Genomic DNA, 230,686 nt, shown 5'->3' with positions numbered 1-230,686 from the left:
ATGGCAGTATTCTAGATTGAATCGCGTAAGAAAAAACAAAGGTGAAGTTTAACTGTCCAAAATCACCCGATTGATAGTAACTTTATGCGTAAGAATGTAAACCTGCAATAACTAAGTTCACAACTACAAGGTTAAAAATGATAATAATCAAGCCAATTACTGTTAACCAAGCTGTCTTTTTTCCTTCCCAACCTTTTGATAAACGTAGGTGAAGGAATGCTGCATAGAATAAGAAAGTAATAAGTGCCCAAACCTCTTTTGGATCCCAACCCCAGAAACGACTCCATGCAATTTGTGCCCAAATCATTGCGAAAATCAGCGCTCCTAGTGTGAAAATTGGGAAACCAATTAATACAGCACGATATGCAATTTCATCCATCAAGGTTGAATTAACACGTTTTACTAATGGTTGAAGCATCGTTGAAATACGTTTTCTAAAGATTAAGCGAATTAAAATGTATAAAATTGTCCCAAATAATAATGACCAAATAACTGTTGTTAATTTACGCGCGTCAATTAATGGTGGTAATTCGGCAAGTGGTGTCATTTTATCTTCAGTAAGTTCGACAAACTCATTCATACCAAAAATTGCAGGCATGTTATATGTCGTTGTGCTTACTTGATCTAACTTATCCACATATTCAAATTTAGCTTCATAGCCCACCACGTTAAATGTAATTGTGGCAATTACGAAACCAATAACTAATACACCAGAATACATCACAACTTCAAACCAAAAACTCTCTTTTGATTTTTCTTTTGTATTTACATTTTTAAGTAAATACACTAATCCAGCAACCGAACTTATTCCCAAAACCGATTGACCAAGTGCAGCTGTAATAACGTGAATCGTTAGCCAGTTACTTTGTAATGATGGTACAAGCGGGCTTACTTCCACTGGGAACATGGCAGCAAAGCTAATGATTAATAAAGCAATTGGCAGTGCCACAACCCCTAAAGCAGCCACTTTGTACATGTAGTAAATAACGATAAATGATAAGACGATGAACATACCGAACGCTGTCGTAAATTCGAACATATTACTTACCGGTGCATGTCCCGTATAAATCCAACGTGTAATAAAGTAACCTAGTTGTGCTAAAAAACCGATAATCGTTACAACAATCGCAAGCTTACCAAACTTGTCAGCACGGCTTGCTGCTGTATCATTCTTTTCCTTAATCGCGCCGCCAAATAAAAATGTACCAACTAAATAACAAAGGAACGCAACGAATAATAAGTTACCGCTTAAATCGATTAAACTCATGAGGTTTTACCATCCTTTTCACTTTCTTCATTTTCCAACTGTTCAGAATCTTGTTGATCCACGTATGCTGGTAAATGTGCATGTGCTGTCAATGCATCTAAATCTTTCTTAATACTGAACCAGTTTTTGTTCGTATGAGCTGCTAAGCGAATTGTACCATCCGTAAGTTCCTCAACCCAAATTCGACGATGATTCCAATAAGATCCGATTGCTACACCAAACATAAAGATGAATCCACCAACGAACAAGATTGGAAGTGTTTTATCCTTACGAACAGTAATCCCTGACATATTACGCGTTTCTACGTTTGAAAACTTCATTTTGTATAAATTTTCGCCATTTGGTTCAAGTGTTTGTTGAATAGCGACAAAGCTTGTCTCCCCTTCAGGCTTTTCTGGTGTTTGCATTTTGAAAATAAATGCTGGATTATTAGGTGTTTGTGTTGCTGTTTGTGGCACACCTTCTTTAAAGCCTGAGAAGTCTGGGTAATAACCCATTAAGTTTACTTTTGAGCCATCTTCTAAAATATATTCATCTTGTGGATTGGTTAAATCAATACTAACCGTTCCTAAAGAGGCTTCTGTTTCTTTATTTGTTAATTCGAAAATCATTGTTTTTAATTCATTTAAACGATAATCCATCTGATACATTGCATACCCTTCATGCTTTAATGGGTAATTTACGCGGATATCGTATTTTTTTATTTCCTCTAAATCATCGGCTTGTCCTGGAACGGCACCGTCTTTTTGTTTATAAAGCGTAACATCTGTTTGGAAGTTTTTCGCAACAACGTTGACACCTTGCTTCAACTGTTCACCTTGAGCAACATTGTCATACGTCTCTAATATGAACTGATCACTTTTTAAGAAATAGCCATCCATACCAGGTATTGCACGCGTTTCACCTTCTCGTAGCCACATTGATTCATCGACATAAAATCCAGGTATTAAGTGAAGTAAAACGCCTATTAAGAATACGATAAGACCGACGTGGTTCACATATGGGCCGTAACGAGAGAAACGACCACGTTCTGCCAATAACGCATTATCTTCACGACGTACATTGTATTTTAAGTCCTTTAATTTTTGCTCAACATTCGTTAACATATCTTCTGACTTTTCCGTAGGTTGTCCTTCAGCAATAACACGTTGACGTTTCATAAAACTATTGTGACGTTTTACACGTTGATTTTTTAACGATTTATGTAATGGGAAACCACGGTCAATACTCGCGATAATGATGGACGTACCTAACATTAATACAAGTATTTGGAACCATAGGGACGAATAAAGATCCGATAAACCTAACGAGTAGTATATTTCACCGAACCAACCATAAACATCCGAATAATACGCTTCTTTCTCTGCGTCAGTGGCTACACTAACATAAAACTCTTGAGGCAAAATTGTACCAATCGATGCTGCTATTAAATTTAAAATAATTAATGTAATCCCAACTTTAACACTTGAGAAAAAATTCCACACTTTATCGATTATCGATTTATTGTAAGTTTTTGAACGGATGGCAGTCCCTTCATAGCGCATGTCTGCAATTTTTTTGTCTTTTTCCTCTGTAGTTAAAGGAGAACCACATTTTTGACAGAGCTTTGTGCCTTCTAAATTTTCATGCCCACATTCACAAAGTATTTTATTCATAGCTTATAAACTCCTATTCCGGCTTAATTGAATCCAAATAGTTCGATATTTGTTGTTCACTCATTTCTCCCGTAACAATACGTTCGATTTCTCCGTCTGGCTTGATGAAAATAGACGTCGGTAGTGGTCCAATATTATAAGCTGTGAATACACTTTTCGTTTTATCAATTGCAACTGGGAACGTCATCCCCATATTTTGAACATATTTTTTTACTTCGAACTCAGATTGCGCAAAGTTTACTGCAATGATTTGAACGCCTTCATGTTTTGACTTTCCATATTGCTTCGTCATCGCTGGAAACTCCCGTTCACATGGTGCACACCAAGTTCCCCAAAAGTTGAGTAGTACACCTTGCCCTTCATAATCTGCTAATCGATGTTTTTCACCGTTTAAATCAACCACTTCAAAATCTGGCGCATCTGCCCCAGCCTTCACGATTTTAACTGTATCCTTTGTTACCGCAGCATAAACTGTATATCCTATAGCTACTGCAAGAACTGCAAGAATAATACCGCGAGTAAAGGAACGTTTTTTCTTTTTTTCCAAACAAAAGACCTCCTTCCTTTCAGCAATCTACTGTTGCCTATTATAGCAAAAAAATACAAATAATTTATGAAGGATTTATGAACGTTTTCCCTACGAGCTTGGTGTTAATCCATTTTCCCTGTTTCCGCTAAAACACGTAATAATTTTACTTCGTGTCTTGTTAATTCACGGTATTCGCCAGCAACTAAACCAGTTAAATCTAAGAAAGCAAAGCGCTCACGTTTTAATTTAACAACTGGTGTACCAATTGCTTCGAACATACGGCGAACTTGACGGTTACGTCCTTCGTGAATTGTAATTTCACAAATTGCCTTGCCCGCACTTTCATCAAAGCTTGTCATGCTTACTTTTGCAGGTGCAGTTTTACCATCTTCTAGCTTAATCCCACTTTGTAATTTCATTAAGCCTTGTTTCGTTGGAATCCCTTTTACACGTGCAATATATGTTTTATCGATTTTAAATTTCGGGTGCGTCATTAAGTTAGAAAATTCACCGTCATTTGTTAATAGTAATAGACCTGTTGTATCATAATCTAAACGTCCTACAGGGAAAATACGTTGGTATACTTTTTTCTTAAAAATATCCGTTACAGTTTTACGGCCTTTATCGTCCGTAACAGCTGAAATATATGCACGTGGTTTATAAAGTAAGAAGTACACTTTGTCTTCTTTTTCTAATTTTACGCCTTCTACTTCAATTTCATCGGTTTCTGAAACCTTAGTTCCTAATTCACGAATGACTTTCCCATTAACTCTTACTTTTCCTTCTACAATTAATTGCTCCGCCTTACGTCTTGATGCAACGCCTGCGTATGCTATAACTTTTTGTAATCTTTCCATAAGTTCACCTCATTGATTGATAGTTTGCAGAAGACGCAAGCTTCTCAGCATTCGACTCTGCAGTTTTTGTAACTGTTGAAAATTATGGCACATGTTGCTCTATTATTAAAGATAATTAACTTTTCTAATAATATGTGCTTTATTACAACGATTAAACATTTTGCAAGGGTAGTTTATTTTCTTACTACCAATTTTGTCATAAGTAATTCATTTTCTACATACACATGCCACACTGCGCGCTTTGAATTGGGGTGTCGAGATAGTTTCACAATGTGGCGTAATTTATTGACCTCTTCTATTTTTAATAGAGCATGCATTGGTTGCGTTATGCGGATCTTTATATTGCCATCCTCATAGGTACCTCTATCGACTACTGTAACGAGTTCATAATCATGTGTAATTTGGTTTGCTAGATTTCGGTGGATGTTCCAATCATTGCCTTCATTTAATGTAACGACAATGAATTGTTTTTGTTCCCGTTCAAAAAAAGTAGCGAGTGTACGTCCTGCTACTTTTGTATAACCAGTCTTCCCACTTACAGCGCCAACATCCTCATGCAACAAACGATGTTTATTTTTCCAAGTAGCCCCTTCTTTGTAGACCTTTGTTGATGCAATTTCTTTAAAATTCGGATTTTGCATGGCAATTTGCAACATTTTAGCAGTATCATATGCCGATGATAGGTGATTTGGATGGTGTAAGCCAGTTGGATTATTGAAGTGTGTTTGTGTTAAGCCATTATTGACCGCTTTTTCATTCATAAGGCGAACAAATCCTTCAACAGAGCCGCCAACATGCTCCGCTAAAGCTGTAGCAGCATCATTTCCCGATTGCATCATTAACCCATGCAATAAATAATCAATCGAATACCATTGCCCTTGCTCTAGATAAATAGACGAACCTTCTATTGAAGCCGCATGTTCAGAAACAAACACTTGTTCAGTTAAGTCACTATGATCCAAAACAACAAGCGCTGTCCAAATTTTAGTTAAACTTGCGATTTCGAGCTGGCTATGTTCATTCGTCCCCATTAATGTCCGACCATTTTGTGCATCCATGACAACAAAGCTACTTCCATTTGCTTCTACATTTCCTGCGAATAAAAAAAACGCAACCCACAAAACAACATACATCAATCCTTTTTTCAACTGGTCACTCCTTTAGTTTTGATTAAACGTTTCTTGGAACTTCGTTAAAAATAAATCAGTTGGTTGCTCATCATCCTGCTCAACTTGATCAGGTAATGGCGGCAATTCTTTAATGTTTTTTAAACCGAAATAATTTAAAAACTCTTTCGTTGTACCGTATAAGATTGCACGGCCTGTTCCTTCTGCACGCCCAACCTCTTGTACTAATGCACGGGATACAAGTGTGGCAATGGGACGTTCACTTTTCACTCCACGTAAATCCTCAACCTCTGCACGTGTGATAGGTTGCTTATAAGCAATAATTGCCAATACTTCAAGTGACGCACTTGTTAATACTTGGTTCGTTGGATTTTCGATTAATTTTTTTAGCGTATCAGACACTTCTGGCTTTGTCGTTAATTGATATGTACCAGCCATATGCTTTAATGTAATGCCACGCTTTTCTTCTTCATTATATTGTGATTGTAGCTCACTTAATCCTGCTTCAATATCCATTGAATCCATATCGATATATTGTGCTAGCTGTTTGACAGTCATTCCTTCATCACCAGCTACGAATAATAATGCCTCAATCTGGCTCAATAATTTGTTCGAGTTCATCGCCAATATCCTCCTTTTGTAACAATACCGTTAAGTCATCGAAGTTTTTTTGTTGTTCAACAAAAACGACTTGGCGCTTCATTAATTCTAAAAGTGTTAAAAAAGTTAAAACAAGTGTTGGTTTATCATCGGCTTCGAAAAGCTGTGAAAAAAACACTTTCCCCCCTGATTTTTTTAGGAAGTTTATAACCGTGCGCATTTGATCTTTTACAGAAATTTCTTGTCTCGCAATTCGTGTTGCTAATGGTTTTTTCAATTGTTTACGACGCATCAGTTTTTGGAAAGCGCTTAACATATCGTATACATTGACGTTTTGGTCAAATAATGCAAGCTGCTCATCTGGCATAAATTCCGATAAATCGGCAGGGGCTTTTGTGAAAACTTGCCCACGTTCGCTTTCTAATTCTTGTAACTGAACGGCTGCTTCTTTATATTTTTTGTATTCAATTAAGCGTGCAACTAATTCTTCACGAGGGTCTGGCTCATCTATTTCTAATTCGGATTCCTCTATCTCACCTTCATTAATCGGGATAAGCATACGACTTTTAATGGCTAGTAATGTTGCTGCCATGACTAAATATTCGCTTGCTTCGTTTAATTCTAATGTTTGCATCGCATGGATATGATCAATATACTGTTCCGTCAGCTCTGCCATCGGAATATCGTATATATCGATTTCCAAACGATGAATTAAATGCAATAATAAATCCAGAGGCCCTGAAAAGGCATCTAGCTTTACTTCATAAGACATTTTTTCTACCACCTGTCATTTCTAGTCGAAAATTTTCATAAAGAATGATATTTATACTTCTGCAATTTATGGAAAAGTCAAGATTCGTCATAGTTCGACAGAATCATTATATTATATTCTCTTATTTTATTAGTATAGAGGAAAGGTGAGCACAATGCATCCTTTGTTTCATCCCCTATTTGTCGATTATTGCGCTTATTTTAACGGCAATGAAGATTATTTTGAATGCCATGAAGTCTTAGAAGAATATTGGAAGGACGTCGCACCGGGTGACAAGGAACATGCGTTAGTTGGCTTTGTTCAAGTAGCAACAGGTCTCTATCATTGGCGGCGTGGCAATGGTATTGGGGCAGCGCGTATATTAAAGAAAGCACGTTATAATTTACTGCAAAACAAACAGTCCCCATTTGTTGAATTTGTGGCACTTGAACAACTACTAATCTACATTGACAATGTCCTATTACAAATCGATCTAGACAATCCATTCAAGGCGTTTTCATTTCCGTTAACAAATATTGAACTTGAAACGCTAGTTACTGAGCGAATGAAATCATTAGCTAGCGAAAACCTTGATTTTCTTGTTAACAAACATATGTTACGTGACCGCTCTTCTATTCTTCGAGAACGTGAGGAAAATAAAAAGAAAAAATTAGCTAACAAATCTCGTCACAATTGAGTTTGTTTTTGAACTAGACCTTAGGCAGAATATTTCTATCTATGTTTTTGCATAAAAAATAGACAAAGTTAAAAATCAACTTTGTCTACTGGTAGAAGCAGAAACTAATCTGCTTCTTTTAATATAGGTATACATTTTTGGACAAAAGATTCGGTTACTTCATTTGCCTGAATATCTTCATAGCCTAACTCACGAAGTTCTTGTAGCATTTCAAGTGCTACGCCTTCACCTCGATAAGAAGGAATAACCGTAATATGTTGAACCGTTGCGACCGCATTTTCTTCTAAAATGCCTACTGTCCCCACGTACTCATCATCCTTTTTCCATAAATACAGTGTCCAATTTTCGTTTTGTTCATATTGTTGAATGGTTTCCATTAATCCCTTAATGTCTTTTCCTTGTGGCATTAATGAAATTAAGCCCATTGCAATTTTCTCAAGTGCTTTTTTATATCGAACTAACATTTTCACATTCCCTCAATTCTACCATTGCACATCCTATCAAAAGTTTGAAGGAAATGCAATAACACAAATTTCCAATGTTCCAATGCACGACTTTTACGAATTTGTAAAATTATAAATCAATGGACTAATGACGTAAATAAATAATAGTGACCAAACGATGACACCAGCCAGTATCCCAATGCCCCATTTTGTTTGTTTAGATAATTTCAATTTTTATTCACCCTTTTTTAATGTTAACGGTAGATCATTTATGACGATATCTTCATAGCTTTCACGTTTAATTGCTAATTGATGTTCGCCATTTTCTACAAATACTACTGCTGGTCTTGGTACACGATTGTAGTTTGATGCCATTGAATAGCCGTATGCACCGGTACAGAACATTGCTAACACATCACCTGTTTCACACTTTTGTAAGCTCGCATCAATCATTAATTTATCACCTGACTCACACAACTTTCCAGCCACTGTGTATGTACTCGTTTTCGCTTCATTTGCTTTGTTTGCAATGATGGCTTCATATTTTGCATCGTATAATGCTGGTCGAATATTGTCACTCATCCCACCATCAACGGCAATATATTCACGCACGCCAGGAACCGTTTTTTGTGAGCCAATTGTATAAAGTGATGTACCTGCATCCCCAACTAAAGAACGACCTGGTTCAATCCAAATTTCAGGCATGTTTAAGTTTAGTTTCGTACTTTCAACTTGTACAGTTTTAATCATATCTGCCACATATTCATGAGGTTCAAGTGGTTTATCTTCTTCCGTATAACGAATACCAAAGCCTCCACCTAAGTTTAACACGCTTGCTTCAAAATTATGTTCCTTTTTCCAGGAACCCATTTTTTGTATCACTTTTGCAGCTGCTAAACTAAAGCCTTCTGTTTCAAAAATTTGTGAACCTATATGACAATGTAAACCTAAAAGCTGAACATATTCATCGCCCACAACTTGTTTGAACGCTTCGTCTGCCTGCCCATTATTTAAGTCAAAACCAAATTTCGAATCGGCTTGACCCGTCGTGATGAAATCATGCGTATGTGCTTCAACACCAGGTGTTACGCGTAATAAAATATTTATTTTTTGATTTTTTGCTTTGGCCATTTCTTTAATAACTGTGATTTCGTAAAAATTATCAACAACAATACAGCCAATACCTGTGTTAAAGGCAAGCTCTAACTCTGCAATCGACTTGTTATTGCCATGAAAATGGATACGCCCTGCTGGGAATCCCGCTTTTATCGCTGTGTATAGTTCTCCGCCAGAAACGACATCTAATGATAAATTTTCTTGTGCAGCTAATTGATACGCTGCTACACATGCAAAAGCCTTCGATGCATATGCAACTTGAGCTGTCACGCCTAATTTTTCGAACGTATCGATAAACCCTCGCGCGCGCTTACGAATAAGTGCTGTATCATAAACAAATAACGGCGTTCCGTATTGTTTCGCAAGTTCCATTGTGTCGACGCCACCAATTGTTAAATGACCTTGCTCATTAATTTGCTGTGTTCCATAAAAATGCATCCAATTCTCCCCTAACTTTAGCTAGACTAGCGCTAATATTCTTAAAAGTCACAAAATATTATATGTGAACTTTAACATAGGAGAGAATCTCATGCAATGAGCGTTCATGCACGTTTTCGCTGTTTTGCACCAACAACGTAAGGTCGAAGTGCATCTTGTGACATTGGAAAGCGAATGAGCACTCGTAAAAATGCTTTTGGGAAAAACGGAACGAATGGCCATAAATACGGCACATTCATAGGCTTTAGGGTACATAAATAACTGAAAATAAGGAAAATTCCAATAAAGAAACCATTTATACCAAACAATGCGGTCATTGCCAACAATAAAATACGGAACACTTTTACCGAAATACTTAATTCATAATTCGGGATGGCAAAAGTAAAAATAGCCGTTATTGCCGTATAAAGCACGATCTCGCTTGAAAATAAGCCGACATCAATGGCAATTTGTCCAATAATAATCCCCGCTATTAAGCCCATTGCCGTCGATAATGGAGTTGGTGTATGAATAGCCGCGATTCGCAAATATTCAATCCCAACATCGGCAATGAGAATTTGCAAAAACAGGGGAAGCTCACTTTTTTCACTCACACCAATATAGGACAATTGATCTGGCAGTAGCGCTTCATTCGTTACAAGTAAATACCAAAATGGTAATAGCACAAAGCTTAGTAGCACAGCGATGTACCTAAGAATTCTCATCGTTGTTCCAATCAACGGTGCTTGCCGGTATTCCTCTGCATGCTGCAATAAATGAAACATCGTCACAGGAATCAACATTACAGATGGCGATGTATCTACAATGATGGCAATATGTCCTTCTAATAAATGGGCAGCAACAATATCTGGACGCTCCGAATAACGTACAAACGGTAGCGGATGGAACCGTTGTTTAAATAACCATTCCTCTAATGATTTATCGGCCATCGTTAAACCATCATGCTGAATTTGTTCGAGCCGCTCAATTATCCAATTTAAATGCTGATCATTTACTAAATTGTCCATGTACGCAATGACGACATCCATTTGACTGAGCGTTGAAACTTTATGCATTTGATAACGCAACTCTGTGCTGCGAATTCTGCGCCGAATAAGCGCCGCATTTTGGATAATATTTTCTGCAAATCCATCTCGTGAACCGCGAATTACTTTTTCATTATCTGGTTCTTCGGGACTTCTTCCAGGATATTCACGAAATTCCGCTAAAAATGCATAGCCACTTAATGTAATAAACCCGACTCGCCCACTTAAAACACCTAATAAAAAATCATCTTGTGATGTAGCATCATCCATGCCGTGATAATTGAAGTGGGCGTGAAAATAGTCGACCTCATCATCAATTTCTTCTTCATATTCCCATTGCAAATTCGCAAGCAGTTCTGCAAGTGGTTCCCCGTTTACAAGTCCACTAATATACACAATAAGTGTCGGCAAATTTTTGATTGAAATTTCCTTTATACAGACGTCAAACGTGTTTTCTACATCGAATCGTGATTGTAAAAAGCCTTTTGCAATTTCTTTAGATGTAAACAATTGATTCGTCATTTTTTCACCGTCTTTGATGCCTCAGATACTTCCATCCAAGTTTTTAATTGTGCGAGAATCTTCTTTTCAAGACGTGACACTTGTACTTGTGAAATACCTAACCTTTCTGCAATTTCTGTTTGTGTTAAATCTAAATAATATCGAAGGTAAATAATCGATTGCTCTCTTTTACCTAAACGCTTCAATAAATCTTTTAACGAAATATAATCAAAAGGTAACACAGATTTTTCATCTTTCATTTGATCCATTAACGTAATTGAATCCCCATCATTTTCGAAAAGCTGGTCATGTAAACTTGCAGGATCTCGCATCGCATCCGTTGCCATTAAAATATCATCTTGTGAAACTTCTAATATCGAAGCCAATTCTGCAACGGTAGGTGTCCGTTCGTTATTCTTCAAATATTCATCTGTTGCATGTCGGATTTTAAAGTTGAGTTCACGAATCGAACGGCTAACCTTCACCATCCCATCATCTCTTAGAAAGCGCTGAATTTCCCCAATGATCATCGGCACAGCATAGGTAGAAAACTTTACTTCATACGATAAATCAAATTTATCCACCGATTTCATCAAGCCAATACAGCCAATTTGAAACAAATCTTCTAACTCTACTCCTCTAGAAGCAAATCGCTGGACAATTGACCAAACGAGGCGAGTATTTCCCTCGATCATAATTTTCCTGGCGACTTGGTCACCATCTTGTGAACGCGCAATCAATTCCCGCATATAAGCTTGCGTTAATAACGTTTCTGATGACTGTTCGATATTCCTCATCCCCCTAATCGTTACGTAACAAGAGTTCGTACAGGTGAAATTTGCTTTGTAAATGTAATAACGGTTCCTTCCCCGATGAAGGACTCAACTTGTAAAAAGTCTGCAAAGCTTTCCATAATCGTAAAGCCCATACCTGAACGTTCCATTTCTGGTTTTGTCGTATAAAGTGGTTCACGCGCGCGTTCAACATTTTCAATACCGCAGCCATTATCTTTTATGACAACACTTATTTCACGGCCATTCCGTACAGCATGGACGGTAATCATGCCATTTGGATCATGCGCATATCCATGAATAATCGCATTGGAAACAGCTTCTGATACAATAGTTTTGCATTCTGATAACTCTTCAATTGTCGGATCCAATTGCGCCATAAAACTAGTTACAGCTATTCGTGCTAGCCCTTCGTTTTCACTGCGTGCTAAAAATGTTAGTGTCATTTGGTTATCCATTGACAATCCCCCTCGCCTGTAAAATGACTTCCTGTTCAGAGCCAATTTGAATTAAATTTCCTAAGCCGGAAAATTGGAATATTTTTTGCATCGTAATCGATGGGTTTAGTAAAATCGTCTGACCATCCACAGCGCGTAACTCTCGAATTCTTCCTAATACCAATCCGATGCCAGAACTATCCATAAATTGAAGCTGTTCTAAATTCCATATAAGGTATTTCACGTTTCCTTGAAAAATAGCTTTTGATATCGATGAGCGAACTTTTTCAGTTTCATGGTGATCTAATTCTCCAAACAATTGAATGACGAGTACTTCGTTCGGATAAAAGGTCATATTAAATTTCATAGATGTCGCCTCCTTCATGTAGGCAATTTCTCTAGTTATCCTCTGTTTCCTTTAGGCATGACAAAACTAGAATCATTTCGCTAAAAGTAGTGTCGTTATGACAACTGCTAGTAGTATTGGAAACTGTACGCAATTTTAAACATTTCGCCCAAAATAAAAAGAGTAGCTGTTATGCAAGTAATTTCTTACATAACAGCTACTCTAAAAGTTATTGCTCAACCTGTTGCTGGAACTGGATTTGTAGAAATGTGTATAAAATCACGTATAAAAAATGTTCCAATGCAAAAGCCGTAAACGTTGATTTAACAGCGTTTACGGCTTTTTGTTATGCCCCCAAACTTTGACTTGGGAACATTATTAGGATTTTAAGTTTGAAATATTCAGTGTAATTTTAGGATATAGATAAAACTAAGCTTTTGTATTAAACAACTTTTCATTTATTTTTTGTGAAACTAATAAAAATGTCATTGCACTTATGCCAATTAAAATAAACTTGATATCACTAATAGGGAAATTTATATTAATGATGCCTACAATAAGCATATAAATTAATGTTAACGAAACGGCTACTAACAATTTTTTTGACATTTTGTATCCCTCCGCAAATGTTATGTTAGTTGAAGGAAAAACGTGGCCAAAGCATTAACTTCATTCTCTTGTCGAGGACGTAATACTTGTGGATGTCCTTCGAAATTCACCTTTTTATTTGGATAAAAATATTAACTTGTCATTTTTCTAAATCGCGCATTTCTTTTTGGCCAATAACTTCAGTTAACCCGTTGGCATCAAGCATGGACTTCAAGCTTGGCTGCACCCCACTTACAAGTACAATCCCACCTTGTTTCGTAAAACTACGGACTATATTACGGAAATATTCTTCACCTGTCGTATCAATAAACGGAACTTTCCCCATCCGCAAAATAAGCACGCGTGGTCGATAGTGAATCGTATTTAAAATGGACTGTTCAAATGTTTGTGCAGCACCAAAAAATAACGGACCTTCAATCGTATACACACTGGCACAAACGCTCCAGTCGGTCCGCCAATTTGATATTTTGAACCACCAAAAAGCGAAATTAATATCCCTGCAATAATGGCCGTATAAATTCCGTATTCCGGCTTTACTCCAGATGCAATCGCTAATGACATCGCTAACGGAACCGCAATGATCCCAACAATTATTCCTGACAGTAAATCTTTTTTAAAACTTCCTAATGAATAGCCTTCGAACCTTCCTGACCATTTAAATTGCATACGATTCCTTCTTCACGATTAATTGTAAAACAGAAACATTATGTTCAAATTAGCATTTTAAACATATTTTACCATATTTATAAGAACAAAAGGCTATTTGCATTCATAGTGAATACAAATAGCCCTTTATCTATACATGAAATTATTTGGTAATAATGGCCTCAATTAGTTTTGGTGCTTCTACTTTTTCTTTTGACATGTGAATATGTTTGTAAATTTTCGCTAAAACGTCATCTACATTTTCAGTATTCGCATGAATTGTCATTAGTGATTCACCTTCAGCAACTTGGTCACCCACTTTTTTGTGTAGAACAAGTCCAACCGCTAAATCGATTTCAGATTCTTTTGTTGCACGACCAGCACCTAATAACATTGCTGCTGTACCAATATCATCTGCTTCAATTTTTGCAATGTAGCCCGCTTCTTTTGCAGGAACATCAAATTTAAATTTTGCTTGAGGTAAACGAGATGGCTCGTCCACTACCGAAGCGTCTCCACCTTGTGCTGTGATGAATTTTTTTAAGACTTCTAAAGCCGCGCCATTAGCCACAACTTCTTCTAGCATTGTACGTGCTTCTTCAATTGTTTTAGCTTTACCACCTAAAACAACCATTTGTGAGCCTAATGTGTAACATAATTCATTTAAGTCAGCTGGACCATGACCTTTTAATGTGTCAATGGCTTCTTGTACTTCTAAAGCGTTACCAATAGCAAAACCTAGTGGCTGGCTCATATCTGAAATAATCGCCATCGTTTTACGACCAACATTATTTCCGATTTTCACCATTGCTTCAGCTAAGAGAATTGAATCTTCTACTGTTTTCATGAAGGCACCGTCACCCGTTTTAACATCTAAAACGATTGCATCAGCACCCGCAGCAATTTTTTTCGACATAATCGAACTTGCGATTAATGGAATACTTGAAACTGTACCTGTTACATCTCGTAATGCATATAACTTTTTGTCTGCAGGTGTTAAATTCCCAGATTGACCGATAACTGCCATGCCAATTTCATTTACTTGGTTTGAAAATTGTTCGCTAGTTAGTTCAACGTGGAAACCTGCGATTGATTCTAATTTATCGATTGTTCCGCCTGTATGACCTAAGCCGCGACCACTCATTTTCGCAACGGGTACACCAACTGCTGCTACCATTGCTGCAAGTGGTAATGTCGTTGTATCACCAACACCGCCTGTTGAGTGCTTGTCTACTTTGACCCCTGCAATTGCCGATAGATCAATTTGGTCACCAGATTCGACCATTGACATTGTTAAATCTGCACGTTCACGGTCTGTCATGTCTTGGAAGTAAATTGCCATACATAAGGCACTCGCTTGATAATCAGGAATTGACCCGTCTGTATAACCATTCACAAAGAAGCGAATTTCTTCTGTTGTTAACTCTTCGCCGTTACGCTTTTTTTCAATAATATCTACCATTCTCATTTAAGGTATCCCCCTTATTTCAAGTTATTTAAGAAGCTTTTACCAAACTGCGGAGCTTCAATCTTAAAGTTTTCTGCAACTGTAGCTGCAATGTCCGCAAATGTTTCACGTAATGGTAACTGTGCCCCTGTTTTAAAGCGAGGTGAGTATACGATTAATGGAACATATTCACGTGTATGGTCTGTACCAGGGAATGTCGGATCATTACCGTGGTCTGCCGTAATCATTAATAAATCTTCTTCTGTTAACGCTTCCAAAACTTCCGGTAAACGACGGTCGAATTCTTCTAATGCTTCTCCGTAACCAATTGGATCACGACGGTGACCAAAGTTCGCATCAAAGTCAACTAAATTTAAGAAGCTTAAACCGTGGAAATCACGACGAACAACTTCTGACATTTTATCCATGCCATCAGTGTTATTTTTTGTACGAATTGATTCTGTTACGCCATCACCATTGAAGATATCAGAAATTTTACCGATTGCAATGACATCTAAACCAGCATCTTTCATTTCAGCCATTGTTGTACGGCCAAATGGAGTTAATGCATAATCATGACGATTTGATGTACGTGTAAAGTTTCCTGGTTTGCCAACGAATGGACGCGCAATAACACGACCTACTAAAAATTCAGGATCTAATGTTAATTCACGAGCAATTTCACAAATTTTATATAATTCCTCTAATGGAATAACTTCTTCATGAGCAGCAATTTGTAATACTGGGTCTGCCGATGTATAAACGATAATAGCGCCAGTTTCCATATGCTCTTTACCGTAATCATCAATAACTTCTGTACCACTGTATGGTAAATTACATAACACTTTACGACCAGTTGCTTCTTCTAATTTTGAAATTAATTCTTGTGGGAAGCCTTCTGGGTAAACTTTAAATGGTTTATCAATGTTTAAGCCCATGATTTCCCAGTGGCCTGTCATTGTATCTTTCCCTACAGACGCTTCTTGCATCATACCGTAAAATGCTTTTGGTTGTTCAGCTGCTTCGATTCCTTGTAATTTACGAATATTTGATAGCCCTAAGCCTTCCATGGTAGGCATTGTTAAGCCATTCATTTTTTCAGCAATATGACCTAATGTATGAGAACCTTCATCACCAAATTTGGCTGCATCAGGTGCTTCACCAATTCCAACAGAATCCATTACGATCACATGAATTTTTTTAAACGGTTGCATTTTTGCTCCACTCCTTTTTCTTCGTCTCTATTTTACATAAAAAATCCCAACAAATAAAGGTCAGACATCCGATTTCAATAATTATTTCGAATATTAAGCACGCGGATGAAACTGTTTGTACACTTCTGATAAACGTGTTTTACTCACATGCGTATAAATTTGTGTGGTTGAAATGTCTGCATGCCCTAACAATTCCTGTACAGCACGTAAATCAGCGCCATTTTCGATCAAATGAGTCGCAAAAGAATGGCGTAAAACGTGCGGCGTAATTTCTTTCTGAATCCCTGCCGTCTGTGCATGTTCTTTAATTAGTTTCCAGCAGCCCTGTCTAGTGAATCGTTTCCCTCTTTGGGTAATAAAAAACGCATCATTCTTAGGTGCACTCCCTAACAATTGAGGTCGTGCTTCAGCTAAATAATTTTGACAAGCATTAAGTGCACCTCGTCCAAGTGGAATAATGCGTTCTTTTCCACCTTTCCCGAATACACGTACAAATCCCATCGTAATATGAATATCCTCTAAATTTAATGAAATCAATTCACTAATACGCATTCCTGAACCGTACATCACTTCTAAAATCGCAATATCACGAATTCCTTGAGGCTTTTCTGTAGATGGTGCAGAAATAAGGGAATCGATATCTTCAACAGATAAAACTTTTGGTAATGTTTGTTCCTTTTTTGGCATTTCAATATGAACAGTTGGGTCTTTCTCTGTTACTTTTTCTCGCAATAAAAATTGATGAAATGAACGAATTGAAGAAATTTGACGCGATATCGTTTTCGATGATTTGCCCACCGCGCGTAAACTTTCTAGAAATAATAAAATATTTTCTCGTACGACTTCATTGAAGGTCGAAATTTTTTGCTCATTATGTAAATGACGTGCATAAGCTACTAAATCTCTTTTATAAGAAAGCAACGTATTTTCCGAAAGCTGGCGTTCTACTTTTATAAAATGGAGATAATCTTCAATCGGATCTTTTAAAGACTGCATAACAATCGCTCCTCTTACTATCGATAACAACATTTTACCATTCCTTTTAAATGGGCGTTACTTTTTATACGAATCTTACAGCCATTTATTTTGCCAATATATTAATTTCAGTAATTTTTATTGGTGCAAATAATTTACAAAATACAGGTTATACGTTATGCTTCAAACTATAACGTGACAGTTTGGGGTGATAATTTGGGATCGATAAATTAAAAATTGGAGAGCTCGCTAGTGCAACGGGTGTAACAAAACGAACGATTGATTATTATACAAACCGTGGACTTCTTACGGTTGAACGTTCCACATCGAATTATCGTTATTATGATAAAGCAATGATTAAGCGAATATATTGGATTGAAGAACAAAAAACACAAGGTAAATGTTTAGATGAAATTCAAGTCATGCTAACGCCAACAGAAGAAATTCATGAAGAAATCGATGTTCAACTCATTCGCTTACAAATGCGCAAGCTCGAGCATGATGTCAATGTATTAATGGAACATTTAGATGAAGATGAAAAACAGAAATTACGTAAAAGAGTGTCCCCAGAAAGTGTGGCACTAATGCAATCCCTATTACTTATTTTAAATCACTAGGAGGTGAACGTTCTACTTCGTGAGTAGAACGCATGATTGACCACAATAATTAACTTAACCATTTTCGTGGTATTACTTATCTTTACAGCTTTCTTCGTAGCAACTGAATTTGCTATCGTCAAGGTACGTCAATCTCGTATCGATCAACTTGTATCTGAAGGCAAGTCAGGTGCACTTGCAGCTAAAAACGTAACAACGCATTTAGATGAATATTTATCTGCCTGTCAATTAGGGATTACCGTAACGGCGCTGGGAATTGGTATGGTGGGTGAATCCACTTTTGAATTTATCCTCCATCCTCTCTTTGAAACTATCGGGATTCCAATAGATTATATTCACTGGTTTACGATTGGCGGCGCGTTTTTCTTAGCGACATTTTTCCACGTTGTCGTGGGTGAACTTGCACCAAAAACGATTGCCATTCAAAAAGCCGAAGCCATTACTTTAGTTTTTGCAAAACCAATTCAATTTTTCTATAAAGTGATGTTCCCGCTCATTTGGTTATTAAATGGATCTGCTCGACTTTTATTAAAAAGCGTTGGTGTTCAGCCTGCAAGTGAACATGAATTATCACATACAGAAGAAGAATTGCGTTTGCTTCTTTCAGAAAGTTATAAATCGGGCGAGATTAATATGAATGAATTAAAATATGTAAACAACGTATTTGAATTTGACGATAAAATTGCACGAGAAATTATGGTTCCACGTACGGATATTGTGGGGTTCGATGCATCCGTGTCGTTTGAAGAAGTATTAACACTTATTTCTGAAGTGCGCTATACACGTTACCCTGTATACGATGGTGACCGCGATAATATTTTAGGTTTTTTAAATATTAAAGACTTTTTAACATTAGGGATAAACAATCGAATTAATCCTGAAACTTTTAAATTAAAAGACTTCATAAATCCTGTAATTCTTACAATTGAAACAACACCTATCCATAATTTACTTCAAATTATGCAAAAGAAACGTATTCACATTGCGATTCTTTTAGATGAATATGGTGGTACGAGTGGTATGGTCACGGTTGAGGATATTTTAGAAGAGCTTGTTGGAGAAATTCGTGATGAATTCGATGATGATGAAATTCCTGAAATTCGCAAAATTGGTGAAGATCATTATTTAATTTATTCAAAAGCTTTATTAGATGATGTTGCAAAACTATTATACTTAGATATAGAAGATTCAAATGTTGATACAATCGGTGGTTGGTACTATACCAATATGCCAGATTTAAATATTGAAGATTCCTATTTTTACGAAGGCTATGAATTTAAACTTCATGAAATTGATGGCCATCAAATTCAGTATTTAGATATTAAAAAGCTCCAACAACCCTCTCTCTGAAGCAGTAGAAAATTAATACTTATTTGACGCGCCGTTTCAAACTAAATGAAAACGGCGCGTTTTTTATCCAACATTTTTATAAATTGATGTTTACTCATTTTGGAATTAGGGAATTGTTTCACTAATTCTAAATTAAGGGAGTGTATTAATTTGGCAATATTCATACAGTAGAAAACAGTGTACAAGCAAAATCGGTTATTGAAAACTTTATTTCAGAAGGTTATATAAAAGATCATATTCATGTATTTGCCAATAGCAATAAGCGTGCTGAAGGTATTGCGAATTTTTTTGATGTTGACGCAGGGGCAACAGCAGAAACTTCTAATGAATCGAAAGGATTTTTCGAAAGTATTAAAAACTTTTTCCAACCATCACCTGAAGATTTTGTGAATCAGTTAAGTGTCCTTGGATTAGATGCATCTGAGCAATCTCTTGCAAAAAATGCGCTTGATGAAGGTAAGCTCGTAATTATTGCTCATCGTCCAACTGAAGAATTTTAAATGAGGAAAGGCTACCTAAAAAGTTAATAACTTAATAGGTAGCCTTTATTCTGCACATAATAATCTTGTAAATATCCCAATTCAGATTCCATCTTAGTCGCATAGGTGTCATCAAAATACAAATGCGCCTTATCAAATGTATTCATTTACAAAATTTATTCATAAACGCAAAAAAGAAGCAGCCCCACAGCTGCCCCTTTTTTTGTGGATAACATTTAATTTTTATAGGAATCCTCATTTAAAAACTTCAATAAATAACGTTTACCGTCTAAATTGAGTTTTGGTAGCTTAGGCATTATTATCTTCAGAGTTCTCTTGATTTAATCCATCATGACAACGCCAACAAATGCCATGGAAAGTTAATCGATGGTCTTTAATTATAAAGTTCCAACGTTTTTCCACGATTGCTTCTACATCTTCTAATAAGTCTTCTTGAATTTCATCTACTGCGCCACATTCGATACAAACTAAATGATGGTGGAAATGCTTAGCACCTTCTTGACGTAAATCGTAACGAGATACGCCGTCACCAAAATTAATTTTATCAACGACTTTTAGCTCTGTTAGAAGCTCTAATGTACGATATACTGTCGCAAGTCCGATCTCTGGTGCCTTTTCTTTTACTAATAAGTAAACATCTTCTGCACTTAAATGATCTTCTTCATGCTCAAGTAACACCGCTACTGTTGCTTCTCGCTGTGGCGTCAGCTTATAGCTCGCACTATGCAGTTGCTTTTTAATTCGATCAATACGGCTCTCCATATGTGACGCCTCCTAAACTCATTCTATTATACCAAATGAGTAAATCTCATTACAAGACAATGATTTATTTAAATAGGTAAGATATTGCGAAATTTTCTAAACTAAATAAGAAAATCAACAATATGATTACTAACAATACTCTTTTTTTCGGCGATGAATCTCTCATTGCTCGTCCAACAGGTTTTTTGGAGCCTGCGTAGAGTGCTAATAGCAAAATACAATAACTAAGCTGAAAAGGAAACCACCAAATTGCATAGAGTTTCACGGACTGATGGTGGACAAGTAAAAATACCGAGCTAAAGCCGAAAAAAGTTACTTTAATAGCAATAAAAATCGGCGCAATAATCGTTAAATATTTGTGCGTCGAGAAAAATAATACAACAGATAGTGCACCAATGAAAGGAACTACACTCCATAATAAAGATGGCTTGTCCATCGTTAGTAGTCTGCGGTCCCCAATTTCTAAAATTTGCATCACTTGATCAATTTGAAATAATTGATAACAAGCTACACCGCAAATAAAACATAGAACAATCATCGACGTATATTGAATTACTATCGTTTTTCGCAATTCGGACTCCCCCTTGTCCATACAACTTATGCCGAGGATTTGTCCTTATGCGTTAAATTTTATAGATTCATTTTCATCCATAATACAGCAAATGCAGTTTTTGCATCATAAATACGTTCATCGGCAATCATCGCTTCAGCCTCTTCCACTGAAACTTCCATTAGTTCAACAAATTCATCCTCATCCATCGCTACAGGAACTTCAAGTTTCTTTAAGTTACGGGCAACAAATACATGAATAACTTCATCTGCAAAACCAGGAGAAGTAGCAAATACTTGTACCAGTTCAAGCGAATCCGTTGTGTAGCCTGTTTCTTCTTCGAGTTCACGACGAGCAGTAATAATCGGTTTTTCACCCTTTTCCATCTTACCCGCTGGAATTTCAATAATTGAACGCTCTAATGCTTTTCGATATTGTTCAACGACTAAAAATTTCCCGTTATCCGTAATTGCAATAATTGCTACCGCACCAGGGTGATTAATAATTTCCCGTTTGCTCGTTTGGCCATTTGGTAAAGTGACATCATCTACTTTTAAAGAAATGACTTTCCCGTCGAATATTTTTTCTGAATGGATTGTTTTTTCTTCAAATTTCTTCATATGTAACCTCCACTGTCCTTTTTGCTGTTTTCATTGTACCATTATTAAGTACTTTTCTACATATTGAACGATGGAGGAACTGATAATGCAAAAACGAACTTTAGGACAAAGCACATTACAAATCTCAGAAATCAGCTTAGGCTGTATGTCACTACCTCCAATCGAAACCGAGGCAAAGCAAGTCATTGCGGCCGCAATCGATGCAGGAATCAATTATTATGATACTGCAGACTTATATGATCGTGGTGTCAATGAACAAGTAGTAGGCGCCGCATTAAAGGAACATCGCCACAACCTTATTCTAGCTTCAAAAGTCGGCAATCGTTGGTATGAAGGAAAAGATGGTTGGAGTTGGGACACATCAAAGGCATATATTGAGCAAGCTGTTCGTGATAGCCTAAGCCGCTTACAAACCGATTATTTAGATGTCTATCAATTACACGGTGGTACAACAGAAGATAATTGGGAGGAAATCATTGATACATTTGAAGGATTGAAAAAAGAAGGATTGATTCGTGAATACGGGATTTCTTCGATTCGCCCAAATGTATTCGTTCCATTTTTAAACAATAGCCATGCAGTAAGTAATATGATGCAATTTAATATTTTCGATGAACGTGCCTGTGAATTTTTCGAGCAAATTAAATCGAGTGGTGCATCTGTTGTAACAAGAGGCTCGCTTGCGAAAGGTTTACTATCTAATGAATGGCGTGAGCGTATAAAAGGCTTTATGAGCTACGAGCAATCAGAAGCAAAAGAAATTTTACTTAAAATTGAACAGCAATTTGGAGACGTACATGCAGCAGCACTTGCATTCAACTTACACTATGACGCGGTCGCTTCAACGGTTATTGGTGCAAGAAATGTCGAACAACTAAATCAAACACTGCAAGCTTATAAAAAAGCACAATCATTTGACGATGTTTCAGTTATTTTAAATTGGACGAAGCAAGACCGTTATACAGATCATCGATGAAAAAAACATTTTTTATCGTTCTATGCGGAATAGTCATCGTCGCATTCGCTTCAAATATGAGCTATGAGCAACAAACAATTATCCCTACATTAAAAAATATTTTACAAGACAAACCATTTGAAAATTGGTTAAGTCAATTTGAAATCCATTATTGGGGAACGATTATTTCCGTTGAATCGAGAGGCTATTTTTATTTTATTGAGTTTTTAGTACGTAAGGCGACGCATTTTTTCGGCTATGGTCTATTAGCGGTTATTTTTTATTGGTTTTATCGAAAATTGTCATGGCGCGTGCCTGTACTACTAGCTATTTTTACAATTGTCATCATCGCTAGCCTAGATGAATATCGTCAAAGCATGATTCCAGGCCGAACTGGTATTGTTGATGATGTCATTATTGATGCATATGGTGCTATTACGTTATTAATCATCGTGAAGTTCATACAATTCATTCGCTATTTCTTCAAGACAAAAGGCTGAGCATCTAACTGCTCAGCCTTTTGTCTTGAATTAAAACTTCGAACCATTATTACCGAATTGGTCTAACAGCTCTTCAAAGCTCATATTTTTTTCGCGTTGTTTTTTATCAAATGCCGCTTTTGCAATACGCTCTTCTTCTTTTGCCGTTTCTTCTGCAACCATTTCTTTCTTAGCTGCTTTTAGTTTTGCTAATACATCGCCACCTAATTGGTCTGCGAGTGTCGCTGCTTTTTCCTTCGGTAGATCAAATTCATTTGTGTTACGTTGTTGCTGTTTTTTTCTTGCCATTTTTTGTTCACCTTCTATTAATATTAGCGTTGAACGATTGTCGCGACCCCTTGTCCGCCTCCGATACAAAGTGTAGCCAGACCATATTGTGCGTCCTGCTTTTGCATTTCATGAAGAAGTGACACTAAAATTCGCGTACCACTAGCACCAATTGGGTGACCTAGTGCAATCGCTCCGCCATTTACATTTAGTTTATCATGATTGAAGGCTAATTCGCGATCAACAGCTATTGCTTGCGCAGCAAAAGCTTCGTTTGCCTCGACTAAATCCATTTGCTCTAAAGTTAAATTTGCTTTCGATAATGCCTTTTTAACAGCTTGAACTGGGCCAATTCCCATAACCGCTGGATCAACGCCAGCACTTGCATTAGCCACAATTGTAGCCATAGGTGTTAAGCCTAATTCAAAGGCACGTTGCTTTGACATGACAACAACAGCTGCTGCTCCGTCATTAATACCAGATGCATTACCCGCTGTTACGGATCCTTCTTTTTTAAATGCCGGGCGTAACCCAGCTAATTTTTCAGCAGTTGATCCCTTTTTCACATACTCATCTTGTGCGAAAATAATCGGCTCCCCTTTACGCTGCGGAATTTCAACTGGTACGATTTCAGCAACAAACTTCCCTGCTTCAATTGCCGCGCTAGCTCGAGCTTGTGAACGTGCTGAAAAAGCATCTTGTTCTTCACGTTGAATATTATACTGATCACATAAATTTTCTGCTGTAATCCCCATATGATAATCATTAAATGCACACCATAAGCCATCTTTAATCATCGTATCCACTAATTTTTGATCGCCCATGCGGAAACCTTCACGCGCATTTTGTAAAACGTATGGTGCTTGACTCATATTTTCAAAGCCGCCTGCAACGACAATATCAGCATCCCCTGCTACAATTGCTTGCATCGCCAAATGAACGGCCTTTAAACCCGACCCACATACTTTATTAATGGTCATCGCAGGCACTGCATGTGGAATCCCTGCTTGAATACTCGCTTGTCTCGCTGGATTTTGCCCCGAGCCAGCCGCTAATACATTGCCCATAATGACTTCGTCAACCAATGCTGCATCTAAGTCTATTCTTTGTAACGCTTCTTTTATAACAATACTCCCTAATGTTGCTGCTGGAATATCCTTTAATGTTCCTTGAAATGAACCAATCGCAGTACGTACAGCACTTACGATTACGACTTCTTGTGTCATAAGTATCCCCCTATTTCTATCCTTCGCCTTTGTGTTTAGAATAATCTCGCATTACTCTAGTTGTCATTTTATCAAACATCCATTCCTTTTTATAGATATATTTAGCAGTGAAGTGAATTAGTTGATTTATTTTTCTGAAAAAGAAATAATAGTAAAAAACAGCAGTGAGGTGCAGCTATGAAGAAAAAATATGTACTCGCTTCAGGTCTTGCCACAACAGCAATTGCTACAGCCGTTACAGGCTATCTTGTGACAAATCGAATTATGTATATTAAGAAGAAGGATGATGAATTCATTTACGAGCGTGAACAACAAGCAAATCGCTTTGACGAGGTTTGGTATGAAAGCTGTCCGAAAGAATTGCTCACAATCACTTCCCCTAATGGTTATGCGGTTAAAGGGGTCTTTTTAAAACCATTAGAAACGACAAATACGGTCATTATCTGTCATGGTGTAACCGAAAATAAAATAAATTCGATGAAATATGCACGCATGTTTGAGCATCTTGGTTTTAATGCGATCGTCTATGATCATCGCAGACATGGGGAATCGGAAGGAAAAACAACTAGCTATGGCCATTATGAAAAATTAGATTTACAAGCAATGGTGCAAGCGGTACGCGAAAAAATTGGAGAAGACGCTCTACTTGGCATTCACGGCGAATCAATGGGCGCCGCAACAACTATTTTGTACGCGGGTACATTAGAAAATCGGGCAAACTTCTATGTTTCAGATTGTGCGTTTTCAAATTTCCCTGAACTGTTGCAAATAATTTTCAAAGATTCTTTACCCGTTTCTCCAAAATATTCAATTTCCTTTGCAAACCTATTTTTGAAACTGCGTGATGGCTATTCATTATCTGAAGTCGACCCTTTGAAAGCTGTAACAAATATTGAGCAACCTGTACTATTCATTCATAGTGAGCCAGATACCTTTATTCCAGCAGACATGTCGAGAAAGTTATACGAAGCAAAACTTGGCGACAAAATGTTAAAGCTTTTCGAAAAAGGTGAACATGCAAAATCATTCAATGAGTCTCCACTTGAATATGAACAAGCGGTAGCAAAATTTTTACATGACTATGTGCCGCAGTATCATAACGAAAATACACGCCCACTAACAGAAACAATTGAATAACGAAAAGGATGAGCATCCCTATTTGGACGCTCATCCTTTTTGTTATTCTTCATTAAAAATGATTGGCCATTCTGCGCGTTTTTCCAAAAATTCCTTTGCTAATGCTTGAGCCCCTTCTAAACTATGACTCGCTGCCCAACCACATTGAACTTCATTACAGGCTGGTACAGAGGTTGCTACTAAAACATCTTGTGCTGTCTTTTCTAAAATCTCTAAAATTCCTTTATAATCATCATAATTGATAAAGGATACGTAAAAACCCGTTTGACAACCCATTGGCGAAAGATCCACGACTGCATCTGAATGATTACGGATACGATCTGCCATTAAGTGCTCTAACGAGTGTAGTGCTGGCATTTCCATATGTTCCTTATTTGGCTGTTTAAAACGGATATCGTATTTCGTCACAATATCCCCTTTTGTTCCAGCCTTCGTTCCCGCTAAGCGTACATAGGGTGCCACGACTTTCGTATGATCTAAATCAAAGCTTTCGACATTTGTTTTTTCTACTGTCATTTTCGTCCCTCCAACTTTTTCTTCATTTAAGAGTAGACTACTAAGTTTTTTAAATCAATAGAATATTCAGATTTAAAAGAAAATAGTTCAGCACTCGGATAATTAAGCGCACAATAAAGCGAGTTAGATTTCCTTTAAAACTTATATTTTCTTATCCACAAACAAAAACTACCCTCAAAATAATGAAGGTAGCTTACATTTTATTATTTATCTTGGAACTTGTTCATTTGAGACATCATTTGACGTACTTGTTTTTCAGATGGTTTGCGTCCCATTTGCGCCATCATTACACGAATCATTTGTTCGTTAATTGGTGGATTTTCTTTTAAATACTTCATCATATATTGACGAGCTGCGTAGAAACCAATTGCCACGCCCCCGATAAGAGCTACGATTACGATAAGAATCCAAATCCATGTTTGCATACTGTCCAACCTCCTCCACTACTATGTACCGAGATAAACTCTCCATGAAGGATTATACACTAAAAAGATAGGTGTTTCTATTAGAAAAACACAACTTGCGAAAAATAGGGCGAGTTAATGTCTTTTCTGATATAGATTTCCTCAAAAATGTTTACTTTTAGAACATAAACTTCAATTAAAATCATTTAGTCTGAGTTGATCTCAGCCTCTAGACTTAGACGAAAATACAGTGATAGGTCGTTATGCTAAATTCGAATCCAATATAACATTAAGGTATCAAATACGAGGAGGAATAAACACAATGAAGAAATTTTTCTTATATTCAGCCGGTTTCGTCGCAGCAATGATTGCATTAGTTTTATTATTACCAGTCGCTGGCCTTTTAGTGTCAGGCTTACTAGTAGCCGCGGGTTTACATTATTATACAAAAAGTACATCCATTTTCGGGAAGGTTATGAGTATCGTCGTAGCACTTGCCGGTTTAGTAAGTGCATTATCAAATGTTCCTGGCTTTATCGGATTAGTGGCAGTCGGTGTTTTATACTACATTTTCAAAACACGTAAAAATGAAAAACTTGAAATTTTTTCAGCTAAAGAAGAAGACCCCTTCACAAACTTTGAACGTGAATGGTCAAAATTAAGTTAGAATGACACAAGTTGCAGCAAGTAGTGCAACATGATGTCCATAATTATGTCGAAAGAAAGCTAACTTTCTTATCGATCAAATAAGGAGCGGTTTAAAAATGAAAAACATACTAACAAAATTTAAGTATTCAATTCAAGCAGATTTACATGAATTATTTGATAAGAAGGTAGAAAAAAATCCAATTTCCATGTTAAATCAGTACATTCGTGAAGCAGAAAAGCAAACGGAAGCAACAGGTAAATTACTTGCTCGTCAAGCACAGCTAAAAAATGAACTAGAGCAACAATTAGCTCAAACAATGGATATGCTTAAAAAACGTGAAAAACAACTTATTTTAGCAAAAGCAACTGAAGAAGCAGAGCTAATTGCTTTTGCCCAAGATGAAGTCACGGCTTATACATCACGAAAACAAGCGTTACTTACAAGCATCGATGCAGCAAATCAAGAATATTTTGCACTTGAACGCAAGTTTGAAACGATGAAGCATAAAATTAAAGATATGAAGGTGCGTCAATTGCAGTTAATGGGCAAGGAAAATGTCGTTCGTGCTCATCATCAAATGGATAAAGTGTTAACAACAAACAAAGAGGATAATTTTGATGAGTTATCAACTTACATTGATGATTTAGCACAAAACATTGATCACAAATACGAAGTAACGACATTCGAGGCACGACTAGCACAGCTTGAGAAAGAACAAAAATTAATTGAACAGCCTAAATAATGATATACTGCAAGAAGGAGGAAGCAAAATTGCTTTCTCCATTTTGTTCGTTTCAATGGAGGGATAAAAAATGCCTAAAATTACATCGGATCAGTTCGCCATTGTTATTATTAGTATGGCCTTAGTTGTATTAATCGAATTGACGCTTTTTAATAATGGCACGGTTTTCTTATTAATTGTTGGGGTGTTACTACTCTTTCTTAGCTTTAAAAGAAAAAAACGTTTTTTACTATGGACTGGTCTTATACTTTTATTTTTTGCGATCATTAGTTTATGGACACTTCGTCTACTTATTATGGGTCTACTCATTTTTACCCTTTATAAATACTTAGCAAAAAAAGAAGACATCATTGAAATCAAAAATCATTTAGCTCCTGCAGCATCCGAACAAAATCAATTATTTGGCACAACTGTTGCTGCAACAGAAGCTTATAAATGGCGCGATTTACAAATTCAACGCTTTGTCGGGGATATTACGATTGATACGACACAAACGATTTTACCTCAAGGGAAATCTGTCATTGTTATTGGGCAATCATTAGGAAAAGTTCGAATTATTGTTCCTTATGAAGTCACAATCGAATTGCATTATTCCACACTTTATGGTGAAGCAACTTGCTTAGATTATGCGCCGAAACAATGTATAAATGAACAATTACAGTTTGAAGATGGCGAAAAAGATGCAAAACGTACATTGACGCTTTATGTGACGACGTGGATTGGCGATGTGGAGGTGCAGCGAGGATGATCGCATTTATCGGACGTTTTTTCCTATTACTCTTTCTATTTGTTGCCTTTGCGATGAATGTATTAATCTTCACGATTGGACAACCGACTGAAGAAACATGGTCGTTTTTATGGAAAAACACTACTTATGAACTTCCTATCATCGGCATCATTGCTATTGTTGCCTTTTCCATGAGCTTTTGTATCGCACTTTGGATGAGTATTGTTGTGAAAATAAGAGAAAACAATACGACGCGCTATGTGAAAAAAATTGCAGAGCCCGACTTTGCAAAAAGTTTAAAGAAAACGAGTGGCTCACTTAAAAAAGCGCTACGTGATGCCAATGAACTCATTGAAACACAACGGACATCCTTACAACGTTTATCGCATGAAAAAGTTGAGACAAATGATGCAATTGTCCAAGAACGTTTACTTGCAGAGCGTCAACGCTTAGCACGTGAATTACATGATTCCGTGTCACAACAACTGTTCGCGGCTTCGATGCTTTTATCCGCACTGACAGAACAAGAGGAAAACGAAAAGGCCCAAAAGCAGCTTGGCCAAGTTGAAAAAATTGTCCAACAAGCACAGCTTGAGATGCGTGCTTTATTATTACACTTGCGCCCTGTCGCCCTTCATAATAAAAGTTTAGCTGAGGGATTAGAAGATTTAATTTTAGAATTGCAGGAAAAAGTATACTTTAACATCGATTATCAAATAGAAGAAATTGCTCTTACTAAAGCCGAAGAAGATCATTTATTCCGTATTGCCCAAGAAGCCTTATCCAATACGCTACGACACGCAAAAGCATCTGAAGTGGAGCTACTGTTTATCGCACGAGACCAATTAGCTATTTTGCGCATCCAAGATAATGGGTTAGGCTTTGATGTCGAAGGTGATAAAACAACCTCGTACGGCTTACGAAATATTGCGGAACGTGCTGTGGAAATTGGCTGTACGGTAAAAATAATTTCCGTACCTGATGAAGGAACACTTGTTGAAGTAAAAGTGCCATTAATAAAGGAGGAACCTCTGAATGATTAAAGTAGTTATTGCAGATGATCATGAAATGGTGCGCATTGGGGTTTCAGCTTATTTGTCTGCGCAACCCGATATTGAAGTGATCGGAGAAGCTGCAAATGGTCAAGAAGCTATTGAAAAAGTGCTCGAATTACGCCCTGATCTTGTATTGATGGATAATGTCATGCCCATTAAAACAGGTGCCGAAGCAACAGCTGAAATTATAACACAATGGCCACAAGCAAAAGTGATGATGGTCACAAGTTTTATTGACGATGATAAGCTTTACCCGGCCCTTGAAGCAGGAGCGATTAGTTATATATTAAAAACATCGAATGCACGTCAAATTGCAGATGCCATCCGTAAAACAATGACGGGTGAAACCGTTCTTGAACCTGAAGCAACGACAAAAGTAATGGCGCGGATGCGTGGTATTTCTGCTGCTTTGCATGACCAATTAACCGAACGTGAGCTGGAAGTATTATTTTGTATGGCACGTGGCTTAGCCAATCAAGAAATTGCCGAGGAGTTATTTATTGCCTTAAAAACAGTCAAAACACATGTCAGCAACATTTTAAGTAAACTCGAAGTACAGGATCGTACACAAGCCGTTGTTTATGCATTTAAAAATGGGTTAGTGAAATAATTAATGAGATTCATTAAACACAAAAGGACAGCTAATTTTAAGCTTAGCTGCCCTTAATATTTGTATAGTTCTCTTATTTTATCTCTTGTAAAAACGCCACAAAGTCTGGTTTTAATTTCACGAGTTTATCATAAGCTTGCTTTTGTTCTTCAACTGTTTTTGCATTGTAAAATTCCTTTAAATGCTTGTTAATTGTTGTGTAATAATCAAACAAGCTCCTATCATCCTCTGATTGATTACCGAAAAAATCAATAAACGTACCTAGCTGTGACTGAAGGTTCTTTTCAGACATCTTCAATACTTCTTTATTGGCATCTACAACTACTTCACCGTCAATAACTAGCTTTTGAAACTTCAGCAAATCCTCAAAAGACGCTTCAATCGATGATAAATAGTCTGCTTCCCTATCTCCACGCTCATTCGAATTACTAAATTGAATAATTAATACTAAAAATAAAATAATCGTTAAATAAACAGAAACGCTTTTCCAAGAAAACGGTTTTCTCACTTTCTTATCCCCCAAACAAGTTCCTAAATCATGCTTAATTAAATAAATATTCCTTCATATTTTCTAAGGTTGAATCGATTCCATTACGTAAAGATAATTGATCTTCACGACAAAGTTCTGTTGCTTTTTCAAGTGCGATGAGTGCATTTTCTAAAAATGCTTCCTCCTGCAAATCTTTATAAAGCTGCGTTAATACAAGGACTTTATTCCAATACCAACGTGCATTTTGACCATCTAGTTCAATCGCGCGTTCAATATAGGGTAAGACATCAAATGGCGACCAATTAAAGCGATTCATCGTTTGTCCACAGCTTCCGTAATAAAGGGCCTTATTTGGGTTATGCTTTACCGCCTGCATGAAACAGTGAATACTTTCATCGTAATGATGCGCCATTAAAAACAAATGACCTTGCACATAAAAGGATTGCGCTTTTCTTTCATCATCCGCATTAAGTGCATCGTGTTCTAGTTGTTTAATTACTTGAGCAAATTGACTTTCTTCTTTAATCATACGGATTTGCGCTACTTCATCAAATTCTTCATAGGTTTCATCCGCGCGCTCAACACTTTGAGCCAATAACTTAGTTACTTTGGGGAAATTTTCATAATTATATTTTGAATATAACTGAATAAACGATTCTGCAATTTGACCATTTTCATGATTTACCTGTAATTTTGCTTCCTCATAACTTAATAAAAATTGACCATTATAAAAAAGTTGTTCTATGTTTGACATATCTCAGAATCCCCCAATTTCCTAACCCTAGATCGTTTTATGTAATTACAGGCACAAATTTTAAAATATTAAAATAGGGCTGCCTAAAAAACAATTATTTTTAGGCAGCCTTCTATTTGGATAATTATTTACTTAAATTACTGCAGTTGCTTTTTCGTTATTTTGAAATAGCTGCTGCAACTTCTGAAATGATAATTTCTGAACCTAACAGTGGTGATTCACCTTGTGCGCCATGGTCACCCGATGGACGTTTGTGTGCATCTTTGAATGCATCACTTTCACGCCATGCTGCGAAATGTTCTTTTGTATCCCAATACATCACAACGTTCATTTCATCATAGTCCTCGAATTGTGTTGATACTAATACTTCTACCTTTTCGAATCCTTCAAATTGTTGTAGCGGACCTGGCTCAGCAAATTTAGGTGCCATCATCATAGCCATACCTTTTTTCACTTTAATACGGTTTGTTACTGTAATCATTTTAACACTCCTCTAATTAGATAAATAATGTTTAACAGTCTTATTATAAACACTTTCAGAAAAGTTACGCAATCATTCGTTCTTAAATGCGATTCATAACAAAAACAAGGTATAATAATTATAAATATACAACTTTGATTTAAAGGATGTTCAATTATGAAATTTTTAATTATTGCAACGAGTGATGTACACGGACATACCGAACGCTTTTCACAATTAGCTCAAATGATTAGATTACGACAACCAGCCTTATTAATTGATAACGGAGATTTTATTCAAGGAAGTCATCTTAGCTATTTTTATGAAAATCATAAACACGAAACCCATCCGCAAATAAAATTAGCAAATGCGCTTTGCTACGATGTTGCGACTTTTGGCAATCATGAGTTTAACTATTCGCTTGGGGCGATTCAAAAGATGCGTGAGGCATGTGATTTTCCATGGATTGCAGCAAATATACATAATTTTTCACAGCCGTATTTTATTAAAGAAGTTCAAGGGGTGCGTATCGCTGTTCTTGGCGTGGTTACGCATTACACAGCGCTTTGGGATGAGGGAGAAACGACCAAGTCTTTACAGTTTGAAGATGCCTTTGAGCGCACAAAAAAAACCGTGGACTATGTCCGTAACAATGAAAATGTTCAGCTCGTTATTTTAAGTTATCATGGTGGCCTAGAGCGTGATATTCATTCTGGTCAGCAAATTGACTTAGTGGAAGGTGAAAATCAGGGGTACCGCATGCTTACTGAAATAGATGGAATCGATATTTTCATTACGGGGCATCAGCATTTAGAAATTTCGACGAAGATGAATGGGGTTTCCATTGTACAACCTGGCTCAAATGCACACTGTTTTGCTGAAATAGAAGTCACATATGAAAACGGACAGCTATCACATGAGCCATCCCTTGTTTATGTGGATTCTTCCCTTCCACAACAATCATTTCCTGAATTTGATGAATGGAAATCGGAAATAATTGGATATTCTAAAACGGCATTAGCGTATTATGATTTTTTTACACCACGTCTTCAAGCAACAGCATACACACAGCTACTCCATGATATGCAGCTTCATTACTCGGATGCGCAGCTTTCAGTCATTGAGCTTCCCTATCACGCGCAGGGAGGGTTTCCATCAACAATAACAAGAGAGCATATTTTGCATAATATGCCACGACAAAATCGGCTAAAAGTTATTGAACTTACTGGTGCAGAAATTCGTGCAGCTCTCGAACAAAGCGCGTCGGTTTTCGCTAAAAATGCAATAGGTGACGTCGATTTTAGCATGAATGTTTTTTATCCTGAGCCACAGCCTTATATTTATGATGTATGGGGTGGGATTGACTATGAAATCACGCTAGATAACCCCGTTGGAAATCGTGTGACAAAGCTAATTTTTCAAGGTCATACCATTGAAGAAGACACACGATTTGAAGTCGTCATTAATAGTTACCGTGCGACCGGTGCACATCAGTTTCCTATGTTTGCAAAACCTGCACTTCGCGAATCAGAAACGTTTACACCCCAATTGATGATGGATTATATTGAGCGATTCAGTCCCCTAACAGTCGATATCCATCATACATTTGAAGTGAAGTAATAATTTCATTAATAAAGCGTATACCATCATAGGATGGTATACGCTTATTTTGATTTGTACAGTAACTCTATGGATGCTAATTTTTATGTAAAATTTAGTTTTTTCTGAAACTTTATGTAATTTTAATCGTACAGTATAGTACAACAAACAAAAAGGGGGTGAAAACTTGTTTGGATACTCACTTGAAATGATTTATCTAACCATTTTAATCATCATTGGTTGCTGTACGGTATTGTACTTATTTTTTTCAGATCTCGCAGATGTTTCTGTCGACGGTATTCCATTTTTTGACCCTGCTGTCATTTTATCATTCATAACATTCACTGCAGCGGTTGGCTACTTTTCGGAAAAATTCTTCAGCTTCTCGAGTTTGATCAATCTACTAATTGCAATCGTAATTGCTAGTTTGTTTACTGCTCTACTTTATTATTTTTTACTCGTTCCATTGCGCTCTGCAGAAGTGTCACTTGCTTATACTGAGGAATCTCTTGAAAGCCAAGTCGGCAAAGTCATTGTACCAGTACCACTTGATGGTTTCGGTGAGATTGTCATTGAAACCGTAAATGGCATCATTTCGAAACGAGCCGCTAGCTACCACCATGTTGAAATCCCGTATGATACGCAAGTGTTAATTATAGAAATGCGAGACGGGACCGCATTCGTAGCTATTTATGAAAAAGAAGAATTTTAATTTAAAGGAGGAAATGATTTATGTTAGATGGATTAGAAGGATTAGGTGTATTAATTGCAATAGGTGTAGTGGTGTTCTTAATAATTGCTCTAGTGGCAGTATATATTACAAAGTACAAAACAGCGGGGCCAGATGAGGCTTTAATCGTCACTGGGAGTTATTTAGGTAATAAAAATGTACATACAGACGATTCAGGAAACCGCATTAAAATTATTCGCGGTGGTGGTGCATTTATATTCCCTGTGTTCCAACAATCAAAACCGCTTAGTTTGCTTTCTAGTAAATTAGAAGTAACGACACCAGAAGTATATACAGAACAAGGTGTTCCAGTTATGGCAGACGGAACAGCCATCATTAAAATTGGTGGTTCAATTTCAGAAATTGCTACAGCTGCAGAACAGTTTTTAGGGAAAGAAAAGCATGAACGTGAAGCTGAAGCGCGTGAAGTATTAGAGGGTCACTTACGTTCGATCCTTGGTTCAATGACAGTGGAAGAAATTTATAAAAACCGTGATAAATTCTCACAAGAAGTTCAACGTGTTGCTTCTCAAGATTTGGCGAAAATGGGCTTAGTTATTGTATCGTTCACGATTAAGGATGTACGTGATAAAAATGGCTATTTAGATTCACTAGGTAAACCACGAATCGCACAAGTAAAGCGTGATGCAGATATTGCGACTGCGGAAGCGGATAAAGAAACGCGTATTAAACGTGCTCAGGCCTCTCAAGAAGCTCAAAAGGCAGAACTTGAACGAGCAACTGAAATAGCGGAAGCTGAAAAAGAAAACCAATTAAAAGTAGCAGAGTTCCGTCGCGAGCAAGACATCGCCAAAGCACGCGCTGACCAAGCTTATGAACTAGAATCTGCTCGTGCTAAACAAGAAGTAACAGAGCAGGAAATGCAAGTTAAAATCATTGAACGCCAAAAGCAAATTGAATTAGAAGAAAAAGAAATTTTACGTCGAGAGAAACAATATGATTCGGAAGTAAAGAAAAAAGCCGATGCAGATCGTTATGCCATCGAGCAACGTGCTATCGCAGAAAAGTCAAAACAATTAGCAGAAGCCGATGCAGAGAAATATCGTGTTGAAACTCAAGCACAAGCACAAGCCGAGCGTATTCGTTTAGACGGTCTTGCAAAAGCCGATTCTGAACGCGCACAAGGTACTGCAGAAGCAGAAATTATTCGTTTACGTGGTCTTGCTGAAGCCGAAGCGAAAGAAAAAATTGCAGAAGCATTCGAGCAATTCGGTCAAGCCGCTGTATTAGATATGATTGTTAAAATGTTACCAGAATATGCGAAACAAGTTGCTAGCCCATTATCGAATATCGACAAGATTACTGTCGTTGATACAGGTGGCGGCGCAAATGGTGGTGCTGGTAAAGTAACAGCCTATGCTACGGATCTAATGTCTTCGTTACAAGAGACGTTAAAAGAATCATCAGGTATTGATGTAAAGGAACTGATTGGATCATATGTAAGTAAAAAATAATTAATTTATAGATCTCCTCATTTACTTCGTTACGTAAATGAGGAGATTTACTTTTGAGATTTTAGCTTTCACCATCAAGAAAAGTTACAAAACGAGGGTTTTGGGACGTTATACTTTAATTAACGAACTAACTGAGGGGGGTATTCATTTGCATCCAATAGAAATCATTCAATTAATGATAGCCAGTGGAATTTTAGTTTTTCTTTTATTCATTTCTTTTATTTTTAAAGGAAAACGAAGAAAAAGGATTCAGGGGTTGGCTCTTTTACTTTTAGTGTCTTTTGGCATCATTTATTTCGTACGCCCATATTGGATAAATATGCAAATTGAAAAGAAAGTAAGTTATATACAGCTGCATTTGGAGAAAAAATACCCTAGGGAAACGTGGGAATTTCGAATAGTGCCTCATCGTGAAGACGGTTATGAATCCTCGAATCCATATTTTATTGGTGTCATATTTGATAATGAACCACAAGTGGAATATCAATATTTTGCTCGTAATAAACACGATATTACTATACAAGGATTTTCTACATCTGATTCAAAAAGTGAATTATTACATTTAGAATAAAAATTACTATTAAACATTCCCAAATATCGATTTAGTAACGATTTGCATAGTAATAAAAGAGGATACCCACACCATAGAATTAATAGAGAAACGGCTTTATAAGGAGGCGATGGCTTTTGAATAAACGTAAAGTAGGCACAACTTTAGGGATTTTATCTATATTGCCTGTGATAATTAGTATTATTTTTTTCTTTATAGAAAGAGGTCCAAATGCTGATATTTACGCTATAATAACCATTTTAAATTTTCTGTCAATTATAGGCATTCTACTTTCGATACTTTCTATAATCTTTTTATGGATGTCACAAGAACACAAAAGCAAATTATTAATTGGATTAGTCGGGCTAATAGCCAATTTATTGGTTTTAGTTTTTGCTTTTTTCTTATTATTAGCCACGGGAATTGGCGAACCATAATTATTTTAGTTTGAGCTATACAATCAAATGCAATTGATCACTTACTGCATAAAATTTTGCATATTCCTTATCGTTATAAGTAAAAAGGGGCTGTCCCGAAATCCTTTTCCGGATAGCCCCCCGCCTTTTAATCATTTTATAACTTAATCGTCCAACCAAATGGATCTTGTATTTTACCGTATTGGATACCTGTTAATGTATCATAAAGCATTTGCGTTACTTCGCCTATTTCTCCGTTATTCACTGAAATGATTTCGTCTAACCATTTTAACTCGCCTACTGGTGAAATGACTGCCGCCGTTCCTGTACCAAACGCTTCTTCTAATGTTCCATTTTTCGCCGCTTCTACGATTTCTGCGAATTCAATGGCACGCTCTTCAATTGGAATATTTTTCGATTTTAATACTTGAATCATCGAATCGCGCGTAATCCCAGGTAAAATACTACCGTTTAATGCTGGCGTAATCACTTTGCCTTCAATTTTGAAGAAGATGTTCATGCTCCCTACTTCTTCAACGTATTTATTTTCTCTTCCGTCTAACCATAAAGTTTGGGAATACCCTTGTTTTGCAGCAATTTCAGAACCCTTTAAGCTTGATGCATAGTTCCCTGCTGTTTTCGCTTCACCAGTACCACCAATAACCGCGCGAACATAATGCTGTTCAACTAAGATTTTTACTGGATTGATGCCCTCTTTATAATAAGAACCTACTGGTGACATAATAATAATGAATTTATATTGTTTCGATGGATTAACCCCTAAATAAGACTCTGTTGCAATAATGAATGGTCGAATGTATAAAGATGTATTCGGCGCTGTTGGGATCCACTCACGATCCACTTGAATTAGTTGTTTTAATGCTTCAAGCGCAAATTCCTCATCAATAGCTGGAATACATAGACGTGCATTCGATGCATTTAAACGGCTAAAGTTACGGTCTGGGCGGAATAAAATAACCTCTCCCCCTTCTGAAACATATGCTTTTAACCCTTCAAATACTGCTTGTCCGTAGTGAAATACCATTGACGCTGGGCTAAGTGAAATTTCTTGGTAAGGAGCAATCGTTGCATTATGCCAACCCTTGCCTTCTTCATAATCCATCACAAACATATGGTCTGTAAACACTTTACCAAACCCAAGTTGATCAGCAGGTGTTTTTTCTTTCTTTGTTGTGGCAAGCTCTGTTGTAATTTGATATGTAGTCATCATAAAACTCCTTTAAATAATTTAGAATTAATACACACTATCATACCACTTATTTTCAGAAAGTTTATAATTTTTCATCATTTTGATCAAAATTTTAATTCTTCTCTTTCCACTCAATTAAGGCATCAAAATTTTCGTTATATAAAACCCTAAATTTGAGAAATCAAATGCGATTAAGTTAAGATAACTAAGTAAATCTTAATCCCACTATAAAGAAGTAAAATAACCATTGAGCAATATAGGTAACAACAAGTGTAGTGAAAAAATAGATGCAATAAAATAATCCCTTTCTCAACTTTTCACTCCTCCACTCATTCAGTACTGTCACTTATTTTTAGTTATTTTTACAATAGGCGCTGATATTCTTTCAGAAAACTCCTGAACATTTTGCTCGTCAACAGCGACAAGCACTGCGCATGATGGACCAGCTGTTGTCGTTAAATTGATTGCACTTGTATAACCTTCTCCAACAAAACGCTGAATTTCATTGCCGATACCTTTCGAGCCAGTCGGCCAAATTGCTGAAATCCATCCATCCTTAAGCCCTTCGTAAAGCTCTTTTAATTGTGCAACTTTTTCTGGATTTTTGATGACTTCATTTCCAACTAATGGCTGTCCAACAACAAAAAACAGGCAATTTTCTTTTGTACTTGAAAAAACTTTTTTACCGATCATCGTTAAGGAAATGGCAGATTGTAGTGCGTCAAAATTAGATTCACTTGAACCCGTTAAAGGTGGCATTGCGATACCTATCTCATCAAATACACGCTGAATCCCCGCTACATATTGCCCCCAAACAACATCACCTGAAAAGTTTGCCATTAATAGCTGCACCGGCATTGCCCCAGCACACCACTGCTCTAAAATAGCAGTCCGCGCTGTAAAATACGCAGTAATTTCATTTGGTACTTGAACAAGATCCTGTTTCTTATCGCCAATACAACCCGAATTATCGATTGTAACGATTAAATCCTGCACTTTTATAGCATTTCTCATGACAGCACCCCTACACGTTTAACGACTGTTTTTAAAATCGGCATGACAAGTATCGCGATGATGACATTAATAACCGCCGTAATTGTTAGCGATGCAATCGAACCAATATAAAATGCTGGTGAAATTAAAAAGTAAAATGGAATCGGTGCTAGTATGCCATTTGCAAAAATTACGAAGATCCATTTTGTCATATGATTTCCGTTACGATGTAAAACCGTAAAAATATAAACGATAAAAAACATTTCAACTGCGATTAATCCATGAAACACGCCAAGTGGAAATCCAGATGTTAAGCCTGTTGCAATATGTCCTAACGCCCCTGCAGCACCAGCAAATAACGGTGGTAAAAATACTGCGGCGATAAATGCTGGTGCCGAATCGAGCGCGGCTGTTGTTATAAAACCAGGTACTTTAATAAAACTACCAACGACACAAATTGTGGCAACAAGCGCAGTTAAAATTAATAAGCGTAATTTAGTTCTCTCCATGATGTTCTCCTTTTAAAAATTGAGGAATCCCGTACCAAACGCGAATGACTGTATGTGCTTCGTGACATAATTTTTGATAAATACGTCCACATGTATCGCGAATAAGTCTCGCTTCCTTTTCAAGCGGTACGATTCCACGACTTATATCTGTGCAAATGCATACCACTTCAGAAATCTCACTCAAACGTAAGATTTGTTCAACAATTAGCTTCGCAATTTCTTCTTCTGGTAAATGAAGATAGGGTTTTATAAGCGTTTCAAATTCACTCATGATAAATCGTATGCTCGCAGTGGCTTCTGCTACATCTGGTAGCTTGCCTTCACAATCAATTACCTCTTTTAACACCATTGTTGTCATTAATTGCTCGACATAATTTCGTTTACCGTTATAGGCTCCTCCGAGAATGACGTACATTTGGCACCTCCTAGAAATTGTTCAATCGCATCCCATTTTAATGTGTAAATTGTGCGGTGATTGGCGATGACTTGCTGAAATGTATTTCGCTCGCATCCATAATACGCTAAGAGAATACGAATTACCCCACCATGAATAACGAATGTATAGGTTTCATTTTTTTGAACAATTACCTGAACTGCTTGTAACACACGCTGTTTAAATTCGGTAAATGCTTCGCCTCTTGGGGGAACGACTTGCATGGGCTCAGCAATCCATGCGCGGTATATTGGACTTTCTTTTAACTGCTCATATGTACACATTTCAAATTCACCAAAATTCAACTCACGCAAGTCCCTTTGCGGAACATACGTAGCCTTTGGGAAATAGCAAGCTGCCGTTTGTTTACAGCGAAGCAAATCACTTCCATAGACTATTTGTGCTGAAATCGGTAAATCACCTAGAACTTTCTTGACGATTGGTTCATCTGTCCAACCAATATATTTTCGCTCATTATTTGCCTGAGTTTTTTCATGACGAATTAAATGAAGAATAACACCGCTAACCATAAGAGCACCTCCATACCTTCTCCTAATGCACCAAGAAGATCACCACTCATTCCACCAAAATGCTTCATCGACCATTTACGATACATGAATACCGCACATAACATGATCAGCACAAAGATAAAGAAATGGAAGAGTTCAAAATAAATCCACACAGCAAATGCGACGATTCCTAAGAAGCATAAAATCGTGCTTAATTGTTTCGGTAAGACTACCCCTTTAAAATAAGCTGCCAAGCCTTTTTGTTTCGATGTAGGCATTGTTAAAAAGTAGATAAGCATTCCTACGCGTGCGAGAAAAGGAATGAAGACGATAAATGGTATGCTTTCAAATTGACCCTTTGCAAAGGCTTCGTAAACAAATCCAACTTTCAATAATAACAAGCAAGCGATACTAATTACGCCAAATGCACCCGTTCGTGGATCATCTAAAATTTCTAATCGCTTTTCTTTTTTTCCATAAGAAAAAAAGGCATCACTCATATCAATCCAACCGTCTAAATGTAGCCCACCTGTCAGAAAAATCATGCCTACAACGAGTAAAATGGCTATTAACCCATTCGAAATCTCACTATAGCTCCATAACAAATAAGCACCACCACTTAATAGTGCACCCATTAATAGCCCAATAATCGGCAAAAACGCATACATCCAAGTGACCGACTTCTTATTCATATCTAATTGCTTTTTCACAGGGATGGCTGAAAAAAACTGCCATGCGAGTAAAAAGCCTATTCCACTATTTTTCAACTTGCTCACTCCCTACTTCCAACGCTGTACAAGCTGAAATTGTACTTCATACGCTTCTGTACTGTGCTTTACTAGCCACTGATGAAGTTCCCCTAATGTTTTGCGGTACAAATTCACTTCTTCATAAGCTGAAGCTGGCTCATCTAACACTTCATTGGAAACAATAATTATTTTAACACCTTGTTCGATCAAAAAGCGTAGTTGTTTTTGAAATGCCTTGATTTGCTCCGTAATAAAACATTGGGGCTCTTGAATACTTTCTGCATGAAAAAGAACATTTGAAAGCCAAGTTGTAACACATTCAAAAAGAACAACATCCTGCTCCGTTAACATGTTTAATGTATTAGGAAATTCACACTGCATCTCAATTGTTTGCCAAGATAAAATTTGTGTCTGACGATCCTGCTGATGACGGGCAATGCGATGTGTCATTTCTTCATCGAAAGCAACACCTGTCGCAATATAGGTATATCGCTTTTCAACGCCAAACTGTGCTGCAGTTTGTTCAGCAAATGCACTTTTACCACTTCTGACGCCACCTGTTATAAAAATCATTTTCGCTCACCACCTTTAAATAATAAAAAAACAAGCTCAATTGGCGAGCTTGTTCTTTTATTGTAATCCTATTTGAATAATTCTGGGTAAACCGTTTCTGCCATAATTTGAACAGCCTCACCAATACGTGGCGCTGGACGAGACATTACATCGCCATCGACTAAATAAACTTGTTTAGTTTGTACGGCCCTTATTTGATCCCAACCTGCACGTCCTAAAATTTCAGCCGTTGCATCTTCTAAATAGTTAGAAGTGGTTAAGATTACTTCTGGATTACGTGTAATGACATCTTCTTCTGTCACGCTTATCCAGCTTGCTTGGTCAGCAAATACATTTTCAATACCTGCCACGTCCATGATTTCCTGCTGGAATGTGCCGCTACCAGTAGTCCAAAGATCTGGGGCTGGAGAAATCTCATAGTAAACTTTTTTCTTTGTTTCTAACTTGGCCGTTTTATCTTGTACTTCTTTAATTTGTGTTTGAATGGTCGCTACGACTTCTTCGCCTTTTTCTTCAACGCCCATTACTTCTGATAATTGAATAATGTCCGTGTACACATCGTCAAATGACGTTGCCGAAGCAATGACAAATACGTTTAAGCCTGCATCTTCTAATTGTGCAATTTGCGCTTCATCACCAATTGTATAGGCAACAATGACATCCGGGTTTAACTCAACAATACGTTCTGCGTTGATCGCCATTGAATCCGATACGCGCTCAATTTTTTGTGCTGCTTCAGGGTATGTGTCATAGTCTGTTGCACCGACGATTTTCTCACCCACGCCAAGCTCAAATAAAATTTCCGTGTTACTTGGTTGTAACGAAACAATTGTTTCTGGTACTTCATCAAATGTTACTTCCACACCGCGGTCATCGACTACTGTATAAGGACCTTCAGCGGCTGCTTCTTGAACTGTTTCTTGTTCTTTTGATGCTTCACTTGTCGTGCTCTCGTCATTACCACATGCCGCTAATAGTAGTGCTACTGCAAGTGGTGTGGCCCATTTCATTTTGAATTTCATTATGATTCCCCTTTTTTCTTTTTCATCGGATAAGATTTGCTGATGAATGGAATTTCTTCATGTGCATGTTGCTTGTTCATGTAAACTGCCATTACGAACAAGACATTCGCTAGTAACCCTAAAAAGTCAAATAGGATTTCTGGTACATCTCGCTCTTCACTTACTTTATGTAAAGCACGGTATGATTTTTTCGCTTCACTTCGACATATATGAAGCCTTGCAGCACTTTCTACCCCTTGAGGTAACAAAAATTGTTGAATTGTCTGTTCCACCTGTTTAACATAAAAATCATAACGCGCGCTTAACCAATTTAGATTTTCCTCGGTAATGGCCAATTTTCCGCGTACTGAGCCATTCACATGATACGCAAGCGGATGAATAACGCGTAAATCTTCTAATACAACAGTTGCTAGCTCATCATCAAGTATTGCAGGTAATACAGCGCCGATTCTGGATGTTAATGAATCTGTACGTATTTCATAATCAACTAATGAACTTTTTTCACGCATAAATGGATAGCATGAATAACGAATATCTTTCTTCATAAAATCCCCCCTTTCTAAATCCTCTTAAAAACTTGAGATGGCCATAAAAAAAAGCCATCCAAGAAAATGGATGGCTCATAAAATATCAATAAAAGGTATACAAAAATAGTACCGTTCGTGACGCTTCATAATTGCCGTACATTCTCTTTAATTCCGAAGAGGTGTGTTACGATAAGAAAAAGATTGGTCTCCTGGCTTCGCGCTTCCCTTTACTATTGAGTACCTTCCCGCTAAAAGCAGTGGTCTAATCACTCAAATTCATCAGCGCTTACAGTTACGGACATAGCTTCGGATTTACACCGAATTCCCATTTATGCATTATGCATCTTTTCCCTGCAAACTTATTCAATTTGTAATTCACTTTAACATAACTTCAAAATTATGCAAATAGTTTATCGTTATAGATAATTTCTTAACATAACTAGCAAAAATCAAAGACATTTTGGACATTTTCCATAAATCTCAAACTTATGTGCTTCCACTTCATAGCCAGGCAATTTTTCACCAAGCATTTCCATTGGGCAAATGGATAATTCCTTGACATCGCCGCAATCGCGACAAATAAAATGATGATGGTGATGATCCGATTCACAATGCATACGGAAATTACGCTCACCATTTAACTCTGTTTCTTCTAAAATATCTAATTCTACAAACGTGGCTAAGTTTCGATAAATCGTGTCAAAACTCATGCCTGGAAAGTCTTTTTTTAGTACATCTAACAAATCACGAGCAGTTAAATATTTTTCCGTGGCAGCAAACATACCCAAAATCAACTCTCGTTTATCTGTTTTTTTGTAGCCTTTGTCTTTTAATATTTTCCACGCACGTGATACGTTCATCGCACTTCTTCCCCTTCCGTTTTAGTCGTTAGCTTTAATGCCAATTTCTTAAATAAAATGACCAATAATAAAATAACAATCGATGTAACAACAATTGTTCCACCAGGTGCTAAATTTAAATAAAACGCTGAAATCAATCCGATAATTACCGCTAATTCCCCAAAAACAATCGAGTAAATAATCGCTTGTTTAAAGCCGCGCGCTAAACGCATCGCAGCCGCAACTGGTAATGTCATTAAACTGGATACAAGTAAAATTCCGACGATGCGCATACTTGCTGCAATTACTAGGGCAACAACGACCATGAATAATAAGTGAATAGATTTTGCTGGTAAACCACTCGCTTTGGCATACTCTTCATCAAATGATAAGACGAATAATTCCTTAAAGAAAATCATTAGGAAAATGACAACGACAACAGCAATTGCTAGTACAACATATAAATCCTGCCTCGATACAGCCGATACTGAACCAAATAAATAACTCATTAAGTCGGTATTAAAGCCACTAGCTAGTGAAATTAAGATGGCACTAATTCCAATACCACCAGACATAATTATAGGAATCGCTAATTCTTCATAATGCTTGTACAGGCTACGCAGACGTTCAATTAAAATCGAGCCACTCACTGATGCGACAATCCCTAAGTAAATAGGATTTAATAAGGCAAGCGCTGTGAACGACTGGCTTAAGTATAAACTCCCTGCAAGCCCAGCAAGCGTTACATGAGATAATGCGTCTGCAATTAAAGACAGACGACGTACGACGATAAATACCCCAAGTAAAGGTGCAATAACCCCAATAACAAGCCCTGAGAAAAAGGCGTTTTGTAAAAATTCGTAATTAAATAATGCTTCTATCATCTATGCCTTCTCCTCTTAATGAATCTTTCGAACCGAGTGACCGTACCACGATTCTCGTTGTTCTTCCGAAATAGTATCAAAATCATTCTTATAGCCATGGAAATGTATCGTTTGATTTAAACAAGCAACATGGCTCACACGATTCGAAACAATATCGACATCATGTGTAACTAAAATTAACGTCATATTATGTTGCGTATTTAAATGAGCGAGCATATCATAAAATGCTTGCACGTTTTCATGGTCGACTCCAACAGTCGGTTCATCTAAAATGAGAAGCTTCGGTTGTGCGACTAGCGCGCGTGCAATAAACACACGTTGTTGCTGACCACCAGATAATTGGCCAATATTGCGCTTCGCAAATTCTTCCATACCAACATCCGCTAATGCATGATGTACGAGTGCTTCGGCATCTTTTGGCAAGCGTTTCAGTAAGCCTGCTTTTTTCGTTAGACCACTTTTTACAACTTCTTCTACCGTTGCAGGAAAGCCAGAGTTAAATGCGTTCGACTTTTGTGAAACATACCCAATCCATTCTCGATTTTTAAATTGATTGGCATTTTGTCCGAATAACTGGATTTCACCTGACATTGGCTTTAATAATCCTAAAACTAATTTTAATAAGGTTGATTTTCCTGATCCGTTTTGACCAAGTAGTGCTAAGAAATCGCCTTCTTCAACACGTAACGAAATATTTCTCAAAACTTGTGTATATTCATATTGAAACGATACGTTTTTCAGTTCGATTAATGGTTTTTTCATATCATTCGCTTCTTTCTAATTCAAAATCATTACGATTTACAACTTTTTAGTATAGTGGAGTTTCTTAGATATGTAAAGGGAATAAACTTGAAAGGATGATGAAACTGAAAATGTTAGAATGGTTCGAAAATTTACAGCGTATGAACGATGAACAAATTCAACGCTTCGCCAAAAAACAGGGCCTGGCACTTACGTTAGAAGAGGTAAAAAAACTACGGAAAGCATTAAAAGGTGCCTCCATTAGTTGGGGAATTTACGGCGTACCAAAAGATGTATTACAAAAAATCCAAAGCATTCTTGGGGAGAATCGATTTCAGCAGCTCAAAAAAATATCAGGAATATAAGGTTTCCAAAAATTAAAGCTTGGTGCCAATTTCAACTCGACACCAAGCTTTGTTATTACTATATTAAAAGCATTTCCTCTTGTACGATTGCTCGTAATTGCTCATTTCGTAACGGTTTGCCTCGATATGTACGACTTTCATTTTCACGTTTCAGTTCAAATAATTTTTTAATTCCTGCAATATTAATACCTTGCTCTAATAGATCTTGGATTTCTAATAATTCATCCACATTATAGAGTGAAAACATACGGCGATTGCCTTCTGAACGAATTGGTTCCACTAATGCATGTTCTTCGTAGTAGCGAATTTGTCTTGCTGTTAAATTCGTAATTTGCATGACAGTGCGAATTGGTAAAATGGGCATTGCTTTTCGATAATCTTTATTCATATAAGTTCTCCCCGCCTTCCTACTAATAAATTACAACGGATTTACATTATAGAACAATAATTTAGCGAGTTTTAATACATAGCTTTTTTCGATTGTTTTCATCGAAATTCGAGATATAGCACTAAATCAATACTTTAAGCACGATTTCCTTTCGTATTCTCGGACAAATTTTAGTCATTTTTTATACACTCTGCTAGACAAATCTCAATGGCAGTTAGTAAATCTCGTTTTGACCAACCTGGAATCTTACCATGTGTGATGGCTAATTCAAATGATGCTGGAATGTGGATAAAGCCTGACCGGACATTTTCTTGCATACATGCATAGTGAAGGCCTTCGTACATAATATTATTACACAAATAGGTACCTGCTGAGTTTGAAATGGCAGCTGGGTAACCTGCTTCGTTCAAACGATTGACGATTGCACGAGTTGGTAATGTAGAAAAGTAAGCTGCGTTACCATCTTTTACAATTGGAGCATCTTCATACGCTACTCCATTATTATCCTTCTCACCGTCTTTTATATTAATTGCTACACGTTCTGGTGTAATTTTCGTATTACCTGCAGCCAAGCCAAGTGAAACGACAAGATCAGGCTTAATTTCCTCTAAATGTTTTAAAAATTGCTTTGGACCTTCTGTAAAATCAACACTTAAAACATGTCCAATAATTTCATAATCGCCTATTGTTTTTGCGTGCAATTCCGTAACAATATCCATTGTCGGATTAATCGGATTTGATAAAAATGGTTCGAAGCCTGTAAGAAGTAATTTTTTCATGTTTTGTTGCTCCTATCGCTGTTCTATGATTTTTATTGAAAGAAATCCTTACGCATCTATTACTTGCTATTCTAACGGATTCATTACTTTTTTAAAATGACGGCACATATAAAGCTCTTCGTAAAAAAGAGGCTATCTGTAAAAGAATAGCCCCTGCATTACCTATAATTGTTTCATTAAGCCTGCTACAGTATTATCAATATGGGAAATACCATGTGCTTGGTTTTGAATTAAAATAGAAAAAATGTATTGTTTCCCGCTATTGCCTTTCATATAGCCTGTTAATGTATTCACATTTGCTATATAACCTGTCTTCGCAACAATTCGCCCTTGTAAATTGGCTGCATTAAAGCGTGATTTGAGCGTTCCTCCGATTAGTCGGTCTTTATCTCCAGCTACAGGAAGTGCTTGATAAAACGTATGATAGTAAGGCTCACTTTGCACTTCATATAGCAATTGCGTTAAGCCGATTGCAGTTACGCGGTTTTGAGCTGATAAGCCGGAACCATCAACAAACCGCCAATTTGACATTGAAATGTCTTTAGCGTGTCCATAATCCATTAACACTTGTGCACCTGTCTCTAAATTACCTTCACCGTATACATGTTTCCCCAACGTTTTCACAAATATATCCCCCATACTGTTATTACTTAATTTCAAAAATACTGGGAACATTTGCGCTAATGTTTTCGATTCATTTGTAAAAATTAGTTGTGCATCGTCTTTTAGGGATTGTCGTAATACTTTAGATGAAGTTGAAAATTTTATCCCCATATTTTGCATGCAATTTTTAATAGCTTGTAATGTATTCATTGTTGGATCTTGAACGGTTACCCATTCTTTGCTAGAACTTCCTACAGGTAAATTACCTGAGATAACAATCGTATTTGAATTATAATTACGTTTAATAACGATTGTATTTTTTTGACCCTTTTTCACTGTTTTCGCTTGGTTGGTAATCACCATGCCACTTAAATTAGGCGTAATTGAATAAGTTGGTTTTGCGCCCACTTTACTTGGTGTAGCCGTAACAATGACCGTACTTGCGTCATAATCACTGTTTGGTGACATGGTAATAGCAGAGGTTCTTGCAGCATAATAGTACGATTCCTCTTGTTTTTCTACGCCAGGAGATAATGTACTCCCTGAAAATGCCGTATCATCTCCTATTAAGTGCCCTGTGACCGAATTTATGCCCATTTTTTTCAGCGCACTTGCTAATTCTTGAAAATCCAAATTATTTAATGTGGGGTCCCCACTGCCTTCTATGTATACATTACCGTGTAATACGTGTTTTTTTATTTTCCCATCGATATACAATTTTGTTTTGAAACGATAATTCTGACCTAACCTTTCTAATGCAGCTGCACCTGTCACTAGTTTTAAATTAGATGCTGGAGGCATTGCTATATTCCCATTGTACGAATAGACAAGTTCTCCAGTTTTTGCATCACGGATTGCCACCGATGAATTATTTAATCCTAAGTTATTAGCAACAACTGTCTTCATCGTTGCTGCCTGGCTTTGGATTGGTAATATGAAGATTAGCGAAACAAGCATTAATAATTGGATAATTTTTTTCATATTTTGACCACCCTTTCATTTTCCGAATTTACCATAAATTAAGGTTATCAAAAAAATATGTAAATTACATAAAAAAAACACACTTTGTATCAAAATCATACAAAATGTGTAGTAACCTTACTTATCCGCGCATTTCTTCGATTAATTCAGGACTAAATACCCCTGCACGTAACATCTCAATTTCATGTTTATAAGGCGCTTGTTTCGTTTTCGCATCTTTTCCAACATACGGTGTCTCTAAAATTTTTGGGATATGCATTAATTGCGGATGATGTACAACTGTTTTCAACGCATCAAAACCAATATGACCAAAGCCAATATTTTCATGACGATCTTTACCAGCGCCACAACTATTTTTTGAATCGTTAATGTGTAGTACTTTTAAACGATCAATGCCGATAATTTTGTCAAATTCATTTAAAACGCTATCAAAATCATTCACAACATCATAACCTGCATCATGAGTATGACATGTATCGAAACAAATTGATAAGCGGTCGTTATTTGTCACACCATCAATAATACGTGCGAGTTCCTCAAAGTTGCGGCCAATTTCTGTCCCTTTACCTGCCATCGTTTCTAAAGCAATTTGTACAGGATAATTTTGTGAAAGCACTTCATTTAAGCCTTCGATAATTCTCGTAATCCCGGCATCAACACCAGCACCAACATGAGCTCCTGGATGTAATACAATTTGTGTTGCTTCTAAAGCAGCAGTTCGTTTAATCTCTTCTTGCAAAAAGTTAACGCCAAGTTCAAATGTTTCCGGCTTTGTTGTGTTGCCTAAGTTAATAATATAAGGAGCATGCACAACGATATTACTCATTCCGTTTTCTTGCATATGAAATAACCCTTTTGCGATATTTAGTTCTTCAATTGGTTTACGGCGTGTATTTTGAGGTGCGCCTGTGTAGATCATGAACGTGTTTGCACCATAGCTAAGAGCTTCTTCACTTGCACCTAACAACATATTTTTCCCACTCATTGAAACATGTGAACCTAATAACATTAATTTTTCCCTCCGCAAATATACAAACGGGCTGCGAAGAAATGAATTCTAGGCAGCCCAATTTGCTTAATCGTTATTACGACGCGCTTTAATACGACGTTCGCGTTTTTTAACTTTATCCATTTCCCACTTCATATTACGCTTGTAGCCGGGTTTTACTTTCTTCGGCTTACGTACTAGGGCTTTGGCTTTTTTATCTATTTCATCTTCTTTGCGCTCACTTTTACGGCTTGCACGTTGGTGACGATCCTTTAATTCAGACCATTCTCCATTTTTAATGTCCTTTTGAACAAATGGAATACCCATTTTTTCAATACGGACTACTGCATCTTCATCTTCTGGTTGGAATAACGTGATTGCAGTACCTTTTGAACCTGCACGTGCTGTACGACCAACACGGTGAATGAAGAATTCAAGATCTTCAGGAAGTTCATAGTTAATAACGTGAGAAATTCCTTGAATATCAATACCACGTGCAGCTAAGTCTGTTGCTACAATATATTGGTATTCTAAATCGCGAACTTGCTTCATCGCTTTTTTACGATCACGAGGGCTTAAGTCCCCGTGAATTTGACCGGCGCGAATACCTTGCTCTGCTAAAAAGTTTGCAACCGATTCGGCATTTTTACGTGTGTTACAGAAAATAACCGCTAAGAATGGGTTAATTCCTTTCATCACTTCAAGTAAGCGTGTGTTACGCGATTTTGAACGAACTGGAACTAATACAAAATCAATGCCTTCTGCTACTGGACGTTTGTCGTTCATATGAATATGAACGGGTGAATCCATGTATTTTTTTAAGAAAGGTTTTAACTTTTCTGGAATTGTCGCTGAGAAGACAAACATTTCAAGTTTATCTGGCATAACTGAAGCAAATCCATCAATTTCTTCAATGAAGCCCATGTCAAATGCTAAGTCTGCTTCATCGACAACTAAAATTGGCGCTGTGTGTACTAATAACGCATTTTCTTTTACTAAATCACGAATACGTCCTGGTGTACCAACAACGATTTGTGGTTGTGTTTTTAAACGGTCGATTGAACGCTGTTTATCTGTACCACCAATAAATAATTTTGAAGTGATTTTTGTACCTTCAGTTAATTGGTTTAGCGCATCAAAAATTTGTTGCGCAAGTTCTCTTGTTGGTGATGTGATAACTGCTTGTACTTCTTGTTTTTCTTCTACAATGCGCTCTACAATTGGTAATAAGAAACTATGTGTTTTACCTGTACCTGTATGTGCTTGTCCGATTGCACTCTTACCTTTTAATACGAGTGGAATCATTTCTTTTTGAATCGGCGTCGGTTCTGTAAATCCAAGCTTTGCAATGGCGTCCTGCAAAAATGGCTTGAAATTATAATCAGTATATTTTGACATTGTTCGTACCTCCTTACATCTATCCTATTGTACCATGTTTCGTACATTTAAGAGACCATCTGCATATCATAACTATAAAAAGTTTCTTCGTCAAACAGTTAAGAAGAATTAATAAAAGAAATGTAGAAAATCATGGCGATTTTGAGAAAGGAGCTCCTTATGCGTCCATTTAATTTTGGCCCACCTAGCTACACGATGAATCAAATACCGATACCGCCCCGTTTTCCGATGTTTGCACCGAATTTTATGAGAACACCCTTCACTTCACAGATGCCAATACCACCGCAAATTCCGCCACAAATTCCATCTCAATTCCCATCACAATTTCCATCACAACTTCCAACGCAATTTCCAACGCAACTTCCAACGCAAGCAGTTGGTGGTGCACCACGTCTCGAAAGTTTTTTAGCAGGAGCAAATTCATTATTTACCAATGCGCAAAAGTTTACACCTTACGTTCAACAAGCCGCACCGATGTTTAAAAATTTGCCAGCTTTATGGCGTTTATACAAAGGCTTTAAAGGTTCCCCAGATGATGATGTATTAGATTCTTCTACTGCAGTAGCACCAGTCGAACGGCGAGGTAGAAGACAGCGACAACAACAGGAACAACAGGAACAACAAAGAACCCCTTTGAAAAATCGTCCATCTGTACCAATGATTTTTCAACCACCGTTTGAATAATATTTTCTAAATGAAAAGGGGTATGTCGCAAAGGGTATACCTTTTGCGACAATTTACCATTTTAGTATTAAATATCCGCATAAAGTAAAAAGATCGAATGCAAAAAAACGTCACATCCTTGTGACAACGCATTCATGACCAACATAGTGCTGGTTTCCATTCTCGTAAGAAAAGGGTATGTCCAGAAAGAATTTCCGGACATACCCTTTTTAATTTAATTTTTTTCTTAAAATAATCATATGGACTAACTGCTTGCCTGCTTCAAAAATTGGTTCATCGTAGTTTTCAGTAAAAAAGTTCTCGATTGAATGCGACTTTATAAAACCACAAGCTTCATAAAATGGAATGGTTAATGGGCTATCCCCCGTCCCCACTTGCATCGTATGGCCTAATTTTGCAAAATAATTGCAAGCATAGGATACAATCTGTTTGCCATAGCCTTTACGTTGTTGATTAGGTATAGTTGCAAGATTTTTTATTTCAAACAATCCGTCGCCTTCATTTGTCACGACACAAATTGCCCTCACTTCACTCGCCTCTTCTAATACAAATAGCTCACCACGTTCTAAATAACGATCGATCATACTTTCCTGCTCATCTGCTAATAATAATAGCGGAAGGAATTGCTTTTTATTATCGAAAACTTGACGAATCATTTGCACAACTCCTTAAGAAATTGGCCATTTTTGACCGAGCTCCACAATTTTGACATGAACATCATGCTGTGCTATTCGCTCAGTAGCATGGTTGCCTACGGAATGCATACCAACGCATACACTGTGAGACGCTTGTTTGAACATAAGTAAGTCATTGACATCGTTACCAAACGCAATATAATGTGTAACACCTAATCGTTCCAAGCCTTTAATTTTATTTAGATTTGGCGAACATATGTCTAGAATTTTCTCTTCTGTGTATTCAAATGTTGTAACTGGAAGCGTTTTAACAAAGTTCTTCACGCTCGTTGGTGGATCAAATAGCAAAACTTTTGAAAAGCCTGTTAATTCATGAATGGACACTTTTTCAGCCTTTTTCTCACTATCAATGCCACTATACATTGGATGGTTTTTACTTCCCGTATAAGCATAATTCCAATCACTGTCTGCTAAATAAGCTAATTCGTGCGATTCCACTAACTCAACAATTTGCGATTGAATACTTGAATGTAAAAACTCCACCTCGATAAATCCGTCTACATATGTAAATGCCCCGTTACTGCCAATCATACGGCATGTTTGAAGCGACGTTGGAATGACCGGAAGCATATCACGAATCGGACGAGCCGATGCGAAAATCACTTCATGTCCTTGCTCGATTATCGTATGTAATGCGCCAACAATTTTTTTATCTAAAGGCGCGCCACTAAAACAAATCGTTCCATCTAAATCGAATACAAATATCATCATTTCACCTCACATTCTTATGATAGCTGAAAAAATGAGTGAATGGGAAATTTCTCTTCTTTTTTCAACATTTTGAAACAAAATTGTCGTAAATTCGTATAAAAAAGTACAAGTAAATTATTTAGAAAGTTGGGATACATATGGTTCGGAATTGTCCAGATTGTCATTCTCATATGGAAATGGGCTGTACATTAGAATCTACACATGGCGTTTATGTACAAAAAAAGCGCAAAGGTTTATTTAAAAACACACAAAACTATTTAAAGGCAGCTGTTTGTACCGTTTGTGGACATGTGACACTTTATGTTGAAAATTTTGAAGAATATCGAGACTAATAAAAAAACATGTCCTATCCAATAAGGGGACATGTCTTTTCACTTAAAACGCTATCGAATTCATTTCTAATTCTTCTTGAATAATCTTCACTAATTCATTCGCATCTTGTGCCTTCAAAAGTTCCCCATTTACAATCGCAAAAAGGTGACATTCACAAATTTCACAGTTTGATGTACAGCCAGATTCAGTAATTTCAACGTCTTCTCTTTCAACGAGCACATCATAAGCATCGGCTGCACCTAGTGATAAATTGGTCATGCAAAATTCCACCTGGTTTTTTAATGATTTTTCTTTATTGCGCTTAAAAAATGAAAAAGCCATTTAGTTTCCCCCGATTTCCCGCTATTCATTGCCATTATTATACACAATGAAAAGGTAGCAATAGGAGAATACGCTCTGTAAATAATGAATGTCAGGTTAAATGATGAACATTTCTTGACTTATTCCTTCTTTACTTTTCTTTTAGCTTCACTCTGTATTTACGCATTTCACTCAAATCGCCTTCAGAGGTGCTTTGAAGTAATCGATTATTAGTTGATATGTATCATCTGTTAATTTCCTCTAGTATTATTGTGAAATCAGTTTAGCATACAAAACAGTAATCGAACTTTGTATAAAGCATGAACGTCCTATATAATAAAGGTACTGAGCTTTGAAAGGAGTTTCGAACAAAAATGAAAGTAATTAAAATTAATCCTCGTGGTTATTGCTATGGTGTTGTGGATGCGATGATCATTGCGCGTAATGCAGCACTTGACAAAACTTTACCAAGACCAATCTACATATTAGGTATGATTGTCCATAATAAACATGTCACAGATGCGTTCGAACAAGACGGTATTATTACACTTGATGGTGAAAACCGTAAAGATATAATCGAACAAGTTGAAGAAGGAACGGTTATCTTTACAGCACACGGGGTTTCTCCTGAAATTCGTGAAATTGCGAAACGTAAAGGACTTGTTTCTATCGATGCAACTTGCCCAGACGTAACGGTAACACATGACCTAATCCGTGAAAAAACGGCTGAGGGTTATGATATTATTTACATTGGGAAGAGAAATCACCCTGAGCCTGAAGGGGCAATTGGTGTCGCTCCTGACCGTGTTCACCTTGTTCAATCGATGAATGATATTGAAAATTTATCATTTAATAACGAAAAAATTCTCGTAACAAATCAAACGACAATGAGTCAATGGGACGTTGCTTTCTTAATGGATAGCCTAAAAGAAAAGTTCCCACATATCGAAGTGCATAAAGAAATTTGCTTAGCCACACAAGTACGTCAAGAAGCGGTAGCTAAACAGGCTGGTGTTGCGGACCTTTTAATCGTTGTTGGTGATCCAAAATCAAACAACTCAAACCGTTTAACACAAGTATCTGTGGAAATTGCAGGTACATCATCTTACCGTATTTCAGACCTTTCTGAGCTAAAAATCGAATGGCTTGAAAATGTCGAAACGGTCGCGGTTACAGCTGGTGCTTCTACACCAACACCAATCGTAAAAGAGGTCATCGCATTTTTAGAAAAATTCGATAAAAATGACCCTGCTACGTATAGTCTTGAGCGTTCGGTTACACTAGACAAAATTCTACCGAAAATCAAAACACCCAAACCTGTTGATAAAATTATGCCTTACTAATACAAAAAGCAGAAGCACTTGTCATTATCTAAGTGCTTCTGCTTTTTTATTCTTTAATGAAATATTGATTGATTGGTCTTCCAACACTGCCGTACTGAATATCGACATGGATCAGATGGCTTTTTTCCATATAGTCTAAATAACGTCTTGCCGTTACACGTGCAACACCAATACCTGATGCTACATCGTCAGCAGATGCGCCACCTGCTGATTGTTTTAAAAACACTAGTACTTTATCCATTGTTGCTCGATTAAAACCTTTTGGTAGCACTTGTGTAAACGTGCTTTCTAAAACAGATTCTTCTTTTTGCTGCCAAACTTGGCCAATCATTTCATCTAATTCCGCTTGCGTAACATCTTTTGCTGAGTCCATTTTCTCTTTAAACTGACGGTAATGTATGAGTGTTTGCTCCATACGTTCAAATGTAAATGGCTTCATAATGTAATCAAATACACCTAAATGCAAAATTTGTTGAATCGTTTGTACATCATTTGCTGCCGTTACAGAAATGCAATCAACCGTTAAATTTTCGTTGCGAATTTGACGCAACGTTTCAATGCCATCCTGTTCGGGCATAAAAATATCCATCACAACTAAATCAGGTGTTAAATTTTTTATTTTTTCAATACCTTTAATGCCATCTGACGCCATATCGATTACTTTAAATCCATCTACTCGCTCGATAAATTGGCGGTTTACTTCACGCACCATTGGGTCGTCTTCTACTAATAAAACTTGAATGATCTTCAAGCTATTTGCCCCTCTCTAAAACTCAAATGTGAGAATAAATGTCGTTCCTTTTCCTACCTCACTCGTTATTTCTATTGTACCATTACCTTTTTTCACAATCTCCTGAATTAAAAATAAACCAATTCCACGGTTTTCATTTTGCTTAGTTGAAAAACCATTTTCAAAAATACTATCCATATTTTCTTCTGGTATGCCGACACCGTTATCCGATACCATAATTGCTAGCATGCCGTCATTATCATCAATTGAAATCGATACTTCCTTTTGCTCTCTTTCAAGTCCAACGAGCGCATCAAAAGCATTTTCAATTAAGTTCCCGAATAATAAAACAAAATCATGATGGTCTAGCAGCTCTGGAAATCTTGTTAACTGACTTTCTTCATCAATTGTCACTTGAATGCCCAGCTCATTTCCTCGGCTAATTTTACTAAGTAATAAACCAGAAATATTCTCGTTGTATATACGTTCATTTAAAAATTTCGTTACTTGATCGTGTTCAATTTTTACTTGTGATAAATAATCAAGTGCTTGTTGGTTATGACCAAGTTGCAGTAACCCTGCAATGGTATGCAGTTTATTTTTATATTCATGTGTCTGAATACGAAGTGCCTGCACAAACGCTTTGACACCTGTTAATTCCTCTGCAAGCTGTTTAAATTCCGTTAAATCTTTAAACACTGCCACAGCACCAGCTGTTTTACCATTGACGAAAATCGGAATACGATTACTTAAAATACTATGTTCGTTCACGTAAATTTCTTGGTTATACACGGCTCGTCCACTTTCAACAATTTCAGGCAAACGTGTATCCGGTAGGACATCATAAATATTTTTTCCAATGTACTTTTTGGGATTCCCTCCAACCCCTAAAATACGGCTCGCTTTTTTATTGAAAATGGTAATGACCATATGTTTATCGACTGCAATAATTCCTTCATGCATGGCATTGAATGTTTCGGTACGTTCTACATATACTTTCGCAATTTCCTGGGGCTCTAATCCAAACATTTGACGCTTAATATGACGTCCAAGTGTATGCGCTCCCCAAATGCTAAATAGCATCGATAGAAAAGCTGTCAGAAGTATTGCATTTAAATTTTCAACGATAAGATTACTAAATGTAGGTAATTTAAAACCTACTACAACAACCCCAATTTGAACTTTTTGATCATTCAATATTGGTACAAATGCGCGGATCATCTTCCCTTGTTCGCCAACTGCTTTTGAAATATAATAATTTTCACTAAATGCTGCATGAATATCTGTCGAGTTACTTTTTCGACCAAGTTGATCTGGTGATGGATGAGATAATTTAATCCGATCCATATTCATCACAACAATATATTCAGCTTTATTGATAATTTTTATCTCGTGAACCATTTTATCAATATTATTTTGCGCTACTTGCAAATCATTCTGCTCAAGTTGCGTTTGAATATCAGGTAAATCAGAGATTGTTCGTGCAATTAGCATTGCGCGTTGACCTAATGTCTCTTCATGTTCTTGTACTAGATTACTTAGCAGCATAATTCCAGCTACTAAAAAGGAAAAGGCAATAATAAAAAAAGTAAGTAGCACAATTTTGCCATTCATCGTTAATTGTTTAATTTTCATTTTGTGCCCCTTTTTTGCGATATACTATACTAGACAACATTTAATTATAAACTTATTGTACAATATTCAAGAAAAATTTTAGGACAAATGGGGAGATATTTTTGCGCTTTTATGTAATTACGGCATTGATTACCATTACTGTTTTAGTCGTTTCGATTTCTTTTCGTTTAGATGTGTGGAACCAAAAAGAATTACCCTATGACGACGAACAAATTGGACTTGATGACCAAATTATTATTAATTTTAGTCACGTAGTCGCTGAGAATACACCTAAGGGAATTGCCGCAACCAAATTTGCCGAGCTCGTGAAAGAAAAATCAGATGGCAAAATGATTGTACAAATTTTCCCTAATGGTATTTTATATAATGATGAAAATGAATTATCCGCGCTCAAACAAGGCGATATTGAAATGATTGCACCAACGATTTCAAAAATGACAGAGTCCCTTCCTTCTTGGCAAGTGCTCGATTTACCTTTTATATTTGAAAATGATGAACAAGTTTACGAAGTGCTTCATGGAGAGCTTAGCAAAAATTTATTACATGAATTAAATTCGATAGACATTCATGGGTTAACATTTTGGCATAATGGCTTTAAACAAATGGCTTCGCAATCCACACCTTTATTAGAGGTTGAAGATTTTAATAATCTATCCATTCGTTCGATGCCTAGTACTATTTTAAAAGAGCAATTTACTTTATTAAAGGCAAAACCGATTGTAACAACATTTAATGATTTGTACGCAGCGAGTCAAAATAACGAAATACTGGCACAGGAAAATACAATTTCAAATTTATATTCAAAAGGCTATTATGCGATGCAACCTAATATCACATTATCCAATCATGGGATACTTGCGTATAGCGTCTTAATGAACGAAGACTTTTGGGAATCCTTAAATAACAAACAACAAAAAATAATAGAAGATTCCCTTGATGAAATGCAGCAATGGCAGCATGATCAGGCAATCGCACTAAATAAAGAAAACTTAAAGCAATTAAGAAGTATAAACCAAGTTCAAATACAGGCATTATCAGCAGAGCAACTAAATCACTGGAAGCAAGCATTACACCCCATTTATAAGTCGTATGAAAAATTGACTGCGAAAGGCTACTTATCGCAGCTCCGCAGGGAAATTAATACGCTTGAATAACTGAACAAAATGAACAATATCCAACTACTTATGTAAATAAGTAGTTTTTTATTTTGTTATAGTACAACTTCCCTTCTAATCAAAACAGTATTATAACAACGGAAACACTTACATATCAAGGTTTCGTCAGATTTTCATTAAATATTGAACAAAATGAACGATAAGTTTTTTATTATCAAAAGTAATATTTTGAATAATCATACGTTATGATTGCAAATGTAAACGTTATCATACATAAAAATTAGGAGGAAGCAAAAGTGAAATTACTAAAAAATTTAACAGTCCAAGTCATTGTTGCTATTATTTTAGGTGTTATCGTTGGTGCAATTTGGCCAGAGTTTGGTGCAAGCTTAAAAATTTTAGCTGACTTATTCATTAAATTAATCAAAATGTTAATTGCTCCAATTATCTTCTTAACAGTTGTCATCGGTATTGGTGGCATGGGTGATATGAAAAAGGTTGGTAAAATCGGCGGTAAAGCATTACTTTACTTTGAAATCGTATCTACAATCGCTCTTGCAATTGGAATCATGGTTGCTGTTGTCATTAATGCGGGTGCTGGAATTGATACTTCACATGCAGGTGATACAGATATTTCAAAATACACATCGGCCGCTGAAGCAAATAGTGAAGCTGGTTTAAGTGGCTTCTTCTATGACATTATTCCAGAAAACTTTGTTGGCGCTTTAGCTGATGGTGCTTTGCTTCCAACTTTATTTGCCGCTGTACTATTCGGTATCGCTGCAGCGTCATTAGGAGAAAAGACTCGTCCTGTTATTACATTTTTTGAACAAATTTCTGAAATCTTCTTCAAAATTGTCGGTATTGTTATGAAGTTCTCGCCTATCGGAGCCTTCGGTGCAATGGCGTACACAATAGGTAACTTCGGTTTAGGTTCGTTAAAATCACTCGGGCTGTTAATGGCAGCTGTATACATCACAATGTTCTTATTCGTTGTCGTTGTATTAGGATTGATTGCTAAATACTGGGGCTTCAACATTTTCCGCTTTATCGGATACATTAAAGAAGAAATTTTAGTCGTTATTGGTACTTCTTCTTCTGAATCTGCTTTACCTGGAATGATGCGTAAATTAGAAAACTTAGGCTGTGGTAAACAAGTTGTAGGTCTGGTTGTTCCAACAGGGTATTCATTCAACTTAGATGGTACATCCATTTACTTATCGATGGCGGCACTCTTCATTGCACAAGCATACGGTGTCGATCTATCATGGATTGAAATCATCACGCTTTTAGGGGTATTAATGATTACATCTAAGGGTGCTGCTGGTGTAACAGGTTCTGGCTTCATCACATTAGCTGCAACACTTGCTGCCTTCCCAATGGTACCACTTGAAGGAATCGCACTATTAATCGGTGTTGACCGCTTCATGTCAGAAGCACGTGCTGTAACGAATTTAATCGGTAACGGTGTAGCTTGTGTGATTGTATCGAAATCTGAAAATGACTTTGATGAGGAAATGGCTGCAAAAGCAATTCCAAAAAGAGCATAAATTTATACAGCTCCTTAGCTTATTTAAGGAGCTGTTTTTTTATACAAATTTTACTTTACCATATGCTATAGTAGAGTAAATTGGAGAAACGAGGTGTATTTGAATTGCCAGATTGGTCGTATCATCCTTTAAAAAAAGTCATTTTATCTAAACTAGAAGCCAAAAAAAGTCGTCGTTTTATCCACCATTCCATGCAAACAATTGCCTCTATCCCTGGCGGAAAGCATTTAATTGAATTTTTAGGACACAATGAAACGAGTTCAATATTACATAAAAATGTAAATAAGGTTTTTTTCAAATCACCAGTTGGATTAAGTAGTTCACTTGACCCTCAATTATGTGGAACTGTTGCCTTTCAGGAGCTTGGGTTCGGTTTTCTAGAAATTGGACCTATTGTTTTTCAAAAGCAGCCTAATGTTATTCCACCTGTTTGGCAACAAAACCAGATTGCCTATTCTAAAACAAGCGAAAAAGTACCTTTAAAAACTGCCTTACAACTAGTCATCACAAAAAAATTACATATCCCCATTTTCGCACGATTGGATGAAAGTTTAAGTACAGTCGAATTACAACGATGTATTGAACAGCTGTCACCATTTGTAGATGGTTTCTTTTTGTATACTCATCATATTGAACAACTAGATGGCAAAGTTGACGTTCCAATTTACCAAATCATTTCGACTCTTTTCGAGAATGAGGAAATTCGACTTTTCAATTCAATAGAAGGTGTCATTATCGATGGCCCCTACACAACCTTGGGTGACCGAGTTATTGAACAAGCTGAAGGCTTACTTGCAATAAAAGAAACAGTGCAATCAATTAAAAATAATTTTCCAAGTATCCCCATCATCACGAGTGGCAGCATAAATTCCCCGTCAGATGCCCTTGTTTTATTAAATGCGGGTGCCGACTTAATCATCTTATCTGAAGGCTATGTAAAAACTGGGCCCGGATTACCAAAGCGAATTCACGAACGGCTTTTATATGATAAAGTCCCTAAAATTCCTTCTCCGTATTGGCATTGGTCATTTTTATTTGGTCTCGCTATTTTTATTGGCGGCTTAATCGCACTGTATTTTGCACTTACGACCGTTATTTTACAATATGATGAAAAATTCATTGGTTTATCACGCGAACAATTAAATTTCATCAATCCACAAATTTTAGCTTTCATGGCACATGATAGAATGTCACTAGCGGGAACTATGATTTCTGCTGGGATATTATATATGAGCCTCGCCTATTTTGGTTTGCGTTTCAAGCTTCATTGGGCAAAAAAGGCCTTCCATAGTGCCGCAATTATAGGTTTTCTAGGAATTTTCCTTTTTATTGGCTATGGTTATTTTGATTGGTTACATGGTCTTTTTTGGCTTATTTTACTACCAATCTATTTATTAAGTTTACGTGAAAGCAAACACCATACAAGTAGTCCTCAATCTTGGCATGATACAAATGATCATATGTGGATACGTGGTATATATGGACAGCTTTTATTCGTTATCATGGGATTTGCGTTACTAATTGGAGGCTTCGTTATTTCTATTATTGGAATAACAAAAGTGTTCGTCACAACTGACATAAGCTTTTTGTGTATGGACCCTGACATGCTTCGTTCTCTAAGTGACATGTTGCTTCCAGTCATTGCACATGATCGCGCTGGATTTGGAAGTGCATTGATTAGCGTTGGTATTCTTGTGTTATGTCTTTCGCTTTGGGGGTTCCGTGCAGGTGAACGTTGGCTATGGTATACATATGCTGCCGGGGCACTCCCCGCCTTTTTAGCAGGAATCGGTACTCATTTTGCTATTGGATACACAAGTTTTATCCACTTGACACCACTTTACTTTTTATTCCTTTTATATTTGACAGGCTTAATTTTAACGTACCCATTTTTAATGCAACGCAAAAAAAGTTGTTCCTTTGAGTAACTCAAAAGAACAACTTTTATCTATTTTCATTAAATAAATTTAAACGGCTCTGTGTGAATTTTAGATTGAATAAATTCAACAGGTAGCTTTTTATCCGCGCAAAGCTTCATCATTTTCTCTGCAACACCTTTAATCATTACCTTTTCAACATGGTGTCCAGGGTCTACAATGCTAAGTCCTTGAACTTCCGCGTCCTGTGCCATATGGAAGCCAATATCTCCTGTTACGAATACGTCCGCGCCAGCAAATTTAGCTGAATGGATATACTTATTACCGTCCCCACCAACTATAGCAACCTTTTGTACAATCCCGTCTACTGGACCAACCGCGCGCACACAAGGTACCTCTAATTGAGTTTTCACAAATTCAGCAAATGCACGTAATGTCATTGGCTCTTTTAGTTTTCCAATTCGACCCAGCCCTTGTTCATTCGTACTAATATCCATCTGGAAAAGATCATAAGCAGGTTCTTCATAAGAGTGTACATTTAACATTGCTTTTAGTACTTTATTTTTAATAGTTTGCGGGAATACCACTTCTATTTTTTGCTCTTGCTCGACATGAAGATCCCCTACTTCACCAACTGTTGGATTGGCACCTTCTAAACCACGGAAGCGCCCTTCGCCAGTCATTGAATAACTACAAGAATCATAGTTACCCATTCGCCCTGCTCCTACTTTTGCCAGTGCTTCACGCATTTTTTCTGCACCTCCTACAGGCACGAATACTGCAAGTTTCATCATTTTTTCTTCGTATGAATGCTCTAAAATTTGACGGTTTTGTAATTGTAGTGCGTCTGCTAACAAATCATTCACACCACCTTGAGCTACATCTAAATTCGTATGAGCTGCATAAACTGCAATATCATTTTTCAAGCATTTTTCATAAAGTGCGCCTTGTGGGTTATCTGTACGCAAATTTGAAAGCTTCCTGAAAATCGGTGGGTGATGCGCAATAATAAGCTCACACCCCTGCGCAATGGCTTCATCTACGACTTCATGTGTTACATCAAGCGTAACTAAAACTTTTGAAATAGATTTGTTTAGCGTACCAATGGCTAAACCAATTGGATCATTCGGCATACATGCGTATTTTTTCGGTGACCATGATTCAAATAATTGGATAATTTCATTTCCATTTACCGTTCTCATGCAATTGCCTCCTGAACAAGTTCAATTAAATGCGCTAGTTCTTGATGCTTCGCTTCGTTTTCTGGTGTAGGTTCGGCCGCCGCAATAGCTTGTTGCACACGTTTCCAGTTAGCGACTTCACGTGACCATTTTTCAACAAATACAGGTGATTTACTCACCATTAATTTGGGTCCAAGTAAAATTTCTGCTTCTGTTAACTTCATTGGGCCTCGCTGTAATACAAGTACTTCATAAACTTTGCCGTCCTCTTCTAAAATCACTTCATCTTGTAATGCCCAACCGTGTCCTAACGCCCATTCACGGATAGTTTTTGCGTGAATATTTGGCTGTAAAATAAGACGTGTGACAGTCTTTAATGCGTGTGGATGTTTCTCTAAAATCGATACGATTAACGGTCCACCCATACCTGCAATCGTCACTGCAGAAACCTTGTCTGACTCTTCAACTGCCGCTAAACCATCTGCCATACGCACGGTAATTTTTTCTGATAATCCTTCTGTACGAACTTGGCGTACTGCCGATTCATAAGGACCTTTTACAACTTCACCTGCAACCGCACGCGCGGCAATTCCCTTATGTACTAAATAACATGGTAAATATGCATGATCACTACCAATATCTGCAACAATTGCGCCAGTTGGGACGAAAGATGCCACCTTTTCTAGTCGCTTTGAAAGTTTTTGAGCGTTCATATTTTAAAGTTCCTCTTTTCTATTTCACAAGTTACTTTCATTATATAAAAAAATACGCAAAACGTCTCGTATTGAAGGATTTTCGGATATTAAAAAAGTGTAGAAGTAGGATTTCTCCGTTTTCTACACCTAAGTCGATATTATAAACCAGAAATATACTCTGCTACAGCATCTGCTTCAGCTTCTGTTTTAAGTACAGCAGGCATTGCGCCGCTTGGTGAACCATTTAAAGCATAATCTTTAATATGATCAGCATCTAAACCTACGATTGATGGACCCATACCGCCAGTTAAGTCACCACCGTGACAAGAAGTACAGCTATTTTTAGCAATTTCTTCACCGTTTAATTCAGCTGTTTCGCCTGAATGATCTCCGTCCGCACTATTTTTATCCGATGCACCTTCAAATGACATGAAGAAAATTAGTCCAATACCGAATGCCATGATAAGTACGTAAGGAATAAGTGGATTGTTTTTCATTGCGTTCCCCTCCCTCATAAAATATTCTAATTCTAGCCAGACTATCGCCTGGTAAACAATACTAATTGTACTGCATTCTGTATAAAACGAAAAGACCTAACGCACAAGTTTTACTAGCTTTGTAACATTTTTGACAATTTGTTATTATCCTTTCAAGATATGTCTTGCAATAACCATTTTTTGGACTTCGGATGTACCTTCTCCGATTTCTAATAGCTTTGCGTCACGCATATAACGTTCTACTTCATACTCTTTCATATAACCGTAACCACCGTGAATTTGAATCGCTTCATCACATACTTCCATGGCCATCTCAGACGCAAAGTACTTCGCAATCGCGGCTTCCTTACCGAATGGACGCCCTTGGTCTTTTAGCCATGCTGCTTTATAAACAAAAGTACGTGCTAATTGTATTTTTACCTCCATATCGGCTATTTTAAACTGAGTAGCTTGAAAATCGGCTAGTGCTTTTCCAAATTGTTTACGTTCTTTTGCATACTGTACAGCTTTATTTAAAGCTCCTTGTGCGATTCCTACTGCCATCGCTGCAATTCCAATACGTCCACCGTCCAATGTCGTTAAAAATTGTTTGAAACCGTTTCCACGAACTCCCAGTAAATTTTCTTCTGGTACTTGTACATTTTCTAATATTAACTCTGTTGTATTGGACGCATTTAAACCCATTTTCTCGTACTCAGATTTGATTGTAAAGCCTTGTGCATCGGTTGGTACTATGATTGCACTAATTTCTTTTTGGACGCCTTGGCGGTCAGTAATTGCGGTTAACGCTAGGTGCTTGGCGTAACTTGCATTCGTAATGAATACTTTGGAGCCATTAATGGAATAGTTCCCGTTTTCAAGCTTTGCTGTAGTTTCTGTCCCTCCAGCATCGGAACCTGCATTTGGCTCAGTTAAACCGAATGCCCCAAATGATTCACCCGTACAAATAGGTGTTAAATATTTTTGTTTTTGTTCTTCTGTCCCAAATAAATATAGAGGAGCTCCCCCCAATGAAATATGTGCAGAATATGTAATTCCCGTTGAAGCACATACTCGGCTCAGTTCTTCTGTTACTATAGCGAAGCTTATGGTATCAGCACCTGCTCCCCCATACTGTTCCGGAAACGGTAATCCCATAATGCCCATTTCCGATAATTCTTTAAAAATATCTACTGGAAACGCCTTCGTCCGATCTCGTTCAACTGCTCCTGGTGCTACAACTTCATCCGAAAACTCTCGTATCATTTTCTGTAACATACTTTGCTCTGTCGATAAATCAAAATGCATATTCTTCATCCTCCCAGTCAACAAATACTTACACTTTCATTCTAATAGAAAATTAGGTGTTTTTACAGGAAATAAATGAATTTTAGAGTAAATAATTATAAATACGAAAGGGGATGAATTATATTATCATGTACCTTTAAGCTATTTCAAAACTCCTTTTTCAAAAATATCTTTTTCATTTAATGTGTATTGGTCCATAAATTGAACGATTTCTAGTATTTTCAGCGTTACCCAATCTAACTTTATCAATTCATAAACACCTTCTTATTGATACAATTTATAATAAATATACGCATTAGCTAATAGCGTATGTTTTTATTTATTTGAATCACATTGATTTGAATTAAAAAGCATAGGGCTATACTTTTTTGATTCCCGAATTGGGCATGCCAAAAGTAAAGTTTGCTCTTGTAGCAAATGATTTTTTAAGAAAGTAACTAATTTGGGTTATACATTAGTACTTGTAGATTGTCTGTTAAATGATCAAAATATGGAAGCTTACCTCTTTCAGAAAAAGAGTAGCTACTTTAAAAATTGTTCTATTTTTAAATTTTATAATTATAAAAAATAGATCCACGCTGAAATTATAACGATTAACCCTAAGACCCCTGAAATCGTAAAATAGATCGTTTTCATAATGATTCCACTCAATAGCCAAAATACACAGTTAACAATAAGCAAAGTGTAAAGCATCACATTGTTTCCTGCAAAATACGCGGTACAAATTTTCAGGGTAATTCCTAGTGCTGCTAATGCTGTCGCCAATTGTAACATTGTAGCTAATAAGTTATTTTTCTTTGCAAAATAAATTGCACCCATTAAACAGCTCACTGCAAATATAGCTGCAATAGCTATTACTACCCACTCGTATTGAATTGTAAATAACAATAAGATAATGATTGCTGCTATGATTGGGAAAAATGTAGCAATTCCCCATTTTCTTCGCTTTTCTACACTGTGAACCGCATTTTTCGCATTGCCAATACTTTCTGGTTCATTATTTCCTTCTGAATACAACGTCATTAAGAAATCACAGTAATGCTCTGGTAACAGTTTATTTTGTTTCCAAAATGTAATCTCATTCATAATAATTTGCTTTTTCGGATTTGACATAACATTTCCCCAAATCTACTTAATATGTATTGATGTACCTAATATTGTAAGTAAATTAAACTGTTCACACATCAGCATAAAGTAACAACATTCAATGCACGATTCGCTACTTTCCAACTATAAATACGTATTATTATAAACAAAAAAGATGAAGAAATTTTTGGTTTCCTCATCTTTTTTAATCATTTTATTCTAAGAAATCTTTTAATCGTTTTGAACGAGATGGGTGACGTAATTTACGTAATGCTTTTGCCTCGATTTGACGAATACGTTCACGTGTAACGCCGAAAACTTTCCCTACTTCTTCTAACGTACGTGTACGACCATCATCTAAACCGAAACGTAAGCGTAATACGTTTTCTTCACGGTCTGTTAATGTGTCAAGCACATCTTCAAGTTGCTCTTTTAATAGCTCGTATGCTGCATGATCAGAAGGAGATTGTGCTTCTGAGTCTTCAATGAAGTCTCCTAAGTGTGAATCATCTTCTTCACCAATTGGCGTTTCTAACGATACTGGTTCTTGAGCAATTTTTAAAATTTCACGAACTTTTTCTGGAGTTAAATCCATTTCTTCACCAATTTCTTCTGGAGATGGCTCGCGACCTAAATCTTGAAGTAATTGACGTTGTACACGGATCAGCTTGTTAATTGTTTCAACCATGTGTACTGGAATACGGATTGTACGTGCTTGGTCAGCAATTGCACGTGTGATTGCTTGACGAATCCACCACGTAGCATAAGTTGAGAATTTGAAACCTTTACGGTAATCGAATTTTTCAACCGCTTTAATAAGCCCCATATTCCCTTCTTGAATAAGATCTAAGAACAACATACCACGACCTACATAACGTTTTGCAATCGATACTACAAGACGTAAGTTTGCCTCTGCTAAACGTTTACGTGCTTCTTCGTCGCCCTGCTCAATGCGTTCTGCTAAACGTACTTCTTCTTCTGCAGAAAGTAAATCAACTCGGCCGATTTCTTTTAAATACATACGAACTGGGTCGTTAATTTTAACACCTGGAGGAACACTTAAATCATTTAAATCAAAAGCTTCTTCACTAGATTCTTGCTTCGTTAATGATTCTTCTTCAAATTCTTCTTTTCCTTCAACTGTTACATCTTGTTTTTCAATTTCGTCAGCAAAGTTGAAAATTTCTTCATTTTCTAATTCAAAAAATGACAATGTATCTGAAATTTCCTTCATTGACATTTCGCCAATTTGCTTTGCTTTTGCTAAAATTTGTTTTTTTACTTGTTCTAATGAAACGCCGTTTACCACTGTATCTTTTGAATGTTTTGACTTGTCCGCCATAAACCTTCCTCCTTCTAAAACAGATCGCGTTATATGCCCTTTAATGATCTTGTTAACTGGATAATTTGTTGGGCAATTTCAAGTGCTCGTCTATGTTCGTGCATCTTTTCCGCTTCTTTTTGATCATGTATTAATTGCTCAATTTGCATTTTCACACGTCTTTTTTCGATATGTTTCATACAATCAATCACTTCGGCATCACCGTTTTCTGGATCACGATCAATATAAGCCGCTTCCATAACGATTTTTCGTAATTCATTATCATTGAGTTCCTCAACGAATCGGTGAAAATCTGCCATTTCATACTCTTCATAAAAACCAATTAAACGTACAAATACAGCTAAATACTCTTCATGAATAAAAGGCTTATTAATTCCCTCTCTCAACACTTTATTAACAATATTCACATCATGTAACATGTGAGAGAGTAACAAACTTTCTGCACGATCAGTAGCTGTTTTAGGTCGCGTCGTTTGAACAAGTTCAATCGGCTGCCTCAACGCATTTTGATTACGTTTTTGTTCTTTTGCACCATCCGCAACAATTTTTCTTAACTCTGTACTAATCGCTTCTTGAGAAATATTCGTTTCGTTTGCTAACTGACGAATATATAAATCTCTTTCAGTAGGAGAAGTGTTGTTTTTTAATGTTTCTAGAACTTCTTGAATGTATTGTAATGTATCATTTTCAAACTGAAAATTTTTACCACGCTTCGCATGCATCATCATAAATGCGATATAAGCGTGTGGTTTTTCGATTATTTGATTTGTAAAAGCTTCTTGACCATGCGTTTGAATATATTCATCCGGGTCAAGTTTATCTGGTAAAACGGCGACTTCAACTTTTAACTGCTCGTCATGGAGCATTTTTGCAGCACGTTTAGCAGCCTCAAAACCAGCATTATCACCATCGTAGCAAATCGTAACTTGCTGAACTAAGCGTTTGAGCTTTGTAATATGCTGAGTTGTTAGAGACGTGCCCATCGTTGCAACAGCATTATAAACGCCGGCTCGATTTGCAGATAAAACATCGATGAATCCTTCCATTAATACCACTTGCCTAGATTTCCGAATAGCCGCACGCGCTTTATCTAAATTATAGAGCACTTGACTTTTATGAAAAATTGGCGTTTCTGGACTATTTAAATACTTGGCTTCTTCGCCATCAGAATTTAAAATCCTCCCTGAAAACGCAATTGTCTTACCATTCTCATCACGAATCGGGAACATAATACGTCCTCTGAATCGGTCAAAATGAGAACCATCGCTTTCTTTTTGGATAATTAGCCCACTTTCAGCCATTTCCGATAAATCGTACCCTTTTCGTTCTAGAAGAATCGAAAGCGTGTCCCAATTTGGTAACGCCCATCCTATTTGATGAGTTTCTATTTGTTCACGCGTAAATCCTCTTTCAAGCAAATAATTTAATGCCGGCTCGCCATCTTCTGTATTCATTAATATATGATGATAAAATTCTACAGCAAAAGTATGTGCCTGTCGCATTTGTTCTTCTTTTTTTGAAAAAGGATTCGCCGTATCTGATTGTTCAGACTGTATGTCCAATTCGAGAGGAATACCTGCTCGTTGCCCTAACTTTACAAGTGCATCTGGAAATGCAATATGTTCGATATCCATAACGAATGTTATCGAATTCCCGCCTGCACCACAGCCAAAGCAATGGAAAATCTGTTTATCTTGTGACACGGAAAAAGAGGGTGTTTGCTCACCATGAAATGGACATAATCCAAAATAGTTGCGCCCTCTTTTCGTTAACTGCATATAATCGCTAATAACATCGACTATATCAGACTGCGAACGAATCTGCTCAATCACATGTTCAGGTATTTTCCCAGCCATATCATCACCATCTACACTATTCGAGATAATTTTCAATAATCCTCTATTTTACGACAAAAAATTAGATTATCATTGAACGTTCTCTATAAATAATATTTTTACCACAATTTTATTATTATAAAACAAAAAGCCTATTATCGCTATATATTTTTTAAAATTTCCACATAAAATAGCATTATTCGCACTTAAATAGCATTTCCAAAACGACTAAATTGATGAAATTGAACATTAAAACAGATTGTTTTCAGCAAAAAAACCTCCTCTAATGTTATAGAAGTGGTTTTTTTGATCTATTTCTGTTCATTTTCTAACAAATCTAAAATTTGTTGAGCCGTTTCTTCAACTGCTCGATTTGTCACATCAATAGATTGACATCCTATTTTATCAACAATTTTATAAAAATAGCTAATTTCTTGCTCAATTCTTATGGATTGTGCGTAAAATGCATCTTCCGTTAAACCAAGCGTAATCAATCGTTGTTTTCGGATATTATTCAACTTTTCAGGTGTAATGACTAAACCGAAGCATTTTTTCGGATCAATTTGCAATAATTCTTCTGGCATATCCACTTCTGGTACAAGCGGAACATTAGCTACCTTATACCTTTTATGAGCTAAGTATTGAGATAATGGTGTTTTCGACGTTCTTGATACACCAATTAATACAATATCCGCCAATAAAATCCCCCGTGGATCTTGCCCATCATCGTATTTGACCGCAAATTCAATCGCTTCAATTTTTTTAAAGTAATCGTCATCTAATCGATGAACAATTCCTGGTTTTTGTAATGGTCTTTCATCTGTTGAATGCTCGATTAAATCCAGCATCGAACCAAGTAAATCAACAACTGGCACATCTTGTTCATTTGCCAATTGTTTGATTGCTTTTCGCATTTGATTTTCAACTAGTGTAAATACGATGGTTGCCTCATTCGATACTGCAATTTGAACAATTTTATCTAACAGTTCCACACTGTTAATATGCGTAAATTTTCGAATACGTACTTTTTCGAAATTTGGACGAAATTGACTTACGACTGCTTTTACTGCACTTTCTCCTGTTTCACCAACAGAATCTGAAACAACAAATATCGTTAATTTTTTCAAAACAATCACCTATAATTCATGTGTTTCAGCTAGTGAAATGAATGCACGTGTAATACTCGTTTTTGTTAATCGACCAATAATTTGTAATCCATGTTCATATTCATTCACAACTGGCATCGAATCAATTTCACGTTCAATTAGTTTTTTTGCTGCTTCTATTAATGAATCTGAGTTTTGACAGTATGCGATATTTGGCATTCTCGTCATAATAATATGTACTGGCATTTTATTTAAATCTTGTGTACCAATACTTGAACGAAGAAGATCTTTTCGAGATAAAACCCCTTGTAAAAATTCATCTTTGTCCACAACAAAAAGTGTTCCGACATCTTCAGAAAACATATGGATGATTGCATCATAAATTGTCATGTCGTCTGGAACAACAACTGGTATCGATTGAAAATCTTTCACTTTTAAGTTTAGCATAGCTTCTGTAATGGCCATTGATGATTTTTTACCTGCATAAAAATAGCCAACACGTGGTCGTGCATCTAGAAAGCCCGCCATTGTTAGAATTGCTAAATCTGGTCTTAATGTAGCACGCGTTAATCCAAGGCGTTCAGCGATGTGTTCGCCCGTAATAGGACCATTTTCTTTCACAATTTGCAAGATTGCATCTTGACGTTTATTGAGTTCGATTGGACTCACCTGCTTCAAATAATGTTATACTTTTTCATTAATTATTATATACTATTTCGTTCTATATTGCGAAGAAAACAATCGCATGCTACAATATTAGTGAAGAACTGTATTGTTCTATCAATTTAATTTTATATTCAAGCAATGATGGGAAATATAAGTATCGAATACATTTAGCGAGTAGGGACAGTGGAAGCCTACAATTATTCGAGAAACGGCACCCTGAGCTTATTTTTCTAAAGAGGTTTTTATATATATTATAAAAACAAGCGGGGTGGAACCGCGGGTATATCGATTTTGATGCACTCGTCCCCGGGCATATTTTGTGCCCGGAGACGGGTGCTTTTTTATCTTGATTTGACGGGAGTTAAAAACCACTGCCAAATCAAGATAAGCCTCTGGCAGATGTCACAGATTTTTAAAGGAATTTTTTGAGTATCCTCCAAAAATTCTGGACGCGATTCTGCCAAGGCACAATCGAATAATTAGGAGGGTTTTTCATGACAGAAAAATCAATGGAAACTATCGTATCATTAGCAAAACATCGTGGGTTCGTATTCCCAGGTTCTGAAATTTACGGTGGTTTGGCAAACACTTGGGATTACGGTCCACTAGGTGTTGAACTTAAAAACAACGTAAAAAAAGCTTGGTGGCAAAAATTCGTTCAAGAATCTGAATACAATGTCGGTCTTGACGCAGCCATCTTAATGAACCCAAAAACTTGGGTTGCATCAGGTCACGTCGGAAACTTCAATGACCCAATGATTGACTGTAAAGCATGTAAAGCGCGTCACCGTGCAGATAAATTAATCGAAGACGCTTCTTTAACAAAAACAGGTAAAGAAATTATCGTTGATGGTATGACTTTCGACCAAATGAAAGCAAAAATGGAAGAGTTAGAAGTAGCTTGTCCAGAATGCGGTAAAATCGACTTCACAGATATCCGTCAATTCAACTTAATGTTTAAAACATTCCAAGGTGTAACAGAAAGTTCTACAAATGAAATTTTCATGCGTCCTGAAACGGCACAAGGTATTTTCGTAAACTTCAAAAATGTGCAACGTTCAATGCGTAAACGTACACCATTTGGTATCGCGCAAGTAGGTAAATCATTCCGTAACGAAATTACACCAGGTAACTTCACATTCCGTACACGTGAATTCGAACAAATGGAATTAGAATTCTTCTGTAAACCAGGTGAAGACCTTGAGTGGCATGCTTACTGGAAAAACTTCTGTAAAGATTGGTTATTAAACTTAGGTATGAAACAAGATTCAATGCGCCTTCGTGATCATGAAGAAGATGAGTTATCTCACTACTCAAATGCAACAACAGATATCGAATTCCGCTTCCCATTCGGTTGGGGCGAACTTTGGGGCGTTGCATCTCGTACAGACTTCGACTTAAAACGTCATATGGAGCATTCTGGTGAAGATTTCACGTACATTGATCCTATTACAAACGAACGTTATGTACCATACTGTATCGAGCCATCATTAGGTGCTGACCGTGTTACATTAGCATTCTTATGTGACGCTTACGATGAAGAAGTGTTAGAAGGTGACGACAAGCGTACAGTATTACGCTTCCACCCTGCTTTAGCACCATTTAAAGCAGCCGTACTTCCTTTATCTAAAAAATTATCTGAAGAAGCTAGCGATGTATGGGCTGACTTACGTAAGGCCTTCCCAGTAGACTACGATGAGTCTCAATCAATCGGTAAACGTTACCGTCGTCAAGACGAAATTGGTACGCCATTCTGTATCACTTACGACTTCGATTCTAAAGAAGACGGTCAAGTAACAGTACGTCACCGTGATTCAATGGAACAAACGCGTATGCCAATTGCTGATGTAAAAGCATACATTGAAAAACACTTACAATTTTAATTGAAACGAATGAGCTGCTTTCCCTATTTTTGGGCGAGCAGCTTTTTTTGTTCAAGAAATAGAACTAAATGAACATTATGAACAAAAATAAGGTATAATTTTCTGACAATCTATCAATGGGGGGATGGTTATGTTTTTTCAGTTAAAAGAAAAGCCTGTAAAATCGCACGAAACCTATGATAAAATTTTTGAACTTGTAAAAGCAGTACTCCATTTTGAATGTCCTGATCATCGTGCGAATCATCATATTTTATATACAGCGAATACGAAGCTAGAAAACTACCGAGAGGCAAGAGATTTTTATCGCCCATTTGATGATCCTTCGAGTGAATTAGGATTATTAAGTCGTGAAGCCTACCAATTGGCCACAAAAAAATACAATCAACTTTATACAATCATTCGTGGCTATATGCATTTATGTGAAGAAAACAAGCGTGAGCATTTCAATCATCATTTCCGTTTCCACGTACAAAAAATTGAAGCGATGTATAAGCTCTACGAAAACAAATCTGCTCAGCAATTGCTTCAAATAGAGGAACTTTTTTTCGAACGATTAAAGGCAGATTTAACCCCATTGTTAACGCAATTTGAATAATAAATAAAAGCCTAGAAAACATTCTATCAACGTTTTCTAGGCTATTTTTATTTTTTCATTAACGCCCTATTGGCTTCATGCATTTCCTTTAATCCCTTGAAGAATGGATAACGACTCGCTAAATATGATTCTTGATTTGTTCCCTCTTTTAGGTTCGTTAAATATTGGAGTGATTCATCGATACGCGTTTGAATTTCCGTGTTATCATTCGTTGTCATCCCATGACCTGGTACAAGCGTTTTAATCGCCTGCTTTTCAACAATCTGACTTGCTTTATGTAGAGTTTCATAATAGGCTTCCCAATCTGTAAAAAATAGAAACTCTACATCTGACAAATAATCCCCTGCTAGTAAAATTCCATACGGTTCAACAACTGTAAATAGCCCATCGTCCGTATGACCTGGCGCTAAATAAAATGTTAACGTCACATCACCAATTGAAATTTCCTGCTCATTTTTTTCAATAATAAAATCCACATTTGGATAAATAATTGGATATGTTCGTTCGATATAATATTGTGCATCAAATTGAGCAATTTCTTCTAACACACGCTCCGTGTCTTTGCGATTAACGAAGGCTTTAGATGCAATAACCTGGGCATCTGAAAAAGCACCTGCTGCTAATATATGATCAAAATCACTGTGCGTAAAAACAATTAAAAGTTGGCGATTCCCGATGATTTTATCGATATATTGCTGAATCGCTTGGATTTCAGTTGGTAACCAGGTTGGATCGGTCATAATTACAGCATCCTCAGTTTGAATAATCGCTGTCGTTGTTTGATACAGTACACTTTGAAAAACAGTTAGATGCTCATTTTCAAATTGAATCATTGCGTCGCTCCTTTTACAAAATAACGAAAGCCAGTCATTAGGGATTTGTTACCCTTTTGAACTGGCTACTTTCGAATATTAATTCGATGATTCGTCTGGTTTTCTATCCCGCGTTAATAATGGTGTTCGTTCTAATTGTTCAATAAATTTTCTCGATTTTAATCGGATACCCGTTTGTTCTTCATAGATAGTCGTCACAATTTTTTTAATGAATTGCTTCGTTTGCACTTTCAATTCTAGCTTTCCAACCTGATCGATTGGTACTGTATAAAACATGCGAATCAGTTTTAACTGTGTTGGAGAAAGACGAATAATATACGGATCTAAATGGAAACAACGGTGACAGATAAAACCACCTTGCGTAAATGAAAAAGCAAATTCTCCATCTACTGCCCCGCAATTTGCACAAGCATGTAAAATAGGTTGTACCCCTGCATACGGAAGCATTTTCCAATCAACGAATAGCGTAATTGCTTCAGGGTCATAACCTTCTTCAATTGCATTTAATGCTTGAATTAGCACTTCGAATGCAAATGGTTCTGGTGATCCTTCTTCGACGAGTCGATCTACTAATTCCGCTATATAACTCGCATATGCAGTTGCGACAATATCAGTTTGGATATGTCGCATCGAATTAAAATGCTCACCTTGTTGGAGCGTACCCATCCCAGTCGTTCGTTGTACTAAATAAGAGCCATGCATAAAAGGCTGTGTAACCCCTGCTAAGCGACTTGTTGGCTTTTTCGCACCTCGTGCCATACAAGCAACTTTCCCCGCTTCACGTGTCATTAATGTCACAATTTTATTGGATTCGCCATACGCACGCGCTCTTAAAACGATGCCTTCCCATTTATGTAGCATCTAAGCACTTCCTTTGTTTCGTTCGTATGTCTTATTATACATGAGAAAATAGCCTAATGCTCGCGTGCAATTCGATTAATTAACCGTTACGTCTTCACCCATTATTTGCTTCACCCATGAAAGATTTTTGATAGATCTTGCTTCTACCTCTTTTAGGGGATATACACGAAAAATACCATCTGAGTCTTTTAATACCGATGTTGCATCAAATTGTGGTTTTCCAATTTTTACATTTTCGCCTTCTTTTGTAATTTCAAAGCTCGCCACGCCGCCAATCATAGAATTAGGCACTGTTAAAATGGTTGAGAAAAAATTGCCCAGTGAATAGAAGACATGTGTTTCTTGACCCTTTTCATTTACTATTTTTTTATAAGGCTGTAACACATGGGGATGCGTACCAAAAATAATATCTACCCCTGCATTATTTAATACATTCGTTAAATGGCGTTGGTAATCATTTTCTTCGTACACATATTCAGAGCCCCAATGCATTGATACAGCAACAACATCAACTTTCTCTTTTATTGCTTCGATATCTGCCTTTATTTTTGCTTCATCAAAATAATTAATTTTAAATGAAGAGCCTTTTGGCAAATAGAGCCCATTTGTGCCATACGTATAAGCCAACATCCCGACTTTGATCGAGCCTAATTCAATAATACGTGGCTTAGCAGCATCATCATTTGATTTATAAACGCCTACATATGGCATATTGTATAAATCCAAATTTTCAAATACGGTACGTACGCCGCCCTCACCTTTATCAACAATATGGTTATTCGCAATCGTTACCATATCTACTCCAGCCTTTTGAATATCTCGAATAATATGTTGAGGACTCGAAAACTGAGGGTACCCACTAAGTGCATATTTATTACCTACTGGTGGAGATTCTTGATTGGCGATTAAATAGTCATAGTTGTGAAGCATTGGTGCGACAGATTGAAATGACGACGTAAAATCTTTATATTGCGCTAATCTCAAATGCAGAAGTACATCTCCAATCATCGCAAACCGAACCGATTCTTTCATATTTTCTGGTTTTGGTTTTGGTTTTGGTTTTGGTTCTGGTTCTGGTTCTGGTTTTGGTGCTGGTACTGCTTTTGGTTCTGGTGCTGGTTCTAGTGCTGGTTGTTTAGGCTTTAACTCAGGTTCCGATTCTACTGGCATCTCATCAGCATTCAAATTAGATTCGACTACTTCCTCACTAATTCCCTGCCCTTCCGCCATTTTAACAAAGGGGTGATCCTTATCAACATTCATCACTACCACAACTAACACAGCAAGTGAAATGACCCATACCCCTAATAAAAATTTATTTAATTTACTCAATACTTCACCTACTACTAATAATTTGTAAATTATTCCCTTATAAAATACTATCAAATCACAAAATTTTTTCAAGTAAAAGAATAAAAGCGCTAAAGCGTCCGTTTACCCCCGAACAGCTTTGGAGGACCCGACAAGAAAGTAAACGTTCCATCACGCATCAACGGAGGGGTCGAAAAGCTCGAGGGGCTGGCGCTTTAGCCTAGACGTGAGATATGCTTTATTTAAAAGTTATCCACAATACGATGGATTTATAATTTCCTTAAAAATAAAAAACAGATGTGAGCTATTGCCACATCTGCCCTGAAAAATTAATATTCGTCTTCTCTAAAGCCGAAGTCACGTAAATGTGTTTGCTTATTGCGCCAGTCTTTTTGAACTTTTACCCATAGTTCTAAATAAACCTTTGAACCTAATAGCATTTCGATATCTTTACGTGCTAAAGTACCAACCTCTTTTAAAAGAGCCCCACGTTTACCGATAACAATCCCTTTTTGAGAATCACGTTCTACCATAATTGTCGCTTGTACATGAATCATATTCTCTTTTTCTTCATGTGGCTTAATACGGTCAATAACTACAGCAATCGAATGTGGAATTTCCTCACGTGTTAAATGTAAAACTTTCTCACGAATCAATTCTGAAATAATAAAACGTTCTGGGTGATCTGTTACTTGGTCTGCTGGGTAGTATTGCGGTCCTTCAGGTAAATACTTTTCAATTGTAGTAAGTAAGTTTTCGACGTTATTACCTTGTAATGCTGAGATTGGAATAATTTCTGCAAAGTCGAACTTATCTTTATATGAATCAATAATTTTCGCAAGTTCATCTGGATGAATTAAATCAATTTTATTAATAATTAAAAAGACAGGTGTTTTGTTACCTTGCAGTAATTCGATGATGAATTCATCACCTTTACCAATTTTTTGCTCTGCATTGACCATGAACATAATTACGTCCACTTCTTTTAATGCATTACGAGATGTTTTTAACATGAATTCACCAAGCTTATGCTTCGGTTTATGAATCCCTGGTGTATCAATGAAAATCGTTTGTGAACTTTCTTGTGTTAAAACACCTTGTACTTTATTACGTGTTGTTTGTGGTTTGTCTGACATAATCGCAATTTTTTGACCAATAACACGGTTTAAAAACGTCGATTTCCCAACATTCGGGCGTCCTACAATTGAGACAAAGCCCGATTTGAATCCTTTATTTTCCTGCATTCTGCATATCCTCCGTTGTGAAAGCGCCTGGTAAAAGCTCGCCCACAGTTGTTTCTTGAACGTCTCCATTCAAGTTTGTTAAATAAACTGGCATATCTGGTGTACAAAATTCACTCATTACTTGTCGACAAGCCCCACATGGTGAACATGGTCCTGGTGTGTCAGCTACAATTGCAATGGCTTTAAATTCACGAACACCTTCAGAAACCGCTTTAAAGAATGCTGTACGCTCCGCACAGTTCGTCATACTATATCCAGCGTTTTCAATGTTACAGCCATGATAAACTGTTCCATTTGCTCCGAGAAGTGCCGCCCCTACTTTAAATTTTGAATACGGAACATACGCTTTTTCACGCGCAATTTTTGATTCTGTTAATAATTGTTCCTTGTTCATGAATAAATTCCCCCAACAAAAAATTTATCGTGCACTAACGAACAGTGATAAATGTAAACACATCACTGTTTGAAGTTTCATTTTAAAACCATTTTGGTAAAAATATGAGTAGACCGATTATAACACTTGCCATTGCAAATACAAGTACAGCACCTGCTGCGATGTCCTTTGCCTCTTTTGCAAGTGGGTGGATTTCTGGCGAAGCTAAGTCTACAACACGTTCTATCGCACTGTTTATCAACTCCGCCCCAATAACAAGTGCCATCACAAAAATAATGATTAACCACTCCGTTATTGATAACCGGGTCACAGCACCTGCAATTATAACGATGATGGCACTAAGTATATGAAAACGTAAATTTTGTTCTTTTGTCGCTGTCACAATACCTTGTAACGCATAGTCGAACGAGCGAAAAAATTTACGCGCGTTCATTTGTATCGCGACCTAAGCCGTAAGATTCTAAAATTTCATCTTGTTTGCCAAACATTACTTTTTCGTCTTCAGGTACCATATGGTCATAGCCTAGTAGATGTAAAAAACCATGTACAGCTAAGAAACCTAACTCACGTTCAAATGAGTGACCAAATTCTTCAGCCTGCTCACGTGTGCGGTCTGTTGAAATAATAATATCTCCAAGGATACGCGGCATGCCTTCACCAATAATTTGTACTTCCCCTTCACCCATTTCTTCTAATGCGAATGAAATAACGTCAGTTGGTTGGTCTTTATCACGGTATTCACGATTAATTTCATGAATGGCTTCGTTCGTTACAAATGTAATCGAAACTTCTGTGCCATCTTCAATTCCTTCGTGCTGAGCGGCATGCTGTAATAATTTTCCTACTAAGTCCATATGTGATTCTTGTACTTCATTTGTTTCATCTAAAAAGTCGATTTCTAACATGTGGTTTCCTCCTAGTGTTACTTTGGATATTCAATACGCGAGTGGAACGTCCCATTCAAAGTTTCACATAATACATCTTCAATAATTTTTAATTCTTTTAATGAAATATCACATTCATCAAATTGGTCATCTTGAACGCGGTCCTGAATAATGGATTGGACAAGCTTTTGAATCTTTTCTGTGCTTGGCTCTTTCATCGATCGAACTGCAGCTTCTACACTATCCGCTATGCTTATAATAGCAGCTTCTTTTGTTTGAGGTTTTGGTCCTGGATAACGGAAAACACTTTCATCTAATTGTTTCCCTTCTTCCTTTGCCTTAAACAAGAAGAATTTTAACAGGCTTGTACCGTGATGCTGTAAGCAAATATCAATAATTTCTTGTGGCATTTTATGTTTGCGTAAAAGCTCAGCACCATCTGTTGTATGTGCAATAATAATATCTGCACTGCTTTCAGGAGCCAATGAATCATGTGGATTCGCGCCCATTTGATTTTCGATGAAAAACAGCGGTCTGCGTGTTTTCCCTAAATCATGATAATAGCAACCCACCCGTGCAAGCAAGCCATCTGCATCAATTGCCTCACAAGCGGCCTCTGCCAAATTTGCAACCATAATACTATGATGATACGTTCCTGGTGTTTCCGTCAAAATCTTTTTCAAGAGTGGATGGTTCGGATTAGACAGTTCTATGAGGCGCATTACCGATAATAAACCAAATGCTGATTCAAAGTACGGCAGTAATCCCATTGTTAAAGCACCTGACAATAAACCTGAAATAATCGCTGCTGCCACATAAAAGGCAATCTCTTTAAACCCATAACCTGATTGCGCCATTAATAAGTAAAAGGCAATAAACGCTAAGTTTACTACTGTAACAACCGCCACTGCTTGTAAATAATCCGATCGTTTTTCCAAGTTTCGCATGAAAATAATCGATGCAAAACCACCAAATAAAATATATAGTGCTGCGTCCATTTGTAAGACTGCTGCATAGCCCTCATGAAAGATAACTCCAGCAGATGCTGCAGTTAATATCGTCACAATTCCAGCAGCACGTTCATTCGCTAAAACTCGTACAAGCATAGTAGCCATCGCAGAAGGATAGACGAATGCTAGCATAACATCAAAGTTCAATGCGATTAAAGCAATTAATTTCATCGTGATTAACGCAATTGCATAAACAATGACGGTCACAAACAATTCGTTGCGTTTTTTCGAAAGTTCTTTTTTAGAGCGGTCAAATAAAATAAATAAAAATGCCATTTGTAACCCGACTAAAATGGTTAATCCCAAAATTGGTTTTATCGATGTTTTATTATCTAGCATACCTAGTAATTCTAATTGGCGATAAATTTCCCGGGTAATAACTTCCCCTTCTTGAACAATTATTTGGCCTTGTAAGATACGCGTTGGTTCAACCGCAGCGCGAGCTTGCTGCTTGGCAATCACCGTTTTTTCTTCGTCTAATACTTCAGTTTCTACAATCGCTGCACGTCCAATAGCAACTGTCACATTCATTAAACTATCCTGAATAGCAGATTGTTGACGTATTTTACTTTCAATATCATTGCGATATGTAATTAAATTTTCTTTACGCAATTGGCGATTTAAATTCATTTCCACCAAATTGGCTAGCGTATCTCGTGTCGATTCAATATTTTGCATAGATGCATTAAGCAACATCATTAACTGTGCATCAGACAATGTAAGGCTTTGTTGATTTTCTAAAATATCCTTTAAATCTTCACGTAATAGCGCAACTTGCTCCTCAGATGATAGATCCTCAGATTTTGCAATGTCTTTCTTTGCTTCTAATACAATATCAAAGATCGTAGTCACGAATGCTGCACGATGGCTTGCTATTTCTTCTTTAAACACATAAACCGAGTCAACAGATTCCTCTGCATGATCTTTATCAAATTCTGTTTTCTCATTATCTTCAACTGTTTTAACGGAACGGATTGTCTCTGGTGCAAGTTCAGTCAATTGAATGTCATATGTATCACCTCGAACATTATCAAGCATTAAGAAAAACTGTAATAATGCCGTTAGTACAAGAACAATGACTAGCAAAATACGAAAATTAATGAAATGAATATGCTTTTTCATTTTTTTAATCACTTGCGCACCCCCATCTCTCTATATTATTATTCTACCAAATTTAGTGACTTCTGTTTATGAAAAGCGTATATGTTTTTTATAATTGTCTAAATTGGGGCAGTTTAGACAAAAAAAACTTTCAACTCTAGAAAAGAATTGAAAGCCTTCTATTCGTATTAAAGCTCTTGTTCTGTATACGCCTGTATTACTCTAGCTACTAATGGATGGCGGACTACATCGCCCTGTTCTAATATTTGGAAGTGAATATCTTTTACATATTTTAATGTGCGTTCTGCTACAACCAAACCCGACTCTGTGTTTTTTGGTAAATCTACTTGTGTTTTATCACCTGTAATGACCATTTTCGAACCGAATCCTAATCGTGTTAAGAACATTTTCATTTGTTGATGCGTTGTATTCTGTGCTTCATCTAATATAACAAAAGCATCATCTAATGTACGCCCACGCATGTACGCAAGTGGTGCAATTTCAATCGTACCGCGTTCAATTAAACGCTGCGTTTGTTCTTGACCATAAATATCGTGTAAAGCGTCATATAATGGACGTAAATATGGATCAACCTTCTCTTTCAAATCACCTGGTAAAAAGCCTAAAGACTCTCCTGCTTCAACTGCTGGACGTGTTAAAATAATACGCTTTACATGACCATTTTTTAACGCCTGTGTTGCCATGACGACAGCTAAATAAGTTTTACCTGTGCCCGCTGGACCGATACCGAAAATCAAATCTTTATGACGAATTGCACGAATATATTCACGTTGTCCAATTGTTTTTGCACGAATTGGCTTTCCTTTTGAACTACGCGCAATTTCCTCATCATATAACTCTGCATAGTACTCAATTGTTCCTTTGTTGGCCATTTCAATGGCCGTCGACACATCACGTGCGTCAATATTAATATTTTTTCGAATTACTTTTAAAAGCGCCTCTAAAACTGAATATGCTTCATTCTTTTTGGCAAGATCGTCTCCTGCAATTTGAATAACTTCTCCACGCGTAATAATTTGAACACCGTATGTTTCTTCAATTAATGTTATATTGGCATCTGACATTCCTAAAAGCATTACTGCTTCATTCGGATTATCGATTTGAAGCTCAACAAATTTTTCAGTCATACTCATTCTCCTTGATGAATAGGTTGTGGTTGTGCAATATTTTCATTTACCAAAAATAGGACTTTCCCTTTTACTGTATCATCATCAGCATAGACGTGCAAAAGTTTTTCTGATTTAATGGTTGATTTTAAAGGAAGTGATCGCAGCATTTTTTCATGTAAGAGTGGCAATATCAATGTATCGAATTGTTTCTCGTCAATTTGCTCTTTTTTTGTTTCAAATAAGTGATATGGTGTTAATTTCACAATTGATTTTAATGGCTTAATGGATTTTTTTTCAAATACTTTGTTGATTTGTTGAATATCCCATTCGTATTTCCAACCACTGTCCACAAGTACACTCATTTCTATTCCTTTGGGGATTGAAAATGACGTTTCCAACCAATAATCTGCATACACTTCTCCCTGTGCCCCAACAATGTAATGTTCATCACCGCGACTTAAGATACCTGAAACGAGTGTATCGCCCTTATAGACAGTTGTATTCGGTTCTACTTGACGAATTCCTTTGCTAATATCAAAATGCGTTACAACGCCACTATTTGAAGCAATTAAATGTTGCTGGTCATTTAACTTAGTCTCTGTATTCACTTTCGGAGCAAGCTGAGGTGAAATAACTATATGACTACCTTGCTTCATGATATGTACCCATGAAAATTGACGATAGTGCTCCATTATTTGCTGTCGTAATGTATTATCTGTTAAAAAATTTTTTCGATACATAGGAAATTCAATGGCTAAGTCATAATTTAAATAGTGCATAACGTCATCAGAAAGTTCAATTGTGTCGGCTTGTACTTCCAACTTCCAAAGATATTGTGAAAAAATAAAAGGTAATACAAACAAACAAATCAAACCGATTAGTGTACGACTATCTTTTTGGAGTACACGATTTGGCTCAACATAATCTACCGTTAGCTTCACTTGATATTTCCTACGAATTTGTCGAACAACTTTTAAGTGCGAATACGCAATATGAAATTGGATTTGTTGTGGTTGAAATCGGATTTTATATAGAGGTACCTGGTTTTTTCTTAAACAACGAATAAATTCAGAGGCCTGTTCACTTTTTTTCAAAGAAATTAAGATCATTTTTTTGTTCATTGTTTTCATTTTTCATTTCGCTCAATGCTTAGTTTATGTAATGTATCAAAGTGTATTAAAAACCCTTCTTCATACAAATATTGAACCTTTATCGTTTTTGCGGCCAATTGTAATCGAAATTTTTGAACATCACATTCAAAATAGTCATCTGCAACCTTTTCGAGTTCGTAATTTCCGTTATAATGTATTTTTTCGAATGGTGAAATTTGCAAAGTAGACTGTGTAGGAAATAATTTTTTCAAAAAAGTAACCCCCTTAGCGATACTATATGCAGTAAGCTAAGTGAGCATTACTTAATTAGAATTTCCCATGTTGTGAGTTGTCTTAAAGAGCCGGATAAACTCTTATTCTTTCCTTTATGCTTTACCCTTATTTGACGATTTTAGGCAAAAAACTACCCATCTCCATGATATACATGAAAATAGGTAGTTTCATTAGCGTTTTGATTTTGGTGGACCTAAAATTTCTGACATGACAATCGCCTGCATAAGCTCACGTTGAGTAGCTGGCACCACATGTAATGATTGTTCTTCTTGTTTCTTAATCATTTGAACAATAGGTCGCTCGGTTAATTGGCGTGTACTTGGAGTCCTTTCGAGCATTGGCTTATTTCCGATACTTTCTCGACTCACTTCACGTTTCGGTAGATCTACCTTTATCGGAGCAGGTGTTTCAATCGTTTTAACTTCTGGCTTCGATTTTTCGTTTAGCTGACCAAATACTTCACTTGCAAAATCTTCTAATGTTTTCGGACGATTTTGCGACCGTGCAGGGCGAACTTCCTGTTTTTGTCGAGGAGCTGGCTGACTGCTAAATGGCGGCATTTGCTTTGTTGGCTTTTTGTTTTCTTCTTTTTTTCCTTTATTAAATAAAGAAGTAATGATACCAATAACGACTGCAATAATTAACGCTTCCATTTAGTGCTCACTTCCTTCCTCGATTATTTATTTTTTGGATCTTGACTATCATTGTTTGATACTTTAGAAATTGATTCACGCATTGATGTATCAGCTTGGATGTTTTTATAATTCATATAATCCATAATACCGAAGTTACCAGAACGTAATGCTTCTGCTATCGCCATCGGTACTTCTGCTTCTGCTTCTACTACTTTTGCTTTCATTTCTTGAACTTTCGCGATCATCTCTTGCTCGTTAGCAACGGCCATTGCACGGCGCTCTTCGGCTTTAGCTTGCGCGATGTTTTTATCTGCTTGTGCTTGCTCGATTTGTAATTCAGCACCGATGTTTTTACCGATATCAACGTCTGCAATATCAATCGATAGAATTTCGAATGCCGTACCAGAGTCTAAACCTTTTGAAAGTACTGTTTGAGAGATTAAATCTGGGTTTTCTAATACTTTAGAATGCGAAGCGCTCGAGCCTAAAGTCGATACGATACCTTCACCTACACGGGCAACGATCGTTTCTTCACCAGCACCACCTACTAAGCGGTCTAGATTTGCACGTACAGTAATACGCGCTTTTGCTTTTACTTCGATTCCGTTCATCGCCACACCAGCAATAAATGGCGTTTCAATTACTTTTGGATTTACTGACATTTGTACTGCTTCTAATACATCACGTCCAGCTAAGTCAATTGCTGCTGCACGTTCAAAAGTTAATTCGATATTTGCACGATGCGCTGCGATTAATGCATTAACAACACGGTCAACATTACCACCAGCTAAATAATGTGATTCTAATTGGTTAATTGTTACCTCGATACCTGCTTTATGTGCTTTAATTAATGGATTTACGATACGTGAAGGAATTACGCGACGTAAGCGCATCCCAATTAATGTGAAAATACTTACACGTACACCCGCTGCTAACGCACTAATCCATAGTGCAACTGGAACGAATGTGAAAAATACAGCTAATATTAAGAAAATCACGACAATCGCAATAATTAGCGTTATTGCTGTTGCATCAATAATCATACTTGTTCTCCACCTTTTTCTTTTAATTCTCTCACGACAATGCGAGAGCCTTCTACTTTAATTACTTCAACTGTTTTACCAGCATCGACATAGCCACCTTCTGTCACAACATCAATACGTTCATTATCAACGACAACTGTACCTGCCGGACGTAACGGTGTAAGAGATATCCCCTGCTTGCCAATTAAATCAATTCGGTTTGCGTTTGATACATAGCCTTCCTCTGTCGTCGTAGCATCTTTCAGCACGAGTCGATTGAACATATGTAGCTTTTTACCGAAGAATTTCATAAGTATCACCATTCCTATACCTGCAATTATCATTGCGATTAATATTGAGTAGGCCATATGAACAAAGCTCTGCCCTGCAAATAGTATACTTCCGAGGATAAGTATGCCGCCTAAAATACCAACAATTCCACCTGGCACGAAAAACTCAGCGACGACTAATATAAGCCCTATGACAAATATAATAAATGTTTCATAACCAGCAAACCCTGCAACAAGATGTCCAAAGAAGAACAATCCGAGTGATGCTAATCCCATTGTACCTGATATACCAAAGCCTGGGGAATATAATTCGACAACTAACCCTATACTTGCAATCGACAATAAAATTGGCACAACAATTGGATTCGTAATGAAACGGGCTAACTTTTCAGAAAATGTTTGTTCAACTGTCAAAACTTCAGCATCTTCAAACTTTAAAACTTTTAAAAGTTCCTCCATTGAACTTACGGTTCCTTCAGAATATCCAACCTTTAATGCATCGTCGGCTGTCAACGTTAGTAATTGCCCTGGAGGTGTACTTAGTTTAGGTAGATTATCCGTTTTGACGACCATTGCTTGGGCATAGATTGGATCTCTTCCTCCACCAGAATTCGTTGCCGCAGCGGTCATTTCTGCTAACCAATAACTTTCAACTTTGTCTCCCGCCGTATCTCCAGAAGTCTTAATAGGTGCTGCAGAACCCATTGTAGCGCTTGGCATCATATAAATTTGGTCAGCATGTAACGCAATGTAGGCACCTGCTGAAATCGCATTTGTATTAATAAAAGCAACAACAGGGATGTTCGTCTCATCAATTAATTTTCCGATATCTACAGCCGCATTTATTGCTCCACCTGGTGTATGCATATTTAATACGATTGCTTGGGCATTATTTTCTTTTGCTTCTTCAAAGCCGCGCTTCAAATATTGGTGTAAACCCATTTCAATTTCATTATCAATCGTAATTTCATACACTTTTCCACTCGCAAACGCCGTAAATGAAGGGAAAATTAAAAAAATCGACATGACCATCAAAAATAGCCAACTAAAGCCCTTCGTTCGTTTCATTTATCTCACCTCTCTTTTGCCTATTTCTATGTATAGTAAGTATACGGGACAACTTAATAAAAGGTTTCAAAAAAATTAGATAAACTTTTATTTAGAAGCCTTTTATAAAATATGACGCTTCATTGAACTATTATACGCTAACTTCACTACAATTTTAATAATTTTCTATAAATTACATAATAATCCTATTTTTACGCATCGTTATACTCAGTAAAAAACAAAAAACTAGCCTGTATAATAATTAGATTCTACTAAACAGGCTACTCTTATTCATGCATATGCTCTTTTTGTTGAATTTGGAATCGTTAAGCTTTCGCGATATTTCGCAACAGTCCTCCTCGAAATTAGGATTTGCTCCTTTTTCAAAAATTCGACAAGTTGTTGGTCAGATAGCGGCTTTGATGAACACTCTCCTGCTATTAACTGTTGTATACGTTGCTTTATCCTATCACTCGTCAAGTTCGGATTTTCTGTATAAGTAATGCCTTTCGGGAAAAATTCTTTTAACATAAGCATCCCAAACGGCGTTCTTACATATTTATTACGTATGGCGCGACTAATCGTTGATTCATGTAAATTTAATTCCCTTGCTGCATCTGCTAATCGTAGAGGTATTAGTCCACTTTGACCCTTTTCTAAAAAGTAGCGTTGTTTTTGAATTAACCAATTCATGATTCGATAAATTGTCTTTTTTCGCTCTTCGATGCCATCTACCAATAACTGTGCCTGCTTTAACTGTTGTTCAACATAATCTTTTATAAGAGATTCCTCTTTTAATAATGCAATATAACCTTCATTTATTGATACTTTAGGCAGCAGCTGGTTGTTTATTTCAATTATCCATTGTCCTGCGACCAAAGAAATCTGTAAATCCGGAATGATGAACATAGAAGGTTCATTTAATGTTGGCATTTTTGGAAATGGCTGCAATCCCTTTATATAAGCAATCGTTGTTAATACTTCTTTTTTGGTCATTTTATATTTCTTCATAAGGTAAGACATTTGAAGATTTGCAATAGCCGTTAACTCTTGTTGAATAAATAATAAGGCAAACGGGGGTGCCTGTTCATCTAAATTCACTTGCAATTCCAAAAAGTGTTTACTATTTTTTGATGCAATACCAAACGGACCAAAGCTTTGAAGCAATTCAATACATTCTATTATTTCTTCCTCGGAAATCGAAAATTTTTTACATACTTCACTTATTTCCACCTGTAAAAATAAATGTTCATCAAGATGTTCCATTAAAAAACGAAGTACTCGTTCTTGAATATTTGGTAGTTCGATTTGTAAAGGCATTAACTCCCATAAATACTCTACAACGCTTTCTTGCTTTACTTTGAAAGGTTCAATTCGATTGTCATATCTTTTTAGATTGGAATAATCTACTGAAAATCTATTAAAATGATCCTCTACTAGCAATAAAGGGTTTTCTAACGCTTTGTCGGCAATCATTGTTGCCAACTCGTCATTTGTTAATTGGAGTATCTCTAAATGAAAGATCGTATCCATTGTCATGATTTGCTTTATTTGAGGTGAAATTTGGATGTCCATTTGCATAAGCATCCCCCGTTTCATTTTCGTTTTTTAAGCTATTTCGCAATATGCACTACTAAATGTTGCAAAAACCATTGCAGCGCTCCTTCACTTGCCTGATCAAATGTAAAGCCGTCATATACATCAAAATGTCCACCTGGTAGCTGCAATAATTTTTTCGGCTCGTTTGCCCAGTCTTCGTAAGCTTCAATGATTAAATCCGGTGGTGTAATTCCGTCCTCCATAGCAGCAATCATTAATAAGGGCGTCGGTGAGATAAACTCGACAAAGCTAGCAGGATTATACTCTAAATAATGCTCCATCGACTCAAACGTAATTTCATTTTTCCAATTGGGCGCTATCTTAGATGCCCTCATAAACCACTCAAAAGCATCCGGATGTGGCTGTGCAGAAGGTTCATCTAGCGAAACAACAGGCATCATTTGCTGTTCACCTGTAAAATATCGGGACGCGCGATAACTTTCTAATTGATGGACAAAATTAGCTAGTTGTTCGGTTCCCATTTTTCGCGCTGCACCTTTTCGTCCATTAATGGTCGGCACTTGAGCTACTACTGCTTTTACTCGCTTATCTACAGCAGCAATATGTAGTACATGACCACCACTATAAGAAGTACCCCAAATTCCGATTTGCTCTGCATTCACTTCAGGTAATGCACTGACCCAAGTGATGGCATTACGATAATCTTTAATTTGCTCATATGGCTCTAAATGCTGGGGCTTATCGCTTTCACTTTCACCGAAATTCCGATAATCAAACACAAGTACAACAAACCCATTTTTACAAAACATGTCCGCATAACGATCTAAATAAGCTTCCTTAACTAAACTAAACCCGTGCGCCATGACGATTGCTGGAGCTGGCTGATTTAAATTATCAGGTACATAGAGCCAAGCCGCACAGAATTTCCCTTCACTGTTGAATGTCACACTTTCTCTTTTCATTTGACATCCCTCCTTGCAATATAGCTAGCAAGTTTGATGCCAACTATTGTTCAAAGCGTTGTAATTTCTTAACAAGTGTAGACTGACTAATCCCTAAAGCATTCGCGGCTTTTCTTGTTGTCCTATATTGTTGAAGCTTTTCAACGATTATTTTGTTTTCTATTTCAAGCATTAAATTCTTTAACGGCTTTTGTGACAGCGTATCTGGCCGCTGATGAATAAAAGGTAAGTCACTCCATGAAATTTCATCTTCCTCTGACATAACGACTAATCGTTCGATCATATTTTCCATTTCGCGAACATTTCCTGGCCAATCGTAATCTGAAAACAAATGAATAATTCCCGGGGCAAATTTGACATTCATCTTATATTTACTGTTCTTTTTTTGTAAAAAATAATAGGCAAGCGGCGCAATGTCCTCTTTCCGCTCTCGTAGCGGGGGAATCTCAATGGGTACAATGTTTAATCGGTAATACAAATCCAGTCGAAACTTCCCTTCTTTGACAAGCTCATTCAAATCCTTATTAGTCGCAGAAACGACTCGAATATTCAATGGGATTGTTTTACGTCCCCCAATTCGCATGACTTCATGTTCCTGAAGCACTCGTAAAATTTTTGCTTGTAAATCAATGGGCATGTCCCCTATTTCATCTAGCAAAATTGTGCCGCCATTTGCCTGCTCAAATAACCCAGGCTTGCCGCGTTGGTCAGCACCTGTAAAAGCCCCTTTTTCATAGCCAAATAATTCCGCCTCTAAAAGTGGTCCTGGAATTGCTGAACAATTGACTTTAATAAGTGGGTTATTGGCACGCGGACTATATTGATGGAGTAAGTTCACAATAACTTCCTTCCCTACACCTGACTCCCCGCGCAAGTAAACCGTAGAATCTACCTTTGTTATCCGAAGAATTAATTTAATAACATTTCGAAATGCTTTACTTTTTGCCACTATATTTTCTAAATCAGGTAAGGAATCTGACGGAAATTCATCTTGAACACTCTGTCTATTTTTTAAAGCAATCGATAAAAGCTGATCCATCTTTAAGTTATTTAATTCATAAATATCACGTACATTTAATATAATTTTTGATAGTATTCCTTCATCATCAAAAATCGGTGTACCTGTTACAAGCACATCAACGCCTCGAATATTAATAATACGTGTAATGACTTTTCCTCTTTTAGCAACTAACAGACCTACTGAATCACTAATTTCTCCCTTTTTCAACGCTTGATTAATATTATGCCCAACAAATTCTTCTAGTGAATAGTTACAAATGGTTGCTGCTGCTTTATTCATATAAAGTCCCGTTCCATCCTTATCTATAACGCATAGACCATCATAACTAAAGCGTGCCGCTAATTGTTCATTAAGCATAGTCAACCTCCTTGATGAATATTTTCATCACCGATTCTTTTTTTCATCACTTTAATTTAATATACGTTTCCTTTTTTCAGAAAATTATAACATTCAATGTTTATTTATCCTATTATTTGATTTTTACTCCTATATTTCATAGGTTGGCACGCTTCTTGCGAGACTATTTATAAGAAGTGAAAGGAGAATTTAAAATGAGAAGACCATTACCATCAACAATAACTAAATCGCTCACTTTACCCATTATTGCGGCACCGATGTTTTTAGTTTCTGGGCCCCAACTTGTTATTAACTGCTGCAAACAGGGAATTGTAGGTTCTTTTCCGTTTCAAAATGCTAGAACAATAGAATTATTGGAAAATTGGCTGGAGGAAATTACTTCTTCCTTATCACAAGATTCTAATAGCGCAATTTGGGCAGCCAATATTGTCGTCCATAGATCTTATGAACGAATGGATCAGGAACTAGAACTTGTAAAACGGTATAAACCACCGATTGTCGTAACCGCACTTGGAAATCCTGCAAGAGTCATTGAAGCGGTGCATAGCTATGGTGGTCTCGTATTCGCTGATGTCAATTCAATTGATTATGCAAAAAAAGCTGCATCAAGTGGCGTAGATGGATTAGTACTCGTCTGTGCAGGAGCTGGTGGGCATACAGGTTTGTTAAATAGCTTTGCCTTTGTCGAGGAAGTTCGAACATTTTGGGATGGCTTTCTATGCTTAGCAGGTGGTATGTCAACGGGTTCTAGTATTTTAGCGTGTGAAGCATTAGGCGTTGATTTTGCTTATATGGGGACAAAATTCATTTTGGCAGAGGAAAGTCTTGCACCAACTGCCTACAAAGAAATGCTTACCGAAGCTACGAGTGCAGACATTATTTTAACGGATTCATTTTCAGGAGTTCCTGCGAATATGCTGCGTCAAAGCATCGAGAAAGCAGGATATGATCCTCTAAATTTAAAAAAGAAAGATAAAATCAATTTTGAACAGCCATTAGATGGTTCAAAAGCTTGGAAGGATATTTGGTCTGCGGGACATGGTGTCGGTCGATTATCCGATATTCAACCTGTCTCAAGCATTATTGAAAAATTAAAAGAAGAATATGACACTGCTAAAAATAAGTTACTTAATTCAAGCAGTTCAACCGTCAAATAAAAAGGAGGAGTTTCAATGGTTCGTGAGTTACCTGCATTTAATAATCCTTATTATGAGGAAAATTTATATGGCCCAGCGAAGGATGAATTATTTGTCGAACAATTAACTGTGATTGAAGGACATGTGCCAAATGATATTTATGGTGCATACATCCGAAACGGTCCAAACCCAAAACATAATCCGAATGGTCGTTATCATTGGTTTGATGGAGATGGGATGTTACACGGAGTCTATTTTAATGATGGTAAAGTCAGTTACCGAAATCGCTATGTTCAAACGAAAGCATTTCAACACGAGGCAATCGAAGGACGGGCAATTTGGACGGGTCTACTTGAAAATCCAAAAAACAATCCGTTTTTCGAAAAAGAAAAAAATTCATCTAATACGGATGTTGTCTTCCACAATGGTAATTTATTAAGTCTCTGGTATCGAGCAGGTCAACCATATAAGGTCGATGCATTAACACTTGAAACAATAGGAATTGAGGACTTTGGTGGGCAACTTACATGTAATGTTTCAGCCCATTCAAAAGTCGATGAACACACAGGTGAATTTTTATTTTTTGATTACGGCAATACGTATCCTTACATGATGTACGGAGTCGCGTCTGCAGATGGACAACTTAAACATTGTGTGCCAATTGAGCTACCTGGTCCACGACTCCCTCATGACATGGCAATTACTAAAAATTATTCTATTTTAATGGATTTGCCATTGTTTAACGATCCAGAGGCCGCAAAGCTTGGCTATTACAAATCAAGGTTTTATCGGGAGCTACCAAGCCGCTTTGGCATTATTCCGCGCTACGGAAGTGCTGAAGAAATTAAATGGTTCGAAGCAGCTCCTTGTTATATATACCACGTTGTCAATGCTTGGGAGGAGGGAGATGAAATTGTCATGGTTTGCTGCCGTGTAAAAGAACCTGAACCAACACAATCAAAAGAGGATGGTCCACTTGAACGCATGCTATCGTTCTTACGTCTTGATGCACAGCTTCACTGCTGGCGTTTCAATTTAAAAACAGGCGCTGTAAAAGAATATGAACTTTGTGATGCCAATACAGAATTTCCTGTCATCAACTTAGATTACACAGGCATAAAATCACGTTATTCCTACAATGTTTGCATTACAAATGGGCGCACACTCGAATTTGATGGAGTTGCTAAATACGACACATGGACAGGAAAATCGATTCGCTATGAATTCGGTCCAGGACGCTTCGGCACAGAGGGCGCCTATTCCCCAAGACCTAATGCAACATCAGAGGATGATGGCTATTTAATCACCTATGTATATGATCAAATTCACGACACATCTGAATTAATCATTTTAGATGCCCAAAACTTCGACCTTGGACCAATTGCACGTTTAGAAATTCCACAGCGTATTCCGATGGGATTCCATGCTACATGGGTGAATGGCGAAAGCTTATACGCAGAATAACAGAAATGAAGGGAGAGATTTTATGATTTTGACAACACAAGAAAATATCAATGTTTACACAGATAACGGTTGGTGGGGAACAAAAACAACACAAGATTACTTACAAGCTTTAGTCAATCAATCACCAAACAAAGAAGCATTAATTGATCCTGCCAATAAAGCTTCTCTTTGTAACACGCCATCTTATTCACTGACATATGAGGAACTTCAACACAAAATTGATCAAGTGGCAACTGCATTGCACGAGCAGGGCATTGGTAAAGACGATATTGTAGCACTCCAGCTTCCCAATATCGTAGAACTAGTTATTAGTTATTTTGCCGTATTAAAAGTTGGGGCGATTTCGAGCCCGTTTCCAGTGCAGTTCCGAGAGTTTGAATGTTTACAACTATTACAATCACTACAAGCAAAGGCCGTCATTACCATGCAGCAAATTAATGAGCGCCAATACGCAAATATGTATACACAGTTACAACCGCAAGTACCTTCATTAAAAACAGTTTTCATATTCGATGGTGAATTAGACGGTGGTATTCATATTGATTTAGAAACACAAGCCGCGCACCCATTACCTGAAGTTAACGTCACTGCTAACGATATTTTTACGATCTGTTGGACATCTGGGACAGAAGGCAAGCCAAAAGGTGTTCCAAGAAGTCACAATGAATGGTTTGTAAGTGCCTACGCAAGTGTAGATGCTGCCAAGCTAACTGCAGCAGACCGAATTTTATTAACATTCCCTCTTGTTAATATGGCAGGTATTGGTGGAGTCTTAGTTCCTTGGATATTAAGTGGTGGCACACTTGTGTTGCATCATCCATTTGATTTCCCTACTTTTTTAGGACAAATCGGTACACACCGTATTACCTATACCTTAGTCCCTCCATCATTATTAACAATGATGATAAAAAATGAAGCAATATTAGCAAGTATTGATACTAATGCACTAAGAGCAATTGGAACAGGTTCTGCCCCAATTACACCTTGGCTTATTCATTCATGGAAGGAGATTCACGGAGTTGATTTGATCAATTATTTCGGTTCAAATGAAGGCGCAACATTTTTAAGTGATGCTGAAGATGTGCCAGATGCGGGGCTTCGTGCCATCTATTTACCGCGCTTTGGTCCAAAAGAGTTATCTTGGCATAATCGTGTCGGAAAAATGGTCATAAGTAAGCTCGTAGATGTCGATACAGGTGAAGAAATTACTGAACCAAATCATCCAGGAGAACTAAAAATCAAAGGTCCTGGTGTATTTTCTGGCTATTGGCAAGCACCTGAAATCAATGCAAAAGCATTTGACGTAGACGGATATTTCAGTACCGGTGATTTATTTGAAATCATCGTAGAAAATGATGAAGCCCGCTATTATCGCGTGGTCGGGCGATTAAAAGATATTATCGTGCGTTCCGGTATGAAAATTTCCCCATTAGAACTAGAGGAAATTATTCAAACACATCCGAGCATTGTAGAAGTTGCCGTTATTCCCTACCCTCATAAAGCACATGGTGAAATCAGCTGTGCATGTGTTGTTGTGGCAGAAGGTCAAACGGTTACATTAGAGGAAGTTATCAAATTATTAACAGATAAAAAAATCGCCTCTTTCAAATTACCTGAAAAACTAATGATTGTGGATACTTTACCTCGTAACGCCGTTGGGAAAGTCATCAAATCTGCTCTTATCGATCAAGTTTATGATGAACAAGTCGGCGTATAAGGAGGCGTGTCAGAATGGATGCATATATTTATGATGCCGTACGTACACCAAGGGGTTCCACTAGAAAAAATGGTTCCTTACATGATGTTGAACCCGTTGAAATGGTCAAACAATTATTTGCAGCACTACAACAACGAAACAGTCACCTAACTCCTGCTATTGAGGACGTCATTTTAGGCTGTGTAACCCAATTAAAAGATCAAGGCGCCAATATTGCAAAAACAGCTGCTACGTATGCGGGTCTCCCCTATTCGGTGCCAGGGATGACAATTACGCGATTTTGTACTTCAGGCTTGGATGCCATTTCGATAGCTGCGAGTAAAGTGCATAGTGTAAATCATGATGTTATCGTTGCTGGCGGTGTTGAATCGGTTTCTCGAGTGCCTATGTTTAGTGATGAAGGTGCTTGGTTTGCCAATCCAAAAGTCAGTGAAGAAACGAAATTTATCCACATGGGTATCTCGGCTGATTTAATGGCACACTTAGCAAAGCTAGAGCGGCAACAATTAGATAGCTACTCTGTACGTTCTCATCAACGAGCTGCAAAAGCTACGACAGAAAATCGCTTTCATCGCTCTATGATTCCTATCCGCATAGACGGTAAAGTCGTTCTTTCACATGATGAACTCATACGTGAAGATGCTTCTCTAGACAAACTTACGTCACTAGAGCCGAGCTTTGCACCCTTTTTATCAGCACAACAGCTTGCTACGATCCAACAAGAATTTACTTTGGGCAAGGAGTTCCCGCATGTCCATCATGTTGGCAACTCTCCTAGCCTAGCAGATGGTGCAGCGTTACTCGTTATTGGCAATGAATCTGCACAGCAATCACTGCAGCAAAAGCCCATCGCTAAAATTATTGGAACATTATCAATTGCAGAGCATCCAATGCTTTTACTTGGGGGGCAAGCTGCTGCGGAAAAGCTATTAAAAAAATGCAATTTAACGATTGAAGACATGGATGTCATAGAATTTTATGAAGCATATGCCGCAACTGCAGTCAAAGCGATGCAAGATTGGCATGTGGATGATCATAAATTCAATCCCAATGGAGGCGTTATAGCAACTGGGCATGCATTAGGTGCAACTGGTGCGATGATGCTTTGCTCCTTATTAGACGAACTACAGCATCGAAATGGAAAATTTGGGCTCGTTACGTTAAGTGGTGGTGGCGGTGTAGGTACAGCCATGATAGTAGAAAAATTATAGGTTGCCTTTGATCGATAATACTTCCCTCAATTACGGTAGGTTCGATTTATGCGGGTACGAATGAACTTATGAAAAATATCATTACCAAAAATTTAGGCTTATAAATGCAAATAACCCCCAAACTACATTAGTAGTTTGGGGGTTATATCATTTGTCTGCTCAGTTAAATCTGAAAATTGCGTGTTATGAACGTAGGGTTTTTAGGGAAATTACCACTTACGTTTACGTGCAGCTTCTGATTTCTTTTTACGTTTTACGCTAGGTTTTTCGTAGAACTCGCGCTTTCTAACTTCTTGAATTGTACCTGATTTTGATACAGTACGTTTGAAGCGACGAAGAGCATCTTCAAGCGATTCGTTTTTGCGAACGACAGTTTTTGACATCTCTCTTTCCCTCCCTCCGAACACACGTCAATACAAAACATTAACGCTAGTTAATGTGTACTAAAGTAGTATAACTTAGGTTAAATATAGTGTCAAGAAAAACTATTGAATTAATAATTTGAATCCGATTTTAGTCCATTCATAATCGCAACACCCGATGAAGCACCAATTCTAGTTGCACCATTTTCAATCATTAATTGCATATCTTCTAAGCTACGTACACCACCAGAAGCCTTTACGCCTAGGTCTGGGCCAACTGTTTTACGCATTAATGCGATATCTTCAGCAGTTGCGCCACCTGTTGAGAAACCAGTAGATGTTTTAACAAAATTGGCACCTGCTTCAACAGATAATTCACAAGCTTTTACTTTTTCTTCATCAGTTAACAGACAAGCTTCAATAATCACTTTTACTAAGGTACCATTAGCCGCATCGACTACTGCTTTAATATCTTCACGAACTAAATCGTAGTTCGCATCTTTTAATGCGCCGATATTAATGACCATATCGATTTCGCCAGCACCATTTGCAATGGCATCTTTTGTTTCAAATGCTTTTACTGCAGACGTATTTGCACCTAGAGGGAAACCGATTACTGTACATACTTTTACTTCAGTTCCAGTTAATTGTTCTGCACTGAATTTTACCCATGTTGGATTCACACAAACTGAAGCGAAGCCATATTGTTTTGCTTCTTTGCAAATTTGTTGCACTTGATCTTTTGTTGAGTTAGCTTTTAATAACGTATGATCAATCATTGCTGCATAATTTTGAGTCATTTTAATTACTCCCTTAACTTATCTATTGGTTGTCCGTACATCTACATTTTAGCATGTTATTCACCTATTGGAAACTATCAGACAAGTCAATCAACTTATCCGATACTCTCTTTTTTTGAACATTTCTTTCGATTGCTTATCTCGATAAAATACCTCTACGCCTACCGGTTTACGGTTATACATTTGATATTTTAATGCATCTTCAACAATGGTCAATTCAATCATTTCGGCTGTAATATCCTGTTCAAATTGCTGTTGATCTACCGTCACCATAAATTTTGTGAAATCACGGTCAAATTCAAAAGAATAGAAGGCTTCCACTTCAGGACTAACTCCTCGCTCTACTTCAAATCGAAAAGCCTCGATTGTACTCTTAAACTCTTCAATTGCCTCTAATCGATGCACTTCTTTCATATATAACAATAATTCATTATTTCTAATCTCATAGTGTAAAATTCGTGATGGATTAAAATTTTTAAATTTCGTAATATCTCCAAGAATACCATTGGGTACTTTCACGATTTCTAATTTCACCAATTCTTCTTTTGATAACCCTCGATTCAAGTAAATTCACCTCCTACGACCATTATGTTATATTACCCTAATCATTATTAATATATGCAAAAAACAACGCAAAACATGTCGATGTTCTGCGTTGTTTCTTCAATTTATTAATTATTTTGTTCTTCTAATACACGAACAAATTGTCCTTCATTATAAGGATAGCCTGCTTTTGTAACTTTCACTTTCACAAGTTGACCAACCATATCTTCTGTTCCTTCAAATAGAACTTTAAGATAGTTTGTTGTGTAACCTACGTATAGATTTTCACCTTCGCCATCTTTAAAGCGTTCTTCGGGAATGACTTCAAGTACTTCCCCTTCAAAACGAGATGCGTACTCTTTTGCCAATTGATCATTTAACGTGATTAGGCGATGTACACGTTCGTTTTTTATTTCCTCATCAATTTGGTCCTCCATACGAGCTGCAGGTGTACCAGTACGCTGAGAATAAGGGAATACGTGAAGCTCAGAGAATTTATGATCACGAATGAAGTTGAATGTTTCCATAAATTCTTCTTCTGTTTCGCCTGGGAATCCTACGATAACATCAGAAGTTACCGCTAAGTCAGGTAAAGCAATTTTTAGCTTTTCTAAGCGCTCTGCGAAAAATTCCATCGTGTATTTACGACGCATACGTTTTAGCACAGTATCCGAACCCGATTGAATCGGAATGTGTAGGTGGTTTACAACGATGTTTGAATTTGTAAGAACTTCGATGACTTCATCTGTTAACTGAGATGCTTCAATTGAAGAAATACGTAAACGTTTTAAGCCTTTTACTTGCGCTTCCATGTCTACTAATAATCGCGCTAAGTTATAATCTTTGAAATCTTGGCCATAGCCACCTGTATGGATACCTGTTAGGACGATTTCTAAATAACCAGCATCTACTAATTGCTGTGCTTGACGGATTACTTCTTGTGGATCACGAGAACGCATTAGCCCACGTGCCCAAGGAATAATACAGAATGTACAGAAGTTGTTACATCCTTCTTGAATTTTTAATGACGCACGTGTACGGTCTGTAAATGCAGGAACATCAAGTTCTTCGTACACGCGATTTTTCATAATATTACGTACTGCATTAATTGGCTGACGTTCTTCACGATATTGTTCAATGTAACCTAACATTTTTTCGCGGTCTTGTGTACCGACAACAATATCAACACCAGGGATCGCCATAATTTCAGCAGGTGACGTTTGTGCATAACAACCTGTTACACAAATAACCGCATCTGGATTTTGACGAATCGCACGACGAATCACTTGACGAGACTTTTTATCCCCTGTATTTGTTACTGTACAAGTATTAATTACATATACATCGGCTGCATGATCGAATTCCGTGCGTTCATAGCCTTGTTCTTTAAATAATTGCCAAATGGCTTCTGTTTCATAGTGGTTTACTTTACAACCTAAAGTATGTAGAGATACGGTTTTTTTAACCTCGTAACTCATAATATATATCATCCTTTCACGGTTACACTTCAAAATTATCAACGTGTTTTATCATAGCATAAAACATAGCAATAAACCTACCTTTTTGACACCTAGGTCTATTTGTTTCTAAGTAAATAATAAAAAAACGTACGATTCGCATAACAATCGTACGCCACACAAATATTGTATTAATTGTTAATGTATTTTTCAAATACCTTACCAAAATCTTTTTGGACGAATTGTTGTTTTTGCTCTAATAACCAGTTGTGAGAAAATGTCGTAATGTCCTTAAAGGAATCTGCTGGAGATACGTTATCATTTCCAATTCTGCCGAGTGCGCTTGCAGCTAAGTTTAAGCTTTGTTTCGCAGTATCCATGCTATAGGCATTTGATTTTTGTTCTTTTGAAATCGCATGTAGTGCTTTATATAAATCTTTAATTTCAGTTAAATATTTTTTATGAATATCAATACTTAATGGAATGTTACCAATTGTAAACTTAATTTCAACGTCTAAATCAATTGTACCCGCCGTTTCTAAAAGCACTTGATCGATTGTATGATATTCATAATCATAGCGACGTAACATTCGCTTTTTACTCATTGCATTGGCACCATCTACATGAATAAGTGCGTAATTCGTAAAGCAGTACTCATCAGCCTTTGTTTTGATAAGGAAATAAATACGCTCATCGATTTCATTAAAAACGAAATCATCCGCATCTGTTTTGTCAAAATCCTCTTTTGAAATTACGACACCGATATCAGATAATCCTAGTGCATCTGCTGCCAATTTTTTAAACATATAATATATCCTCCTTAAAACATCTATAGCTCTTTTACGTATAGCTATTTGAAAAGTTTCATTTTAAGTAAAATACATAAATGATAGTCACCAGAATCATGTATTTTAGCTGTTTATTTGAATTGCAGCAGCTCTTTGTTTTAATTTGAACTCTTTTCGTGAATAGTTCTCGATTTTCGGTAATGGTTTAACAGGATGAAGCGGCAATTTATCTTGCACTAAAACGCCATTTGCCTTAATTCGAGCAGATTCTAAAATCTAAAACACATTCATGTGTCTTAAGGGGGGATAAGTTATTTCCAACTACAATTTATTTTTTATTCAAATTCATATGAAATTGCAGATAAAGCATAAAACGGTGCTGTTTCTGCACGCAATATTCTCGGTCCTAGAGACATCGTTTGTGCACCTGCTTCAAGGAAAGACGCTGATTCTTGGCGTGATATACCACCTTCTGGACCAAAAATACAAAGGATTTTCAAATCTTTTGTAGCGTCCAACTGTTGTAACTTTTGTTTAAAGCTTGTACGCTCCGCTAACTTTGCATCTTCCTCATCGGCAATAAATACCGCATCATAGTTAGTGAACGTTTGTATAAGCTTTTTAAAGCTAATTGGTTGTACAACTTCTGGTACATGGGTACGATGTGATTGCTCAGCTGCCTCTTGTGCAATTTTTTGTAGGCGTTCTTGGTTTTTCTTCGCTTTTTTATCATCCCACTTCACAATCGAGCGTTCTGCAGCAAATGGAATTAATGCGTGCATTCCTAATTCAGTTGCTTTTTGGGCGATGAGTTCCAATTTATCACCCTTAGGCAATCCACAAGCAATATCCACTTTTAACGGCATTTCTGGTGATGTAATAGTTTTACCTGTTTGACGTACAACAACCTCTTGCTCAATAGCTTGTATTTCACAAATATGCGCTTTCCCATTATGTACGACGATAATTTCATCCCCTACAGTCATACGCATTACTTTGCTAATATGGCGTGCATTGTCATCAGAAATGATAAATTGATTTGTTTCATTGCTTGCTTGTTCTACAAAATATCGCTGCATATTCTCACTCCTCTTATAGAAAAACAACAGCTGCAAAATAGGCAGCTGTTGAATAAATTATTGTACTTCAGGACGACGTGAAATAATTGCTACCCAATCTTCCATCATTAATATCTCTTCGATGGCAAATCCTGATTTTTCTAAGGCTTTTTTTACTTCGTCTTTTTTCGCACCGATAATACCAGAAGTCACATATAAGCCACCTGGTTTTACAATTGAAAATGCATCATCTGTGAAGGTCATAATAATTTCAGCTAAAATATTTGCGACTACAACGTCTGCTGGTTCTTTTACTGTATCTAATAAATCTCCGTGGAATATTTCAACTATATGATCCATTTTGTTTAGTTCCACATTTTCACGAGCTGCCTTTACCGCTACTTCGTCCAAATCTAATGCGTGAACACTTTTGGCACCCAGCATTGCTGAACCGATTGATAACACCCCTGAACCTGTACCTACATCAACAACTGTATTGCCTTGTTTAACAACCTTTTCAAGCGCTTGTAGACACATGACTGTTGTTGGATGCGTACCTGTTCCGAATGCCATACCCGGATCTAATTCGATAATTAATTCATCTGTTGTTACAGGCTTATAGTCTTCCCAAGTTGGCACAATTGTGAAACGCTCAGAAATTTTAACTGGGTGGTAATATTGTTTCCACGTAGTAGACCAATCTTCCTCATCTATTTCGCAAAGCGTTAAAACATTTTCACCAATATTAATATCAAAGTTTACAAGGTTAGCAATTGCAAGTTTAATTTCTTCAACAGTTTCTGCTAAAAAGCTTGATGCAGATAAGTAAGCTTTGACAATTACTCCTGTTTTCGGAAAATCTGCAGGATCCAGTGCATAAATCTCACCGAACTTATCAATTCTTTCCTTATCTAATTCCTTCGAATCCTCGATTACAACTCCGCTTGCTCCAGCTTCATGCAAAATATTCGTTACCGCATCTACCGCTTCATGCGTTGTTAAAATTGAAAGCTCTGTCCATTTCACTTGCAATTCACTCCTTAGTCGCCTTTAATTTTTTTCTTAATTTTATCAAACAATGAGCTACCTTGCTCTTCTGGAATATCTCCACTAATTTCAGCAAACTCACGTAATAATTGTTTTTGTTTTTCTGTTAATTTTGAAGGTGTTACGACTTTTACGATGACATATTGATTACCCATTCCATAACCGTGAACATTTTTAACTCCTTTATCTTTAAGACGGAATTGTGCACCTGATTGTGTTCCTGCTGGAATTTTCAACTTCACTTTACCGTGAATTGTTGGTACTTCAATTTCATCACCTAAAGACGCTTGTGGGAATGTTAAGTTTAGTTCATATAAAATATCATCGCCATCGCGTTCAAACTGCTCATGTTTACGTACAGAGAAGATAATGTATAAATCACCTGAAGGTCCACCATTAAAGCCAGGCTCACCTTGACCAGAAACACGTAATTGTTGGCCGTCATCCACACCTGCTGGAATCGTAATTTTGATTTTTCTCTTTTTCGTTACATTACCTGCACCACGACAAGTTGAACATTTCTCAACGATAATTTTACCTTGTCCTCGGCAGCTTGGGCATGAGCGTTTATTCATCATGCGACCAAATGGCGTATCAACAGCTTGGTTAATTTGACCAGAGCCATTACATTGTGAACATGTTTGTGGCTGTGTACCTGGTTTTGCACCTGAGCCGTGACAAGTATCACAATTTTCTTCTCTTGGAATTTCAATTTCTGTTTCTTTCCCAAAAACTGCTTCCTCAAAGGTAATATTCATGCGGAATTGTAGGTCATCGCCTTTACGAGGTGCGTTTGGATCTTGACGACGTCCACCTCCAAAGAATGAACTGAAAATATCTTCAAAGCCACCGAAACCGCTGCTGCCTCCGAAGCCACCGCCACCAAAACCGGCATTTGGATCTTCATGTCCAAATTGGTCATAGCGTGCACGTTTTTGTTCATCAGAAAGTACTTCATATGCTTCTGCTACTTCTTTAAACTTTTCGTCAGCACCCTCCTCTTTGTTTAAATCAGGGTGATATTGTTTTGAAAATTTACGATAAGCTTTTTTAATTTCGTCTTTGCTTGCGTCTTTTGCTAAACCAAGCACTTCATAGTAATCGCGCTTACTCATTGTTCACACTCCGCTCTTTTTACATAACGTCTATTCTAACATGTTGAAAAAATGATGTATACCATTTGCTACATCATTGTTTTTTTCAATGGATAATCTTCTAACAAGGTCCATTGCTTTCCATTACGGGTCGGACGCTTTACGCGGGCACGGCCCCAACTATTTAAGAAAATCTTAAAAGCCAAAGCCGCGAACGGTCTTTGGCTTTTAATTGTTTTTATTTTAACGAATTTTATTTATCGTCTTTTACTTCTTCAAAATCAGCATCTACGATATCATCGTCTTTTTTACCAGCATCAGCCGCGCCATCAAAGCCTTCAGCTCCACCACCAGCAGCTTGTTGTGCTGCAGCAGCTTGCTCATATACTTTCATTACAAGCGGTTGTAAAACGCCTTCTAATTTTTCTTTAGAAGCTTTGATGCCTTCAAGTTCACCTTTTTCTAAAGCAGCTTTTAATTCATCACGAGCATCTTCTACAGATTTCTTTTCGTCTTCTGTAATTTGCTCACCTAAATCTGTGATTGTTTTATCAACTTGGAACACTAATTGGTCTGCTTCATTACGTAAGTCAGCTTCTTCTTTACGTTTTGCATCCGCATCTGCATTTGCTTCAGCGTCTTTTACCATGCGTTCGATTTCTTCTTCAGAAAGACCTGAATCTGATTGAATCACGATTGTTTGTTCTTTTTGTGTACCTAAGTCTTTCGCTTTAACTGATACGATACCATTTGCATCGATATCGAATGTTACTTCGATTTGTGGAATACCACGTGGTGCTGCTGGAATATCAGATAATTGGAAACGACCTAATGTTTTATTATCTGCTGCCATTGAACGTTCACCTTGTAATACGTGAATGTCTACTGCTGGTTGGTTATCTGCAGCTGTTGAGAACACTTGAGATTTAGAAGTTGGAATCGTTGTGTTACGGTCGATTAATTTTGTCATAACGCCACCCATAGTTTCGATACCTAATGATAATGGAGTTACGTCTAATAATAATACGCCTTGAACGTCACCAGCTAATACGCCACCTTGTACAGCAGCACCCATTGCTACTACTTCATCTGGGTTAACACCTTTGTGTGGTTCGTGACCAGTTGCTTTTTTGATTGCTTCTACTACTGCAGGAATACGAGTAGAACCACCAACTAAGATTACTTTATCTAATTCAGAAGCAGAAAGACCTGCATCTGATAATGCTTGACGAGTTGGTACGATTGTACGTTCTACTAAATCGCGTGTTAATTCATCAAATTTCGCACGTGTTAAGTTCATTTCTAAGTGTAATGGACCTTCTGCACCAGCAGTGATGAATGGTAATGAAATTTGAGCAGCTGTTACACCTGATAAGTCTTTTTTCGCTTTTTCAGCTGCATCTTTTAAACGTTGCATAGCCATTTTATCTTTTGATAAGTCAACGCCATTTTCTTTTTTGAATTCGGCTACTAAGTACTCGATGATTTTGTCATCGAAGTTGTCACCACCAAGTTTGTTGTCACCTGCTGTTGCTAATACTTCGAATACGCCATCAGCTAATTCAAGAATTGATACGTCGAATGTACCGCCACCTAAGTCAAATACTAATACTTTTTGGTCAACGTCTTGTTGATCTAAGCCGTATGCTAATGCTGCAGCTGTTGGTTCGTTGATAATACGTTCTACTTCTAAACCAGCGATTTTACCAGCGTCTTTTGTTGCTTGACGTTGTGCATCGTTGAAATATGCAGGAACTGTAATTACTGCTTTTGTTACTTTTTCACCTAAATAATCTTCAGCGTAGCCTTTTAAGTATTGTAGGATCATTGCTGATACTTCTTGTGGTGTGTAATCCGTGCCATCAACAGTTACTTTTTCATTTGTACCCATTTTTGATTTAATAGAGATAATTGTGTTAGGGTTTGTAACGGCTTGACGTTTTGCTACCTCACCAACTTGTTTTTCACCGTTTTTGAATGCTACTACAGATGGTGTTGTACGGTTGCCTTCTGGGTTTGGAATTACTTTTGGCTCTCCGCCTTCTAATACTGATACACATGAGTTAGTTGTTCCTAAGTCAATACCGATAATTTTGCTCATAATTCGTTTTTCCTCCTATTATTCAACACGGTTTGTCGTGTTATTATCCGATAATTTTTTTCAAAGATTGATGCCATACTTTGCTCTAAGCATGGCAAGAAATATATTATTCGTTCACTGATACCATTGATGGGCGTAATACGCGATCTTTTAATTTGTAGCCTTTTTGTAACTCGCGTAAGATTGTTCCTGCTTCTTTTTCACTGTCTTGTTCTTGCATAACTGCTTGGTGGAAGTTTGGATCAAAGCTTTCACCTTCTGCTGGAATCACTTCAAGACCTTCTTTTTGTGTTGCCGCAACAAGCTGTTGATATACCATTTCTACACCTTTATATAATGAAGTTGCTTCTTCTGATGTAACTTCTACTTGAAGCGCACGGTCTAAATTATCTAACACTGGTAAGAGCTCTGTTAAAAGCGATTGTGCACGATATTTTTCAGATGCTTCACGATCTAAACGACCGCGACGAGCTAAGTTATCATAGTCTGCACGTAAACGTAAATAACGTGTTTCTTCCTCTGCTACCTTTGCTTCTAATTCAGCGATTTTTTGTTCTTTTTCATCTAGCACTACTTCTTCTGTCTCCACAGTTTCTACAGGTGTTTCTTCCGTAGTTGCTTGTTCTAATTCTTCGTTCGTCTTAGTCGTTTCAGTCACTTGATTTCCTCCTTATTACATCTCATGTTTATCCTTTGAAAAAGGCTTGAGATAAGCTGCGACGCATTACATCTAACAATGTGACAACTCGCTTATAATCCATTCGAGTTGGACCGATAATCGCGATTGCTCCTTGTTGCTCTTCACCTACTAAAAATGAAGCGGTAATGACGCTACAATCTTCCATTGCTAAATGATTATTTTCTGAGCCAATTCGAATTTGAATATCTTGATTTGGCTGATCAAATAATGCTTGCACTTGGCTCTCTTTGTCGATGAGATCTAAAAACATACGCATTTTATTAAAATCATGAAATTCTGGTTGGTTTAACATATTGGATTTACCACCATAATAAACCTTACCTTCAGACTGTACAGATGGAATTGAAAGGAATGACTTAATAATCGTTTCGGATGCACTCACATGTTGTTTAAGTACTGATAACGCTTCAGTTTCTAATTTTCTTGGTAAGTCATGAAGCGGAATACCGACTAAACGATCATTTAATATATTTACCATCTTTTCAATATCGGTTGGACTAATCCCAGGTGGTAATGTTAGTGGTCTATTTTCGACATGTCCATTATCTGTAACGATAATGGCTACAGCCGTTTGTTCCGTAAGTGGAACGATTTGGAATTTTTTTACGCGATGCTTTTGCACATCCGGTCCGAGTAAAATAGTTGTATAAGTAGTAAGTTCCGATAAAATATTAGCGGACTCTCTTATAAGCTGCTCGGCTTCGAAAATTTGTTTTTCAAATAAAGTATGGATTTGTTCGACCTCTCCAGGCTTAATGACTTGAGGTTGTAATAAATGGTCGACGTAAAAACGATACCCCTTTTCTGATGGGACTCGTCCTGAAGAAGTATGCGTTTTTTCTAAAAAGCCCAACTCCTCTAAATCCGCCATCTCATTTCGAATTGTTGCTGCACTATACGTAATGCCTTCCTTTTTAGATAATTGACGCGAACCAACAGGCTGAGCAGACATCACAAAATCATCTACGATTACTTGTAATATTTGTAACTGCCGATTTGTTAACATCTTTTTCACCTCTGTTAGCACTCATTTAAGTGGAGTGCTAATATATTATATAAATTAGCAAATCTCTAAATTGATGTCAATGAATTCGCATCATTTTTTTAAGAATCTTTTTTTTATGTCATTATTCCATCAAAAAGCGTAGAAATACTTCATTACCAACGAATCGCCCTTGACGAGTCAAACGAATTCCTAATTCGTCTACATCCAGTAACTTTCTGTTTTTCAATTCTTGAATAATCTCTTCAAAATAACTTTGCATGGGTTCATGGAACTTATTTTCAAATGATTGGTAAGACACACCTTCCACTTTTCGTAAACCCAAAAACATTTGCTCTTCTATTTTTTCTTCCTTAGTTACCTCGTGTTCTTGCAATAAAGGACGTTCTCCTGCCATAACTGTTTCAATGTACTTTTTAATTGGGGCAACATTAGAATAACGAATTCCTTCAAGATAACCATGTGCACCTGCACCAAAGCCAGCGTACTCATCATTATCCCAATAAATTTTATTATGTGTGGACTCGTAACCTTTATGCGCAAAGTTACTTATTTCGTATTGATGTAATCCGTGTGCTTCCATTTCTTCCATCAATACACCGTACATATTGGCTTCTAAATCTTCTGTCGGTAAATTTAACTTACCCTTTGCGTGTTGAATATAAAAAATCGTTTTTGGCTCGACAATTAACGAATACGCTGAATAATGAGGCAACTTTAATTCAAACGCTTTTTGTAATGTTTCTTTCCATTGCTCCATTGATTGTCCTGGTAAACCGTACATTAAATCGATGCTTATATTTTCAAATCCAACTTTTTTAGCATTTTTAATCGTTTCGTATACATGTTCATTCGAATGAGTACGCCCTATTTTCGTTAATAATGCTTGATCAAACGATTGGACACCCATACTTAAGCGATTCACACCGCCGTTATAAAGTGCTTGCAGTTTTTCAATCGTTAGCTCATCTGGATTTGCTTCACTACTAAATTCTTTTACGTTAGACATAGGAATATGTTTCGCAATAAGCTGTAATAATTTTTCAATTTGTACTGCTGAAAGTGCGGTTGGAGTTCCGCCGCCTAGAAAAATCGTTTCCACATTAGTAAATGCTTCAGGCATCTTGTTGACGGTCATCTCCATTTCACGTCCAAGCGCTTCGATATATTCATCTACAGGCTGATTTTTAAAAAACACTTTATTAAAATCGCAGTAATTACAAATTTGATGACAAAAAGGAATGTGAATATATACACCTCTAGCCATTTCAATCACTTCCTTTATATATAATTCAATGTTCTTATTCATTTTATCTTTTCTTCGTTAAAATACAATTAATACGAAGAAACAAAAAAACCGTACTCAAGTTAGAGTACGGGAGCGATTATTACATTGAGAAAATCGGTTCTTCTTTATTGACCATCATAATTAAGTCAATGGCATTTAATTTTGGTAATTTTGCTGAGAAAGCCTTTGCTTCTTCCACTGTTCGGAATTGGAATGAGTCTAATTCTTTCATTAGTTCGTATTGATTGTCAACTAAACGGATCATATAAAGCCTTACAGTTGGGCAGCAGTATTTTGATGCATCAAAATTTTCCCCCGCTACGACGATTCCTACATTAGCAGAGTTCTCGCTAACAATGGTCTCAATAATATGTAGTTCATCTAAAATAAACCACTCTGGCACAATAAGTTGAATTTGATTATTCATAAAATCCATCCCCTAACTGAAGTTAATTCGTTTTGAATTGTATTTAGAACACATTTAACACCATTACGCATTTCCCTAAATTGAAAAATTATCAAATTTATCTATTTAACGGTTAAATACAAGCATATTTTTCTCTATATCTACTAATTCTCAGTAATTACTAATGCATGTAATTATTCGTTACCCATATTGTACTACAGTCAATATTTTAATAAAAGTGTCATTTTTGAAAAAATTCTTAACATTTTAAATTGAAAATTAAGCAATTTATACCATTACTTTTTTTAACATAAAAGTATTTTTATTAACAAATTAAGTGTTAATTCTCTTTGAAATGGTGCTTTTTTATTTTTTTTATTAAAAAATGGGGCTTTTATTTTTTACTATTTTACATTAAATCAAAATAATAACAATTATTACTGGAAATTTAAAAATGAAAACAAATCAAAAAATTCCCTCTTAAGACACAATTTCGTCAATTTTAATGGATTATTTAAGGAACTTATTATAAATCTATGCCCAAAACTATTTAGGCTATAAATTTCCATAAAAAAACTGCACTTGTAAGTTTGTCACTTACGAGTACAGTATAGTTAAAATTACATAAACTCTTTAATTAATTGATCGAATTGTGCTTCTGATAAGCTAATATCGATATCTGTTAATGGAAGCTCAGAGTAACCTTTAACTTTATCTTGATAAGAAGTCGTTTCTTGATCGTGATAAATAATTCCTGTTACTAATCCTTCATTCTTCATGACCGTTTGCATTGCTAGCTCACGATTTGTATTGTCGTAACCTTCGATATCGGATAGTTTCGTTAAGTTTTCTTTAAACCATTCATACGTATTGACTTTGTTGTATGTGACACATGGTGAGAATACGTTAATGAATGAGAAACCTTTATGATTTAAACCAGCTTCGATAATCGCTGTTAATTCTTTAATATCAGTTGAGAAGCTTTGTGCAACAAATGTAGCTCCGCTTGTTAATGCCACTTCTAACGGTTTTAAAGACGGCTCAATCGCACCACCTGGCGTTGATTTCGTAATGAAACCAGCTGCCGAACGTGGAGATGTTTGCCCTTTTGTTAAACCGTAAATTTGGTTATCCATAACAACGTAAGTGATATCAATATTACGACGAATTGCATGGATTGTGTGACCCATACCGATTGCAAAACCATCACCGTCACCACCTGAAGCGATAACTTTTAAATCTTTGTTGGCCATTTTTAAGCCTTGTGCGATTGGTAATGCACGACCGTGAATGCCGTGGAAACCATAAGAGTTAATATATCCAGAAATACGACCTGAACAGCCGATACCTGAGATAACCGCTAATTCATTCGGCTCATAGCCTACGTTTGCTGCAGCACGTTGGATCGCAGCTTGAACGGAGAAGTCACCACAACCTGGGCACCAGTTCGGTTTTACGGAATTTCGGAAATCTTTAAATGTTGCCATGATTAAATTTCCTCCTTCACTAAGTTTGTTAATTCACGAGGTAAGAATGGTGTGCCATCGTATTTTAAAATTGATTTCATCTTCGCGTGACCGCCAATGCTCATTTTTATGATTTTTGCTAATTGACCTGTTGCGTTATTTTCAACGACGATGACTTTTTTCGCTTTATCCATTAATGCAGACATTTCTTCAGCAGGGAATGGGTGAACTAATTTAATATGTGCATGGTTCACTTTTACACCTTCTGCATTTAATGCTTCTTGCGCTTCTTCTAATGCACCGCGTGTAGAGTTAAAGCCTACTAATAATACGTCTGCCTCATCATGTGGTGCATTCGTATATACAGCATTTTTAAAGTTTAATGCTTGTAATTTACGCATACGTTTATCCATTTGCGTACGACGATTACCTGTTGCTTCTGATGGCTTCCCAGTTTCATCATGTTCAACACCAGTTACATGGTGAATACCACCTTTTGTTCCGGGTAAAATACGTGGTGAAACACCGTCTTCTGTATTTTCAAAGCGCTTGAAGTAATCTTTTGTTTCTTCATCTTCAACTGAATTCACAATTTTACCGCGGCGAATTTCAATTTTGCTGTAATCAAATGGTTCTACAGTTTGCTTACCTAATGCTAATTGTAAATCGGTCATAACGATAACTGGTAACTGTAATTCTTCTGCGATATTAAACGCTTGAATCGTATCGTAAAACGCTTCTTCCATTGTTGAAGGTGCGATTACAACTTTCGGGATTTCACCGTGTGTACCATAGATCATGGCCATTAAATCCGATTGCTCTTGCTTTGTTGGTAAACCTGTTGATGGGCCACCACGCTGCGTATCAAAGATAACAAGCGGTTGCTCTGTCATGCCTGAAAGACCGATTGCTTCCATCATTAATGAAAGACCAGGACCAGCTGAGGCTGTAAATGCACGAACACCACCATAGTTTGCACCAATCGCCATTGTTGCAGCTGCGATTTCATCTTCTGTTTGAATAACCGCGCCACCTACTAAAGGAAGCTTTTTAATCATGTATTCCATGATTTCAGAAGCTGGTGTAATTGGATATGCTGCCATGAAACGAGAACCTGCTGCAAGTGCACCTAGTGCTACTGCATCATTTCCAATCATGAACATGCGGTGTTTACCGTCTGCCGGGACTAATTGCCATGCGCCAACACGTTCTCCAATTTGTTCTGCGATTGCTGCGCGACCGCGTTCAATAGCTTCGATGTTTTTCGCAACAACTTCTTCGCCTTTACGGCCGAAAATTTCGTCTACAACACTTTGGAAAACCGATTCATCTAAATTTATAAGAGCTGCTGTTGCTCCAATTGCAACCATGTTCTTCATTAATGAAGTACCTAGTTCTGCAGCGATTTCAGTAAATGGCACTGCATAAAGTGGTGCCACTGAGTCTTCAGGATTTTTTGGATTAAACTTTGCATCCGCTAAAATAATACTCGATGGTGTTAATTCTTTATAGTTTACGTCGATTGTTTCTTGATCGAACGCCACTAAAATATCTAAATCGTCCGCAATCGAACGTACTTCGGTTGGACGAACCGTAATTTTATTATTCGTATGGCCACCTTTAATACGAGAAGAGAAATGACGATAACCGTATAGGAAATAACCTAAACGATTCATTGCCATCGAGAAAATTTCACCAGTACTCTCGATCCCTTCACCTTGTTGCCCACCGACTTTCCATGAAAGCTGATGTAACATGTCAACATCTCCTTAAGATTGCTTTTTATATAGTGAATAAAGCCTTAACAAAAAGCTTTATTTTTTACGTTAGCCGTGTAAAAAACAGCTAGTTAGAGATCAATTATGCCTCCGCATAATTGCGTACGAATTAGGCTTTGTGCTTGCACAAAGAACTCCATACCAAATTCATGACATCCGCCAGAGGCAAATCCTTTCAGCAGGTGTTTGGTTACCTGTTGAAAGGATATAAATTCCTACATTAGTTTAACATGAAGTGTGTAAGGGTTCTATTGCAAATGTCATATTGAGACAAAAAATCAGACCTTTGACGGAAAGTTTTTTACACAATGTTCAACAACATGGATTTTTCCTTATATAATAGGAACGGCAATCTTTTAGAAACGTTCCCACAAATACGAAAAAACACTTATACAAATGATTTAATTATCATTTGTATAAGTGTTCAAATTTATTCAAATTATTAACGTGTTCTTTTTTCAACGAGTAGTTTTAATGCCGTACGATCTTCACCAGCGATAACGATATCTGCGAAAGCGGGTGCGCAAATTAAATCCGTCCCACTAGGTGCAACAAATCCACGAGCAATGGCTACCGCTTTAATCGCTTGATTGAGTGCCCCAGCACCTACTGCCTGCATTTCTGCATATCCTTGATCTCGTATAACTGCCACGAGTGCCCCTGCAACAGAATTGGGATTAGAACGAGATGATACTTTTAATGAATCCACAGCTATTCCTCCTCAACTAGTACTACTTCTTTGTTAGACAAAAATTTATTGCCTGTACGTCATTGTATGCGCTACGATTCTGAAATAGAATTCGAAAATTGTAACTATTTAAGTGAATTACTCAACAAAATTGTACTCTTCATAATATTTCTGATGCCCGGGTGTTACATAATTATTTAATACAACCCCTAAAATTTTCGACTGAGAAGTAGACAAAATTGCTGTCGCTTTTTGGACAGCGCTCTTTTCGACAACACCAGCATTTACAACTAATATCGTGCCATCACATTTATTTGCCAATATTTGTGAATCCGATACAGATAATAATGGTGGTGAGTCGATAATAATGATGTCAAAATCTTTCTTAACATCAAGGAGTAATGCATCCATCGCTTTTGAAGAAAGTAATTCAGATGGATTTGGTGGAATGGGGCCACTTGTTATGACATAAAGTCCAACTATAAATGTCTCTTGTATAGCCTCATAAAAAGCTGCCTTTTTTGCAATTACATTGGATAAACCTACTTTATTGAAGGTTTTAAATGTTTGATGCAAAGTAGGTTTTCGCATATCTGCATCAATAATTAAGACTCTTTTCCCTTCCTGGGCAAATACTACCCCAAGATTAGCCGCATTCGTAGATTTCCCTTCCCCTGGTGTAGACGAGGTAACTAAAATTGTTTTTAATTCTTGGTCAGGCATTGAAAATGTGATGTTTGTACGAATCGTACGAAATTGCTCTAAAATGAATGATTTTGTTTCAGAAATCGTGACAAGCTTTCGAGCTACTTTTGAACTTTCTAACTTGTTTTTCTTTTTTCTACTCAGTCTAAACATTATAGTTCCTCCTAGCTCTACGTGAAATAAGGGAAGATCTTTTTTCCTTCTCTTCAACAATTGAACCTACTACGCCTATAACTGGTAAACCTAAAATCTCTTCAATATCCTTTTCATTCTTTATCGTTGTATCTAAAAGTTCCATTAGAAATGCAATCCCTACACCTAACATAAGACCAATAACTGCCGCAATTGCAATATTCAACCTCTTATTTGGTTTTACTGGACTTGGGGTATCACTTAGTTTTGCGGCTGATAAAATCGTAATATTATCAACACTCATGAGCTTCGGAATTTGTTTTTTAAACACTTCTGCCACTGTATTGGAAATTTCAACAGCCTGTAACGGATTGGCATCCAACACGCTGATGTTTACAACTTTCGAGCCACTTTCATTTGACACTGATATTTGGCTCATTAATTGTCCCGGCGTTACATCTAACTCAAGTTCTTCTATGACCGGAGTTAAAATAACCGGACTTGTTATGATGACATTGTAAGTATTAATTAATCGTAAATCTGTTTCTGTTGAATTCCATGAATATGCTTCCTCAGGATTACTATTTTGATTTACTAAAATTTGCGTTTGCGCTTGATAGATTGGGGTTAATACATAAAAACTAATACCAGCACTTATTCCAACACTGATAACCATTAGGATAATAATTAGTAATAATCGTTTTCGTATTATTTTTGCGATTTCTTGTAAGCTGATAGTTTCTTCCAATTATAGTGCCCCCTTGAACCATGGTTATTAATATTTACTAGTAAATATTAATTACTAACTTATCGTTTTATATAATTAAAGTAATAACTAGTATTCTCACCTATTATGGTATGAGACGAAAAGTAGAAATATTCCTATAATAGCAATTTTCTATGCAAAAAAATTCTAAAGTAAGAACTATACTTTAGAATGTCCTTTTATAACTCTTTTTTCATTCTGAACATTATTTATAAACGTTCTCTTCTTGTAATAATTGAAGCATTTTATTTTTATAGCCTTCAACACCTGGCTGATCAAAAGGATTGACCTGTAATAAGTACGCACTCATTGCACATGCTTTCATGAAAAAATATAAAAGATAGCCTAAATGATAGGCATCTAGACACTCAAGTTCTAGTTGAATAATAGGTACGCCTCCATCCGCATGAGCCATAGCTGTACCTTGTTTAGAAATTGCATTGATTTCGTTAAAACTACGGTTTGATAAATAATTTAGTTGATCATCGTTTCGATCATCATATGGTACCTGATAATCATCCAGAATCTCCTTGAAATGAAGTAATGTTTCAAAAATAATCGGGTTACCATCTTGTATGAACTGTCCTATTGCATGTAAGTCGGTTGAATAACTAACTGTAGCAGGAAACAATCCCCTTTTTTCCTTTCCTTCACTTTCACCAAATAATTGCCTCCACCATTCATGAAGTTTTGTAAGACTTGGTTCAAAAGAGGCTAACAGCTCAACTTGATAGCCCTTTTTGTAGAGCGCGTGTCGTATAACCGCATAACGATAAGCTTCGTTTTGTTCGAGGTTTTCATTCTTTAGCAAAGTTGCAGCTTTTTTTGCTCCTTCTAGTAACTTTTCAATATCAACACCTGCAACAGCAATTGGTAACAGTCCTACTGGTGTTAATACAGAATAGCGGCCCCCAATATTCGCTGGAATTACAAATTGACGATAACCAGAATTCTCTGCAATTTTCTTTAATAATCCCTTTTCAGCATCCGTTGTCACGATAATCCGATTGTGTGCTTCATCCCCGTACCGCTTTTCCATGTATTTTCGGAATACACGAAAGGCTAATGCAGGCTCCATTGTTGTACCAGATTTCGAAATAACATTTACATATATTTCTTTATGTTCAAGACTACCTAACAGCTGTCGTATATAAGCACCACTCATATTTTGACCAACATAGACAACTTCAATCCCATTTGCACAATCACCAAAGTATGGCGTTAACGCATCTTGAATAGCTTTTGCGCCTAAAAATGAGCCCCCTACACCTATAACTACTAATACATCCGCCAACATTTTAATTTCATTTGCGATACGTTGAATTGATTTCACCATCTCAACATTATTTTCTATTGGGGAATTGAGCCAGCCTGTCATTTCAGTATTTGTTTCTTCTAAATAGCGATGAATTGCTGCTACCGATTCAGTATATTCTCCCCACTCAATTTGAATTAAGGATTCATTTAAAATACCGGTTTGGAGTAATTGAATCATCAGTTTTCCTCATTTCACATTTTATTAAGGAAATACTTCCATATCTCACGATTGTTAGTTTACAAAGAAGTAATGAAAGTAAATTGCTATAAACATACATTTGTTGCAGGAGTAAATTAATAGAATGAATATGCATTTTATATAAAATTAAACTTCTCTAATATATGTTTTGCTTCCCTTAAAAATTACTGACAAATAACAAAAGCAGTTTTTAGACATAAAGGGCGCTATTTCACTGTTTTCCGACTACACAATTAGAAAATAAAAAACTGAATCCCAATATATAGAATCCAGTCCACTTATCCATTTATTTGAGATTACTTTTCTATATACTCCGTATTTTTTTCTCCACTAACATTCTTCAACCAATTCATATTTTCGACACTCCACCGAATCGTTTGGCGAATGCCTGATTCAAATGTATATATTGGCCTCCAGCCTAATTGCTCCATCTTAGTCGGATCAATAGCATAACGTTTATCATGACCTAAACGATCCTCGACAAATTCGATTAGTTCTTCAGATTTACCTAATGTTTGAATAATTGTTTTCACCACTTGTAAATTCGTGCGCTCATTATGGCCACCTATATTGTATACCGCTCCATTCACACCTTCGTGTAATACTAAATCAATAGCCGTACAATGATCGAACACATGTAACCAGTCCCGAATATTTTGACCATCTCCATATACAGGAATCCTTTCATTATTTAATACACGAGAAATAGTTAAAGGAATTAACTTTTCTGGAAATTGATAAGGACCATAGTTATTAGAACAGCGTGTAATATTCATCGGTACTCCATAAGTATGATGATAAGCATGTACTAACAAATCTGAAGATGCTTTACTTGCACTATATGGACTATTTGGTTTTAATGGTGTTTCTTCTGTAAAAAAAGTTGTTGGGTCAAAATCCAATTCCCCATATACTTCATCTGTTGATACATGAACAAATTTTGTAATGCCTACACTCCTTGCTGCTTCTAATAAAACTTGTGTACCTAAAACATTTGTTTGCACGAAAATACTGGGATCTGTAATGGAACGATCCACATGACTTTCAGCGGCAAAGTGGACGACAAAATCAAATTGTTCTTTTTCAAAAAGAGAAAGAATTACATCATGATCCACAATATCTGCTTTAACAAAATGATAATTTTCTTGTTTTTCTATAGCCCGATGTTTGGTTAAGTCACCTGCATACGTTAATACGTCAACATTATATATTTCATACTCAGAGTACTTTTCGACCATATATTGAATAAAGTTACCTCCAATAAACCCCGCTCCACCAGTAACCATAATTTTTTTCTTTTTCATCCTACTCACCTCTTTTGAATTTGTTCAACCGAAATAAAAAAACTCTACATTGTCACATGAGAGTTGTTTATGAATATGAAATTTCCACCAAATATTTACCATATTCCGTCTTCAAAAGAGGCTCGGCAAGATTTAGTAACTGTTCCTTTGTTATATATCCTCTTCTAAATGCTATTTCTTCAATGCAAGCAATATATAATCCCTGCCTTTTTTGTATAGCCTCTACAAAATTTGAAGCCTCTAGTAATGACTCATGCGTTCCCGTATCTAACCAAGCCAAGCCCCTACCAGTCAGTTCTACTTTTAATTCACCTCTTTGAAGGTATTCATTTAGAATAGAAGTAATCTCCACTTCACCCCGTGCTGAAGGCTTTACGTTTTTGGCAATATCAACTACCTTATTATCAAAAAAATATAAACCCGGAACTGCGTAGGAAGATTTAGGATTTTCAGGCTTTTCTTCTATAGATATAGCATTCTGTTGCTCATCTACCTCTACTACACCATAGGCTCTAGGATCATTGACATAACAACCAAAAATAATGCCACCTGTCGACAAAGACGCAGCTTCTTTTAAACAATTACTCCAATTAGAACCATAGAAAATATTATCACCTAAAACTAATGCGACTGACGAATTATTAATAAACTGTTCTCCAATTATAAAAGCTTCTGCAAGGCCATTAGGATTTTCTTGCACAGCATATTTAAAAGTTATTCCTAACTTACTGCCGTCTCCTAAAAGTTCTTTAAACCCTTCAATATCTCGAGAAGTAGAAATAATCAGGATTTCTTTTATACCAGCAAGCATTAATACAGAAAGCGGATAATAAATCATCGGTTTATCGTATATAGGTAACATTTGTTTAGAAATAGATTTCGTCAGAGGATACAGTCTAGTTCCTGAACCTCCAGCTAAAATAATTCCTTTCATCGGATAAACACCTCTAATTCTTGGTAATTCCATAACTTTGGAAGCTAATACTTTTTGACTTAATAATTCCACAAATTCTATCAATTTCTTCTAGTCTTAAACCTGCATACAGTGGGAGCGTCAAGACTCTTTCTGATATATATTTGGCAACTGGCGTCAAATCAGAAGTAAATCTATCTCGATAACAATCTAAGTCATTTGTTAGTGGATAAAAATACCTTCTAGCAAAAATATTGTGTTTCTTTAATTCTTCAAGAACCTCATCTCTGGAAAGTTGAAAGCCATCAAATACAACTGGAAAGTAAGCATAATTATTGCTTACTCCTACTTGTGGACGAGGTAATTTGATGCCTTTAATATCTCCAAGATGTTCCATATATCGCTCAAATACTTGCCTTCTCTTTTGAATTTCTTGATTTACATGTCTAAGATTACAAATGCCCATAGCAGCTTGAAATTCATTCATTTTAGCATTTCCACCAACATAATCTATAGTTTCTTGTCCAGTAATACCAAAGTTTTTATAAGCATTAAATAAATTTTTCAAACTAGGATCATTGAAAGTTAATGCTCCGCCTTCAATCGTATTAAATACTTTTGTTGCATGAAAACTGAACATGGAAGCATCACCAAAGCTTGCTACACCTTTACCATCTATAGTGACCCCAAAAGCATGCGCAGCATCGTATATTACCTTAAGATTATACTTTTTTGCTATTCTTTCAATCTCATTTACATTGCAAATATTACCATATACATGAACCGGTATAATGGCTGATGTTTTATGTGTTATTAAATTCTCAAGCATTTCCGTGTTCAGGGTATAATCATCTGGATTAATGTCGCAGAAGATTGGGGTTAAACCGTTTCTTACAATTGCATGAGTTGTAGATGCAAATGTAAAGGGAGTAGTGATAACCTCCCCAGTTAAATTTAAGGCTGCAATTGCGTATTCTAAGGCTAGATGCCCATTAGAAAATAGCGAAACATGAGGCGTTTTAAGAAAAGACTCCAAGTTTTTTTCTAATTGATTATGTTTTACACCCATGTTAGTTAGCCATTGACTATCCCATAAACTCCTAATTTCCTCAGAAAACTCTTCAAACTTTGGCATAGATGATTGCGTTACTTGTATTGGTTTCATTGTGTCACCCTTTAACCTCAGTTATTTTCCCACTAATGAATTATCAATATTCACCTTCACCCATTTTGTCATATTCTCCACCTTATCCAACATTTCATCCATTGAGGAGAACTGCAAAATCATTATTCCCACCTTCGCATGGGCTCCTGTTAGTGCTGAAATTTTCTCACCCTGATTTACCAGTAGTTCACATTCGATAATATTTTTTTGAATTTCTTCATGAATATCAACGCCTTTAAATATTCCACTATTCTGGCTATTCAGTAAATAAACAGCCCAGTATCCTTTTGGTTCAACCATTGTTAAATCACTACAGTTCTCTCCTAATGCGGCTTTAATCGTATATTCAACCATATCAATTCCAGTTGCATAGTTTATTACCTGTGGATACAAGTCACCACCATTTCTTGCACCCATCTCAATAAAATAAATATCTTCTTTATCGTCAATTCTTATATCAAAATTGTAAGCACCTGTTTTCATATTTAATAAATTTAGTGCTCTTTGGATTTCATGATGAATTTTATCTTGAATACGCTCTGGCAAAGCACATGGCCAACTAGCGCTTATTGGGACAAACGGATTAATTTGGGAATCTGGGAAATGTTCATTGGCTAAACACCGAAATACAAATTTCCCATCTACAGAAAATCCATCTCCCCCAATATGATAACCGGATTTTTCAATATACTCTTCTATAATAAAACGTTTAATTCTTGAATAACTTAATGCATCTTTTACTTTTTCTCTAAGAAGATCTATTGAATCAATTTTTGAAACTCCTTTACTCCCTGATGAATCAACTGGCTTTACCATCACAGGCATTTTGAAGCTATGAAATTCAGCTTCAGCTTCTTCAATCGAAGAATATCCTTTCGCTTTTGGCACATTAAAGTTATTTTGCTTCAGAAACTCTCTAAACCTATCTTTATTCGACAGTATCTCCACCGATTGATAGGGATTTGAAGGCAATCCTAACTTTTCAGCAACATAAGCTGCTGTTGGTGCTGCAGGATCGGATGCATAACATACAATTCCATCTATTTTTAATGTACTCGCTAAAGATAAGACAGCTTCTTTATCAGTTGTACTGACATTGTAATATTCATGTGCATATTTATGACCTGGATTATCTTCTAAATAATCACAGGTTACAACGTAATGCCCTAAATCTCTTGCTGCTTTAATAACTGGAATTTGAGAATGAGCTCCACCGAGCATTAATAATTTTTTCATTTATTTATACCTCGCTTATTATTTTTGAGTAAGAATCGATATTAATTTAACTTATAAATAGGCTTGTTCATTTGTAACTAAGCCTTAAATTAATATCCCATAAATACTCCTTCAAAGTTCGAAGGTATTCCTTTGTACTAATCGGGTAGCTAGCCACATGTAATGTAATCTAATGAATGCTTTTACTTAATTCTTTATTAAAGAATCATCTACAATGATTTGAAGCCAATTAGGCATATTATCCATCTTCTCTAACATTTCTTCCATCGAAGAATACTTAAGTACTAACGTTCCTATCTTCAAATGAGACCCAGAAAAAGCGTAAATAGGATCACCATTTTTTGCTGTTATTTCATACTCTACTAGATTGTTTTCTTTTAATTCTTTGTGGAATTCTACTCCCTTAAAAATTCCACTATTCAAACTATTAACCGCATAACCCGCCCAAAAACCTTTTGGCTTAGTAAATATTAAATCACTACAGTCTTCACCTAGCGCTCCTTTAATGGTGAATTCAACCATATCGATATCTGTTGCATATTTCGCTACTTGAGGTATCCAGTCCCCGCCATTTCGTGCGGCTAGTTCTATTAGGTATACATCTTCATTTTTATCAACCAAAATATCGAAATTATAAGCACCAGTTTGCATATTTAGTAAATCCAAAACTCTTTGAATTTCATTATGGATTTTATCCTGTATATGATCAGGCAAGTTGCTTGGGAAACTGTATCCAACTGGTACAAATGGATTAATAGAAGTAGAAGAGAAGTGTTCATTCGAGAAGCATCGGAAAACTAATTTACCATTTACAGAAAAGCCATCACCACCAACTTGATAGCCACTTTTTTCAATATATTCTTCAATAATAAAACGATTAATTTTTGAATAACTTAATGCATCCTCAACTTTTTCCTGTAATTGCTCAATTGATTCAATTTTTGAGACCCCTCTACTACCACAACAATCAACTGGTTTAATCATCACTGGCATGTTAAAATTGTAAAAATCCGCATTAGCTTCTTCAAAAGAGTTATATCCTTTTGCTTTAGGTACTTTAAAATTATTTTCTTTTAAAAACGCTTTAAACAGGTCCTTCCTAGTTAAAATCTCAACTGATTTATAAGGGCTTGTTGGAAGACCTAACTTTCCAGCAACATAAGCAGCTGTTGGTGCTCCATAATCTGAGGCATAAGAAACAATACCATCTATTTCTAATGACTTAGCTAGGGCTAAAACTCCTTCTTTATCAGTAGTACTGACACTATAAGATTCATGAGCAAAATGTTGTCCCGGATTATCTTCTAAATAGTCAGTAACAATAACATAAACTCCCAGTTCTTTAGCAGCTTTAATCGCTGGAACTTGAGTTTGAGCGCCACCTAACATTAATAACTTTTTCATATATACACCTCATTTATTTTTTTGAGTAATCAGAGGAAAACATTTGATACTTCAACATCGATATTTTTCTCCTGTATATTTACCTTCACCCAGCTACTAATACTATCCATACTTTCTAGCATTTCATACATTGATGAAAAATTTAACAAAAGCGTTCCGACACTTTCGTTCATTTTTATTACGTATCCAGAAGGAAGCTCAGAATTATATTTTATTAGATATTTTTGAAACTCCTTCTTAATCTCTATACCTTTAAATACTCCAGATTGCTCACTAATTATTGTATAAATAGCCCAATATCCACTTGGTTCAACTATCTCTAAATCACTACAATCTTCAGCTAATGCAACCTTAATTGTATATCCAATCAAATCAATACCTTCTACATGTTCTATAACTTGAGTTAGGTCACCACTATTTCGAACACCGATATCTAAAATATATACATCTTCTTTATAATCAACTAGAACCTCAAAAATTAATGGACCAGTTTTCATATTTAATAAATTCACTAACCTTTGAATTTCAGCATGGATTTTTCCTTGTAAGTGTGCAGGTAGATTGCACGGCCAGCTCTCACCTGTTGGTAGAAATGGATTAAAAGATTTTGTTTCAAAATGGATATTAACTAGTCTTGAAAATGCAAGCTTCCCATTTACAAAAAAACATTCACCGCCAATTTGATATCCCTGTCTTTCAATATATTCCTCGATAATAAAACGTTTTTCTCTTGAAAAAGATAAAGCATACTCCACTTTCTCTGGCAAGAGTTCTATTGAGTTAATTTTTGATACACCCCTACTGCCAGAAGAATCAATCGGCTTGACCATTATCGGCATTGTAAAAGTATGAAAATCTACTTTAGCTTCACCTAATGTGGCGTACCCTTTTGCTTGTGGTACATTAAAATTATTTTCCTTCAAAAAGAATCTAAACATATCTTTATTAGATAATATTTCTACCGATTTATATGGAAAAGAAGGTAAATTTAATTTTTCAGCAACATAGGCAGCCGTTGGGACTCCGGGATCTGAGATATAACAAACAACACCATCAATGTGTAATGACTTTGCTAATTTTAAAATAGCTTCTTTGTCCGTTGTACTAACATTATGGTACTCGTCAGAAAATTGATGTCCTGGATTATTCTCTAAATAGTCAGCAGTTACAACATAATACCCCAGCTCTTTCGCTTTCTTTATTGCGACAACTTGAGCTGGTGAACCACCAAGCATTAATAGTTTTTTCATCTTTTATACCTCTTAGTTAGATTCCATTTTCATTTTACATAAGCACGACTCAAACGAATGAAGTTTCTTGTAATAATGACCTATAAGGCACAATCTCCCGTAATACTTCCTCTAAAATTTCTAAGCCCCTTTGAAGATTTTCTTCTGTAATTGTTAGAGGTGGTATGAGCTTTATAACAGAACCGTTTCTTCCTGCCTTTTCAATTATTAATCCCCTATTGAAACATTCCTTGATAATCTTTGAGCAGATGCTCGAATCTTCTAACTTACTAAAATCAATGCCCCAAATCATACCCATTCCTCTTATTTCAATCCTTGAATCTATAGTACAAACTCGATTTTCTAAAAAGTCTTTAATATAACTCGCTTTACTGCAAACACTATTATCTAAATCTAACTTATCACGTAATTTTAATGATGCTACTGAAGCTACAAATGCTAGTTGATTGCCTCTAAAAGTACCATTATGTTCACCCGGTTTCCAAATATCAAGTTTCGGTTTCATTAGTAATATTGACATTGGTAAGCCATAACCACTTATAGATTTAGACAATACAACCATATCAGGAACAATATTAGCCCTTTCAAATGAAAAGAAGTCCCCTGTTCTTCCACACCCAACTTGTATATCATCACATATTAATAAAATATCGTGTTTTTTGCATATACTCGCTACTCCCTGTAACCATTCATTTGAAGCAACATTAACGCCACCTTCTGCTTGTATAGTTTCTAAAATAATAGCAGCAGGTTTTTCAATTCCGGAGTGATCATCTTCCAAAATCTTTTCCATATAATCTAGCGTATCAATATTTAACGAACCATCTGGATACGGCATAAAAGTTACGTTAGAAAGCGGCATTCCAGCACCTTCTCTAGAAGAAAGATTACTTGTTGTAGCTAAACTTCCTAATGACATACCATGAAAGCCACCCATAAAGGCAAATATATTACTTCTTTTTTTAGTCTTTCTTGCTAATTTTAATGCCGCTTCTACAGCATTAGTTCCTGTAGGACCACAAAACTGAATTTTATAATCTAAGTTTCTAGGTTTTAGTATATTTTCAACAAATTCATTAATAAAATTTCGCTTTGCATTTGTATACATATCTAAACCGTGCGTAATACCATCGTTTTCAATATAATCCAATAAACATTTTTTAATATATTCATTATTATGTCCGTAATTTAGTGCACCTGCTCCAGCGAAAAAGTCTAGATATTCTTTACCCTCTTCAGAATAAATTAATTCATTTTTAGCTTTATAAAAAACATCCGTATATTGTCTGCAATAGGAACGCACTACGGATTCATAGTTTTCAAAAATATCCATTCTTATAACCCCCATAAAATTTACTATTATCATACAATTAATGTATTCAAGGAATTATACAATTATGACTACATAGAACTTTTGCATATAATTAAAATTCCTCTATTCAATAGATAGAAAAGTAGGTGTTTTTATACATATTCTCTATTAACAGAATAAGCAAATAACACTCATTGTTTTCCATGTGTTGGTAATTAAGCTACGATTACTAACCCTTCAACGAAGAAGAGCTTTATATGGAATGTCAACACTAAACTAGACAAAAATTATAGGGGCTGTTGCTTAAATTCCATAGGAGTTATATAACCTAGTGTTCCGTGAATTCGTAGGTTGTTGAACCAGTGGACGTAATCCCCAAGTTCAAGAGAAAGGGAGATGAAGTGGGCTTGATTAGCGAATTTCGTTTTAAATACCTTAAACGTTGCTTCAGCCCGTTCTTACCACTTCCAACACTTACATAACTCTTTTAATAAATCTCTTCAGTTGGGACTTTCTTATTCCTTTTAAATATTTCTTTCAACGTCATGACTAAATAAATAAAACATTCTAATCTAAATATTTTAGCTAGCCCAATATATATCGCTACGCCAGTAAAGATTTGCATAGTGATTGTTACCATATCTGATAGTCCCAGCCATTGAATGCTATATACAATAGCACCCATTATTAACGCTATTAATAAAGAGGGCAGAATATCTTTTAACTGCTCCTTTACACTATAATTGAGTAATGTTAAATTTGGATAAGCATTAATAATCGCAGCTAAAACTCCACCCACAAATGAACCTATAGCCATTGCATGAACACCTAAAGGTATACTAATAATTAAAATAGTTATACCAATTATTTTTTTTACAATTTCAAGTTTTAAAAAAATATCACTACGACCTAATGCATTTATTGCTTGTAAATTGGCTGTATGAATTGGCCATAACGCATATACAGCACAAAAAATTTGTAAAAATAGAACGGCTGGGAGCCATTTTTCCGTTAACAATATCTTCACCAAAGGCTCTGCAATAACAGCTAGACCAATCATCATTGGAAAGACAATAAATGAGCTTGTTACAATTGATCTTCGTACCATTTCTTTTATTCTTTGCTTGTTATCTTGTTGAGAAGATAACGCAGGAAAAATAACTGATTGAATGGAACCGTTTATGTTATAAATAAGTAAACTAGGGAACTGTTCTCCCCTATTGTAAAATCCTAAAATTGCTGGACTGAACATTTTACCTATAATAAGGCTTCGAATATTCGAATATATAGTATCAATCAATGCAGCCGCTAGTAGCTTCCAGCCAAATGAAAATAAACTAACCAGTCTTTCTATAGAAAAGAATAATTTAGGTTTCCATTTTACTGTATACCACAAAGTTAATGTAACAATTAACTGATTCGTTAATTGCTGGACTACTAAAGACCAAATTCCAAAATTGGCGTATGCCATTACTATTCCGACAACTCCAGATATTACAACTCCTCCTAAACTACTAAAAAAGAGTTTTTTAAATTCCATATTTCTTGCAATAACTGCATTTTGAATTAAATTAAAAGCGCCTAAAAATAATGTTAAAGAGAGAATTCTTAAAATAAGGGTGAGTTGAGGATGGTCAAAAAATAATGCTATATAAGGCGCTGTGATAAACAGTAATATATATAGTATGGTTGTAACGAATAAGTTTAGATAAAAGACCGAGGAAAAATCTATTTCATCAACTTTTTTCTTCTGAATAAGTGCTGTATTAAACCCACTTTGAGCGATTACTCCAGCAATAGTTATAAAAATTGATACTAAAATAATTAAGCCGAATTCTTCTGGTAGAAGTATTCGGGCCAGTATAATCATAACTATAAATTGAATACCTTGCGTTCCCCCACGTTCCATAAACTTCCATAATAATGAAGAAATTATTTTAGATTTTGTTATCTCATTGCTCACTTAATCCATCTCCTTATTACAATGTTCAACAAACTATTTTTAATGTAATCTCCCTGTTAAAATCATTATTATTATAAACATATTTCTAATAATAAAAGTATACGCCAAATAATATTCACCCAGTCTAATAAAAAGGGGAACATTATTTGGCGCTTACTCTCCTCAATGTAATCTTATTGAAAAATGGATTTGATTTTTTTCCTGTACTCAACAGCTGAAGGAAATTTAAAGGAAATGTAACTTTTAATTTTTTCAGGTCCACTCAGAAGATTTAAATAACTATTAAATTTCTTATCTTTAAGTCTCTTATAATCTCCCATCAATCTAAGCCGTTGTATTTCCCAAGTTAATTTTGAAAGTTCAATTTCACTATCATATTTTTTGTTTGTATATTCATTAAAATTTTCTAGCATTGTAATGAAGCCATTACATCGTTGTACTATTTGTTCGGTATTTTCCTTTTTCCAATTTGTTGTAACAGATCCAGGTACATTAAACCTATAAATGCACATAGATTCATTCATGTAGTATGCATATCCATAACTAGTTGCTATTAGCTTCACGGCGTTATCTCCTACAGGAGCATCAAAATACCAGTTTGGTAAGTTATCTAAAACTCTTTTAGGATAGAGAAAGGACATAGGTGGAATGAACCCTAGTAATTGTAATTCACCAGCAGAATACCTTCTACTTCTATTATTGAAGTAATTCTTATTTTCAGTTAACCAGGGGATTACTAGGCGATTTCTACCTTTATTATTTTGATCCTCAACATGAGCGTTGCTAAAACAAAATGTACATTCTGGGTTTTCCTCCATGTAGCTCACTTGCTTTTGAAGCTTATATTCATCAGTCCAATAATCGTCACCTTCACATAACGCTATATATTTTCCTCTCTGCTTTTTTCTAACAAGAGCGCTTACACTTACTCCTTTTGAATACTGATTTTCTATTTGATAAATCGGTTTAATAATGTCAGGAAACCTATTTTCATACTCTCTAATAATTTCCGCTGTTCTGTCAGTAGAAGCATCATCATGAATTATAATTTCGTATTTAAAGTTAGTCTTTTGCTTTATAAATCCTTCGATTGCATCTGCAATATAATCTTCATGATTATAAGTTATGCAACATATACTAACCATTATTTCATTAGTCATATAAAAACCCCTTTATTTTAATAACCAAATTTTATATTTTCACCTTACTTTGTGAAATATTTTCATATATCTCCATTATACGTTTTGTATTTTTTGTAGAATCATGCGTTTGAAATGCACGTTTTCTACCATTCTTAGAAAATTTTAAAGTTAACTCTTCATTTTCAAACAGTTCACAAATGTAATGAGCTAACATATAAGGTGCATCTGCTTGATAAACATAACCTTCTTCTTTGTGTTTTAACATATCAGAAACACCTCCTACATTAGAAGCAATGCAAGGTGCACCTAATAACATTGCTTCACCTAATGAGTTAGGACTGTTTTCGATGGTTGAAGGACACACAAATAAATTGGATTTTAAATATCTTTCGCACATTTGCTTTTCATCTAAAACACCTGTAAAAACAACACAATTACTAATATTTAAATTTCTAATCATTTCTTTAATGTATTTAGCATATGAAGAAAACTTAAGCTTTTCCTTAACTGTCTCGTTCCCAGTAATATCATAACCCGCAATATAAAGCTTTGTTTTCGGGAATTTTTTTAATACCATCGGTAACGCTTCTAGTACATAATGTAATCCTTTTACTGGATACGATGCCTGACTCAAAAATATTGTGTACTTCTCACATTTTTTTAGTAACCACTCATTTTTGTAAAACTCCTCTCTTAATGTTTCATTACAAAAATGGTAGTTCACATTAGGATTTATTTGAGAGGCACACGCCAAATCCCAAGTAGTTCTTCCAATAACATGCTCTGTTTTTCGAATTGCTTCAATCTCCATTAATCCTCTTTTTTTAAATTCCTTCTTTTGCTGAAGAATATTATCTTGTTTAACAAAGTCTCTGAATGTAAATCTTTTTTGAACATTCGTCGGCAAGTTCGCCAAATAGTGCTTTTCTATAACTGAAACTAAACCTTGAATATTTATTACTGTCTTAATTCCTAACTCATTACAAGCATTTACCATTGCTAATGAATGCGCAAACTCTGTCCCAAATATATGCACTATATCTGGTTGAGCTTTTTTTAATATCAGTTTTAAATAACCATTGTCTTTAATTAACTTATTATCATTAATATCTAAATGTGGAAAAGCAAAATAATCTATTTTCTCTCCTCTAAATTCCATTACATTCTTACTTTTTAATTTTGGAAAAGCAATAGAGAGGGTAATATTATCCTGAGCAGCTAAATATTTAGATGCATTAATTAACCAACCCCCAAATGGAGTTGATTTCTCATCCATTAGTCGACATACTTCGGGCAGGGGAATATTGACGAGCCATAATATCTTCATTCGTTTGATCACTCTTTTCCTTTTTGGTTTCTGCAAGAGCGTTTGTTTTAAATGCATATGGAATAAAAGGAATTGCTGGAATTATACAAAATAAAACAAATCCTATTTCATAGACATAAAGAATCGGGTTAATAAGACCGAATACAAAAATCAAAAAATAGAGTATCGTTAAATAAACATGAAACTTCATTTTCTTTAATAAGCTAAAATGGATTTTAAAATTATAATAAAGCGCTATAAACAGAGGAATGCTTGTAAATAACCCATAATAAGCTAGTAAATCGAACCATCCTGAATGGCCACCAACTAAACTCGCATTTTGATCACCAAAGGGTCCATATATACCAAAAAAAGGATTTCCCAAAAATACTTTGAGGGAACTTACATATAAATCAAATCTATTTCCTGTCTGACCATCTAATGAACTATAAAGGAATGTAGAAGCTAAATCTGTGAATTTTTCCTTTAATATTGGATCTTCACTAAAATAATTGGCTATTCCAAGAAAAAACTTTGCGATTAAAGACTCAGAAATAAATGTTATGGATATCACTGTAAATAACACCGTAATTACTAATGTTAATTTACTTCGAACAAAAAGAATTAATAATACTCCACAAAAAGTAATTAATATAGACGTTGCAAACGATGCCTTTAATAACATGAGGGAAATTATAACAATTGATAATACGATTAAAATTTTATATTTTAATGAGAATAAATTTCTTTTCATTAAGAACATGTATAAGATTGCCAACAATAAAAATGTTCCGCTGTATATAAATCCAAATCCTCCAATACCCATACGATTGTACATTTCTGAAAACTCTGGCAACCCTGTAGCAAGCTGCCTTGAAGCCATTGGGTATGTTAATAATCCAAAGTATGTTTGTAATGCGCCGATTGTAAAAAATAAGAGAAAATAAAAAGCGATTTTCCCTAATGTTTTATAATCTTTTTTATAAAACATATAATAGTGATTTATAAATAAGCCGACAAAAAAAAGAGGGAAATTAACTATGATTATATTTACACCGGCTGCTCCATATTGTAATTTTCCAACAATTACATAAGGTATGAATGTAATGAAAAATGTTAGGACAAATAACAAACTCCAAGACAATTTTTGAATAAGCCACTTTGTATCACTTGTTATGAGCCATAAAAAAAATAGTAGAATAAAAAAAATCACGCCCACTCTTACCCTAAAAAGTGGAATAGCTATCCACATAGTTATTAGAATTACTGCTACTTGATTTAATTTGTATTCTATTTTATCCATAAAATCATCCTTATTTGGATTTAGTTTCAAAAAATTAATTAATTTGAAGTCTAGCTTGCTTACTACTTTTTATTAGACAAATTATTTTATTTGCTTGAATTTGATTATTTTTTTCCCTTATTACAAACTCTTTAGCCTTAACTCCTTTTTCATGCAATTCTTCTCTTTTTTTCCCTAATATATTTTCAAGTGTCCTTGTTATTCCGGCTAAAGTTTCATCCTCAAATAAATAAACATAATCGTTATATTCATAAGGCATACCTTGAAGTGGTGTCGTTAAAACAGGAGTACCCGAAACCATATACTCCATATTCTTTGATGGAAATGAATACTTTGTAAATTCTTCATAAGATGGTCTAGGGTTTACTAAGACCGTTGCTTTTAATTGTTCATTGACTATATGTTCATTTGGCATTACACCAAAGAATTTTATTCTGTTATCTTCAATTTCACATTTTTTTATATACTCTTCCATTTCCCCTGCACCATATATCCAAAGTTTCGTATTACTTTCCTTTAACGCCATAAAAGCTTGTAATAATTTTTTCACACCATACTTTTCATAAAGAGCCCCTGCATATATCACGATTTTTTCTTTGTATTTATCTTCCAGTATGTTTGGGGTATTTCTCATATTAACATCTACCAATCCTTCAATTACTACATAAGGTCTGTTAGAAGGATTGATTAAATCGTTCATTTGCTCAGTTAAAAAAATGTAAGAATCATACCTTTGCATAAAGAAATTACATATTCCTGAATAACAGTTTAAAAATAATTTGCGAGGAAATGACTCCTTCTTTATCGTGGTATACTCCATGTAAGCAGGTATATCTGTAATAATTGCGGTACTCTTTACTTTAAAAATTTTTGCTATTAATAATGCAGCCATGGAAACACTAAGATTTAGAGGGTCAGATATTATAGCTCTTTCATACTTTCTATTTTTAAAATTCCATTGCAGAGCATTGAAAAAGCAAGTAATAAATAAATAAATATGTTTAAACATCGAAAAATTAACTATTTTTAAGTGATTATATGTTACAAAACTATTCGACTCATTAAAGTTAGATTCTTTAGTCTTTATATTTTTCAACTTTTTATTCAATTGTTGAGTAGGTGGTCTAGAAAGCACATATAAATTTTGCTTTAAATCCATTAACCCTTTACTTAGTAAACTGTGGAACTTTTGAGCCTGTTGCTGCGGTTTTATTCTGCTATTTTCATATATATGTTGGAAATACGTATCTGAGCATAAAGATGAAACGTATAATATTTTCAATGTTATTCTCACTACTCCTTAAATAAAAATTCTTTTACCTTTAAATAAAAATTTTTATTATCTTTGGTTACAGAGTAAAGAAAGGAAATCCTACCTTTTTTATAAACTTCATAATCAAACTCATTTAAATACTTAATCATTTCACTTTCCAAATTATTCATCGATGATAAAATTAGCCCCAGATTATACTTTCGTATTTCTTTCGCCAATGCGGTTCCTTCATAAGTAAGCAAAGGTTTACCATGTAATACTGCATTATATAATCGATTGGGAAGTGATGTTTTATTATTAATTCCATCCCTATATCTAAGCACATTTATTAAATCGCTTTGATTATAAAAACCTTCTTCATCTTCTTTTTTATATCTTCCAGTTATTAAAACATTGTTTATATGATTACTATTTATATATAATTTCAATTTATTATTTTCATCACTTTCACCGTGGAACTTAAGTTCAAACTTTTCATTATCTTTAATATTATTTATAAAATCTTTATTTACCTTTAAATCTCTAATTGCTCCTATATTTGCTATATATACTTTGTCTTTATTAAAGATATTTATGTCTTTTAATTCATTTATGCTAGTAACTTGTGTATTATGATTAATTACATATTTATTGCTTTTAGGGAGCCATTCTTTATATCCTGGTGAAGATAAAATTGTGGATGCTGAGCATTCTATTAATTCTCCTAAATTGAAGAAATTCAAGATTTTATTATGATCTCTAATATCAATAATGCACTTTTCTTTATATTTACTTTTTATAATCTTTTTTAGGAAGTAACTTAACTGAATACCAAACACTATTATTTTGTCATAATGGCTTGAATTCAATCTATTCATCAAAAATTTCTTGTATTTTAAATAATCAAGGAAATTTCTTTGGTGACCTTTTTTTTTATCTCTATAGGTATTCTCTTTTATTTCCTCCATCTGAAACCTATCCCAATTGATAATGTCATAATCTATATTTTGTTCAACTAATATATGTTCGTAATTTTTAACATATGGCATATACAGCATATTCGATGGACAAATTAGAGCGATTCTCATCAATTCACCAGCCCCCACACAACGCGATTTACATAATGTGTATACGACAAGATAATCCTCAATACTTTGTCCGACACATTCGTCATCTGGTAATCTTCCACAAGTCTTAACGTGTCTGCTTGCTGTGTTTCTAAAATCTCCAACCCTTGTAAAATCCGGTCCTTCTCAAGCCCTACCATCATAACCGAAGCTTCTTCCATTGCTTCCGGTCTTTCATGAGCTTGCCGAATATTGAGTGCTTTAAAACCAAGAATGGATGACTCCTCACTAATTGTTCCACTATCACTAAGAACTGCTTTTGATTTCATTTGTAGTTTTACATAATCGTTAAACCCTAAAGGCTTCATTATTTTTATTAATGTATTAAATTCAATTCCCTTACTCTCTATCATTTTCAGTGTTCTTGGGTGTGTACTTACGATGACAGGGAACTGATACTTTTCTGCAACTGCATTCAAGCTTTCCACCAAATCAAGAAAATTTACCATAGAATTAATATTTTCTTCCCGGTGCGCAGAAACAACAAAATACTTACCTTCTTCAAGCACTAATCTTTGTAACACATCCGATTTTTCAATATCTATTTTTTTCGAGTTAAGTACTTCAAACATTGGACTTCCTGTCTTAATAATTCGGTCTGCTGAAAAACCCTCTCTTAAGAGATATTCTCTAGCAATATCGCTGTATGTTAAATTAATATCTGAAATATGATCGACAATTTTCCGATTTGTTTCTTCGGGTACACGTTGATCGAAGCATCGATTACCTGCTTCCATATGGAAAATCGGTATCTGCCTTCTCTTCGCAGCAATTGCACATAAGCAGCTGTTCGTATCTCCTAATACTAAAAATGCATCAGGCTGCACTTCCTCTAATACAGGATCGATTTTATTTAAAATGTTACCTATTGTTACAGTTGCTGTCCCAGTAGCCGCATTCAGGAAAAAATCTGGCTTTTTTAAATGGAAATCTTTAAAGAAAACTTCATTCAATTCGTAATCATAATTTTGCCCTGTATGAACAAGTGTGTGTTCAATTACATTCGATTGTTCTAACTTATTTATTACGGCAGACAAGCGAATAATTTCTGGTCGAGTCCCTACTACTGTCATTACTTTTAGTTTTTTCAAGTGTTATACCTCCAAATAGAACGTATCCGGCTTTACTGGATCGAAGCATTCATTTACCCACATAACGGTCACAAGATCTGTATTTCCTACATTAACGATGGAATGTGTATAGCCTGTAGGAATATCAACAACCTGTAGCTTTTCTCCATTCACCCTGTATTCAATAATGTCATTGGAGTCTAATTTTCTGAATCGTATTAGGCCTTCACCACTAACAACTAAAAACTTCTCATTTTTCGTGTGATGCCAGTGATTTCCTTTTGTAATACCTGGCTTTGATACATTAACGGAAACTTGACCTCTATCAGGTGTTCGAATAAATTCAGTAAAAGAGCCTCTACTGTCAAGATTCATCCTAAGATCATAGGCAAATTGATCAATCGGTAAAAAGCTTAAATACGTACTATATAGCTTTTTCGTGAGAGCATCTTCCATATTCAGAATTTCCAAATTCATTCGGCTATCCCTGAAATTTGTTATTAGGTTTGCTAATTCGCTGAGTGTAATAATATGTGTTGTAGGCACAACATAGTAATCTCCGTGTACTGTTGGCAACCCACTTATCGTCCGTAAAAATTCTTCTATAACGTCATCGATATAACAAAGTGTCAGCTTAGCATCAGGATTGTTTATTTGAATATCTAAATTTCGTGCAATGTTATAGCAATAGGTAGAAACCACACTGTTATAATTAGGCTTACTCCATTTACCAAACACATTTGGTAATCGATAAACATAAACTTTTGCACCTGTTTCTTCTTGATATTGAAACACTAAATCTTCCATTGCCTTTTTGCTGTTTCCATAAGGATTATCTAATTCCGCTTGGATAGATGAAGTAGTTACAAAAGGCGCTTTCTTTCGGCTTTTCTTTAACAATTCTAGTAACTGAGAAGTAAATTCATAATTTCCTTCCATAAAATCATTTTCACTTTGAGGTCTGTTTACCCCAGCTAAATGAAATACAAAGTCACACTCATTTGCATAATTTTCGAGAAGTGCAGGATCGCTATCTCTCGTAAACTCATATATTTGACTAAATCCTCTATTTTTAAGTTCTACTATTAGATTTTTCCCTATGAATCCTTTTGCACCTGTTACAAGAATCTTCATCTATCCACTCCACCTTTATTAGTTCATAATATGAACATTTTTATTCCATTGTTTCAATTCAGCTTGAATATAGTCTAACTGGAGTAGTGTTTCTTTAACTTTTTCTATAGTTAAAATTTGTGTATTATCAGAATTGTATTCTTTAACATTTGTTAGTTTTAGGTCACCATTTTCAAAGTATTTATTATAGTTGAGGTCTCTTTGATCAGCAGGAACTTTAAAGAATCCACCTAAGTCCTCCGCCACAGCATATTCCTCTTTTGTAAGGAGTGTTTCGTACCTTTTTTCTCCATGTCTTGTACCGATAATTTTTATTTCATTATCAACATTGAATATTTCCTTAATTGCTTGAGCTAGGTCACCAATCGTACTAGCTGGTGATTTTTGTACCATAATATCTCCTGCTTCAGCATATTTAAAAGCAAATAATACTAACTCTACTGCCTCTTCTAAACTCATAAGAAACCTTGTCATATGAGGATCTGTTATCGTTAATGGCAATCCATTTTTAATTTGTTCAATAAATAAAGGAATCACTGAACCACGTGAGGCCATTACATTGCCATACCTTGTTCCACAAATTAATGTTTGTTCTGGTGAAACTGTTTTTGATTTTGCGACAAAAACCTTTTCCATCATCGCCTTTGAAATACCCATTGCATTGATTGGATAAGCTGCTTTATCCGTAGATAAGCAAATGACCTTTTTTACGCCATATGCAATTGCAGCATTTAATACATTTTCTGTTCCTAAAATGTTTGTTTTTACAGCTTCAAGGGGGAAAAATTCACATGATGGGACTTGCTTTAAGGCCGCTGCATGGAATATATAATCAACACCGTACATAGAATTTTTTAAACTATCTATATTACGGACATCTCCAAGATAGAATTTTAGTTTATCGTTGTTATATTTTTTCCGCATATCATCTTGTTTCTTTTCATCCCGAGAAAAAATTCTTATTTCTTTTATATCTGTATCTAAAAATCTTTCCATCACAGCATTTCCGAAAGAACCCGTACCACCTGTAATCATTAAAGTTTTATCCTGAAACATATCAGACCTCCATTTTAATAAGAGCTTCTTCTAGCACCGATAAAAATCGTTCTTTACTATAATTTTTACAGTAGTAGTCATATGAATTTATTGCCATTTGATCCTTTTCACTACTTCCACAAAACTGCAATATTATATTTGCCAACTCTTTATAATTTTCTGCCTCACAACATAATCCACATTGTGCTTTTTTAATTATTTGGTTTGTTTCACCATTAATTGCCCCTATTATTGGTTTCCCTGAGGCCATATATGACTGGACTTTACCAGGTATTGTAGACGAAATAGTTTTATCACCTTTTAATGTAATTAACATCGCATCTGCCATACCGTAATATTTTGGCATATCAATTAGCTGTTTTCTTCCATAGAAAATAATATTGTGAAGTCCTAAACTTTTACTAAGAAGCTTACATTCTTCTAATTTGGAACCATCTCCAACTATGTGAATAGTAATGTTAGTATGACTACGTAATTCATTTGCGGCCTTTACTATCGTATGAACACTTTGCATTTCCCCTATATTTCCAGCAAATACAAAATTAAGTTCGTTATATCTATCTACTTCTACTTTCTCTGTAAATAATTCTTCAGCATATTGCGGTAGATAAAGAATAGATTCAGTATTTAAACCTATCGTTTCTCTAAGATAGTTTATAAACATACTTGAACTAACGGCTACATAGTCTGCAGAATTATAAATCCACTTTGAAATATAAAAAAATACCTTATAAATTATTGAACCTTCTTTTATACCACCAGCAGTTAAACTGGCTGGCCAAATATCAAGGCAATAAAGTAACATCTTTTTCTTATGTTTCTTTTTATAAACCATTCCCGGAACGCCCATAATTATTGGCGAAAGTTGATTTACCAAGACCGTATCAAACTTTTCCTTCATAAAGAGGGCCTTAAATGAAGCAGAAAGTGCAAAACTAAAATAATTTAAGAAAAGGGTTAACTTATTACTTCCTCGCCCAATTTCAAAACTTCTTATTATTTTTACACCATTTATAACTTCTTCTCTTTTTTTCCCATAACGGTAATCATTAAGTACTTTTCCCTCTGGATAATTTGGGAGTCCTGTTAGTACTGTCACATTATGACCTTTTTCTACTAGTGATTCGCAAATATCTGAAATACGAAAAGGCTCAGGATAGTAATACTGGCAGATAACAAGTATTTTCATATTGAAATTAACCTCCGACTTAAGCGCAACTGTAGTTTAATTATTCTTCTAACTGCCTTTAGATTTAATAGCTCCTGTGCCTCCTTCAACAACTCCATCTGTTGTAAATATTCTGATGATAGTACCAAAGAAACACTTAATATCCATCCATAATCCTATTTTTATTACGTATTCTCCATCTAGCTTTGCCTTATCTTCAATTGTCAGCTCATCTCTACCATTAATTTGAGCCCACCCTGTTAACCCTGGTGGCACTCCATTAGCACCGTATTTATCACGTTCAACAATTAAATCATACTGATTCCATAATGCAGGTCTAGGTCCGATGAAACTAATATGTCCCATAAGAATATTCCAAATTTGAGGTAATTCATCTAAACTGGTTTTTCTTAAGATCTTGCCTATTTTAGTTAGATATTGTTCAGGGTCTTCTAATAAGTGGGTTGCTGTATCCTTAGGCGTATCGATTCTCATCGTTCGGAACTTTAAAATAGTAAAATGGCTTTTATGAATACCTACTCTTTTTTGTTTAAACAGTACCGGACCTTTCGAATCTAGTTTGATCATAGAAATCAATAGTAAAAATAAAGGTGATAGTAAAATTAATGCAGTGAAAGAGAGTATGATATCGATCAATCTTTTTACAATCATATACAAGGGGGTTACAACTCCTTGATTTTCATTTATTAAATAGCTAGCTACTAGGAAATTTATTATTAGTTAACCCACAGTTTTTTCCTTTTCTAAAGTCCATTTACCGTTAGCGATATCAACTAGTTTTATTTTTAATTGCTCTAGATCACATTCTTCTAATTCAATCAGCACAGCAGATAATAAATATTCATCCATACAATTCGCTTTACCTACGTGGATTTTAGGATAAATATGTTCTTCCTGTATTTCTGCTGCATTTAACAGTTCCTCAAACATTTTTTCACCGGGACGGATACCAGAGAATTCAATACCAATCTCTTCTTCTGTATAACCCGATAAGCGAATTAGATTTTTTGCTAGGTTAGCAATTTTCATTGGTTCACCCATATCGAGTACAAATACTTCCCCACCTTGCGCAAGTGCCCCAGCCTGTAGCACCAATCGAGATGCTTCAGGGATAGTCATAAAATAGCGAGTCATTTCTGGGTGTGTGACAGTGACAGGTCCACCTGCTGCAATTTGCGCTTTAAATCTAGGTATTACACTTCCTCTTGACCCTAGTACATTGCCAAAACGAACCGCAGCAAAGTTTGTATGACTATTTTTAGCTAAATTTTGAATCACCATTTCAGCAATACGTTTCGTTGCCCCCATTACATTTGTTGGGTTAACCGCTTTATCAGTTGAAATCATGACAAAGTTTGAGACATCAAATGTATGTGCAGCCTCTGCTACATTTTTTGTCCCAAAAATATTATTTTTCACTGCCTCACGTGAATTATATTCCATCAATGGAACATGCTTATGAGCTGCGGCATGATATATTACATCAGGTTGAAATTTACTGACCACTTCAAAAATCCGTTCTCTATCCTGTACATCTGCAATAATTGGAACGAAGTCTATGTTTTTATATTCATTTTTTTCAGATAATTCTAAGTGGATATTATAAATTGAGTTTTCGCCATGGCCTAGTAGTATTATTTGAGTTGGTTGGAATTGTGCTACTTGTCGACAGATTTCTGAACCGATCGATCCACCAGCACCTGTTACGAGGATAACTTTGTTTGTTATATTATTTGAAGGAGACAAAAAATTCAGTTTTATTTCTTCGCGTCCAAGAAGGTCTTCGATTTTAATTTCGCGCATATCATTCACGGAAATTTTTCCAGACATAAAGTCCTCCATTTTCGGCATTATTTTAATTGTTACTTTTGTTTCTAAACAATGTGCATAAATATCTTGAATTTTCCTTTTACTAAGAGACGGAATTGCCAAAAAAATCTCTTCAATTCCTTTTTCCTGTACAATTCGTGGAATATCTTTCGTTGTTCCATACACTTTAACACCCATTAATTTCAAGTTTTTTTTATTTAGATTATCATCTATAAAGCCCACTACTTCATATTCGGATTGATTTCTCTTTATACCACGTAGAAGCATTGTACCCGCTTCACCAGCTCCTATTATTAAAACCCGTTTTAAATTTCCATTAGGTTTAAAAGAAGATACATCATGTAATATTCTAAGGAAGAAACGTGAGCCCCCAATTAATACAATATGTAATAGCCATGTAATAACCATTACACGAAAATAAACGTCCCCCTTAATTATAAATTGCATGACACTTGCCGTGAAAACAGAAATAGTTACAGCATAACCTATTGCCAATAATTCTCTTACGGAGGCTAAACTCCAGATTCGATTATATAATTGAAAGAAATAGGCCATTATATGATGACTAATTAGCAAAGTAATAGAACTTATAACGATTAATGAATCATAAGCATTCCATGTGGGATGTAATAAAAAATAGCTGATAAAAATGGCTGATAAAACAATGATTGAATCTAATATAGAAAACAAAGTATATCTAGCGGTATAATTCACCGTTTACCCCCTAAAAATAATAATTCAAAGTATTATAATACGTAATTTTAATTATATGATTATATATCAAAGCTCTATTCCAATTATTGAAGTTTTTTTATTGTAAAATTTTAAGGACTTTTCTCAAAAGATAAGATTCAAATGTGTTCAAAATTTAATACTTTGTAATTATAATCTTGTTTAAATCCCCATGTATCCCTGCACATAGTAACAATATCTCGTTTTGCTATCCAACCTAGTTCTCGTTTAGCTTTATTTACGTCAGCATAACAGGTGGCAATATCCCCTGGTCTACGATCGACGATTTTATAGGGTATTGTAACTCCATTTACAGCTTCAAAAACTTTTACTAATTGCAAAACACTTGTTCCTTGACCCGTGCCTAGATTATAAATATGGACTCCCTCTGTAACATTAGTTAAGGCTGCAACATGCCCCTCTGCCAAATCCATCACATGAATATAGTCACGTACACCCGTTCCATCAATCGTTGGATAATCTTTACCAAACACGCTTAAATATTCTCGTTTTCCTCTAGCTACTTCTGTTACATAGGGCATTAAATTATTTGGGCTACCATTTGGCGCTTCACCAATCAATCCACTTTCATGTGCACCCACAGGATTAAAATAACGAAGTAATGAAACTGAAAATGACGGATTTGCTTTAGCAATATCTCTTAAAATTCGCTCACACATTGCCTTTGTCTCACCATAGGGATTCGTAGTAGGTAATAATTCCATAGTCTCAACAAATGGCACCTGGTTTTCTCCGTACACGGTAGCGGAGGAACTAAATACAAATCGATTTATTCCAAACTTCAAACAAGCATTCGCCAACACAAGAGTACTGACAAGATTATTTTCATAATATAAAGCAGGTTTCTCTACTGATTCACCGACAGCTTTAAATCCAGCAAAATGGATTACTCCATCAATACTATTATTTTTAAAAATGTTCTCAACTGCTTGTACATCACAAACATTAATCTCATAAAAAGGAATATCTTTATTTGTTATACTTTGGATATTCTTAATAAAGTCTCTTTTACTGTTGCTAAGATTATCTGCTACAACCACTGAATGTCCTGCTTCAATTAATGCTAAACATGTATGTGTGCCGATATATCCTGCACCGCCAGTTACTAAAATATTCGTAGGTGTTCCCCCTCTGCTACTCCTTAGATATTAGTGGCTATTGTTAATATATAGAAAAATAATGAATCAATAGCCTCAAATATTTGATTCTAAGAACTAGCATATTCACCAAAAAACAATACTATACATATACGCCAAAAAAAGAGAGTAGAATCTCGTAATCGACAAAATTCTATCCTCGTTCATATATTACATTTCCATATTTACTCCAACATCTTTACTAATGTTTGAAAAATCGACTTTTGATTCCATAAAGTATTTTGCAAAAAACTCTTTCTGTAAACGTTGAATGATGGTGCTTTTTTATGAGTATTGTTCGTATAACCTAAAAAATTTATAGTTTAGGTAAAATAAAAAAACCCCTTATCCCCCAATTACAAGGCAATAAGAGATTTTTAAATTTTACAGGGGCTTTTTACTAGGTAGTTTTTTAGAACGAGCGGTTCTATTTTTTATTAGCGAAGCGATTATTGTTGCTATAAAAATTCCGGTAGCAGCACCCGTACTATCGATCAGTACGTCTTTTACTTGAGCACCCCTACCCGTGACAAAAAATTGATGAGTTTCATCAGAAACAGCGTAAGCCATACAAAAGAAGAGAGCGAGCCTTGCGCTGCGGTATCTATTAACACCACTTTTCTTTAATGCGATTAGTACAAAAATGCCAAGGAAAAAATAAATAAAAAAGTGGGCACTTTTCCTAACTATGTGATTAATGGTATCGATAGGTACACTACCTTGGATAGGTGCAACCATTTCTACAGTCACAATAATACGTTCTGTTATACCTGTGCTTAGGTCATTCGAAATAATTACTGGCTGTTGAGAAAAATAAAAGATAAGTATCATCAATAAAATGACACTTATCCAAGAAAGTGATTTTACCATTTCAGACTGTTTCCACCTCATTCACCGAAAGCCGCATATAACACGACCTACTAAAGAATTAAAATAAAGTCTCATTGCAACTCTCGATTTATACTGTTCAATGTAGCTTTAATTTATTCCTTAATCTCCATATGTTGTTTTAGATTTTCTTGAATATCATGTAATTCACTTTCATTTGGCATATAGTAATAAATTCCATTCATCATCGTGCCTGTACCATTATTCAGATAAAGTTGCTCTATCGTTTTAAAACTATTACCGTAGTTTTTCCGTATACTAAGAAGATCATCAAAGGAAACATTCATTTCAACATTCTCTTCTAGTGTTTTGAAAATTGATTTATAATTCCATAGGGTATTAAGCGACAAACTCTCTTTTAAAACTCCCTGAATAACTTGTTTTTGTCGATTTTGTCGACCAAAATCACCTGCTGGATCTTCGTAACGCATTCGCACATATTTTAGAGCCTCTTCTCCATCTAATGACAGTTCACCAATTGAAAAATGCTCCCCATCAAAGTTAAAATCTAATGTATTATCAACTGTAATGCCACCTACGATTTCAATAATATCGACAAAGCTCTCCATATTGACTTGCGAAACATAATCAATCGGAATCTCTAATAAATTTTCAACGGTTTTCATCGACATTTCTACTCCGCCAAATGCATAGGCATGATTAATCTTGTCTTTATAGCCTTTACCCACCATTTCCGTATACGTATCTCTTGGTATACTAAGCATTTTCGTCGTTTGAAGTGAAGGATTTACCGTCAATACAATCATTGTGTCGGAGCGTCCGGTATCATCCTCTCGTTCATCTACACCTAAAATAAGAGCAGAGAATGGCTCTTTTTTTGATGTAATGTCGACGGGTTCGGATCGAATAGCTGGTATTGGTATTTCATCATTAATAGGGGAATAGATTTCATCTGCTGTACTCTTTATATCACCATATACATTTATCAAGAAGGCTACGCTTGCAATACATAAAACAAGGGCAATGCCGACTACCCACTTCCATATTTTTTTCATTAATAGTTCTCCTTTTAGTTCTAGTCAACTTCGAAATTTGCTACTTGTGCTAGTAATTGCTAACTAAAAATTTTCCACCACTTCGCCGTATCCATTTCTTCTGGTTCTTTTATAAGAAATGGTTTGTTTTGAATAATTCTCTCATTATTTTCAAGGAGGATATCTACTGTATCTAATTCTTTTTTCTTCTCCAAATAACATAGACCTTCATCAAAAAGAAATGGTCGCGTGAGTAAATTATGCGCATCGGAACCATAGACATGCACTAAATTGGCCTTCACTAAATCAAGGGACAGCTTTTGCACAGCACGACCAAAATGACCGATTAAACTGCCTGCTGTTATTTGTGAAAGTGCCCCTTGGCGGATAAGCTCCACTAGACGATCTGGTTTCTCAGCAATTGCTTTATTGCGTTCAGGATGTGCAATTATTGGCGTAATCCCTTCCATCAATAGCGCATGAATGATATGTTTTGTATAATTCGGTACGGTGTAGGCTGGTAATTCTAATAGAAGATATTGTGAGTTTGCCAATGTGTGAATTTGTTTTGTTTGATAGAGTGGAATGATTTTTTCGGATAACCGTACTTCATGACCGGTATATAGAGTGAGAGGGATATTATTGTTTATGAGTTCGTTTTGTAAAATACCTACTTGATTTGTAACTACATTATATTCCACATCATATAGGGGATGATTGCTATGTGATGTGGAAATAATTGTCGTGATTCCTTCCTTTACCGCCTGTTCAATCAGTTTCATCGTTTCTGCCTTTGAAGTAGGTCCATCATCTTCATTCCATAATATATGACAATGCATATCAACCATAATTTCCACCTCTATTATTAATTATTCAAATTGAACCATTATCTATTTATATTTAATAGTATTACCTATAATTCCACATTTTATAAAAAATACCTTTTACATATTTATTATGTTAGTTATTTTAAAGTTTCTTTGTAAAGGTGGACGCTTTTCTACTCTCTATTAACCAAGGTATACATGATTCAATAACATCTTTGCTTTTACTAAAAGTAAAAAACACCTATCTGCTGAATTGAAAGGGATTGCCCATTCTATTCAACGATAGGTGTTTCATTTTGTTTACTATTTTAATTTTTATTATGCTTTAAATGGATTATCTTCATTAATATACACGCGTTCATGACGTAATGCTTTTCCCGTTTTGTCATCTAATTCGACAAAGAAGCCACTTAATACTTCACGACCCTTTTTCGGTACTTCATAACGTGCTGGCATATTTGTTTGGAATTTGTAAAGTACATTTTCTTTCCCCATGCCAAGGATTTCATCGTAAGGACCCGTCATACCTACATCTGTAATATAGGCTGTTCCACCTGGGTAAATGCGGTTGTCCGCTGTTTGTACATGTGTATGTGTACCTACAACAACTGATGCCTTACCATCTAGGTGCCAACCTAAAGCGATTTTTTCAGAAGTTGCTTCTGCGTGGAAATCGACAAATACTAAAGGAGACGTTTTGCGCGCTTCTGCTACCATTTCTTCAGCCATTTTAAATGGATCTTCATGTGGGGGTAAGAAGACACGACCGTGCAAGTTAATCACCGTTAAAGTCGTACCATTTTTCGAAATTTGCACCATGCCTTTACCTGGTGCATCCTCTGAGAAGTTTGCTGGACGGATTAAATATTCCGCATCATCGATAAATTCAAAAATATCTTTGTTGTCCCACGTATGGTTACCCATTGTAATGACATCAACACCCATTTGTAATAGGTCATTATAAATGCTATGTGTAATACCACGACCTGCCGCAGCATTTTCACCATTTGCAATGACAACATCGATTGCATATTTTTTCTTTAAACGCGGTAAGTACTTCTCTACTGCGTCACGGCCAATCGAACCAACGATATCACCGATAAATAAAACCTTCATTTAAATAACCACACTTTCTATCTACTACACTCCATTTTAGCACTGTACAATAGTTTGATGCAAACGACACTTCGTTATACAAAGAGAAAAACCCTAAAAGTACGAATACTTTTAGGATTTAGTAATACTGTTATTTTGCGTATTCAACTGCTCGAGTTTCACGAATAACCGTTACTTTAATATGACCTGGATAATCAAGTTCTTCTTCAATTCGCTTACGAATATCTCGCGCTAATCGATGTGAAGTAAGATCATCAATCTTCTCAGGCTGAACAATAATACGGACTTCACGACCTGCTTGAATTGCAAATGATTTTTCGACGCCGTCATAACTTTCAGAAATTTCTTCGAGTTTTTCTAGGCGACGAATGTAGTTTTCAAGTGTTTCGCTACGAGCACCTGGACGCGCTGCTGATAATGCATCGGCTGCTGCAACAAGTACTGCGATAACTGAAGTGGCTTCTGTATCACCATGGTGAGAGGCAATTGAGTTAATAACAACTGGGTGTTCTTTATACTTCGTTGCTAATTCTACACCAATTTCCACGTGGCTTCCTTCTACTTCATGGTCAATTGCTTTACCGATATCATGCAGTAAACCTGCACGACGCGCTAATGTCACGTCTTCGCCAAGCTCTGCAGCAAGTAATCCCGCTAAATGCGCAACTTCTACTGAGTGCTTTAATACGTTTTGACCATAACTTGTACGATACTTCATACGACCTAGAATTTTCATTAAATCTGGATGTAAATTATGAATACCTACATCAAATGAAGTTTGCTCACCTGTTTCGCGGATTTGTTCATCCACTTCACGGCGAGATTTTTCAACCATTTCTTCAATACGCGCTGGGTGAATACGACCATCTTGTACTAATTTTTCTAATGCTAGACGAGCTGTTTCACGACGAATTGGATCGAAGCCAGATAAAATAACTGCTTCAGGTGTATCATCAATAATTAAATCGATACCCGTAAGCGTTTCCAATGTTCGAATGTTTCGACCTTCACGTCCAATGATACGACCTTTCATCTCATCATTTGGTAAGTTTACAACGGACACTGTTGTTTCTGCAACATGGTCTGCTGCAAAGCGTTGTAATGCAAGTGATAAAATCTCACGAGCCTTTTTGTCTGACTCTTCTTTCGCACGTGTTTCTGCTTCTTTTGTCATTACTGAGATATCTGTTGTCAGTTCATTTTCAACTTCCTTCAGAATAACCTCTTTCGCTTCTTCACGAGTCAGTCCTGCAACACGTTCAAGCTCTGTTTTTTGACTTGCAACAAGTTCTTCCACTTTGCTTTCCATCTGTTCAATATGCTGTTGTCTGCTTGATAGAGCTTCTTCCTTACGCTCTAAGCCTGTCTCTCTTTTATTCAGAGTTTCATCTTTGCGGTCAAGATTTTCTTCTCTTTGCAATAAACGGTTCTCTTGTTTCTGAAGCTCTCCACGACGTTCACGAATGTCATTTTCTGCTTCAGTACGAAATTTGTGAGTTTCATCCTTCGCTTCAAGTAGTGCTTCTTTTTTCAGAGCATCTGCTTCACGCTTCGCTTCATCAACGATTTGCGATGCAACATGCTTTGCACCAGTTACTTTTGATTCATTCACTTGTTTCATGTAAAAATAGATAACAGCGACACCGACAGCAAATCCAAACAAAGCAGGGAGTACTGATTCCATCATAGATTTCTCCTCCTATGCCGATATGTCTGATGTTCTTGTTTGTAGTCGGCTGAGTATGTTCATAGAGAAAAACATACTGCCTATTTCATTTCAAAATTTAGAAATTATACATTTTAATTGTATAGTTCCAATTTGGGTATGTCAAGAATAGCCATTTGCCCATACCTTATTATATCTTAATACTTGATTCATACATATCATTCTTATTTTCCTTTAAGCTCTTATTTCAATAAATGATGAAATGCATTATCCCAATCATTATATAATTTTACAGTAATTATTGTAAATGTCATTTTAACTTTTCGTTCGGCTTAATAATTATAATAGATTGTTTTAATTTCAAAAAAACCCAAATGGATTACTCCACTTGGGTCGTTGAAGATTATTCTTTCTCTTCGAATAACTCTACTTCTTCTTCTTCTTCTGCTTGATTGTCATGGGCACCGATTGTGTAACCAATCTCACCAATACCGAAATGTTCACGAATTTTTTCAGAAACTTCGTCGCGAGTAGCTGGATTTTCTTTTAAATATTGTTTTACATTTTCACGACCTTGTCCAATACGATCGTTATTGTACGAATACCAAGATCCGCTTTTTTGAATAATGTCTAATTCAGCACCAATATCAACGATTTCGCCTTCTTTAGAAATCCCTTCACCATACATAATATCAACTTCTGCTGTACGGAATGGTGGTGCCACTTTATTTTTTACAACTTTAATTTTCGTTTTGTTACCAACGATTTCTGTACCTTGCTTAATTGCTTCACCACGACGTACTTCTAAACGGATTGATGAATAGAATTTTAACGCACGTCCACCTGTAGTTGTTTCTGGGTTACCGAACATAACACCAATTTTTTCACGAATTTGGTTGATGAAGATGGCAAGTGTATTAGATTTATTAATAACACCTGATAATTTACGTAATGCTTGAGACATTAAACGCGCTTGTAGACCCATGTGAGAGTCACCCATTTCGCCCTCAATCTCTGCTTTTGGTACTAATGCTGCTACTGAGTCAATAACGATAATATCAACCGCACCAGAGCGTACTAATGCTTCAGCGATTTCAAGTGCTTGTTCACCTGTATCTGGTTGAGCTAATAATAATTCATCAATGTTTACACCTAATTTTTGTGCATATAAAGGATCTAACGCATGCTCAGCATCGATAAACGCTGCTGTACCACCGTTTTTTTGAATTTCTGCAATGGCATGTAACGTTACAGTTGTTTTACCAGAAGATTCTGGTCCATATACTTCCACAATACGTCCACGTGGGTAACCGCCAACTCCTAATGCTGCATCAATTGCAATTGATCCTGATGAAGATGTTTCCATTTTACGATTTGAATTTTCACCTAACTTCATAACCGAACCTTTACCAAATTGTTTTTCAATTTGTTTTAACGCCATATCTAATGCTGCTTTACGATCGCTCAAGCTATTTCCTCCTTAAGAAAAAACTTTATTGTTTTATGTCTCTATTATACTTGCTAATGAGATAACATTCAAGAAAAAAGCGAACATATTTTCGGTTTTTCTTTAAAAGATTTTAATTCGCCCATTTTTCAAGCTAGAAATATCCATTTCATGTACTTTTTAAATTGAATTTATCCTTTTATATCCTTGCTTTACAAGTTCACGCATTAAGAAGCTATACGTAAATTTCACAGCACGTAAGCGGTTTGTATTGCGCGAACCAGATAGCTGAAGTTTGTACGTAATCGGCGCTTGTTCATCAATACAAATTGCTACCCAAATTGTCCCCGCAGGTTGACCAGCATGACTGGCTGGTCCTGCTGCTCCAGTTAAGCCAACCCCAATATTCGTTTTAAATTTTTCACGTACTTTTAAGGCCATTTCTGCTGCACATTCACTACTCACGACACTATAGGTCTCGATAAGTTGTTCTGAAATTCCAAGTTGTTCTATTTTTGCTTGTTCAGTATAGGTTACAACACCGCCAATAAGCGCACCGCTCACCCCTGAAATTTCCGCAAGTTCAGATTGAAACAAACCAGCCGTTAAACTTTCTGCTGCTGCAATCGTTAAATCGTTCTCAAGTAACATTTCCACCAATTTAGAGGCAAGGGAATCATCGTTTACACCATAATGATATTCCCCAACAATATCTAAGATTTCTTTTGCTTTTATGTTGATTAAGTGCATTGCTTGCTCTTCATTTGCTGCTTTAGCCGTAATACGTAATGTCACTTCACCATCTGAAGCAAGTGGTGCAACTGTCGGATTTGTTTGTTCTTCCAAAATGCGCTGTATACGCACTTCTAATTCAGCTTCCCCAATACCATAAAAACGTAATACATGCGATAAAATTACACCACCATCTTGTAAAACAGCAGCTAATTTTGTTTTTGTTTCGAATTGGAACATCGGCTCAAGCTCTTTAGGAGGACCTGGTAATAAGATATATATCCGTTCATTCTGTTTTAAAAACATCCCAGGCGCCATCCCGTGATGATTTGCTAAAACGTCACAGCCCTCTAATACAAGTGCCTGCTTTCGATTATTATCCGTCATCAGTCGATTTTGTTTTGCAAAGAATTGCTCGATATAGTGTAATGCAGTGTCGTCGCTGACAAGCTCTTTACCTAAATGTTTTGCAATCGTTTCTTTCGTTAAATCATCTTTCGTTGGTCCAAGTCCGCCTGAAAAAATTATTAAATCCGCGCGTTTCTCGGCAATTTCAATTGCATCTAACAATCTCAATTGATTATCTCCTACCACCGTATGAAAAAAAACATTAATCCCAAGTTCTGATAGTTGGTTTGAAATAAATTTTGCATTCGTGTTCGCTATTTGTCCTAATAATAACTCAGATCCTACCGCTATAATTTCTGCATTCATAATAATCCCCCAAAATTAAAAATAAAACTAGGTTAGAAAAACACAACTCGCGCCTTAATAGCGCGAGTTGATGTTATTTCTTATGTGGATTTCCTCGATATCTTATTGGTTTTTATCTACCAAGAAAACTCCTACCTAGTTTTACCATACTTTTATTATTTTGAATCAAGTAATACGCGACGATTTAAATAGAAATAATCCCAACCAGACCATAGTGTAAAGAATAATGCTATATATAGCATTATCGTATCGAAAGGAATACCGATTAATGTGAAAATCGTATTATGCAAAATCAACGCTGAAATCGCAACAATTTGAGCCCATGTTTTAATTTTCCCCAATTGGTTTGCTGCCACAACTTCTCCTTGCCCAGCTAAAATTAAACGTAAGCCTGTTACGGCAAACTCACGAGAAATAATAATAATGACAACCCATGCTGGCGCTAGTTCCATTTCAACTAGTAAAATAAACGCTGCTGAAACAAGTAATTTATCAGCAAGAGGGTCTAAAAATTTCCCAAAATTCGTAACTAAATTGTATTTACGTGCATAAAAGCCATCTACCCAATCTGTAGCTGATGCAAAAATGAAAATAAGCGCACCTACGAAATAGTTGACTTGCATTTCGGCGCCAAATAGCGTCATATTCCCCCAGCCAAAATCAAACATCATAATTACTACAAAAATAGGAATTAATAAGATGCGTGAGACTGTAATCTTATTTGGAATGTTCATTTGTTAACACCTTTCGTTTGGAAGAAGAAAGTCATCCCCTCAGATGACTACTCTGCTTGTTGTTCTTGAACTAATTTTAAAATAATATTTTGCGCAACTCGATCTTGCGTATATTGTAATTCTACATCATTTACGTATATTTTTGCCACTTTTGAGTTTCCTAAACGGATACGTGCATAACTATCTTCAGTTGAATCAAACTCAACAATTTGACCAGCGTTGTATACTTTAGCGGTTACTTGCTCATCACGTAATTCATTTCGAATACCAACCCATGTATCACCAGAAACTTCAACTCGTACTTTTAAAGCATCTGTACCTGTCACTTCGTACGTAGTATTTTCTCCATCTACTGTACCTGTACTGATTTCTTGCTCTATTACAGGCTCTGTTTGAACCGGCTCTGTTGGCTCTGTAGTTTCAGAATCTTGATCTTCACCGTCTTCTGTTACAGCTGGCTTATTAGTTTGGTCAGATTTTGGATTTTGTTCATATTCAATTGGTTTATTATCTTCTTCTGCGACATTCGAAACATTACCGATCTTTTGTAAGTATAATGTAGAAATAACGACAATAATAACAATTGCAAATAACCCTACGATTAGTTTTGGCATAGCCTCCATCAATTTATTGCTTGAAGATGACGCCATTTTACGACGACTTGGGCTTTTGGTAAAAGATTGTGCCACTTCTTCTTTTTGAACTTCAGGCACATCTTTACGATATTCTGTTAAAATTTCATCCGAATCCAATCCTACTGCCTCTGCATATTGCTTAATGAATGCACGAACATAAAAAGAGCCTGGCATGATTGAATAGTTTCCTTCTTCAATCCCCATTAAATAGCGCTTTTGAATTTTCGTGATTTCCTGTAAATCTTCTAAGCTATAACCTTTCGCTAATCTCGCTTCTTTTAGGCGAGTTCCTAATTCCGTCAAAAAAAACACCCACTTTTAATATATTCAATTATTTAGTTCAACTAGTAGATTAGTTGAAATACGTTATTTGTTAAAAATTAAATCCTCCAAAACCACCAAAGCCATCAGATGTAGACATCATATTATTTTTTTCAATAATTTCATACGTAATCTCTTCATCTGGATGATTTCTAAGTTCAATAATATAATCAAAATCTTCTATTTTATAAGGTGAATGCTGCACAAATATATCTGGATGTTCAATCACTTTAATCGTCGGCATTCCCATCATTTCTCGGACAAGTTGTTGATGACGTTCATCTGAAGATCTTCGAGTTACCGCACCATCCAAAATGAATATATTATTGCCACTAAATTCGTCTCCCATTAAAGAACTCCGCACAGTTTGCTTTATCATAGTCGATGAAATAAAAAGCCAGCGTTTGTTTGCACTTACACTTGCAGCAACAATCGATTCGGTTTTACCAACTCGAGGCATTCCCCGAATTCCAATTAATCTATGCCCTTCTTTTTTAAAAAGTTCAGCCATGAAATCAACTAAAATCCCCAACTCATCTCGAACAAAACGAAATGTATTTTTTTCATCTGCATCTTTTGGAATGTAATGACCATGACGAAGGGCTAAGCGATCTCGTAATTTTGGTTGACGAAATCTCGTAACATTAATATTTTCCATAGTAGAAACAATGGAAATAAATCGTTGGATGGATTCTTCATTGTCTGTCGATAAAAGCATTCCTCGTCGATCCTCGGCCACACCGTTGATAGAGACAATATTAACACGCAACATACCGAGTAATGAAGCAATATCCCCAAGTAATCCTGGTCGGTTCACTTGAATCTCGTATTCAAAATACCATTCGCCCATATTATCTGTCCCCTTATAATAGAAACGTATTTAATTCTTATATGTTCCATGATAGCTGATTTTACAAGCATTGAAAAGTTCGAATACCACGTTTTTTGCATATTTTCATCAAAATCTCCAGAAAAATTTTTATCCTGAAAAAATATTGGTGTTTTGACAATCAGTTATAACGAATTACTGGAAAATTCAACAATTACTTCATAAAAAAGATGTCGCTCACGCTATGCGTAAGTGACATCTTTTTGTGTTCACTCTAATTCGTCGTTTTATGTTGTACTAATTTCATCACACAACTTGCAATGGCTTGCTTTTCATCTTTTTCGGCAACTGACCATAAATCCGAAAGCACACGTTCTTGCTCATTTTGAGGATCAACATTTTTTGCTAAATATTCGCCAATGTGAACAGCTGCCTGTTCAATTACTTTTTTCGGCATGCCACTATCTTTAGCTTCGGATACTTGTTGTCCTAAAAAGCTCGTCCATTGCTCCCAATTTTGCAATACTCCCATATTACCCCTCCTCTCGCACAATTAGTATGTGCAAAAGAAGAAATTATATGTACCAACCGCCATTTACTCGAATTATTTGACCTGTTACATAATCTGCCTGACCACTGACGTAAAAAGCTGCCATATTGGCAATATCACGTGCCTCACCAAAAACTTGCAAAGGAATTTGACTTGCTAGCTCTTCACGCTCTTCTTCATTCAACTTGCTATTCATACTCGTATCAATAATACCAGGAGCAATTGCATTTACACGAATGCCATTATATGCCGCTTCTTGTGCATAGGCCTTTACAAAGCTATGTTGAGCACCTTTAACTGCTGAGTAAACGACTTCCCCTGCTGCACCAACCTCACCCCAAATAGAACCGATGACCAGTACGTAGCTTATCGGATTGCTACGTAATTTACGTGCCAATAATGCTGTAGCTCGCATTGGATTTTGAACGTGTACACACCACAGTTTATTCATTTCAATAGCTGAAGTGTCTTCTAATAATCCATAGTATGCATGGCCATTCGCGAAAATGATGGCTTGTAAGGAGAAAATTTGACTCTCTAATTTCTCCGCGCCATCCGCTTCACTAAAATCAGCCTGCACACTTAAAAATTCTTGTTCAGGATATTGTTCCGTAAACTGATTAACTAATTTGTGTACCGCTTCTTTCCCACTATTGTAGTGTAAATAGAGCGACCAACCATCGCGTGCTAATTGTTCACTTGTTGCTTGACCAATCGCACCCGAAGCCCCACAAACTAATGCAAACTTTTTCATTACGCTTTTCGCTCACTTATTGGCAAAATCGTAAATACGGTTTGTTGATCAATACCTTGAATAGTTTTAAACGCTTGAGTAATATCTTCTACTGTTATTGTTTCTAAAACAGGTACAGCATCGAATAAGTTCATATCGTTAAATTTGTAACGTGTGAATTGATTTGCAATAAACTCAATTGAATTTAACGCACGTAAGAAGAAACCAATTTTTTTACGTTTAATACGTTCAACATCTTCTGTCGTAAATACCTTTTCATTCTCTGCTTGAACAAGCTTTTCTTTAATAACTGACACAAGTTTTTCTGGTTGCTCGGTATCTGAACCAATCATTGCAAAGCCATAGCCTTTTTCTAATGAGAAATCATAACCGTACGATTCATCAATTAACCCGTTTTCATAAATGTCCGTATAAAACGCCGATGCACGACCAAATAAGCACTCAAGCGCAATTTGAACGGATAGTTCATGTTTTAACATAGCTTCTCCGCTTAATTCTGTTTCTTTTGCCTTTAAACCCACGTATACTTTTGGTTTTTGAACGTCCATATGAAGTACACGATCCGTTACATCAACTTTTGTCGGTTCTTCTTCGAATAGGCGCTCAATTGGCGCTGCTTCTGGAAATTCCTTTTTACCTTGATTGTCTTCAATAAAAGCCATCATTTCTACTGGGTCCACCGCGCCAATTACAAATAATAGCATGTTTGATGGGTGGTAGAATGTGTTGTAACACGTATATAAATGATCTGCTGTAATACCGTCAATTGACTCAATTGTACCTGCGATATCAATTTTCACTGGATGATTTTGATACATATTTTCAATCGTACCAAAATATAAACGCCAATCTGGTTGGTCATCATACATCGTAATTTCTTGTCCAATGATACCTTTTTCCTTATTGACCGTTTCTTCTGTAAAGTATGGCTCTTGTACGAAATTTAATAATGTTTCCGTACTTTTATAGATATGGTCTGTTGCAGAAAATAAATACGCTGTCCGTGTAAATGAAGTGAACGCATTCGCTTGTGCGCCAACCTCACTAAATTTTTGGAATACGTCGCCATCTTCTTTTTCAAACATTTTATGCTCTAAAAAGTGTGCAATACCATCCGGAACAGTTATCGGCTCTTTTTCACCAATTGGTACAAATGTACGGTCAATCGAACCATACTTTGTTGTAAACGTTACAAATGTTTTTGAAAATCCTTTTTTCGGTAAAATATATACATCTAAGCCGTTTTCAAGCTGTTTATAATATAAAGTTTCATCTAGTTGTTTAAATTCAATTGTTTTCACGCGATTCGTCCTCCTTACCGCATAAGAAATACGTCGCTTCTAGCTCGATAAGTTTCGCCATTTGCTGTACGTCTTCTTTTGTAACTTCTTGCCAACGTGTTGCCCATGTATCTAATGTAAATGGCTCTTCTAACGTTTTGTACTGGTCAAAAATTTCAATTTGACCACGTGAAGAATCTAATGCTTCTTTTAATTGGTTAATAAGCATTGCTTTTGTTTGTGCTAATTCTAAATCTGAAATTTCACCGTTTTGAATTGCTGTTAGTTGTTCCGCAATGAGTTCACGTGCCTTTTGTTCATTTGCTGGTTCGATTCCTGATACGACAAATAGTAAGCCATAGTATGATGAATATGAGCTTGATGCATAGTAAGCTAAGCTTTCTTTTTCACGTACATTCATAAATAATTTTGAATGAGCATAACCACCAAAAATACCATTGAAAATTTGCATTTTAGCGAAATCTGCGTCACCAAAACGTACGTGTGCATTGTAGCCGATATGCAGCTTACCTTGTTTCATTTCTTGTGTTTCTTTCGTATAAGGTGCAATTTCATTTGAAGCGTCCTTTGAAACATTCCATTCATGTTGTTTGCGATCTGTGAATGATAATGCCTCTTGTAATTGTGCAGTAATTTTTTCAGTATCTACATCACCGACCACATAAATATCAATTAAATCATTTGCTAACATGTTTTCATACGTTTTCGTTAATGATGCAGGTGTAATCGCTTTTACTGCTTCAATTGTCCCATTCGCTGAAATGGAAGCCGCATCATTTGGACGCATAATTTCCATTAAACGTTTTTGCGCATAGCGAGATTTATCGTCAAATATCGACTGAATTCGTTGGATGACCATCTCTTTCTCACGTTCTACAATAGCTTCTTTAAATACGCCATTTTCAAAATTAGGCTTAAAAATCGCTTGTTGTAAAAGTGAAATAACCTCATTTAATACATTACCATGGGACAAATACTGATCATTTACTGTTTCGACATTCAATAATACGGTATGTTCTTGTCCACGTTTTGTCGTATCAAAGTAAAGGACTGTGCCGAATAGGTCATCTAAATAACTACGGAAGGCAGCTGATGTTGGAAATTTTTCATTGCTGTGCTGTAAAACGTTTGTTAATACTGTACGCTCTGATGCAGCTTTTTCATTTAAAGGCGCTCTCCATTTAATTGAAAAGTTTACCGTTTTAAATTGAGCCGTTTGTCGTATATGAAGCGAAACACCTTTCGCTATTTGTGTCGTTAAAAACAAAAAAACTCCTCCTGACTACCTAATTAATTATGCCTCGGCATAATTACATGCGAATTTGGCTTTGTTTGCACAAAGAACTCCTTGCCTTATTCGTGACATCTGCCAAAGGCTTTAATTTCCTTCAATGTGTGCCCTGACACCATTGAAGGAAGTTAAATACTTATTCTTCTACTATACATGTGTTGACTTCATTTATGCAAAATTATTCCTTAACCATTGTCTCTTATCCCGTAATAACTAGCAGTTTCTCGCATTGAAAGTTTACTTTATGTAATTAGCGTTTCCCAATTATGAAAAAATATAAGTACGAAAAAACTGCCTACACAAATAGTTGCATTGTGTAGGCAGAATGTTATTATTTCTTATCGTTTCCCTTTAATATAAGGTTCGCCTGAAGCTTTTGGCGCTACTGCTTTACCGATAAAGCCTGCTAACGCTAAAATCGTTAAGACGTAAGGTAAAATTTGTAAAATTACAGATGGAATATTCTGAACGTACGGGATGGTTCCGCCAGCAATACCTAATGTTTGTGCTAATCCGAAGAATAACGCTGCCCCTAAAGTTCCAAGTGGGTGCCACTTACCAAAGATCATAGCTGCAATGGCGATGAAACCTTGCCCTGCAATTGTTGAAGCAGAGAAATCACCTGAAACCGTCATTGCCAGTGATGCACCACCGACACCAGCCAATGCTCCTGAAATCATAACGCCGATATAACGCATTTTGGCTACGTTAATTCCCATCGTATCTGCTGCCATTGGGTGTTCCCCAACTGCGCGTAAGCGTAAACCAAATGGTGTTTTAAATAAAACGAACCATGCAGCGAATGCGACTACTAATGCAATAATTGTTGTTGAATATACATTATGGAACAATAGCTTGCCGAAGAACGGAATATCTGCTAAATATGGAATTTCAAAACGACGAATTGGTGCTTGAATCATATCCGTTTGACCTTTTTGATAAATTAATTTGACTAAGAATACTGTAATTGCAGCAGCTAACATATTGACTGCTACTCCTGTAACTGTTTGGTCAGCACGGAATGTAACAGCTGCAACCGCAATGATTAGTGAGAAAATTGCACCAGCTACTAATGCTGCAAGTAAAGCTACCCAAATAACATTTGTACCAAATTGATCATAAAACTCTAAGTTCACATAAATCCCTGTGAATGCACCGACAACCATTAAACCTTCAACACCAAGACCAATTACCCCAGCACGCTCAGAAAATAATGCGCCAGTACCAGTTAAAATAAGCGGTGTTGCATAAAGTAGAGCAGAAGGGACGATAAAGTATAACACTTCTAAAAAGCTCATGTTATTGACCCTCCTTTTTCTTACTGAATTTCTTTAAAGCCACACGTAATATATAACCAGATGCTACGAATAAAATAATTACAGCAATAATAATTGAAACAATTTCTTCTGGAATTCCTGCCGCGTTTGGCATATTTAATGCCCCGTACTTAAGTGATCCGAATAATGATGCCCCGAAGAAGACACCGATTGGGTTATTTGCACCAAGTAAGGCTACGGCAATCCCGTCAAAACCAATACCTGATTGTACGGCTTTAATAGAAGCATTTTGGTATGTACCAAGTGCTTCCATCGCACCAGCAAGACCAGCGAAAACACCTGAAATTGTCATAGCTAAAATAATATTTTTGTTTACACTCATACCTGCATATTCAGCAGCATTTTTGTTGAATCCTACTGCCTTTAACTCGTAACCACGGGTCGTCTTTTCAAGTAAGAACCACATAAGGATTACCATAAGTATCGCTACAATAATACCTAAGTGAAGACTTGAGTTATCTGTAACTTCACGTAACCATGTGTTACGTAATGTTGCAGAAGCCAAAACAGTTGGCGTTTTAAAGCCGCCATCAGATAATGATTTAATCGCAGCGTTTGTTAAATATAGCGCTGTATAGTTTAACATAATAGAAGCAATTACTTCATGTACATGTAGTCTTGCCTTTAAGAAACCTACGATGAATGCCCAGAAAGCACCTGCTGCAGCTGCAGCAATTAATGCTAATGGTAAGTGAATAATTCGAGGTAATCCTTCAATTGCATACCCTACATAAGCTGCTGCTAGCCAACCCATTAAAAGCTGCCCCTCTACCCCGATGTTAAATAAACCTGTACGGAAGGCGAATGCTACCGCCAGACCTGATAAAATATATGGTGTAATTTGGCGAATTGTATTACCGATTGAATACGCATCTCCAAAAATACCGTTCCATAAAGCGATGTAGCCGTCAATAGCGTTATAACCACTGACAACCATCACGATTCCACCAACTAATAAACCTAGAATAACGGAAATGACAGGAACGAGTATATTAACTGTACGACTTGACATTTATTCGTTCCCTCCCTTAACAATACGTGTTTCGCCGGCCATTAATAGACCCAATTCTTGTTCTGTTGTTTCTTTCGGATATACTGTATCAACAATTGTACCGTCGTAAATTACAGCAATTCGGTCCGAAACATTCATAACTTCATCTAATTCAAACGATACTAATAATACCGCTTTACCTTTATCTCGTTGCTCGATTAATCGTGAGTGGATAAATTCAATCGCCCCAACATCGAGACCACGAGTAGGAAGTGCAGCAATTAATAAATCCGGATCTCGGTCAACTTCACGGCCGATAATTGCTTTTTGTTGGTTACCGCCAGATAATGCACGGGCTAGTGTCATTTCACCATTCCCTGTACGAACATCGAACTCTTCAATTACTTGACGTGCTTTCTCATTGATTTCGTTATAATTCATAACAAAACCTTTTGAAATTGGCGCTTTGTAATACGTTTGAAGTGCTATATTATGACCAATTGGGAAGTCTAAAACAAGTCCGTGTTTATGTCGGTCTTGTGGAATATGACCTAAGCCTGTTTCTGTAATTTCACGCGGTTTTAAGCCAGTTATATCTTTACCGCTTAACATTACTTTACCGCTCTTCGCTTTGCGTAAGCCTGTAATTGCTTCGATTAATTCAGATTGACCGTTTCCATCGATACCCGCGATACCAACGATTTCACCACGGCGAACTGATAAGTTTAAACCTTTTACTTTTTCGATATTACGGTAATCAGTTACAACTAAATTCTCAATAGATAAAATTTCTTCTGCTGGATGTGCTTCTGTTTTTTCTGTTTTAAATTCAACTTGGCGTCCAACCATTAATTCTGCAAGCTCATTCGGAGTTGTTTCAGCTGTAACAACTGTCCCAATTCCTTCTCCCTTACGAATAATCGTAACACGGTCAGAAACTTCCATAATTTCTTTTAATTTGTGCGTAATAATAATAATCGATTTTCCTTCTTTAATAAGAAGTTTTAAAATAGCAATTAACTCAATAATTTCTTGAGGTGTTAATGATGCTGTAGGTTCATCAAAAATTAAAATTTCCGCACCACGGTATAACGTTTTTAAAATTTCTACACGTTGCTGCATACCAACAGAAATATCTTCAATTTTCGCATAGGGATCTACGGATAAATTATATTTTTTAGATAAAGCCGCAATGTCTTTCGCTGCATCTTTAATATTAATAGCCCCAAACTTTGTTGGTTCACAGCCTAAAATGATATTTTCAGTAACTGTGAAGTTTTCCACTAACATAAAGTGTTGGTGAACCATCCCGATACCCAAATCATTTGCTTTATTTGGGTCCGTAATCTTCACTGACTTTCCACGTACTTTTATTTCACCAGCTTCTGGTTGATAAAGACCAAAAAGCACATTCATTAAAGTCGACTTACCTGCACCGTTTTCACCAAGTAGTGCATGAATTTCGCCTTTTTGTAATTGGAGAGTGATATTGTTATTTGCTACGAAGCCTCCGAATTCTTTACGGATTCCTAGCATCTCAATCACATGTTCCACTCGATTCACTCCTTTAGGCTAATATGAATTAAATTATTTTTTACTAAAATTAACACATGAAAGATTTCCCTTGAAATCTTTCATCTATTAACTTCCTTCCAATTATTCCTATTCGGCAAATCCTAGAATTATCCTTTTTTTATTATACTAAAAAAATAGAACGCTTACATTGGAATTTAACACATTAATTAACAAATAATTATATGAATCTAGTGAACTGGAATTTATATTAACGGAATTTTAAGAATTCTCACATCAATTACAAAAACATCATAGGAGACATTTGTCCCCTATGATGAAAAGCTTCATAGATAATTACTTATTCTTTTGGTTTTTCTTCTGAAACTTTAATTTCGCCAGCAGCAATTTTCGCTTTATAATCTTCAATATCTTTTAAGATATTTTCAGGAATTGCACCACGAGAATCTGCTAAACCAACACCATCTTCAGCTAAGCCATAAACAGTTGTTTTACCACCAGGGAACTCACCGTTTTTCGCTTTTGTAGCGATATCCACTACAGCGTTATCCACGCCTTTAAGCATTGAAGTTAATGTGATGTTTGTTGAATCATTTACTTGACCTTCAGCGTATTGGTCAGCATCTACACCGATTACCCAAATGTTCGCATTAGCGTCTTTCGCTTTGCGTTCTTTCGCTTCAGAGAATACACCGTTACCAGTACCACCAGCAGCGTGGAAGATAATATCTACGCCAGAAGAGTACATAGCATTTGCAGCGATTTTACCTTTAGAAGCATCATCGAATGCACCAGTGTAGTTCACTTGAATTTCGATATCAGGGTTAACTGTTTTTGCACCTGCAACGAAACCAGCGTGGAAACGGTTGATAACTGGGATATCAACGCCACCTACGAAACCAATTTTACCTGATTGAGACATTTCAGCTGCAACTACACCAGCTAAGAATGCGCCTTCTTGCTCTTTGAAAAGAATGTTTGCTACGTTTGGAGCATCCACTTCTGCATCGATTAATGCGATCATTGAATTTGGATTTTCAGCAGATACTTCAGTAATTGCGTCACCCATCATGAAACCAACGCCGAATACTAAATCGAAGTCACGACGTAATAAGTTGTTTAAGTTTGTGTTGTAGTCTGCGTCAGAAGCAGATTGTAAGTAATCAAAGCCACCGTCTCCACGAGATAAACCGTTGTCAGCGCCAAATTTTTGAACGCCTTCCCAAGCTGATTGGTTGAATGATTTGTCATCAACACCACCAACGTCAGTTACCATTGCTAGTGAAAAGTCACCAGCTTCTTCTGTGTTTGCATCAGAACCTGTGTTGTTGTTTGAAGTGTCTTTTTCTGTTTCTTCGTCGCTACCACATGCAGCTAAGATTGCACCAGTTGCTACTACAGTTGAAATTAATAAACCTAATTTACGCTTTTTCATTAATGAGTCCCCCTCAAAGGTAATTGTGATTAGCAGGAATTAAAATAATAGAAATTATTTGTTCTACACCCGTTTTCGTACTACATGAAAGCTGAACTTGTCAGCTCTAAAGTAGTTTTTCGAGTAAAGTACTACACGATCATTTTCGTCATAGTGTAGCTGTTTCAAAACAAGTAAAGCTGTTTCGGGTCCACATTTTAGGATTGGTGAAACTTCTTCGTGGAATCCAATTGGATCAATATAAGTGATTGCATAAGCGACACGAATATTGCCTGTTTGCTCTAATGCTGAAAAAATTGAAACATTTTGTTTGCTTATAAATTCGTTTGGCAAAAGATTCGCCGGTACTTTGTCTACACAGTAAACAACCGGCTCATTATCTGCTGTTCTTACACGTTCAATCATGACGATATTGTCATCAATGTCAGTTTGGAATCGTTCCACATCATCTTCCGTAGCTTTTTCTTCCTTTGCACTAATGAAAATTGAGCCAGGATGCATACCAGCATTTTCAATCATAGATGATACACTCGATAATTGCTCAATTCCAGATGTAAATACTGGTTTTGGATTAACGAAGGTACCGACTCCATGACGACGGACGATAATATTTTCCTCTTCTAATAGTCGAAGTGCCTCACGTAGTGTTGCACGACTTACACCAAGTGTTTTTGAAAGTTCAAATTCAGATGGTAATTTTTCGTTCTCACGATAGATACCTTTATCAATATCTGATTTTAATCTATCAATCACTTGTAGGTATAAATGACGATGATCCGCTTTAATTGACATTAAGTATCACCACCATTACATAGAGATCAGACATCTGATGTACAACATTCCTACTAATTCGTGAATTAATATAACACTTTCAGCGATAAAAGAAAACATATTTATATAAATGTGTCATGTAAAAGTGAATTTTGAGCGAATTTATTAAAAAACTCATAGAAATTCATATATTCAGAATAGTAATTTAATTTAGAATTATTTAAATTTTACAATCGATTAAGAACTTGTCTAGGTTTACTGCCTTCAGGTGGACCTACAATCCCTCTTTGTTCCATTTGATCAACGATTCGTGCAGCACGTGAATAACCAATTCGGAATCGACGTTGCAATAACGATACTGACGCTGTTTGCATTTCCAATACCAGTTGGACTGCATCTTCGTATAGCTCATCTGTTTCATCTAAAGGATCGACTACAGGTTCATCTGTTGGAATCATTTCCTCTTCATATTGTGCTTTTTGTTGTTCAATAACACTTGCTATTACCTTCTCTACTTCATGATCACTTACAAATGCCCCTTGAACACGAACTGGCTTTGAAGAACCAGCAGGTAAATATAACATATCTCCGCGCCCTAAAAGTCGTTCAGCCCCACCCATATCAAGAATTGTTCGTGAATCGACAGCGGATGAAACGGCAAAAGCAATACGCGATGGAATGTTTGCTTTAATAATACCTGTAATAACATCTACTGATGGACGCTGCGTAGCAATAATTAAATGAATCCCTGCAGCTCGTGCCATTTGGGCTAGTCTTGTAATGGCATCCTCTACTTCATGGGAAGCTACCATCATTAAATCGGCTAATTCATCTACAATCACAACAATATAAGGGAGTTTCGGCTGTTTTTCCTGTGCGTCTTCATTGTGCATCATAATATGCTCATTATAGCCTTCAATATTACGCGTACCAGTCATTGAAAATAAATCATAGCGGCGTTCCATTTCAGAAACGACTTTTTGTAAGGCTTGAGCTGCTTTACGCGCATCCGTTACAACTGGAGCTAATAGATGTGGAATCCCATTATAAACACTTAGCTCGACCATTTTTGGATCGATCATCATCATGCGTACTTCTGATGGTTTGGCACGCATAATAAGCGACACGATCATATCGTTAATGCATACACTTTTCCCACTACCAGTAGACCCTGCCACAAGTAAGTGAGGCATTTTATTTAATTCGGCTGAAATAGCTTGTCCCGTTACGTCACGACCTAGACTAACAAGTAGTTTGGAATCCGGCTTATATTGATCGTTTGCTTCTATTACTTCTCGTAATGTGACGATAGCGACCTCACTATTTGGAACTTCAATTCCGACAGCTGATTTCCCTGGAATGGGTGCTTCAATTCGAATGTCTTTCGCCGCAAGAGCTAATGCTAAATCGTCCTGTAAACTAACAATCTTGCTTACCTTTACCCCTGTATCTGGCATAACTTCATATTTCGTGACAGCCGGGCCTAAGTGTACTTGTGTTACTTTCGCTTTTACACCGAAGCTTGCAAATGTTTGCTCTAGCTTTTTCGCATTCGATTGAATAACTGAAAACTCGCCACTTTGATCATGTTCAGGAGGTGCTTTCAACAATTGAATGGATGGTAATAAATACGGCTTTTCTGATTGATGTTCTGTTTCTGCTTTCGCTAAATTCAACTCTTCAATCGGTGTATCTTCCACTACCTGTTTTGTTTCATTTTGTTTTTCATTTTTTACTTGCTCAACAAAATTTGAAATAATAGGTGCGTCGTTTTGTGTCGCAGCAGTAATAATAATTTGCTCCTCATCTGCTGCTTCTTCTTCTTGTTGCTCACCTTGATAGCGATGAGAGTTATTTTTCGGCTCTTTTGGTGCCGGTTTTGATACCCGTTTTTTACGTTTTATTTTCCCTTTGAAACTTGGCATTTTATCGAACAGAATTGGGACCATTGCTTTTCCTGTAATTAGGATAGCACCAATGGCTAAAAAGACGGTGGCCGCAATTTTTGTCCCTGCGGAATCAAAAAGCACATGTAAAATACTAAATAATAATCCACCGATCATCCCGCCACCAAGAGCATTACTGCGGTTCGTAATGCCATCATTACTAATTAAGATGCGCCATGTTTCTTTTAACACGGAATTCGATATTAATGAATTTGTTTCATACAGTTGCTCGAATAGCATACTATGACTAAAAATTGTTAAACTTGCACCAACAAATAGTACCCCATATACAATGCGACTTTTAAAGGCGACCCCCCTTCTTCGTACCATCAGCATCCCTGCTATTAAAAAGCATAATAATGGGACAAGGAAATGTAAGTTTCCTAATAAGAATAATGTAATAGAATGCGTCCACTTTCCAACAAATCCCAATTCAAGGAATTCTATAATGGCAAAAGCAATTAATAGTAACCCGATAATTTCATATGCGAGTGGATGAAGCTCCTTTTGGCTATTTTTGGCCTTCGTTTTTGGCTTTGGTTTTGACTTTGCTTTGATGTTTTTAGTTTTGCGTTCCAATGGCTTGTTCACCTACTTTTTAAAAATATTTGCCATCCTTTTAGACGACGTAACTTGCCTTTTGGCTCCACTTTGTCTAATTAAGGAGAAAAAAAGGGTTTTCTCACACCGTTCGGCAAGAAAACCCTCATTTTTAGAAGTGCTTAGTATTCCATGATGATTGGAATAATCATAGGACGGCGCTTCGTTTTTTGGAATAAATATTGATTTAATGTATCACGAATTTCTTGTTTAATGTTTGTCCACTCAAAAGTATCTTTACCAACATACTTTTCGATGACTTCACGTGCCATAACCGAAGCTTCTTCCATTAACTGCTCCGATTCACGAACATAAACAAATCCGCGTGATAAAATTTCTGGACCTGACGCAATTTTCTTTTGTGCACGATTAAGTGTAACAACAACAATGAAAATACCATCTTGAGAAAGTAGTTTACGGTCACGCAATACGATGTTACCAACATCACCAACACCAATACCATCGATTAAAACGTTACCAGCTTGTACACGACCTGTCATGCGCATTTTACCATTTTTGTATTCGATAATATCGCCTTTATCTGCGATGAAAATTTGAGATTTTTGTAAACCTATTTGTTGTGCTAATTTCGAGTGCGCAATTAACATGCGGTATTCCCCTTGAATTGGCACAAAATACTTCGGCTTCATGAAGTTTAGCATTAATTTTAAATCTTCCGCGCTACCATGACCTGAAACGTGAACTTTTTTGTTAGAAGTTAAAATATGCGCGCCAGCTTTTGATAAATGGTTCATTGTATTGTACATTTGCACTTCCATGCTTGGAGATGGTGTAAATGTAATTAATACTGTATCGGTATTTTTAATTTTGACATCACGGTGGTGTTTACGCACAATTTTATCAAGTGCATCAAGTGGTTCACCTTTGTTACCTGTTGCCATAATAATAATTTCATCATCTGCAAACTTATGGATTGCGTTGACTGGTACTAAAGTTTCTTCGTCGACTTCTAAGTAGCCTAAGTTCACACCGATATCAACGATTTTTTCTAATGATTTGCCTACAACTGCTACTTTACGGTGTGATGCAGCCGCTTGCTTGAACACTTGTTGAATACGAATAAAGTTCGATGCATAAAGCGCTACGATAATTCGACCAGGTGCCGAATGGAACGTTTTTTGCAATTCTTCTGCGATAACCGATTCACTCGTTGTGTAACCAGGACGATCCGCTTCTACTGATTCCGATAACAGCATAAATACGCCTTCTTCACCAAGCATCGCCATTTTCGCTAAATCTGGTTTGAACTTACCTGTAGCAGATTGATCGAACTTGAATTCACCTGTATGAACAATCGCACCTTCTGATGTATGGAACACAATTCCTAAAGAATCTGGAATACTATGTGTTGTATGGAAGAACGTCACATACGTTGAGTTGAAATTCATACGACTGTTGTTTGTTACTTCGAAGAATTTCACTTGGTATGGTGCAGGTAATTCTTTCAAATGTTCTTTTGCTAAAGCAATTGTCAATTTTGAACCGTAAACGGGTGCTTTAATTTTCTTTAACACGTACGCAATTGAGCCAATCGCATCTTCATGTCCGTGAGTTAAGAAAATCCCTTTTACACGATCTTTATTTTCTTCTAAATACGTAATATCAGGGATGACGATATCAATTCCTAGCATTTCGTCCTCTGGGAACATCAACCCACTGTCCACTACGAACAGCTCTTCATCAATTTCAATTACATACATTGATTTTCCGATTTCGCCAACTCCGCCTAACGGAATGACACGGATTAATTCATTTTTTGTCTTTGTCACTTTGTTTCCTCCTAAAATGTTCCGAACAGCAACCACTTAAATTTCATTATACGGGGAGAATGGATTTAGTACAAATAAAAAAAGTGATTTTCTAGCTGAATCAAAAAATACCATTTGGATTCAACAAAATTTTATTGTTCTATGAACCGATATAAAATAAAACGACCACCAAGGTTTATAGATGGTGGCCGTCATATCTTTAACTATTTTGTAAGGCACGGAATTTTTCAGCTTTTGCTTGATACGTATCCCAAATGTTATCGAATGCTTGCTTTTCTTCTGGCAACATTTCCATCATTGGCATACGCACATCTAATGTATCAAATCCTAGTTTTGTCATCGCGTACTTAACTGGCGATGGGTTTGGCTGTGCAAACAGAGCACGAACAAGTGGTAATAGCGCTCGGTGAATTTGAGCAGCTTCTTGATGACGTCCTTCTTCAAATGCACGAACCATTTGTTGCATGTCTTTGCCGACAACGTGCGAGGCAACCGAAATAATACCGCGACCCCCTATTGCAAGCAGTGGTAATGTTAACCCATCATCACCTGAATATACATAAAAGTCGGATGCAACATTTTCGATAATGTCTCCCATTTGATCTAAATTACCGCTCGCTTCTTTAATGCATGTAATATTTTCAACATCTCGACTAATTTTAATGGTCGTTTCCGCTAAAATATTTGCTCCCGTACGACCTGGTACATTATAAAGCATAACGGGTAATGAAGTTTCTTTTGCAATCGTTTCAAAGTGGGCATACATTCCACGTTGGTTTGGCTTATTATAATACGGTGTTACTAGCATAATGCCATCTGCGCCGTTTTCTTCAGCCTTATGTGTCATGGCAATGGAATAAGCTGTTTCATTATCTCCTGTACCCGCGATAACCGGTACACGACCTGCCACTTTTTCGACGGTAAAACGAACAACTTCAATTTTTTCCTCCGTTGACATCGTTGGGTTTTCTGATGTCGTCCCACACGCTACAATCGCATCCGTTCCGTTATCGATTAAATGGTTAATAATTCTTTCTAACTCAGGATAATTAATCGTACCGTCTTTTTTAAACGGTGTAATCATCGCTGTCCCAATACGTCCGAAATCCATGAATACATCTCCTCTTATAGTAGGTTATCCTCTAACATTGCTTCTGCGATTTGAATGGAGTTAAGTGCAGCTCCCTTTAATAAATTATCTGAAACAATCCATAAGTGGAAACCTTTTTTGTTATCTAAATCTTGGCGAATACGGCCTACAAATGTCGGATCCTCATTTTCAGCAAAAATTGGCATAGGATAAATTTGTTGTGTAATATCATCTTGTAAAACAATGCTTGGTGCGTCTTTTAATACATCGAAAATAGCTTGAACTGTGGCTTCTTGTTCTAGTTCGATATATACAGATTCTGAATGGCCTGATACAACGGGTACACGTACACATGTTGCTGCAACGTTCATGTCAGGTGCTTCCATAATTTTTTTCGTTTCATTAATCATTTTCATTTCTTCATATGTAAATCCATTGTCTGTGAACTTATCAATTTGTGGAATGACGTTACGTGCAATAGGGAAATGCTTAGCGTCAGATTTAACTGGTAATACGTTTGCTTCCACATTTTTACCTTGCTCCCACTGCGTGCTTTGCTCACGTAATTCATTGATTGCCGCAATACCTGAACCTGATACCGCTTGATAAGTTGATACGACAATTTTTGTTAAGCCAAACTTTTCACGAATCGGTTGCAATGCAGCGACCATTTGAATCGTTGAACAGTTGGGGTTAGCGATAATCCCTTTTGGAATAACCTTTAATGCGTGTCGATTTACTTCTGGTACAACGAGTGGTACTTCAGGGTCCATGCGGAAATGGCTTGTGTTATCAATAACAACTGCCCCACGTTTTGCAGCTTCTGGTGCTAATGCTGCTGAGACAGAGCCACCTGCTGAGAATAATGCAATGTCTACACCTTCGAAACTTTCTGGCGTTGCTTCTTCGATTGTATATGTTTTCCCATTGAATTCTATCGGATTTCCTGCTGAACGTGCCGATGCTAAAAATTTGATTGAGGCAATAGGAAATTTACGTTCTACTAATTTCTCCATTATTTTTGATCCTACTGCTCCTGTTGCTCCTACTACTGCAACATTCAATTGTTTTGTCATTTTTCATCTCTCCTAAAGTAATCTGTTATGTATATAATGTTGGATATTGTATCACAATTTTTTTTAAATGTGTTAGATTATTTGATTATTTAAAATATTGTATAAATATCGGTTGTAGTTGTTTTTTATGAGCGAGCGCAAATGATACCGTTTCGAGCATTTTCGTGAAATCCGAAATTAGTGATGTTGGTTTTTTTATGGGATCATCTTGACCAAACGGTATAAAATATACATTTTTTGCGTTGAGTAATTTCATGATGTTCATACCATTCAAACCGAGTGCATCATTTGTAGAAATACCTAATACAACAGGTGAACCATTACGTAATGTTGCCTTTGCCGCCATAAGAACTGGGCTATCCGTTGCAGCATTCGCAAACTTACTAATGGAGTTTCCAGTCATCGGTGCAATAACCATGCAATCAAGTGGATTTTTCGGTCCGAATGGCTCCGCTTCGACGATTGAGCTAACAACCTTTTCACCTGATAATTGTTCAATTTTCTCTATCCATTCTTCCCCTGTACCGAACCTCGTTGCAGCGTGGAGTACTGAAGGTGTAATAATTGGTACAACTGTCGCACCAGCCTCTCGAAAACTTGCAATTTTTGGGACGACATCCTCATACGTACAATGCGATGCGGTAATGCCTAAACCTATTCGTTTTCCTTCAAGTATTGTCATCATCCTTCCCTAACGCAACAATCGTTTCAAATAAAATCTTTGCTGCTGCCTGTGGAAAGTATTTCCCAGGTAATGCTGGCAAAAGTTCATATTGTGAAAGTACAACATCTTTTAAACAGCCTGGAGCTGAAGCCACATCATAAATCGGACAAGTGCTCCAAGATAAAAATTCTTTTGTCAGCCAAGGCGTTGGAATGGTATTAATCAATAAATCTGCATCATGAACAGTCGCTTCATTTATAATAATTCCGTCATATCCATATGCGATAGCCTCCGCGTTTTGGGCTTCTGATCTAACAGCAATTTGTACGTTTGCTCGCAAGCGACTTAAAAATAATGCGAGCATTTTACTAACACGCCCAAAACCGGTAATGATTATTTTTTTGTGTTGAACACTTACACGTTCTTTATATAAATGTGCGAGTAACCCTTCAGCAGTTAGTGCCGCATTTTTCCAAATAAATAGTTCGTCTTGTAAATAATCATATTGCTTTATGTGCTGCAATTGTTGTGCCCACTTGTCATTTAGACGACCTGCATAAATTTCTGCGTGCCGAATGCCAAGTAACTCATCCACTTCAATGGCAAGCGGATGAATCGGTAAGACAATCTTCGTTGGATGAAACTCTAATACAACCTTATTCAACGCTTCATCCCAAGTGTTTGTTTTTTTATAATAGACATTTGGATAAACATTCGATAATTCTTTCGCTAAAAACTTCATGCGCTCATCTTCACCTATAATTAAAAAGCGTTCACTCATAATGTATTTTGCATCGTTGTTGTTGTTTTTTGAAATAAAATACGGTCTTCACCAATGAGCAAAATTTCTTCCCACGGAATATATTTCACCATACCTGCTTTCTTTCTTTGAAACGGCATTTTCACCATTTGCGCAGGCATTTCGAATCCTAGAATTTTACCGGTCTTTGGATCAAAAATACATTCGGTCTCCGCTAAAAAGCCATAACGTACCCCTTTTTCCATTTCAATTAATTCCTTTTCTGCAAGCTCTGATAACAGCATTCCTAACCTCCTTTTAAATAGGCTCATCAATACTATATGCATCTAAACTTCCCCATGTGAAATTGAATTTTCCGAATTTTTAGTAGACAACTCATCCTTAACTGTATACACTGTACATATACAGTATAAATACAGGTGGTGAAATAGCTAGTGATCATTAAATTAAGCAATGTAAGTGACAAACCTATTTACGAACAAATTACTGATCAATTAAAACAAGCGATTCTTTCAGGTAAGCTCGTGACTGGTGAGGCACTTCCTTCAATCCGCGCACTCGCTAGAGAATTAAAAATTAGCGTCATGACGACAAAGCGTGCCTATGCCGACTTAGAGCGAGACGGCTTTATCGAAACAGTCGCTGGTAAAGGAAGCTTCGTCGCAGAGCGCAATCAAGACTTTTTAAGAGAAGAGCTCATTCGTCAAATAGAGGTGCATTTAACAAAGGTTGTAACTATTGCTAGAACAGCAAATGTTGGACGTGAAGAACTGATTGAATTAGTTGAATTGTTATTGGAGGAATGATTATGTATGCGATTGAAGTAAAAAATGTTTCAAAGCAAATGAAGAAATTTCGTTTAAATAATATTTCATTTAATGTGGAATACGGGACAATTGCGGGATTTATCGGTCAAAATGGTGCAGGTAAAACGACAACGATGAAATTGATTCTAAATTTATTAAAAAAGATTGATGGCGATATTTTGATTTTCGGAAAAGAACATGTTGCGCACGAAGTCGAATTAAAATCACAAATTGGCGTTGTTTTTGATGAATTACATATTCCTGAAAACTTTTCGCCTAGAGAACTTGATGTATTATACGGAAATGTGTATTCATCTTGGGATCGTTCCTATTTTAATCAGTTACTCGATAAGCTTTGTGTACCGAAGTACGACAAAATCAAAACAATGTCTAAAGGAGAAAAGACAAAACTTGCCTTAAGCTTAGCATTAGCTCATCGTCCGAAATTATTGTTGCTCGATGAACCTACGAGTGGACTTGATCCAATTGTTCGCGATGAAGTATTAGGCATATTGCAACAGTTTATGGAACAAGAAGAGCATGCAATTTTGCTTTCTTCGCATATTACGAGTGATTTAGAGAAAATTGCGGATACCATTACATTTATTCATGAAGGGGAAATTCTATTTAGCGAAAATAAAGATGATCTACTTTATGGTTATGGTATTTGGAAAGGTTCAATGGAAGAGGCAGAAGTCATTCCAAATCAAGCGATTATCGGGAAGCGTGATTATGCATTTGGTGTGGAGTATTTAATCCTACGTGAGTTTTTAAATCCAGTTATTGAACTACAAAAGCCAACGATTGATGACATCATGCTATTTTTCGTTAAGGGGCGTAAAGCATGAAGAATCCCCTTTTACGCTATTATTCACAGGAGGTTAGCGCTTGGATCTATGTAGCACCTCTTGTTTATACATTGTTTGGATGTATTTTATTATTCGATGGTGTAGAAATAGCGGTCTATTTTATCTTAACTCTTTGTGTCACCTCCATTTGTGCCATTTATTTTGATAAACGTGAAAAGGAAATTCTAATGACCAGCCTGTTTCCAATTTCCAACAAAACTTTTTTCATGGTTGATTTGCTATTTATTGGTCGTATCATTTTAGGCTACTACTTATACAGTTTAGCAATCAGTACTTTACTCTCTTCTCTTTATCATCAAACGCTTGTGTTACCATCCATTAAACAATTAATATTTAGTGCGGTTATTTGTTTTTTCATTACATCGCTATTTTTCTTTGTACGTTCTTTTAATTTTAGACAGTATATTAATTTATCTATATTGGCTTTCCCAATCCTTTTCGCAATTTTGATTCCATCGATTAAAAGCCTAACCTTGTATCATTGCCTATTATTCTTAACTTTATCTGTAGTGCTATTCATTATAGCAACCATTCTTACATTCACTTATGAGGGAAGGAGAGATATTTCATGACTGCTTTAATTAAAAACTACTTTTATTTATCAAGAAAATTATTATATGTAATTGTCTGTACAATTATTTTTGTTTTTATCCTTAGCTGGTTACTAAATGGTGAAATAAAAGTTGGTTCCATTTCTATTTATTTTTTTCTTTTGGCTCCCATATTAGCAACGAGCTTTTTATTAGAAAATAATTTCATTCAAACCTTTCGAATTATGCCGATTTCGGTTAAAGATTTTATAAAAAGCGTGTTTATTTTCGGGATATTAATCGAAATTTTCGTCTCGATACCTCTTATAGGCCGAGAACTTTATTTATATGTAACGGATCAAATAGAGTTCTTTAATTTTTGTTTTAATTTCGGTATGTTCGCTGCTGCAGTTGCCGCAATCGGGGCAACCATGACAAAGTTTTTTACGAATCCTAGTGAAAAAACAAAAAGCTTTTCTTTTGGTACAATCATGTTCTATTTAATCGCTTTAGTTATCCCGCATCTCATTGTTGTACTTATTTTTTCAATAATGGGACTACCCCTGATTGGCTGCTTTATTATGCCGATTGTTAGCTTAATTATTTTTTATCATTTTTACAAAAAATCAATAATTCACTATGAAAACGCAGAATTTTAAAAAGGACAGCGCATATATTTTTGCGCTGTCCTCCTCATTTATTCATTCTCTGGGCCAATAATAGCGATTGCCGGTTCGTTTAATAAAATCTTCGTTATCAAATCATCCATTGAATCCATTGAAATGGCGTCAATTTTAGCTAATACTTCATCAACCGTGCGATGATTTTGATGAATCAGCTCGTTCACACCATTACGGTTCATATAGTCCTCTGTACCTTCAAGTCCTAACACAAAGCTGCCCTTTAATTGCTCTTTAGCATTTTCAAGCTCTTCTTCCGTTACTCCACCTGCCACAACATCAAATAAGGTTTGGTCCATTTGCTGTTTAAGTGCATCTAAATTTTGTTTCGATGCGGATGCAGCAATTGTAAATGCCCCAACATCCTCAAAGCTTGATTGAAAACTAAATACTGAGTAAGCTAAGCCACGATCTTCACGTACATCTTGGAAAAGTCGTGAGCTCATATTGCCACCAATAATATTATTTAATGCAACAAAGCTATACATTTGAGGATCCTTCACATTAATAGCCGGGAATGAAATCGCAATATGTGCTTGCTCTGTATCACGTGTTTTTTCAACTTCACCAGCAGTAAATTCAGGATACGATGGCTTTGAAACTATGGATTTGCTACTTGCTTCATATGTACCAAATAATGCTTCTATTTTTTCAAGTAAGCCTTCTTCAATATTACCCGCAATTGAAATAACCACATTTTTTGGCCCATAATGCTTCGCCATATACGTACGAATCATAGCTTCATCAAATGTCTCAAGTGTTTCTGCTGTTCCTAAAATCGGACGTCCTAATGCATCATTTGGATACATTACAGCCCATAATTTTTCATGCACATCATCAGCTGGATCATCTTCACTCATATAAATTTCTTCTAAAACCACTTGACGTTCACGCTCAATATCCTCTTGACTAAAGAGTGAATTGAAAAACATATCTGCCAAAATCGTAATCGCAATTTCACCGTGATGGTCTAATACTTTTGCAAAATAGCATGTATTTTCCTTTGAGGTAAAGGCATTGATTTCCCCACCGATACGATCAAATTGTTCTGCAATTTGTCGAGCCGTACGATTTTTTGTGCCTTTAAAAAGCATATGTTCAATAAAATGTGTGATGCCGTTTTCTTCTGGTGTCTCATAGCGCGAACCTGCATTCACCCATACCCCTACCGATAAAGAGCGAACATGAGGCATTTGTTCTGCAACAATTCGCACTCCATTTTTCGCTGTAATTACTTGTACCATAATTTGCTCCCATCCTTTTAACGTTTCATCTATTAAAAAGAGACTGTACAGTGTTGTACAGCCCCTCTTTAAAACTATCTTATCTATTGCTTTCGGTGCAGAAAACCTCTTTTGCACATGTCGCTTTGCTTTCGGTGCAGAAAACCTTTTGCACCTGTCGCTTTGCTTTCGGTGCAGAAAACATTCTTTTGCACCTGTCGCTTTGCTTTCGGTACAGAAAACATTCTTTTGCACCTGTCGCTTTGCTTTCGGTGCAGAAAACCTTTTGCACCTGTCGCTTTGCTTTCGGTGCAGAAAATAATAATAGGCTAAACGCCTATTATTATTTTTGCTCTGCTCGTTCTTTTTCTTCTTGGATTACTACTTTACGTGATAAGTTTACTCGACCTTGTTTGTCGATTTCGATACATTTCACTAGTAATTGATCGCCAAGTTTTAGAACGTCTTCAACTTCTTTTGTACGCTCTTCTTGGATTTCAGAAATGTGTAATAAACCATCTTTACCTGGGAAGATTTCACAGAACGCACCGAATTTTTCAATACGTTTTACAGTAGACATGTAGTACTCGCCTACTTTTGCTTCACGTACGATTGATTCGATCATTTCTTTCGCGCGGTTAATCATACCTTCATCAGCTGAAGCGATATAGATTGTACCGTCTTGTTCTGTATCAATTTTAACGCCAGTTTCGTCGATGATTTTGTTAATCACTTTACCACCTGGTCCGATAACATCGCGGATTTTGTCAGGATTGATTTTAATTGACACGATTTTTGGCGCGTGTTTCGATAATGAAGTACGAGGTTCAGAAATAGTTGTCATCATATGTTCTAAAATTTGCATACGACCGATTTTCGCTTGTGTTAGAGCTTCCTCTAAAATGTTGCGAGATAATCCATCGATTTTAATATCCATTTGAAGTGCTGTTACACCTTTAGCTGTACCAGCAACTTTAAAGTCCATATCGCCAAGGTGATCTTCCATACCTTGTATATCTGTTAATACTGTATAGTGTTCGTCTTTTTTAACAAGACCCATTGCAATACCTGCAACTGGAGCTTTTAATGGAACACCTGCAGCCATTAATGACATAATAGATGCACAAATTGATGCTTGAGAAGTAGAACCATTTGATTCTAATACTTCTGCTACACAACGAATTGCATATGGGAATTCTTCTTCTGAAGGAAGTACTGCTGAAATAGCACGCTCACCTAAAGCACCGTGACCGATTTCACGACGACCTGGAGAGCCATAACGACCTGTTTCCCCAACTGAGAATGCTGGGAAGTTATAATGGTGCATGAAGCGTTTTGACTCTTCAACACCAAGACCATCGATAATTTGAACGTCGCCTAATGCGCCTAGTGTACAAATTGAAAGTGCTTGCGTTTGTCCACGTGTGAACATTGCTGATCCATGTGCACGTGGTAATAAATCAACCTCAGATGATAACGGACGAATTTCGTCTTGTTTACGACCATCTGGACGGATTTTATCTTCAGTGATTAAGCGACGAACTTCGTCTTTCACCATTTTGTCTAAAATTGATTTTACTTGCTTCATTGTTTCTTCGTTAGCTTCTTCGGCCTCATAAGATTCAATAATGCGATTTTTTACAGCTGTAATGTTTTCTTCACGCTCTTGCTTGTCCACTGTTTGGATAGCTGCGTTCATGTCTACTTCACAAGCTTTTTTAATAGCAGCTGTTAATTCTGCATCTAATTCATACAGTACAACTTCTACTTTTTCTTTTCCGACTTCCGCAATAATTTGTTCTTGGAAGGCGATTAATTTTTTAATTTCTTCGTGACCGAACATGATCGCTTCAAGCATGATTTCTTCAGGTACTTCTAAAGCACCTGCTTCTACCATGTTGACAGCATCTTTATTACCAGCAACTGTTAGGTGTACTGTTGATTTTGCAGATTGTTCAAGTGTTGGGTTAACAACGAATTCACCGTTGATATATCCAATATGAACACCAGCAATCGGTCCATCGAATGGAATGTCTGAAATGGCTAACGATAATGAAGAACCGAACATCGCTGCTACATCAGATGGGCAATCTTGATCATTTGACATAACCATTAAGATTGATTGTACTTCGTTACGGAAGCCATCTGGGAACATTGGGCGAATTGGACGGTCGATTAAACGAGATGTTAATACCGCTGTTTCTGAAGGACGGCCTTCACGTTTAATGAAGCCTCCTGGAATTTTACCTGCTGCATATAGACGTTCTTCGTAGTTAACTGTTAATGGGAAGAAATCTAATGGTTTTGGTGATTTTGACATTGTTGCTGTCGCTAATACTGCTGTTTCGCCGTAACGAACCATTGCAGCACCGTTTGCTTGTTTTGCTAACTGTCCTACTTCTACTACAAGTGGACGGCCAGCCCATTCATACGAAAAGACTTTTTTTTCGTTCATTAAATGAACCCCTTTCTTATTGAAACACTCTACGTAACTTTTTATGTACCATAGTTAGTGTATCAAAAAAGCTATATCTATGCTAAATTTTTTCAATAAAATATTCATGTTTTGCAAATTTAAAATTAGGAGCACATCATTGTGCATAATAATTAATAGTGGATTCGCTCTTTTTGTTCTCTAAACAATAATAAAAAGCGGGATAAATCCCGCTTTTTATTGTCAGATTAACGACGTAATCCAAGTTTGTTGATTAATGTACGGTAACGTGCAACATCGTTTTCACGTAAATATTTTAATAAGTGACGACGTTTACCTACCATTTTAAGAAGACCACGTTGAGAGTGGAAATCCTTTTTGTGTGTAGCTAAGTGAGCATTTAAAGCGTTGATTTCTGCAGTTAATACAGCGATTTGTACTTCTGGAGAACCAGTGTCGCTTTCGTGAGTGCGGTACTCAGCGATGATTTCGTTTTTGCGTTCTTGTGTAATTGCCATTTGAAATGACCTCCTAATAATAATTAATATCCCCGATAGCACAGCAAACGCTGGAGTCGCGGAAAGCCGAGCTATGGATCATACGAGATTTTCGTACTTATAAATACTACCATAGAAAGGCACAAATCCGCAACTATTACGATAGCTGGTTAAAATATTCGATAGCTTCTTGCTTATCTAGTTCAATTTGTTCGATCAGTGCATTTATTCCATCAAATTTACGTTCACTACGGATTCGTTTGTACCAACCGACTACAACTTCTTCACCGTATATATTTTTATCGAAGTTTAAAATATGAACCTCAATCGATAGTTGCTTTTCATCTGGATTTTTAAATGTTGGTTTATAGCCTACATTACAAACCCCGTTATACCATTCATTTTGTACTAAAATTTTGACAGCATACACACCTGTTGCTGGTATATAGCATCCTCCCATTGCTTGAACATTTGCTGTAGGGAAGCCCATTGTACGTCCTCGCTTATCACCATGTACGACAATACCTGGCACTTCAAAAGCACGTCCTAACAATGTGCGCACTTGCTCCATTTGACCGTCTTGTAAATAGTTTCGAATACGAGTTGAACTAATCTTTTCTTCCGTATCGGCTTGCTTTTCAACAATTGTCACACCAAATTGTCCATTAGATAGCTGTTTCATCGTTTCCATATTCCCCTTGCCAAATGCCCCAAATGAAAAATCAAAGCCAGCTGTTACATGCTTCACATTTAAATCTAAGATGAAATGTTTGATGAATTCCTCTGGTGTTAGCTTTGCAAAATCCGATGTGAAATTAACAACAAAAACTGTATCGACATTTAATTTTTTAAGTGTATCTAACTTTTGTGTAAGCGGTGTAATATAAAAAACTTTTTCATTACGTCTGCCTAAAACAATTGAAGGATGTGGATCAAACGTCATCACTGCACTTTGAACACCTAATTGCTGTGCTTTTTCTTTAGCAGAATTAATGACCGCTTGATGTCCTTTATGTACACCATCAAAAAAACCAACTGCTAATGAAAAGGCCAGTTTATTTGTTTCTTGCGCTAATTGATGCGGATATTTTAAATGAATAACGTTCATAATTTGCCTCCTAATCTAGTTCGGGAAACATTTTATCAGGCTTCATTTGCCCAATCTTTATCGGATGTGCGATATATACCGCAAATGCTCGCCCGTCTACACCATACACCATTTTATCATGTTCTTTTAATAATGCATGCATTGGTAGTACTTGTCCATTGAAAATTTGCTTTTCAACATCTGGCGTAATTTCAACATACGGATAATTTGATAGGGCATACTCAACTGGCAATAAAAACTTCTCTTGCTCGCCTTTGTCCATTAATTCCGCAATTTCAGCTAATGTAAAACAATTTTCTTTTGTAAATGTTCCTGAAGCTGTACGTACTAATTCATGCATATGTGCTGGGTATCCTAGGGCTTCCCCAATTTGCACAGCTAATGTACGAATATATGTACCTTTTGAACATTTAATTCGAATAGAAAACGTTACTGTTTCACCTTCAAACGTTTCTGCGTCATCTAAAAGCTCTAGCTCATAAATTGTGATTTTACGTGTTGGACGTTCTACCGTTTGACCTGCACGTGCATATTCGTATAGCTTTTTACCGTTTACTTTAACGGCTGAAAACATGGGTGGTGTTTGCTCAATTTCACCAGTTAAAGAAATAAGTGCTTGTTGGATTTCTTCACGCGAGAATGATTTGTAATCCGTATTTTCTTCAACTGTTTCGCCTTCTGCATCTTCTGTCGCTGTGGTACGACCGATTGACACAACCGCCTCATATGTTTTCCCTGCATCAGTTAAATATTCAGCGATACGAGTCGCTTGTCCGATACAAATTGGTAATACGCCTTCTACACCTGGATCAAGGGTCCCTGTATGGCCAACCTTTTTCGTTTTTAAAATCTTTCGTAACTTAAACACGCAGTCATGACTCGTCATTCCACGCTCTTTCCATAATGGAAGAATACCGTTCATAGTGTTGCCCCTCTCTCACTGGATGTCGATTTCTATTATGGGTCGGACGCTTTCCGCGGGCACGGCTTCAACTAACTTATTTCGGAAGAACTTCTGAAATAAGTTGATTTTCCGCTCGCGCTGTTCCCGTAGGAGTCGCCTCCCCTCCATTCCAATCGACTATTTTTATTAAATGTATTGTTGTCAAAGATGCATTTTCTTCTTTTTTAATAGGCAAACAAAAAGACAGAAATATTGTTTACACAACATTCCTGCCTTCCATTTTTTAGTACTTCACGAGAGAAGGTCTCTGTGTGAAAACTATTTGTCTTCGTTTAAGCCACGAAGTAATGCATCAATTTTATTTCCGTATTCGATAGCTGTATCGAATTCGAAAAGTAATTCTGGTGTACGGCGTAAACGAATGCGTGAACCGATTTCTGAACGCATGAATCCTGAAGCTTTTTCTAAAGCTTTTAACGATTCCTTGCGCTCACGTTCATTACCTAGAGATGTAATATATACTGTCGCTTGTTGAAGATCTCCTGTTACTGCTACTTCCGTTACTGTAATGAAACCAACAGCAGGGTCTTTAAGTTTGCGTGCAATAATATCCGTAATCTCTTTTTTCATTTGCTCTGCAACACGATTTGAACGTAGAGACATAAAAGTCACCTCATTTTACTACCAACTTGCCTCATAGGGCTGTTATAAATATTCTCGATAAAATTCCAGCTGCTCCCACTGTGGATTTGACTGCAAAAAGTGCACGGCATGCATAAGCTCACGTTCAGCCGCTTCTGTAGAAGAAGCAACCGAAACAAGTGCTATTTTTGTACGTTGCCAAACATTTTGATGATCAATTTCCGCAACAGATACATTGAATTTTTGTTTTGTTCGCGTCACCATTCGTTGAAGAACAGCACGCTTTTCCTTTAATGAATGGGCAGTCTGAATCATAAATTCAATTTCTGCGTATACAATCATTATTTACGAACGATTTCTTCCATTACGTAGGCTTCAATAATGTCGCCTTCTTGAACGTCGTTGTAATTTTTAATTGTAATACCACATTCATAACCTTTTGCTACTTCTTTTGCATCATCTTTGAAGCGTTTTAATGAGTCTAACTCGCCTTCGAAAATAACAACGTTTTCGCGGATAATACGTACGCCTGCATCACGAACGATTTTCCCTTCGATTACGTAAGAACCTGCAATTGTACCAACTTTAGATACTTTAATTGTTTGACGAACTTCCGCTTGACCAACAATTTTTTCTTCGAATTCTGGATCAAGCATCCCTTTCATCGCTGATTCGATTTCTTCAATTACTTTGTAGATGATACGGTGTAAACGAATATCTACGCCTTCTTCATCTGCTGCACGTTTCGCATTTGTATCTGGACGAACGTTGAAGCCGATTACGATGGCATTTGAAGCTGCTGCAAGGGAGATATCCGATTCAGTAATTGCTCCAGCACCTGTGTGGATGATTTTTACATTAACGCCTTCTACATCAATTTTCATTAATGATGAAGCCATTGCTTCCACAGTACCTTGTACGTCAGCTTTTACGATTAAGTTTAATTCTTTTACTTCACCTTGGCTCATTTGTTCGAATAAGTTATCAAGTGTTACACGTTGTTTTTCAGAACGTTGGGCTTGAATTGCTGTCATTGAACGAGACTCACCAACTTGACGAGCTGTTTTCTCATCTTGGAATACTACGAAACGGTCACCCGCTTGTGGTACTTCATTTAAACCTGTAATTTCTACTGGCGTCGATGGACCTGCAATTTTAATGCGACGACCTAAATCGTTTACCATTGCACGTACACGACCGTATGCGTGACCAACTACGATTGGATCACCAACACGTAATGAACCATCTTGAACTAATAATGTTGCAACGGCACCGCGGCCTTTATCAAGTTGTGCTTCGATTACTGAACCGATTGCAGCACGAGTTGGATTGGCTTTTAATTCGCCTACTTCTGCAGTTAAAAGAATCATTTCTAATAATTCATCAATTCCGTCACCTTTAAGTGCTGAAATTGGAACGAAGATTGTATCTCCACCCCATGCTTCTGGTACTAAACCATGCTCTGTTAATTCTTGCTGAACGCGGTCAGCATTTGCTGCAGGTTTATCCATTTTGTTAACAGCTACAATAATCGGTACTTCTGCTGCTTTCGCGTGGTTGATTGCTTCTATTGTTTGAGGCATTACACCATCATCAGCTGCAACTACGATAATTGCGATATCTGTGATAGATGCACCGCGCGCACGCATAGTTGTGAATGCTGCGTGTCCAGGAGTATCTAAGAACGTAATTTTTTTGCCATTTTCATTAACTTGGTAAGCACCGATATGTTGTGTGATACCACCTGCTTCGCCAGCAGTTACTTTTGTATTACGAATTGAATCAAGTAATGTTGTTTTACCGTGGTCAACGTGACCCATGATTGTTACAACTGGTGGACGTTCTTCTAAAGCATCTTCATCCACTTCTACGATTGACTCATCGAAGTACGTATCTAAATCTGTTTTGTCGATACGAATTTCTTCTTCTACTTCTACACCATAGTCTGCACAAATTAATTCAATTGCATCCTTATCAAGCTCTTGGTTAATTGTTGCCATTACACCAAGCATGAATAATTTTTTGATGATTTCAGATGGCTCACGGTATAATTTCTTCGCAAGTTCTGCAACTGATAAACTTTCATAGAAAGTAATTTTTTCAGGTAATTCTTTTTGTACCATTGGTTGTGGTGCTGGACGGTGCGTACGACGTTTACCACCATTAATACCTGGTTTACGACGTTGTTGGTATCCGCCCTTGTTATTTTGTGAGTTGCCGCCTCTGTTGTTACTATTTGGTGTGTTACCACCTCTGTTGTTGCTATTTGGTGTGTTACTACTTCTGTTATTGCTATTTGGTGTGCTACTACTTCTGTTATTGCTATTTGGTGTGCTACTACTTCTGTTATTGCTATTTGGTGTGCTACTACTTCTGTTATTGCTATTTGGTGTGCTACTATTTCTGTTATTGCTATTTGGTGTGCTACTATTTCTGTTATTGCTATTTGGTGTATTGCCACCTTTACTGCTGTTATTGCTGTTATTACTTGGAGTATTGCCGCCGTTGCGGTTGTTATTAGTATTTTGAGTCATATTTTGATTTTGGTTACCTTTTTCATTCTTATGTTTTTCGCCTTGCTGCGATTGCGATTGCCCTGAGGCATTATTTGTCTTTCTCGGTTGCTGATTAATTGAAGCAGATTGTTGACGCTCCTGTTTTTGATCTTGTTGCTTGACTGTAGACTGCTCTTTTTTTTGAGTTACGTTGGCAGTTTTTACAGGTGATTTTACAGGAGGTTTTTTTGCTGCTTGCGTTGGCTCTGTTGCTTGCTTAAAGACAGAATCAAGTTTTGAAACAGCTTGCTCATCAATAACCGCCATATGATTTTTCACAGGCAAATCAATTTTTGCTAACTGTTCAATAACTTCCTTACTTGTTTTATTTACCTTTTTCGCATATTCATGAACTCTTACTTTGCTCATCTGCTCACCCCCGACTAATTTTCGTTGAGTAGACTAGACATTTTTTTAGCAAATCCGCTATCAATAATAGCAATCGCTACACGGGCTTCCTTCCCGGTAGCATGTCCAAGATCATATCGATCTCCAAAAACACGATACTCAACGTTGTAATACGTACATTTATCTTGAATCTTTTTACTAGTATTTTTAGAGGCGTCCGATGAAAGCAATACTAACTTTGCTTTTCCATTACGGATTTCTTTAATAACTAGTTCTTCTCCAGAGATTGTTTTTCGTGCACGTGCCGCTAAACCCAATAGCTGTAGCAATGCAGGATTGGTCATAGAATCGACTCCCTGCGGATAAGAGTTAGTAACTCTTCATATACCTCATCCGGCACTTTTGCATCAAGTTGGCGATCTAAAATATTCTTTTTACGCGCATTTTCAACAGCCTGCTCAGATTTGGAAACATAAGCCCCACGACCAGATTTTTTACCTGTTATATCAACGCTCACTTCGCCTTCCTTTGAACGAACGACACGAATCATTGATTTTTTTGGTAACATTTCACCCGTTGCAACGCATTTTCGTAAAGGAATTTTTTTACTTACAACCATTTTGCTCACCCTCCTTGCAAAACTATTCCAAATGATGATTTACTCTTCGTCGTCACCATATAAATCAATTGCAACTGCTTCTGACTCTTCACGAGGAACAAATGTGCTTGTTTCAGAAGGATAAATTCCTAATTCACGAGCATCTGTTTCCGACTTAATGTCGATTTTCCAGCCAGTTAATTTTGCTGCTAAACGTGCATTTTGACCACGTTTACCAATTGCTAATGATAATTGATAATCTGGTACTACGACTGTCGTTGATTTTTCTTCTTCATTTACTTGAACATCTAATACTTTTGATGGGCTAAGTGCATTTGCTACGAATACAACTGGATCTTCTGACCATTCAACGATATCAATTTTTTCACCGTTTAATTCGTTTACAATTGTTTGAACACGCGCGCCTTTAGCACCAACACATGAACCTACTGGATCTACTTCTTCGTTATGTGCATAAACTGAAATTTTTGAACGATCTCCCGCTTCACGTGCGATTGATTTAATCTCAACAGTGCCATCGAAAATTTCTGGTACTTCCATCTCGAATAGACGACGTAGTAATCCTGGATGTGTACGAGATACGATTACTTGTGGACCACGCGTAGTGCGTTCAACTTTTGTAATGTAAACACGAATACGAGATTGTGGTTTGTAAACTTCGCCTTGCATTTGCTCGTTTACAGGTAATGCAGCTTCCACTTTACCGATACTCACGTAAATATTACGTGCATCTTGGCGTTCGATTAATCCTGAAACAATATCGTCTTCACGATCTACATATTCAGCATAAATTAGGCCACGCTCTGCTTCACGTACACGTTGCGTCACAACTTGTTTTGCAGTTTGTGCTGCGATACGTCCGAAATTACGAGGAGTAACTTCTTCCTCAACGATGTCCCCAATTTCATAAGCTTCATTAATATATTTCGCGTCTTCTAATGAGATTTCTAAACGCTCATCTTCTGCTTCTTCTACAACATCTTTACGAGAGTAGACAACCATTGAACCTGTACCTAGGTTGATATCTACACGAACGTTTTGTGCCTGGTTGTAGTTACGTTTGTATGCCGTCACTAAAGCCGCCTCAATTGCCTCAATTAATACATCTCTTGAAATACCTTTCTGCTCCTCAAGGGCAGTTAGGGCATCTAGTAATTCACTACTCATTTTTTTCACTCCTAAATTTGCTTATCTGAAAAATCGATGGCAAGACGTGCTTGCGCAATTTTTTCTTTCTGAATTTGTACTGTTAGTTTACGTGTTTTAATGCGGATTTCAATTTCTAATTCTGTTTCAGTATATGCGCGTAAATATCCATAGAATTCTTTTAAATCTTTTACTGGTTCATAAGTTTTCACATAAATATATTTGCCCATTGCCTTTTCAAAGTCCTGTTGTTTTTTAAGAGGACGTTCAGCACCTGGAGAAGAAACCTCTAAATAATAGTTTTGCTCGATTGGATCATTCTCATCCAACTTCTCGCTCAACATTTCACTTACTTGCGCACATTGTAAAATATCAATGCCGCCAGACGGTGTGTCAACATAAATACGAAGGAACCAGTCGCGTCCTTCTTTTACGAACTCGATATCAACTAATTCTAACTCAAGTTCTTCAACGATCGGTGTCACTAGCTCTTCAATGATCGACGTTACTTTGTTCATCGTATCCTCCTTGCGTCTTTGTACGAACCGTTCAACAGCAATGTCTCCCTATACAAAAGACGAGTTTTCCATTGAAAAATTTGTATAAATAGTGGTGTAAACAACAGAAAAGAGCGGGAAATCCCACTCTTTTGCTGGCGAACTATCAACAAATTATTACATTCAGCATAGCATAAACACTAGTTGAATGCAAATTTTGCCTATTTACGTTCAATAGGCATTAGAATAATGAAAGTTGGTTGGCATCTGGCATACCTTCTAGGCAGCCAAGTTGGTCCATGTATTCGATCAAAGTTTTTGATACTCGCCCGCGCTGTTGCAGATCTTCTTTTGAAAGGAACTCCCCATTTTTACGTGCTTCAACGATTTGTTTCGCAACGTTTGTACCTAATCCTGGAATCGAATCAAACGGTGGAATTAAGCTATTGCCATCAATGACAAATTCACTTGCATGTGAACGATATAAATCAATCTTTTTAAAATTCATACCACGTTCTGTCATTTCAAGTGCAATTTCCATAACCGTTAATAAACTTTTCTCTTTCGGAGAGGCATCTAGCCCTTTCATGTTGATCTCATCAATTTTTTTGCGAATCATTACAGAGCCTTGCGTCATTGCGATTAAATCGAAGTCTGATGCACGCACTGTAAAGTATGCTGCGTAATAAACGATTGGATGATGTACTTTAAACCAAGCGATACGTACCGCCATTAATACATAAGCTGCTGCATGGGCTTTCGGGAACATGTACTTAATCTTTTTACATGAATCGATGTACCACTCTGGAACTTTTTTCGCGCGCATTTCTGCTTCCATTTCATCCGTTAAGCCTTTCCCTTTACGTACAGACTCCATAATTTTAAACGCAAATGATGGATCTAAATCTTGATAAATTAAATACACCATAATATCATCACGACAACCGATTACTTCTTTTAACACACATGTTCCATCTTTAATCAGGTCTGCTGCATTGCCTAACCATACATCTGTACCATGAGAAAGACCTGAAATTTGTACAAGTTCACTAAATGTTGTCGGTTTCGTTTCTTCTAGCATTTGGCGAACGAATTTTGTACCAAACTCTGGAATTCCGAGCGTTCCTGTTTTTGCACCAATCTGTTTCTCTGTTACCCCTAGAGACTCCGGCGTACTGAAAATTTTCATAACAAATAGGTCATCTGTTGGAATCGTTTTCGGATCAATACCCGATAAATCTTGCAGCATACGAATTACAGTCGGATCATCGTGTCCAAGTATATCGAGCTTTAAAATATTGTCATGAATCGAGTGGAAATCAAAGTGTGTCGTTTTCCACTCTGAATCCTGCGCATCTGCTGGGAATTGGACTGGTGAGAAATCATAAATATCCATATAATCTGGAACTACAATAATTCCCCCTGGGTGAGAACCTGTAGTTCGCTTAACGCCTGTACACCCTTGTACAAGTCGGTCTACTTCAGCATTTCGATAGGTTACACCGTTATCACTACCATAACCTTTTACATAACCATAAGCAGTCTTTTCAGCAACGGTTCCAATTGTTCCAGCACGGAATACATAATCTTCACCGAACAATACTTTTGTATAGTTATGCGCTTGTGGTTGATATTCACCAGAGAAGTTTAAATCGATATCGGGAACTTTATCTCCTTTAAACCCAAGGAAAGTTTCGAACGGAATATCATGTCCATCTTTTTTATAAGCCGTGCCGCATTCTGAACAATCTTTGTTTGGTAAATCATAGCCTGATGCTACAGAACCATCCGTGATAAATTCTGAATGTTTACAGTTTGGGCAAATATAATGTGGTGCTAATGGGTTTACTTCAGTAATTTCCATGAACGTGGCAACAAGAGACGATCCTACCGAACCACGTGACCCTACTAAGTAGCCATCCGCTAATGATTTTTTTACAAGCTTCGCTGAAATTAAATAAATTACACCGAAACCATGTCCTAAGATTGATTTTAATTCCTTATCAATACGAGCTTGAACGATTTCTGGTAAGTTTTCACCGTAAATGCGATGTGCCATTTCATACGTTAAATTCGTTACTTCATCATCTGAACCTTCAATTTTCGGCGTGTATAACTCATCTTTAATTGGTTTTACATCGCCAATACGGTCTGCAATAAGTTGCGGGTTTGTTACAACAACTTCCTTCGCTAAATCCGGACCTAAGAAATCAAATTCCTTCAACATTTCATTGGTCGTACGGAAATGTACTTTTGGTAATGGATTACGATTTAACGGATTGGCTCCACCCATCGAACCAACTAAAATTTGACGGAATTTCGCATCGGTTTCATGTAAATAGTGAACATTCCCCGTTGCAGCAACCGGTAAATTTAACTTTTTACCGAGTTTCACAATACGACGAATAATATCTTCTAATGCCCATTCATCATGCACCGTTCCCCCATCTACAAGCGGAGAGTACACTGGTTTTGGCATTACTTCTAAATAATCATAGAACCGCGCAATACGTTCTGCTTCCTCGGGGGTTTTGTTCATCATCGTTTCAAATAATTCACCATTCGAACATCCTGAACCAACAATTAACCCTTCTCGTAGCTTTTGTAAATCTGAACGACGTATACGTGGCACACGATAATAAGTTTGTGTATGTGAAATTGAAATTAATTTAAATAAATTTTTCAAGCCTGCATTATCAACAGCTAAAATTGTACAGTGACTTGGACGTGCTTGCTTGTAACCTTCCTCACCACCAACATGATCATTCATTTCAATCAGATTTTTGATACCTAAATCATCTGCTTGTTTTAATAAATGAAGGAATAATTCGCCCGTTGCTTCCGTGTCATAAATTGCACGGTGATGTTGTGTTAAATCAATATTGTATTTTTTTGTTAATGTCTTTAAGTTATGCGATTTTTGACCTGGATTGACTAGCCGCGAAAGTTCTACGGTATCGATACCTGGGTGTCGAACATCAATTCCAGCTTTTTGATACGCCACATATAAGAAACCTAAATCGAATGATGCATTGTGGGCAACGACGATTCCATCATCAATGAAATCATGGAACTCACGAATGACATCTTCAATTTCAGGAGCCGTGACAAGCATATCATCTGTAATATGGGTTAATTCAATAATTTTAGCCGTTAACTTACGGTGTGGATTTGAGAAACGTTCAAACGTGTCAATGACTTGACCATTATGAATTTTAACTGCTGCAAGTTCAATAATCGTATCATAAACATTCGAGAATCCCGTTGTTTCTACGTCGAAAACGATATACGTTGCATCTTCTAGTACTTGTTCTCGTGGGTCATAAACAATGGGCTTCCCATCGTCCACTAAGTTCGCTTCTACACCGTAAATTACTTTAATGCCATTCTTCTTCCCAGCTGAATAGGCTTCTGGGAATGACTGTGCAACTGCATGGTCGGTAATAGCAATCGCTGGATGACCCCATTTAGCAGCTTGAGCAACTAATCTATCAACAGGCGTTACTGCATCCATTTGACTCATTGGTGTGTGTAAATGAAGCTCTACACGTTTTTCACCATCAGGAGCCGTATCTTTTCGTGGTTCGTGTTTAACTTCATTAATATCTTTCGCCATCATAACTAAATCACGTGCGAATGTATCCATTTGAATGGAACCACGAACCCGTACCCACATGCCTTTACTAATTTGGTTCATTTTCGCAACATCTTCATCCCCATTCGAGAACATTTTAACGAGTAATGAATCCGTGTAGTCAGACATTTTGATTTCCAATAGAGAACGACCACTGCGCAATTCTTTTACTTCTGAGGAGAAGATAAAGCCTTCAATAACAATCGAGCGTTCTTCTTCTAAAACCGTACGTATTTCCACGGGCCCCGCGTTTTTAATAAATGAACCAATTTGGAATGGTACATCACTTTGCACAGCTGATGGATTTTCTGCTTTTTCTTTTTCACGCATAGCAAAATCAGCCATCGCTTGTTTTGAAAGACGTTCTTCCTCTTCTTTGCGCTGTTGATAAAATGCTTCTTGTTGTGCGATAAACTCCGCTGACTCCTCCACCATTTGGAATTCAACCGGAATATGAGAGAAGCCAAATACTTTGTAACTATCGGCAATTTTATCCGTATACTTCGCTTTTAATGATAAATATTCCACTTCTAGCATCGAAGTCACAATCAACTTATGTCCTGTCCATTTCGGTGTTTGTTTCATTAAATTTTCACGAAGTAGCGGTGACATATCAGCCATTTGTTCGATAACTGCCTGCCAATATTCAAGCAAATGCTGTTCTGTTACAACAGGGTTATTCGAAGTAACCGTTAATGAAACATTAGCAATATGTGAAAATTTCTCAGCCATCCGTAAACGAAGTAATTGATACACTTGAAAAGGTAAAATATTTTCAATGGTAATATTAAAATGCCATACACGTTTCTTTTTATGAACCGTTACGCGTTCTAGAGCGCCATTTTCAAAAAAGGACATGTAGACATCATCCGTTAATTCTAGCTGCTGTAATAATAGTAGGAACTTTTGTCTTCCTTCCTGTTTTGACAATTTTTTCACCCTCTCTAATTAGAAAAACAGATTTCGCGTCAAATAGCGCGAAATCCAGTCTTTTCTTATGTGGATTGCCTTGAAAACTTATACTTTCTAATCCACCAATATGAAAAAGAAAGGAAAGTACATCGTTTTTGTACTTTCCTCTTCTTTCTATAGAAAAACTAATTGTTTTGACGGAAGTATTCGTTTAAACGATCTACAACTTCCTCTTTCGCCCATTCAGCTGTTTCACCAGTTGAACGGAACTTCACTTCTACTAGTCCTTCAGAAGCCTTTTTACCAACTGTAATACGAACTGGCAAACCAATTAAATCAGCATCAGCGAATTTAACTCCCGCACGTTCTGCACGGTCATCATATAACACATCGTAGCGGTACGATTTTAATACACCGTAAAGCTCATCTGCTAATTGAACTTGTGTTTCGTCTTTTGTATTAACTGGTACTAAGTGTAAATCATATGGTGCAAGTTGTGATGGCCATACAAAACCATTGTCATCTTGGAAATGTTCTGCAACGGCTGCAAGTAAACGAGAAACCCCAATACCGTAGCAACCCATGATGAACGGTTGTGCTTTCCCTTGCTCATCTAAATATGTCGCATTCATTTTCGCTGAGTAAGTTGTACCTAATTTGAAGATATGCCCAACTTCGATACCTTCAGCAAATTTGATGATACCTTGTCCGTCTGGAGATGGGTCTCCCTCTTGAACGAATCGAATATCCTCGTATGAGCTAATTGCAAAATCACGTTCTGGATTCACATTTAATAAGTGGAATCCATCTTCGTTTGCACCAGCTACACCATTATGAATTGATTTAATTGCTTTATCCGCAATAACTTTCACGTTCACTGGTAATTTTACAGGACCGATTGAACCAGGTGTACAACCTAATAATTCTTTAATTGCTGCATCCTCAGCAAGCTCTACTGAAGTAGCACCTAAAGCATTTTTTAATTTAATATCGTTAATTTCGTGATCTCCGCGTGCTAATACAACGATTAACTCATCATCGATATCGAATACTAATGTTTTGATAATGTTAGAAGCTTCTACATTTAAGAATGCTGATACTTCTTCAATAGTTTTTTGATCAGGTGTTGCTACTTTTTCAACGTCTTTCATTGGTGCGTCTGATGGCGTATATTCTGTAACAACCTCAGCCATTTCAATGTTTGCTGCGTAATCTGATGTATCCGAGTAAGCAATTGTATCTTCACCGATTTCAGATAACACCATGAATTCATGTGTACCTTTACCACCAATTGAACCCGCATCCGCGATAACTGCGCGGTAGTTTAAACCAAGACGCGAGAAAATATTTGAATATGCACGGTACATATCATCATAAGTCGCATCTAAAGATTCACGAGATGCATGGAATGAATACGCATCTTTCATGATAAATTCGCGACCACGTAATAATCCGAAACGAGGACGTTTTTCATCACGGAATTTATTTTGAATTTGGAATAATGTTAACGGTAATTTTTTATATGATTTAATTTCATCACGAACTAATGTTGTAATAACTTCCTCGTGTGTAGCACCTAATGCGAAATCACGATCGTTACGGTCTTTTAAACGCATTAATTCTGGACCATATGCTTCCCAACGGCCAGATTCTTGCCATAGTTCAGCTGCTTGTAGTGCTGGCATTAATAACTCGATAGAATTAATCGCTTCCATCTCTTCACGAACTACTTGCTCAATTTTTGCTAATACTTTACGAGCTAATGGTAAGTATGAATAAATACCTGCTGCATTTTGACGAATAAAACCTGCACGTAATAATAAACGATGTGATTTTACATCCGCATCAGCTGGATTTTCCCTTAAAGTAGGGATGAATGTTTTGCTTTGTTTCATAAGTAGTGCCACCTTTTTATTTTAAGAATCATATATAACCAATTGTGCCTTTGCACAATTGCATCTGGATTCGGCTTTGTTTTTACACATAGCCCTTCCTTTCGAACCCATGAAATTGAATTTCTACTCTTACTATACTAAACAAATTTAGCTTTGAACGCTAGTATTATTCATACAAAACGCTCAAAGCTGTCATATTAAAACATGATTCAATTTAGAAGAAGAATCGTTGAATATCATTCCATGTTACTACGACCATTAAGATCATGAGCAACACAATTCCAACGAAATGAACCATTCCTTCTTTTTGACGATCAATTGGTTTTCCGCGCAATGCTTCAAATAAGAAGAACAGCAAGCGTCCACCATCAAGTGCTGGTAATGGGAGTAAGTTCATAATTCCCAAGTTAATACTTAACATCGCTGCCCAGTATAAAACATTATATAAACCAAATGTTACAACGGTTTCAGTCGCTTTATAAATCCCAACTGGACCCGAAAGTGCATCAATTGAGAACTGACCAGTTACTAACTTACCTACAAGTTTACCAATCAATACAGTCCCGTTATATGTTTCCTTGGCACCGTAGGCAACCGCTTTTAACGGGTTCGATTCTATTGGACGCATAACACCGATTTGACCATATTTGGTACCATCATTTTGTTCAACGCTATTAGGTGTTACTTCAACTGTCGTTAACGCACCATCACGCTCTACTTCAAAGTCAATTGGTTTTGCTGGGTTATCTTGAATTTTAATCGATAAATCTTCCCAGTTCTTGATAGAAACGCCATCGATTTTCACGATTTTATCGCCATCTTGTAAACCAGCTGAACTTGCTGGTGAATCTTCCTGCACTTTCGAAATAATTGGATCATTTGAAGGAACCCCTTGCACTAACCCGATAATCAAGAAAATGAAGAAAGCTAAAATAAAGTTAAATAATGGACCTGCGAAAATCGCCATCGCACGTGCGCCAACTGATTTCGAGTTAAATTGACGGTCCAGTGGTGCGATTAATTGTTCCGTCCCATTTTCAACAATTGTCGCTGTACGTGACACATTATAACGAACGAGTTTTTCTTCTTCGTCATATCCTTCAATCCAAAGGTCACGCTCTAAATCTGCACGTTCAACTTCTAAAAAAATCACATTTTGATATTGTGCTTTTTGATTTAGCACAATTTTTTCAACAATATTCTCTTCATTTGTTACAAGTGCTACGCGGTAACCGGGCTGTAACTCTACTGAATCAGCATCCTCACCAGCCATACGAACGTAACCACCGATTGGTAAAAGACGTAACGTATAAATTGTTTCACCTTTCGTCATACCAAAAATTTTTGGCCCCATCCCAATTGCAAATTCACGTACCATAATGCCCGCACGTTTTGCAAAGATAAAGTGACCTAGCTCATGGAAAAATACAAGTGAGCCAAAGATTGCGATAAAGGCAATAACTGTTTGCATAATCTCCCACCTTCACATGAGTAAACAAAGCAAAGATTACTCACTATCTCTTATATTTCACTATTTTACCATGCTCGCAACGGTTTTTCTCGTTTCGCCATCTACATGTAAAATCGTTTGCAAATCTGGTACCAAGATATTGTTATGACTATTCATAATGCGTTCAATACATTCTTCAATTTGTAAAAATGTTATTTTTTCTTGTAAGAAAAGTGCAACGGCCGCTTCATTTGCAGCATTCATTGCCGTCAAGATTGTACCACCCATACGTCCTGCATCATATGCAAACTTCAGTGCACGGAAACGATCGAAATCGACTTCTTTAAAATGAAGTTGTCCAATTTGTGCTAAATTTAAACGTTGCCCATTTTTAAGTGGCAAACGATCTGGATAGCTAAGTGCATATTGAATCGGAACGCGCATATCTGGTGTACCAAGCTGTGCGATGACACCTGTATCTTCGTATTCAACCATTGAGTGAATAATGCTTTCACGATGTAATAATACATCGATATTGTCATACGGCATATCAAATAAGACATGTGCCTCGATTACTTCTAGCCCTTTATTCATCATCGTTGCTGAGTCAATTGTAATTTTAGCCCCCATCGACCAGTTCGGGTGATTCAATGCATCTTTAACCGTCACACCCTGTAATTCATCACGCGTTTTATCACGGAAAGATCCACCAGAAGCTGTTAAAATAATGCGTTCAATTCGCTTTTTATTTTCCCCATTCATCGATTGGAAAATTGCTGAATGTTCACTATCAACTGGTAAAATCGGTGCGTTATATTTTTTTGCTTCGGCCATTACTAGGTGACCAGCCGTTACTAATGTTTCTTTATTGGCAATGGCAATTGTTTTGCCCATGCGAATTGCGGCTAATGTTGACTCTAACCCAACACTACCGAGTACTGCATTAATTAATACCTTCGAATCTGGATGTGTTGCAACGTCCACTAATCCTTTTGCGCCATATGTAAAAGAAATATGCGGATAGTCTTTTTGTAAAACACGTGCCGCTTCTTCTGTTTGCATCGATACTAATTCAGGCTGTAACTTTTCAATAATTTCGCGCGATTTTTCAATATTTTGCCCTGCTGAAAATGCCACTAAACGAAACTCTTCTGGGTGTGCAAGTAAAATATCAAATGTTTGCCACCCAATAGACCCAGTCGCACCTAATAAACTAATTTTCTTCACAACAATACTTCCCCTCTTTTATTTACATTAAAAAACACATTTCACACTGAATCGAGTAAAATGGTGTCTTTTCTTAAGTGAATTTCATGAAAAAATAGCTTTTATCATCCACCAAAGAAATGTAAAAAATGCAGTAATGGGACAACAAATAATAAACTGTCAAAGCGGTCTAAAATCCCACCATGTCCAGGCAAAATATTACCTGAATCTTTTACGCCATAATGACGCTTGATCGCTGACTCAACTAAATCACCCATTTGGCCAACAATCGATGCAACAATCGTCACAAGAATTAGTTGTACCCAACCCTGTGCAAACGGATAAATGAGTTGCATAGCAATGGCAAATAGTACGGCAATGACAATCCCACCGACAAATCCTTCCACCGTCTTTTTAGGTGAAATTTCTGGCCATAGCTTATGTTTCCCGAATTTACGTCCAACAAAATAGGCCCCTGAGTCCGTCGTCCAAACAACTAATAACACAAAGATAACAAACTCAACACCGATAAAGCGTGTTTCAATGAAATAGTGGAAACCTAGCCCCACATAAAATGCACTTAATAAAATAAAGCCGACCTCATCAAACGTCATTTTATTTTTTACAAGTACAATATAAATTAATAATAATGCAGCAATGCCGTAAACAATCATTAATTTCGATTCATATTGAAATAGCTCTAACATTTTCGCCGACCATTCATCTGGAATAACTAAGATAAGTAGCGCTAGCGTACCCAAAATACCTGGCACTGAAAAAATCGAAAGGCCCTTCATTTTAAGTATTTCATAAAAACCAATAATAGCTAATACTGAAATAACCACTGCAAATGGAGCGCCTCCGTATATAACAAATGGAATAAATAACGCCGCAGCTATTACTCCAGTAATAATGCGTTGCTTCACTTTGTTTCTTCCCCTTTCAACCCACCATAACGACGGTTACGATTTTGATACACGCTAATCGCCTCTTTTAAACAAACTTCATCAAAATCTGGCCAATGCGTATCTGTGAACCAAAACTCCGTATATGCGAGCTGCCACAACATGAAATTACTAATACGTACTTCCCCGCTTGTTCGAATTAACAAATCGGGTTCAGGTAAGTGAGCCGTCATCACATACTGTGAAAGATGTTGCTCATTAATTTCATCAATTGCTAATTTCCCAGCTTCAACTTCTTTCATTAGTTGCTGCATTGCCATCACAATTTCCGCACGTCCACCGTAATTCATGGCAAAATTTAAAATTAACCCCGTATTTTCCTTCGTTTTTTCCATCGCATGTTTCAAAGCTCTTTGCGTATACTCTGGTAATGTTTCCATTAAACCAATCATTTCAATTTTAATATTACGCTCCATTAGCTCCGGTAAAAATGAATTTAAAAATTGCTCTGGCAAACGCATTAAAAATTCAACTTCTGCTTTAGGACGCTTCCAATTTTCTGTAGAAAATGCATAAAGCGTTAATACCTTTACCCCTAAATCATCTGCACAACGCGTAATTTTACGTATCGTTTTCATACCTTCGTGATGTCCTGCTACACGAGGCATAGAACGTTTTTTCGCCCAACGACCGTTCCCGTCCATGATTATTGCAATATGGGTAGGGATTTCTTCACCTTTAACTAAGTCCACACTTTCGTTAACTGTTTGTTGCTCTTTATTTGTTTTTCTTTTTAAAAGTTTTTTAAACATAGTTAATTCCCCCAACTGCACAAATCGGACTATTTTCTAATTCATCATATCAAAAAAGGGTAGTCCTGTCCTTGATTAATTCATGAACTTCTTGATAGACAACGTGTTTAGAATAATTTGTTACTAATATATATGTACTTTGTTTAGAAAGTAGTTTTATTTATATTTAATTAAAAAACATAGTTACCGCCAAAATAGCGCGAATTGATGTCATTTCTTATTTGAATTCCCTCGAAAAGCTATACTTTCTTATTCACTAAAAAAAACGTCCTTACTAGCAGGACGTCTGAATCCATTTAAAGTTCGCTTACAAGTAGAAAAAGATTTCGCGCTATTTTTTATTGATAGCGCGAAAACAATCTGTATTCAAGAAATTATACTGTTAAAATTTCTTTTTCTTTTTCTTTTACTAACTCATCTATTTTTACGATTGAGCTATCAGTAATTTTTTGGATGTCTTCACCAAAGCCGCGTAATTCGTCTTCTGTGATTTCACCATTTTTCTCTGATTTTTTTAGATCATCGTTAGCATCACGACGCACGTTACGGATTGCAACTTTTGCTTCTTCTGCTTCTTTTTTCACTTGTTTTACTAAGTCTTTACGACGCTCTTCTGTTAAAGCAGGAATTGCTAAACGGATTACATTACCATCATTTGTTGGTGTAATACCGATATCAGAACGCATAATTGCTTTTTCAATTTCACCTAAAACTGATTTATCGTAAGGTGTAATTACTAAAAGGCGTGCTTCTGGTACTGCTACACCACCAAGTTGGTTAATTGGTGTTGGTGCACCATAGTAGTCTACTTGAATACGGTCTAATAATGATGCATTAGCAACTCCCGCACGAATTGATGCTAATTCACGTGAGAACGCACCAATTGATTTTGTCATTTTTTCTTGAGCATGATCTAATACTTGTTTCGTCATTATGCATCTCTCCTAACAACTGTTCCAATTTTTTCGCCCATAACGGCACGTTTAATGTTACCAGCTTCTGATAAATTGAACACAACTAGCTTAATATCATTATCCATACATAATGTTGAAGCCGTTGAATCCATTACTTGTAAACCTTGTTGAATAACGTCTAAGTACGTAAGTGTGTCGTACTTAACAGCTGTTGCATCTAGTTTAGGGTCTGCAGAATAAACACCGTCAACATTGTTTTTTGCCATTAAAATTGCATCGGCATTAATTTCTGCTGCGCGTAATGCTGCTGTTGTATCTGTTGAGAAGTAAGGATTACCTGTTCCTGCTGCAAAGATCACAACACGCGATTTTTCTAAATGACGAACTGCTTTACGGCGAATATAAGGTTCTGCCACTTGTGTCATCACGATTGATGATTGAACACGTGTTGGAACACCTAGATTTTCAAGTGAATCTTGAAGCGCTAGTGCATTCATAACTGTACCTAACATCCCCATATAGTCCGCATTGGCACGTTCCATTCCCATTTCAGCACCAATTTTACCACGCCAAATATTACCGCCACCAACTACTAAAGCGACTTCTACGCCTAAATCGATTACGTCTTTAATTTCACCTGCGATTGATTTGATCATTTCAGGTGAAAAGCCAAAGCCTAAATCTCCTGCTAATGCTTCACCACTTAGTTTAATTACTACTCGTTTGTATTGTGACACACTCATAGTAAACCTCCGTTACTCATTTATTTAAAAGGAAATACTATACATCAATTTCCATATGTACACTATTCCACTCACACCCATTATAACGCACTTTCTTTAAAATGAATTTCAAAGAAAGTACCGTTCTGTAAAAATAGGGAACACGCAAATGGTGCTCCCTACTCTTTTTACTCAAATTTATAATTTAAGTGATAATTTAATTAGTTACCTTTTACTTGACTCATAACTTCTTCAGCGAAGTTATCTTCACGTTTTTCGATACCTTCACCAACAGCGTAACGTGCGAAGCCAGTTACTTTACCGCCAGTTGATTCTACGAAAGTGCGTACTTTTTGGTCAGAGTTTTTAACGAAAGTTTGGTCTAATAGACAAACGTCTTCGAAGAATTTACCAAGACGACCTTCTACCATTTTCGCTACGATATTTTCAGGTTTACCTTCATTTAACGCTTGCTCAGTTAATACTTTGCGTTCGTGTTCTACTGCTTCTGCAGAAACTTCATCACGAGAAACGTAAGTTGGGTTAATAGCAGCGATGTGCATAGCTACATCTTTAGCAGCTGCAGCATCAGTAGAACCTTCAAGAACTACTAATACACCAATACGGCCGCCCATGTGTAAGTAAGCACCAAATGCATCTGCATCTGTTTTTGTTTTAATTTCAAAACGACGTAATGAGATTTTTTCTCCAATTGTCGCGATTGCAGTTGAGATGTAATCAGCAACTTTAACATCACCAATTGTAGTTTCTAAAGCAGCTTCTACTGATTCTGGTTTAGTAGCTAAAAGGTGTGCAGCTAATTCTTCAACTAATACTACGAATTTGTCATTTTTTGCAACGAAATCTGTTTCAGCGTTTACTTCTAAAAGGATTGCTTCGTTACCGTTTTCTAAAATGTAAGTTGTACCTTCAGCAGCGATACGGTCTGATTTTTTGTTAGCAGCAGCTAAACCTTTTTCACGTAAGAAATCGATAGCAGCTTCTAAATTACCTTCAGTTTGTACTAACGCTTTTTTACAGTCCATCATACCTGCGCCAGTTTTTTCACGTAATTCTTTTACTAATTGTGCAGAAATGTTTGCCATGTGAGTTTCCTCCTAAGATATATATTAAATTTACTTTTACTCTACATACTTTAAGTGAATTTGAACGATTTTTCAACGATTCATTGATTTCATTAAAGTTTTCTCAAAAAAAGGTGATAAGGGTATTATCCACTTATCACCTTTTCTAGATGTGAATTACTCAGCAGACTCTGCTACTGGAGCTTCTTCTTCACCTTGTTTAGCTTCTAATAAAGCGTCAGCCATTTTAGCAGTTAATAATTTAACAGCACGGATAGCATCATCATTTGCAGGGATTACGTAATCAATTTCATCTGGATCACAGTTAGTGTCTACGATACCAACTAGAGGGATGTTTAATTTGATTGCTTCTGCAACAGCGATACGCTCTTTACGAGGGTCTACTACGAACATTACGTCCGGAATGCCTTTCATATCGCGGATACCGCCTAAGAATTTCACTAAACGTTCGTGTTCTTTTTTAAGTTGGATAACTTCTTTTTTAGGAAGTACAGCGAAAGTGCCATCTTCTTCCATTTTTTCGATATCTTTCATACGTTTAACACGTTTTTGAATCGTACCGAAGTTAGTTAACGTACCACCTAACCAACGTTGGTTGATGTAGTAGTTACCTGAACGTTCTGCTTCATCTTTGATCGCTTCTTGTGCTTGTTTTTTCGTACCAACGAATAAAACTTTACCACCGTCTTGACCAACTTGACGCATGAAATCGTATGCTTCTTCTAATTTTTTAACCGTTTTTTGTAAATCGATAATATAGATACCGTTACGTTCAACGAAGATATATTTCTTCATTTTTGGGTTCCAACGGCGAGTTTGGTGACCGAAATGTACACCAGCTTCAAGTAATTGTTTCATTGAAATTACTGACATGAGTGTTTCCTCCTAATATGTTTGGTTTTTTTCCTCCGTATTCCTCACCTGCAACAAGCTACCCACAGCATGTGAGCACCACTTACTACATCAGAATACGTGTGATTTGGTTTAACACCAGTTGTTAATATAGCATACTCAAGTGGCAAGTGCAACTACTTTACGCATGAAACTTAATGAGTAATTCTATTTCAGTTTTACCACGTTGCATGAGCTTTGCAATCTCCTCAATGCTGTTTCCTTCTTTATAAAGAGCTACTACTTGTTGCTCGTATGTTTGCTCTTTTTTCACGGGTTGTGGATTTTCTTTAATCGATAAAAGTTCCGCTTGTACTTCTTCCATCTCTTGATCCATAGCCACATGCGCTTTTTGTTTCGTATATGCACTTGCAGCATGCTTCACTGGTACATAGACATGAGGTGTTTCGACTTCTTGAGATTCCTCAACATTAACTGGTTCAGAAAATGACATAGGTTGACTATTTTCATTCACAGAATCAGCCAATTTTTCAATAGGTAATGCTTCATAGCGTGAGGTTTTAGGAACCGATACATTTGATTTTTTTAATTCATCAATTAAGCGATCATTTTCTTCTTTCATTTCTAATAAATAAACACTAATTGTATTGTCCATTTCTTCAATGAGTTGATTTTGACGAAGTTCTAAATCCTTAAACTTCGAAATTTTGCTATTTAAGATTACGATAATAAATATCATAATAAGTTGAATTAGAAATAAAGTAATTATTAATGCTGTTATCATTATTTCTCCTAGCCGCTAAAATCGAAAAAATTCCCTTTAAAAGGATGTTGTGCTTTTTGTTCTAGCTGTTGCTTATTTTTCTTCTGTTTTTGGTCTGAATCGTGGTCGGAGCCTGAACGCTTTTCGTCCTCATCCTCACTAATCGCATTCAATTCTTCTGACTCGTTCACAGCAAATTGCTTTCGTTCAATTTCACGCTTTAATGCTTCATTCGCATGTAATTGTTGATTGATCGTATTTTGTTGATGCTGATCCGCAATTTTTCCAGCATCAAATGTTTTCGGGATTGCTATTTGTAATTCTACTCCCTTTAAACTCACATAAATCTCTCCTTACGCATTAATCATTTCAGAAGATAATAATTTACGTAATTTAAATAACGCCTTTGAATGAATTTGTGAAATTCGTGAAGTTGATAATTCCAACATCTCACCGATTTCTGTCAGCGTCATTTCTTCTGTATAAAATAAACTAATGACAAGCTGTTCTTTTTCATTAAGTTTTTGAATATTTTCTGCTAAATCTCCTAAAAGCTCGGAATGTACCATGTGTTGTTCTGGTGTTTTCGTTTGATCATCACGAATCACAAAAGCTTTACCTTCACTGTCTTCTTGATCCAATTGTTCGTTAATTGATAGTACATTTGAAAAGAAATGCTCATGAAATGTTTGGTAAATCTCTTCAACTGGTAAATTCATATGTTCTGCTAATTCTTCAGGCGTGGCATGGCGCATTAACTTTTGTTCTAGACTTTCAATTTGAGCATCGAGCTTTTTCGCCTTCTCTCGTGCAGAACGTGGCAACCAATCTTCTTTTCTTAGTCCATCAATAATCGCACCACGGACACGAAACGATGCGTATGTATCAAATTTCAAATCTCGATTAATATCAAATTTATTTAGCGCATCAAATAATCCCATCATCCCAAGACTAACTAAATCGTCTCGTGAAACATTTTTAGGTAATCCAACGGCAATACGCTGAACATGATACGAAACGAGTGGCTTATATTTTTTTATTAATATATCACCTGCATCTGGATCTTTTTCATTTATCCAACGATTCCATAGTGATTGTTCATCTAATTGTCCTTGTTCAGTCACTCGTATCCACCTCTCTTCGAAATGTAAGCATAATTATTATTCATTATACCAAAAAGACCACAAATATACATGTGACTGAAGAATGAGACACAACATATACATATCTTTTTTTCATAAAAAAAAAGAGTCGAAAGATACGACTCTTTTATCTAGAAACCGCTTCGTCTTGTCCGTGTAACATCGTACGAACTACTTTTGCAATTTCTTCCGTATTATCCTCTTCAAATTCAACAGTTGAACGTTCATTTTGTGGCACAAACTGATTTTGATTTTCACTCATTGCTTCCATATTGATTTGTTCATCTTCTATTTCAGAATACACAAATGCTTCCGGTGTATAAAATACATACCCCATGAAATATCGAATAACATACATTGCAACATAACCTACAGCAGCGAATACTAACGCTATCCCAATTGTTGGCCATGGCATTGCATATGGGTCTTGAATTGCCCAAATAAAGTATACAGCGAATGAAAACAATGCTGCCCAAAAGTTATAAAAAATTGAACCATTCATCAAATTTCACTCACTCCTTGATTAACTGTTCGGATATTCAACATATTTGTATCCGGATTAAATTCAATGGTACGACCACTATTTCCACCTGTATCTTCCGCAACAATTGGAATACTTAATTTTTTTAATTGTGCTTTTACAGCTTCCACATTTCTTGGTCCGATACGCATTGAATCCTTATGTGACGTAAATTGGAACATTTGTGCACCACCAGCGATTTTTGCCTTTAGTTTAAAGCTTTGAGCGCCTTCACGTTTCAATAAATCAACAAGTGAACTAACACCTGTATCTGCAAATTTTGCAACATTCACCATTTCTGTTCTACCTAAACTTGAATCTGGCAACATCACATGGACCATACCAGCAATCTTTTTCGATTCATCATAAATGACAACACCTACACACGATCCCAATCCTGAAGTACGGATTGTTTTCGGCACCCTTACTACATCCATTTGAGCAATCCCTACTTTAACTACTTCATTTAGATTAGAGAGTATCATGTAGTTGGTACTCCTAATGCTTTAAAAATAGCTTCAAACGAATCTGGATCTGGTAGTAAAAAGAAATGGCCTCGTACTTCTTCATTGTCAGAAATGGCGTCTTCATAAATGGATGTATTAATTACAATTACAGTATCACTCACTTGTGATAATTCGATTAAACCAATGCTAATGATTGCCCCAAACATATCAACACTCAAGCCTGGTACAGTTGGAAAAATTTTAAGACCTGTAAAATCCGATAACGCAGATAAATACGATCCCGATAAAATATTTCCCATTTCCTGCATTGCTGATAAACCTAATTCAGAAACAGTATCTGGTGAATAGAAATCAAATGATTCATCACGAATTAAACGTCGAATAAAACGATTGGCTTGTTCCACTGGTAATACGAAAAACATACTACCCTCCGTGTCACCTTCAATGCGTAAAAATATTCCGACTACAACATTTTCTGAACCACCAGCTAGTTCCATCATGTCATTAAATGAAACCATTTCAACATTTGGTACGCGCATATCAATTTTCTTTTGTAATAAATCTGATAATGCCGTTGCAGCATGTGCAGCCCCAATGTTACCGATTTCCTTTAAGACATCTAAATGGAGCGAAGTGATATTGTCACTAAAGTTCATTTGTGATCCCTACTTTAATAGATTCTAGGCAAGACGCACTTGCCTAGAAAATTATTGTTAATCTAGTGGATTCAACACTTTATCTAAGTGAAGTAAAATTAATAAACGGTTTTCCAATTTCGCCACACCTGCAATAAATTCCTCTTCTAAAGAACCTACTACTTCTGGTTGTTGCTCAATTGAATCCGCATCAATATCTAATACATCATTTGCTGAATCTACGACAAATCCAACTTCCATTGTTTCAAGCGCAATAATAATGATACGCGTTGTATCTTCATTACCTGAAATCGGTAAATTGAATCGTTCACGTAAGTCAATTACAGGCGTTACAACACCACGTAAATTGATTACTCCTTTTACATAACGTACTGTTTTTGGTACACGTGTAATATGCATTAATTTTTCAATACCCTTTACGTGCGAAACTGGAATTGCATATTCTTTATCTGCTAATTGGAATACGATAACTTTCAGATTTTTTTGCTCTAAAGCGTTCGTCATAATTTACACCTCTTATCCTATTTACTTCAACAGTGCGTTACAGTCTACAATTAACGCCACTTTACCGTTGCCTAAAATTGTTGCACCTGAAATAGCGAAAATATTTGTTAAATAATTACCTAAAGATTTCAATACAATTTCTTGCTGACCAATAAATGAGTCAACAACTAAGCCTGCTAGTTTATCGCCTTTACGAACGATGACTACTGAATAGAATCCATCGTCATTTTTCTCTTGACGTGGCACTTCAAAGATTTCTTCTAGGAATACAAGTGGAACAACTTTGCCACGGAAATCAATTACTTTTTGATTATGAGCATTTAAAATATCTGAATTACGGATAATCGATGTTTCAATAATTGATGATAGTGGAATCGCATAAATTTCACTTTCAATTTCAACTAACATGACAGAAATAATCGATAATGTTAATGGTAATTGAATGGAGAATACAGAACCCACATCTTGTGTAGATTCAATTGAAATATTCCCACCTAATGATTCAATTGTTGTTTTAACAACATCTAAACCTACACCACGGCCTGATACGTCCGAAATGACATCTGCAGTTGAGAAACCAGATGCTAAAATCAGTTCGTTGATTTGTTTATCTGTCATTGTTAATGATTGTTCTTGCGTTACAACACCTTTTGAAAGAGCTTTTGCAAGTACTTTATCACGGTTAATGCCCGCACCATCATCTTCAATTTCGATAAATACATAGTTTCCACTGTGGTATGCACGAAGCTCAACAGTACCTTCTTCAGGCTTCCCTTTTGTACGACGCACTTCAGGGCTTTCGATACCATGGTCAACTGAGTTACGAATTAAGTGAACAAGTGGATCACCGATTTCGTCGATAACTGTACGATCAAGTTCTGTTTCCGCACCGACAATATTAAGCGTAATCTGCTTATTTAAATCACGAGATAATTGACGTACCATTTTCGGGAAGCGGTTGAATACTGTTTCAACTGGAACCATTCGCATTGTTAATACAATGTTTTGTAATTCACCCATCGTGCGGCTCATACGTTCAACTGTATCATCTAGCTCTCCATGTTTTATGTCTGCTGCAATCGAAAGTAAGCGTCCACGGTCAATTGCAAGTTCTTCAAATAAGTTCATTAAAATATCAAGACGTTCAATATTTACACGAATTGTTTTACTTGTTGCATGATTCGCTTTACCGTTACCGTTTCCATTGCTAGTTGATGCAGCTTTTGGTGTTTGTACTGGCGTTGCCTCATTTGAAACTGTTGCAGTTGTTTGTGGTACTTCTTGTTCTTGTTTAACACCTGAAGCAGCTAAAAATACATCTTGATTAATTTCATTTACTACTACTAAATCAACTTCTGAAACTTTCATTAGCATTTTTTGTAAATCTTCTGCGCATTCTTTAGAAATATAAGCAACATGGAATTCATTATCAAATTGTTCTTCTTCTAACTTATCAACTGTTGGTGAAGATTTAATAACATCCCCATTTTTCTCTAAGATTTCAAATACCATATATACTCGTGCTGCTTTTAATAAGCAATCATCACGTAAAGTAATTGAAATTTCATACGCATTAAATTCTTGTTCAGATGACTGTAGTAAAACTGTTTTTTCAAAATCATCATACATTAATTTAAAATCAACTTGTTCAGCAGTAGTAGCCACCGTTTCTTGTGTTGCTAATGTAACAACTTGTTTAGCTGGGGTTGTTTCTCCAGACTCAATGCGTTTTAGTTGTTCAACTGTTGACTGTACGTTACGTTTTCCGTCTCCGCCGTCTGCAATGTCATATACCATTGCTTCTAAGTGATCAACTGATTCAAATACAACATCAAAAATTTCTGCTGTAACTTTAATTTTTTCGTTACGAATCGCATCTAACACGTTTTCCATCTTATGTGTTAAATCCGCTAAATCTTCAAACCCCATCGTTGCAGACATACCTTTAAGTGTATGTGCAGATCGGAAAATTTCACCAACAATCGTTAAATCTTCAGGATTTTTTTCTAATTCTAATAAGTGTTCACTACATGCTTGTAAATGTTCTTTACTTTCTTCAATGAACATTTCTAAATATTGATTTAATTCCATTTAGAAGGCACCCCTTTTTAAGGCATATATTTCATAATCGTTTGTGCGATATCGTCAACATCTGCCATTTCATCTACAAGCTGCGTTTCCACGGCAGCTTTTGGCATTCCATAAACAATACATGTTTCTGCTGACTCAGCAATTGCAATGACATTTCCTGTTTTCTTTAAAGCGATTAATCCTTTTGAACCATCATAGCCCATTCCCGTCATAATAACGGCAACTTTATCAAAATCCGAATACTGACTAACATCTTCGAACATGACATCAACTGATGGTCGATGTCCAGAACGAGGAGGTTCGGTTTGATCTAATACAACAGCATAACTAGAGCCTACTTTTCGTAGTTTCAGATGATAGCCACCTGGCGCTATATAAGCGGTACCCTTTTGTAATATATCGCCCTGTTCTGCTTCTTTTACATGAATTTCACTTAATTGATCTAATCTGGTAGCGAGAGACTTTGTAAATCCTGCTGGCATATGTTGAACAATTAAAATGGGTGCATCCACAGTAGACGGAATTTTTGTAATCACTTCTTGTAACGCTCTAGGACCACCCGTTGAAGTACCAATTAAAATGATCTTTTTAGAAGCTTTATTCCAATCTACTTTTTTTGTTAGATTTTCCATTGTTGAAACAGTTTTTTTAGTGATTGCTGTCACTGCAACAGGTGCAACTGGTTTTACTAAATCTTTTGTAAATGTTGATGATTTAGCAAATGTTTTTTTTAACTTAACAATCGGAATCTTTGCTGCTTCTTCAACTTTACGTACCAACTCATCTTGAATTTTATGTAAATCTAAAGAAATTGTACCACCTGGTTTAGCAACAAAATCAACTGCTCCATATTCCATGGCCGTTAAAGTATTATCAGCATTTTGCTGCGTCGTACTTGAAAGCATGACGACCGGCACAGGACAAACTTGCATAATTTCTTTTAACGCGTCAAGACCATTCATTTCTGGCATTTCAACATCCATTGTCACTACATCTGGATTTAACTGTTGAATTTTTTTTATTGCATCTTTTCCGTTACGTGCTGACCCAACCACTTCAACTTGTAAATGGTCTGCAAAAAAATCACTTATTAATTTCCGCATAAATGCAGAATCATCAACAACTAATAACTTACTCTTCTTCGTGTTGTCCATTTACTCACGCCCTTTCGAAAAGATCGTTTTTAATTTTGATAGAAACTTATTCGTAGGCACTTCCACATGAATTTCTTCAGTTAGTTGATTTAAAAAGCGCTCCACAATTTTGTTTAATGTTTTTGTAATGGGCGCATCTGGATAAAGCGTAGAAAATAAAGCTTGCTGACGTACAGCTTTTCGAACAACCCCGTCTTCAGGGAGTGAACCTAAAACGATAACATCTTTTTCTAAAAATCGTTCCATAACCATTTTCAGTCGTTTCGTTGTATCTAGTCCTTCTTCAACGGTAAATGCACGATTACAAAGTAAATAAAATGTTTTATCCCCATCTTTTAAATGAATGTATTTCATCATTGAATAGGCATCCATAATTGATGTAGGTTCGGCGGTTGAAATCACAATGATTTCGTCTACAGAAGTTAATAAATCTAAAGACCAATCTGCAATTCCGGCACCCATATCAAACAACACAAAATCATAGTTCTTTTGAAGTGTTTCTAAGGCAAGTATTAAACGACCAAAAGTAGCACCTGACCATTCCATTAACGAGGACATTCCTGAACCACCTGAAATATAATTGACGCCTCCAGGTGCTTCGAACATAACATCCTCTAATGCTAAATTACCATCTAAATAATCTTTCAAACTATATTTCGCGGATTTTCCAATTAAAATATGAACATTTCCCATACCAATATCCATATCTAATATAACCACTTTCTTACCTGATTTTGCCAAAAGTGTAGCGAAGTTGGTCGTAAAGTTACTTTTGCCTACGCCACCTTTTCCACTCACTACCGCAATTGATCTCCCTAGTGTTTCTTGACTTTCCAACATCTTTAGTCGAAGTTTTTCAGCTTGATCTTTCATCTAAATTCTCCTTGAAGAAAAGCTCTAATAAACTCTCTATACTTGGTTGTTCAATATCTTCTGGTACTTCTTGACCATTAGTATAGTAAGCGAGTCCTTTCTTATATTTAATCATTAAATTAAACATAGTGCCAATAGAATTTGTCTCATCGAGCTTTGTAAAGATGAATTTTTCAATTTTTAATTCCTTAAATTGTTCAATAATGGATTCTAAGTCTTTTTGCTTAGCTGTCAAAGCTAACACTAAATAGGATTCTACGTCTTCATTAAAGTTAATTAATGCTTGTAAATCTTCAACATATTTTGCTTCTTTATAGTTACGTCCAGCTGTATCAATAAAAATTAAATCTAAATATGAAAGCTTTTTAATCGCCTCTTCATAGTCTTTAGCACTATATACAATTTCTACGGGTGCTTGTAATAGTGCGGCGTATGTTTTTAATTGCTCAATCGCTGCAATACGATACGTATCTGTCGTAATGAAGCCAATTTTCTTTTTCTTTTCGAGTACAGACCTAGCCGCCATTTTTGCAATAGTCGTTGTTTTACCAACACCTGTAGGACCAAGTACATTAATATACTTTTTTTCATACGACAAACCATCGATTGGTAAATCTTTTAATTGGTTTTTTAAATAATTTTTTGCAACTTTTTGCATATCTGTCCAATGTAGTGGATGCCCACCATTTTTAAAATGCACAAAAAGCTCATCACTAATTGCTGTGACAAGCTCCTCGCCAAGTTCCTGCTGTTTTAAAGAATCGACAAATGGTAAGAGTTCATCTGGATATAGAGATTGTGTCGACATACGTTGCATTGCTTGCATCATTGATTTTAAATCTGCAATTTCTTTTACTAAAGTATCCGATTGATCAGCCTGCGGAACCATTACTGGTTCAACAGATTGATACATTGGCTGATTTTGAAATTTCACTGGTTCTTTATTGATTGTTTTAGTAATAGATGAAATGTCTTGTAAAGATGGTAATGAAGGCTTTTTCTCCACTCGCTCATACCCTGCTACAACTTCATAGCTCTTGTTTTTAACTAATCCTAAAAACTTTTTGGTGATAACGACCTTTGAATTTAGAATAACGGCATCATCACCTAAGTCAGCACGAATAAGTTTCATCGCTTCAGCTATAGAAGGTGCATTGTATTTTTTCATCTTCATTCAACATTCACCACCCCTACACTTTGAATTTCTACCGCTGCATCCAATTCGTTATACGAAAGAATTGGAACTTGAGGGAAATAACGCTCCGTTAATTGTCTTAAATACAGACGCACACCTGGTGAGCATAAGATAATTGGAGATTGTTCCATATAAGAAACGCGTTCTACTTCTTTTGCAATCGCTTCTAATACGAATTGTGATTCTTGTGGATCCATTGCTAAATAGTTACCATGATCGGTTTGTTGAATACTATCTGCAATCATTTTTTCTATTTTAGCAGAAACTGTAATAACCTTCAGCGTTGACTGTCCACCAACAAATTGTGATGTAATTTGACGCGCTAATGCTTGGCGTACATATTCTGTTAAAATATCGGTATCACTTGTCAATTTCGCATAGTCAGCCAAAGTTTCAAATATAATCGGTAAGTTACGTACTGATACATTTTCACGTAATAACCTCGACAATACTTTTTGAACTTCACCAATAGATAATGGAGTTGGAATTAAATCGTCTACTAAAATCGCATGTGTTTCGCGTAAGTGATCGATTAATTGCTTTGTTTCTTGACGACCTAATAACTCATGCGCATTTGCACGAATAATTTCTGTTAAATGCGTTGAAACTACACTTGGTGGATCCACTACTGTATAGCCATACATTTCGGCATCTTCTTTTACTTGCTCTGTAATCCATTTCGCTGGTAAACCAAATGACGGCTCAATTGTATCGATTCCTTCAATTGAATCATCATCTCCAGGACTCATTGCTAAATAATGATCGAGTAATAATTCACCACGGGCCATCTCATTGCCCTTAACTTTAATACGATACTCATTCGGCTGAAGTTGGATATTATCACGGATACGCACGATTGGAATGACAATCCCAAGTTCAAGCGCTAACTGACGACGAATCATAACGACTCGGTCTAGAAGGTCACCGCCTTGTGCAGCGTCTACTAAAGGAATCAGTCCATACCCAAATTCAAATTCAATTGGGTCAACATTTAATAAGTTAATAACATTTTCTGGACTCTTCATTGTATCCGAAGCCACTTCTTCCTCGATTTCCATAATTTCTTCTGGTGTCTCGTCTTTTTTACGATCCATCAAGAACGCACCCAAGATTAAAGCACCCCCAATAGGGACTGTAATCCATAATGGAATTGGTGTGAATAAACCCAGCAGGAGAATTGTCCCACCAGCGACATATAATAATTTCGATTGTGCGAATAACTGATCTGTAATATCCGAGCCTAAGTTACCTTTCGATGCAGCACGTGTTACAACGATACCAGTCGCAGTTGAAATTAAAAGTGCTGGAATTTGTGATACAAGACCATCACCGACTGTTAAAATTGAATATTGTGATGCTGCTTCTGCAAAGCCTAAATCCATTTGTAACATCCCGATAATCATCCCAAATAAAAGGTTGATTCCGACCATGATAATAGAGGCAATAGCATCCCCTTTTACGAATTTTGTCGCACCGTCCATCGCTCCGTAGAAATCTGCTTCTCCAGATACTTTTTCACGACGTTCGCGTGCTTCTTTTTCCGAAATGACCCCTGCGTTTAAATCAGCATCAATACTCATTTGCTTACCAGGCATCGCATCTAATGTGAAACGTGCAGCTACCTCAGCAACACGCTCTGAACCTTTTGTAATTACGATAAATTGAATAATTACAAGTAATAAGAAGATTACTAAACCTACTAAAATATTCCCACCTGTTACGAAATTACCAAACGTTTCAACTACATCACCTGCATCACCTTCTGCTAAAATTGCACGAGTCGTAGATACAGAGATGGATAAACGGAAAAGTGTTAGTAATAAAATGATGGTTGGGAAAATTGAGAAGTCTAATGCTTCCTTCATATTCATTGCAGTTAATAAAACTAATAATGCCAATGTAATATTAATGATAATTAAAAAACTCAGTAACCAATGTGGCAGAGGGATAATGAGCATCGCTACAACCATAATTACTGCAGCTAAAACCCCTAAATCGCGTATTTGCATTGATGTCCCTCCTGCTTTTCTACGTTAAATTTTGCGTTTGATACGATATACATACGCAAGAACTTCTGCAACTGCCTTGAAAAATTCTTCTGGAACCGCTTGTCCGACTTCCACTTGATCATACATTGCGCGAGCGAGTGGCCTGTTTTCAACCATAATGACGTCATGCTCTTTCGCAATCATTTTTATTTTTTGCGCAACAAAATCCGTCCCTTTTGCGACTACTTTCGGTGCGTCCATTTGATTTTCATCATATTTAAGTGCTATTGCAAAATGGGTTGGGTTCGTGATGACAACATCTGCTGACGGAATTTCTTGCATCATTCTTCGCATTGCCATTTCACGTTGACGTTGTTTAATTTTTGATTTAATCAACGGGTCACCTTCAGCATTTTTATATTCATCTTTAATATCTTGCTTTGACATTTTCAATTGTTTTTCATATTCAAATCGTTCATATAAATAATCGAATAATGCAATAACAACTAACATAAAGGAAGCCGCTATTCCCATAATCGCTGAAAGTTTTGCGACGGTTGCTAATATTTCTGCTGGACTATGTATGGCTAAAGCTAAAACATCTTCTAAATATATAATAATAACCATTGTCGTAACTGCTCCAATTAATGTTACTTTTAATAATGATTTTATTAAATTCACAATGGCACGTACGGAAATAATTTTTTTAACCCCTTTAATAGGGTCCATTTTTTTTAAATCAAACTTTAATGTTTCTGTTGTAAAGAGTAAGCCAAACTGAAAAAAGTTAGCTCCAATACCTGCAATCATCGCGACAACCATTATCGGTAGTGCAATCATTGCCATTTCTTTTATGGATTCAACATACATATCCATCACAGTTTCTGAACTTACCGTTTCAATCAACATATTCCGTTCAAGTGCCTGTAATAAAAATCCTTTTGCGCCATCATACATATACGGTGCAAAGAACATTAGAAAGAAAAAGGTAACTAACAGTAATACACCTGCTGTAACGTCCTGACTTTTTAAAACCTGTCCCTTTTTCCTAGCATCTTGACGCTTTTTCGGTGTCGCTTTTTCGGTTTTTTCACCTGCGAAAAATTGGATATCTAATTTTACTAATAGCTGCATGCTATTCACCACCTAAAATGACCATTAAGTCACGTAAAGAAAAAATCATCAATTCAATTAATTCCTTCATCACTCCAACTAATACACCCATTGTCACTATTAATACAAGGAAACCAACGGCAATTTTAATTGGAAAACCGATTACGAAAATATTCATTTGCGGAACTGTTTTTCCGGTAATCCCTAACGCTAACGTAACTAAAAATAGTGTTGCAACTATTGGAGCTGACATTTGAAATGCAATGGCAAAAACAGAAACAAATAGTTTAATTATAAATAGAGCGGTGGCTTCATCACCAAAATTCGGGAAAAACTGATCCATCGGTATAAATTGATAGCTGTAATAAATCCCATCTAATATGAGATGGTGTCCATTAATTGCAAGTAATAATAGTAATGCTATAAAATTTAAAAATTGTCCCATTAACGGTGTCTGTGCACCTGTTTGCGGGTCAATAATATTTGCCATGGCAAATCCCATTTGGAAGTCGATAAATCCACCAGCAATTTGCACAGCAGACATAACAATGGTTGCTGCTAACCCTAACATTAAGCCAACAACGACTTCTTTTAAAATCAATAATATATATTCACCATTAATTTCAATTGGGTCCATATCAAATGTGTAATACATCATCCACGCAAGGGCAATGGCTAAAATAATTCGAACTTGTTGGGGAATCGTTTTATAAGAAAACAAAGGGACTGATACGAAGAATGCAGAAACTCGCACCAGAATTAACAATAATATCGAAATATTAGGTAGTAATTCCGTCATCCGCTCACCCAATATATCGGACTAAATTATTTAAAATATCGTGAAAATAATTTGTCATTTTTGAAATCATAAACGGCCCAAAAAATACGATTGACACTAATACTGCTACAATTTTAGGAACAAACGCTAATGTTTGCTCTTGAATTGAAGTGGTAGCCTGAAAAATACTTACTGCCAAACCCACAATTAATGCAACGAGTAATAATGGACCTGAAACTATCAAAACTGTATAAATGGCGGTCTCTGCAATTGAAATGACCATTTCTTGTGTCATTATGTATCATCCCCTAAAAACTTTGAAGTAAAGATTTCATTACTAAATACCAACCATCGACCAGTATGAATAACAAAATTTTGAATGGTAGCGAAATCATTACTGGAGGCAACATCATCATACCCATTGACATCAGTGTACTTGCGACAACCATATCAATTACTAAAAATGGGATGAAGATCATGAAGCCCATTTGAAATGCTGTTTTAATTTCACTTAAAGCATATGCTGGAACTAAAAGTGTTAATGGAATTTCTTCAATCGTATTTGGATATTCCGACTGATTATATTCTAAAAACAGCTCTAAATCCTTTTGCCTTGTATGTTGTGCCATAAATTCTTTAAAAGGAATTGTTGCGCGCTCATAGGCTTCTTCTAAATTAATTTCCTCGTCGAATAATGGCTGTAATGCTTGCTCGTTTACCTCTGAAAATGTTGGCGCCATAATAAAGAACGTTAAAAATAATGCTAACCCAACAATTACTTGGTTCGGTGGCATTTGGTTTGTCGCAAGCGCTGTACGTGTAAATGACAAAACAATGACAATTCGTGCAAATGACGTCATTAAAATTAGAATACTTGGTGCTAATGATAATACGGTTAACAGGAATAAAAGTGTAACCGATGAGGATACATTCCCCGGATCACTTTCTGAAAAGACGGAAAGAATATCTGTCACTCTTTGTCACGCTCCTGTTCTTTCCAGCGCTCTATTTCATCGCTACGTTCTTGCTTTAATTGACCAATTTTTTCATTAAACATATCATTAAATTTGGTATTATCAGAAATATCCTTAGGCTGATCTTTCTTATTGAATTTCTTAAATAATTCCGCAATATAAGGAGTTGTCATTGCTGTTGATTGGTTACTTTCAATTTGTTTGACTAATTGTTCAACATCTTGTTGTGCATCAATTTCTTTAAGGAGATGAACATCTTCGCCCACACCTACAACATAAATTTTATTACCAATTAATAGTAATTGTACAGACTTTTGCGGTCCTACTGACATCCCTCCGACGTTTTTAATAACGGAGTTTTGTTGATATTTTATGTTTCTTTTATTTAAAAACTTTAAAACGAATAATAATAGACCAATGACGAAAACAAGTGCCAAAAGAATTTTAATGTATTCCCATGGCCCCATACTAACAGATGACGATTCAGAAGATTCTGTATCGTCATCCGAAGTATTTGTATCTTCACATTGATCTGGGCTTTCTATACAATCGCCTATAAATGTATTATTCGATGCAAAAGTTCCATTTGAAATTGGTGCGAACAATATAGACATCCATACTATTCCAACAACTAGCCAAAATCGAAATGATTTTTTTGCTTGCATCAGATCAACCTAAAGCTTTTTGAATTGCTTCAATTACACGATCAGCTTGGAAAGGTTTAACAATAAAGTCTTTTGCGCCAGCTTGAATTGCATCAATTACCATCGCTTGTTGACCCATTGCAGAACACATAATAACTACAGCACTTGGATCTGTACCTTTAATTGCTTTTAAAGCTGCGATACCATCCATTTCAGGCATTGTAATATCCATTGTTACTAGATCTGGACGTAATTCATTGTACTTTTCTATTGCTTGAAGTCCATCAGCTGCTTCTCCAACTACTTCAAACCCATTTTTCGTTAAAATGTCTTTAATCATCATGCGCATGAATGCTGCATCGTCAACAATTAAAATCTTTTTAGACATATTCTGATTCCTCCAATTAAAAACTATCTTAAATTGTTCAAGCGATCAGCTTGACTTAAAATATCTGTGATTCGAACACCGAAGTTCTCATCAATTACTACAACTTCACCTTTTGCGATTAAACGACTGTTCACTAAAATATCTACAGGTTCCCCAGCAAGTTTATCTAATTCAATAACAGAACCACTTGTTAATTCTAGAATTTCTTTTACAGAACGTTTTGTACGACCTAATTCTACTGTTACTTGTAAAGGAATATCTAGCAACATATTTAAATTACGCGCTTCGTTTTGTGAAATGTTAGCAGACTCAAAACTTGCGAATTGGGCTTGTTGTACATTTGCTTGAGGCGCAACATACGTTGGCTGTTGATATACTGGTTGTTGATATACTGGCTGCTGATACATTGGTTGTTCATACATCGGCTGCTGCATTGGTTGCTGCATCGGTTGTTGAATCGGCTGTTGCATCGGCTGCGCTTGTTGTTGAACAGGCTGTTGCATAGGTTGAGTTGGTTGTACTGGTTGACTTAGTGTTGGTGTAGTTGCAGCAACTGGTTCATCAACCTCTCCCATTAATGACTTTACTACTTTTTTACTAAATTTTAAAGGTAATAATTGCATTAAATTTGAATCGATTAGATCACCAATACGTAATCTAAATGAAATTTTAACTAATAAATCATCCTGTGGGATATTATCTGTTCCCTCATTTTGAGAAATATTCATTAAATCAATTGAAGGTGGTGAGATATCCACTTTTTGGTTAAAGATCGTTGACATTGATGTAGCAGCTGAACCCATCATTTGATTCATTGCTTCTTGAACAGCACTTAATTGGATTTCACTTAACTCGGGTTTAGGATTTAATCCGTCACCACCAAGCATTAAATCCGCAATAATAGCTGCGTCTGATTGCTTGATTACTAGTAAATTCATGCCTGATAATCCAATTGTATATTCTACTTGTACAGCTACATATGGATGAGGAAACTCTTCTTCTAAACGATTTCGATTAATCATCGAAATGCTTGGTGTTGTAATATCAACCTTTTGTCCTAATAATGCAGATAACGCAGTAGCCGAACTACCGAAGGAAATATTCCCCACCTCGCCTAACGCATCTTGCTCCATAGCACTTAAGTGGTCATCTACTTTAATTTCTTCTACTTCTTTAACTTCTGAATTGGCAGGAATATCCTCCAATGTCTCGCCCCTTAATAGAGCCTCAATTTCTTCTTGGGAGAGCATTTCATCACTCATGTTCGTCTCCTCCTTTCAAAGGGTCGATAATTTGGATAGCCATTTTTTTATTTAATTTACCTGGCTGAACTGTGAATTTCGGTAAATTACCCACTTTTAATGTTAGTGGATTTTCAATTTTTTGATCTAATTCAATTACATCACCAATTGCCATAGTGAGGAAGTCTTCAATCGTAATATCTGTTGTACCTAACTCAGCAATGACAGGTAGTTTGGCTTGTTTAACACGTGTTTCTAACATTTTTGTTTGCTCTGGAGAAATTTCTTTCGTATTCGTTTGCATCCAGTAACGTACAGATAAGTTAGGCACGATTGGTTCTAAAACAACGTGTGGAATACATATATTAATCATACCTGTTGTTTCACCAATAATCGTATTTAACGAAATAACTACGACTGTTTCATTTGGAGAAATCATTTGTAAGAATTGTGGATTTACTTCTAATTCCACAAGCATTGGATCAATCTCAGCGACATTTTCCCATGCCTCTCTTAAGTTATCAAATGATCGTTCGAATAAATTAGTCATAATTTTTGTTTCAATCTCTGTTAAATTATCAACATTACTATGACTTGCACCAGTACCGCCCATTAATCGATCTAACATTGAATAAGCAATGTTCGGGTTAATTTCCATTAAAATATTGCCATCTAACGGTGGTACCTCGAAAACATTAATTAATGTCATATTCGGAATGGAACGTACAAATTCTTCAAATGGAATTTGGTCTACCGATGCTACTGTAATTTGTACATAACTTCTTAATTGCGCTGAAAAGAATGTCGTTAACAGTCGTGCAAAGTTTTCATGTATTCGGGTCAAACTTCGGATTTGGTCTTTTGAAAAGCGAAGCGCACGTTTAAAGTCATAAACTTTCACTTTACGCGTCTCGTCTTCTTTTTTCATGTCTGCTGCAGACATTTCTCCGGTCGAAATCGCTGATAAAAGCGCATCAATCTCGGATTGAGACATTATATCTCCTGCCATTTGCCCACCTCCATTTCATGATGTTTCAAAATGTGTACTTAGTTTTGTTATTGCAGAACGTAGGAGGTAATATACACTTGCGTTACTTCACCTGATTGCATCAATTCATTTACTTGCGATTTGATAGCATTTTGGAATGCAACTTTCCCTTGCTTACCTTCTAATGATTCCTTTTCCATTTCTGATAACTCTTGAATAACGATATTTTTCACTTGGAAATCACGTTTTAGTAGCTCTTCTCCAGATTTTTTATCAGAAGCTTGTACTTTTAATGTAACTTTTACGAAGCTTCCATCTGCTAAGTTTGTTGTAATTTCTGGAATATCAACAGATGATTCAACGATTTCATCAATCGTTGGTCCAGTAGTAGCTGTACCTTTATCTAGTTGTGTTAATAACACAACTACAATAACACCAATTAATGTAATCGTCACTAAAATTATGAGCATAATTGTTAATAGTTTATTGTTCTTCATCTTCTTCACCTCTTAGATGCGGGTTTGATAAAACTTGTATATGGTTATAAAAGGTCTTTACCTTTTGTCGCACCTGATCCTCAGTTTCTAAAACAATGAATTTACGCCCAGTCGTCAGCGTAATCTGTGTGTCTGGAAAAGCTTCGACTGTTTCTATGTATAGAGCGTTTAAAGTAAATGGTTTGCCATTAAGGCGCGTTACTTCAATCATTGAAAATGGGGCCGGACCTCCTCAGAGAGCCGGCCCGACCCTCCCTTACAATGAATTATTTTGAAAACTATAAAGCTAACTAATTATCGTTTTAAGTTTACAAGCTCTTGCAGAATCTCATCCGAAGTTGTGATAATACGAGAGTTTGCTTGGAAACCACGTTGTGCAACAATCATTTCTGTGAATTCTTCTGAAAGGTCAACGTTGGACATTTCGACGAAGCCAGAGTTGATTGAACCGATACCAGCAACAGTACCTACTTGAACATAACGGTCACCTGAGTTAGAAGTTTGTTGGAAGTAGTTTGAGCCAGTTTTTTCTAAGCCTGAAGCATTCGGGAATTTTGCCATTAATAATTGACCAGCAAACATTAAATCGCCTTTATAGTCAACATAGCTAATTGTTCCGTCTTTACCAATACTCATACTTTGAGCAGTTGTCGGGATACGAATTGCGCCTACTTCTCCATCCTCCGGAGTTAGTACACCATCAACATCTAAATTTGCACCCTCAGTTCCTGAAGCAACTGGACGATCCACACTATCGAATAGAACACCTTCATCACCATCTTCGCTAACTGAATAATTATCAGCACGAACACCAACTAAATATTTACCATCAGCGTTTACAACATAACCATTACGGTCCATATAGAAGTTTCCAGCTCGTGTGTACATGATATTAGAAAATGCATCCTCACCAGTTTCCTCAATAACCCCTTCATCATCAGGAGCAGTACCATCAGCAACCATGAAGAATCCTTCACCTGAAACCGCTAAGTCTAATGTACGAGCTGTTGATTGCATTGAACCTGAGTTGTGAATTGTATCAATCGCAGCTAATTGAGCACCTAACCCTACCTGAATCGCATTCGTACCACCGCGAGTTGCTGATGGAGCAGATGCACCTGATTGTGTTTGTGAAATTAAATCTTTGAAAATCGTACGTTCCTTTTTGAAACCGTACGTATTTACGTTGGCGATGTTGTTACCAATTACATCTAATTTTGTTTGGAAGTTTTTTAACCCTGAAATACCTGAATACATTGAACGTAACATTGTATGTCGTTCTCCCTTCAATTTTCAAATTCACGTGTAACGTGATTTTAGTTGTCTCTATCATTCAACAACTCTAGGCTCCCTTACTTCAGAAGGTCCAGCCTATAATACGATCGTTCCATCAATATTCGTAAACAATTGCTGTTTTGCTTCTGCACGATCTAATGCGGTAATAACGGTTGCATTTTTAGCACTTATAACTAAAGCCGCTTGATCTAAAATCACTAAAGGTTGATTAACCCCTTTGTCTCTCGCTTCGAATACTTTTTCAGTAATTTCTTGCCACTCACTATCTGAAATGGAAATATTACGTTCATTTAGACGTACCGAGGCATGCTTACTAATCTTTAGTTCTTGCGTTGTTGCTTGTTTTAAATGATCGATAAACGATTGCTTAGAAACTTGTGATGAACTTGATTTTGCAGTTGGTTGTATAGGTGGATGATACGGTATATGTTGAATATTCACTCGATTCATCTAAATCACCTCTTATTCAGTAACGGTCTCTGACTCAGCTACTTGCTCTTCATCGTCCTTCGTCTCTGTTGAATTTTCAACAACTGTAAATTGATCTTTCGTTAAACGTGAACCATCAGCTAATAGATATTCAATTTCACCATTACTTTTATTGACAATTGATTCAATAATTTCTTGCACTAATTCACTTGTCGTTGCTGATGTGTACGCAACCGTTTTTCCAAGCATTTCACTCGCCTGTACCAATGGATTCGTTGGTACTTTCGGTGTCGTAGATGTTGCCTCACCACCACCCAAAATCGAAGAAATATTACCAGGTTTAATTTCTTTTCCATCTGCTAACACGAATACTGCTTCACCATCAATGAATTTTAATTCTTTGATTTGACCTGTACCATCATTATAAATTGGAGTACCTTTGTCATCTAATTTATCCGTTAGTTCATGCCATTTTACTTCTTTACCTACAAATGTTGAATAATTCATGAGCTGAGACTGTTGCTGTGATGCGAGTAAATCTCCCATTGCTTTTGTCATATTTTGCATTTGCTCTAAAGAAGAGAACTGTGCCATTTGCGAGATAAATTCTTTATCATCCATTGGGCTTGTTGGATCTTGGTTTTGAAGTTGTGTAATTAAGATTTTTAAAAACGCATCTTTTCCTAAAGCACCATTGTCTGCCTTATCCGTCACTTTGAAATTCGGATTATTAGCTGGTAAATAATAATCATTTGAAATGCCGTTTGCCATCTATTCTACCTCCTCGCTTAGTAAATCTTTAAACGAAACTTTTTCATCCTCATTGTCTTCTTCATTTTCATCTACTTCGTCTTGTTCTTGTCGACCAAAGAAGTTATTTAAGAAGCTTTGATCACGTGTGTTACGGTCTGCATCTTGTAAAGATTGCGCAACATCAATGCGATCCATTTGGATGTTTTGAGCTACAAATCCAGCTTTTAATTGGTTTAAGTTATTTTCTAATAGCTCTTTACCATGGGCTGTTGTTGCTAATATTCGTGCTGTAAATACGCCATCTTTTTGTACTAATTCGATACGAATTTGTCCTAAATTTTCAGGGAATAGTTTTAAAAATAGCTTCATATTGCCTTGTTGACCTGAAATCTGGCTACGATTAATTAAGTTTTGGATTTCTTTTACTAACGCCTCAGACTGTGCAGGTTTTTCTGCTGGTAATGTAACTGTTACCGTTTTTGTCTGCGTTGTTTGTTGTTGTAATCCTACTCCTGATTGTGTTTCTGTTTCAGTTTTTACTGTTGTTTGTTGAGTAGACCCTTGTTGCATTACTTGCTGTACAACTTGTTGGAATGTAGCTTTTGGCGCTTCTTGCTGCTGTGTAGTTACTACCGCTTGAGCCTGAGTAGCTAAATTTGCCAATGCTTCTGTTAATTGATTTAATTGTACTTCTTGTTGATATACTGTATCGACTTTGTTACCGAACAGCTGTGCTAATTTTAAAAATTGGACAACTTGTTGTACTTCTTTTGGCTGCACGTCTAACTGCTGATTTTGCTGTGTACCTTGTATCATAGCTAGTATTTCACTTAAAATTGCAGGTGCTTGTTCAATAATTGACCATACATCCGTAATTTCTTGCTCCGTTTCACCTAACAATTGCTGAACAATTTTTGTCAATTCTTCTTCAGTTGTTCCAAGTAATTCAGTTAAATTTTCTAACGTTAGAATTTCATCAACTGGCACTGGATTGCCCTCTTCACCGACAAAGATGAAAAGTCCTGCCTCATCCATTTCAACGCCTAATTCATCTAGTAAACTTTCTAATGAATCCGTAGATAAAATGGCTGTTACGCCTTCTGCTAATGAATCTGTACTCGGCGTTTCAGTTGGTGTTACTGGTTTCGACGTAGACATAATCGATTGAAAGACACTACCAAAAGCATTTGCATCTGGTGTTGAAGTTTCTACTGAATTCGATTTCACTGTAGGTTGTTGGACTTTTGTTGCTGACATTGCTTGTAACATTGCGATATTCATTCATTCCACCTCCTTTCAATAGTTGCATTATTGTTGAGATAAAAGTTCTGTATAACGTGCTGCATCTGCTGGTGTCATTTTCGAGAAAATCTCCGATAATGTATCGGGTTTCATACTCGACATAATCCGTAAGCTTTCTGTATCACTCATTTGAACTAAAATTGGTGCGGATTTTTTAGCTGACATTTTCTCGAAGGTTGAAAGAATTTCTTTGAATTCTTTTTGTGTTTCTTCTTGATTACGTTTTAATTTTTCGATTTCGAATACTAAACGTTCTTGTTCAGCTAACAATTCCTCTTTTTCAAGTGCTGAGGAATCCATTTTCGATTGTAGCTGTGTGATTTGAATTTCTTTTTCTTGAATTTCTGCTTGTAGTTCAACTACTTTTTGTTCGTTTAATGAACTGTTTTCTGAAACTTCATTTTCATCAGACTGTATAAATGGAATTTTTTCTACGACATCATCTGCCATTTTAAATACATTAAAATCCGTTCTCGTTGTGATAATTAGTAAAATAGCAATTATAAACATTAACGGGATAATAAATAAATAGAATAGCTTTTTGAAAAATCCAACTGGTTTATGTTCTAGTTCTACCTCATTATTTAGTAATTCTAGTTCTTCTTTATTTTTTTTTGCCACGAAATCACCTGATTTCCTTCTTGTAATACGCAATTGTGGAAAGCTCATCTAATTGAATCGCTTCAATACGTTGTTGATCTTCTTTAAATCGCTCAAAATCATTTTCTCGCATCTTTTCATACTTACGTACTTCCAAGTTTTTTTCTAATAATTTTTGTTCATGCCAATTCATCTTGGCACGCGCTTGTACTACTTTTTGTTGTACATCGGCAATTGTTTTTTCCATACTATCGATAAATTTCGAGTAGTGATTGATTTCATCAATTGAAGAACCAACTTTTAAACGTTCTAATTGGTATGCAATTAAATCTTCTTTTTTCTTTAATAGGTCATATAACTTCGTCGCTATTTCCTCAAAAACTTGTACCGATTCTTTAAAAACTAATTCTGCCTCAGATTTTTCTTGATCTTTGACATTGAGTATTTTTTCAAAGCGATAAATATAGTTTGACACTATTTCGCACCACCATTTGATAATGAAATGATTTCATTGACTGTTTGATCGATTGAAACTTTGTCCTTAAATCCTTGCTTTAAAAATTGTGTAATTAATGGTTCATACTGAATGGCTTCATCGATTTCCTTTGACGTACCACGTTTGTATGCTCCGATATTAATTAAATCCTCTGACTTAGAATACGTGTAGTACAGCTCCCGTAAACGACTGGCCGCTTTCACATGCTCTGGATCCGCAATATGATTCATTAGACGACTGACACTTTTTAACACATTGATTGCTGGATATTGTCCTTTGTTTGCCAAGTTACGATCCAATACAATATGTCCATCAAGAATTCCTCGAACTGCATCTGCAATTGGTTCATTCATATCATCACCATCAACAAGTACTGTATAGAATGCGGTAATCGTTCCGTGAATATTCGTACCAGAGCGCTCGAGTAATTTTGGTAAAATAGCAAATACAGAAGGTGTATAACCGCGTGTTGCTGGTGGTTCCCCTACTGCTAAACCAATTTCACGCTGGGCCATCGCAACACGTGTTACGGAGTCCATCATAAGCATGACGTTTTTTCCATGATCTCTGAAATACTCTGCAATGGCTGTTGCGGTAAAGGCCGCTTTAATACGCATCAAAGCCGGTTGATCACTCGTAGCTGCAACAACAATTGAACGACTTAATCCCTCAGGGCCTAAATCTCGTTCGATAAACTCTCGAACCTCACGTCCACGTTCCCCTACAAGCGCAATGACGTTAATCTCTGCTTTTGTATTACGTGCAATCATACCGAGTAACGTACTTTTCCCGACACCAGAACCTGCAAAAATACCTACACGTTGACCACTACCTACTGTCAACATTCCGTCAATTGCCTTGACCCCTACTTCTAATTGCTCATCGATTGGCGGACGGTGCAAAGGATTTGGTGGTTCTTTATCCGTTTGAACAGAAGTTAAACCTTTTGGTAACGATTGCCCATCAAACGGGTTACCCATCGCATCTAATACTTTACCAATAAGTTCAGGACCAACCTTCACTTCAAGCGGCATTCCAGTACCTTCTACAAGACACCCAATCGAAATTTCTTTTAAACTGGAGTATGGCATAAGGATGACAATTTCATCCTTAAACCCAACTACCTCAGCTAACATTACTTGTGTACCATTTTTAGCTGTTTGGATATGAATTTTACAAACGTCACCGATCGAACTTTCCGGACCTTGAGACTCAATCATCAAACCGACAACTCTCGTCACTCTTCCATACTTTTTGAATGTATTAAGATTAGGAATTTGTTCAACTAATTGAGTCATTTTCATCCGTATCATTCCTTACTTTCTATTAATTCGTACAATTGTTGACGCAATTCTTTTAATTGCTCATCGATTGAGACAACAATTCTTCCATGATTCGTTTCGATGTAACTCTCTGTATCATTTAAGTCTTCATTGACAAAAATCATAAATGGTACGTTTGCGGGGAACATTTCAGCTAGTTCGTTATGATGCTGCGAAACGAGTGCATGATATTTTGGTGAAACATAAAGTTTAATTTCTTTCATTTCTCTTGCTTCTTTTAATCCGCGCTCAATAATTGAAACGAATAGTTCATCTTGTCGATCAAGGGAAGCATTTAAAATTCGCTCTGCTCCTGTTAATGCAATGTCTAATATGACTGTTTCTTGAGATTCAATATATTGCTGAGCATTATTTTGCGCGTCTTTCATAGTTGTATTTGCAACTTGTAATGCCTCTGTCATATCAGAATTTGCCTTCTGAATGCCTTCTTCATAGCCTTGTGCAAATCCTTCTTCATGAGCTTGTTGTTGAAGAATCACTTTTTCTTCTTCCCATGTTTGTTTTAACGCTTCAATTGCAGCTAATTGCTCGTTGCGAAATTCCTCAAATTGCTCACGTTTTTGTTCAATTTCACGTGTTGCTTGCTGTAGCATCATTTGACGCTCTTGTTCAATATCTTCCAGCGTTAATTGAGTTGTATTATCTAGTGTATCTTCCTCCGCGTCCACATAATGAATCGGCTCGAAGAAACTTTGAAGTTTAATTTCTACAACAGCTTCTTCAGCTGGTTGTGCATTTGTTGAACGGATGATTCTAGACAATTACGTCATCTCCTCCACCACGTGCAATAATAATTTCACCTGCATCTTCTAAGCGACGGATAACTGCAACGATACGAGATTGAGCTTCTTCTACATCACGTAGTCGAACTGGTCCCATAATTTCCATTTCATCACGGAATGTTTCAGCCATACGTTGTGACATATTGCGGAAAATAATATCTTTTACTTCGTCTGAAGAAACTTTCATAGATAATAATAAGTCTTCGTTTTCGCAATCGCGGATGACACGTTGAATTGAACGGTTGTCCAGTGTAACGATATCTTCGAATACAAACATACGTTTTTTGATTTCTTCTGCAAGCTCTGGATCTTGAATTTCGAGTGCATCGAGAATCGTTTTTTCTGTTTGACGATCTACACCATTTAAAACTTCGACTACTGCATCTACGCCACCAGTTTCCGTGTAATCTTGTGTAACAGTAGATGATAATTTACGTTCAAGTACGGATTCGATTTCACTAATTACCTCTGGAGAAGTTGATTCCATAATGGCAATACGTTTAGCAATATCTGCTTGTACTTCTTGTGGTAATGATGATAGGATGACACCCGCTTGCCCTGGCTCTAAATAAGAGAGGATAAGGGCAATTGTTTGGGGATGTTCATTTTGAATAAAGTTAAAAATTTGTGCTGGATCGGCTTTACGAGCAAAGTCAAATGGACGCACTTGCAAGGATGAAGTTAGTCGATTTAAAATAGCTTGTGCTTGTTCTGCGCCTAAAGCTTTTTCAAGTACCGTTTTCGCATAACCAATACCACCTTGTGTGATATAGTCTTGCGCTAATGCAATTTGATGGAATTCTTCAATGATTTCTTCCTTCACTGAAGATTCCACTTTTTTTACACCTGAAATTTCCAACGTTAGACGTTCAATTTCTTCTTCACTTAAATGCTTGTATACAGAAGCCGAAACTTCTGGCCCTAGAGAAATTAGCAGTAAAGCAGCCTTTTGCTTTCCTGATAGGTCTTTATCTTTCTTGGACACAGCTGAACCTCCTATTAGTCTTCAGCAATCCAACTACGCAATAGCTTCGCAAAATCTTCTGGCTTATCTTTTGCCATTTTTTCTAGTTGCTTACGGCGTACAGTCGCTTCAGTTTCTTTTTCTTCAGAAATATCTTCTACTTCAATTAATTGCTGTTGTTTTTCGATAATTTCTAGCTCTTCCTCTTCTTGCTTACGTTTACGAGCACGTAGTACATAAATTACTAGAAGAATAATGGCTACTAGTAGGATACCGCCAATAACCCAAACCCACCAAGGTATTACAGATTGAGGGTCTGTAGCATCTGTGTCATTTCCTTGGAATTTTTGTACAGATACAACGATTCGATTTGCAATTTCCTCATCTGTTAAAATACCAGCTGCATCTTGATCAATTGATGTACGAACAATTGTCGATAAAATTTGTTCGATATCTGAACGAACACTGTCATTGATCCCTTCAGTTTCCGGTGAATCTACCATAACTTGGATACCTAAGTTGCGAATTTTGTATGGACTTTCTTGAATTTCACGTTTGATACGGTTGACATCATTGTTGATTGTTTCCTCAACACGTTCATAGTCTCCGTCACCTGACGAACCTTCAACGTAATCTACGAAGTTATCTGTAACATTTCCAGCCTCTGGAGAGCCATCAGCCGCCGCTGAACCTGAATATGTCTCAGTAATACGCTGTGCACTAATTTCAATACCTGTCATATTCTCTTCATCAACAGGTTTCACTAAATTTTCTTCACGGTTTTCCTTTTTGAAGTCCACATCAGCTGAAACGTTTACAACTACTTTATCTTGTCCTATTAATGTACCTAACATTTGTTGAACTTGTCGTTGTAAGTCACGCTCGATCGTTTTCTTAACTTCCATTTGACCCGTTACAGAATCAACACCGCTGCTACCACTTTCAGCAGCCGCTAGATCATAATACTCAGAATATTGGTTCATAATCGTAATGTTTTCTTTAGGCAAATTGGGAATACTCATTGACACTAAATTAAAGAGTCCCTTAATTTGTTCATCTGTAAATTTATGTCCTGCTGCTGTTTTTAAGACGATGGCCGCTTGCGCTGAACCTTTTTCATCTTTAAGGAAAATTCCTTCATCTGGTAATGTAATAACAACGCTCGCATCTTTTACTCCGTCAAATTTACGAATTAAATTAGCTAAATCTGTTTCAGTCGCTGCTTTTTTTATGACATTGAACTCATTGTCCGTCATACCAAAACCAGCATTTTCTGTAAAGAAGGATGCGTCAATTTCATCTGAATCTGGATAACCCTGAGCTGCCAATGACACTTTCAAGTCATCTACTTGCTCTTCAGGCACTAAAATTGTTGTGCCACCATTTGCTGTTTCATACGGTACACCTTGTGCAGATAAAACCTCTGTAATTCTCCCAACCTCTGCTATAGGAAGTTCAGGGAACAACTGCGCCATCGTTGTGCGTGTTGAATAATATGTAAGAATAGCCGCAAGTGCAATAATAGCTACAACCGCACCGATTACAGCACCCTTTTGATTTTTAGTTCGACTCCTCCAGAAACTAGTGGAGTCACTTTTAATTTTTGTAAGTCGTTCATTCATTATGAATCCTCCGGTTATAGTGAATGCCCAACAATTAATTATTCGTCAAACAAAATAATTATACACTCATGCGCATAATTTCTTGATAAGCTTCCACTGCTTTATTACGAATCTCAATTGTTGTGTTTAAAGTAATACTTGCCTTTTGAGAAGCAACCATTACTTCGTATAAATCAACATCTCCACCACTAATTAATTTTTGTGTCATCATATCCGATGTATTTTGTTGTTCATTAACACCTGCAATCGCATCTTTTAAAGCTTCTGCGAATTGTTGTTGTGCATCAGCCGAAGTGACTTTATTGCCTGTGTTTAATTCATTCACAGATTGTGTCGGAGACATAAACGATACTGGATTAATCGCCATTAATTATCATCCTTTCCCAATTTCTAACGCTTTCATTAACATACTTTTATTTGCGTTAAAGGCTGTTATATTTGCTTCATAAGAACGTGAAGCTGAGATTAGGTCTACCATTTCCTTCAATAAATCTACATTAGACATTTGTACATATCCATCTTCATTTGCGTCAGGATTGGTTGGGTCATATACGAGTTTAAACGGAGTCTCAGTATCTTCTTTAATTGAAGTGACTTTTACTCCATTACCTACACCTGCTTTAACCGTTTTACCCATTGCCATATTCAAAAAGTTTGAAAACTGGCCTTGCTCTTCTTTCAAAGTAACGGATTTTTTACGATAAGGCTCCCATTCGCCATTGACTTGCTTTGCTCGTGTAGTATCTACGTTTGCAATGTTTGAAGAAATAACATCCATACGTAAACGGTTCGATGTTAATGCCGAAGCTGTTGTGTTCATACTATGAAAAATAGACATTACTAACGACCTCCTTTAACAACTGCATTTAACGTACTAAATTTCCCATTCATTCGTTCAATTAAGGCGTTATAGTAAATTGTATTCTCGGCTAACTTTGCTTGCTCAGTGTCCATATTAACTGCATTGCCATTTGGACGTGAGCGGAAATTTTCATTAGAGTAAACACCATTACTACCAATTTCTATATTAAAATCGTAATGTCTCGCATCCGTGCGATTTGCTGAAATCGTAGCACTTTTTGCATCATTCAATACATCTTTAAAACTAACTTCCTTTGTTTTGTAATTAGGTGTATCTACATTTGCTATATTTTGTGCGATCGTTTTATTTTTCAACGTAGCAAAAGAAAGTCCATTTTCTAGTCTACGAATCGTACCACCAAACAAATCCAAATTTTTTCACCTCTTTTACTTTTTGTAAAATCCTCCAAGCAACAACCTAATAATACAATTGTAATTATAATGAATCCAAGTGTCTATTGTCTTTTGGCACTTTTTGCTAGTCTTTAGGAACTATTTTTTCGATTAATTTCGTCGGGATATTTTAAAATCGGTTATTATTTGCTCAATTTCCGTATTTATATAATCCATTAGAATCTATAAATTCCCAAATAACCAGATAAATTTACTATCAATAAATCGTTATATATTACTTATTTATGTACGAAATATTCGCAATTGAGTAGGATTTACAACCTTAATATTAGCTTATACCACTGGAAATAAGTGTATTTTTATAGATTATTCATAAATTTGTAACATTAGCATCTATCCATTCAATAATAATAGCCTTCTCGAAAAATATTAATTTTCCATCAACTATTTTTCTACATGATTCTACAAAAAAAGCGGTAAAACGAAATTTCGTTTTACCGCGCTATCAAAAAAAGGGTTATTTCATTTTAATTTCAGCTAAAGCTGTTAAGAACTTATCATTTAATACTTTAATATAAGTTCCTTTCATACCTAATGAACGAGATTCGATTACACCAGCTGATTCCAATTTACGTAATGCATTTACGATTACTGAACGTGTAATACCTACACGGTCTGCAATTTTAGAAGCTACTAATAAACCTTCGTTGCCGTCTAATTCTTCAAAGATATGTTCGATTGCTTCAAGCTCCGAATAAGATAAAGAATTGATCGCCATTTGTACAACAGCTTTCGAACGTGCTTCTTCTTCAATCTCTTCTGATTTTTCACGTAAAATTTCCATACCAACTACAGTTGCACCGTATTCAGCTAAAATTAAATCGTCATCTTCAAATTGATCGCTAATTCGAGCTAAAATTAATGTACCTAAACGATCTCCACCACCGATAATCGGAACAATTGTTGTTAAGCCAGATGCAAATAAGTCTTTGTTTTCAATTGGGAATGCAGTGTGTTCGTTATTAATATCTAAGTTTGGAGATGTTACTGTAATGTTAAATAAATTTTGTGTATATGCTTCAGGGAACTGACGTTCTTCAAACATTTTTTTAATACGTTCGTTCTCGATTTGTTGGTGAATTGAAATACCTAATAGTTTACCTTTACGGCTAACGATAAATACGTTACTTTCGATAATGTCACCTAATGTATTGGCCATTTCCTTAAAGTTTACTGGTTTACCTGCAGATGCTTGAAGCATTGCATTAATCTTTCTTGTTTTCTGTAATAAATTCATTCTAATTTTCCTCCTACGGAACGCTTATTAATTCACTCAATATTCTAAAGGTTTTTATAATTTAAAGATACTATTTCAACTTCATTTAAAGAATAAATTGTGATAAATCCTTGTTTTTTACGATATTCGCCAATTTTTGATCGACATAATTCGGCGTAATTTCAATATTTGCAGGTGCAATTTCAGAGGCTTCATACGATAATTCCTCTAGCAAGCGTTCTAAAATCGTATGCAAACGACGTGCGCCAATATTATCTGTTTCTTGATTTACTTCTGTCGCAATTTCTGCAATACGTTCAATAGCCGCATCAGAAAATTCAATCGTTACACCTTCTGTTGCCAATAAGGCTTTATATTGTAAAATTAACGATTGATCAGGTTCTTGTAAAATACGTACAAAATCGTCCTTTGTCAGCTTTTCTAATTCTACACGAATCGGGAAGCGCCCTTGTAACTCAGGAATCAAATCACTAGGTTTCGACATGTGAAACGCACCAGCCGCAATAAATAACATATAATCGGTTTTCACTGGGCCATATTTCGTCGTTACAGTTGATCCCTCGACAATCGGTAAAATATCACGTTGTACGCCTTCCCGTGACACATCTGCAGTAGATGAGCCTTTGCTTGCGATTTTATCAATCTCATCAATAAAAATAATTCCCG

General features: G+C 36.4%; 234 protein-coding genes, 2 pseudogenes and 1 riboswitch (1 of these 237 only partly in view). Of the genes and pseudogenes, 34 read left to right on the top strand and 202 right to left on the bottom strand.

Annotation, left to right across the window (positions count from 1 at the left end; genetic code table 11):
* Window positions 1–82: 82 nt before the first annotated feature.
* The 7 genes from ccsB to DCE79_RS05485 form a co-directional block, all read right to left on the bottom strand.
* Window positions 83–1,267 (bottom strand): c-type cytochrome biogenesis protein CcsB, encoded by a 1,185-nt coding sequence (gene ccsB / locus DCE79_RS05515; protein WP_108712112.1) that lies wholly within the window; start codon window positions 1,265–1,267, stop codon window positions 83–85.
* Entirely contained in the window at window positions 1,264–2,922 is a 1,659-nt protein-coding gene (locus tag DCE79_RS05510; RefSeq protein ID WP_108712111.1) for a cytochrome c biogenesis protein ResB, read from the bottom strand. Before DCE79_RS05510 ends, ccsB begins: the two co-directional genes overlap by 4 nt.
* Before the next feature lie 13 nt (window positions 2,923–2,935).
* The gene (gene resA / locus DCE79_RS05505; RefSeq protein ID WP_108712110.1) at window positions 2,936–3,469 is read right to left on the bottom strand and encodes a thiol-disulfide oxidoreductase ResA; all 534 of its coding nucleotides are present in this window, start codon (window positions 3,467–3,469) and stop codon (window positions 2,936–2,938) included.
* 104 nt (window positions 3,470–3,573) lie between these two features.
* Window positions 3,574–4,308: a pseudouridine synthase gene (locus DCE79_RS05500; RefSeq protein WP_108712109.1), complete on the bottom strand. Its 735-nt coding sequence runs from the start codon at window positions 4,306–4,308 to the stop codon at window positions 3,574–3,576.
* A 173-nt stretch (window positions 4,309–4,481) separates the two neighbouring features.
* Window positions 4,482–5,456 carry a D-alanyl-D-alanine carboxypeptidase family protein gene (locus tag DCE79_RS05495; RefSeq protein WP_234417340.1) on the bottom strand — a complete coding sequence of 325 codons (975 nt, stop codon included), beginning with the start codon at window positions 5,454–5,456 and terminating at the stop codon, window positions 4,482–4,484.
* Between the two features lie 12 nt (window positions 5,457–5,468).
* Window positions 5,469–6,056 (bottom strand): SMC-Scp complex subunit ScpB, encoded by a 588-nt coding sequence (gene scpB / locus DCE79_RS05490; RefSeq protein WP_108712108.1) that lies wholly within the window; start codon window positions 6,054–6,056, stop codon window positions 5,469–5,471.
* Window positions 6,025–6,807, bottom strand: a complete 783-nt coding sequence (locus DCE79_RS05485; RefSeq protein ID WP_108712107.1) for a segregation/condensation protein A — start codon at window positions 6,805–6,807, stop codon at window positions 6,025–6,027. The genes scpB and DCE79_RS05485 overlap by 32 nt, the downstream gene beginning before the upstream one ends.
* A 154-nt stretch (window positions 6,808–6,961) precedes the next feature.
* Here DCE79_RS05485 and DCE79_RS05480 point away from each other — a divergent pair, with 154 nt between their 5' ends.
* Window positions 6,962–7,483, top strand: a complete 522-nt coding sequence (locus DCE79_RS05480; protein WP_108712106.1) for a DUF309 domain-containing protein — start codon at window positions 6,962–6,964, stop codon at window positions 7,481–7,483.
* Window positions 7,484–7,587: 104 nt separating this feature from the next.
* Here the strand turns inward: DCE79_RS05480 and DCE79_RS05475 are convergent, their stop codons facing one another.
* The 12 genes and pseudogenes from DCE79_RS05475 to xerD all read right to left on the bottom strand — a co-directional run bounded on the left by DCE79_RS05475 (window position 7,588) and on the right by xerD (window position 17,491).
* Window positions 7,588–7,947: a GNAT family N-acetyltransferase gene (locus DCE79_RS05475; RefSeq protein ID WP_108712105.1), complete on the bottom strand. Its 360-nt coding sequence runs from the start codon at window positions 7,945–7,947 to the stop codon at window positions 7,588–7,590.
* Window positions 7,948–8,160: 213 nt separating this feature from the next.
* Complete coding sequence (lysA, locus tag DCE79_RS05470; RefSeq protein WP_108712104.1) at window positions 8,161–9,480, bottom strand: diaminopimelate decarboxylase; 1,320 nt, start codon at window positions 9,478–9,480, stop codon at window positions 8,161–8,163.
* Between the two features lie 104 nt (window positions 9,481–9,584).
* Window positions 9,585–11,027 (bottom strand): spore germination protein, encoded by a 1,443-nt coding sequence (locus DCE79_RS05465; RefSeq protein WP_108712103.1) that lies wholly within the window; start codon window positions 11,025–11,027, stop codon window positions 9,585–9,587.
* Complete coding sequence (locus DCE79_RS05460; protein ID WP_108712102.1) at window positions 11,024–11,803, bottom strand: SigF/SigG family RNA polymerase sporulation sigma factor; 780 nt, start codon at window positions 11,801–11,803, stop codon at window positions 11,024–11,026. Before DCE79_RS05460 ends, DCE79_RS05465 begins: the two co-directional genes overlap by 4 nt.
* A gap of 11 nt (window positions 11,804–11,814) precedes the next feature.
* Complete coding sequence (spoIIAB, locus tag DCE79_RS05455; protein WP_108712101.1) at window positions 11,815–12,255, bottom strand: anti-sigma F factor; 441 nt, start codon at window positions 12,253–12,255, stop codon at window positions 11,815–11,817.
* The gene (gene spoIIAA, locus DCE79_RS05450; protein ID WP_199912300.1) at window positions 12,248–12,601 is read right to left on the bottom strand and encodes an anti-sigma F factor antagonist; all 354 of its coding nucleotides are present in this window, start codon (window positions 12,599–12,601) and stop codon (window positions 12,248–12,250) included. Before spoIIAA ends, spoIIAB begins: the two co-directional genes overlap by 8 nt.
* Before the next feature lie 408 nt (window positions 12,602–13,009).
* Entirely contained in the window at window positions 13,010–13,189 is a 180-nt protein-coding gene (locus tag DCE79_RS05445) for a hypothetical protein (RefSeq protein WP_108712100.1), read from the bottom strand.
* A 139-nt stretch (window positions 13,190–13,328) separates the two neighbouring features.
* Window positions 13,329–13,616, bottom strand: a complete 288-nt coding sequence (locus DCE79_RS05440) for a sodium-independent anion transporter (protein ID WP_234417339.1) — start codon at window positions 13,614–13,616, stop codon at window positions 13,329–13,331.
* A pseudogene (locus DCE79_RS05435) lies at window positions 13,592–13,855 on the bottom strand (SulP family inorganic anion transporter); the annotation flags it as partial. The pseudogene DCE79_RS05435 and the gene DCE79_RS05440, both read right to left, overlap by 25 nt.
* 142 nt (window positions 13,856–13,997) lie before the next feature.
* A complete protein-coding gene (locus tag DCE79_RS05430; RefSeq protein WP_108712098.1) occupies window positions 13,998–15,302 on the bottom strand; it encodes a pyrimidine-nucleoside phosphorylase in 1,305 nt (434 codons plus the stop codon).
* A 14-nt stretch (window positions 15,303–15,316) separates the two neighbouring features.
* Window positions 15,317–16,495 (bottom strand): phosphopentomutase, encoded by a 1,179-nt coding sequence (deoB, locus tag DCE79_RS05425; RefSeq protein ID WP_108712097.1) that lies wholly within the window; start codon window positions 16,493–16,495, stop codon window positions 15,317–15,319.
* 93 nt (window positions 16,496–16,588) lie between these two features.
* Entirely contained in the window at window positions 16,589–17,491 is a 903-nt protein-coding gene (xerD, locus tag DCE79_RS05420; RefSeq protein WP_108712096.1) for a site-specific tyrosine recombinase XerD, read from the bottom strand.
* Window positions 17,492–17,691: 200 nt separating this feature from the next.
* On the opposite strand from xerD, the gene DCE79_RS05415 reads away from it, so the two are divergent.
* The 3 genes from DCE79_RS05415 to DCE79_RS05405 all read left to right on the top strand — a co-directional run bounded on the left by DCE79_RS05415 (window position 17,692) and on the right by DCE79_RS05405 (window position 19,937).
* Entirely contained in the window at window positions 17,692–18,087 is a 396-nt protein-coding gene (locus tag DCE79_RS05415; RefSeq protein ID WP_108712095.1) for a MerR family transcriptional regulator, read from the top strand.
* A 36-nt stretch (window positions 18,088–18,123) separates the two neighbouring features.
* Window positions 18,124–19,437 (top strand): hemolysin family protein, encoded by a 1,314-nt coding sequence (locus DCE79_RS05410; protein ID WP_108712094.1) that lies wholly within the window; start codon window positions 18,124–18,126, stop codon window positions 19,435–19,437.
* 158 nt (window positions 19,438–19,595) lie between these two features.
* On the top strand, window positions 19,596–19,937 hold the full coding sequence (locus DCE79_RS05405; protein ID WP_108712093.1) for a YflT domain-containing protein: 342 nt from the start codon (window positions 19,596–19,598) through the stop codon (window positions 19,935–19,937).
* 288 nt (window positions 19,938–20,225) lie between these two features.
* Here DCE79_RS05405 and DCE79_RS05400 read toward each other — a convergent pair whose 3' ends face one another.
* From DCE79_RS05400 to DCE79_RS05390, 3 genes are all read right to left on the bottom strand, one after another.
* Entirely contained in the window at window positions 20,226–20,699 is a 474-nt protein-coding gene (locus DCE79_RS05400) for a ferric iron uptake transcriptional regulator (protein ID WP_108712092.1), read from the bottom strand.
* Between the two features lie 64 nt (window positions 20,700–20,763).
* Window positions 20,764–21,270 (bottom strand): hypothetical protein, encoded by a 507-nt coding sequence (locus DCE79_RS05395; RefSeq protein WP_108712091.1) that lies wholly within the window; start codon window positions 21,268–21,270, stop codon window positions 20,764–20,766.
* A 59-nt stretch (window positions 21,271–21,329) separates the two neighbouring features.
* The gene (locus DCE79_RS05390) at window positions 21,330–21,869 is read right to left on the bottom strand and encodes an NUDIX domain-containing protein (RefSeq protein ID WP_108712090.1); all 540 of its coding nucleotides are present in this window, start codon (window positions 21,867–21,869) and stop codon (window positions 21,330–21,332) included.
* Window positions 21,870–21,954: 85 nt separating this feature from the next.
* On the opposite strand from DCE79_RS05390, the gene DCE79_RS05385 reads away from it, so the two are divergent.
* Both DCE79_RS05385 and DCE79_RS05380 read left to right on the top strand, forming a co-directional pair.
* The gene (locus DCE79_RS05385; RefSeq protein ID WP_108712089.1) at window positions 21,955–22,845 is read left to right on the top strand and encodes an aldo/keto reductase; all 891 of its coding nucleotides are present in this window, start codon (window positions 21,955–21,957) and stop codon (window positions 22,843–22,845) included.
* A complete protein-coding gene (locus DCE79_RS05380) occupies window positions 22,842–23,324 on the top strand; it encodes a VanZ family protein (RefSeq protein ID WP_108712088.1) in 483 nt (160 codons plus the stop codon). The genes DCE79_RS05385 and DCE79_RS05380 overlap by 4 nt, the downstream gene beginning before the upstream one ends.
* 30 nt (window positions 23,325–23,354) lie before the next feature.
* On the opposite strand, the gene DCE79_RS05375 is transcribed toward DCE79_RS05380, so the two are convergent.
* Complete coding sequence (locus DCE79_RS05375; RefSeq protein WP_108712087.1) at window positions 23,355–23,612, bottom strand: YqkE family protein; 258 nt, start codon at window positions 23,610–23,612, stop codon at window positions 23,355–23,357.
* A 23-nt stretch (window positions 23,613–23,635) separates the two neighbouring features.
* Window positions 23,636–24,817 carry an acetyl-CoA C-acetyltransferase gene (locus tag DCE79_RS05370; RefSeq protein WP_108712086.1) on the bottom strand — a complete coding sequence of 394 codons (1,182 nt, stop codon included), beginning with the start codon at window positions 24,815–24,817 and terminating at the stop codon, window positions 23,636–23,638.
* A gap of 177 nt (window positions 24,818–24,994) precedes the next feature.
* Between DCE79_RS05370 and DCE79_RS05365 the strand changes: the two genes are divergently transcribed.
* On the top strand, window positions 24,995–25,954 hold the full coding sequence (locus tag DCE79_RS05365) for an alpha/beta hydrolase (RefSeq protein ID WP_108712085.1): 960 nt from the start codon (window positions 24,995–24,997) through the stop codon (window positions 25,952–25,954).
* A gap of 42 nt (window positions 25,955–25,996) precedes the next feature.
* Here the strand turns inward: DCE79_RS05365 and DCE79_RS05360 are convergent, their stop codons facing one another.
* Both DCE79_RS05360 and DCE79_RS05355 read right to left on the bottom strand, forming a co-directional pair.
* Entirely contained in the window at window positions 25,997–26,470 is a 474-nt protein-coding gene (locus tag DCE79_RS05360) for an S-ribosylhomocysteine lyase (protein WP_108712084.1), read from the bottom strand.
* Between the two features lie 203 nt (window positions 26,471–26,673).
* On the bottom strand, window positions 26,674–26,895 hold the full coding sequence (locus DCE79_RS05355; RefSeq protein ID WP_108712083.1) for a YneF family protein: 222 nt from the start codon (window positions 26,893–26,895) through the stop codon (window positions 26,674–26,676).
* Between the two features lie 301 nt (window positions 26,896–27,196).
* On the opposite strand from DCE79_RS05355, the gene DCE79_RS05350 reads away from it, so the two are divergent.
* The 5 genes from DCE79_RS05350 to DCE79_RS05330 all read left to right on the top strand — a co-directional run bounded on the left by DCE79_RS05350 (window position 27,197) and on the right by DCE79_RS05330 (window position 30,657).
* Window positions 27,197–27,541: a lmo0954 family membrane protein gene (locus tag DCE79_RS05350; protein ID WP_108712082.1), complete on the top strand. Its 345-nt coding sequence runs from the start codon at window positions 27,197–27,199 to the stop codon at window positions 27,539–27,541.
* 97 nt (window positions 27,542–27,638) lie between these two features.
* Entirely contained in the window at window positions 27,639–28,265 is a 627-nt protein-coding gene (locus DCE79_RS05345) for a PspA/IM30 family protein (RefSeq protein ID WP_108712081.1), read from the top strand.
* Between the two features lie 70 nt (window positions 28,266–28,335).
* Window positions 28,336–29,013, top strand: coding sequence for a cell wall-active antibiotics response protein LiaF (liaF, locus tag DCE79_RS05340; RefSeq protein ID WP_108712080.1), 678 nt, complete (start codon window positions 28,336–28,338; stop codon window positions 29,011–29,013).
* Window positions 29,010–30,035, top strand: coding sequence for a sensor histidine kinase (locus tag DCE79_RS05335; RefSeq protein ID WP_108712079.1), 1,026 nt, complete (start codon window positions 29,010–29,012; stop codon window positions 30,033–30,035). Before liaF ends, DCE79_RS05335 begins: the two co-directional genes overlap by 4 nt.
* Window positions 30,028–30,657 (top strand): response regulator transcription factor, encoded by a 630-nt coding sequence (locus tag DCE79_RS05330; RefSeq protein WP_108712078.1) that lies wholly within the window; start codon window positions 30,028–30,030, stop codon window positions 30,655–30,657. The genes DCE79_RS05335 and DCE79_RS05330 overlap by 8 nt, the downstream gene beginning before the upstream one ends.
* A gap of 73 nt (window positions 30,658–30,730) precedes the next feature.
* Here DCE79_RS05330 and DCE79_RS05325 read toward each other — a convergent pair whose 3' ends face one another.
* The 3 genes from DCE79_RS05325 to DCE79_RS05315 all read right to left on the bottom strand — a co-directional run bounded on the left by DCE79_RS05325 (window position 30,731) and on the right by DCE79_RS05315 (window position 32,382).
* Entirely contained in the window at window positions 30,731–31,165 is a 435-nt protein-coding gene (locus DCE79_RS05325) for an iron ABC transporter substrate-binding protein (protein ID WP_108712077.1), read from the bottom strand.
* A 34-nt stretch (window positions 31,166–31,199) separates the two neighbouring features.
* Window positions 31,200–31,901: an O-linked GlcNAc transferase gene (locus tag DCE79_RS05320; RefSeq protein ID WP_108712076.1), complete on the bottom strand. Its 702-nt coding sequence runs from the start codon at window positions 31,899–31,901 to the stop codon at window positions 31,200–31,202.
* 157 nt (window positions 31,902–32,058) lie between these two features.
* The gene (locus DCE79_RS05315) at window positions 32,059–32,382 is read right to left on the bottom strand and encodes a heme oxygenase (protein WP_108712075.1); all 324 of its coding nucleotides are present in this window, start codon (window positions 32,380–32,382) and stop codon (window positions 32,059–32,061) included.
* 156 nt (window positions 32,383–32,538) lie between these two features.
* Between DCE79_RS05315 and DCE79_RS05310 the strand changes: the two genes are divergently transcribed.
* The 5 genes from DCE79_RS05310 to DCE79_RS05290 all read left to right on the top strand — a co-directional run bounded on the left by DCE79_RS05310 (window position 32,539) and on the right by DCE79_RS05290 (window position 37,152).
* Window positions 32,539–33,981: a bifunctional metallophosphatase/5'-nucleotidase gene (locus DCE79_RS05310; protein WP_108712074.1), complete on the top strand. Its 1,443-nt coding sequence runs from the start codon at window positions 32,539–32,541 to the stop codon at window positions 33,979–33,981.
* A 166-nt stretch (window positions 33,982–34,147) separates the two neighbouring features.
* On the top strand, window positions 34,148–34,672 hold the full coding sequence (locus DCE79_RS05305; RefSeq protein ID WP_108712073.1) for an NfeD family membrane protein: 525 nt from the start codon (window positions 34,148–34,150) through the stop codon (window positions 34,670–34,672).
* A 20-nt stretch (window positions 34,673–34,692) separates the two neighbouring features.
* Window positions 34,693–36,165 carry a flotillin lipid rafts scaffold protein FloT gene (locus DCE79_RS05300; protein WP_108712072.1) on the top strand — a complete coding sequence of 491 codons (1,473 nt, stop codon included), beginning with the start codon at window positions 34,693–34,695 and terminating at the stop codon, window positions 36,163–36,165.
* Between the two features lie 148 nt (window positions 36,166–36,313).
* Window positions 36,314–36,736, top strand: a complete 423-nt coding sequence (locus DCE79_RS05295) for a hypothetical protein (RefSeq protein ID WP_108712071.1) — start codon at window positions 36,314–36,316, stop codon at window positions 36,734–36,736.
* 116 nt (window positions 36,737–36,852) lie between these two features.
* Window positions 36,853–37,152 (top strand): hypothetical protein, encoded by a 300-nt coding sequence (locus DCE79_RS05290; RefSeq protein ID WP_108712070.1) that lies wholly within the window; start codon window positions 36,853–36,855, stop codon window positions 37,150–37,152.
* A 136-nt stretch (window positions 37,153–37,288) separates the two neighbouring features.
* Here DCE79_RS05290 and DCE79_RS05285 read toward each other — a convergent pair whose 3' ends face one another.
* The 12 genes from DCE79_RS05285 to DCE79_RS05230 form a co-directional block, all read right to left on the bottom strand.
* Window positions 37,289–38,359, bottom strand: coding sequence for a branched-chain amino acid aminotransferase (locus tag DCE79_RS05285; protein ID WP_108712069.1), 1,071 nt, complete (start codon window positions 38,357–38,359; stop codon window positions 37,289–37,291).
* Window positions 38,360–38,683: 324 nt separating this feature from the next.
* Window positions 38,684–39,355, bottom strand: a complete 672-nt coding sequence (locus DCE79_RS05280; RefSeq protein ID WP_108712068.1) for a hypothetical protein — start codon at window positions 39,353–39,355, stop codon at window positions 38,684–38,686.
* Window positions 39,352–39,843, bottom strand: coding sequence for an ECF transporter S component (locus tag DCE79_RS05275; protein ID WP_108712067.1), 492 nt, complete (start codon window positions 39,841–39,843; stop codon window positions 39,352–39,354). Before DCE79_RS05275 ends, DCE79_RS05280 begins: the two co-directional genes overlap by 4 nt.
* On the bottom strand, window positions 39,830–40,258 hold the full coding sequence (locus tag DCE79_RS05270) for a bifunctional adenosylcobinamide kinase/adenosylcobinamide-phosphate guanylyltransferase (RefSeq protein WP_108712066.1): 429 nt from the start codon (window positions 40,256–40,258) through the stop codon (window positions 39,830–39,832). Before DCE79_RS05270 ends, DCE79_RS05275 begins: the two co-directional genes overlap by 14 nt.
* Window positions 40,201–40,806 carry a histidine phosphatase family protein gene (locus DCE79_RS05265; RefSeq protein ID WP_108712065.1) on the bottom strand — a complete coding sequence of 202 codons (606 nt, stop codon included), beginning with the start codon at window positions 40,804–40,806 and terminating at the stop codon, window positions 40,201–40,203. The genes DCE79_RS05270 and DCE79_RS05265 overlap by 58 nt, the downstream gene beginning before the upstream one ends.
* Complete coding sequence (cobS, locus tag DCE79_RS05260) at window positions 40,779–41,561, bottom strand: adenosylcobinamide-GDP ribazoletransferase (protein ID WP_234417338.1); 783 nt, start codon at window positions 41,559–41,561, stop codon at window positions 40,779–40,781. The genes DCE79_RS05265 and cobS overlap by 28 nt, the downstream gene beginning before the upstream one ends.
* 3 nt (window positions 41,562–41,564) lie before the next feature.
* A complete protein-coding gene (locus tag DCE79_RS05255) occupies window positions 41,565–42,107 on the bottom strand; it encodes a bifunctional adenosylcobinamide kinase/adenosylcobinamide-phosphate guanylyltransferase (protein ID WP_108712063.1) in 543 nt (180 codons plus the stop codon).
* A 68-nt stretch (window positions 42,108–42,175) separates the two neighbouring features.
* Entirely contained in the window at window positions 42,176–43,129 is a 954-nt protein-coding gene (locus DCE79_RS05250; protein ID WP_108712062.1) for an ABC transporter substrate-binding protein, read from the bottom strand.
* A complete protein-coding gene (locus DCE79_RS05245) occupies window positions 43,129–43,674 on the bottom strand; it encodes a hypothetical protein (protein ID WP_108712061.1) in 546 nt (181 codons plus the stop codon). Before DCE79_RS05245 ends, DCE79_RS05250 begins: the two co-directional genes overlap by 1 nt.
* Before the next feature lie 163 nt (window positions 43,675–43,837).
* Window positions 43,838–44,019, bottom strand: a riboswitch (cobalamin riboswitch).
* 86 nt (window positions 44,020–44,105) lie between these two features.
* A complete protein-coding gene (locus DCE79_RS05240; RefSeq protein ID WP_108712060.1) occupies window positions 44,106–44,516 on the bottom strand; it encodes a Fur family transcriptional regulator in 411 nt (136 codons plus the stop codon).
* Window positions 44,513–45,379, bottom strand: a complete 867-nt coding sequence (locus DCE79_RS05235; RefSeq protein ID WP_108712059.1) for a metal ABC transporter permease — start codon at window positions 45,377–45,379, stop codon at window positions 44,513–44,515. The genes DCE79_RS05240 and DCE79_RS05235 overlap by 4 nt, the downstream gene beginning before the upstream one ends.
* A gap of 15 nt (window positions 45,380–45,394) precedes the next feature.
* Window positions 45,395–46,141: a metal ABC transporter ATP-binding protein gene (locus DCE79_RS05230; protein ID WP_108712058.1), complete on the bottom strand. Its 747-nt coding sequence runs from the start codon at window positions 46,139–46,141 to the stop codon at window positions 45,395–45,397.
* 140 nt (window positions 46,142–46,281) lie between these two features.
* Between DCE79_RS05230 and DCE79_RS05225 the strand changes: the two genes are divergently transcribed.
* The gene (locus DCE79_RS05225; RefSeq protein WP_234417337.1) at window positions 46,282–46,485 is read left to right on the top strand and encodes a macro domain-containing protein; all 204 of its coding nucleotides are present in this window, start codon (window positions 46,282–46,284) and stop codon (window positions 46,483–46,485) included.
* Between the two features lie 58 nt (window positions 46,486–46,543).
* Here DCE79_RS05225 and DCE79_RS05220 read toward each other — a convergent pair whose 3' ends face one another.
* From DCE79_RS05220 to DCE79_RS05200, 5 genes are all read right to left on the bottom strand, one after another.
* Window positions 46,544–46,873: a MerR family transcriptional regulator gene (locus DCE79_RS05220; protein ID WP_108712056.1), complete on the bottom strand. Its 330-nt coding sequence runs from the start codon at window positions 46,871–46,873 to the stop codon at window positions 46,544–46,546.
* Window positions 46,874–47,043: 170 nt separating this feature from the next.
* Window positions 47,044–47,652, bottom strand: coding sequence for a pyroglutamyl-peptidase I (locus DCE79_RS05215; protein ID WP_108712055.1), 609 nt, complete (start codon window positions 47,650–47,652; stop codon window positions 47,044–47,046).
* A gap of 162 nt (window positions 47,653–47,814) precedes the next feature.
* On the bottom strand, window positions 47,815–49,236 hold the full coding sequence (gene dacB / locus DCE79_RS05210; protein WP_108712054.1) for a D-alanyl-D-alanine carboxypeptidase/D-alanyl-D-alanine endopeptidase: 1,422 nt from the start codon (window positions 49,234–49,236) through the stop codon (window positions 47,815–47,817).
* Between the two features lie 121 nt (window positions 49,237–49,357).
* Window positions 49,358–50,245, bottom strand: coding sequence for a deoxyribonuclease IV (locus DCE79_RS05205; RefSeq protein ID WP_108712053.1), 888 nt, complete (start codon window positions 50,243–50,245; stop codon window positions 49,358–49,360).
* 66 nt (window positions 50,246–50,311) lie between these two features.
* A complete protein-coding gene (locus DCE79_RS05200) occupies window positions 50,312–51,622 on the bottom strand; it encodes a DEAD/DEAH box helicase (protein WP_108712052.1) in 1,311 nt (436 codons plus the stop codon).
* Window positions 51,623–51,781: 159 nt separating this feature from the next.
* Between DCE79_RS05200 and vrrA the strand changes: the two genes are divergently transcribed.
* Window positions 51,782–52,306, top strand: coding sequence for a VrrA/YqfQ family protein (gene vrrA, locus DCE79_RS05195; RefSeq protein ID WP_108712051.1), 525 nt, complete (start codon window positions 51,782–51,784; stop codon window positions 52,304–52,306).
* A 209-nt stretch (window positions 52,307–52,515) separates the two neighbouring features.
* Here the strand turns inward: vrrA and DCE79_RS05190 are convergent, their stop codons facing one another.
* Window positions 52,516–52,962, bottom strand: coding sequence for a GNAT family N-acetyltransferase (locus tag DCE79_RS05190; RefSeq protein WP_108712050.1), 447 nt, complete (start codon window positions 52,960–52,962; stop codon window positions 52,516–52,518).
* A gap of 12 nt (window positions 52,963–52,974) precedes the next feature.
* The gene (locus DCE79_RS05185) at window positions 52,975–53,709 is read right to left on the bottom strand and encodes an HAD-IIB family hydrolase (protein WP_159083056.1); all 735 of its coding nucleotides are present in this window, start codon (window positions 53,707–53,709) and stop codon (window positions 52,975–52,977) included.
* Between the two features lie 140 nt (window positions 53,710–53,849).
* Here DCE79_RS05185 and DCE79_RS05180 point away from each other — a divergent pair, with 140 nt between their 5' ends.
* Entirely contained in the window at window positions 53,850–54,044 is a 195-nt protein-coding gene (locus DCE79_RS05180; RefSeq protein WP_108712048.1) for a hypothetical protein, read from the top strand.
* A 43-nt stretch (window positions 54,045–54,087) separates the two neighbouring features.
* Here DCE79_RS05180 and DCE79_RS05175 read toward each other — a convergent pair whose 3' ends face one another.
* Entirely contained in the window at window positions 54,088–54,366 is a 279-nt protein-coding gene (locus tag DCE79_RS05175) for a YuzB family protein (RefSeq protein ID WP_108712047.1), read from the bottom strand.
* A 353-nt stretch (window positions 54,367–54,719) separates the two neighbouring features.
* Here DCE79_RS05175 and DCE79_RS05170 point away from each other — a divergent pair, with 353 nt between their 5' ends.
* A complete protein-coding gene (locus tag DCE79_RS05170; RefSeq protein WP_108712046.1) occupies window positions 54,720–55,688 on the top strand; it encodes a 4-hydroxy-3-methylbut-2-enyl diphosphate reductase in 969 nt (322 codons plus the stop codon).
* A gap of 46 nt (window positions 55,689–55,734) precedes the next feature.
* On the opposite strand, the gene DCE79_RS05165 is transcribed toward DCE79_RS05170, so the two are convergent.
* On the bottom strand, window positions 55,735–56,439 hold the full coding sequence (locus DCE79_RS05165; RefSeq protein WP_108712045.1) for a response regulator: 705 nt from the start codon (window positions 56,437–56,439) through the stop codon (window positions 55,735–55,737).
* Between the two features lie 15 nt (window positions 56,440–56,454).
* Window positions 56,455–58,053, bottom strand: coding sequence for an ATP-binding protein (locus tag DCE79_RS05160; RefSeq protein ID WP_199912299.1), 1,599 nt, complete (start codon window positions 58,051–58,053; stop codon window positions 56,455–56,457).
* Window positions 58,054–58,154: 101 nt separating this feature from the next.
* On the opposite strand from DCE79_RS05160, the gene DCE79_RS05155 reads away from it, so the two are divergent.
* The 3 genes from DCE79_RS05155 (at window position 58,155) to DCE79_RS05145 (ending at window position 62,646) form a co-directional block, all read left to right on the top strand.
* Entirely contained in the window at window positions 58,155–59,207 is a 1,053-nt protein-coding gene (locus DCE79_RS05155; RefSeq protein ID WP_159083055.1) for a DctP family TRAP transporter solute-binding subunit, read from the top strand.
* Between the two features lie 257 nt (window positions 59,208–59,464).
* Window positions 59,465–60,718, top strand: coding sequence for a C4-dicarboxylate transporter DctA (gene dctA / locus DCE79_RS05150; RefSeq protein WP_108712043.1), 1,254 nt, complete (start codon window positions 59,465–59,467; stop codon window positions 60,716–60,718).
* A gap of 80 nt (window positions 60,719–60,798) precedes the next feature.
* Window positions 60,799–62,646, top strand: coding sequence for a dihydroorotate dehydrogenase (locus DCE79_RS05145; protein ID WP_234417336.1), 1,848 nt, complete (start codon window positions 60,799–60,801; stop codon window positions 62,644–62,646).
* A 29-nt stretch (window positions 62,647–62,675) separates the two neighbouring features.
* On the opposite strand, the gene DCE79_RS05140 is transcribed toward DCE79_RS05145, so the two are convergent.
* From DCE79_RS05140 to DCE79_RS05100, 9 genes are all read right to left on the bottom strand, one after another.
* Window positions 62,676–63,797, bottom strand: coding sequence for a Nif3-like dinuclear metal center hexameric protein (locus DCE79_RS05140; protein ID WP_108712041.1), 1,122 nt, complete (start codon window positions 63,795–63,797; stop codon window positions 62,676–62,678).
* A complete protein-coding gene (locus DCE79_RS05135) occupies window positions 63,794–64,489 on the bottom strand; it encodes a tRNA (adenine(22)-N(1))-methyltransferase (RefSeq protein WP_108712040.1) in 696 nt (231 codons plus the stop codon). The genes DCE79_RS05140 and DCE79_RS05135 overlap by 4 nt, the downstream gene beginning before the upstream one ends.
* Before the next feature lie 140 nt (window positions 64,490–64,629).
* Complete coding sequence (locus DCE79_RS05130; RefSeq protein ID WP_108712039.1) at window positions 64,630–64,968, bottom strand: c-type cytochrome; 339 nt, start codon at window positions 64,966–64,968, stop codon at window positions 64,630–64,632.
* 144 nt (window positions 64,969–65,112) lie between these two features.
* The gene (locus tag DCE79_RS05125) at window positions 65,113–66,255 is read right to left on the bottom strand and encodes an acyl-CoA dehydrogenase family protein (protein ID WP_108712038.1); all 1,143 of its coding nucleotides are present in this window, start codon (window positions 66,253–66,255) and stop codon (window positions 65,113–65,115) included.
* Window positions 66,256–66,813: 558 nt separating this feature from the next.
* Window positions 66,814–67,368 (bottom strand): hypothetical protein, encoded by a 555-nt coding sequence (locus DCE79_RS05120; RefSeq protein ID WP_108712037.1) that lies wholly within the window; start codon window positions 67,366–67,368, stop codon window positions 66,814–66,816.
* A 187-nt stretch (window positions 67,369–67,555) separates the two neighbouring features.
* Entirely contained in the window at window positions 67,556–68,683 is a 1,128-nt protein-coding gene (rpoD, locus tag DCE79_RS05115; protein ID WP_108712036.1) for an RNA polymerase sigma factor RpoD, read from the bottom strand.
* 29 nt (window positions 68,684–68,712) lie between these two features.
* Window positions 68,713–70,539: a DNA primase gene (gene dnaG, locus DCE79_RS05110; protein ID WP_108714429.1), complete on the bottom strand. Its 1,827-nt coding sequence runs from the start codon at window positions 70,537–70,539 to the stop codon at window positions 68,713–68,715.
* A 290-nt stretch (window positions 70,540–70,829) separates the two neighbouring features.
* Entirely contained in the window at window positions 70,830–71,645 is an 816-nt protein-coding gene (locus DCE79_RS05105; RefSeq protein ID WP_108712035.1) for a pyruvate, water dikinase regulatory protein, read from the bottom strand.
* Between the two features lie 9 nt (window positions 71,646–71,654).
* The gene (locus DCE79_RS05100) at window positions 71,655–72,293 is read right to left on the bottom strand and encodes a transcriptional regulator CcpN (RefSeq protein WP_108714428.1); all 639 of its coding nucleotides are present in this window, start codon (window positions 72,291–72,293) and stop codon (window positions 71,655–71,657) included.
* 491 nt (window positions 72,294–72,784) lie between these two features.
* Here DCE79_RS05100 and DCE79_RS05095 point away from each other — a divergent pair, with 491 nt between their 5' ends.
* The gene (locus tag DCE79_RS05095) at window positions 72,785–74,173 is read left to right on the top strand and encodes a glycine--tRNA ligase (protein ID WP_108712034.1); all 1,389 of its coding nucleotides are present in this window, start codon (window positions 72,785–72,787) and stop codon (window positions 74,171–74,173) included.
* Window positions 74,174–74,303: 130 nt separating this feature from the next.
* Window positions 74,304–74,768 carry a hypothetical protein gene (locus DCE79_RS05090; RefSeq protein WP_108712033.1) on the top strand — a complete coding sequence of 155 codons (465 nt, stop codon included), beginning with the start codon at window positions 74,304–74,306 and terminating at the stop codon, window positions 74,766–74,768.
* 47 nt (window positions 74,769–74,815) lie between these two features.
* On the opposite strand, the gene DCE79_RS05085 is transcribed toward DCE79_RS05090, so the two are convergent.
* The 17 genes from DCE79_RS05085 to DCE79_RS05005 form a co-directional block, all read right to left on the bottom strand.
* Window positions 74,816–75,601 (bottom strand): MBL fold metallo-hydrolase, encoded by a 786-nt coding sequence (locus DCE79_RS05085; RefSeq protein ID WP_108712032.1) that lies wholly within the window; start codon window positions 75,599–75,601, stop codon window positions 74,816–74,818.
* A gap of 78 nt (window positions 75,602–75,679) precedes the next feature.
* Complete coding sequence (recO, locus tag DCE79_RS05080) at window positions 75,680–76,462, bottom strand: DNA repair protein RecO (protein WP_108712031.1); 783 nt, start codon at window positions 76,460–76,462, stop codon at window positions 75,680–75,682.
* Between the two features lie 75 nt (window positions 76,463–76,537).
* A complete protein-coding gene (locus tag DCE79_RS05075; protein WP_108714427.1) occupies window positions 76,538–77,794 on the bottom strand; it encodes a CapA family protein in 1,257 nt (418 codons plus the stop codon).
* A 308-nt stretch (window positions 77,795–78,102) separates the two neighbouring features.
* Window positions 78,103–79,017, bottom strand: coding sequence for a GTPase Era (era, locus tag DCE79_RS05070; protein WP_108712030.1), 915 nt, complete (start codon window positions 79,015–79,017; stop codon window positions 78,103–78,105).
* Window positions 79,004–79,411, bottom strand: a complete 408-nt coding sequence (locus tag DCE79_RS05065) for a cytidine deaminase (protein WP_108712029.1) — start codon at window positions 79,409–79,411, stop codon at window positions 79,004–79,006. The genes era and DCE79_RS05065 overlap by 14 nt, the downstream gene beginning before the upstream one ends.
* 82 nt (window positions 79,412–79,493) lie before the next feature.
* Window positions 79,494–79,844 (bottom strand): diacylglycerol kinase family protein, encoded by a 351-nt coding sequence (locus DCE79_RS05060; RefSeq protein WP_108712028.1) that lies wholly within the window; start codon window positions 79,842–79,844, stop codon window positions 79,494–79,496.
* A complete protein-coding gene (ybeY, locus tag DCE79_RS05055; protein ID WP_108712027.1) occupies window positions 79,831–80,316 on the bottom strand; it encodes an rRNA maturation RNase YbeY in 486 nt (161 codons plus the stop codon). The genes DCE79_RS05060 and ybeY overlap by 14 nt, the downstream gene beginning before the upstream one ends.
* A gap of 17 nt (window positions 80,317–80,333) precedes the next feature.
* On the bottom strand, window positions 80,334–82,439 hold the full coding sequence (locus tag DCE79_RS05050) for an HD family phosphohydrolase (RefSeq protein ID WP_369916797.1): 2,106 nt from the start codon (window positions 82,437–82,439) through the stop codon (window positions 80,334–80,336).
* A gap of 155 nt (window positions 82,440–82,594) precedes the next feature.
* Entirely contained in the window at window positions 82,595–83,554 is a 960-nt protein-coding gene (locus tag DCE79_RS05045) for a PhoH family protein (RefSeq protein ID WP_108712026.1), read from the bottom strand.
* Window positions 83,555–83,556: 2 nt separating this feature from the next.
* Window positions 83,557–84,645, bottom strand: a complete 1,089-nt coding sequence (locus tag DCE79_RS05040; RefSeq protein ID WP_234417389.1) for a sporulation protein YqfD — start codon at window positions 84,643–84,645, stop codon at window positions 83,557–83,559.
* Between the two features lie 17 nt (window positions 84,646–84,662).
* A complete protein-coding gene (locus DCE79_RS05035) occupies window positions 84,663–84,899 on the bottom strand; it encodes an RNA methyltransferase (protein WP_108712024.1) in 237 nt (78 codons plus the stop codon).
* A gap of 192 nt (window positions 84,900–85,091) precedes the next feature.
* A complete protein-coding gene (locus DCE79_RS05030; RefSeq protein ID WP_108712023.1) occupies window positions 85,092–85,574 on the bottom strand; it encodes a hypothetical protein in 483 nt (160 codons plus the stop codon).
* A gap of 23 nt (window positions 85,575–85,597) precedes the next feature.
* Window positions 85,598–86,599, bottom strand: coding sequence for a flotillin-like protein FloA (gene floA / locus DCE79_RS05025; RefSeq protein WP_108712022.1), 1,002 nt, complete (start codon window positions 86,597–86,599; stop codon window positions 85,598–85,600).
* The gene (locus tag DCE79_RS05020) at window positions 86,596–87,936 is read right to left on the bottom strand and encodes an NfeD family protein (RefSeq protein ID WP_108712021.1); all 1,341 of its coding nucleotides are present in this window, start codon (window positions 87,934–87,936) and stop codon (window positions 86,596–86,598) included. Before DCE79_RS05020 ends, floA begins: the two co-directional genes overlap by 4 nt.
* Window positions 87,937–88,206: 270 nt before the next feature.
* Window positions 88,207–89,496, bottom strand: a complete 1,290-nt coding sequence (gene rpoN / locus DCE79_RS05015; protein ID WP_159083054.1) for an RNA polymerase factor sigma-54 — start codon at window positions 89,494–89,496, stop codon at window positions 88,207–88,209.
* A 32-nt stretch (window positions 89,497–89,528) separates the two neighbouring features.
* The gene (locus tag DCE79_RS05010) at window positions 89,529–90,437 is read right to left on the bottom strand and encodes an alpha/beta hydrolase (RefSeq protein ID WP_108712019.1); all 909 of its coding nucleotides are present in this window, start codon (window positions 90,435–90,437) and stop codon (window positions 89,529–89,531) included.
* 43 nt (window positions 90,438–90,480) lie between these two features.
* Window positions 90,481–91,815, bottom strand: coding sequence for a sigma-54 interaction domain-containing protein (locus tag DCE79_RS05005; protein WP_108712018.1), 1,335 nt, complete (start codon window positions 91,813–91,815; stop codon window positions 90,481–90,483).
* A 194-nt stretch (window positions 91,816–92,009) separates the two neighbouring features.
* Between DCE79_RS05005 and DCE79_RS05000 the strand changes: the two genes are divergently transcribed.
* Genes DCE79_RS05000 through DCE79_RS04985 form a run of 4 tightly spaced genes read left to right on the top strand, consistent with a single transcriptional unit; the run spans window position 92,010 to window position 97,343 of the window.
* Entirely contained in the window at window positions 92,010–92,972 is a 963-nt protein-coding gene (locus tag DCE79_RS05000) for an NAD(P)H-dependent flavin oxidoreductase (protein ID WP_108712017.1), read from the top strand.
* A 15-nt stretch (window positions 92,973–92,987) separates the two neighbouring features.
* On the top strand, window positions 92,988–94,415 hold the full coding sequence (locus tag DCE79_RS04995; protein ID WP_108712016.1) for a carotenoid oxygenase family protein: 1,428 nt from the start codon (window positions 92,988–92,990) through the stop codon (window positions 94,413–94,415).
* Window positions 94,416–94,437: 22 nt separating this feature from the next.
* Entirely contained in the window at window positions 94,438–96,132 is a 1,695-nt protein-coding gene (locus DCE79_RS04990) for a class I adenylate-forming enzyme family protein (RefSeq protein ID WP_159083053.1), read from the top strand.
* Between the two features lie 14 nt (window positions 96,133–96,146).
* Complete coding sequence (locus DCE79_RS04985) at window positions 96,147–97,343, top strand: acetyl-CoA C-acyltransferase (RefSeq protein WP_108712014.1); 1,197 nt, start codon at window positions 96,147–96,149, stop codon at window positions 97,341–97,343.
* A gap of 209 nt (window positions 97,344–97,552) precedes the next feature.
* On the opposite strand, the gene rpsU is transcribed toward DCE79_RS04985, so the two are convergent.
* The 66 genes and pseudogenes from rpsU to DCE79_RS04655 all read right to left on the bottom strand — a co-directional run bounded on the left by rpsU (window position 97,553) and on the right by DCE79_RS04655 (window position 170,963).
* The gene (rpsU, locus tag DCE79_RS04980; RefSeq protein ID WP_004227078.1) at window positions 97,553–97,726 is read right to left on the bottom strand and encodes a 30S ribosomal protein S21; all 174 of its coding nucleotides are present in this window, start codon (window positions 97,724–97,726) and stop codon (window positions 97,553–97,555) included.
* A gap of 110 nt (window positions 97,727–97,836) precedes the next feature.
* Window positions 97,837–98,505: a deoxyribose-phosphate aldolase gene (gene deoC, locus DCE79_RS04975; RefSeq protein ID WP_108712013.1), complete on the bottom strand. Its 669-nt coding sequence runs from the start codon at window positions 98,503–98,505 to the stop codon at window positions 97,837–97,839.
* Between the two features lie 90 nt (window positions 98,506–98,595).
* The gene (locus DCE79_RS04970) at window positions 98,596–99,069 is read right to left on the bottom strand and encodes a hypothetical protein (RefSeq protein ID WP_108712012.1); all 474 of its coding nucleotides are present in this window, start codon (window positions 99,067–99,069) and stop codon (window positions 98,596–98,598) included.
* A gap of 107 nt (window positions 99,070–99,176) precedes the next feature.
* Entirely contained in the window at window positions 99,177–100,526 is a 1,350-nt protein-coding gene (mtaB, locus tag DCE79_RS04965) for a tRNA (N(6)-L-threonylcarbamoyladenosine(37)-C(2))-methylthiotransferase MtaB (protein ID WP_108712011.1), read from the bottom strand.
* A gap of 170 nt (window positions 100,527–100,696) precedes the next feature.
* Window positions 100,697–101,311: a PH domain-containing protein gene (locus DCE79_RS04960; RefSeq protein WP_108712010.1), complete on the bottom strand. Its 615-nt coding sequence runs from the start codon at window positions 101,309–101,311 to the stop codon at window positions 100,697–100,699.
* A gap of 317 nt (window positions 101,312–101,628) precedes the next feature.
* Entirely contained in the window at window positions 101,629–102,372 is a 744-nt protein-coding gene (locus DCE79_RS04955; RefSeq protein ID WP_108712009.1) for a 16S rRNA (uracil(1498)-N(3))-methyltransferase, read from the bottom strand.
* Between the two features lie 57 nt (window positions 102,373–102,429).
* A complete protein-coding gene (prmA, locus tag DCE79_RS04950; protein WP_108712008.1) occupies window positions 102,430–103,377 on the bottom strand; it encodes a 50S ribosomal protein L11 methyltransferase in 948 nt (315 codons plus the stop codon).
* A 14-nt stretch (window positions 103,378–103,391) separates the two neighbouring features.
* The gene (gene dnaJ / locus DCE79_RS04945; RefSeq protein WP_108712007.1) at window positions 103,392–104,513 is read right to left on the bottom strand and encodes a molecular chaperone DnaJ; all 1,122 of its coding nucleotides are present in this window, start codon (window positions 104,511–104,513) and stop codon (window positions 103,392–103,394) included.
* Window positions 104,514–104,745: 232 nt separating this feature from the next.
* Complete coding sequence (gene dnaK / locus DCE79_RS04940) at window positions 104,746–106,593, bottom strand: molecular chaperone DnaK (protein WP_108712006.1); 1,848 nt, start codon at window positions 106,591–106,593, stop codon at window positions 104,746–104,748.
* 106 nt (window positions 106,594–106,699) lie between these two features.
* Complete coding sequence (gene grpE / locus DCE79_RS04935; RefSeq protein ID WP_108712005.1) at window positions 106,700–107,251, bottom strand: nucleotide exchange factor GrpE; 552 nt, start codon at window positions 107,249–107,251, stop codon at window positions 106,700–106,702.
* Between the two features lie 28 nt (window positions 107,252–107,279).
* Complete coding sequence (hrcA, locus tag DCE79_RS04930; RefSeq protein WP_108712004.1) at window positions 107,280–108,299, bottom strand: heat-inducible transcriptional repressor HrcA; 1,020 nt, start codon at window positions 108,297–108,299, stop codon at window positions 107,280–107,282.
* A 121-nt stretch (window positions 108,300–108,420) separates the two neighbouring features.
* Window positions 108,421–109,563, bottom strand: coding sequence for a radical SAM family heme chaperone HemW (hemW, locus tag DCE79_RS04925; RefSeq protein ID WP_108712003.1), 1,143 nt, complete (start codon window positions 109,561–109,563; stop codon window positions 108,421–108,423).
* A gap of 121 nt (window positions 109,564–109,684) precedes the next feature.
* Entirely contained in the window at window positions 109,685–110,011 is a 327-nt protein-coding gene (locus DCE79_RS04920; RefSeq protein ID WP_108712002.1) for a geranylgeranyl pyrophosphate synthase, read from the bottom strand.
* A 599-nt stretch (window positions 110,012–110,610) separates the two neighbouring features.
* Entirely contained in the window at window positions 110,611–111,477 is an 867-nt protein-coding gene (locus tag DCE79_RS04915) for a 2-oxoacid:ferredoxin oxidoreductase subunit beta (RefSeq protein ID WP_108712001.1), read from the bottom strand.
* Between the two features lie 2 nt (window positions 111,478–111,479).
* Window positions 111,480–113,213 carry a 2-oxoacid:acceptor oxidoreductase subunit alpha gene (locus DCE79_RS04910; protein ID WP_108712000.1) on the bottom strand — a complete coding sequence of 578 codons (1,734 nt, stop codon included), beginning with the start codon at window positions 113,211–113,213 and terminating at the stop codon, window positions 111,480–111,482.
* Between the two features lie 463 nt (window positions 113,214–113,676).
* On the bottom strand, window positions 113,677–113,943 hold the full coding sequence (locus tag DCE79_RS04905; protein WP_108711999.1) for a stage V sporulation protein S: 267 nt from the start codon (window positions 113,941–113,943) through the stop codon (window positions 113,677–113,679).
* A gap of 117 nt (window positions 113,944–114,060) precedes the next feature.
* Window positions 114,061–114,780 carry a CpsD/CapB family tyrosine-protein kinase gene (locus DCE79_RS04900; RefSeq protein ID WP_159083052.1) on the bottom strand — a complete coding sequence of 240 codons (720 nt, stop codon included), beginning with the start codon at window positions 114,778–114,780 and terminating at the stop codon, window positions 114,061–114,063.
* Window positions 114,773–115,507 carry a YveK family protein gene (locus DCE79_RS04895; protein WP_108711998.1) on the bottom strand — a complete coding sequence of 245 codons (735 nt, stop codon included), beginning with the start codon at window positions 115,505–115,507 and terminating at the stop codon, window positions 114,773–114,775. Before DCE79_RS04895 ends, DCE79_RS04900 begins: the two co-directional genes overlap by 8 nt.
* Window positions 115,508–115,730: 223 nt before the next feature.
* Window positions 115,731–117,020, bottom strand: coding sequence for a glucose-6-phosphate isomerase (locus DCE79_RS04890; RefSeq protein WP_108711997.1), 1,290 nt, complete (start codon window positions 117,018–117,020; stop codon window positions 115,731–115,733).
* A 317-nt stretch (window positions 117,021–117,337) separates the two neighbouring features.
* A complete protein-coding gene (rfbB, locus tag DCE79_RS04885; RefSeq protein WP_108711996.1) occupies window positions 117,338–118,345 on the bottom strand; it encodes a dTDP-glucose 4,6-dehydratase in 1,008 nt (335 codons plus the stop codon).
* Between the two features lie 67 nt (window positions 118,346–118,412).
* Window positions 118,413–119,279, bottom strand: coding sequence for a glucose-1-phosphate thymidylyltransferase RfbA (gene rfbA / locus DCE79_RS04880; protein ID WP_108711995.1), 867 nt, complete (start codon window positions 119,277–119,279; stop codon window positions 118,413–118,415).
* A 13-nt stretch (window positions 119,280–119,292) separates the two neighbouring features.
* Entirely contained in the window at window positions 119,293–120,423 is a 1,131-nt protein-coding gene (locus DCE79_RS04875) for a DegT/DnrJ/EryC1/StrS family aminotransferase (RefSeq protein ID WP_108711994.1), read from the bottom strand.
* A gap of 21 nt (window positions 120,424–120,444) precedes the next feature.
* The gene (locus tag DCE79_RS04870) at window positions 120,445–121,659 is read right to left on the bottom strand and encodes an ATP-grasp domain-containing protein (protein ID WP_108711993.1); all 1,215 of its coding nucleotides are present in this window, start codon (window positions 121,657–121,659) and stop codon (window positions 120,445–120,447) included.
* Window positions 121,660–121,845: 186 nt separating this feature from the next.
* Window positions 121,846–123,063 (bottom strand): ATP-grasp domain-containing protein, encoded by a 1,218-nt coding sequence (locus DCE79_RS04865; RefSeq protein WP_108711992.1) that lies wholly within the window; start codon window positions 123,061–123,063, stop codon window positions 121,846–121,848.
* A gap of 29 nt (window positions 123,064–123,092) precedes the next feature.
* Window positions 123,093–124,313, bottom strand: a complete 1,221-nt coding sequence (locus tag DCE79_RS04860) for an ATP-grasp domain-containing protein (protein WP_108711991.1) — start codon at window positions 124,311–124,313, stop codon at window positions 123,093–123,095.
* 49 nt (window positions 124,314–124,362) lie between these two features.
* Window positions 124,363–125,646 (bottom strand): diaminobutyrate--2-oxoglutarate transaminase, encoded by a 1,284-nt coding sequence (gene ectB / locus DCE79_RS04855; RefSeq protein WP_108711990.1) that lies wholly within the window; start codon window positions 125,644–125,646, stop codon window positions 124,363–124,365.
* 266 nt (window positions 125,647–125,912) lie between these two features.
* A pseudogene (locus DCE79_RS04850) lies at window positions 125,913–126,077 on the bottom strand (IS3 family transposase); the annotation flags it as partial.
* A gap of 35 nt (window positions 126,078–126,112) precedes the next feature.
* Complete coding sequence (locus tag DCE79_RS04845) at window positions 126,113–127,588, bottom strand: lipopolysaccharide biosynthesis protein (RefSeq protein WP_108711989.1); 1,476 nt, start codon at window positions 127,586–127,588, stop codon at window positions 126,113–126,115.
* 173 nt (window positions 127,589–127,761) lie between these two features.
* Window positions 127,762–128,748 carry a glycosyltransferase family 2 protein gene (locus tag DCE79_RS04840; RefSeq protein ID WP_108711988.1) on the bottom strand — a complete coding sequence of 329 codons (987 nt, stop codon included), beginning with the start codon at window positions 128,746–128,748 and terminating at the stop codon, window positions 127,762–127,764.
* Window positions 128,749–128,779: 31 nt separating this feature from the next.
* Window positions 128,780–130,006: a glycosyltransferase family 4 protein gene (locus tag DCE79_RS04835; RefSeq protein ID WP_234417335.1), complete on the bottom strand. Its 1,227-nt coding sequence runs from the start codon at window positions 130,004–130,006 to the stop codon at window positions 128,780–128,782.
* On the bottom strand, window positions 129,999–131,339 hold the full coding sequence (locus DCE79_RS04830) for a hypothetical protein (RefSeq protein ID WP_108711986.1): 1,341 nt from the start codon (window positions 131,337–131,339) through the stop codon (window positions 129,999–130,001). Before DCE79_RS04830 ends, DCE79_RS04835 begins: the two co-directional genes overlap by 8 nt.
* Window positions 131,340–131,373: 34 nt before the next feature.
* Entirely contained in the window at window positions 131,374–132,498 is a 1,125-nt protein-coding gene (locus DCE79_RS04825; RefSeq protein WP_199912298.1) for a glycosyltransferase, read from the bottom strand.
* Between the two features lie 134 nt (window positions 132,499–132,632).
* Complete coding sequence (locus tag DCE79_RS04820) at window positions 132,633–133,682, bottom strand: glycosyltransferase family protein (protein WP_108711984.1); 1,050 nt, start codon at window positions 133,680–133,682, stop codon at window positions 132,633–132,635.
* Window positions 133,679–134,809 (bottom strand): non-hydrolyzing UDP-N-acetylglucosamine 2-epimerase, encoded by a 1,131-nt coding sequence (wecB, locus tag DCE79_RS04815; protein ID WP_108711983.1) that lies wholly within the window; start codon window positions 134,807–134,809, stop codon window positions 133,679–133,681. Before wecB ends, DCE79_RS04820 begins: the two co-directional genes overlap by 4 nt.
* A 3-nt stretch (window positions 134,810–134,812) precedes the next feature.
* Window positions 134,813–135,922, bottom strand: coding sequence for a capsular polysaccharide biosynthesis protein CapF (locus tag DCE79_RS04810; protein WP_108711982.1), 1,110 nt, complete (start codon window positions 135,920–135,922; stop codon window positions 134,813–134,815).
* A gap of 18 nt (window positions 135,923–135,940) precedes the next feature.
* Complete coding sequence (locus tag DCE79_RS04805) at window positions 135,941–136,978, bottom strand: polysaccharide biosynthesis protein (RefSeq protein WP_108711981.1); 1,038 nt, start codon at window positions 136,976–136,978, stop codon at window positions 135,941–135,943.
* A 1-nt stretch (window position 136,979) separates the two neighbouring features.
* Window positions 136,980–138,167, bottom strand: a complete 1,188-nt coding sequence (locus DCE79_RS04800) for a glycosyltransferase family 4 protein (RefSeq protein ID WP_108711980.1) — start codon at window positions 138,165–138,167, stop codon at window positions 136,980–136,982.
* 48 nt (window positions 138,168–138,215) lie between these two features.
* On the bottom strand, window positions 138,216–138,824 hold the full coding sequence (locus DCE79_RS04795) for a sugar transferase (protein WP_108711979.1): 609 nt from the start codon (window positions 138,822–138,824) through the stop codon (window positions 138,216–138,218).
* A gap of 63 nt (window positions 138,825–138,887) precedes the next feature.
* Window positions 138,888–140,711 carry a polysaccharide biosynthesis protein gene (locus DCE79_RS04790; protein WP_108711978.1) on the bottom strand — a complete coding sequence of 608 codons (1,824 nt, stop codon included), beginning with the start codon at window positions 140,709–140,711 and terminating at the stop codon, window positions 138,888–138,890.
* 137 nt (window positions 140,712–140,848) lie between these two features.
* On the bottom strand, window positions 140,849–141,808 hold the full coding sequence (gene galE / locus DCE79_RS04785) for a UDP-glucose 4-epimerase GalE (protein WP_234417388.1): 960 nt from the start codon (window positions 141,806–141,808) through the stop codon (window positions 140,849–140,851).
* Between the two features lie 462 nt (window positions 141,809–142,270).
* The gene (locus DCE79_RS04780) at window positions 142,271–142,756 is read right to left on the bottom strand and encodes a VanZ family protein (protein ID WP_108711976.1); all 486 of its coding nucleotides are present in this window, start codon (window positions 142,754–142,756) and stop codon (window positions 142,271–142,273) included.
* Window positions 142,757–142,869: 113 nt separating this feature from the next.
* Window positions 142,870–143,790 (bottom strand): LCP family glycopolymer transferase, encoded by a 921-nt coding sequence (locus DCE79_RS04775; protein WP_108711975.1) that lies wholly within the window; start codon window positions 143,788–143,790, stop codon window positions 142,870–142,872.
* Window positions 143,791–143,849: 59 nt separating this feature from the next.
* Entirely contained in the window at window positions 143,850–144,617 is a 768-nt protein-coding gene (locus DCE79_RS04770; RefSeq protein WP_108711974.1) for a tyrosine-protein phosphatase, read from the bottom strand.
* A gap of 297 nt (window positions 144,618–144,914) precedes the next feature.
* Window positions 144,915–145,712 carry a TIGR00282 family metallophosphoesterase gene (locus DCE79_RS04765; protein WP_108711973.1) on the bottom strand — a complete coding sequence of 266 codons (798 nt, stop codon included), beginning with the start codon at window positions 145,710–145,712 and terminating at the stop codon, window positions 144,915–144,917.
* A gap of 130 nt (window positions 145,713–145,842) precedes the next feature.
* The gene (rny, locus tag DCE79_RS04760) at window positions 145,843–147,396 is read right to left on the bottom strand and encodes a ribonuclease Y (protein WP_108714424.1); all 1,554 of its coding nucleotides are present in this window, start codon (window positions 147,394–147,396) and stop codon (window positions 145,843–145,845) included.
* A 385-nt stretch (window positions 147,397–147,781) separates the two neighbouring features.
* Window positions 147,782–148,846 carry a recombinase RecA gene (gene recA, locus DCE79_RS04755; protein ID WP_108711972.1) on the bottom strand — a complete coding sequence of 355 codons (1,065 nt, stop codon included), beginning with the start codon at window positions 148,844–148,846 and terminating at the stop codon, window positions 147,782–147,784.
* A 159-nt stretch (window positions 148,847–149,005) separates the two neighbouring features.
* Window positions 149,006–150,271 (bottom strand): competence/damage-inducible protein A, encoded by a 1,266-nt coding sequence (locus DCE79_RS04750; protein ID WP_108711971.1) that lies wholly within the window; start codon window positions 150,269–150,271, stop codon window positions 149,006–149,008.
* Window positions 150,272–150,426: 155 nt separating this feature from the next.
* A complete protein-coding gene (gene pgsA, locus DCE79_RS04745; protein ID WP_108711970.1) occupies window positions 150,427–151,005 on the bottom strand; it encodes a CDP-diacylglycerol--glycerol-3-phosphate 3-phosphatidyltransferase in 579 nt (192 codons plus the stop codon).
* 47 nt (window positions 151,006–151,052) lie between these two features.
* On the bottom strand, window positions 151,053–151,952 hold the full coding sequence (locus DCE79_RS04740) for a helix-turn-helix domain-containing protein (protein WP_234417334.1): 900 nt from the start codon (window positions 151,950–151,952) through the stop codon (window positions 151,053–151,055).
* Window positions 151,953–152,013: 61 nt separating this feature from the next.
* On the bottom strand, window positions 152,014–152,811 hold the full coding sequence (locus DCE79_RS04735; RefSeq protein ID WP_108711968.1) for a DUF3388 domain-containing protein: 798 nt from the start codon (window positions 152,809–152,811) through the stop codon (window positions 152,014–152,016).
* 253 nt (window positions 152,812–153,064) lie between these two features.
* Window positions 153,065–153,322 carry a DUF3243 domain-containing protein gene (locus tag DCE79_RS04730; protein WP_108711967.1) on the bottom strand — a complete coding sequence of 86 codons (258 nt, stop codon included), beginning with the start codon at window positions 153,320–153,322 and terminating at the stop codon, window positions 153,065–153,067.
* A 43-nt stretch (window positions 153,323–153,365) separates the two neighbouring features.
* Window positions 153,366–154,094, bottom strand: a complete 729-nt coding sequence (ymfI, locus tag DCE79_RS04725; protein WP_108711966.1) for an elongation factor P 5-aminopentanone reductase — start codon at window positions 154,092–154,094, stop codon at window positions 153,366–153,368.
* Window positions 154,094–155,395 (bottom strand): EF-P 5-aminopentanol modification-associated protein YfmH, encoded by a 1,302-nt coding sequence (gene yfmH, locus DCE79_RS04720; RefSeq protein WP_108711965.1) that lies wholly within the window; start codon window positions 155,393–155,395, stop codon window positions 154,094–154,096. Before yfmH ends, ymfI begins: the two co-directional genes overlap by 1 nt.
* A complete protein-coding gene (gene yfmF / locus DCE79_RS04715; protein ID WP_108711964.1) occupies window positions 155,382–156,662 on the bottom strand; it encodes an EF-P 5-aminopentanol modification-associated protein YfmF in 1,281 nt (426 codons plus the stop codon). The genes yfmH and yfmF overlap by 14 nt, the downstream gene beginning before the upstream one ends.
* Window positions 156,663–157,024: 362 nt before the next feature.
* Entirely contained in the window at window positions 157,025–157,984 is a 960-nt protein-coding gene (locus tag DCE79_RS04710) for an ABC transporter permease (protein WP_108711963.1), read from the bottom strand.
* Window position 157,985: 1 nt separating this feature from the next.
* A complete protein-coding gene (locus DCE79_RS04705) occupies window positions 157,986–159,035 on the bottom strand; it encodes an ABC transporter permease (protein WP_108711962.1) in 1,050 nt (349 codons plus the stop codon).
* On the bottom strand, window positions 159,036–160,568 hold the full coding sequence (locus tag DCE79_RS04700; protein WP_108711961.1) for an ABC transporter ATP-binding protein: 1,533 nt from the start codon (window positions 160,566–160,568) through the stop codon (window positions 159,036–159,038). It abuts the gene before it with no gap.
* Window positions 160,569–160,887: 319 nt separating this feature from the next.
* Window positions 160,888–161,982 carry a BMP family lipoprotein gene (locus DCE79_RS04695; RefSeq protein WP_108711960.1) on the bottom strand — a complete coding sequence of 365 codons (1,095 nt, stop codon included), beginning with the start codon at window positions 161,980–161,982 and terminating at the stop codon, window positions 160,888–160,890.
* A 63-nt stretch (window positions 161,983–162,045) separates the two neighbouring features.
* Window positions 162,046–162,774, bottom strand: coding sequence for a GntR family transcriptional regulator (locus DCE79_RS04690; protein ID WP_108711959.1), 729 nt, complete (start codon window positions 162,772–162,774; stop codon window positions 162,046–162,048).
* Between the two features lie 206 nt (window positions 162,775–162,980).
* Window positions 162,981–165,278 carry an FtsK/SpoIIIE family DNA translocase gene (locus DCE79_RS04685; RefSeq protein WP_108711958.1) on the bottom strand — a complete coding sequence of 766 codons (2,298 nt, stop codon included), beginning with the start codon at window positions 165,276–165,278 and terminating at the stop codon, window positions 162,981–162,983.
* Between the two features lie 143 nt (window positions 165,279–165,421).
* Entirely contained in the window at window positions 165,422–167,089 is a 1,668-nt protein-coding gene (locus DCE79_RS04680; RefSeq protein ID WP_108711957.1) for a ribonuclease J, read from the bottom strand.
* Window positions 167,090–167,288: 199 nt separating this feature from the next.
* Entirely contained in the window at window positions 167,289–168,200 is a 912-nt protein-coding gene (gene dapA, locus DCE79_RS04675) for a 4-hydroxy-tetrahydrodipicolinate synthase (RefSeq protein WP_108711956.1), read from the bottom strand.
* A 14-nt stretch (window positions 168,201–168,214) separates the two neighbouring features.
* Window positions 168,215–169,255 (bottom strand): aspartate-semialdehyde dehydrogenase, encoded by a 1,041-nt coding sequence (locus DCE79_RS04670; protein ID WP_108711955.1) that lies wholly within the window; start codon window positions 169,253–169,255, stop codon window positions 168,215–168,217.
* Window positions 169,256–169,340: 85 nt separating this feature from the next.
* Window positions 169,341–169,931 carry a dipicolinate synthase subunit B gene (locus DCE79_RS04665; protein ID WP_108714423.1) on the bottom strand — a complete coding sequence of 197 codons (591 nt, stop codon included), beginning with the start codon at window positions 169,929–169,931 and terminating at the stop codon, window positions 169,341–169,343.
* A complete protein-coding gene (locus tag DCE79_RS04660) occupies window positions 169,924–170,700 on the bottom strand; it encodes a dipicolinate synthase subunit A (protein WP_108711954.1) in 777 nt (258 codons plus the stop codon). Before DCE79_RS04660 ends, DCE79_RS04665 begins: the two co-directional genes overlap by 8 nt.
* The gene (locus DCE79_RS04655; RefSeq protein ID WP_108711953.1) at window positions 170,697–170,963 is read right to left on the bottom strand and encodes a YlmC/YmxH family sporulation protein; all 267 of its coding nucleotides are present in this window, start codon (window positions 170,961–170,963) and stop codon (window positions 170,697–170,699) included. The genes DCE79_RS04660 and DCE79_RS04655 overlap by 4 nt, the downstream gene beginning before the upstream one ends.
* Before the next feature lie 150 nt (window positions 170,964–171,113).
* On the opposite strand from DCE79_RS04655, the gene DCE79_RS04650 reads away from it, so the two are divergent.
* From DCE79_RS04650 to DCE79_RS04635, 4 genes are read left to right on the top strand one after another with little or no spacing between them, the layout of a single operon-like run.
* Complete coding sequence (locus DCE79_RS04650) at window positions 171,114–171,485, top strand: GntR family transcriptional regulator (RefSeq protein WP_108711952.1); 372 nt, start codon at window positions 171,114–171,116, stop codon at window positions 171,483–171,485.
* A 2-nt stretch (window positions 171,486–171,487) separates the two neighbouring features.
* On the top strand, window positions 171,488–172,333 hold the full coding sequence (locus DCE79_RS04645) for an ABC transporter ATP-binding protein (protein ID WP_108711951.1): 846 nt from the start codon (window positions 171,488–171,490) through the stop codon (window positions 172,331–172,333).
* Window positions 172,330–172,926: an ATPase gene (locus DCE79_RS04640; RefSeq protein WP_108711950.1), complete on the top strand. Its 597-nt coding sequence runs from the start codon at window positions 172,330–172,332 to the stop codon at window positions 172,924–172,926. Before DCE79_RS04645 ends, DCE79_RS04640 begins: the two co-directional genes overlap by 4 nt.
* On the top strand, window positions 172,923–173,543 hold the full coding sequence (locus DCE79_RS04635; RefSeq protein WP_108711949.1) for a hypothetical protein: 621 nt from the start codon (window positions 172,923–172,925) through the stop codon (window positions 173,541–173,543). Before DCE79_RS04640 ends, DCE79_RS04635 begins: the two co-directional genes overlap by 4 nt.
* 38 nt (window positions 173,544–173,581) lie before the next feature.
* Here the strand turns inward: DCE79_RS04635 and DCE79_RS04630 are convergent, their stop codons facing one another.
* The 59 genes from DCE79_RS04630 to hslU all read right to left on the bottom strand — a co-directional run.
* Window positions 173,582–174,808: a M16 family metallopeptidase gene (locus tag DCE79_RS04630; RefSeq protein WP_108711948.1), complete on the bottom strand. Its 1,227-nt coding sequence runs from the start codon at window positions 174,806–174,808 to the stop codon at window positions 173,582–173,584.
* 322 nt (window positions 174,809–175,130) lie between these two features.
* Window positions 175,131–177,242 (bottom strand): polyribonucleotide nucleotidyltransferase, encoded by a 2,112-nt coding sequence (gene pnp, locus DCE79_RS04625; RefSeq protein WP_108711947.1) that lies wholly within the window; start codon window positions 177,240–177,242, stop codon window positions 175,131–175,133.
* 227 nt (window positions 177,243–177,469) lie between these two features.
* Window positions 177,470–177,739, bottom strand: coding sequence for a 30S ribosomal protein S15 (gene rpsO / locus DCE79_RS04620; protein WP_108711946.1), 270 nt, complete (start codon window positions 177,737–177,739; stop codon window positions 177,470–177,472).
* Between the two features lie 136 nt (window positions 177,740–177,875).
* Window positions 177,876–178,826: a riboflavin biosynthesis protein RibF gene (gene ribF / locus DCE79_RS04615; RefSeq protein ID WP_108711945.1), complete on the bottom strand. Its 951-nt coding sequence runs from the start codon at window positions 178,824–178,826 to the stop codon at window positions 177,876–177,878.
* A gap of 10 nt (window positions 178,827–178,836) precedes the next feature.
* Window positions 178,837–179,748, bottom strand: a complete 912-nt coding sequence (truB, locus tag DCE79_RS04610) for a tRNA pseudouridine(55) synthase TruB (protein WP_108711944.1) — start codon at window positions 179,746–179,748, stop codon at window positions 178,837–178,839.
* 300 nt (window positions 179,749–180,048) lie between these two features.
* Entirely contained in the window at window positions 180,049–180,393 is a 345-nt protein-coding gene (gene rbfA, locus DCE79_RS04605; RefSeq protein ID WP_108711943.1) for a 30S ribosome-binding factor RbfA, read from the bottom strand.
* Between the two features lie 42 nt (window positions 180,394–180,435).
* The gene (locus DCE79_RS04600) at window positions 180,436–180,714 is read right to left on the bottom strand and encodes a DUF503 domain-containing protein (RefSeq protein ID WP_108711942.1); all 279 of its coding nucleotides are present in this window, start codon (window positions 180,712–180,714) and stop codon (window positions 180,436–180,438) included.
* Entirely contained in the window at window positions 180,714–183,296 is a 2,583-nt protein-coding gene (infB, locus tag DCE79_RS04595; RefSeq protein WP_108711941.1) for a translation initiation factor IF-2, read from the bottom strand. The genes DCE79_RS04600 and infB overlap by 1 nt, the downstream gene beginning before the upstream one ends.
* 14 nt (window positions 183,297–183,310) lie before the next feature.
* Window positions 183,311–183,619, bottom strand: coding sequence for a YlxQ family RNA-binding protein (locus tag DCE79_RS04590; RefSeq protein ID WP_108711940.1), 309 nt, complete (start codon window positions 183,617–183,619; stop codon window positions 183,311–183,313).
* A complete protein-coding gene (gene rnpM / locus DCE79_RS04585) occupies window positions 183,616–183,894 on the bottom strand; it encodes an RNase P modulator RnpM (protein WP_108711939.1) in 279 nt (92 codons plus the stop codon). Before rnpM ends, DCE79_RS04590 begins: the two co-directional genes overlap by 4 nt.
* A 39-nt stretch (window positions 183,895–183,933) precedes the next feature.
* Window positions 183,934–185,061: a transcription termination factor NusA gene (nusA, locus tag DCE79_RS04580; protein ID WP_108711938.1), complete on the bottom strand. Its 1,128-nt coding sequence runs from the start codon at window positions 185,059–185,061 to the stop codon at window positions 183,934–183,936.
* 11 nt (window positions 185,062–185,072) lie between these two features.
* Window positions 185,073–185,558 (bottom strand): ribosome maturation factor RimP, encoded by a 486-nt coding sequence (gene rimP / locus DCE79_RS04575; protein WP_108711937.1) that lies wholly within the window; start codon window positions 185,556–185,558, stop codon window positions 185,073–185,075.
* Between the two features lie 220 nt (window positions 185,559–185,778).
* Window positions 185,779–190,101, bottom strand: coding sequence for a PolC-type DNA polymerase III (locus DCE79_RS04570; protein ID WP_108711936.1), 4,323 nt, complete (start codon window positions 190,099–190,101; stop codon window positions 185,779–185,781).
* Window positions 190,102–190,268: 167 nt separating this feature from the next.
* Window positions 190,269–191,978, bottom strand: a complete 1,710-nt coding sequence (locus DCE79_RS04565; protein WP_108711935.1) for a proline--tRNA ligase — start codon at window positions 191,976–191,978, stop codon at window positions 190,269–190,271.
* Between the two features lie 214 nt (window positions 191,979–192,192).
* Window positions 192,193–193,449 carry an RIP metalloprotease RseP gene (gene rseP, locus DCE79_RS04560; protein ID WP_108711934.1) on the bottom strand — a complete coding sequence of 419 codons (1,257 nt, stop codon included), beginning with the start codon at window positions 193,447–193,449 and terminating at the stop codon, window positions 192,193–192,195.
* 60 nt (window positions 193,450–193,509) lie between these two features.
* Window positions 193,510–194,655, bottom strand: coding sequence for a 1-deoxy-D-xylulose-5-phosphate reductoisomerase (gene dxr, locus DCE79_RS04555; protein WP_108711933.1), 1,146 nt, complete (start codon window positions 194,653–194,655; stop codon window positions 193,510–193,512).
* 104 nt (window positions 194,656–194,759) lie between these two features.
* On the bottom strand, window positions 194,760–195,560 hold the full coding sequence (locus tag DCE79_RS04550) for a phosphatidate cytidylyltransferase (RefSeq protein WP_108711932.1): 801 nt from the start codon (window positions 195,558–195,560) through the stop codon (window positions 194,760–194,762).
* Complete coding sequence (locus tag DCE79_RS04545; protein ID WP_108711931.1) at window positions 195,557–196,351, bottom strand: undecaprenyl pyrophosphate synthase; 795 nt, start codon at window positions 196,349–196,351, stop codon at window positions 195,557–195,559. Before DCE79_RS04545 ends, DCE79_RS04550 begins: the two co-directional genes overlap by 4 nt.
* Window positions 196,352–196,725: 374 nt before the next feature.
* The gene (gene frr / locus DCE79_RS04540; RefSeq protein WP_108711930.1) at window positions 196,726–197,283 is read right to left on the bottom strand and encodes a ribosome recycling factor; all 558 of its coding nucleotides are present in this window, start codon (window positions 197,281–197,283) and stop codon (window positions 196,726–196,728) included.
* On the bottom strand, window positions 197,283–198,008 hold the full coding sequence (pyrH, locus tag DCE79_RS04535) for a UMP kinase (RefSeq protein WP_108711929.1): 726 nt from the start codon (window positions 198,006–198,008) through the stop codon (window positions 197,283–197,285). Before pyrH ends, frr begins: the two co-directional genes overlap by 1 nt.
* 200 nt (window positions 198,009–198,208) lie before the next feature.
* Complete coding sequence (gene tsf, locus DCE79_RS04530) at window positions 198,209–199,093, bottom strand: translation elongation factor Ts (protein WP_108711928.1); 885 nt, start codon at window positions 199,091–199,093, stop codon at window positions 198,209–198,211.
* A 156-nt stretch (window positions 199,094–199,249) separates the two neighbouring features.
* The gene (gene rpsB, locus DCE79_RS04525) at window positions 199,250–199,966 is read right to left on the bottom strand and encodes a 30S ribosomal protein S2 (RefSeq protein WP_108711927.1); all 717 of its coding nucleotides are present in this window, start codon (window positions 199,964–199,966) and stop codon (window positions 199,250–199,252) included.
* A 160-nt stretch (window positions 199,967–200,126) separates the two neighbouring features.
* Complete coding sequence (locus DCE79_RS04520; RefSeq protein ID WP_234417333.1) at window positions 200,127–200,729, bottom strand: hypothetical protein; 603 nt, start codon at window positions 200,727–200,729, stop codon at window positions 200,127–200,129.
* An 8-nt stretch (window positions 200,730–200,737) separates the two neighbouring features.
* On the bottom strand, window positions 200,738–201,049 hold the full coding sequence (locus DCE79_RS04515) for an RNA polymerase subunit sigma (RefSeq protein WP_108711926.1): 312 nt from the start codon (window positions 201,047–201,049) through the stop codon (window positions 200,738–200,740).
* A gap of 12 nt (window positions 201,050–201,061) precedes the next feature.
* Entirely contained in the window at window positions 201,062–201,832 is a 771-nt protein-coding gene (locus DCE79_RS04510) for a FliA/WhiG family RNA polymerase sigma factor (protein WP_108711925.1), read from the bottom strand.
* Between the two features lie 145 nt (window positions 201,833–201,977).
* Entirely contained in the window at window positions 201,978–202,352 is a 375-nt protein-coding gene (locus DCE79_RS04505) for a DUF456 domain-containing protein (protein ID WP_108714421.1), read from the bottom strand.
* Window positions 202,352–202,855 carry a chemotaxis protein CheD gene (locus DCE79_RS04500; protein WP_108711924.1) on the bottom strand — a complete coding sequence of 168 codons (504 nt, stop codon included), beginning with the start codon at window positions 202,853–202,855 and terminating at the stop codon, window positions 202,352–202,354. The genes DCE79_RS04505 and DCE79_RS04500 overlap by 1 nt, the downstream gene beginning before the upstream one ends.
* Window positions 202,852–203,493 (bottom strand): chemotaxis protein CheC, encoded by a 642-nt coding sequence (locus DCE79_RS04495; RefSeq protein ID WP_108711923.1) that lies wholly within the window; start codon window positions 203,491–203,493, stop codon window positions 202,852–202,854. The genes DCE79_RS04500 and DCE79_RS04495 overlap by 4 nt, the downstream gene beginning before the upstream one ends.
* A gap of 57 nt (window positions 203,494–203,550) precedes the next feature.
* Entirely contained in the window at window positions 203,551–203,997 is a 447-nt protein-coding gene (locus DCE79_RS04490) for a chemotaxis protein CheW (protein WP_108711922.1), read from the bottom strand.
* Window positions 203,998–204,018: 21 nt separating this feature from the next.
* Window positions 204,019–206,088 carry a chemotaxis protein CheA gene (locus DCE79_RS04485; protein ID WP_108711921.1) on the bottom strand — a complete coding sequence of 690 codons (2,070 nt, stop codon included), beginning with the start codon at window positions 206,086–206,088 and terminating at the stop codon, window positions 204,019–204,021.
* 17 nt (window positions 206,089–206,105) lie between these two features.
* Complete coding sequence (locus DCE79_RS04480) at window positions 206,106–207,242, bottom strand: protein-glutamate methylesterase/protein-glutamine glutaminase (RefSeq protein WP_108711920.1); 1,137 nt, start codon at window positions 207,240–207,242, stop codon at window positions 206,106–206,108.
* Window positions 207,243–208,115 (bottom strand): MinD/ParA family protein, encoded by an 873-nt coding sequence (locus DCE79_RS04475; RefSeq protein ID WP_108711919.1) that lies wholly within the window; start codon window positions 208,113–208,115, stop codon window positions 207,243–207,245.
* On the bottom strand, window positions 208,099–209,289 hold the full coding sequence (flhF, locus tag DCE79_RS04470; RefSeq protein WP_108711918.1) for a flagellar biosynthesis GTPase FlhF: 1,191 nt from the start codon (window positions 209,287–209,289) through the stop codon (window positions 208,099–208,101). Before flhF ends, DCE79_RS04475 begins: the two co-directional genes overlap by 17 nt.
* A complete protein-coding gene (flhA, locus tag DCE79_RS04465) occupies window positions 209,286–211,319 on the bottom strand; it encodes a flagellar biosynthesis protein FlhA (protein ID WP_108711917.1) in 2,034 nt (677 codons plus the stop codon). The genes flhF and flhA overlap by 4 nt, the downstream gene beginning before the upstream one ends.
* 24 nt (window positions 211,320–211,343) lie before the next feature.
* The gene (flhB, locus tag DCE79_RS04460) at window positions 211,344–212,432 is read right to left on the bottom strand and encodes a flagellar biosynthesis protein FlhB (RefSeq protein WP_108711916.1); all 1,089 of its coding nucleotides are present in this window, start codon (window positions 212,430–212,432) and stop codon (window positions 211,344–211,346) included.
* Window position 212,433: 1 nt separating this feature from the next.
* Window positions 212,434–213,210: a flagellar biosynthetic protein FliR gene (gene fliR, locus DCE79_RS04455; protein ID WP_108711915.1), complete on the bottom strand. Its 777-nt coding sequence runs from the start codon at window positions 213,208–213,210 to the stop codon at window positions 212,434–212,436.
* Window positions 213,211–213,214: 4 nt separating this feature from the next.
* Window positions 213,215–213,484, bottom strand: a complete 270-nt coding sequence (gene fliQ / locus DCE79_RS04450) for a flagellar biosynthesis protein FliQ (protein WP_108711914.1) — start codon at window positions 213,482–213,484, stop codon at window positions 213,215–213,217.
* A 13-nt stretch (window positions 213,485–213,497) separates the two neighbouring features.
* Window positions 213,498–214,163, bottom strand: a complete 666-nt coding sequence (gene fliP, locus DCE79_RS04445; RefSeq protein WP_108711913.1) for a flagellar type III secretion system pore protein FliP — start codon at window positions 214,161–214,163, stop codon at window positions 213,498–213,500.
* Window positions 214,160–214,828 carry a flagellar biosynthetic protein FliO gene (locus DCE79_RS04440; protein WP_108711912.1) on the bottom strand — a complete coding sequence of 223 codons (669 nt, stop codon included), beginning with the start codon at window positions 214,826–214,828 and terminating at the stop codon, window positions 214,160–214,162. The genes fliP and DCE79_RS04440 overlap by 4 nt, the downstream gene beginning before the upstream one ends.
* 4 nt (window positions 214,829–214,832) lie before the next feature.
* A complete protein-coding gene (locus DCE79_RS04435; protein ID WP_108711911.1) occupies window positions 214,833–215,195 on the bottom strand; it encodes a response regulator in 363 nt (120 codons plus the stop codon).
* 23 nt (window positions 215,196–215,218) lie between these two features.
* A complete protein-coding gene (fliY, locus tag DCE79_RS04430; protein WP_108711910.1) occupies window positions 215,219–216,457 on the bottom strand; it encodes a flagellar motor switch phosphatase FliY in 1,239 nt (412 codons plus the stop codon).
* Window positions 216,450–217,445 (bottom strand): flagellar motor switch protein FliM, encoded by a 996-nt coding sequence (fliM, locus tag DCE79_RS04425; protein WP_108711909.1) that lies wholly within the window; start codon window positions 217,443–217,445, stop codon window positions 216,450–216,452. The genes fliY and fliM overlap by 8 nt, the downstream gene beginning before the upstream one ends.
* A 47-nt stretch (window positions 217,446–217,492) precedes the next feature.
* Window positions 217,493–217,921 carry a flagellar basal body-associated protein FliL gene (gene fliL, locus DCE79_RS04420; protein WP_108711908.1) on the bottom strand — a complete coding sequence of 143 codons (429 nt, stop codon included), beginning with the start codon at window positions 217,919–217,921 and terminating at the stop codon, window positions 217,493–217,495.
* The gene (locus DCE79_RS04415; protein WP_108711907.1) at window positions 217,908–218,132 is read right to left on the bottom strand and encodes a flagellar FlbD family protein; all 225 of its coding nucleotides are present in this window, start codon (window positions 218,130–218,132) and stop codon (window positions 217,908–217,910) included. The genes fliL and DCE79_RS04415 overlap by 14 nt, the downstream gene beginning before the upstream one ends.
* Window positions 218,133–218,215: 83 nt before the next feature.
* On the bottom strand, window positions 218,216–219,190 hold the full coding sequence (gene flgG / locus DCE79_RS04410) for a flagellar basal body rod protein FlgG (RefSeq protein ID WP_108711906.1): 975 nt from the start codon (window positions 219,188–219,190) through the stop codon (window positions 218,216–218,218).
* 102 nt (window positions 219,191–219,292) lie between these two features.
* Window positions 219,293–219,667 carry a TIGR02530 family flagellar biosynthesis protein gene (locus tag DCE79_RS04405; RefSeq protein ID WP_108711905.1) on the bottom strand — a complete coding sequence of 125 codons (375 nt, stop codon included), beginning with the start codon at window positions 219,665–219,667 and terminating at the stop codon, window positions 219,293–219,295.
* Between the two features lie 12 nt (window positions 219,668–219,679).
* Entirely contained in the window at window positions 219,680–220,417 is a 738-nt protein-coding gene (flgD, locus tag DCE79_RS04400; protein ID WP_108711904.1) for a flagellar hook assembly protein FlgD, read from the bottom strand.
* A complete protein-coding gene (locus DCE79_RS04395; protein ID WP_108711903.1) occupies window positions 220,418–221,680 on the bottom strand; it encodes a flagellar hook-length control protein FliK in 1,263 nt (420 codons plus the stop codon).
* 27 nt (window positions 221,681–221,707) lie between these two features.
* Complete coding sequence (locus DCE79_RS04390) at window positions 221,708–222,322, bottom strand: MotE family protein (protein ID WP_234417332.1); 615 nt, start codon at window positions 222,320–222,322, stop codon at window positions 221,708–221,710.
* A 4-nt stretch (window positions 222,323–222,326) separates the two neighbouring features.
* Window positions 222,327–222,776, bottom strand: coding sequence for a flagellar export protein FliJ (gene fliJ, locus DCE79_RS04385; protein ID WP_108711901.1), 450 nt, complete (start codon window positions 222,774–222,776; stop codon window positions 222,327–222,329).
* Window positions 222,776–224,101: a flagellar protein export ATPase FliI gene (gene fliI, locus DCE79_RS04380; RefSeq protein ID WP_108711900.1), complete on the bottom strand. Its 1,326-nt coding sequence runs from the start codon at window positions 224,099–224,101 to the stop codon at window positions 222,776–222,778. The genes fliJ and fliI overlap by 1 nt, the downstream gene beginning before the upstream one ends.
* Before the next feature lie 5 nt (window positions 224,102–224,106).
* The gene (fliH, locus tag DCE79_RS04375; protein ID WP_108711899.1) at window positions 224,107–224,901 is read right to left on the bottom strand and encodes a flagellar assembly protein FliH; all 795 of its coding nucleotides are present in this window, start codon (window positions 224,899–224,901) and stop codon (window positions 224,107–224,109) included.
* Window positions 224,894–225,907 carry a flagellar motor switch protein FliG gene (fliG, locus tag DCE79_RS04370; RefSeq protein WP_108711898.1) on the bottom strand — a complete coding sequence of 338 codons (1,014 nt, stop codon included), beginning with the start codon at window positions 225,905–225,907 and terminating at the stop codon, window positions 224,894–224,896. The genes fliH and fliG overlap by 8 nt, the downstream gene beginning before the upstream one ends.
* A gap of 14 nt (window positions 225,908–225,921) precedes the next feature.
* Window positions 225,922–227,508: a flagellar basal-body MS-ring/collar protein FliF gene (gene fliF, locus DCE79_RS04365; RefSeq protein WP_108711897.1), complete on the bottom strand. Its 1,587-nt coding sequence runs from the start codon at window positions 227,506–227,508 to the stop codon at window positions 225,922–225,924.
* Between the two features lie 58 nt (window positions 227,509–227,566).
* Complete coding sequence (fliE, locus tag DCE79_RS04360; protein ID WP_108711896.1) at window positions 227,567–227,875, bottom strand: flagellar hook-basal body complex protein FliE; 309 nt, start codon at window positions 227,873–227,875, stop codon at window positions 227,567–227,569.
* 6 nt (window positions 227,876–227,881) lie between these two features.
* On the bottom strand, window positions 227,882–228,346 hold the full coding sequence (gene flgC, locus DCE79_RS04355; RefSeq protein WP_108711895.1) for a flagellar basal body rod protein FlgC: 465 nt from the start codon (window positions 228,344–228,346) through the stop codon (window positions 227,882–227,884).
* 2 nt (window positions 228,347–228,348) lie between these two features.
* Window positions 228,349–228,741, bottom strand: a complete 393-nt coding sequence (gene flgB, locus DCE79_RS04350) for a flagellar basal body rod protein FlgB (protein ID WP_108711894.1) — start codon at window positions 228,739–228,741, stop codon at window positions 228,349–228,351.
* Between the two features lie 499 nt (window positions 228,742–229,240).
* Window positions 229,241–230,020 carry a GTP-sensing pleiotropic transcriptional regulator CodY gene (codY, locus tag DCE79_RS04345; protein ID WP_108711893.1) on the bottom strand — a complete coding sequence of 260 codons (780 nt, stop codon included), beginning with the start codon at window positions 230,018–230,020 and terminating at the stop codon, window positions 229,241–229,243.
* An 85-nt stretch (window positions 230,021–230,105) separates the two neighbouring features.
* On the bottom strand, window positions 230,106–230,686 hold the 3' end of the coding sequence (hslU, locus tag DCE79_RS04340) for an ATP-dependent protease ATPase subunit HslU (RefSeq protein ID WP_108711892.1). The gene runs 817 nt beyond the window's last position; 581 of the gene's 1,398 nt are visible here — the last part of the coding sequence; its start codon lies beyond the right edge, outside the window — the gene reads right to left on this strand; its stop codon occupies window positions 230,106–230,108.

Origin of the sequence: Lysinibacillus sp. 2017 (assembly GCF_003073375.1) — a bacterium.
Taxonomy (GTDB): Bacteria; Bacillota; Bacilli; order Bacillales_A; family Planococcaceae; genus Solibacillus.
Note: the sequence above shows the minus strand (reverse complement) of the source record. Positions and strands in the feature narration are given on the sequence as shown.

Coding starts and splice junctions, on each gene's coding strand:
- DCE79_RS05480 (WP_108712106.1), top strand. CDS start 6,962: ATGCATCCTTTGTTTCATCCCCTATTTGTCGATTATTGCGCTTATTTT.
- DCE79_RS05510 (WP_108712111.1), bottom strand. CDS start 2,922: ATGAATAAAATACTTTGTGAATGTGGGCATGAAAATTTAGAAGGCACA.
- DCE79_RS05085 (WP_108712032.1), bottom strand. CDS start 75,601: ATGATTCAATTTGAAAATGAGCATCTAACTGTTTTTCAAAGTGTACTG.
- DCE79_RS04960 (WP_108712010.1), bottom strand. CDS start 101,311: ATGTTTAAAAAATTGGCAGCAGATGCACTAGGATTATCTGATATCGGT.
- DCE79_RS05445 (WP_108712100.1), bottom strand. CDS start 13,189: ATGTCAAAAAAATTGTTAGTAGCCGTTTCGTTAACATTAATTTATATG.
- DCE79_RS04705 (WP_108711962.1), bottom strand. CDS start 159,035: ATGTCAAGTCGTACAGTTAATATACTCGTTCCTGTCATTTCCGTTATT.
- DCE79_RS04480 (WP_108711920.1), bottom strand. CDS start 207,242: ATGGACAACACGAAGAAGAGTAAGTTATTAGTTGTTGATGATTCTGCA.
- spoIIAA (WP_199912300.1), bottom strand. CDS start 12,601: ATGAAATTTAATATGACCTTTTATCCGAACGAAGTACTCGTCATTCAA.
- DCE79_RS04865 (WP_108711992.1), bottom strand. CDS start 123,063: ATGAAAAAGTTATTAATGTTAGGTGGCGCTCAAACTCAAGTTCCAGCG.
- DCE79_RS05285 (WP_108712069.1), bottom strand. CDS start 38,359: ATGACTACATATCAAATTACAACAGAGCTTGCCACAACAAAGAAAGAA.
- DCE79_RS05275 (WP_108712067.1), bottom strand. CDS start 39,843: ATGGAGAGAACTAAATTACGCTTATTAATTTTAACTGCGCTTGTTGCC.
- pyrH (WP_108711929.1), bottom strand. CDS start 198,008: ATGAGTGTGTCACAATACAAACGAGTAGTAATTAAACTAAGTGGTGAA.
- DCE79_RS04415 (WP_108711907.1), bottom strand. CDS start 218,132: ATGATTGAAGTAACGCGCCTTAATGGCAAACCATTTACTTTAAACGCT.
- DCE79_RS04520 (WP_234417333.1), bottom strand. CDS start 200,729: ATGATAACAGCATTAATAATTACTTTATTTCTAATTCAACTTATTATG.
- DCE79_RS05180 (WP_108712048.1), top strand. CDS start 53,850: ATGGTTCGGAATTGTCCAGATTGTCATTCTCATATGGAAATGGGCTGT.
- DCE79_RS05190 (WP_108712050.1), bottom strand. CDS start 52,962: ATGATTCGTCAAGTTTTCGATAATAAAAAGCAATTCCTTCCGCTATTA.
- DCE79_RS04735 (WP_108711968.1), bottom strand. CDS start 152,811: ATGGGCGAATGGTATTTTGAATACGAGATTCAAGTGAACCGACCAGGA.
- DCE79_RS05385 (WP_108712089.1), top strand. CDS start 21,955: ATGCAAAAACGAACTTTAGGACAAAGCACATTACAAATCTCAGAAATC.
- flgC (WP_108711895.1), bottom strand. CDS start 228,346: ATGTCTATTTTTCATAGTATGAACACAACAGCTTCGGCATTAACATCG.
- DCE79_RS05005 (WP_108712018.1), bottom strand. CDS start 91,815: ATGCTTAATGAACAATTAGCGGCACGCTTTAGTTATGATGGTCTATGC.
- vrrA (WP_108712051.1), top strand. CDS start 51,782: ATGCGTCCATTTAATTTTGGCCCACCTAGCTACACGATGAATCAAATA.
- DCE79_RS04995 (WP_108712016.1), top strand. CDS start 92,988: ATGGTTCGTGAGTTACCTGCATTTAATAATCCTTATTATGAGGAAAAT.
- DCE79_RS05040 (WP_234417389.1), bottom strand. CDS start 84,645: ATGATCTTAATTTCTTTGAAAAAAAGTGAACAGGCCTCTGAATTTATT.
- DCE79_RS05310 (WP_108712074.1), top strand. CDS start 32,539: ATGAAATTTTTAATTATTGCAACGAGTGATGTACACGGACATACCGAA.
- ymfI (WP_108711966.1), bottom strand. CDS start 154,094: ATGAAAAAGTTTGCATTAGTTTGTGGGGCTTCGGGTGCGATTGGTCAA.
- DCE79_RS05175 (WP_108712047.1), bottom strand. CDS start 54,366: ATGGCTTTTTCATTTTTTAAGCGCAATAAAGAAAAATCATTAAAAAAC.
- DCE79_RS04985 (WP_108712014.1), top strand. CDS start 96,147: ATGGATGCATATATTTATGATGCCGTACGTACACCAAGGGGTTCCACT.
- DCE79_RS04810 (WP_108711982.1), bottom strand. CDS start 135,922: ATGAAGATTCTTGTAACAGGTGCAAAAGGATTCATAGGGAAAAATCTA.
- DCE79_RS04635 (WP_108711949.1), top strand. CDS start 172,923: ATGACTGCTTTAATTAAAAACTACTTTTATTTATCAAGAAAATTATTA.
- DCE79_RS04630 (WP_108711948.1), bottom strand. CDS start 174,808: ATGGTACAAGTAATTACAGCGAAAAATGGAGTGCGAATTGTTGCAGAA.
- DCE79_RS04775 (WP_108711975.1), bottom strand. CDS start 143,790: ATGAAAAAAATATGGAAGTGGGTAGTCGGCATTGCCCTTGTTTTATGT.
- DCE79_RS04920 (WP_108712002.1), bottom strand. CDS start 110,011: ATGAATAATCAAATTCAACTTATTGTGCCAGAGTGGTTTATTTTAGAT.
- dapA (WP_108711956.1), bottom strand. CDS start 168,200: ATGGATTTCGGACGTATTGGGACAGCGATGATTACACCGTTTAAAAAA.
- DCE79_RS04770 (WP_108711974.1), bottom strand. CDS start 144,617: ATGGTTGATATGCATTGTCATATATTATGGAATGAAGATGATGGACCT.
- DCE79_RS04590 (WP_108711940.1), bottom strand. CDS start 183,619: ATGACCAATCCTGCATTGCTACAGCTATTGGGTTTAGCGGCACGTGCA.
- DCE79_RS04890 (WP_108711997.1), bottom strand. CDS start 117,020: ATGATTCAATTACTCCAAACCGGTATTTTAAATGAATCCTTAATTCAA.
- rny (WP_108714424.1), bottom strand. CDS start 147,396: ATGGAATCAGTACTCCCTGCTTTGTTTGGATTTGCTGTCGGTGTCGCT.
- DCE79_RS04695 (WP_108711960.1), bottom strand. CDS start 161,982: ATGAAAAAGCGTAAATTAGGTTTATTAATTTCAACTGTAGTAGCAACT.
- DCE79_RS04655 (WP_108711953.1), bottom strand. CDS start 170,963: ATGCTGTTATCAGAGCTTGCAGAAAAGGAATTAATTGAAATGGAAAAA.
- ybeY (WP_108712027.1), bottom strand. CDS start 80,316: ATGTTAGAAATCGACTTTTTAGATGAAACAAATGAAGTACAAGAATCA.
- DCE79_RS04910 (WP_108712000.1), bottom strand. CDS start 113,213: ATGTTACATCAGCTTTCATGGAAAGTCGGTGGGCAACAAGGTGAAGGG.
- pgsA (WP_108711970.1), bottom strand. CDS start 151,005: ATGAACATTCCAAATAAGATTACAGTCTCACGCATCTTATTAATTCCT.
- mtaB (WP_108712011.1), bottom strand. CDS start 100,526: ATGAGTTACGAGGTTAAAAAAACCGTATCTCTACATACTTTAGGTTGT.
- DCE79_RS04395 (WP_108711903.1), bottom strand. CDS start 221,680: ATGAATATCGCAATGTTACAAGCAATGTCAGCAACAAAAGTCCAACAA.
- DCE79_RS05345 (WP_108712081.1), top strand. CDS start 27,639: ATGAAAAACATACTAACAAAATTTAAGTATTCAATTCAAGCAGATTTA.
- DCE79_RS05125 (WP_108712038.1), bottom strand. CDS start 66,255: ATGCATTTTGATTTATCGACAGAGCAAAGTATGTTACAGAAAATGATA.
- dnaJ (WP_108712007.1), bottom strand. CDS start 104,513: ATGAGTAAGCGCGATTACTATGAAGTGCTTGGTTTAGCAAAAGACGCA.
- DCE79_RS05350 (WP_108712082.1), top strand. CDS start 27,197: ATGAAGAAATTTTTCTTATATTCAGCCGGTTTCGTCGCAGCAATGATT.
- DCE79_RS05030 (WP_108712023.1), bottom strand. CDS start 85,574: ATGGAAGCGTTAATTATTGCAGTCGTTATTGGTATCATTACTTCTTTA.
- DCE79_RS04870 (WP_108711993.1), bottom strand. CDS start 121,659: ATGAAAAAATTATTAATGCTCGGTGGAGCTCATTCTCAAATTCCAGTT.
- dnaG (WP_108714429.1), bottom strand. CDS start 70,539: ATGGCTGGGAAAATACCTGAACATGTGATTGAGCAGATTCGTTCGCAG.
- DCE79_RS04505 (WP_108714421.1), bottom strand. CDS start 202,352: ATGAATGGTTCAATTTTTTATAACTTTTGGGCAGCATTGTTTTCATTC.
- DCE79_RS05300 (WP_108712072.1), top strand. CDS start 34,693: ATGTTAGATGGATTAGAAGGATTAGGTGTATTAATTGCAATAGGTGTA.
- DCE79_RS05255 (WP_108712063.1), bottom strand. CDS start 42,107: ATGATTTTTATAACAGGTGGCGTCAGAAGTGGTAAAAGTGCATTTGCT.
- DCE79_RS04955 (WP_108712009.1), bottom strand. CDS start 102,372: ATGCAGCGATATTTTGTAGAACAAGCAAGCAATGAAACAAATCAATTT.
- DCE79_RS05460 (WP_108712102.1), bottom strand. CDS start 11,803: ATGAGGAATATCGAACAGTCATCAGAAACGTTATTAACGCAAGCTTAT.
- DCE79_RS04475 (WP_108711919.1), bottom strand. CDS start 208,115: ATGAAAGATCAAGCTGAAAAACTTCGACTAAAGATGTTGGAAAGTCAA.
- DCE79_RS04990 (WP_159083053.1), top strand. CDS start 94,438: ATGATTTTGACAACACAAGAAAATATCAATGTTTACACAGATAACGGT.
- era (WP_108712030.1), bottom strand. CDS start 79,017: ATGCAGGAAAATAAAGGATTCAAATCGGGCTTTGTCTCAATTGTAGGA.
- DCE79_RS05220 (WP_108712056.1), bottom strand. CDS start 46,873: ATGAATAAAGATTATCGAAAAGCAATGCCCATTTTACCAATTCGCACT.
- DCE79_RS04565 (WP_108711935.1), bottom strand. CDS start 191,978: ATGAAACAAAGCAAAACATTCATCCCTACTTTAAGGGAAAATCCAGCT.
- flgD (WP_108711904.1), bottom strand. CDS start 220,417: ATGGCAAACGGCATTTCAAATGATTATTATTTACCAGCTAATAATCCG.
- DCE79_RS04435 (WP_108711911.1), bottom strand. CDS start 215,195: ATGTCTAAAAAGATTTTAATTGTTGACGATGCAGCATTCATGCGCATG.
- DCE79_RS05205 (WP_108712053.1), bottom strand. CDS start 50,245: ATGTTATTAGGTTCACATGTTTCAATGAGTGGGAAAAATATGTTGTTA.
- DCE79_RS05130 (WP_108712039.1), bottom strand. CDS start 64,968: ATGAAAAACAATCCACTTATTCCTTACGTACTTATCATGGCATTCGGT.
- rpoN (WP_159083054.1), bottom strand. CDS start 89,496: ATGCAAATGGACATCCAAATTTCACCTCAAATAAAGCAAATCATGACA.
- DCE79_RS05095 (WP_108712034.1), top strand. CDS start 72,785: ATGACAGAAAAATCAATGGAAACTATCGTATCATTAGCAAAACATCGT.
- DCE79_RS05185 (WP_159083056.1), bottom strand. CDS start 53,709: ATGATATTTGTATTCGATTTAGATGGAACGATTTGTTTTAGTGGCGCG.
- rseP (WP_108711934.1), bottom strand. CDS start 193,449: ATGCAAACAGTTATTGCCTTTATCGCAATCTTTGGCTCACTTGTATTT.
- truB (WP_108711944.1), bottom strand. CDS start 179,748: ATGAACGGTATTCTTCCATTATGGAAAGAGCGTGGAATGACGAGTCAT.
- DCE79_RS04485 (WP_108711921.1), bottom strand. CDS start 206,088: ATGGAATTAAATCAATATTTAGAAATGTTCATTGAAGAAAGTAAAGAA.
- DCE79_RS04835 (WP_234417335.1), bottom strand. CDS start 130,006: ATGGATGAGAAATCAACTCCATTTGGGGGTTGGTTAATTAATGCATCT.
- tsf (WP_108711928.1), bottom strand. CDS start 199,093: ATGGCAAACATTTCTGCACAATTAGTAAAAGAATTACGTGAAAAAACT.
- codY (WP_108711893.1), bottom strand. CDS start 230,020: ATGAATTTATTACAGAAAACAAGAAAGATTAATGCAATGCTTCAAGCA.
- fliL (WP_108711908.1), bottom strand. CDS start 217,921: ATGAAGAACAATAAACTATTAACAATTATGCTCATAATTTTAGTGACG.
- dnaK (WP_108712006.1), bottom strand. CDS start 106,593: ATGAGCAAAATTATCGGTATTGACTTAGGAACAACTAACTCATGTGTA.
- DCE79_RS05390 (WP_108712090.1), bottom strand. CDS start 21,869: ATGAAGAAATTTGAAGAAAAAACAATCCATTCAGAAAAAATATTCGAC.
- DCE79_RS05250 (WP_108712062.1), bottom strand. CDS start 43,129: ATGAAATTCAAAATGAAATGGGCCACACCACTTGCAGTAGCACTACTA.
- DCE79_RS05280 (WP_108712068.1), bottom strand. CDS start 39,355: ATGAGAAATGCTATAAAAGTGCAGGATTTAATCGTTACAATCGATAAT.
- DCE79_RS05465 (WP_108712103.1), bottom strand. CDS start 11,027: ATGACGAATCAATTGTTTACATCTAAAGAAATTGCAAAAGGCTTTTTA.
- flgG (WP_108711906.1), bottom strand. CDS start 219,190: ATGTTACGTTCAATGTATTCAGGTATTTCAGGGTTAAAAAACTTCCAA.
- nusA (WP_108711938.1), bottom strand. CDS start 185,061: ATGAGTAGTGAATTACTAGATGCCCTAACTGCCCTTGAGGAGCAGAAA.
- DCE79_RS05230 (WP_108712058.1), bottom strand. CDS start 46,141: ATGAAAAAACCATTAATCGAACTGAAAAACGTATCGTTTCAATATGAA.
- lysA (WP_108712104.1), bottom strand. CDS start 9,480: ATGCATTTTTATGGAACACAGCAAATTAATGAGCAAGGTCATTTAACA.
- rnpM (WP_108711939.1), bottom strand. CDS start 183,894: ATGGTTGTAAGTAAAAAAATTCCTTTACGAAAATGCGTTGCAACGGGT.
- DCE79_RS05160 (WP_199912299.1), bottom strand. CDS start 58,053: ATGAAAATTAAACAATTAACGATGAATGGCAAAATTGTGCTACTTACT.
- DCE79_RS05270 (WP_108712066.1), bottom strand. CDS start 40,258: ATGTACGTCATTCTCGGAGGAGCCTATAACGGTAAACGAAATTATGTC.
- infB (WP_108711941.1), bottom strand. CDS start 183,296: ATGAGCAAAGTAAGAGTTCATGAATATGCGAAAAAGGTAAATAAAACA.
- DCE79_RS05380 (WP_108712088.1), top strand. CDS start 22,842: ATGAAAAAAACATTTTTTATCGTTCTATGCGGAATAGTCATCGTCGCA.
- DCE79_RS04825 (WP_199912298.1), bottom strand. CDS start 132,498: ATGGATTTAAAGCAAAATTTATATGTGCTTTCTAGACCACCTACTCAA.
- hemW (WP_108712003.1), bottom strand. CDS start 109,563: ATGGCTAGAGGTGTATATATTCACATTCCTTTTTGTCATCAAATTTGT.
- DCE79_RS04405 (WP_108711905.1), bottom strand. CDS start 219,667: ATGAATCGAGTGAATATTCAACATATACCGTATCATCCACCTATACAA.
- rfbB (WP_108711996.1), bottom strand. CDS start 118,345: ATGAAAAAGAAAAAAATTATGGTTACTGGTGGAGCGGGGTTTATTGGA.
- DCE79_RS04670 (WP_108711955.1), bottom strand. CDS start 169,255: ATGACAAAACAATTGAATGTTGCAGTAGTAGGAGCAACAGGAGCAGTA.
- DCE79_RS04805 (WP_108711981.1), bottom strand. CDS start 136,978: ATGTTTCAGGATAAAACTTTAATGATTACAGGTGGTACGGGTTCTTTC.
- DCE79_RS04495 (WP_108711923.1), bottom strand. CDS start 203,493: ATGAACTTTAGTGACAATATCACTTCGCTCCATTTAGATGTCTTAAAG.
- DCE79_RS05265 (WP_108712065.1), bottom strand. CDS start 40,806: ATGGTTAGCGGTGTTATTCTTCATTTAATTCGTCATGAAAAAACTCAG.
- DCE79_RS05365 (WP_108712085.1), top strand. CDS start 24,995: ATGAAGAAAAAATATGTACTCGCTTCAGGTCTTGCCACAACAGCAATT.
- DCE79_RS05245 (WP_108712061.1), bottom strand. CDS start 43,674: ATGAAGAAAGATATTCGTTATTCATGCTATCCATTTATGCGTGAAAAA.
- xerD (WP_108712096.1), bottom strand. CDS start 17,491: ATGCAGTCTTTAAAAGATCCGATTGAAGATTATCTCCATTTTATAAAA.
- fliQ (WP_108711914.1), bottom strand. CDS start 213,484: ATGACACAAGAAATGGTCATTTCAATTGCAGAGACCGCCATTTATACA.
- fliY (WP_108711910.1), bottom strand. CDS start 216,457: ATGAGTGATGAAATGCTCTCCCAAGAAGAAATTGAGGCTCTATTAAGG.
- DCE79_RS05375 (WP_108712087.1), bottom strand. CDS start 23,612: ATGGCAAGAAAAAAACAGCAACAACGTAACACAAATGAATTTGATCTA.
- DCE79_RS05135 (WP_108712040.1), bottom strand. CDS start 64,489: ATGAACGCTCAAAAACTTTCAAAGCGACTAGAAAAGGTGGCATCTTTC.
- ribF (WP_108711945.1), bottom strand. CDS start 178,826: ATGAACGTTATTCATTTAAAATATCCGCATCAATTAGCGCAAGAAACA.
- fliI (WP_108711900.1), bottom strand. CDS start 224,101: ATGAAAATGACTCAATTAGTTGAACAAATTCCTAATCTTAATACATTC.
- DCE79_RS04440 (WP_108711912.1), bottom strand. CDS start 214,828: ATGCAAGCAAAAAAATCATTTCGATTTTGGCTAGTTGTTGGAATAGTA.
- DCE79_RS05475 (WP_108712105.1), bottom strand. CDS start 7,947: ATGTTAGTTCGATATAAAAAAGCACTTGAGAAAATTGCAATGGGCTTA.
- pnp (WP_108711947.1), bottom strand. CDS start 177,242: ATGAACGAAAAAAAAGTCTTTTCGTATGAATGGGCTGGCCGTCCACTT.
- DCE79_RS04645 (WP_108711951.1), top strand. CDS start 171,488: ATGTATGCGATTGAAGTAAAAAATGTTTCAAAGCAAATGAAGAAATTT.
- DCE79_RS05000 (WP_108712017.1), top strand. CDS start 92,010: ATGAGAAGACCATTACCATCAACAATAACTAAATCGCTCACTTTACCC.
- DCE79_RS05200 (WP_108712052.1), bottom strand. CDS start 51,622: ATGTCAAAATATACTGATTATAATTTCAAGCCATTTTTGCAGGACGCC.
- DCE79_RS05240 (WP_108712060.1), bottom strand. CDS start 44,516: ATGAACGTATCACGTGCGTGGAAAATATTAAAAGACAAAGGCTACAAA.
- DCE79_RS05065 (WP_108712029.1), bottom strand. CDS start 79,411: ATGAACAAGGAACAATTATTAACAGAATCAAAAATTGCGCGTGAAAAA.
- DCE79_RS05120 (WP_108712037.1), bottom strand. CDS start 67,368: ATGTCAAATCCGAAAAAGCAAATTATTATGAATGAGATTACATTTTGG.
- fliR (WP_108711915.1), bottom strand. CDS start 213,210: ATGACGGAATTACTACCTAATATTTCGATATTATTGTTAATTCTGGTG.
- DCE79_RS05140 (WP_108712041.1), bottom strand. CDS start 63,797: ATGAGAACGGTAAATGGAAATGAAATTATCCAATTATTTGAATCATGG.
- DCE79_RS04545 (WP_108711931.1), bottom strand. CDS start 196,351: ATGTTTAAAAAACTTTTAAAAAGAAAAACAAATAAAGAGCAACAAACA.
- ccsB (WP_108712112.1), bottom strand. CDS start 1,267: ATGAGTTTAATCGATTTAAGCGGTAACTTATTATTCGTTGCGTTCCTT.
- rpsB (WP_108711927.1), bottom strand. CDS start 199,966: ATGTCAGTAATTTCAATGAAACAATTACTTGAAGCTGGTGTACATTTC.
- DCE79_RS04730 (WP_108711967.1), bottom strand. CDS start 153,322: ATGGGAGTATTGCAAAATTGGGAGCAATGGACGAGCTTTTTAGGACAA.
- DCE79_RS04660 (WP_108711954.1), bottom strand. CDS start 170,700: ATGAGTGAACGCTTTTTAATTATAGGTGAAGATGAGCGCATGAAGTTT.
- DCE79_RS05225 (WP_234417337.1), top strand. CDS start 46,282: ATGAACGATGAACAAATTCAACGCTTCGCCAAAAAACAGGGCCTGGCA.
- rfbA (WP_108711995.1), bottom strand. CDS start 119,279: ATGAAAGGAATTATTTTAGCTGGAGGTTCAGGAACTAGACTGTATCCT.
- DCE79_RS05355 (WP_108712083.1), bottom strand. CDS start 26,895: ATGCAAACATGGATTTGGATTCTTATCGTAATCGTAGCTCTTATCGGG.
- DCE79_RS05090 (WP_108712033.1), top strand. CDS start 74,304: ATGTTTTTTCAGTTAAAAGAAAAGCCTGTAAAATCGCACGAAACCTAT.
- rpoD (WP_108712036.1), bottom strand. CDS start 68,683: ATGGCGGACAAGTCAAAACATTCAAAAGATACAGTGGTAAACGGCGTT.
- recO (WP_108712031.1), bottom strand. CDS start 76,462: ATGCTACATAAATGGGAAGGCATCGTTTTAAGAGCGCGTGCGTATGGC.
- fliM (WP_108711909.1), bottom strand. CDS start 217,445: ATGGCAGGAGATATAATGTCTCAATCCGAGATTGATGCGCTTTTATCA.
- DCE79_RS04710 (WP_108711963.1), bottom strand. CDS start 157,984: ATGAGCTTTTTAGAAGTGTTATACTTTATCGTCCCTTCTGCTCTACTT.
- deoB (WP_108712097.1), bottom strand. CDS start 16,495: ATGCAACCGTTTAAAAAAATTCATGTGATCGTAATGGATTCTGTTGGA.
- fliF (WP_108711897.1), bottom strand. CDS start 227,508: ATGAATGAACGACTTACAAAAATTAAAAGTGACTCCACTAGTTTCTGG.
- DCE79_RS05215 (WP_108712055.1), bottom strand. CDS start 47,652: ATGAAAAAATTACTTCTTACAGGCTTCGAACCATTTTTATCAAATCCG.
- DCE79_RS04765 (WP_108711973.1), bottom strand. CDS start 145,712: ATGAAGGTTTTATTTATCGGTGATATCGTTGGTTCGATTGGCCGTGAC.
- DCE79_RS05330 (WP_108712078.1), top strand. CDS start 30,028: ATGATTAAAGTAGTTATTGCAGATGATCATGAAATGGTGCGCATTGGG.
- flhA (WP_108711917.1), bottom strand. CDS start 211,319: ATGCAAATACGCGATTTAGGGGTTTTAGCTGCAGTAATTATGGTTGTA.
- DCE79_RS04915 (WP_108712001.1), bottom strand. CDS start 111,477: ATGGCAACATTTAAAGATTTCCGAAATTCCGTAAAACCGAACTGGTGC.
- DCE79_RS05020 (WP_108712021.1), bottom strand. CDS start 87,936: ATGAAACGAACGAAGGGCTTTAGTTGGCTATTTTTGATGGTCATGTCG.
- fliE (WP_108711896.1), bottom strand. CDS start 227,875: ATGGCGATTAATCCAGTATCGTTTATGTCTCCGACACAATCTGTGAAT.
- DCE79_RS05500 (WP_108712109.1), bottom strand. CDS start 4,308: ATGGAAAGATTACAAAAAGTTATAGCATACGCAGGCGTTGCATCAAGA.
- DCE79_RS05485 (WP_108712107.1), bottom strand. CDS start 6,807: ATGTCTTATGAAGTAAAGCTAGATGCCTTTTCAGGGCCTCTGGATTTA.
- ectB (WP_108711990.1), bottom strand. CDS start 125,646: ATGGATATTTTTGAAAACTATGAATCCGTAGTGCGTTCCTATTGCAGA.
- DCE79_RS04900 (WP_159083052.1), bottom strand. CDS start 114,780: ATGTTTAGACTGAGTAGAAAAAAGAAAAACAAGTTAGAAAGTTCAAAA.
- rimP (WP_108711937.1), bottom strand. CDS start 185,558: ATGAACAAAGTAACGTCGATCATTGAAGAGCTAGTGACACCGATCGTT.
- flhB (WP_108711916.1), bottom strand. CDS start 212,432: ATGCAGCTATTAGTAAAATTAGATATCCAATTTTTCGCAGGTGAAAAA.
- DCE79_RS05235 (WP_108712059.1), bottom strand. CDS start 45,379: ATGATAGAAGCATTATTTAATTACGAATTTTTACAAAACGCCTTTTTC.
- DCE79_RS04800 (WP_108711980.1), bottom strand. CDS start 138,167: ATGAAAATACTTGTTATCTGCCAGTATTACTATCCTGAGCCTTTTCGT.
- scpB (WP_108712108.1), bottom strand. CDS start 6,056: ATGAACTCGAACAAATTATTGAGCCAGATTGAGGCATTATTATTCGTA.
- DCE79_RS05315 (WP_108712075.1), bottom strand. CDS start 32,382: ATGATTACAGTAACAAACCGTATTAAAGTGAAAAAAGGTATGGCTATG.
- frr (WP_108711930.1), bottom strand. CDS start 197,283: ATGACGAAACAAGTATTAGATCATGCTCAAGAAAAAATGACAAAATCA.
- DCE79_RS04875 (WP_108711994.1), bottom strand. CDS start 120,423: ATGAAACCAATACAAGTAACGCAATCATCTATGCCAAAGTTTGAAGAG.
- rpsU (WP_004227078.1), bottom strand. CDS start 97,726: ATGTCAAAAACTGTCGTTCGCAAAAACGAATCGCTTGAAGATGCTCTT.
- DCE79_RS05045 (WP_108712026.1), bottom strand. CDS start 83,554: ATGACTGAAAAATTTGTTGAGCTTCAAATCGATAATCCGAATGAAGCA.
- DCE79_RS05360 (WP_108712084.1), bottom strand. CDS start 26,470: ATGACAGTAGAAAAAACAAATGTCGAAAGCTTTGATTTAGATCATACG.
- DCE79_RS05170 (WP_108712046.1), top strand. CDS start 54,720: ATGAAAGTAATTAAAATTAATCCTCGTGGTTATTGCTATGGTGTTGTG.
- flhF (WP_108711918.1), bottom strand. CDS start 209,289: ATGAAGATGAAAAAATACAATGCACCTTCTATAGCTGAAGCGATGAAA.
- DCE79_RS05430 (WP_108712098.1), bottom strand. CDS start 15,302: ATGAGAATGGTAGATATTATTGAAAAAAAGCGTAACGGCGAAGAGTTA.
- deoC (WP_108712013.1), bottom strand. CDS start 98,505: ATGACTCAAAATTATGCAGCAATGATTGATCATACGTTATTAAAAGCT.
- DCE79_RS05060 (WP_108712028.1), bottom strand. CDS start 79,844: ATGAACGCGCGTAAATTTTTTCGCTCGTTCGACTATGCGTTACAAGGT.
- DCE79_RS04600 (WP_108711942.1), bottom strand. CDS start 180,714: ATGATTGTATACGCAGAAATTGAATTTATGATTCAGACTGCCCATTCA.
- DCE79_RS05370 (WP_108712086.1), bottom strand. CDS start 24,817: ATGACACAAGAAGTCGTAATCGTAAGTGCTGTACGTACTGCGATTGGT.
- liaF (WP_108712080.1), top strand. CDS start 28,336: ATGCCTAAAATTACATCGGATCAGTTCGCCATTGTTATTATTAGTATG.
- rpsO (WP_108711946.1), bottom strand. CDS start 177,739: ATGGCAATTACACAAGAACGCAAAAACGAAATCATCGCTGAGTACCGC.
- DCE79_RS05335 (WP_108712079.1), top strand. CDS start 29,010: ATGATCGCATTTATCGGACGTTTTTTCCTATTACTCTTTCTATTTGTT.
- floA (WP_108712022.1), bottom strand. CDS start 86,599: ATGATTATTGATGCAACAGCAATAACGCTAATTATTGCGATTGTCGTG.
- dacB (WP_108712054.1), bottom strand. CDS start 49,236: ATGAAAAAAATTATCCAATTATTAATGCTTGTTTCGCTAATCTTCATA.
- DCE79_RS04490 (WP_108711922.1), bottom strand. CDS start 203,997: ATGACGAACGCTTTAGAGCAAAAAAATCTGAAAGTTATCGTATTCCAA.
- spoIIAB (WP_108712101.1), bottom strand. CDS start 12,255: ATGGATAACCAAATGACACTAACATTTTTAGCACGCAGTGAAAACGAA.
- DCE79_RS04690 (WP_108711959.1), bottom strand. CDS start 162,774: ATGTCAATTAAAGCGGATCATCGTCATTTATACCTACAAGTGATTGAT.
- DCE79_RS05320 (WP_108712076.1), bottom strand. CDS start 31,901: ATGTCAAACATAGAACAACTTTTTTATAATGGTCAATTTTTATTAAGT.
- DCE79_RS04830 (WP_108711986.1), bottom strand. CDS start 131,339: ATGGATAAAATAGAATACAAATTAAATCAAGTAGCAGTAATTCTAATA.
- DCE79_RS04750 (WP_108711971.1), bottom strand. CDS start 150,271: ATGAATGCAGAAATTATAGCGGTAGGATCTGAGTTATTATTAGGACAA.
- DCE79_RS04840 (WP_108711988.1), bottom strand. CDS start 128,748: ATGACTAATGAAATAATGGTTAGTATATGTTGCATAACTTATAATCAT.
- DCE79_RS04780 (WP_108711976.1), bottom strand. CDS start 142,756: ATGGTAAAATCACTTTCTTGGATAAGTGTCATTTTATTGATGATACTT.
- DCE79_RS05400 (WP_108712092.1), bottom strand. CDS start 20,699: ATGGAGAGCCGTATTGATCGAATTAAAAAGCAACTGCATAGTGCGAGC.
- DCE79_RS04640 (WP_108711950.1), top strand. CDS start 172,330: ATGAAGAATCCCCTTTTACGCTATTATTCACAGGAGGTTAGCGCTTGG.
- rbfA (WP_108711943.1), bottom strand. CDS start 180,393: ATGTCTCTACGTTCAAATCGTGTTGCAGAGCAAATGAAAAAAGAGATT.
- DCE79_RS04500 (WP_108711924.1), bottom strand. CDS start 202,855: ATGATACTCTCTAATCTAAATGAAGTAGTTAAAGTAGGGATTGCTCAA.
- hrcA (WP_108712004.1), bottom strand. CDS start 108,299: ATGTTAACAAATCGGCAGTTACAAATATTACAAGTAATCGTAGATGAT.
- DCE79_RS04860 (WP_108711991.1), bottom strand. CDS start 124,313: ATGAAAAAACTATTAATGCTTGGTGGTTCACCAGCTCAAGTTGTCGCA.
- DCE79_RS05010 (WP_108712019.1), bottom strand. CDS start 90,437: ATGAAAAGAGAAAGTGTGACATTCAACAGTGAAGGGAAATTCTGTGCG.